Source organism: Exiguobacterium abrahamii (assembly GCF_015645365.1).
Taxonomy (GTDB): Bacteria; Bacillota; Bacilli; order Exiguobacteriales; family Exiguobacteriaceae; genus Exiguobacterium_A; species Exiguobacterium_A abrahamii.
In genome coordinates, this window is record NZ_JADOYC010000002.1 from 57,050 (window position 1) to 287,735 (window position 230,686).

220 protein-coding genes, 2 tRNA genes, 1 pseudogene, 1 riboswitch and 2 other annotated features (2 of these 226 cut by a window edge) are annotated in these 230,686 nt (G+C 46.9%); of the genes and pseudogenes, 180 read left to right on the forward strand and 43 right to left on the reverse strand.

What is annotated here, in order from left to right:
- The 9 genes from lplA to ITJ88_RS10080 all read left to right on the forward strand — a co-directional run.
- Positions 1–865 carry the 3' portion of a lipoate--protein ligase gene (gene lplA, locus ITJ88_RS10040; protein WP_023467375.1) on the forward strand. 125 nt of this gene lie to the left of the window's left edge, so the window shows 865 of its 990 coding nt (coding positions 126–990); its start codon lies off the left edge, out of view; its stop codon occupies positions 863–865.
- 50 nt (positions 866–915) lie between these two features.
- Positions 916–1,803, forward strand: coding sequence for an SDR family oxidoreductase (locus tag ITJ88_RS10045; protein ID WP_023467377.1), 888 nt, complete (start codon positions 916–918; stop codon positions 1,801–1,803).
- A gap of 124 nt (positions 1,804–1,927) precedes the next feature.
- On the forward strand, positions 1,928–3,475 hold the full coding sequence (locus tag ITJ88_RS10050) for a fatty acid--CoA ligase family protein (RefSeq protein WP_195865583.1): 1,548 nt from the start codon (positions 1,928–1,930) through the stop codon (positions 3,473–3,475).
- Between the two features lie 66 nt (positions 3,476–3,541).
- Positions 3,542–3,976 carry a methylglyoxal synthase gene (gene mgsA / locus ITJ88_RS10055; RefSeq protein WP_023467379.1) on the forward strand — a complete coding sequence of 145 codons (435 nt, stop codon included), beginning with the start codon at positions 3,542–3,544 and terminating at the stop codon, positions 3,974–3,976.
- Positions 3,977–4,072: 96 nt separating this feature from the next.
- Positions 4,073–4,228, forward strand: a complete 156-nt coding sequence (locus ITJ88_RS10060; protein WP_195865584.1) for a hypothetical protein — start codon at positions 4,073–4,075, stop codon at positions 4,226–4,228.
- A gap of 134 nt (positions 4,229–4,362) precedes the next feature.
- A complete protein-coding gene (locus tag ITJ88_RS10065) occupies positions 4,363–5,025 on the forward strand; it encodes a response regulator transcription factor (protein WP_023467381.1) in 663 nt (220 codons plus the stop codon).
- A complete protein-coding gene (locus tag ITJ88_RS10070) occupies positions 5,022–6,404 on the forward strand; it encodes a sensor histidine kinase (RefSeq protein WP_195865585.1) in 1,383 nt (460 codons plus the stop codon). Before ITJ88_RS10065 ends, ITJ88_RS10070 begins: the two co-directional genes overlap by 4 nt.
- 110 nt (positions 6,405–6,514) lie before the next feature.
- Complete coding sequence (locus ITJ88_RS10075; protein WP_029340962.1) at positions 6,515–6,988, forward strand: competence protein ComK; 474 nt, start codon at positions 6,515–6,517, stop codon at positions 6,986–6,988.
- A gap of 97 nt (positions 6,989–7,085) precedes the next feature.
- Positions 7,086–7,493 carry a hypothetical protein gene (locus ITJ88_RS10080; RefSeq protein ID WP_023467385.1) on the forward strand — a complete coding sequence of 136 codons (408 nt, stop codon included), beginning with the start codon at positions 7,086–7,088 and terminating at the stop codon, positions 7,491–7,493.
- Between the two features lie 43 nt (positions 7,494–7,536).
- On the opposite strand, the gene ITJ88_RS10085 is transcribed toward ITJ88_RS10080, so the two are convergent.
- Positions 7,537–7,878 carry a hypothetical protein gene (locus tag ITJ88_RS10085; protein ID WP_195865586.1) on the reverse strand — a complete coding sequence of 114 codons (342 nt, stop codon included), beginning with the start codon at positions 7,876–7,878 and terminating at the stop codon, positions 7,537–7,539.
- A gap of 60 nt (positions 7,879–7,938) precedes the next feature.
- A complete protein-coding gene (locus ITJ88_RS10090; RefSeq protein WP_195865587.1) occupies positions 7,939–8,316 on the reverse strand; it encodes a truncated hemoglobin in 378 nt (125 codons plus the stop codon).
- Positions 8,317–8,454: 138 nt separating this feature from the next.
- Here ITJ88_RS10090 and addB point away from each other — a divergent pair, with 138 nt between their 5' ends.
- The 9 genes from addB (at position 8,455) to ITJ88_RS10135 (ending at position 24,014) form a co-directional block, all read left to right on the forward strand.
- Positions 8,455–11,886: a helicase-exonuclease AddAB subunit AddB gene (addB, locus tag ITJ88_RS10095; RefSeq protein WP_195865588.1), complete on the forward strand. Its 3,432-nt coding sequence runs from the start codon at positions 8,455–8,457 to the stop codon at positions 11,884–11,886.
- Entirely contained in the window at positions 11,883–15,434 is a 3,552-nt protein-coding gene (addA, locus tag ITJ88_RS10100) for a helicase-exonuclease AddAB subunit AddA (protein WP_195865589.1), read from the forward strand. Before addB ends, addA begins: the two co-directional genes overlap by 4 nt.
- A 206-nt stretch (positions 15,435–15,640) precedes the next feature.
- Positions 15,641–16,018 carry a response regulator gene (locus ITJ88_RS10105; RefSeq protein WP_023467390.1) on the forward strand — a complete coding sequence of 126 codons (378 nt, stop codon included), beginning with the start codon at positions 15,641–15,643 and terminating at the stop codon, positions 16,016–16,018.
- Positions 15,999–18,542 carry a HAMP domain-containing sensor histidine kinase gene (locus tag ITJ88_RS10110; protein ID WP_195865590.1) on the forward strand — a complete coding sequence of 848 codons (2,544 nt, stop codon included), beginning with the start codon at positions 15,999–16,001 and terminating at the stop codon, positions 18,540–18,542. Before ITJ88_RS10105 ends, ITJ88_RS10110 begins: the two co-directional genes overlap by 20 nt.
- An 84-nt stretch (positions 18,543–18,626) precedes the next feature.
- Positions 18,627–19,007, forward strand: coding sequence for a DUF1516 family protein (locus ITJ88_RS10115; protein WP_195865591.1), 381 nt, complete (start codon positions 18,627–18,629; stop codon positions 19,005–19,007).
- 188 nt (positions 19,008–19,195) lie between these two features.
- The gene (locus ITJ88_RS10120) at positions 19,196–20,146 is read left to right on the forward strand and encodes a class I SAM-dependent methyltransferase (protein WP_230088802.1); all 951 of its coding nucleotides are present in this window, start codon (positions 19,196–19,198) and stop codon (positions 20,144–20,146) included.
- Positions 20,147–20,252: 106 nt separating this feature from the next.
- Complete coding sequence (locus ITJ88_RS10125; protein WP_195865593.1) at positions 20,253–21,743, forward strand: phytoene desaturase family protein; 1,491 nt, start codon at positions 20,253–20,255, stop codon at positions 21,741–21,743.
- Entirely contained in the window at positions 21,740–23,221 is a 1,482-nt protein-coding gene (locus ITJ88_RS10130) for a phytoene desaturase family protein (RefSeq protein ID WP_195865594.1), read from the forward strand. Before ITJ88_RS10125 ends, ITJ88_RS10130 begins: the two co-directional genes overlap by 4 nt.
- Positions 23,181–24,014, forward strand: a complete 834-nt coding sequence (locus ITJ88_RS10135) for a phytoene/squalene synthase family protein (RefSeq protein WP_195865595.1) — start codon at positions 23,181–23,183, stop codon at positions 24,012–24,014. The genes ITJ88_RS10130 and ITJ88_RS10135 overlap by 41 nt, the downstream gene beginning before the upstream one ends.
- Positions 24,015–24,435: 421 nt before the next feature.
- Here ITJ88_RS10135 and ITJ88_RS10140 read toward each other — a convergent pair whose 3' ends face one another.
- From ITJ88_RS10140 to ITJ88_RS10170, 7 genes are all read right to left on the reverse strand, one after another.
- A complete protein-coding gene (locus ITJ88_RS10140; RefSeq protein WP_058265051.1) occupies positions 24,436–25,908 on the reverse strand; it encodes a phytoene desaturase family protein in 1,473 nt (490 codons plus the stop codon).
- A gap of 15 nt (positions 25,909–25,923) precedes the next feature.
- A complete protein-coding gene (locus ITJ88_RS10145) occupies positions 25,924–27,000 on the reverse strand; it encodes a glycosyltransferase family 2 protein (RefSeq protein ID WP_195865596.1) in 1,077 nt (358 codons plus the stop codon).
- Entirely contained in the window at positions 26,997–27,698 is a 702-nt protein-coding gene (locus tag ITJ88_RS10150) for a lysophospholipid acyltransferase family protein (RefSeq protein ID WP_230088803.1), read from the reverse strand. The genes ITJ88_RS10145 and ITJ88_RS10150 overlap by 4 nt, the downstream gene beginning before the upstream one ends.
- Positions 27,667–28,422 carry a carotenoid biosynthesis protein gene (locus ITJ88_RS10155; RefSeq protein WP_023467400.1) on the reverse strand — a complete coding sequence of 252 codons (756 nt, stop codon included), beginning with the start codon at positions 28,420–28,422 and terminating at the stop codon, positions 27,667–27,669. Before ITJ88_RS10155 ends, ITJ88_RS10150 begins: the two co-directional genes overlap by 32 nt.
- 136 nt (positions 28,423–28,558) lie before the next feature.
- Entirely contained in the window at positions 28,559–29,305 is a 747-nt protein-coding gene (gene pssA / locus ITJ88_RS10160) for a CDP-diacylglycerol--serine O-phosphatidyltransferase (RefSeq protein WP_174316042.1), read from the reverse strand.
- A gap of 21 nt (positions 29,306–29,326) precedes the next feature.
- The gene (gene ybaK, locus ITJ88_RS10165; RefSeq protein ID WP_058265054.1) at positions 29,327–29,794 is read right to left on the reverse strand and encodes a Cys-tRNA(Pro) deacylase; all 468 of its coding nucleotides are present in this window, start codon (positions 29,792–29,794) and stop codon (positions 29,327–29,329) included.
- Positions 29,754–31,136, reverse strand: a complete 1,383-nt coding sequence (locus ITJ88_RS10170; protein WP_035398439.1) for an MATE family efflux transporter — start codon at positions 31,134–31,136, stop codon at positions 29,754–29,756. Before ITJ88_RS10170 ends, ybaK begins: the two co-directional genes overlap by 41 nt.
- A 193-nt stretch (positions 31,137–31,329) precedes the next feature.
- Here ITJ88_RS10170 and ITJ88_RS10175 point away from each other — a divergent pair, with 193 nt between their 5' ends.
- Positions 31,330–32,103 (forward strand): enoyl-CoA hydratase/isomerase family protein, encoded by a 774-nt coding sequence (locus tag ITJ88_RS10175; RefSeq protein WP_195865597.1) that lies wholly within the window; start codon positions 31,330–31,332, stop codon positions 32,101–32,103.
- A 57-nt stretch (positions 32,104–32,160) separates the two neighbouring features.
- Here ITJ88_RS10175 and ITJ88_RS10180 read toward each other — a convergent pair whose 3' ends face one another.
- Complete coding sequence (locus ITJ88_RS10180; RefSeq protein WP_195865598.1) at positions 32,161–33,312, reverse strand: cation:proton antiporter; 1,152 nt, start codon at positions 33,310–33,312, stop codon at positions 32,161–32,163.
- 141 nt (positions 33,313–33,453) lie between these two features.
- A complete protein-coding gene (locus ITJ88_RS10185; protein WP_195865599.1) occupies positions 33,454–35,241 on the reverse strand; it encodes a glycoside hydrolase family 13 protein in 1,788 nt (595 codons plus the stop codon).
- A gap of 455 nt (positions 35,242–35,696) precedes the next feature.
- Between ITJ88_RS10185 and ITJ88_RS10190 the strand changes: the two genes are divergently transcribed.
- The 7 genes from ITJ88_RS10190 to ITJ88_RS10220 all read left to right on the forward strand — a co-directional run bounded on the left by ITJ88_RS10190 (position 35,697) and on the right by ITJ88_RS10220 (position 45,448).
- The gene (locus ITJ88_RS10190; RefSeq protein WP_174316741.1) at positions 35,697–36,953 is read left to right on the forward strand and encodes an extracellular solute-binding protein; all 1,257 of its coding nucleotides are present in this window, start codon (positions 35,697–35,699) and stop codon (positions 36,951–36,953) included.
- 126 nt (positions 36,954–37,079) lie between these two features.
- Complete coding sequence (locus ITJ88_RS10195) at positions 37,080–38,435, forward strand: carbohydrate ABC transporter permease (RefSeq protein WP_195865600.1); 1,356 nt, start codon at positions 37,080–37,082, stop codon at positions 38,433–38,435.
- A gap of 1 nt (position 38,436) precedes the next feature.
- Complete coding sequence (locus ITJ88_RS10200) at positions 38,437–39,270, forward strand: sugar ABC transporter permease (RefSeq protein WP_023467409.1); 834 nt, start codon at positions 38,437–38,439, stop codon at positions 39,268–39,270.
- A gap of 22 nt (positions 39,271–39,292) precedes the next feature.
- Positions 39,293–40,816: an alpha-amylase family glycosyl hydrolase gene (locus tag ITJ88_RS10205; protein ID WP_195865601.1), complete on the forward strand. Its 1,524-nt coding sequence runs from the start codon at positions 39,293–39,295 to the stop codon at positions 40,814–40,816.
- Between the two features lie 34 nt (positions 40,817–40,850).
- The gene (locus ITJ88_RS10210; protein WP_035398727.1) at positions 40,851–41,882 is read left to right on the forward strand and encodes a LacI family DNA-binding transcriptional regulator; all 1,032 of its coding nucleotides are present in this window, start codon (positions 40,851–40,853) and stop codon (positions 41,880–41,882) included.
- A gap of 227 nt (positions 41,883–42,109) precedes the next feature.
- The gene (locus tag ITJ88_RS10215; protein WP_195865602.1) at positions 42,110–44,410 is read left to right on the forward strand and encodes a glycoside hydrolase family 65 protein; all 2,301 of its coding nucleotides are present in this window, start codon (positions 42,110–42,112) and stop codon (positions 44,408–44,410) included.
- Between the two features lie 186 nt (positions 44,411–44,596).
- Positions 44,597–45,448 carry a YitT family protein gene (locus ITJ88_RS10220; protein WP_195865603.1) on the forward strand — a complete coding sequence of 284 codons (852 nt, stop codon included), beginning with the start codon at positions 44,597–44,599 and terminating at the stop codon, positions 45,446–45,448.
- Between the two features lie 50 nt (positions 45,449–45,498).
- Here the strand turns inward: ITJ88_RS10220 and ITJ88_RS10225 are convergent, their stop codons facing one another.
- The gene (locus ITJ88_RS10225; protein ID WP_195865604.1) at positions 45,499–46,308 is read right to left on the reverse strand and encodes a Cof-type HAD-IIB family hydrolase; all 810 of its coding nucleotides are present in this window, start codon (positions 46,306–46,308) and stop codon (positions 45,499–45,501) included.
- 198 nt (positions 46,309–46,506) lie between these two features.
- Between ITJ88_RS10225 and ITJ88_RS10230 the strand changes: the two genes are divergently transcribed.
- The 15 genes from ITJ88_RS10230 (at position 46,507) to ITJ88_RS10300 (ending at position 58,832) form a co-directional block, all read left to right on the forward strand.
- Positions 46,507–46,701: a YjzD family protein gene (locus ITJ88_RS10230; RefSeq protein ID WP_023467415.1), complete on the forward strand. Its 195-nt coding sequence runs from the start codon at positions 46,507–46,509 to the stop codon at positions 46,699–46,701.
- Positions 46,702–46,764: 63 nt separating this feature from the next.
- Positions 46,765–47,898: a beta-aspartyl-peptidase gene (gene iadA / locus ITJ88_RS10235; RefSeq protein ID WP_195865605.1), complete on the forward strand. Its 1,134-nt coding sequence runs from the start codon at positions 46,765–46,767 to the stop codon at positions 47,896–47,898.
- Between the two features lie 13 nt (positions 47,899–47,911).
- Entirely contained in the window at positions 47,912–48,400 is a 489-nt protein-coding gene (locus ITJ88_RS10240; protein ID WP_023467417.1) for a thioredoxin family protein, read from the forward strand.
- Positions 48,393–49,172 carry a phosphatidylserine decarboxylase gene (locus ITJ88_RS10245; protein WP_195865606.1) on the forward strand — a complete coding sequence of 260 codons (780 nt, stop codon included), beginning with the start codon at positions 48,393–48,395 and terminating at the stop codon, positions 49,170–49,172. Before ITJ88_RS10240 ends, ITJ88_RS10245 begins: the two co-directional genes overlap by 8 nt.
- Before the next feature lie 50 nt (positions 49,173–49,222).
- On the forward strand, positions 49,223–50,572 hold the full coding sequence (locus ITJ88_RS10250) for an ArsB/NhaD family transporter (protein WP_195865607.1): 1,350 nt from the start codon (positions 49,223–49,225) through the stop codon (positions 50,570–50,572).
- Positions 50,573–50,708: 136 nt separating this feature from the next.
- Positions 50,709–51,293 (forward strand): YqeG family HAD IIIA-type phosphatase, encoded by a 585-nt coding sequence (locus ITJ88_RS10255; protein ID WP_195865608.1) that lies wholly within the window; start codon positions 50,709–50,711, stop codon positions 51,291–51,293.
- 143 nt (positions 51,294–51,436) lie between these two features.
- Positions 51,437–52,546, forward strand: a complete 1,110-nt coding sequence (yqeH, locus tag ITJ88_RS10260; protein WP_023467421.1) for a ribosome biogenesis GTPase YqeH — start codon at positions 51,437–51,439, stop codon at positions 52,544–52,546.
- Positions 52,546–53,334: a shikimate dehydrogenase gene (gene aroE, locus ITJ88_RS10265; protein ID WP_058265063.1), complete on the forward strand. Its 789-nt coding sequence runs from the start codon at positions 52,546–52,548 to the stop codon at positions 53,332–53,334. Before yqeH ends, aroE begins: the two co-directional genes overlap by 1 nt.
- Positions 53,335–53,336: 2 nt before the next feature.
- The gene (yhbY, locus tag ITJ88_RS10270) at positions 53,337–53,630 is read left to right on the forward strand and encodes a ribosome assembly RNA-binding protein YhbY (RefSeq protein ID WP_195865609.1); all 294 of its coding nucleotides are present in this window, start codon (positions 53,337–53,339) and stop codon (positions 53,628–53,630) included.
- Positions 53,627–54,196, forward strand: coding sequence for a nicotinate-nucleotide adenylyltransferase (gene nadD, locus ITJ88_RS10275; protein WP_035409307.1), 570 nt, complete (start codon positions 53,627–53,629; stop codon positions 54,194–54,196). The genes yhbY and nadD overlap by 4 nt, the downstream gene beginning before the upstream one ends.
- Positions 54,186–54,761, forward strand: coding sequence for a bis(5'-nucleosyl)-tetraphosphatase (symmetrical) YqeK (gene yqeK, locus ITJ88_RS10280; RefSeq protein WP_149426926.1), 576 nt, complete (start codon positions 54,186–54,188; stop codon positions 54,759–54,761). Before nadD ends, yqeK begins: the two co-directional genes overlap by 11 nt.
- Positions 54,758–55,105: a ribosome silencing factor gene (gene rsfS, locus ITJ88_RS10285; protein ID WP_023467427.1), complete on the forward strand. Its 348-nt coding sequence runs from the start codon at positions 54,758–54,760 to the stop codon at positions 55,103–55,105. The genes yqeK and rsfS overlap by 4 nt, the downstream gene beginning before the upstream one ends.
- Positions 55,105–55,833, forward strand: coding sequence for a class I SAM-dependent DNA methyltransferase (locus ITJ88_RS10290; protein WP_195865610.1), 729 nt, complete (start codon positions 55,105–55,107; stop codon positions 55,831–55,833). Before rsfS ends, ITJ88_RS10290 begins: the two co-directional genes overlap by 1 nt.
- Positions 55,834–56,061: 228 nt before the next feature.
- Positions 56,062–56,670 carry a helix-hairpin-helix domain-containing protein gene (locus ITJ88_RS10295; RefSeq protein ID WP_195865708.1) on the forward strand — a complete coding sequence of 203 codons (609 nt, stop codon included), beginning with the start codon at positions 56,062–56,064 and terminating at the stop codon, positions 56,668–56,670.
- Positions 56,670–58,832 (forward strand): DNA internalization-related competence protein ComEC/Rec2, encoded by a 2,163-nt coding sequence (locus ITJ88_RS10300; protein WP_195865611.1) that lies wholly within the window; start codon positions 56,670–56,672, stop codon positions 58,830–58,832. The genes ITJ88_RS10295 and ITJ88_RS10300 overlap by 1 nt, the downstream gene beginning before the upstream one ends.
- A 36-nt stretch (positions 58,833–58,868) precedes the next feature.
- On the opposite strand, the gene ITJ88_RS10305 is transcribed toward ITJ88_RS10300, so the two are convergent.
- Positions 58,869–59,030 carry a YqzM family protein gene (locus tag ITJ88_RS10305; protein ID WP_023467431.1) on the reverse strand — a complete coding sequence of 54 codons (162 nt, stop codon included), beginning with the start codon at positions 59,028–59,030 and terminating at the stop codon, positions 58,869–58,871.
- Positions 59,031–59,130: 100 nt separating this feature from the next.
- Between ITJ88_RS10305 and holA the strand changes: the two genes are divergently transcribed.
- Together holA and ITJ88_RS10315 are read left to right on the forward strand one after the other, a co-directional pair.
- Positions 59,131–60,132 (forward strand): DNA polymerase III subunit delta, encoded by a 1,002-nt coding sequence (holA, locus tag ITJ88_RS10310; RefSeq protein ID WP_023467432.1) that lies wholly within the window; start codon positions 59,131–59,133, stop codon positions 60,130–60,132.
- Positions 60,133–60,145: 13 nt separating this feature from the next.
- On the forward strand, positions 60,146–60,589 hold the full coding sequence (locus tag ITJ88_RS10315) for a GNAT family N-acetyltransferase (protein ID WP_230088804.1): 444 nt from the start codon (positions 60,146–60,148) through the stop codon (positions 60,587–60,589).
- 127 nt (positions 60,590–60,716) lie between these two features.
- On the opposite strand, the gene rpsT is transcribed toward ITJ88_RS10315, so the two are convergent.
- Positions 60,717–60,977, reverse strand: a complete 261-nt coding sequence (gene rpsT / locus ITJ88_RS10320; RefSeq protein WP_023467434.1) for a 30S ribosomal protein S20 — start codon at positions 60,975–60,977, stop codon at positions 60,717–60,719.
- A 232-nt stretch (positions 60,978–61,209) separates the two neighbouring features.
- On the opposite strand from rpsT, the gene lepA reads away from it, so the two are divergent.
- From lepA to ITJ88_RS10395, 15 genes are all read left to right on the forward strand, one after another.
- On the forward strand, positions 61,210–63,033 hold the full coding sequence (lepA, locus tag ITJ88_RS10325) for a translation elongation factor 4 (protein ID WP_087679802.1): 1,824 nt from the start codon (positions 61,210–61,212) through the stop codon (positions 63,031–63,033).
- Positions 63,034–63,091: 58 nt separating this feature from the next.
- Positions 63,092–64,237: a radical SAM family heme chaperone HemW gene (gene hemW / locus ITJ88_RS10330; protein WP_195865612.1), complete on the forward strand. Its 1,146-nt coding sequence runs from the start codon at positions 63,092–63,094 to the stop codon at positions 64,235–64,237.
- Positions 64,238–64,554: 317 nt separating this feature from the next.
- Entirely contained in the window at positions 64,555–65,589 is a 1,035-nt protein-coding gene (gene hrcA / locus ITJ88_RS10335) for a heat-inducible transcriptional repressor HrcA (RefSeq protein ID WP_195865613.1), read from the forward strand.
- 24 nt (positions 65,590–65,613) lie between these two features.
- The gene (grpE, locus tag ITJ88_RS10340) at positions 65,614–66,171 is read left to right on the forward strand and encodes a nucleotide exchange factor GrpE (protein WP_023467440.1); all 558 of its coding nucleotides are present in this window, start codon (positions 65,614–65,616) and stop codon (positions 66,169–66,171) included.
- A 48-nt stretch (positions 66,172–66,219) separates the two neighbouring features.
- Complete coding sequence (gene dnaK / locus ITJ88_RS10345; protein WP_035398411.1) at positions 66,220–68,046, forward strand: molecular chaperone DnaK; 1,827 nt, start codon at positions 66,220–66,222, stop codon at positions 68,044–68,046.
- Between the two features lie 132 nt (positions 68,047–68,178).
- Positions 68,179–69,285, forward strand: coding sequence for a molecular chaperone DnaJ (gene dnaJ, locus ITJ88_RS10350; protein ID WP_023467442.1), 1,107 nt, complete (start codon positions 68,179–68,181; stop codon positions 69,283–69,285).
- Between the two features lie 25 nt (positions 69,286–69,310).
- Positions 69,311–70,258, forward strand: a complete 948-nt coding sequence (prmA, locus tag ITJ88_RS10355; protein WP_029341002.1) for a 50S ribosomal protein L11 methyltransferase — start codon at positions 69,311–69,313, stop codon at positions 70,256–70,258.
- 4 nt (positions 70,259–70,262) lie between these two features.
- Positions 70,263–71,009, forward strand: coding sequence for a 16S rRNA (uracil(1498)-N(3))-methyltransferase (locus ITJ88_RS10360; RefSeq protein WP_195865614.1), 747 nt, complete (start codon positions 70,263–70,265; stop codon positions 71,007–71,009).
- A 5-nt stretch (positions 71,010–71,014) separates the two neighbouring features.
- The gene (mtaB, locus tag ITJ88_RS10365) at positions 71,015–72,349 is read left to right on the forward strand and encodes a tRNA (N(6)-L-threonylcarbamoyladenosine(37)-C(2))-methylthiotransferase MtaB (protein ID WP_023467445.1); all 1,335 of its coding nucleotides are present in this window, start codon (positions 71,015–71,017) and stop codon (positions 72,347–72,349) included.
- A gap of 525 nt (positions 72,350–72,874) precedes the next feature.
- On the forward strand, positions 72,875–73,570 hold the full coding sequence (gene rluF / locus ITJ88_RS10370) for a 23S rRNA pseudouridine(2604) synthase RluF (protein WP_195865615.1): 696 nt from the start codon (positions 72,875–72,877) through the stop codon (positions 73,568–73,570).
- 47 nt (positions 73,571–73,617) lie between these two features.
- A complete protein-coding gene (gene rarD / locus ITJ88_RS10375; protein ID WP_230088805.1) occupies positions 73,618–74,499 on the forward strand; it encodes an EamA family transporter RarD in 882 nt (293 codons plus the stop codon).
- A 16-nt stretch (positions 74,500–74,515) separates the two neighbouring features.
- Positions 74,516–75,400, forward strand: a complete 885-nt coding sequence (gene rarD / locus ITJ88_RS10380; RefSeq protein ID WP_195865617.1) for an EamA family transporter RarD — start codon at positions 74,516–74,518, stop codon at positions 75,398–75,400.
- A 76-nt stretch (positions 75,401–75,476) separates the two neighbouring features.
- A complete protein-coding gene (deoC, locus tag ITJ88_RS10385) occupies positions 75,477–76,142 on the forward strand; it encodes a deoxyribose-phosphate aldolase (RefSeq protein WP_023467449.1) in 666 nt (221 codons plus the stop codon).
- A 135-nt stretch (positions 76,143–76,277) separates the two neighbouring features.
- Entirely contained in the window at positions 76,278–77,252 is a 975-nt protein-coding gene (locus tag ITJ88_RS10390; RefSeq protein WP_195865618.1) for a BMP family lipoprotein, read from the forward strand.
- On the forward strand, positions 77,249–78,898 hold the full coding sequence (locus ITJ88_RS10395) for a methyl-accepting chemotaxis protein (protein ID WP_195865619.1): 1,650 nt from the start codon (positions 77,249–77,251) through the stop codon (positions 78,896–78,898). Before ITJ88_RS10390 ends, ITJ88_RS10395 begins: the two co-directional genes overlap by 4 nt.
- 274 nt (positions 78,899–79,172) lie before the next feature.
- Here ITJ88_RS10395 and ITJ88_RS10400 read toward each other — a convergent pair whose 3' ends face one another.
- Together ITJ88_RS10400 and ITJ88_RS10405 are read right to left on the reverse strand one after the other, a co-directional pair.
- Positions 79,173–80,381 carry a murein hydrolase activator EnvC family protein gene (locus ITJ88_RS10400; protein ID WP_230088806.1) on the reverse strand — a complete coding sequence of 403 codons (1,209 nt, stop codon included), beginning with the start codon at positions 80,379–80,381 and terminating at the stop codon, positions 79,173–79,175.
- A 373-nt stretch (positions 80,382–80,754) separates the two neighbouring features.
- On the reverse strand, positions 80,755–81,504 hold the full coding sequence (locus ITJ88_RS10405; protein ID WP_035409264.1) for an SDR family NAD(P)-dependent oxidoreductase: 750 nt from the start codon (positions 81,502–81,504) through the stop codon (positions 80,755–80,757).
- Positions 81,505–81,640: 136 nt separating this feature from the next.
- Here ITJ88_RS10405 and ITJ88_RS10410 point away from each other — a divergent pair, with 136 nt between their 5' ends.
- From ITJ88_RS10410 to ITJ88_RS10420, 3 genes are all read left to right on the forward strand, one after another.
- A complete protein-coding gene (locus tag ITJ88_RS10410) occupies positions 81,641–82,075 on the forward strand; it encodes a YkvA family protein (RefSeq protein ID WP_029341012.1) in 435 nt (144 codons plus the stop codon).
- Between the two features lie 131 nt (positions 82,076–82,206).
- Complete coding sequence (locus ITJ88_RS10415) at positions 82,207–82,770, forward strand: DedA family protein (protein WP_035398399.1); 564 nt, start codon at positions 82,207–82,209, stop codon at positions 82,768–82,770.
- Positions 82,771–82,783: 13 nt separating this feature from the next.
- On the forward strand, positions 82,784–83,413 hold the full coding sequence (locus ITJ88_RS10420; protein ID WP_195865621.1) for an HAD family hydrolase: 630 nt from the start codon (positions 82,784–82,786) through the stop codon (positions 83,411–83,413).
- Positions 83,414–83,497: 84 nt separating this feature from the next.
- Here ITJ88_RS10420 and ITJ88_RS10425 read toward each other — a convergent pair whose 3' ends face one another.
- A complete protein-coding gene (locus ITJ88_RS10425) occupies positions 83,498–84,556 on the reverse strand; it encodes a PTS sugar transporter subunit IIC (RefSeq protein ID WP_195865622.1) in 1,059 nt (352 codons plus the stop codon).
- Positions 84,557–84,744: 188 nt separating this feature from the next.
- On the opposite strand from ITJ88_RS10425, the gene ITJ88_RS10430 reads away from it, so the two are divergent.
- Complete coding sequence (locus ITJ88_RS10430; protein WP_050678356.1) at positions 84,745–85,740, forward strand: NADP-dependent oxidoreductase; 996 nt, start codon at positions 84,745–84,747, stop codon at positions 85,738–85,740.
- Between the two features lie 58 nt (positions 85,741–85,798).
- On the opposite strand, the gene ITJ88_RS10435 is transcribed toward ITJ88_RS10430, so the two are convergent.
- Entirely contained in the window at positions 85,799–85,963 is a 165-nt protein-coding gene (locus ITJ88_RS10435; RefSeq protein WP_023467459.1) for a hypothetical protein, read from the reverse strand.
- 287 nt (positions 85,964–86,250) lie between these two features.
- Between ITJ88_RS10435 and ITJ88_RS10440 the strand changes: the two genes are divergently transcribed.
- The 13 genes and pseudogenes from ITJ88_RS10440 (at position 86,251) to pulA (ending at position 103,785) form a co-directional block, all read left to right on the forward strand.
- Positions 86,251–88,875 carry a glycosyltransferase gene (locus tag ITJ88_RS10440; RefSeq protein WP_195865623.1) on the forward strand — a complete coding sequence of 875 codons (2,625 nt, stop codon included), beginning with the start codon at positions 86,251–86,253 and terminating at the stop codon, positions 88,873–88,875.
- Positions 88,872–89,876, forward strand: a complete 1,005-nt coding sequence (locus ITJ88_RS10445; protein ID WP_230088807.1) for a class I SAM-dependent methyltransferase — start codon at positions 88,872–88,874, stop codon at positions 89,874–89,876. The genes ITJ88_RS10440 and ITJ88_RS10445 overlap by 4 nt, the downstream gene beginning before the upstream one ends.
- A complete protein-coding gene (locus tag ITJ88_RS10450) occupies positions 89,771–91,087 on the forward strand; it encodes a glycosyltransferase family 4 protein (protein ID WP_230088808.1) in 1,317 nt (438 codons plus the stop codon). Before ITJ88_RS10445 ends, ITJ88_RS10450 begins: the two co-directional genes overlap by 106 nt.
- Positions 91,088–91,098: 11 nt before the next feature.
- Complete coding sequence (locus ITJ88_RS10455; protein ID WP_230088809.1) at positions 91,099–92,337, forward strand: glycosyltransferase; 1,239 nt, start codon at positions 91,099–91,101, stop codon at positions 92,335–92,337.
- A gap of 278 nt (positions 92,338–92,615) precedes the next feature.
- Positions 92,616–93,908, forward strand: a complete 1,293-nt coding sequence (locus ITJ88_RS10460) for a nucleotide sugar dehydrogenase (RefSeq protein ID WP_195865625.1) — start codon at positions 92,616–92,618, stop codon at positions 93,906–93,908.
- Positions 93,905–94,705, forward strand: a complete 801-nt coding sequence (locus ITJ88_RS10465; protein ID WP_023467468.1) for an ABC transporter permease — start codon at positions 93,905–93,907, stop codon at positions 94,703–94,705. Before ITJ88_RS10460 ends, ITJ88_RS10465 begins: the two co-directional genes overlap by 4 nt.
- An 11-nt stretch (positions 94,706–94,716) precedes the next feature.
- Positions 94,717–95,457 (forward strand): annotated as a pseudogene (tagH, locus tag ITJ88_RS10470) (teichoic acids export ABC transporter ATP-binding subunit TagH); the annotation flags it as partial.
- A 112-nt stretch (positions 95,458–95,569) separates the two neighbouring features.
- Positions 95,570–96,670 carry a non-hydrolyzing UDP-N-acetylglucosamine 2-epimerase gene (gene wecB / locus ITJ88_RS10475; RefSeq protein WP_195865626.1) on the forward strand — a complete coding sequence of 367 codons (1,101 nt, stop codon included), beginning with the start codon at positions 95,570–95,572 and terminating at the stop codon, positions 96,668–96,670.
- On the forward strand, positions 96,667–97,152 hold the full coding sequence (locus tag ITJ88_RS10480; RefSeq protein WP_195865627.1) for a hypothetical protein: 486 nt from the start codon (positions 96,667–96,669) through the stop codon (positions 97,150–97,152). The genes wecB and ITJ88_RS10480 overlap by 4 nt, the downstream gene beginning before the upstream one ends.
- Positions 97,142–98,530 carry an MBOAT family O-acyltransferase gene (locus tag ITJ88_RS10485; protein ID WP_195865628.1) on the forward strand — a complete coding sequence of 463 codons (1,389 nt, stop codon included), beginning with the start codon at positions 97,142–97,144 and terminating at the stop codon, positions 98,528–98,530. The genes ITJ88_RS10480 and ITJ88_RS10485 overlap by 11 nt, the downstream gene beginning before the upstream one ends.
- Positions 98,531–98,545: 15 nt before the next feature.
- On the forward strand, positions 98,546–99,721 hold the full coding sequence (locus ITJ88_RS10490) for a DHHW family protein (protein WP_195865629.1): 1,176 nt from the start codon (positions 98,546–98,548) through the stop codon (positions 99,719–99,721).
- 25 nt (positions 99,722–99,746) lie between these two features.
- Positions 99,747–100,661, forward strand: a complete 915-nt coding sequence (locus ITJ88_RS10495; protein WP_230088810.1) for an LCP family protein — start codon at positions 99,747–99,749, stop codon at positions 100,659–100,661.
- Between the two features lie 211 nt (positions 100,662–100,872).
- Positions 100,873–103,785: a type I pullulanase gene (gene pulA, locus ITJ88_RS10500; RefSeq protein ID WP_195865631.1), complete on the forward strand. Its 2,913-nt coding sequence runs from the start codon at positions 100,873–100,875 to the stop codon at positions 103,783–103,785.
- A gap of 68 nt (positions 103,786–103,853) precedes the next feature.
- Here the strand turns inward: pulA and ITJ88_RS10505 are convergent, their stop codons facing one another.
- Positions 103,854–105,113 (reverse strand): dicarboxylate/amino acid:cation symporter, encoded by a 1,260-nt coding sequence (locus ITJ88_RS10505; protein WP_195865632.1) that lies wholly within the window; start codon positions 105,111–105,113, stop codon positions 103,854–103,856.
- Positions 105,114–105,426: 313 nt separating this feature from the next.
- On the opposite strand from ITJ88_RS10505, the gene rpsU reads away from it, so the two are divergent.
- The 21 genes from rpsU (at position 105,427) to ITJ88_RS10610 (ending at position 124,585) form a co-directional block, all read left to right on the forward strand.
- Positions 105,427–105,600, forward strand: coding sequence for a 30S ribosomal protein S21 (gene rpsU, locus ITJ88_RS10510; protein WP_012369719.1), 174 nt, complete (start codon positions 105,427–105,429; stop codon positions 105,598–105,600).
- 21 nt (positions 105,601–105,621) lie between these two features.
- On the forward strand, positions 105,622–106,068 hold the full coding sequence (locus ITJ88_RS10515) for a GatB/YqeY domain-containing protein (protein WP_195865633.1): 447 nt from the start codon (positions 105,622–105,624) through the stop codon (positions 106,066–106,068).
- Between the two features lie 182 nt (positions 106,069–106,250).
- Positions 106,251–106,760 (forward strand): NfeD family protein, encoded by a 510-nt coding sequence (locus ITJ88_RS10520; protein WP_195865634.1) that lies wholly within the window; start codon positions 106,251–106,253, stop codon positions 106,758–106,760.
- The gene (floA, locus tag ITJ88_RS10525) at positions 106,757–107,740 is read left to right on the forward strand and encodes a flotillin-like protein FloA (RefSeq protein WP_023467489.1); all 984 of its coding nucleotides are present in this window, start codon (positions 106,757–106,759) and stop codon (positions 107,738–107,740) included. Before ITJ88_RS10520 ends, floA begins: the two co-directional genes overlap by 4 nt.
- 13 nt (positions 107,741–107,753) lie before the next feature.
- A complete protein-coding gene (locus ITJ88_RS10530; RefSeq protein WP_195865635.1) occupies positions 107,754–108,224 on the forward strand; it encodes a hypothetical protein in 471 nt (156 codons plus the stop codon).
- 171 nt (positions 108,225–108,395) lie between these two features.
- Positions 108,396–109,358 (forward strand): PhoH family protein, encoded by a 963-nt coding sequence (locus ITJ88_RS10535; protein ID WP_023467492.1) that lies wholly within the window; start codon positions 108,396–108,398, stop codon positions 109,356–109,358.
- Positions 109,359–109,394: 36 nt separating this feature from the next.
- Positions 109,395–111,452, forward strand: coding sequence for an HD family phosphohydrolase (locus tag ITJ88_RS10540; RefSeq protein ID WP_195865636.1), 2,058 nt, complete (start codon positions 109,395–109,397; stop codon positions 111,450–111,452).
- Positions 111,449–111,925: an rRNA maturation RNase YbeY gene (ybeY, locus tag ITJ88_RS10545; protein WP_029341033.1), complete on the forward strand. Its 477-nt coding sequence runs from the start codon at positions 111,449–111,451 to the stop codon at positions 111,923–111,925. The genes ITJ88_RS10540 and ybeY overlap by 4 nt, the downstream gene beginning before the upstream one ends.
- 29 nt (positions 111,926–111,954) lie before the next feature.
- Positions 111,955–112,272 (forward strand): diacylglycerol kinase, encoded by a 318-nt coding sequence (locus ITJ88_RS10550; protein ID WP_230088811.1) that lies wholly within the window; start codon positions 111,955–111,957, stop codon positions 112,270–112,272.
- Between the two features lie 48 nt (positions 112,273–112,320).
- The gene (locus tag ITJ88_RS10555; protein WP_023467498.1) at positions 112,321–112,719 is read left to right on the forward strand and encodes a cytidine deaminase; all 399 of its coding nucleotides are present in this window, start codon (positions 112,321–112,323) and stop codon (positions 112,717–112,719) included.
- Positions 112,712–113,620: a GTPase Era gene (gene era, locus ITJ88_RS10560; protein WP_023467500.1), complete on the forward strand. Its 909-nt coding sequence runs from the start codon at positions 112,712–112,714 to the stop codon at positions 113,618–113,620. The genes ITJ88_RS10555 and era overlap by 8 nt, the downstream gene beginning before the upstream one ends.
- Before the next feature lie 3 nt (positions 113,621–113,623).
- Positions 113,624–114,373: a DNA repair protein RecO gene (recO, locus tag ITJ88_RS10565; RefSeq protein ID WP_023467502.1), complete on the forward strand. Its 750-nt coding sequence runs from the start codon at positions 113,624–113,626 to the stop codon at positions 114,371–114,373.
- A 288-nt stretch (positions 114,374–114,661) separates the two neighbouring features.
- Positions 114,662–115,552: a glycine--tRNA ligase subunit alpha gene (glyQ, locus tag ITJ88_RS10570; RefSeq protein ID WP_029341034.1), complete on the forward strand. Its 891-nt coding sequence runs from the start codon at positions 114,662–114,664 to the stop codon at positions 115,550–115,552.
- Positions 115,545–117,605, forward strand: a complete 2,061-nt coding sequence (gene glyS / locus ITJ88_RS10575; protein ID WP_023467506.1) for a glycine--tRNA ligase subunit beta — start codon at positions 115,545–115,547, stop codon at positions 117,603–117,605. Before glyQ ends, glyS begins: the two co-directional genes overlap by 8 nt.
- 21 nt (positions 117,606–117,626) lie before the next feature.
- Positions 117,627–118,256: a transcriptional regulator CcpN gene (gene ccpN / locus ITJ88_RS10580; RefSeq protein ID WP_035398363.1), complete on the forward strand. Its 630-nt coding sequence runs from the start codon at positions 117,627–117,629 to the stop codon at positions 118,254–118,256.
- 12 nt (positions 118,257–118,268) lie between these two features.
- Positions 118,269–119,078, forward strand: coding sequence for a pyruvate, water dikinase regulatory protein (locus tag ITJ88_RS10585; RefSeq protein WP_047396410.1), 810 nt, complete (start codon positions 118,269–118,271; stop codon positions 119,076–119,078).
- Between the two features lie 146 nt (positions 119,079–119,224).
- Entirely contained in the window at positions 119,225–121,021 is a 1,797-nt protein-coding gene (gene dnaG, locus ITJ88_RS10590) for a DNA primase (RefSeq protein ID WP_195865638.1), read from the forward strand.
- Positions 121,022–121,055: 34 nt separating this feature from the next.
- A complete protein-coding gene (gene rpoD, locus ITJ88_RS10595) occupies positions 121,056–122,141 on the forward strand; it encodes an RNA polymerase sigma factor RpoD (RefSeq protein ID WP_023467512.1) in 1,086 nt (361 codons plus the stop codon).
- A gap of 153 nt (positions 122,142–122,294) precedes the next feature.
- A complete protein-coding gene (cccA, locus tag ITJ88_RS10600) occupies positions 122,295–122,636 on the forward strand; it encodes a cytochrome c550 (RefSeq protein WP_029341040.1) in 342 nt (113 codons plus the stop codon).
- 117 nt (positions 122,637–122,753) lie between these two features.
- Positions 122,754–123,473, forward strand: coding sequence for a tRNA (adenine(22)-N(1))-methyltransferase (locus tag ITJ88_RS10605; RefSeq protein ID WP_370567797.1), 720 nt, complete (start codon positions 122,754–122,756; stop codon positions 123,471–123,473).
- Positions 123,473–124,585, forward strand: a complete 1,113-nt coding sequence (locus ITJ88_RS10610) for a Nif3-like dinuclear metal center hexameric protein (protein WP_195865639.1) — start codon at positions 123,473–123,475, stop codon at positions 124,583–124,585. Before ITJ88_RS10605 ends, ITJ88_RS10610 begins: the two co-directional genes overlap by 1 nt.
- A 103-nt stretch (positions 124,586–124,688) precedes the next feature.
- Here the strand turns inward: ITJ88_RS10610 and ITJ88_RS10615 are convergent, their stop codons facing one another.
- Complete coding sequence (locus ITJ88_RS10615) at positions 124,689–125,636, reverse strand: 4-hydroxy-3-methylbut-2-enyl diphosphate reductase (protein ID WP_029341043.1); 948 nt, start codon at positions 125,634–125,636, stop codon at positions 124,689–124,691.
- Between the two features lie 145 nt (positions 125,637–125,781).
- On the opposite strand from ITJ88_RS10615, the gene ITJ88_RS10620 reads away from it, so the two are divergent.
- The 5 genes from ITJ88_RS10620 (at position 125,782) to ITJ88_RS10640 (ending at position 131,534) form a co-directional block, all read left to right on the forward strand.
- On the forward strand, positions 125,782–127,545 hold the full coding sequence (locus tag ITJ88_RS10620) for a two-component system sensor histidine kinase NtrB (RefSeq protein WP_195865640.1): 1,764 nt from the start codon (positions 125,782–125,784) through the stop codon (positions 127,543–127,545).
- Positions 127,542–128,495 (forward strand): sugar ABC transporter substrate-binding protein, encoded by a 954-nt coding sequence (locus tag ITJ88_RS10625; protein WP_195865641.1) that lies wholly within the window; start codon positions 127,542–127,544, stop codon positions 128,493–128,495. Before ITJ88_RS10620 ends, ITJ88_RS10625 begins: the two co-directional genes overlap by 4 nt.
- A 47-nt stretch (positions 128,496–128,542) precedes the next feature.
- The gene (locus tag ITJ88_RS10630) at positions 128,543–129,895 is read left to right on the forward strand and encodes a DEAD/DEAH box helicase (RefSeq protein WP_023467520.1); all 1,353 of its coding nucleotides are present in this window, start codon (positions 128,543–128,545) and stop codon (positions 129,893–129,895) included.
- A gap of 98 nt (positions 129,896–129,993) precedes the next feature.
- Complete coding sequence (locus tag ITJ88_RS10635) at positions 129,994–130,896, forward strand: deoxyribonuclease IV (RefSeq protein ID WP_058712880.1); 903 nt, start codon at positions 129,994–129,996, stop codon at positions 130,894–130,896.
- A gap of 20 nt (positions 130,897–130,916) precedes the next feature.
- Complete coding sequence (locus tag ITJ88_RS10640) at positions 130,917–131,534, forward strand: hypothetical protein (RefSeq protein WP_195865642.1); 618 nt, start codon at positions 130,917–130,919, stop codon at positions 131,532–131,534.
- A 121-nt stretch (positions 131,535–131,655) separates the two neighbouring features.
- On the opposite strand, the gene ITJ88_RS10645 is transcribed toward ITJ88_RS10640, so the two are convergent.
- The 3 genes from ITJ88_RS10645 to ITJ88_RS10655 all read right to left on the reverse strand — a co-directional run bounded on the left by ITJ88_RS10645 (position 131,656) and on the right by ITJ88_RS10655 (position 135,580).
- Positions 131,656–131,826, reverse strand: a complete 171-nt coding sequence (locus ITJ88_RS10645) for a XapX domain-containing protein (RefSeq protein WP_023467523.1) — start codon at positions 131,824–131,826, stop codon at positions 131,656–131,658.
- Positions 131,827–131,891: 65 nt separating this feature from the next.
- Positions 131,892–134,045: an RNA degradosome polyphosphate kinase gene (locus ITJ88_RS10650; protein WP_195865643.1), complete on the reverse strand. Its 2,154-nt coding sequence runs from the start codon at positions 134,043–134,045 to the stop codon at positions 131,892–131,894.
- Positions 134,042–135,580 (reverse strand): Ppx/GppA phosphatase family protein, encoded by a 1,539-nt coding sequence (locus ITJ88_RS10655; RefSeq protein WP_195865644.1) that lies wholly within the window; start codon positions 135,578–135,580, stop codon positions 134,042–134,044. Before ITJ88_RS10655 ends, ITJ88_RS10650 begins: the two co-directional genes overlap by 4 nt.
- A 215-nt stretch (positions 135,581–135,795) precedes the next feature.
- Here ITJ88_RS10655 and ITJ88_RS10660 point away from each other — a divergent pair, with 215 nt between their 5' ends.
- The 5 genes from ITJ88_RS10660 (at position 135,796) to ITJ88_RS10680 (ending at position 141,337) form a co-directional block, all read left to right on the forward strand.
- Complete coding sequence (locus tag ITJ88_RS10660) at positions 135,796–136,563, forward strand: metal ABC transporter ATP-binding protein (RefSeq protein WP_023467526.1); 768 nt, start codon at positions 135,796–135,798, stop codon at positions 136,561–136,563.
- The gene (locus ITJ88_RS10665) at positions 136,560–137,429 is read left to right on the forward strand and encodes a metal ABC transporter permease (protein ID WP_064300309.1); all 870 of its coding nucleotides are present in this window, start codon (positions 136,560–136,562) and stop codon (positions 137,427–137,429) included. The genes ITJ88_RS10660 and ITJ88_RS10665 overlap by 4 nt, the downstream gene beginning before the upstream one ends.
- Positions 137,401–137,832 carry a Fur family transcriptional regulator gene (locus tag ITJ88_RS10670; RefSeq protein ID WP_023467528.1) on the forward strand — a complete coding sequence of 144 codons (432 nt, stop codon included), beginning with the start codon at positions 137,401–137,403 and terminating at the stop codon, positions 137,830–137,832. The genes ITJ88_RS10665 and ITJ88_RS10670 overlap by 29 nt, the downstream gene beginning before the upstream one ends.
- Before the next feature lie 92 nt (positions 137,833–137,924).
- Positions 137,925–139,355, forward strand: a complete 1,431-nt coding sequence (locus ITJ88_RS10675; protein ID WP_195865645.1) for an NAD(P)H-hydrate dehydratase — start codon at positions 137,925–137,927, stop codon at positions 139,353–139,355.
- A 152-nt stretch (positions 139,356–139,507) separates the two neighbouring features.
- On the forward strand, positions 139,508–141,337 hold the full coding sequence (locus tag ITJ88_RS10680; protein WP_195865646.1) for a bifunctional diguanylate cyclase/phosphodiesterase: 1,830 nt from the start codon (positions 139,508–139,510) through the stop codon (positions 141,335–141,337).
- Between the two features lie 55 nt (positions 141,338–141,392).
- On the opposite strand, the gene ITJ88_RS10685 is transcribed toward ITJ88_RS10680, so the two are convergent.
- From ITJ88_RS10685 to ITJ88_RS10700, 4 genes are all read right to left on the reverse strand, one after another.
- A complete protein-coding gene (locus tag ITJ88_RS10685) occupies positions 141,393–142,475 on the reverse strand; it encodes a GGDEF domain-containing protein (protein ID WP_195865647.1) in 1,083 nt (360 codons plus the stop codon).
- 97 nt (positions 142,476–142,572) lie between these two features.
- Positions 142,573–143,142 (reverse strand): 5' nucleotidase, NT5C type, encoded by a 570-nt coding sequence (locus ITJ88_RS10690; protein WP_231884699.1) that lies wholly within the window; start codon positions 143,140–143,142, stop codon positions 142,573–142,575.
- 99 nt (positions 143,143–143,241) lie between these two features.
- Positions 143,242–144,351 carry a flavodoxin-dependent (E)-4-hydroxy-3-methylbut-2-enyl-diphosphate synthase gene (gene ispG / locus ITJ88_RS10695; RefSeq protein ID WP_023467533.1) on the reverse strand — a complete coding sequence of 370 codons (1,110 nt, stop codon included), beginning with the start codon at positions 144,349–144,351 and terminating at the stop codon, positions 143,242–143,244.
- A gap of 167 nt (positions 144,352–144,518) precedes the next feature.
- A complete protein-coding gene (locus tag ITJ88_RS10700) occupies positions 144,519–145,004 on the reverse strand; it encodes a hypothetical protein (protein ID WP_195865648.1) in 486 nt (161 codons plus the stop codon).
- 207 nt (positions 145,005–145,211) lie between these two features.
- Between ITJ88_RS10700 and ITJ88_RS10705 the strand changes: the two genes are divergently transcribed.
- The 22 genes from ITJ88_RS10705 (at position 145,212) to ITJ88_RS10810 (ending at position 167,428) form a co-directional block, all read left to right on the forward strand.
- On the forward strand, positions 145,212–146,855 hold the full coding sequence (locus ITJ88_RS10705) for a Na/Pi cotransporter family protein (protein WP_195865649.1): 1,644 nt from the start codon (positions 145,212–145,214) through the stop codon (positions 146,853–146,855).
- Between the two features lie 128 nt (positions 146,856–146,983).
- Positions 146,984–147,057: transfer RNA gene (locus tag ITJ88_RS10710), tRNA-Met, on the forward strand.
- Positions 147,058–147,068: 11 nt separating this feature from the next.
- A tRNA-Ile gene (locus tag ITJ88_RS10715) sits at positions 147,069–147,142 on the forward strand.
- 116 nt (positions 147,143–147,258) lie between these two features.
- Entirely contained in the window at positions 147,259–148,719 is a 1,461-nt protein-coding gene (locus ITJ88_RS10720; protein WP_023467536.1) for an alpha-amylase, read from the forward strand.
- Between the two features lie 93 nt (positions 148,720–148,812).
- Positions 148,813–149,421 carry a superoxide dismutase gene (locus tag ITJ88_RS10725; RefSeq protein ID WP_195865650.1) on the forward strand — a complete coding sequence of 203 codons (609 nt, stop codon included), beginning with the start codon at positions 148,813–148,815 and terminating at the stop codon, positions 149,419–149,421.
- A 135-nt stretch (positions 149,422–149,556) separates the two neighbouring features.
- Entirely contained in the window at positions 149,557–151,629 is a 2,073-nt protein-coding gene (locus ITJ88_RS10730) for a peptidoglycan D,D-transpeptidase FtsI family protein (RefSeq protein WP_133207968.1), read from the forward strand.
- A gap of 226 nt (positions 151,630–151,855) precedes the next feature.
- Positions 151,856–152,800 (forward strand): PstS family phosphate ABC transporter substrate-binding protein, encoded by a 945-nt coding sequence (locus ITJ88_RS10735; protein ID WP_064300299.1) that lies wholly within the window; start codon positions 151,856–151,858, stop codon positions 152,798–152,800.
- A 90-nt stretch (positions 152,801–152,890) separates the two neighbouring features.
- Entirely contained in the window at positions 152,891–153,832 is a 942-nt protein-coding gene (gene pstC, locus ITJ88_RS10740) for a phosphate ABC transporter permease subunit PstC (protein WP_023467539.1), read from the forward strand.
- A gap of 1 nt (position 153,833) precedes the next feature.
- Positions 153,834–154,742 carry a phosphate ABC transporter permease PstA gene (gene pstA / locus ITJ88_RS10745; protein WP_035398334.1) on the forward strand — a complete coding sequence of 303 codons (909 nt, stop codon included), beginning with the start codon at positions 153,834–153,836 and terminating at the stop codon, positions 154,740–154,742.
- A 99-nt stretch (positions 154,743–154,841) separates the two neighbouring features.
- Positions 154,842–155,618, forward strand: coding sequence for a phosphate ABC transporter ATP-binding protein PstB (gene pstB / locus ITJ88_RS10750; protein ID WP_053454494.1), 777 nt, complete (start codon positions 154,842–154,844; stop codon positions 155,616–155,618).
- Positions 155,619–155,636: 18 nt separating this feature from the next.
- Entirely contained in the window at positions 155,637–156,299 is a 663-nt protein-coding gene (gene phoU / locus ITJ88_RS10755; protein ID WP_195865651.1) for a phosphate signaling complex protein PhoU, read from the forward strand.
- 107 nt (positions 156,300–156,406) lie between these two features.
- The gene (locus tag ITJ88_RS10760; protein WP_064300297.1) at positions 156,407–157,132 is read left to right on the forward strand and encodes a DUF4912 domain-containing protein; all 726 of its coding nucleotides are present in this window, start codon (positions 156,407–156,409) and stop codon (positions 157,130–157,132) included.
- 32 nt (positions 157,133–157,164) lie between these two features.
- The gene (locus ITJ88_RS10765) at positions 157,165–159,348 is read left to right on the forward strand and encodes a 1,4-alpha-glucan branching protein domain-containing protein (protein ID WP_195865652.1); all 2,184 of its coding nucleotides are present in this window, start codon (positions 157,165–157,167) and stop codon (positions 159,346–159,348) included.
- A gap of 104 nt (positions 159,349–159,452) precedes the next feature.
- Positions 159,453–159,602 carry a 50S ribosomal protein L33 gene (gene rpmG / locus ITJ88_RS10770; protein ID WP_012369771.1) on the forward strand — a complete coding sequence of 50 codons (150 nt, stop codon included), beginning with the start codon at positions 159,453–159,455 and terminating at the stop codon, positions 159,600–159,602.
- A 57-nt stretch (positions 159,603–159,659) separates the two neighbouring features.
- Positions 159,660–160,205 (forward strand): 5-formyltetrahydrofolate cyclo-ligase, encoded by a 546-nt coding sequence (locus ITJ88_RS10775; RefSeq protein ID WP_195865653.1) that lies wholly within the window; start codon positions 159,660–159,662, stop codon positions 160,203–160,205.
- Complete coding sequence (locus ITJ88_RS10780; protein ID WP_149426962.1) at positions 160,199–160,978, forward strand: DUF92 domain-containing protein; 780 nt, start codon at positions 160,199–160,201, stop codon at positions 160,976–160,978. Before ITJ88_RS10775 ends, ITJ88_RS10780 begins: the two co-directional genes overlap by 7 nt.
- 165 nt (positions 160,979–161,143) lie before the next feature.
- Positions 161,144–162,100 carry an L-lactate dehydrogenase gene (locus ITJ88_RS10785; RefSeq protein WP_023467547.1) on the forward strand — a complete coding sequence of 319 codons (957 nt, stop codon included), beginning with the start codon at positions 161,144–161,146 and terminating at the stop codon, positions 162,098–162,100.
- 256 nt (positions 162,101–162,356) lie between these two features.
- Positions 162,357–162,866: a GNAT family N-acetyltransferase gene (locus ITJ88_RS10790; RefSeq protein WP_023467548.1), complete on the forward strand. Its 510-nt coding sequence runs from the start codon at positions 162,357–162,359 to the stop codon at positions 162,864–162,866.
- 161 nt (positions 162,867–163,027) lie between these two features.
- Positions 163,028–164,065 carry a M42 family metallopeptidase gene (locus ITJ88_RS10795; protein ID WP_195865654.1) on the forward strand — a complete coding sequence of 346 codons (1,038 nt, stop codon included), beginning with the start codon at positions 163,028–163,030 and terminating at the stop codon, positions 164,063–164,065.
- Entirely contained in the window at positions 164,049–164,252 is a 204-nt protein-coding gene (locus ITJ88_RS10800; protein WP_023467550.1) for a YqgQ family protein, read from the forward strand. Before ITJ88_RS10795 ends, ITJ88_RS10800 begins: the two co-directional genes overlap by 17 nt.
- 83 nt (positions 164,253–164,335) lie before the next feature.
- Positions 164,336–165,286 carry an ROK family glucokinase gene (locus ITJ88_RS10805; RefSeq protein WP_195865655.1) on the forward strand — a complete coding sequence of 317 codons (951 nt, stop codon included), beginning with the start codon at positions 164,336–164,338 and terminating at the stop codon, positions 165,284–165,286.
- A 216-nt stretch (positions 165,287–165,502) separates the two neighbouring features.
- Positions 165,503–167,428 (forward strand): LTA synthase family protein, encoded by a 1,926-nt coding sequence (locus ITJ88_RS10810; protein ID WP_058704329.1) that lies wholly within the window; start codon positions 165,503–165,505, stop codon positions 167,426–167,428.
- Between the two features lie 482 nt (positions 167,429–167,910).
- Here the strand turns inward: ITJ88_RS10810 and ITJ88_RS10815 are convergent, their stop codons facing one another.
- Complete coding sequence (locus tag ITJ88_RS10815) at positions 167,911–168,090, reverse strand: DUF2759 domain-containing protein (protein WP_023467553.1); 180 nt, start codon at positions 168,088–168,090, stop codon at positions 167,911–167,913.
- 168 nt (positions 168,091–168,258) lie between these two features.
- Here ITJ88_RS10815 and ITJ88_RS10820 point away from each other — a divergent pair, with 168 nt between their 5' ends.
- Entirely contained in the window at positions 168,259–168,876 is a 618-nt protein-coding gene (locus tag ITJ88_RS10820; protein ID WP_195865656.1) for an MBL fold metallo-hydrolase, read from the forward strand.
- Positions 168,877–168,918: 42 nt separating this feature from the next.
- Here ITJ88_RS10820 and ITJ88_RS10825 read toward each other — a convergent pair whose 3' ends face one another.
- Positions 168,919–169,182 (reverse strand): DUF2626 family protein, encoded by a 264-nt coding sequence (locus tag ITJ88_RS10825; protein WP_023467555.1) that lies wholly within the window; start codon positions 169,180–169,182, stop codon positions 168,919–168,921.
- 224 nt (positions 169,183–169,406) lie between these two features.
- On the opposite strand from ITJ88_RS10825, the gene ITJ88_RS10830 reads away from it, so the two are divergent.
- The 13 genes from ITJ88_RS10830 (at position 169,407) to gcvPB (ending at position 178,211) form a co-directional block, all read left to right on the forward strand.
- Positions 169,407–169,793, forward strand: a complete 387-nt coding sequence (locus ITJ88_RS10830; protein ID WP_023467556.1) for a Spx/MgsR family RNA polymerase-binding regulatory protein — start codon at positions 169,407–169,409, stop codon at positions 169,791–169,793.
- A 62-nt stretch (positions 169,794–169,855) separates the two neighbouring features.
- Positions 169,856–170,698, forward strand: a complete 843-nt coding sequence (locus ITJ88_RS10835; RefSeq protein WP_087679860.1) for an ATPase, T2SS/T4P/T4SS family — start codon at positions 169,856–169,858, stop codon at positions 170,696–170,698.
- 14 nt (positions 170,699–170,712) lie between these two features.
- Positions 170,713–171,654, forward strand: a complete 942-nt coding sequence (locus tag ITJ88_RS10840; RefSeq protein ID WP_058265105.1) for a type II secretion system F family protein — start codon at positions 170,713–170,715, stop codon at positions 171,652–171,654.
- A gap of 17 nt (positions 171,655–171,671) precedes the next feature.
- A complete protein-coding gene (locus ITJ88_RS10845; protein WP_195865657.1) occupies positions 171,672–171,983 on the forward strand; it encodes a competence type IV pilus major pilin ComGC in 312 nt (103 codons plus the stop codon).
- Positions 171,952–172,413, forward strand: coding sequence for a type II secretion system protein (locus ITJ88_RS10850; RefSeq protein WP_058704325.1), 462 nt, complete (start codon positions 171,952–171,954; stop codon positions 172,411–172,413). The genes ITJ88_RS10845 and ITJ88_RS10850 overlap by 32 nt, the downstream gene beginning before the upstream one ends.
- 5 nt (positions 172,414–172,418) lie before the next feature.
- The gene (locus ITJ88_RS10855) at positions 172,419–172,778 is read left to right on the forward strand and encodes a type II secretion system protein (protein ID WP_195865658.1); all 360 of its coding nucleotides are present in this window, start codon (positions 172,419–172,421) and stop codon (positions 172,776–172,778) included.
- Positions 172,669–173,064: a hypothetical protein gene (locus ITJ88_RS10860; RefSeq protein ID WP_230088813.1), complete on the forward strand. Its 396-nt coding sequence runs from the start codon at positions 172,669–172,671 to the stop codon at positions 173,062–173,064. Before ITJ88_RS10855 ends, ITJ88_RS10860 begins: the two co-directional genes overlap by 110 nt.
- Entirely contained in the window at positions 173,040–173,333 is a 294-nt protein-coding gene (locus ITJ88_RS10865; RefSeq protein ID WP_195865659.1) for a hypothetical protein, read from the forward strand. Before ITJ88_RS10860 ends, ITJ88_RS10865 begins: the two co-directional genes overlap by 25 nt.
- Complete coding sequence (locus ITJ88_RS10870) at positions 173,326–173,811, forward strand: shikimate kinase (RefSeq protein ID WP_195865660.1); 486 nt, start codon at positions 173,326–173,328, stop codon at positions 173,809–173,811. The genes ITJ88_RS10865 and ITJ88_RS10870 overlap by 8 nt, the downstream gene beginning before the upstream one ends.
- Positions 173,808–174,122 carry a hypothetical protein gene (locus tag ITJ88_RS10875; protein WP_195865661.1) on the forward strand — a complete coding sequence of 105 codons (315 nt, stop codon included), beginning with the start codon at positions 173,808–173,810 and terminating at the stop codon, positions 174,120–174,122. Before ITJ88_RS10870 ends, ITJ88_RS10875 begins: the two co-directional genes overlap by 4 nt.
- Positions 174,123–174,306: 184 nt before the next feature.
- The gene (gene gcvT / locus ITJ88_RS10880; RefSeq protein ID WP_195865662.1) at positions 174,307–175,389 is read left to right on the forward strand and encodes a glycine cleavage system aminomethyltransferase GcvT; all 1,083 of its coding nucleotides are present in this window, start codon (positions 174,307–174,309) and stop codon (positions 175,387–175,389) included.
- A 13-nt stretch (positions 175,390–175,402) separates the two neighbouring features.
- Positions 175,403–176,749 carry an aminomethyl-transferring glycine dehydrogenase subunit GcvPA gene (gcvPA, locus tag ITJ88_RS10885; RefSeq protein ID WP_056060214.1) on the forward strand — a complete coding sequence of 449 codons (1,347 nt, stop codon included), beginning with the start codon at positions 175,403–175,405 and terminating at the stop codon, positions 176,747–176,749.
- Positions 176,742–178,211, forward strand: a complete 1,470-nt coding sequence (gene gcvPB / locus ITJ88_RS10890) for an aminomethyl-transferring glycine dehydrogenase subunit GcvPB (RefSeq protein ID WP_195865663.1) — start codon at positions 176,742–176,744, stop codon at positions 178,209–178,211. Before gcvPA ends, gcvPB begins: the two co-directional genes overlap by 8 nt.
- 66 nt (positions 178,212–178,277) lie before the next feature.
- Here gcvPB and ITJ88_RS10895 read toward each other — a convergent pair whose 3' ends face one another.
- A complete protein-coding gene (locus tag ITJ88_RS10895; RefSeq protein WP_023467569.1) occupies positions 178,278–178,658 on the reverse strand; it encodes a rhodanese-like domain-containing protein in 381 nt (126 codons plus the stop codon).
- A gap of 138 nt (positions 178,659–178,796) precedes the next feature.
- Between ITJ88_RS10895 and ITJ88_RS10900 the strand changes: the two genes are divergently transcribed.
- The 3 genes from ITJ88_RS10900 to hpt all read left to right on the forward strand — a co-directional run bounded on the left by ITJ88_RS10900 (position 178,797) and on the right by hpt (position 180,753).
- Entirely contained in the window at positions 178,797–179,627 is an 831-nt protein-coding gene (locus ITJ88_RS10900; RefSeq protein WP_195865664.1) for a lipoate--protein ligase family protein, read from the forward strand.
- A gap of 24 nt (positions 179,628–179,651) precedes the next feature.
- The gene (gene mntR, locus ITJ88_RS10905; protein WP_035398709.1) at positions 179,652–180,074 is read left to right on the forward strand and encodes a transcriptional regulator MntR; all 423 of its coding nucleotides are present in this window, start codon (positions 179,652–179,654) and stop codon (positions 180,072–180,074) included.
- 151 nt (positions 180,075–180,225) lie between these two features.
- Entirely contained in the window at positions 180,226–180,753 is a 528-nt protein-coding gene (hpt, locus tag ITJ88_RS10910) for a hypoxanthine phosphoribosyltransferase (RefSeq protein ID WP_029341088.1), read from the forward strand.
- Between the two features lie 57 nt (positions 180,754–180,810).
- Here the strand turns inward: hpt and ITJ88_RS10915 are convergent, their stop codons facing one another.
- Complete coding sequence (locus tag ITJ88_RS10915) at positions 180,811–181,212, reverse strand: SA1362 family protein (RefSeq protein ID WP_023467573.1); 402 nt, start codon at positions 181,210–181,212, stop codon at positions 180,811–180,813.
- Between the two features lie 20 nt (positions 181,213–181,232).
- Positions 181,233–182,165, reverse strand: coding sequence for a DUF1385 domain-containing protein (locus ITJ88_RS10920; RefSeq protein WP_195865665.1), 933 nt, complete (start codon positions 182,163–182,165; stop codon positions 181,233–181,235).
- Between the two features lie 156 nt (positions 182,166–182,321).
- Between ITJ88_RS10920 and aroQ the strand changes: the two genes are divergently transcribed.
- The 15 genes from aroQ (at position 182,322) to spo0A (ending at position 196,117) form a co-directional block, all read left to right on the forward strand.
- The gene (gene aroQ, locus ITJ88_RS10925; RefSeq protein ID WP_195865666.1) at positions 182,322–182,768 is read left to right on the forward strand and encodes a type II 3-dehydroquinate dehydratase; all 447 of its coding nucleotides are present in this window, start codon (positions 182,322–182,324) and stop codon (positions 182,766–182,768) included.
- Entirely contained in the window at positions 182,765–183,829 is a 1,065-nt protein-coding gene (locus ITJ88_RS10930) for a M24 family metallopeptidase (RefSeq protein WP_023467576.1), read from the forward strand. Before aroQ ends, ITJ88_RS10930 begins: the two co-directional genes overlap by 4 nt.
- Before the next feature lie 35 nt (positions 183,830–183,864).
- Positions 183,865–184,431, forward strand: a complete 567-nt coding sequence (gene efp / locus ITJ88_RS10935; protein WP_023467577.1) for an elongation factor P — start codon at positions 183,865–183,867, stop codon at positions 184,429–184,431.
- 168 nt (positions 184,432–184,599) lie between these two features.
- A complete protein-coding gene (gene accB / locus ITJ88_RS10940) occupies positions 184,600–185,049 on the forward strand; it encodes an acetyl-CoA carboxylase biotin carboxyl carrier protein (RefSeq protein WP_029341092.1) in 450 nt (149 codons plus the stop codon).
- Positions 185,050–185,064: 15 nt separating this feature from the next.
- The gene (gene accC / locus ITJ88_RS10945) at positions 185,065–186,417 is read left to right on the forward strand and encodes an acetyl-CoA carboxylase biotin carboxylase subunit (RefSeq protein ID WP_035409099.1); all 1,353 of its coding nucleotides are present in this window, start codon (positions 185,065–185,067) and stop codon (positions 186,415–186,417) included.
- A 120-nt stretch (positions 186,418–186,537) separates the two neighbouring features.
- The gene (gene nusB, locus ITJ88_RS10950; protein WP_023467580.1) at positions 186,538–186,942 is read left to right on the forward strand and encodes a transcription antitermination factor NusB; all 405 of its coding nucleotides are present in this window, start codon (positions 186,538–186,540) and stop codon (positions 186,940–186,942) included.
- A gap of 69 nt (positions 186,943–187,011) precedes the next feature.
- Entirely contained in the window at positions 187,012–187,845 is an 834-nt protein-coding gene (folD, locus tag ITJ88_RS10955) for a bifunctional methylenetetrahydrofolate dehydrogenase/methenyltetrahydrofolate cyclohydrolase FolD (protein ID WP_082665880.1), read from the forward strand.
- Positions 187,842–189,164 (forward strand): exodeoxyribonuclease VII large subunit, encoded by a 1,323-nt coding sequence (xseA, locus tag ITJ88_RS10960; RefSeq protein WP_195865667.1) that lies wholly within the window; start codon positions 187,842–187,844, stop codon positions 189,162–189,164. Before folD ends, xseA begins: the two co-directional genes overlap by 4 nt.
- Before the next feature lie 2 nt (positions 189,165–189,166).
- Entirely contained in the window at positions 189,167–189,388 is a 222-nt protein-coding gene (gene xseB / locus ITJ88_RS10965; protein WP_023467583.1) for an exodeoxyribonuclease VII small subunit, read from the forward strand.
- Positions 189,385–190,254, forward strand: coding sequence for a polyprenyl synthetase family protein (locus ITJ88_RS10970; protein WP_195865668.1), 870 nt, complete (start codon positions 189,385–189,387; stop codon positions 190,252–190,254). Before xseB ends, ITJ88_RS10970 begins: the two co-directional genes overlap by 4 nt.
- Before the next feature lie 117 nt (positions 190,255–190,371).
- Positions 190,372–192,258: a 1-deoxy-D-xylulose-5-phosphate synthase gene (gene dxs / locus ITJ88_RS10975; RefSeq protein WP_195865669.1), complete on the forward strand. Its 1,887-nt coding sequence runs from the start codon at positions 190,372–190,374 to the stop codon at positions 192,256–192,258.
- A gap of 6 nt (positions 192,259–192,264) precedes the next feature.
- Positions 192,265–193,071 (forward strand): TlyA family RNA methyltransferase, encoded by an 807-nt coding sequence (locus tag ITJ88_RS10980; RefSeq protein WP_195865670.1) that lies wholly within the window; start codon positions 192,265–192,267, stop codon positions 193,069–193,071.
- A gap of 154 nt (positions 193,072–193,225) precedes the next feature.
- The gene (gene ahrC, locus ITJ88_RS10985) at positions 193,226–193,675 is read left to right on the forward strand and encodes a transcriptional regulator AhrC/ArgR (RefSeq protein WP_023467586.1); all 450 of its coding nucleotides are present in this window, start codon (positions 193,226–193,228) and stop codon (positions 193,673–193,675) included.
- A gap of 12 nt (positions 193,676–193,687) precedes the next feature.
- Complete coding sequence (recN, locus tag ITJ88_RS10990; protein WP_195865671.1) at positions 193,688–195,394, forward strand: DNA repair protein RecN; 1,707 nt, start codon at positions 193,688–193,690, stop codon at positions 195,392–195,394.
- Positions 195,395–195,397: 3 nt separating this feature from the next.
- Positions 195,398–196,117, forward strand: coding sequence for a sporulation transcription factor Spo0A (spo0A, locus tag ITJ88_RS10995; RefSeq protein ID WP_195865672.1), 720 nt, complete (start codon positions 195,398–195,400; stop codon positions 196,115–196,117).
- Between the two features lie 36 nt (positions 196,118–196,153).
- Here spo0A and ITJ88_RS11000 read toward each other — a convergent pair whose 3' ends face one another.
- Both ITJ88_RS11000 and ITJ88_RS11005 read right to left on the reverse strand, forming a co-directional pair.
- Positions 196,154–196,732 (reverse strand): dihydrofolate reductase family protein, encoded by a 579-nt coding sequence (locus ITJ88_RS11000; RefSeq protein ID WP_195865673.1) that lies wholly within the window; start codon positions 196,730–196,732, stop codon positions 196,154–196,156.
- Positions 196,733–197,407: 675 nt separating this feature from the next.
- The gene (locus ITJ88_RS11005) at positions 197,408–197,662 is read right to left on the reverse strand and encodes a DUF2627 family protein (RefSeq protein ID WP_058265115.1); all 255 of its coding nucleotides are present in this window, start codon (positions 197,660–197,662) and stop codon (positions 197,408–197,410) included.
- Positions 197,663–197,784: 122 nt separating this feature from the next.
- Between ITJ88_RS11005 and ITJ88_RS11010 the strand changes: the two genes are divergently transcribed.
- From ITJ88_RS11010 to trpA, 15 genes are all read left to right on the forward strand, one after another.
- Positions 197,785–199,440, forward strand: a complete 1,656-nt coding sequence (locus ITJ88_RS11010; protein WP_195865674.1) for a sigma 54-interacting transcriptional regulator — start codon at positions 197,785–197,787, stop codon at positions 199,438–199,440.
- Positions 199,441–199,584: 144 nt separating this feature from the next.
- Complete coding sequence (gene yqiS, locus ITJ88_RS11015; RefSeq protein ID WP_041255026.1) at positions 199,585–200,505, forward strand: phosphate butyryltransferase; 921 nt, start codon at positions 199,585–199,587, stop codon at positions 200,503–200,505.
- Between the two features lie 13 nt (positions 200,506–200,518).
- A complete protein-coding gene (locus tag ITJ88_RS11020) occupies positions 200,519–201,643 on the forward strand; it encodes a Leu/Phe/Val dehydrogenase (protein ID WP_023467593.1) in 1,125 nt (374 codons plus the stop codon).
- 16 nt (positions 201,644–201,659) lie between these two features.
- Positions 201,660–202,763: a butyrate kinase gene (gene buk, locus ITJ88_RS11025; RefSeq protein WP_195865675.1), complete on the forward strand. Its 1,104-nt coding sequence runs from the start codon at positions 201,660–201,662 to the stop codon at positions 202,761–202,763.
- Positions 202,733–204,154 (forward strand): dihydrolipoyl dehydrogenase, encoded by a 1,422-nt coding sequence (gene lpdA / locus ITJ88_RS11030; protein ID WP_195865676.1) that lies wholly within the window; start codon positions 202,733–202,735, stop codon positions 204,152–204,154. The genes buk and lpdA overlap by 31 nt, the downstream gene beginning before the upstream one ends.
- A gap of 13 nt (positions 204,155–204,167) precedes the next feature.
- Complete coding sequence (locus ITJ88_RS11035; protein WP_023467595.1) at positions 204,168–205,181, forward strand: thiamine pyrophosphate-dependent dehydrogenase E1 component subunit alpha; 1,014 nt, start codon at positions 204,168–204,170, stop codon at positions 205,179–205,181.
- Positions 205,178–206,161, forward strand: a complete 984-nt coding sequence (locus tag ITJ88_RS11040) for an alpha-ketoacid dehydrogenase subunit beta (RefSeq protein WP_023467596.1) — start codon at positions 205,178–205,180, stop codon at positions 206,159–206,161. The genes ITJ88_RS11035 and ITJ88_RS11040 overlap by 4 nt, the downstream gene beginning before the upstream one ends.
- A gap of 14 nt (positions 206,162–206,175) precedes the next feature.
- On the forward strand, positions 206,176–207,444 hold the full coding sequence (locus ITJ88_RS11045; protein ID WP_195865677.1) for a dihydrolipoamide acetyltransferase family protein: 1,269 nt from the start codon (positions 206,176–206,178) through the stop codon (positions 207,442–207,444).
- 56 nt (positions 207,445–207,500) lie between these two features.
- Positions 207,501–207,752: a binding site (T-box leader), on the forward strand.
- Between the two features lie 48 nt (positions 207,753–207,800).
- Positions 207,801–208,052: a binding site (T-box leader), on the forward strand.
- Positions 208,053–208,103: 51 nt separating this feature from the next.
- Complete coding sequence (gene trpE / locus ITJ88_RS11050; RefSeq protein ID WP_195865678.1) at positions 208,104–209,498, forward strand: anthranilate synthase component I; 1,395 nt, start codon at positions 208,104–208,106, stop codon at positions 209,496–209,498.
- Positions 209,495–210,061, forward strand: a complete 567-nt coding sequence (locus tag ITJ88_RS11055) for an anthranilate synthase component II (RefSeq protein ID WP_195865679.1) — start codon at positions 209,495–209,497, stop codon at positions 210,059–210,061. The genes trpE and ITJ88_RS11055 overlap by 4 nt, the downstream gene beginning before the upstream one ends.
- A gap of 6 nt (positions 210,062–210,067) precedes the next feature.
- Positions 210,068–211,084, forward strand: coding sequence for an anthranilate phosphoribosyltransferase (gene trpD, locus ITJ88_RS11060; RefSeq protein WP_195865680.1), 1,017 nt, complete (start codon positions 210,068–210,070; stop codon positions 211,082–211,084).
- The gene (trpC, locus tag ITJ88_RS11065; RefSeq protein WP_195865681.1) at positions 211,081–211,848 is read left to right on the forward strand and encodes an indole-3-glycerol phosphate synthase TrpC; all 768 of its coding nucleotides are present in this window, start codon (positions 211,081–211,083) and stop codon (positions 211,846–211,848) included. The genes trpD and trpC overlap by 4 nt, the downstream gene beginning before the upstream one ends.
- Positions 211,845–212,414, forward strand: a complete 570-nt coding sequence (locus ITJ88_RS11070; protein ID WP_195865682.1) for a phosphoribosylanthranilate isomerase — start codon at positions 211,845–211,847, stop codon at positions 212,412–212,414. Before trpC ends, ITJ88_RS11070 begins: the two co-directional genes overlap by 4 nt.
- Complete coding sequence (gene trpB, locus ITJ88_RS11075; protein WP_023467602.1) at positions 212,411–213,607, forward strand: tryptophan synthase subunit beta; 1,197 nt, start codon at positions 212,411–212,413, stop codon at positions 213,605–213,607. Before ITJ88_RS11070 ends, trpB begins: the two co-directional genes overlap by 4 nt.
- The gene (gene trpA, locus ITJ88_RS11080) at positions 213,607–214,389 is read left to right on the forward strand and encodes a tryptophan synthase subunit alpha (protein ID WP_195865683.1); all 783 of its coding nucleotides are present in this window, start codon (positions 213,607–213,609) and stop codon (positions 214,387–214,389) included. The genes trpB and trpA overlap by 1 nt, the downstream gene beginning before the upstream one ends.
- A gap of 256 nt (positions 214,390–214,645) precedes the next feature.
- Here the strand turns inward: trpA and ITJ88_RS11085 are convergent, their stop codons facing one another.
- The 7 genes from ITJ88_RS11085 to ITJ88_RS11115 all read right to left on the reverse strand — a co-directional run bounded on the left by ITJ88_RS11085 (position 214,646) and on the right by ITJ88_RS11115 (position 223,832).
- Positions 214,646–215,116, reverse strand: a complete 471-nt coding sequence (locus tag ITJ88_RS11085) for a GNAT family N-acetyltransferase (RefSeq protein ID WP_195865684.1) — start codon at positions 215,114–215,116, stop codon at positions 214,646–214,648.
- Between the two features lie 16 nt (positions 215,117–215,132).
- The gene (locus tag ITJ88_RS11090; protein WP_195865685.1) at positions 215,133–217,106 is read right to left on the reverse strand and encodes a penicillin-binding transpeptidase domain-containing protein; all 1,974 of its coding nucleotides are present in this window, start codon (positions 217,104–217,106) and stop codon (positions 215,133–215,135) included.
- 116 nt (positions 217,107–217,222) lie between these two features.
- A complete protein-coding gene (locus tag ITJ88_RS11095) occupies positions 217,223–217,939 on the reverse strand; it encodes a M23 family metallopeptidase (RefSeq protein WP_023467606.1) in 717 nt (238 codons plus the stop codon).
- 245 nt (positions 217,940–218,184) lie between these two features.
- The gene (locus ITJ88_RS11100) at positions 218,185–219,078 is read right to left on the reverse strand and encodes a diacylglycerol/lipid kinase family protein (RefSeq protein ID WP_195865686.1); all 894 of its coding nucleotides are present in this window, start codon (positions 219,076–219,078) and stop codon (positions 218,185–218,187) included.
- Between the two features lie 136 nt (positions 219,079–219,214).
- On the reverse strand, positions 219,215–220,678 hold the full coding sequence (locus tag ITJ88_RS11105) for an alanine/glycine:cation symporter family protein (RefSeq protein WP_195865687.1): 1,464 nt from the start codon (positions 220,676–220,678) through the stop codon (positions 219,215–219,217).
- A 196-nt stretch (positions 220,679–220,874) separates the two neighbouring features.
- Positions 220,875–222,671, reverse strand: coding sequence for a ribosomal protection-like ABC-F family protein (gene abc-f / locus ITJ88_RS11110; protein ID WP_230088815.1), 1,797 nt, complete (start codon positions 222,669–222,671; stop codon positions 220,875–220,877).
- A 279-nt stretch (positions 222,672–222,950) separates the two neighbouring features.
- Positions 222,951–223,832 carry a DUF1002 domain-containing protein gene (locus ITJ88_RS11115; RefSeq protein ID WP_195865689.1) on the reverse strand — a complete coding sequence of 294 codons (882 nt, stop codon included), beginning with the start codon at positions 223,830–223,832 and terminating at the stop codon, positions 222,951–222,953.
- A 194-nt stretch (positions 223,833–224,026) separates the two neighbouring features.
- Positions 224,027–224,133: riboswitch (TPP riboswitch) on the forward strand.
- 74 nt (positions 224,134–224,207) lie between these two features.
- On the opposite strand from ITJ88_RS11115, the gene tenA reads away from it, so the two are divergent.
- Positions 224,208–224,903 (forward strand): thiaminase II, encoded by a 696-nt coding sequence (gene tenA / locus ITJ88_RS11120; protein WP_195865690.1) that lies wholly within the window; start codon positions 224,208–224,210, stop codon positions 224,901–224,903.
- A 51-nt stretch (positions 224,904–224,954) separates the two neighbouring features.
- Positions 224,955–225,263: a hypothetical protein gene (locus ITJ88_RS11125; RefSeq protein WP_195865691.1), complete on the forward strand. Its 309-nt coding sequence runs from the start codon at positions 224,955–224,957 to the stop codon at positions 225,261–225,263.
- Positions 225,264–225,292: 29 nt separating this feature from the next.
- On the opposite strand, the gene ITJ88_RS11130 is transcribed toward ITJ88_RS11125, so the two are convergent.
- Positions 225,293–227,209 (reverse strand): glycoside hydrolase family 3 protein, encoded by a 1,917-nt coding sequence (locus ITJ88_RS11130; RefSeq protein ID WP_195865692.1) that lies wholly within the window; start codon positions 227,207–227,209, stop codon positions 225,293–225,295.
- A gap of 179 nt (positions 227,210–227,388) precedes the next feature.
- Positions 227,389–228,162, reverse strand: coding sequence for a sporulation protein (locus ITJ88_RS11135; RefSeq protein WP_058705388.1), 774 nt, complete (start codon positions 228,160–228,162; stop codon positions 227,389–227,391).
- 110 nt (positions 228,163–228,272) lie between these two features.
- Here ITJ88_RS11135 and ITJ88_RS11140 point away from each other — a divergent pair, with 110 nt between their 5' ends.
- The 3 genes from ITJ88_RS11140 to ITJ88_RS11150 form a co-directional block, all read left to right on the forward strand.
- Entirely contained in the window at positions 228,273–229,457 is a 1,185-nt protein-coding gene (locus ITJ88_RS11140) for a class I SAM-dependent methyltransferase (protein ID WP_195865693.1), read from the forward strand.
- Between the two features lie 30 nt (positions 229,458–229,487).
- Positions 229,488–229,913 carry a BrxA/BrxB family bacilliredoxin gene (locus ITJ88_RS11145; protein WP_064300267.1) on the forward strand — a complete coding sequence of 142 codons (426 nt, stop codon included), beginning with the start codon at positions 229,488–229,490 and terminating at the stop codon, positions 229,911–229,913.
- Between the two features lie 288 nt (positions 229,914–230,201).
- A protein-coding gene (locus ITJ88_RS11150) for a transporter substrate-binding domain-containing protein (RefSeq protein WP_195865694.1) crosses the window boundary here: on the forward strand, positions 230,202–230,686 show its 5' portion. It continues 289 nt past the right edge of the window; the window shows 485 of its 774 coding nt (coding positions 1–485); it begins with the start codon at positions 230,202–230,204; its stop codon lies off the right edge, out of view.

Sequence of the window (230,686 nt, forward strand, 5' to 3'; positions counted from 1 at the left end):
AATCATCGTCGGAAAAAACCAGAACACGAACGAAGAAGTCAATTTGAAGTATGTTGAGGAAAACGGGATCCACGTCGTCCGTCGTCTTTCAGGTGGTGGCGCTGTGTATCACGACGAAGGAAACTTGAACTTCAGTTTCTTGACAAAAGATGACGGTGATTCGTTCAACAACTATAAAAAGTTCACGGAGCCAGTCGTACAAGCGCTGCATAAACTCGGTGTCGAAGCGGAGCTATCCGGACGAAACGATATTCATGTCGGAAGTCGGAAAATCAGTGGGAATGCCCAGTTCACGACGAAAGGGCGGATGTTTAGTCACGGTACACTGATGCTCGATTCGAACATCGAAGAAGTCGTCAATGCGCTTGTCGTCAGTGAAGAGAAGATGCGCTCTAAAGGCATTAAATCAGTCCGGAGTCGTGTCGCGAATATCTCTGAATTCCTGTCAGAACCATTGACGATGGAACAATTCGTCGATCATCTCCTTGCTTCGATCTATGAAGGGAAAGAGATTGAACGGTATATCTTAACTGAAGAGGACTGGGATAAAGTACGTGCCATCTCAGCAGAACGTTATGGCAACTGGGAGTGGAATTTCGGAAAATCGCCGAAATTCGACGTCATCCATAAAAAACGTTTCCCAATCGGTACGATTGACTTCCGATTGAACGTCAAAAAAGGCATCATTGAAGAAGCGAAGATTTACGGTGACTTCTTTGGTGTCGAGGATGCAGAAGAAATCGCACGGGCGCTCGAAGGTTCACGCTATGATCGCGCGTCACTTCGCGAAGTGCTCGGTCGGTACGAATTGAAAAAATATTTCGGTGCCGTCGAACTAGATGAGGTGCTAGACGTTTTAGCGTAAGTCTTTATGGGAAAACTCCTTCTATCAACTGCATAGGGGGAGTTTTTTTCATGGGCTATAATAAAGATAATTTTTTAGAAGGTTCGTTGACGGACTTTATTGATTTTGAACGGATTTCAGAAGGATTACCAAAAACGGAGGATGAACAGCCGTTACCATATTATGAGCGTGATGATTATAAGGCAGCAGGAAAATTAGAAGGAAAAGTCGCGATTGTCACAGGCGGCAACTCTGGAATCGGGCGTGCTGTCTCAATTGCTTATGTCCGAGAAGGAGCGAAAGTCGTCATCGCCTTCTACGGTGATCAAGAAGGGGCAGAAGAAACGAAGGCTCGCCTTGAGGAATTAGGCGGCGAAGTCCTACTTTCTAAAGGGGATATCGGAGATGCAGATTACTGTGAAACACTCGTCCAAAAAACGATCGATCGTTTCGGTCGCTTAGATATCATCGTCAATAATGCGAGTATGCAAAAACCAGAAGATAGTCTGAAGGACATCACAGACGAGTCAATGGAAAAGACGTTCAAGACGAATATCTTCGGAATGATGCGTCTTGCCCGTGCTGCCTTACCGCACCTTTCACTCGGTTCTGCCATCATCAATACGACATCGTCGACGGCATACGAAGGGAACGCGCTTTTGATTGACTATTCTGCGACGAAGGGCGCAATCGTCAGCTTCACGCGGAGTCTTTCGATGAACTTAGCGAAAGAAGGCATTCGTGTCAATGCTGTCGCACCGGGTCCGATCTGGACGCCGCTTATCACGGAAACGTTCCCACATGAATCAGTCAAGACATTCGGGAAAAATACACCGATGGATCGCCCAGGGCAGCCGGCTGAGATGGCATCGGCATATGTTTTCCTCGCGTGTAACGATTCAAGTTATATGACAGGACAAGTCCTTCACTTAAACGGTGGCGTCATCGTCAACGGTTAAAAAGAAACTCGGTGAAAACGTTTCCAAAAAGTGTTACACTATCCATACGGTCGCTTTTGACTACGTATGGATTTTTTTTACGTAAAAAATGAATAGTCATTCATTCGAAAGGGGAATTTTGCTCATGCTTGGATTGATTCAATCCGTCGAAGAAACTGCTCGAACACATCCGGATTCAACGGCGTATGTGTTTGAGGACACGCAAGTCAGCTATCGTGAGTTTGTCGAGAAGTTTCACCGGGCAGCCGGTGCGCTCGAAGCGAACGGGATCCGAAAAGGCGATCATGTCGCGCTGATCTTAGGGAATAGCCCAGCGTTTCTAGTGGCGTATTACGCCATCATGAAACAAGGGGCAATCGCGATTCCGATCAACCCTACATATACACCGGACGAGATCGGGTATATCCTGATGAACGGTGATGTGAAGGGGATTTTAGGGATTGCACCACTCGTCGAAGCTGCAAAAGATCGTCTTGTGCATTTACCGAATCTCAAGATTGTCGTCTCTGTTCCTTACGCGGATCAAGAAGGACCAAACGAAACACATCAACAAGTGACGTTCATCACGCTCGATCGCTGGCTCGAAATCGAACATCCATTAACCGAAGTGACGAATGAACTGGACGACATCGCTGTCATTCTCTATACGAGTGGAACGACAGGAAAACCAAAAGGTGCGATGTTATCCCACCGTAATCTGACGTCGAATGCGCGCTCGATTGGGGATTATCTACATGTATCCAGTAGCGACCGGACACTTGCCGTATTACCGATGTTCCATGTCTTTTGTTTGACGGTCGTCGTCAATGCTTCACTCGCACATGGGGCGTCAATCATCATTGCTTCACGTTTTTCACCACAAGAGACGTTTGAATTAGCAAAAAAAGAACAGGTGACGATTTTTGCGGGTGTACCGACGATGTATAATTTCTTACTTCAAACCGTGAAGGCACATCCGGAATATGCGACCTATTTTGAATCAACACGTTTGTTCGTCTCAGGAGGAGCGAGTCTTCCAGTGCCGCTTCTGGAAGCATTTGATCGAACATTCCAATGTCATATCCTCGAAGGATATGGTTTATCGGAAGCATCACCCGTCACTTGTTTCAATCCGGTCAATGGTGTTCAAAAACCAGGCTCGATTGGAACATCGATCGTCGATGTCGAAAATAAGGTCGTCGATGAACTCGGACAAGAATTACCAGATGGTCAAGTCGGAGAATTGATTGTTCGGGGACCAAACGTCATGACCGGTTATTACAAGATGCCGGAAGAGTCGCAAGCGACGTTACGCGATGGCTGGTTATATACAGGTGATTTGGCTCGTCGAGATGAAGACGGGTATTTCTATATCGTCGATCGCAAAAAAGATATGATCATCGTCGGTGGTTACAACGTCTACCCGCGTGAAGTCGAAGAAGTCCTCTACCAACATCCGAACGTCATTGAAGCCGCCGTCATCGGCATACCGGATGAGGAGATGGGCGAAGCCGTCAAAGCATTCGTTGTTGCTCGTGAGACGATGACGGAAGCGGAAACGCAGGCGTTCTGTGCCACATCACTCGCGAAATATAAATGTCCGACACAGATTGAGTTCATCGATCAATTACCTCGTAATACGACCGGAAAGATTTTACGGACCGTGTTGAAGAAACAACCGACGAATTCATGACTGTCTCAAGAACTTCAGGTTTCTGAAGTTCTTTTTCTGTGCATAGACAAGAAGGAGGGGATACGAATGAATATCGCATTGATTGCACATGATGAGAAAAAGGATGAGATGATGGGTTTTACACGGGCTTACGCCGCATTCTTTAAGAAAAATACATTATACGCGACAGGAACGACCGGACAACGGATCATGGAAGCAACCGATCTGCACGTCCATCGCTGTAAGTCAGGTCCACTCGGCGGGGATCAGGAAATCGGAGCGCTTGTAGCACAAGGAAAAATCGATATCGTGATTTTTTTACGGGATCCACTGACGGCCCAACCGCATGAGCCGGACGTCTCGGCACTCATTCGATTATGTGACGTATACGATTTGCCGCTTGCGACGAATGTCGGAACTGCTGAAATTTTAATCAATGGTCTCGAACAAGGACAATTCGATTGGAAGGAAATCATTCGAAAACGCCATGAACTGGAACAACAAAAGTTTTTAGACGATTAATTTCATGAGAACGCTTCTCATTTTCGTTTGAGCATGCTATAGTCAGTTTGAGGATGATACTGATTATCAATTGCGATGGAAAAGGTGGCGAAGAAAATGGAGATTCTATTAATGTCGGGTGTAACGGTATTGCTAGGAGGCGGCGTTGGATTTTTGACGCACGTCGTAAAAATGGAACGTCGTCAACAGGCAACACCTGTGACTTCAAAGAACGAGCAAGTAGCGTATCCAGCGCTCCGTCTCGTCAAATAATAGAAAATTTATGACTTCGCCTTTCTTTTCTTTTGAAAAGAAAGGTTTTTTTGAATTATTATCCACTCTCCCATAATTTTGCGGAATTCCTTTGATACACTGAAACAAAGCACATTAGTCGAGGAGTGAGAGCCATGCATACAATCTATTTAGTTGATGATGAAGTGAACTTGAATCGTGTACTCGTGAAATATTTGGAGCAAGAGGGATGGCAGGTGAAATCGTTTACGTCTGGTGAGGCAGCGGCCTCTGCCATCGTTGAAAAGCCTGACTTATGGATTTTAGACATCATGCTACCGGATATGGATGGTTTTCAATTGATTAAACGGATCAAGGCACATGATGAGACGACACCTGTCATCTTCATCTCGGCTCGGGATGAGGACATCGATAAAATCATTGGTCTTGAGATGGGATCAGACGATTACATCGCAAAACCGTTCCTTCCGCGAGAACTCGTCATCCGCGTCAAAAAGATTTTGGCACGAACGTATGCGACACCAAAGAGTGGTGTCATCCAATACGGCGATTATATGATTTATCCAGAGAAACGAATCATCGAAGAGAATGGTCAAGAAATCGATTTGACGTCGAAAGAGTACGATTTGTTGATTTTATTCGCCACACAAATCGGGACGCCGATGTCACGCGAGCAGATTCTCGTCAGCGTCTGGGGTGACGATTACTTCGGTTCAGACCGAGTCGTCGATGATCTCGTTCGTCGCGTCCGTAAAAAATTATCGAAGCTTGAGCTCGAAACGATTTACGGCATCGGTTATCGCTTGGTGTCTGCATGAAAAACCGCAGTCTCGGATTCCAGATTTGGGCGATGTTTCTGCTCGTCATCGTCACGCTTTCTGCGGTCATTCTCCTGGTCATCCGGTCATCGATTGGAAATTTCATCGATGAACAGGTCTATGCGACACTTGAGAATAGCGAAGTCTTCTTCTCGAAGGACGCCTCCGTCATCGAGATGCTTCAGGATAATCCGATTGAATTCGACCGCCGAAAACAGGAGTCCCGTTCTGTTAACATCTTACTCCTTTCTAAAAACGGAAAGCTCTATTACGGTGGAGCGCCACAACAGCTGATCAATCAGATGTACCGTGATGCGATTGATCAAAAAACGGTTACGGCAAAGTATACGACGCGTCTTGATAAAGAAGATGTATACTACAGTATTCGAAAAATCGAGGTTAGTGGTGAAACGTACTATCGTGTCTCCTATGTTTGGGATGCATATCGGCAAGAACTGATTACACAGTTGTTCTCGAAAATCGGATTCGTCGTCATCATTGGGAGTATCTTTACGTTATTCATTGCCTTTTGGTTAGCGCGACGTCTGACACATCCACTCGTCGAAATCGAGGGAGCGGTCGGGAAAATTGCGGCTCAAAAGTGGGATACACCACTTCCGCTTGACCGTGGGGATGAGATTGGACGACTCGCACGATCCGTCGATGCGATGCGAATGGATCTTGAAAAACAAGATAAGGCACAAAAATCATTACTTCAAAACATCTCCCATGATTTGAAGACGCCGATCATGGTCATCCGAAGTTATGCCCAGTCTATCTCAGACGGGATTTATCCAGATGGTGATTTGACCGGATCCGTATCCGTCATTGATGAAGAAGCGGAACGGTTAGAGAAAAAAGTCGCGGCTTTACTCTACGTCACGAAGCTCGACTATTTCGAGCTCGATCGTTCGACGTGGGACAATGTTGACATCGACCGGATGGTGCATCTGTTGAAAAATCGTTTTTCTGGGACGAAGTCACTCGAGTGGCATGTCAGTGGAGAAGCGGGAATTGTTCTTGGTGAAGGAGAGCAGTTACGTGTTGCGCTCGAAAATGTCATGGATAACGCGATTCGTTATGCCGAAACACGAATCGATATCCGATTGTCTGGAACAGCGGATCAGGTTCATATTGAAATCGAAAATGATGGACCACCGCTTGACGCCTCCTCGCCACTGTTTCATCAATTTTCACGTGGTAAGGAAGGAAAGTTTGGGCTTGGTCTCTATATCGTCAAACGGATCGTTGAGCGTCATGACGGGACGGTCGCAATCGAGAATCGCTCTGCGGGAAATGGAGTCGGAAAAGTTTGTGTGATTTTTAATTTCCCACGTCATTTCATTGAGCAAGAGGAAAAAAAACCAAAAGAATTTTAAAAACGGGATCTTTGGATCTCGTTTTTTTCATTAGGAAATAATCGTTCCGTTCATGCAAGGTAAAAGGAAGTTTGGTATAACCAATATAATCCAGGAAGGGAGCGAAGGAGATGTCATACCCAATCACGGAAGAAACGTTAGCCTTGATCCCGCGATACGGTCAATACGGTGAACCGCAGACACTCGTCATCAAGGAACATTCTGAAAGTATTTTAGATGGTCATCCGATTAAGTTGATTGAAGAATCCTGTTTGTATTTTGGTTCGTCCATGCGTGGGAGAATCGAAGCAGCGCGGCATATCCTTGGTCCGAACCGAAAGACACCTGTTTTAGTGGATTGGCAAGCACAGACGATTTTCTTTCCGACGACCGCAAAAGAAAAGGCGGAATGTATTTGGATTAATTTTAAACAGATGAAGACTGTTCAGAAAAAATCCGGCAAAGTACAAGTCGAATTTCAGACCGGTCAGTGTATCGATACGGATGCCTCTGCATACAGCATCGAACGACAACGGATTAAAACACTGGAACTGGCGTACGAAATGCAACGTCGTTTTCAGTTGCCAGAGTTTAAGAATCGGTGAAAAGTGGAAACACATAACAGGAATCTTACTTACGTAAGGAGAAACAGTAGAGAGAGAAATCATAGGGAGGTGAAGCGGTAACTTTTACCGCGACACAATGAATGAATCATACGAATGGTTAAATCGCCGAAAATTACAGCCTGGATTTGGTGCGACTGGAGGCAGACGCTTTATCAGTTCCCGCATCGTACGTCCGGAAAATACACCGGGTAAACGAATCAAAGGAATTAAACGGGCACGACAATTGGTCGTTGATGATGCTGGAAATCGCCGTTGGGTCACGAAACGCATCGTCGTAACGGATGCTGCGAAACACGTCACGATGAACCGTCGGACATCCATCGCCTTGAAAGAGACGAATGAGTCCCGCCTTGAGCAAGTCAAACAAAAACTAGCATCCAACAAAAAGGTCTTATTACCGATCTTGGCGGCAACAGGGATCGCTGTCGCAGGTGGCGTTCTTGCTTACGTCCTTCGTCGGAAGAAAAAACAATCTGATCAATAAAAAAGAAGCCGTTCTCCAATCGGAGGACGGCTTCTTTCATGCATTATAAGAATCGTTTTCGTAAAGAAGTCGAGAGTGCTTTGTCTGCAATCTCTTCTAGTTCCGTCAAGTTTGTCGGATCAAAGCTGTCATTGTAGAAACGACCTACGAAGTCGACACGATCGTAATCGAGTTCCTTGAAAATCAAGTGTTTATGGTCGTCATAAAAAACGACACGATAGTAATCAGATCCGCGTTCAAGGGTTACGAGACCTTTGATGTGATCCAATTTTTTTTGTTCTTCGGCTTGCTCTTCCTCGAGCGTGTCATCCTCGTTCGTCGATGCTTCGGCTTGCTCGATCGCATTCTTTACGAGTTCAGGTCGTTGTTCTTGTTCTTCCGTCATGTTTTATCGCCTCCATTTATTATTTTACATGGAAATGGACAGATGAGAAAGAAAAATCCCTCAGTCCATCTGGTGTGCTTCACAAACGCGTAGTACATTCATCGTGCCAATTCGTAATCGCTCGAGTAGTTGAAGTCGTGCTTCTTCATTTGGAATTGTATCAAGAGCAGCTACTTCCATCAGTTCCAACCAACGGATGGCATGTTCTTTTTGAATCGGTAATAACCGGTGAATCATCGCTAAACTCGCCGGCGGTTGATCCGGGTCGCGCGGTCCCCCTGTCAATTGGGTCAAGAAGACGAGTTGTGCCTGTTCGACACGTTGCCGATCTTCAGGGAATAACGGTCGCAACAGTGAATCATGGTAGACTTGATGATAGAACGAGCGAACCAAGGATGTGAGTATATGCTCGCCTCCGATGGTTTCGTAAAGTGACAAGAAGCATCACCTGCCTTACATAGGATGTGTCCTGATTATAGCAAATTTATACGTAGAAGACATGCGCCAAAAACAGTACATTTGTTCTTGTTTGTGAGATACTAAGAGTAAAGAAAAAACGAGGAGGAGGTTTTCTTGATGAACCATATGCATATTGGTCGTGCCGGTAGTGGGAAAACGACACAATTGATCGAGCGCGTCATACAGGAACTCGAGCAACGACCGTTAGGGGAGAAGATGTATTTCATCGTTCCAGATCAGATGTCATTTGAAATGGAGCGGCGGATTGCGACAGATGAACGGATAGCAGGTCTTGTTCGTCTTGAGGTCATGAGTCTACGGCGCTTTGCGTTTCATATCTTACGCGATTACGGGAATCAAGCGATTCCATTTCTCGATGAGACGGGAACACAGCTATTACTGCGACAGGTCGTCGAGGAATCAGAAGACGAACTGAAGATTTTTAAACGAACTAAAAACATGCCAGGATTTTTCCAAGGACTGGATGAGCTCATCGCGTCGTTTAAACGCTCGTTGATTGAGCCAGACATGTTGCGTCAAGTGAGTGATCGCTCTCTCGAACGGTCACCGAAATTAAACGATCTTGCGTTGATTTATGAGCGCTTTACGGAACGAATCGTCGATAAAGCACTCCATGCAGACGATTACTATACGACGTTGCTCGAGTTACTTCCAAAAGCGCGACTGGATCAAGCGACGATCATCGTCGACGGATTTTATGAATTTTCGCTCCAGGAACAACAAGTTTTACTCGCCTTGATGCAACAAGTGGCTGAAATGCATATTAGTTTTACGATGGATGCAACGGATCCTTATGCGAAACAAACTTCTTTTGGTGTGTCTCAGCGGTGCTACATGCAATTGATCGGTCAGATGCAGGAACTGTCGATTCCATACGAAGAAATTTTGTATGATCAACCAATCAAGTTTCAATCAGAAGGGCTACGACATTTGGAGCAGGCCTTGTTGAAGCCGGGATATCCTTCTGTCGATCATGACATTGAGGGCTTTCAGATGACAGCTGCAGTTAACCGTCAAGTTGAAGCAGAATCAGCCGTGCGGAAAGCGATTCAACTCGTTCGACAAAAAGGGTATCGGTTTCATGAGATGGCATTCGTCGTGCGACATCTTGAGCCGTATGCGGATCACTTGGAACGAGCCTTCCACATGTATGATGTTCCATATTTCTTGGATCAACGTGAGTCGATGGTTCATCATCCACTCGTTGACTTGATTCAATCTGCTTTAGACATCGTGACGTCGGGTTATCGGGAAGAAACGGTCTTTCGTTTACTGAAGACAGAGCTCTTGCCGATTCCCGCAGAAGATGCGCGTCTAGCGCTCGATCGTTTTGAGACCTTCGTGCTCGAACGCGGCATCAAAGGGTCGATGTGGCAACAACCGTGGCAATTAAAGCGGCGCCTAGCAGAAGAAGTTCGCTTAACGGAAGAGGAGCTTGCGCAAGAAGAAGAACTGAACCATTTACGAAGCTTCGTCGTCGACTTGATTGAACCGTTGCACCGTCGGCTGAAACAGGCGAAGACGATGAGCGCGTATACGAAAGGTCTTTATCAATTCCTTGAAGAACAAAAAATTGCAGAACGTTTAATGGAATGGCGTAAGCAAGCACTAGAGCAGGATCAATTACTTGTTGCGCGCGAGCATGATCAAGTATATGAAGCGATACTTCATCTATTCGAGCAGCTAGAAGCTGCTGCACCTGAGCATACTTTATCAACGGATTTGTTCGTTCAGATGGTCGAGACAGGACTTGAGAGCCTTCGTTTTGCACTTGTTCCGCCATCGCTCGATCAAGTCATCGCGACGGACTATGTCCGTGGACGATTACAACGAGTAAAAGTCGTCTTTTTACTGGGAGCAAATGATGGTCTGATTCCGTTCGTTCAAGATCAATCAAAGTTACTGTCCGAAAATGATCATGACTTTTTACATGAACATGGTATTCCGGTTGGAAAAGCGTCTCTTGATGTGTTTGATGATGAGCTGTTTTATCTGTATCAAGGGATGATGGCTCCAAGTGAAGCCTTGTATGTCAGTTACGCACTTGTCGATGAAGAAGGAAAGGCGCTTCAGCCGGCAGCGATCACCAAACAATTAAAGCGACAATTGTTGCTCGATCGTCCGATTAAGACACACTTTGCGGAAGCTGGGGAACACGCACCGCAAGAACAACTTGATTTCGTAACGAGTCCAGATCGCGCGGCAGCAGCGACGGCGATTGAACTCCGGCGTCTTCAACGACGTTATCCGATTCAGCCGATTTGGTTCGAAGTGTACAATACGCTTCTCGAAAACGGACAGGGACGTGAACGGATGGGGTTATTCTCGAGTGCCTTGTTCTATCAAAATCAAGCGGAAGCCTTGCCGGAAGGGTTGGCGCATCGTTTATATGGTGATTCACTGCAAGCGAGCGTTTCGCGTTTTGAGACCTATAACGCCTGCTCGTATAAGCATTTTGCTCGATACGGACTTCGTTTACGCGAGCGAAAGCTGTATAAATTTGAAGCACCGGACATCGGGAATCTGTTCCACGGCGCATTAAATGATCTGTCGCTCAGTATTAAAGCTTCTGGACGACACTGGCGAGAGATCGACGGCGAGACGTGCGGGACACTTGCGAAGGAAGCTGTCGAAAAGGTGACACCGGAAATTCAGAATGCGATCTTGATGAGTTCGAGTCGCTTCGGGTATATCAAGAAAAAATTGACGGATGTCGTCGAACAAACAGCTAAAATGCTTGTGGAACAAGCAAAACGAACAGATTTTGAACCCGACTTATTTGAAATCAGTTTTGGTAACGCGACGTTCCCACCATTACGCTTTACGTTACCAGACGGAACAGAAATTGAATTCACGGGTCGCATCGACCGGATTGATCAGGCGACGATCGGTGATCAGCTATACGTTCGCATCATTGATTACAAATCAAGTGCTCGAGGACTTGATTTTGCGGAAATCTATTATGGGCTTGCCATTCAGATGTTGTTATATTTGAAGACGGTCGTAGAACAGTCGGAGCTGCTCTATCAACAGCAGGCAAAACCAGCTGGTGCGCTATATTTCCACGTCAAAAATCCGATGTTACGGGGCGATTTATCGGCTGACGAAGAAAAGCGTAATCAACTGTTACTCGAGTCCTATCAAATGCAAGGCGTCATTCTCGAGAATGACGAGGTACTACGAGCGATGGATCATATTGCGTACGATGAACGAAAAAAATCACCACTCGTTAAAGTGACATTCACGAAAAACGGACTGCATAAGACGCAGACGAAAGGTGTCGTACAAGAGGAAGACTTATCAGCACTGATGGATCATGCATGGGAGGCATTAAAAGACAGCAGTCAAGATATCTATGATGGGGATATCGCCATCAATCCATTCGATTATCAGGAACGGACACCGTGTAGTTTTTGTGAGTATCGTTCAGTCTGTCAGTTCGATGAATCGCTTGGGAATCAGTATCGCCCATTAAAACCGATGTCTGAAAAAGAAGTACTGGAACGGTTGAAGGAGGAAGAAGAATGAGCGTGCGTTGGACGGAAGAACAACAACAAGCCATTTCAGCTAGAGGTGGACATATCCTCGTCTCAGCGGCAGCGGGATCAGGGAAGACAGCGGTCCTCGTTGAACGGCTGACGCAACGATTGATTGATCCTGAAGATGAGTTGTCGGCTGATCGGATTCTCGTCGCTACCTTTACGAATGCGGCAGCACGTGAGATGAAGACGCGGGTCATTGAGGTCATGGACCAGCGCATCAAAGAGGCACCGGATGATTTGTATTTGAAAAAACAGCGTCAATTAATGAACCGGGCACAAATTACGACGATTCATTCGTTCTGTTTGTCGATTCTGCGTGAGAATTATTACCGGATTGGTCTAGATCCTGCGTTTCGAATTGCCGATGAATCTGAATTACTGTTATTGCAAGACGATGTCTTAGAAGCGGTCTTTGAGTCCTTTTATGCTTCTGAGGACCCGGGATTTTATGATTTGATTGATAGTTATACGTCAGATCGGGATGATCAAGCGATGTTGACACTGATTTCGAATCTCTATCGGTTTTCCCGTTCCTTACCGGATCCGGAAGCTTTTTATGCACATTTAATCAGTCAGTACGATCAGCCGATTGACCCGGATGATTCTCCACTCATGCAACGACTAGTCGAATTAGAGTGGGAAAGTCTCTCGAATTTATTGGGACGTTACCGAGAACTTGCTTTTGAGCTGGAGCAGGCTGGTTATACGGAAATGGGACAGATGATGCGTCAGGACATTGCTCCTTTTACCTCGCTCGAAACGTCAGCACGCCACTGGTCGATGGTTGCGCTTGCTTTTCAAGCAGTAGAGTTCGGTCGCTGGAAGAGTCCACGCGGGGATGAAGGAATCAAATCGTTTCAAGCAGAGCGGACGCGACTCGTAGCGGAGTTCAAGAAAATGAAAGAGCTGTTCGTCCAAAAGACTGGTGTCGATTACTTGGAGGACTTGCGGTCGCAGTTGCGACACGTCGAGACGATCGTGACACTCGTACGTCAATTTGCAAGCGATTATCTCGAAGCGAAACAACAACGGGGTATCGTCGATTTTTCGGATCTTGAACATTTTGCATTAGAGATCTTGACGGACGAAGGACAACCGTCAGACGTGGCAAAACTTCTGAAGGAACGCTTCGTTGAAGTACTCGTCGACGAATATCAAGATACGAACGAGGTTCAGGAACGTATCATCCAATTGGTCTCGAAAACGGATGAGGCGACAGGAAATCTCTTCATGGTCGGTGATGTCAAACAATCCATCTATAAATTTCGTCATGCAGAGCCAGGATTGTTCCTTGAGAAATTCAAACGATTCCAACAGACCGATGTCGGTACTCGGATCGATTTAACAAAAAACTTCCGGAGTCGTCTTGAAGTGCTGGATGGAACGAATCAAATTTTCCGCCAAGTAATGGATGAGACGGTCGGGGAGATTGATTACGATGAAGCCGCGCACCTTCGACTCGGGAATCTGAGTTATCTCGAATCGGAGCAAGTGGCACCTGAATTACTTTTGATTGATCCACTTGATAGTGAAAAGGAAGAGGTTGAAGCACGAGCGATTGCAACGCGAATTTTAGAACTCGTTGATTCGAAGCATCCACATCTAATCTATGATGCGAAAGCCAACCGATTCCGGACCTGTGAATACCGCGACATCGTCGTCTTAGCACGGTCGCGTGGTAAGCGTGTCCAAGCGCTTGTCGAAGTGCTCGAACAGTATGAGATTCCGGTCTATGCGGATACGACGGGCGGGTACTTCCAAGCGACGGAAATTCAAATCATGATGGCATTGCTCAAGACGATTGATAATCCCCTTCAAGACATTCCATTCGCGAGTGTGTTACGATCGCCGATTTTTGGGGTGGCGGATCGAGATTTAGGACGGATTCGAGCAAAACAAAAAGAAGGAAGCTTTTATGAGGCAGCGCTCGCGATGGCGGCAGAGGAATCACCACTCGGAATTCGAATGGACGAAATCATCCGTCAGATTCAATCATGGCGAACTGAAGCACGTGGGAGTGCCTTACCTGCCTTCATTCGATCGCTCTTTGATCAGACCGGCTATTTTGAGTACGTCGGCTGTCTCGCCGGAGGCAAAAGTCGTCAAGCCAACTTGAACGCTTTATATGAGCGAGCGAAGCAATATGAGACGTCCGGTTATCGTGGTCTCTATCGTTTCCTTCGTCTAATCAATCGATTAATTGAACGAGGAGAAGACTTCGCAGAAGCCCGTTCGCTTGGAGAAGACGAGGACGTCGTTCGCATCATGACGATCCACCAATCAAAGGGACTCGAGTTCCCCGTGACGATCGTCAGCCAATTGACGAAGCAATTCAACAAACAGGATCAAATGCAGGCGATTCAGTTGCATAAGACGTATGGTATTGCCCTAGATGCGATTGATCCGATTCGTCGTTTGCGATCTGGGACACTCTTAAAAGAAGTCATCCGCCGGGAAATGGATCGAGAGATGAAGGCAGAAGAGATGCGCGTCTTGTATGTTGCGATGACTCGAGCGAAGGAAAAGCTGATTCTCGTCGGGACAGTCAAGGATTTAGAGGATCAAATGGCGACCTGGCAGATGACGCCACCAGATGAAGTCTTACTACCTGAAAATGATCGGCGCCAAGCGAAGAGTTATGCGGAATGGGTCGTTCCGGCAGTCTTACGCAGTAGTTTACTACGTCCGGATGAGACGGATTGGTCGATTCGTGTGATGTCGTTAGAGGAGTTAGCACCGTATCAAGAAATCTCAACACTCGTGGAGCAACTCGAACACGTCCAGAAGCTTGAAAAAATCGATGTGCCGATTAATTCGCAAGTCAAAGAAATTGTCGAAGCGGCATTTTCGTATCAGTATCCGCATGCGCTTGCGACAGAGACGGCAGCAAAACAGACCGTCACGGAACTGAAGCGGGCGGAACAGCTCGAACGTGCAGCATTCGAAACGACATATCGCCAGACGACCTATTACCGTACGCCTCAATTCCTCGGACCTGTTTTAAGTGGGGCGGAACGAGGAACGGTCCTACACTTAGCGATGCAATTGTATGAACCGGACGAATCGATTTCGCAACAAATTGATCAGTGGGAAGCAACGGAACGCATTACGCCGATTGAAGCGACGACGATGCGAGAAGCGGCAGCTCAGTTACAAGGGTTCCTCGACTCTGAAATCGGACAACTGTTCAGCGAACGATTACGGACGAACCACGTCTATCGAGAGTTGCCGTTCACATATAAGATCGGGGCATCGCGTTTCCGGAAAGACTGGACAGGTCCAGTGGATGACGCAGTCATGCAAGGAATCGTCGACTGTTTGATTCAGGATGGAGAGTTCTATATCTTGCTCGATTATAAATCGGATCAAATCGTTACGACGGAAGTCGGACAGACAGCTGCTGATGTGTTACGGGATCGGTACGCAACTCAGTTGAATCTGTATCAAGAAGCGTTAGAAGCGATTCTTCATATTCAAATTTCACGTAAGGTCATCTATGCGTTTGCTTTAGAAGAAACGATTGATTTAGTTTAATTTAATGTTGATACGATCGAGACCTTCCTCGTCCTCCTACTTCAGGTAGAGATGAGGGAGGTTTTAGTATGGGTCGAAAGAGGGATGAGGAATAAGGAGACAAAATCAGTTTCTAAAGTAATTTCCGTTTCTTATTATGAAAGAACTGTGTAAAATAAAGAAGATATGTTACTTTGGTGATGGATAATTTTGGGAGGTTTTGATAGATGGCACGTATTTTATTAGCAGAAGACGAAGATGTCTTACGAATGTTAGTACTCGATACACTAGAAGATGAAGGATATACGATCGATGAAGCGACGGACGGTGACGAAGCGTATCAAAAAATCATGAACGCTGAGTATGATCTCGTTTTACTCGATTACATGATGCCTGGAATGACAGGGATTGAAGTCATCGAGAAAGTCCGACAACATCCAGATAAGCAACATTTAAAAATCATGATGTTGACGGCTAAAAGTCAACAATCAGACCGCGAACGAGCGGAAGAAATCGGAGCGAATTACTTCTTTTCGAAGCCCTTTAGTCCGTTAGAACTGATTGATGTCGTGGGAGGAATACTGAGTGATCACCAAGTGGATTAATCGAAAAATCGGGCGCCAACTCATGGCCTCCTTTTATGTCGTATTAGCTACATTGATGATTTCATCATTGATCGTCTACAACTATACCGATACGAAACTGCAAGCGACTCGGGCGAAATTAGAAGATATCCGTGACCGGAGTGCACGTGCGGGTGCTTTATGGGAAGAATGGCAGGATGTCCAGTTCAACATGCGCGGTTATGCCTTGATGGGGAATGATGATCTATACAATCAAGTCATGGCTCAACAAGATAAGATTGATCAGCAGACAGAATGGTTCGAAAAAAATGCGATTTATGATCAAGGAAAGGCATTCGCCCAGTCCTCGAGAGAATTGTATGGTTATTATTTCGATGCCATCTTGCCGCTTATTCAATCGTATGTCCAAGCGAAAGAGTCCGGGGATGTCACGGAATCCTTCTTAAAAGGAACAACACTTGCTGAACTGCCACTTGGTCAGCAATTATTAGCTGAAGGTAAGATTCAATTAGATGCTCAAGGAAACATTGATGTACTCTCGGAAATCAATAAGAGCGAGCTAGCACTCGGCGGTTATCGTGAATTTTTAGAGGATTGGGCACAACGGACGAGCGATCAGTTGGAACGGGAAATCCGGACGACACAGCTGATTTGGTTAGCGAATATCGTCGTCTTACTTGCCGTCTTGATTTTCTTTATTTATCCGTTTATCCGCCGCATCACGATGGAATTATTATCTCTCGTCAAGAACAGTCAACGGCTTGCGAACGGTGAAGATGTTTCGAGCGTCAAAGTACCGAATCGTAAAGATGAAATCGGAATTCTGGCGTTATCCTTCAATCAGATGGCAAGTTCGATTTCCGAGAACAAGCAGCATTTATTAGCGAAAAATGAAGAATTACAAGCGCAACAGGAAGAATTGCAAGCACAGCAGGAAGAATTGCAAGCACAGCAAGAAGAACTCGAAGAAGCATTAGAGCTGACGATGCGGAATGAGCAACATCTGCAGTATCGGAATGATTTGACAGAAACGCTCGCGGCGCGTGAGTCGTTGACTGCTTATCCGGAAATCATTGAGAAGCTCGTCACGATCACGGATTCTGAGATTGGTGCATTAGTATTTGTTGATGAAGAAGATAGTTACTCTGTCGTTACGTATGGAATGACGGATGAATTGGCAGAACAGCTGCTTCAAAACGATGCGTCTCTCTTAAAACGAGCCGAGTCACTGAAGTCACCTGTTCATTCTTCTAAACAAGTCGCAAGCAATCATCCATTGCCATATCCGTACTATATGTACGAAACAGCTGTGCCGATTCTCGACCCCACTGCAGACGATATCATTGCGTATATCTACCTTGTCCGTTACCGCGATCAGTTTACGAACGAACAGATGCGTGATGTCATGTCCTTCTCCCGCCAATTATCGCTATCGCTTTTACGGATGCGGCTGTTTGACGAGATGACGAAAGAGAAAACGAAGACGGAGCGGATTCTTGACTCGATTCGAGAGGCCGTCATCTATCTTGAACCGGGCAAAGAAGAGGTCTTCGTCAATCGACCATTATACGATTTATTCCCGGAGTTACGTTATGGTGTTCAGACTGAACAGGAGACATTGCAAACGTGCTTAGAAGTCATTCGATCCGTCGTCGACGAACCAGAGGTCTTTAGCCGTTATGTTGATGCAGTTCTGCGTGGAGAATTACCGACCGATAGTTTACAGTTCTCGATTCGAAACGAAACAGTATTCATTCAATTTTATGTCGAGGTGATCCATATCCATCACGTACATAAAGGAACGATGCTCGTCATGCGTGATGTAACGAAAGAGACTGAAATGGATCGTTTGAAATCAGAACTCGTTTCAACCGTCTCTCATGAACTTCGGACGCCACTCTCTTCGATTTACGGATTTACAGAACTCATGCTCAACCGAGACATCGAAGAGTCGCGCCAAGATCGATATTTGCGGACGATCCATTCCGAAACGGAACGTCTTGCAAATCTCGTCAATGATTTCTTAGATGTCCAGCGCATGGAGTCGGGCACACAATCGTATAAAAAAGCATCCGTGAACATCTATACGATTGCTGAAGAAACGACACAATTTTATGCGGCTTCGACACAGGCTCATCGGATTACGTTCCGTCACGAGGGAAATCAGTTGCCTGTCATTGAAGCAGACGAAGAAAAAATCAGACAGTTGCTCAATAATTTATTGAATAATGCGGTGAAATATTCACCATCTGGTGGTGCGATCGATGTCGTACTCACGACATCACTTGATCAAGTCATTCTTCAAGTTCGAGATGAGGGAATCGGGATTCCAGAACAATCGCTGAGTCGTCTATTCGAAAAGTTCTATCGCGTCGATAACTCGGATAGTCGAAAAATTGGTGGGACTGGTCTAGGACTAGCTATCTGTAAGGAAATCGTCACGGGTCATGGTGGAGAAATTCATGTCGAGTCAGTCGTGAAAGAAGGTAGTCTTTTCACCGTCAAATTTCCACTTGTCCAGTCTACACATGTGACAATCTCCTGAAAAAACCATATATCAACAAAATAACACTAGGTGTTCGTCCTGAAATCAGATACGATGAAATAGGAAAAGAAAGGAGGAAATGAAATGCCAATCACAGCATTCGTTCACACACACGTCTTACTTTGGGTACTTTTATTGGTTACGTTCTTCGTCGCTTTTTCGATGTACAAGAACAACAAAAAAGCTGCAAAAGGGATTCATATGGCGTTCCGTCTGTTGCTCTTATTGACGTTCGCGACAGGTCTTTATCTGTACATCAAAATTATGGGGATGTCTGAAAATCCAGACCCACTCTACCATGCGAAGATTACACTTGGCTTATTGTCGCTCATCTTCGGAGAGTTGACACTTGTTCGTGTCAAAAAGGGCAAAGCCTATTCCGGTTTCGTCATCGGATTCATCGTGCTTGTCCTTGTGACAATATTCCTAGGTTATTCACTTCCATACGGTATGAAATTCTTCTAAGTTCATGCGGGATCAAAGAGTCCTTTTCGACCTCATAGGTTGAAAAGGACTCTTTTTGTCATGTTCGTTAGTAATTTTTGTTTACAAGTGGTTGTTATTTGGGAAAAGGGATGTATTACACAGTAGAGAGGGGAACGCTTGTGGCACAGTTGAAGGAATGGACGAAAGTTTTCCGGGCACGAAAATGGATGAAACGCGCAGAACCGGTGTTACCACTTTGGCATGGATATATCGGTTATAAATATGGATTATTCGATGCTCTTCAAACAGGAGCAACACAAGCAGAGGCACAACTACGAATGCAGCGTCCGCTGACACAGGAAGCGTTATCCCGCTGGTTCGAAGTCGGCGTCGCAGTCGGTCACTTGAAGAAAAAAGATTTACGCTATACAGCGACTCGCCATGTTCTTCCGGAACTCTCTCAATCAGACGATCGGAGTATCGGATTCATGTTATCGGAAATGATGGAGCTGCACTTGCCAGCACTATTCTCTTATCCTCAATTTTTAGAAGAGGGTCAACAAAAGACCTTTAATGGAGAGGAACATGGTGACATCGTGGCTGAAACTTCAGCTCTCGTTGAGACGGTGGCTTTCCCGGCAGTACGCCATATCATTCGCAGTCGTAATCTGACCTCACTCCTTGATATTGGTTGCGCTTATGGTGGATATCTCCGTAAAATCCATGAGGCATTGCCTGACTTACGACTCGCCGGAATTGATATTGAAGAATCCGTCATCGCAGAAGCAAAACGGCGAGATACGAGCGGAGAGATTGATTTTGTCGTCGGAGACATCAAAACGTTTGATGTGAAACAGACATATGACGGTGTCATGATGAATAATATTTTGTATTACTTCCCGCAACCGGAACGCCTTGCACTATTAAAAGGAGTTCGTCGTTTCGTCAAGGATGATGGAACAGTCATTCTCGTCACACCATTACGTGACAGTTCACATGGTGCACCTTTCTCAGCAGCATTCAATGCCTTCATGACGTTGCATGAGAATCTGTATCCATTACCAAGTAAGGAAGAATTGAAAGAAGATCTAACGAAAGCTGGGTTTGAAAACATTTCGATCACACCATTCTTAAAAGAAGGTGCCTGGTATATCGTCACTGCAAACGCCACTTCCTAAGCGAAGTCTGGCGTTTTTACAGTTGGAAGACAGTTCAAATTTGTTGATTTCACTATGTGCTTAGTATAATAGTTGAAACGATGAGAGATAAAAAGGAGAGATTTGGGTGAAGCGACGCGTAGCAGTGATAGGAGCAGGACCTGGGGGACTTGCATGTGCCTTGTTATTAGCAGGAAAAGGAGTAGACGTCACCGTTTACGAAAAACAAACGCAAGTCGGTGGACGAACTTCTGCCGTCAAGCTAGGTGACTATACGTTCGATCGAGGACCAACATTCCTTAATATGCCGCATATTTTAGAAAATGTTTTTCACGAAGCCGGTTTACGATTAGAAGATTATTTAGATTTAAAGGCACTTGATCCGATGTATACACTCTATTTCAAAGGCGGAACAGAGCAGTTTACGATGACGACGGATCGGGACCGGATGAAAGAGGCAATCGAGCGACAATTTCCTGGAAACGGAGAAGGGTACGATCGATTCATGGCAGAGCAAGCACTTAAGCTTGGAAAACTCATGCCAATCTTACAGACACGTCACGATCGGCTGACGGATTACTTATCACCGCGTGTCTTAACGGCACTTCCACGCCTATCGCTCGGACGATCGCTTTATGATGTTTTATCCGACTACTTCACGAGCGAAGAATTGAAGTATTCTTTTACATTCCAAGCGAAATACTTAGGCATGTCAGCTTGGGAATGTCCAGGTGGTTTTTCGATCTTGTCGTACATGGAACATGCTTACGGTGTCCATCATCCGATTGGTGGAATGCATCAAGTACCGCTTGCAATGCAACGTGCGATCGAAGAGCTAGGTGGAACCGTACAGTTAGGTGCGGGCATCGAACAATTGATCTTAAACGGAAAAGCTGTCGAAGGAGTCATCCTCGAGTCAGGTCAACATGAGTTATTCGATGAAGTCATCATCGGTGCCGATTTCGCACATGCGATGAATCATCTGGTGCCGGAAGGGGTTCTGAAAAAATGGTCCCGACCAAAAATTGACCGTAAAAAATTCTCGTGTTCGACGTTCATGTTATATCTTGGTGTCAACCGGACGTTCGATGCACCACACCATACGATTTACTTTGCAGAGGATTATGAGAAAAACGTTCGCGAGATGACGCAGACTTTAGAATTATCGGATGACTTTTCGTTCTATGTCCAAAATCCATCCGTGATTGATCCAACGCTAGCACCTGAAGGCAAGTCTGCTATGTATGTCCTAGTGCCGGTGCCGAACAATTACTCTGAACTCGATTGGTCGATCGAAGGACCGAAACTACGTCGTCGTGTTCTGGACGCTCTTGAAACGCGTTCACCGTATCAAGGGATTGAGGCGGCAATCGAAGTCGAAGAGATGTTCACGCCAGACGACTGGGAAGCGATGGGGATCCATCAAGGCGCGACGTTCAATCTCGGTCATCAGTTGACACAGATGATGTATTTCCGACCGCATAATCAATTTGAAGAGCTCGATCATCTGTATCTCGTCGGAGGTGGCACACATCCGGGTAGCGGATTACCGACGATTTTCGAATCCGCTCGTATCACGGCAGAACTCGTGCTCAAAAAAGAAGGGGTGCGGACATGAAGATAGGATTCGTAGGAGCCGGTGTCGGTACATTGCATGCAGCGCTTTTGCTGACAGCAAGACATCCTGGAGTCGAGATTACGATTTTTGAAAAAGAAGCGCATGTCGGTGGTCGATTACGATCCGTCGATTTTAAATCGGGTGGCCGCATCGATGAAGGTCCGACGATCGTTCTGATGCCAGGCAAGTTAAAAGAGCAGTTGGCAGAAGCCGGCGTGACGGGAGTAGAACTTGAACGGGTCGATCCATTGTATGACCTTCACTTCGACGATGGTACCGTCGTCACGAAAGTAGCCGATGTCGTGGATCAAGCGATCGCGATCGAACGTCAATTCGGTGAAGGTCGTGGATTTTATGAATTCATGCATCAAAAAGAAAAGGATTATGAGACGAGTGTATCGAAATTTTTAGAACGTGGTTATCGTCGGAAGACGGAGTTGTTGCACCCAGACATGATGCGTCCATTATTACAGATGCATGCTCTAGAGACTGCACATGACCATTTGAAGCGATACTTCAAGAGTAAATATTTGCGCATGGCATACAGTTTCCCGACATTTTATATCGGCGGAAACCCTTATACGACACCATCGATTTACGGTTTGATTCCGTACCGGGAACAAGCAGAAGGTGTCTGGTATGTAAAAGGTGGCTATTTTTCGCTTGCTGAACGCATGTACGACACATTAGTCGAACGTGGTGTCCGATTCGTCTTCGAGGCACCCGTTGAACGAATCGTCGTCGACCAAGGACAGGCGAAGGAAATCGTCTTACAAGATGGCACCCAGGAAGCATTCGATCAAATCGTATTAAACGGAGAGTTTCCATTGATGGAACGTCTTGTAGAAGGTAAACAACCTAAGACCTATACGCCTTCAGGCGGTACGCTACTGCTGTATTTCAAGATGAAAGGGAAAGTCGATTTACCGGTGCATCGCTTTTTGATGCCAAACGACTTGGAACCGCTCATGACGAATATCTTTAAAAAAGGACGATTACCCGAACATCCGGCAGTCTATCTGTTCCATCCGAGTCGGATTGACCGTAGTTTAACAGGAACAGACGATAGTGTCGTCTACTCATTAATTCCTTCTCCGCGTGGTTATGGTGTAGAAGATTATGAAAATGTAGACTTCATTGAGACCGTACTTGAAAAAATCGAGCATCATCATCCGGGATTCCGGGAAAAGATACAAGAAATGAAGATTCGTACACCGAATGATGCACAGGCCTTTGGATTGTATCAGGGAGGTAGTTTTGGGATTGCGCCGACGATTCGCCAATCGGCTGCCTTAAAGACACAGGCAAAACCGTATCCGGATATCGATCGATTATATGCCGTCGGTGCATCGGTGCATCCGTGTGGAGGAGTACCAGTCGTCATGATGGGCGCAACGATACTCGTAAACCGAATGGAACAAGAGATGGGGTGGAAACATGAATTCAGTGACGATCCAGAACGCGTATATCAAATGTGAGGAAGTCATTCAGTCCGGATCTAAGACGTTCTATAAAGCCTTTTCACTCTTACCAAAAGCAGATCGACAAGCTGTTTATGCCATCTATACATTTTGCCGGTTCCTCGATGATACCGTCGATGAGTCGGATACGCCGAAAGAGAGTTTACTAGCTTTCTTGAATGAATTCAAACGATTCCGTGATGGCGAAGTATTAGATAAACCGTTATGGATTGCGTTGGCAGACGTATTTGAACGTTATGAAATGGATGAGACACCATTCCTTGAGCTCGCGGAAGGGATGCGTTGGGATATCGAGAAAAATCGTTATCAGACGCTTGAAGAGACAGAGCAATACAGCTACTACGTAGCGAGTACGGTCGGTTTGATGCTGTTGCCCATCCTTGCACCGCAACAGCCTGATCTCCGTAAGTCTGCTATTGATCTTGGAATCGCGATGCAATTAACGAATATTTTACGAGATGTTGGTGAAGATGCAAAACGCGGCCGCATCTACTTGCCCCATGCATGGATGGAGACATACGGTGTCACAGCGGAGTCGTTACTCGCTGGTCGTCCTTCAGGAGACTTCATCGGTCTCTGGGAAGAGGTTGCACTTCGAGCAGAGCATCTGTATGACGCAGCGATTCCATCGTTTGAACGGTATCCACGAGAGAGTCGGCGTGCTCTGAAGGCTGCTGCTTTCTTGTACCGTGGTATACTCGATGCAGCGCGGGATAATCATTACGACGTCTTTACAAAACGGGCGTACGTCAGCCGTTGGCAAAAAATGAAGTTACTTGCAACGATTTAATACATGACCATAGAAAAAAGACCTTGGCGGGGACCAAGGTCTTTTTTCTATGGTCTGAGACCGGGGAGTCTCAGAATACTTCTACACCAGAGCGAACATCTGGACTGCGAGATAGGTCTGTTTCGACCACGGGGATGGTCTTTTCTTTATCGAGCTATCTGTGGACCAAACGGATGAGACGATCTAAGGGGGAACGTCGTAAGTCATGCGAATGGACACACGATGAGTCACGTGATGAAATGGGTGGGTCCCATTTGATTTCGCTGGTTAGAAAAAGTAAGTTCTTCAACGCTCTTGACTCGGGGAAGTCACCTTGCGCTTGATTGAGGATGTGGGGTCAATCACTACCTCTTGAACTCGAAGTAATCGTATCAAATCTTAGTTGTCCGTACAAGTGATTGATATGCAATTCACATAACGTTCACAGGGTAGCGGCGACAGCAGAGACGATTCGTTCACTTGCTAGTTTTCCTGAAAGCGTCACCATTGGACTACCACCACCAGGATGCGTTGATCCACCGGCAAAAAACAAATTGTGAACATTCTTTGAACGGTTGCTCGGACGGAGGAAAGACGACCGGATACCATTGGATGACAAGCCATACAATGAACCGTGATAGGCAAAGAAGGTTTGTTCGATATCCTGTGGCGTGACGCGTTGTTCGAAGACGACATCGGACGAAATATCAATCCCAAAGGACTGCAATCGTTGATTGATCAGTTGATCATACGTATCAAAATCAATCGCATGTCCAGTATCCGTTGCAGGTGCATTGACGAGCACGAATAAGTTATCACCCGCTTGTCCCATTTCTGGTGCTGTGACGGAAGAATTCGAGATATAGATCGTCGGCTCCTCAGCGTACCGTTTTTCATCAAAGAGTGCCTTGAACTCCGCTTCGTAATCCGAAGAGAAGAAGACGTTATGATGAGCCAGCCCTTCGATCCGACGTGAGAGACCGATACATCGGACATAGGCAGAAATCGACGGTTCGACTTGAGCAGGTGTTGGGTTTTTAAAATCAGGTCGTGCCGTTTCTGAGATCAGACGTGGATATTGTGTCAACAAATCACCGTTCATGACGACGAAGTCAACCGGTAGATATTCCAAGTGATTCAATTCAATTTCCGTTGCTTGTCCATCGACGACTTCGATTTGTGTCACTTCATCGCCAAGACGGAAGACGACACCTAGTTCTTTTGCACGTCGGGCGAACCCTTCTGCGATTGCTGTATTACCGCCATTTGTGAAGTAGACACCGTCATTTAGTTCTAAATGAGCGATTAAACTGAAGGTAGCGGGTGTTTGATACGGACTACTCCCGATATACGTCGCATAACGATCGAGTGCCTGAATCAACCCTTTATCCTTAAAGTAGTGCTTATGCAACCCATGAAGGTTTTGGAAAGGATGCACTTTCAACATGTCTCGCCAGAGGGAGGGGCGGATGAATGAATCAATGTTCGTAAAGAATTGTTGTTTTGCGATCGTATGCAACTTCGCCACTTCTTCTTGGTAACCTGTAATATCGTTCTTCGCCAACTGACCGTTCGTGAAACGATCTACTTCTGTCCGCATCGCTTCGCGTCCAGACGAAAATGTTAATGTTCTTCCGTCGGAAAAATGATTGACCGTATGACGTTCAAGTTTCGTGAATGTAAAGTACTCATCGGGATCCGCACCGGATTCAAGAATGACAGACTGAAAAACTTCCGGCATCGTGATCGTGTTCGGACCAAAATCGAAGCGATGTCCTTCTGTGACGATTGGCATCATTTTGCCACCGATATGTGTATTACGCTCGATGACCGTGACGCGAAATCCTTTTGCTGCTAATGAGATGGCAGCGCTTAGTCCACCAAGACCGGCTCCGATGACAGCTATATGTTTCATGATACTGATTCCTCCTTATGAATAGGTCCTACCCTTCCATGTGATTTCCCGTTTCCTAAAGCTTCGAATCATTGCAGTTGCTAGCAATATGACATAAAGGAATACCGCCAGTGGATGGAGCCACCAAACATGTCGGATTCGTGCCGCACGATCGATCCGGAATCGTGCTAAATAAAGAAGAATCAGTGCGCCACCCATCTGCCAGGATGGGTGGAGGATGAGATAAGGTAAGACACTTGCTTGAACCAAGTAAAAGAGTAGAAAGTATGATCCGACGACATAAGAATCGTTCATCCCACGAAAGACATTCTTTAGAAAACCTTGCCAGACTTCGTCGTTCGTGGCGTACATATCACAAGAGACTGCCGGAGCCACTTCGACGAGCGTCGTCGTCAACCCGTGTCGTTTAAATGTACGACAAAGTTCTAAATCATCAACGAGAGCCGATTGGATGCTTTCATGTCCACCGACTTGGTCATACGCGTGTCGTTCGACGAGAACGACCATGCCGTTGGCTGCAGCAAACGCTGGATGTTTCACCTTGCGAAACGGAATCGGAAGATGCTGCGCGATAAGAACATGTTGCATCGGAATCAAACACTTCCCGAGAAACGTCGGTACAGGAAAGGACGGGAAACCGGAAAGGAAAACAGCTCGTTCTGTTCGTAACGTTCCGTATAAGCGACAAATCGCATCCGGTGTCAGTGTCACATCAGCATCGAGAAATAACAGATAGTCCTCTGTCGTTCGTTTCGCGAGTTGATGACACGCATGGACCTTTCCTGCCCAGCCAGCTGGTAAGGGAAGACCATCAATCACTGTAAAACGGTCGTCTTGACCGATTCGATCGAGCAATAACTCACGTGTCCGATCGGTCGAGCGGTCTTCATATAAGTAAACGTGCATCCCTGGTGTCAGAGCAGGTTCTAATGCGTCTAATAATTTTCGTACATTACGCTCCTCATTCCGTAACGGGATGCAGATTGCTAGACTATCTGGTTGAACGGGAGCCGTTAATCGTGGTAGAAAAGCTAAATTGATCCATGTATAGAGACAGACAGCTAGAGCGAAGAAGAGAAAGAACCAACTCATGACCGAAGGGCCCGTAACCAGCGCTCCGTTCGTGCAGGAAGTGGTTCCCTTCGGGTAGAGATACAGCGATACAAATCAACATGTTCAGCAATGGCATCTGCTCGAATGTCGTCGTATAAGGCAGTTAGTTCTGCTGTCAGTCGTTTTGCCTGAGCACTTGATCGTTCGTCAGGTAATGGATGAAAGCGACGCGTCCGGATATAGACGTCCGGTTGCTGTTCATGACCATATGAATAATAAAAGGCGACGAGAGACACGTGATCCGTATGACGCGTCAAATGTGTGGCACCACTTGCTAAGCGAAGCGGACGGTCCTCTTGATGACGTTCCTCGCCTTGAGGAAACATCCAAACGCTGCTGCCATTTTGAAGTCGTTCTTTTGCATAATGAAGGCTTGTCTTGATATCAGCGAATGATGTCCGGTCAACAGAGAAAGCTCCGAGACGGGAGAAGAACGGGAAACGAGCAAGCCCTGCTTGATCAATCATGACATAGGGGTCGTGATGGAAACAGGTCTGATCCAAATGAAAAAGAATCATACCGTCCCACCAAGAACTGTGTGTAGCAAGCATGAGACCAGGGACAGGTAGATCGTCTGCTCGATATAAGACACGGTGGAAATGACGTCGGATCAAAGCATGATCGACATACGTATGAAATACGGATTCAGCTAATTTGCTTTTGTTTGCTTCTTTCAACGATAACCCCTCGTTTCACAATGAAATAGACGATGAATGCACTTAAGCTGACCAAAGTGACACCATAGAGACCAGCAACTCCTGCTGTTACACCGAATAAAGTATGCAACATCAAAAAGAGATACTGATTGTTTTGTTCGAGTGCAGCATCCGTCGCCTTGACTTGATAGCGATTGATGAAAAAGGAAAAGACGAGCGCTGTTCCATACCACCCGAAGAAATTCTGTGTCGGAATATCGTAATACCAGCCACCGTCTTGCCAAAGCCAATACGACTTCACGTTAGCAGCAACTGGATCAATCGCTAAATCGAGCCAGACGGCAAACAATGGAACGAGAATCAATGTACTATAGCGAAACGAGAACAAACGGGAGAAAGCGAGACTTGCCCCCATGACCGATAGCCATGCAGCCCCGATCGTAATCGGCACACCTAATAATTGGACACCGAAATCCGACTCGTAACGATATGTTCCAAACGGCCAACCGGTATGGACCCCAATCGACTCAATGATGATCGAACCAAAGAAGATGAAGGGGATGACAAGACGCCCCTTCGGTAAGACATGCCAAAAATAGAGAGCTGCGTATAAGCCGGAAGCGAATAAAAAGACGGCATTGGCCCACTCGAGCCAAGGGGGAAGTAACGAAAAACCGACTAAGATCAAGCCGATGGTGAACCAAATCGAAAAGAAAATCCAAAGACGTTTATGAAACTGCTCCATGCGTGACATTCCTCCATTTCCAAAATAGCTTCTGTCATAAGTATACCCATATATCTTGAAAACGAGCGAGGGAGAAGCGGTCTTGTAAAAAAAGTGGTCCGGCTTCTCGTAAGAGAAACCGAACCACTTCCTATCATCATCCGTTTGAATGTTGTTTTTGCTTCTTCTTTTTGATAAACGAGAAAAGGAGAAACGCGATATACAACGGAACAGCAACGAACCAAAACGTCGACCACTCATTGCTACGGGCAATCATGACATACGTCACGTACAGCAACGTAAAGGTGATGACGAACGTATGGCGCGGAACGGGAATGTCTTTAAAACTTGGAATCTTGACACGACTGACCATCAAGAAGGCAAGACCTGTAAAGACGAGTGGGACCATCAAGTCGTTCATTCGTCCGCTAAATAACGTGACGACGGCCAAAATACCACCTGCCGCTGTAATCGGTACACCTGAAAAATAAGCAGATGCCACATTCGTTGCCGATAAATTAAACCGGGCAAGACGGAATGCGCCGAACAACGGGAACAGAGCAGAGATTAGTAAACCAACTTCTCCGAATTCATAGAAATACGTATAGTAGGCCATCATTGCAGGTGCGACACCGAATGTCACGATATCTGCTAATGAGTCCAGTTCTTTTCCGAAGTCGCCTGCTACACCAAGCATCCGAGCAAGACGTCCGTCCAGACTATCAAGCATCATCGCGATGACGATTAGTAAGGTGGCATTTTGAAAATCACCTTTTGCTGCCATGACGATGGCTAAAAAACCACAATACAGATTTCCGAACGTAAATAGGTTGGGTATTGAATTACGAACACGATCTTTCCACAAAATGATTCCTCCTGCCACTTCATCGATACTACTCATCATACCATAATTAGGAGATGGAATTCAGCCGTTCGTAAAGAGAATCCCCTGAGTGAAAGATAAAAAATCATGAGGATTCAATCGAACTTGATGTCCACGTTTTCCAGCGGATATGATGATGAATGGTTCATGGATAGCACGATCCGATAAAAGAACCGGAAAATTCTTCTTAGCACCGATGGCAGAGACACCACCTCGAATATAGCCAGTCAGGCCTTCTAACTCCTTCATCGGAACAAGCGCGACTTTTTTCGAATGCAATGCTTTAGCCGCTGCCTTTAGAGAGAGTTCTTCTTCCCCCGAAATGACGACGAAGACATATTTATTTTCGACCATTTTCAAAACAAGGGTTTTAAAAATGGTCGAAAGGGGGTAATTAATCTTTCTAGCGACGGCTTCAGCAGATAAATCATCAAGATCAACAGGATAAGTGAGGGATTCGAAGTCAATCTTAGACTGCTTCAGAAGCCTCTCGACGTTCGTTTTGCTCATGTGTTTCTCCTTTGACGAGTGAGTATTGGACCCATTTCCGTCCATGCCAACGTTTCATGGCGAAAATGCCACGGAACCATTCGTCAGCAGAGAAGGCAATCCAGATTCCAAGTAAACCGAGACCGAAACCAAGACCAAGTGTATAACTGAGGACGACCGCGATTCCCCACATTGATAGAATACCGATGGCGACAGGGAAACGAACATCTCCAGCCGATTTAAGAGTTCCCATAAGCACGATGTTCATCGCGCGACCTGGTTCAAGAATGACGCTTGCCCAGAGTAGTGGGATACCGATTGCAATGATTTCAGGGCTCGATGTGAACGCTGATAGAATCGATGAACCGAATGAAGCAAGTGCTACAGCTGAGATGAAGCTTGCGAAAACAGCGATCTTCAATGTTTTCACAGCCCGTCCATATGCTTGTTCAAATTGTTGAGCACCAACTTGGCGTGCGACGAGTAATTGCGTTCCTTGCGCGATTGCAAGTGTAAATAGGAAACAAAGCATTGTGATGTTTGATACATAAACACGAGCAGACAACGCTGCTTCACCAATTGTTGCGATAAATCCTGTGATGATGAGTTGTGAGAATTGATACGAGATCCCTTCACCAGCAGATGGGATTCCGATGTTCATGATTCGTTTCACATCCTCACGATTGAAATGAATCAAGTCTTTTACTGTAAAACGTAAAGAAAGTTTGCGGTAAACGACAAAGAACAAGACCAGGACAGCGATTGTCCGGGCGATGACGATCGACCAAGCGACACCAGCAACACCGAGAACGGGAATGCCGAAGAGTCCAAGAACAGCGATGACGTTACCAAAAGCACTAACGAAATTCATCAGTAGCGTGACATACATAGCATTTTTAGTGAATCCATGACTCCGGAGAATCGCACCCAGTGTCAATGAGATAGCTTCTAAGAAAAGGAATAGACCAACGATCTTAATGAACGTTTCGCCATAGACGAGCGTCTCTCCTTCTAACGAGAAAAATCCAAGGAGTTGTCTTCCGAACAACACGACGGTCAGAGAAACGATGAGACCGGTATACAAGTTAATCGCAAAAGCAGAACGAGCCGTTTGACGAGCGTTTTGCGTCTTTCTTGCACCGAGGTACTGACCAATGATGATCGTTGCACCGACCGAGGTGATGTTAAAGAGAATAATGAAGATATTCAAAATTTGATTGGATACACCGACTGCCGCAGCAGCGCTATCCGAGTAATAACTTAAAATCAACGTTGCAATGATCCCGAGGCTCATATGCAATGCAATCTCGATGAATAATGGCCACGTAATGTGGAATAAGCTTGGTTGCTTGACTGTTTTCATAAATAAATCCCCTTTGTTTCATAAAACGAATAGTGTTTCTTTATCTTTTTGAAACTATACGCCTTCGATTTTCATAATGAAAGAGGGTTTTTTGTCTTTCATCGAAAAAAAAGAGATTTAAAAGGATTTTCATAAAATATCACGAATACATCATAATGAACAATCATTCATTTTTAAAAGGTAGGGGAATCCGATGAAACGAGAAATGCATTATGTCGTCAAGGATCAAATCGCAACGCTAACGCTGGCTCGACCCAAACAACTGAATGCATTAACGTCGAATTTATTAGAAGAGTTGGCAGACGCTCTAGAAGAAGCGAATCAGGATGAGGAAGTACGTGTCATCGTCTTGACTGGTGAAGGACGTGGTTTTTGTGCAGGACAAGATTTGAAAACCGTCTCGCCTGAGCTCGATCATGGTGAATATCTACAGCAGTATTATCATCCTGTCGTTCGGGCACTCGCTAAATCGAAGAAACCGACGATCGCTGCCATCAATGGTGTAGCGGCAGGTGCCGGTTTATCATTGACGCTTGCCTGCGATTTCCGGCTCGTCCATGCTGAAGCGAAATTGTCGCTTGGATTCATCAATATCGGTCTTGTCCCGGATGCAGGAGCTCCGTATTTCTTACCTCGGCTAATTGGTGCAGCAAAAGCAACGGAGCTTGCGTTACTTGGTGATACGATATCAGCAGACGAAGCCGTTTCGCTCAATCTTGCGACACGAAGTATCAAATCAGAGCAATTTGTAGAAGAGGTCACAGCGTTTGCTCGTCAGCTGGCAGATCGTCCGACAAAAGTGATCGGGTACATCAAACAGCTGCAAGCAGCGAGTTATGAAAATAACTTGGAGGAAATGCTTGCTCAAGAAATCATCTATCAGTCACGTGCTGGAAAAACGGAAGACCATCGTCATGCTGTTGAATCCTTCATCGAAAAAAAACGTCCTGTTTTTGTCGGACGATGAATCGAAGAACATATATAGAAGAAAGACGTCGGAAACGCACGATGCGCCGACGTCTTTTTAATTCAATTTCTTTTTGATTTTTCGTGCGGTCGCATGTGTGCGATTCGTCAATCCTGTAGAGATACGGAATAGTAAAATTCCAAGAAAAGCAGAAACAAAAATGTATATCCCGGTCAACGTCACGAATGCGCCACTAGCGAGCGTGATGAAGAGAATCGAAAATTCACCACGTGGACCAAGACAGAATCCTGATTCGATCGCATGATAATTTGATAGACCGAACGATTTTCCGCCGAGGTAACCGACTAAGAATTTAGAGGCGACTCCCCAAATGACAAGAGCGAAGAAAAATAGATCAATCGGTAATCCGTCAGTCAACTCGAATGACATTCCGAACGTGATAAAGAACAATGGTAATAATAAGTCTTGGAACGGCGTGACTAGTCGTCTAAGATAACGCGTCTCATCCAGTTCGGTTAACAGAATACCGATGATAAAGGCGCCAAGTACTTCTGACAAGCCGAATAAGATACCGACACCGGAAAATAACAAGATTAACCCGATGATTCCGATGCCGGCATCAGGATGACGGTAGAGGGAATCGACGAGACGTTTCCGTCTTCGGATGAACAACGTCATGATGATTAAAGCAATGAAGAAGAAGCCAAATCCGAGAAAGATGATGCTGATTTTTGCTACCGAGAACGCCTCAGTCCCTAAAACGAACGGGGCCGTCGTCAGTAGGATCGGTGCCATCAAATCTTCGAAGACGAGTAAGGACAGCACGAAACGATTCACATCCTGATGTTTATCTGGTTCACGATCGAGCAGGCGAGCAGAAATCGAAGAACTCGTCGCATACAAGACACAGCCAATTAAAAACGATTCGGCGACGGAAAAACCGAACGATAAAGTCAACAGGATAGTGCCACCAAACGAAAGTAGAATATCGATGACTCCTGCTTTCCAAATGGAACGGAGCTGAATCAGCAAGTCCGCCACTGAAAATTTTAGACCGAGTAAAAAGAACAGGACGATAATGCCTGCTTCCCCTCCGAGTTTCAGCTCTTCGGGAGGATCGTAATAAAATCCAAGGACGATTCCGATCAAGATGAAGGCCAGAATACTCGGGACGTGGAATCGTTCACTCAAGTAACTGATCGTAAACAAGCCGATGAGGATGAGACCGGCGTAAAAGAAAATTTCCATGGAGGATGTCCTCCTTTCTGTACTCTATACCCTAATTCGATGGCATTTATTAACTTGTTTCTATCCTGGAGAACGGATACAGAAAAAAGCCTGTACACAAAACTTCTTTTTTAGAAGGGTAGTGTACAGGCTTTTAGATGGTTATAAGACTTGAACGATCGTTCCAGAATACGCAGGGAGAGAAACATCAAGTGTCTGCTGGTGCGTGTTCGTCAATAAATCAAGCCCTCGACCAGCTTGTGGAGCGGTCAATGAAACAGGAACATCTGAATTGTTGAAGTAGATATAATACAATCCTTCCGGGCTCATGCGACGCATGATGATCGTATTCGTCTCATCATTCGCGTGAACGAAAGAGATATGTCCTTTGTTCGCAAGTGTCTTATGTTGCTTTCGAAGCTGTAACAAGTGTCGCGTATAGGCGAATAACTCCCGATCCTGCTCTTCAGGATCCCATGGCATGCATTTTCGGCAGCCTGGATCTTGATCGCCATCGAGACCGATTTCATCACCATAATAGATGACGGGACTACCCGAGAACGTCAACATCGATAACAAGAGAAGACGAAGCTTCTGTTTGTTATTGCCAGCACGCGTCAACGCACGTGGTGTATCGTGAGAACCGATCAAATTAAAGGTCACTTCATTGACATTCATCGTGTTTGAGAACAATACATGCGACATATCGTTCGCATACGAAGTTGCTTTAGTCTTATCTAGGGCAAAGAAGTTCAAAGCGGCATTCGTAAATGGATAGTTCATGACGGCGTCAAACTGGTCACCGAGCAACCATTCCTGTGAGTCATGCCAAATTTCACCAAGGATATACGTGTCAGGGTTGACTTCCTTGACGACTTGACGGAAATCGCGCCAAAATGCGTGATCGACTTCGTTGGCGACGTCGAGACGCCAGCCATCGATTCCGAATTCTTCGACCCAGTAACGAGCGACATGGAGCAAGTAAGACTTGACTTCATCATTCTCGGTATTGAATTTTGGCATTTCAGGTACGAAAGCAAACGTATCGTAGTTCGGCAATGGTTCTGTCACGAGCGGGAAATCACGCAGATGGAACCATTCTTTATAGGTTGAATGACTACCATGTTCACGGATGTCAGCGAATGCTTTGTGGTGGAAGCCGGCATGATTGAAAACGGCATCTAACATGATGCGAATCCCGTGTGCGTGTAACAGATCGACCATTTCCTTGAATTTCTCTTTCGTACCGAATTGTGGATCAATTTCTAAGTAATCGATTGTGTCATATTTATGATTCGATTTCGCCAAGAAGATCGGGCAGAAGTAAATACCAGTGATACCAAGTTCAACGAGATAATCGATGTGGTCGATGACGCCTTGGAAATCTCCACCGAAAAGATTCGTCGTCGTCGGTGCTGTACTATTCCATGGAAGTGTACCAGCTGGATCATTCGTCGCATCGCCATTTGCAAAGCGATCTGGGAAGATTTGATACCAAACTGTATCCTGGACCCAATCTGGTGCAGTGAATACGTCGACTGCATTAAGGAAAGGAACACAGAAATAGTAGCCTGTATCATCGAGCGGTTTTTCATCGAACCATCCACGTTCCGTGAATACATGACTCGTTGAACCGTCATGGAGACGGAAACCATATCGTAGACGACGGAAAGGAGGTACGACATCGATGAACCAATAATCGTATAACTCATCTGATCCACTTCGCTTCATCGGTGTTTCAAATGTATTCCAGTAATTTGATTTTGAGGGATCGAAATTCCAATCGGCAGCATCCGGGTTTTCAGTATGCCAATCGTATGGGTCGCCCCATATCAAATCGACGCGATCAACGTCATTTTTTTTCGTTTGTAAACGGATGTGGATTGTTCGCTCATCGTATTTATAGACGAACGGAGACATCGCACGGTGAAACACAGCTTCTTTGAACATGGCAGTCACTCCTTAACGCAATCGCTTGCATCGTATTGATTATGTCTTCGACCTAAGAATAGTAAAGCGCTTTCTTAAAGTCAATTCCAATCCCGTGAAATCAAGGATTCCTGATAAAAGTCGAGAGTATGATGCAAACGATTGCATCATGTTGTGCAAACAATAAAAATGAAAACGTTTTCTTTTTATTCACTTATTGTTTTTAGCGTTTGATTCAAATAATGAAATCAAAAATAAAAAGTTTTTGAAATGTAAGAAAATAATTGAATAAAAGGACTTGTCAAAAGGATTTTAGATTGTATAATAAAAATGTAAAGGTGATGCAAACGTTTTCATAAAACGCTTACAACCACTCGGTTGTTATCATGAGAAAATGGTTGTGCCTTTATGCAAACGTTGTGCATTAAAACTTATCATTCATAAGTTAACTTGGGGAGGAAATTTCAATCATGGAAATGAAAAAATTCGTAGCAGGTCTCTCTGTATCTGTCATGGCAATCGGTGCACTTGCAGCATGTGGCGGTGGATCGGATTCTGAATCATCATCTTCAGATTCAGGCAGTAAAAAACCAAGCAAGATCGTCATCTGGGAAGACACTGAAAAAGCTGAAACGACTAAAGCTGCAGCTAAAGCGTTCGAAGAAAAAGAAGGCGTCAAAGTTGAAGTTAAAGAAGTCAAGATGACAGATCAACAGAAGAAAGTAGCACTTGACGGACCAGCAGGTAAAGGGCCGGATATCATGCTTCTTCCACACGACCAAATCGGTACAGTCGTTGACCAAGGCTTGATTGCAGAACTCAAAGATGGCGAAAAAGCACTTGAGCCATTCATCGATACAGCGAAATCGGCAGTAACGTTTGACGGTAAAGTCTACGGATATCCGAAAGCAGTTGAAACACCAATCCTCCTTTTCAATAAAGATGAATTAAAAGAAGCACCAGCTTCAATGGATGATCTGTACAAGATCTCAACAGAGCAAAAGAAAGACGGTAAATACGGATTCCTCGCGCTTTGGGATAACTTCTACTTCGCACACGGTCCAATCGGTGGCTACGGTGGGTATGTCTTCAAAGACAACGGTGGCAAATTGGATCCAGCAGATATTGGCTTGAACAACAAAGGTGCTGTCGAAGGTATGGATTACATCGGCAAGTGGTACAAAGAAGGTCTCTTCCCGAAAGGTCTTATCGGTGGTGGCGGTGGTCAAGCACTTGACCAACTCTTCGGCGATAAAAAAGCTGTTGCTGTCATGAACGGTCCATGGGCAGTTGCGAGCTATAAAGAAAAAGGCATCAACCTCGGAGCTTCAGCACTTCCGAAACTTCCAAACGGTGAGCCGATTAAAACATTCGTTGGTGTAAAAACATACGCGATTTCAGCATACTCGGAAAATGCAGAGTGGGCTGAGAAGTTCTTGGCATCACTCACTGGTGAAGAGAACGCGAAAGCAATGTTCGAAAAATACAATGAGATCCCACCAGTCACTGCGCTTCAAGAAGATGCAGCAATCAAGGATAACGAAGTCGCAGCAGCAGTCTTCGCACAATCACAAAACGGTGTGCCAATGCCGAACATCGCTGAGATGGGTCAAGTTTGGGAACCAATGGCAGCAGCACTCCAGCTTGTTGCAACAAACAAACAAGACGCACAAAAATCAGCTGATGATGCTGTCAAACAAATCAAGCAACAAATCGAAGCAAACAATCAATAAGCGTAAATGGAACGCGTGAATCCATGAAAAAGAGATAAAGAGAGGGGGATCTTGGATTCCCCCTCATCTTTATGGTTGGAAGAGAAGCCTGAGGTCAGACATGACCTTTGGAAAGGAGAACGGACGATGGCTGCGATTGCAACACCACACCCGACGAATCCAACGCCTGAAAAAAAGACGAACCACCGCACGATTGCGGCGCTGATGTCGATCATTCCAGGAGTAGGACAACTATACAATAAACAATTCCTTAAAGGCGCGACATTTTTTGTCGTCGTACTATCATATTTTCTCGTCAACTTTGAACTGTTCTTCAAAGGAGCCGGAAATGGTCCTGGCGATCGCGGAGCGATCTGGGGCTTGATTACACTCGGTGAGGTACCAGGCGTAAGGGGGGATCACTCGATCTTTCTAATGGTCGAGGGCATCATTGCCTTGATTTTACTTGTCTTTGGTATCGCCATTTACGTCTGGAACTTTATCGATGCGTATCGAATCGGTAAGTTGCGCGACATGAACCTCGAAGTACCTTCCTTGAAGATGCAACTACGGAATTTCCGTGATAATGGATTCCCATATGCGATGTTGATTCCTTCATTAGTACTTTTAGTGTTCACAGTCGTCTTACCGTTGATCTTTACTTTCTTGATTGCTTTTACGAACTATAAGTTCAACAACTCTCCTCCAGCGAAATTGGTCGACTGGATCGGGATTCAAAACTTCTTGAATATCTTCACGGTTGATATTTTCCGCGACACATTCGTCAGCGTTCTTGGTTGGACGCTTGTCTGGACCGTCGCTTCGACGACAGGTGTCATCGCGATCGGTATCGGACTGGCAGTCTTACTGAACCAAAAGGGACTCAAAGGAAAACGGTTCTTCCGTTCCATCTTGATCCTGTCATGGGCAGTACCAGCGTTCATCACGATTTTGATCTTCCGCTCGATGTTCAATGAGACATTCGGTGTCTTCAATACGACATTGTTACCAGCGATTGGTCTCGATAATGGTCTCGACTGGATGACGGATCCGACGTATACGAAGCTTGCATTGATCGGGATTCAGTGGTGGTTAGGTTTCCCATACATCATGACGCTGACGACGGGGATCTTGCAGTCGATTCCAGAGGATCTCTATGAAGCAGCAACAATTGATGGAGCGACAGCAGGAGAGAAATTCCGCTTAATCACATTGCCGATGATTCTTTTCGCAACAGCACCGATCTTGATCACGCAGTATACGTTCAACTTCAATAACTTCAATATCATCTATCTCTTCAACAACGGTGGACCGGCAGTACCGGGTCAATCGGCTGGTGGAACGGATATCTTGATTTCGTGGATTTACAAATTGTCGCTTGGCGCGAACCCGCAGTATGGATTCGCAGCAGCGATCACGCTTGTGTTGTCGTTCTTCATCATGACGATTGCCGTCATTCAGTTCAAGCGTTCAAAATCATTCAAAGATGAGGATATGATCTAATATGAGAAAACAAAACCGAATCAACATGGCGTTGTCATATCTCATTTTGACGGTCGCCTCCATCATTATCGTCTATCCACTCCTTTGGGTCGTTGGTACTTCACTTAACCCAGGGAAAAGTATTACATCGGATATCTTCCCAAGTAATCCGACTTTGATTCACTACTTCGATTTGTTTGATCCGTCAAAAACGGATTATGGCATGTGGTATTTAAACACAATCAAGATTGCCGTCATCACGATGGTCGTCTCCGTCGCGCTAATCACGTTAACAGGATACATTTTTTCACGCTATCGCTTCGTTGGTCGGAAAAATTCACTCATCTTGTTCCTCGTGTTGCAGATGGTACCGCAATTCGTTGCCATTATTGCGATTTATGTCTTGCTTAATATGTTAGAATTGTTTGATACGCATCTGGCGCTCATCCTACTCTACTCGGGTGGTGCGATTCCAATGAATACGTATCTTGCAAAAGGATATTTCGATACGATTCCAAAAGAACTCGATGAGGCGGCACGGATGGATGGTGCCGGTCACTTACGAATCTTCTGGCAAATCATCTTACCGCTCGCAAAACCGATGGTCGCCGTCATCGCGTTGTTCAACTTCATGGCACCATTCAACGACTTCATTTTAGCATCGCTCGTCCTGCGTTCTCCTGAGAAACAGACACTTGCGGTCGGGTTGTACAACATGGTGTCGGAGCAGTTCGACAATAACTTCACGTTATTTGCGGCAGGTGCCGTATTATCAGCAGTTCCAATCGTTCTTCTCTTCTTCGCATTCCAGCGCTTCTTCGTGTCTGGATTGACAGCAGGTGGAACAAAAGGATAATCATAAGGGGGAAATCAGCGGCATGAGACGAGGCATAATGCTTCTCCTCTTGCCGCTTCTCTTGTCTATCGGGCTTCAACCGATGACGGGTGAAGCAGCAGGTTGGGAAAAAGAACGAATGTATTTCATCATGGTGGACCGGTTCGAGAATGGCGATCCGAGTAATGACCGAGAGGCGGATCCTGAAAATCCAAAAGCGTTTCAAGGTGGCGATTTAGCAGGCGTGACGAAACGTCTCGATTACATCAAGGAAAAGGGATTCACGTCGATTTGGTTAACGCCGATCTTTAAGAACCGTCCGAATGGTTATCATGGATACTGGACGGATGATTATTACGAGATTGATCCGCACTTCGGAACAAAGGAAGAGTTTAAACGTCTCGTCAAGGAAGCACATGAACGGGATATCAAGGTCGTCCTTGATCTTGTCGTCAATCATTTAGGACCAAATCATCCAATGGTGAAAGAAAAACCGGAGTGGTTCCATAAAAATCAACCAATCATGAACTGGAATAACCCGTCGGAAGTCGAGAATAACTGGCTGTTCGATTTACCGGACTTCAATACGGAAAATCCGGAAGTCGTCGATTATTTAGTTGATGTCGCAAACTACTGGGTCGATGAAACGGGTATAGACGGATACCGGCTCGATACGGTTCGCCATGTGCCAGCCTCATTTTGGGAAACGTTTATCCCAGCAGTCAAAGAAAAGCATCCAGACTTATTCTTGTTGGCTGAAGTATTCGATGGAGATCCGCGAAAAATCGCGTCCTATTCAAAATTAGGTTTTGATTCCGTGACGAACTTCCCGTTTTATTATGGAGTCAAGGATCAGTTTGCCCGCAAAAATGGTTCAGCGGAAGAGCTCGATTCAGTTTATAATCGAGATACTACGTTTAATCCGAATGCCAAGGGACTTGCAACCTTCATTGATAATCATGATGTCAAGCGCTTCATCACGGAAGCAAAGATTGGTGGAGCAGATGAAGAGGAGCGGCAGCTTCGATTAGCGCTGTTCGCACTCTATGCTGCACCAGGGATGCCGATCGTCTACCAAGGAACAGAGGTGGCGATGCCAGGTGGTGAGGATCCTGGAAACCGGATGATGATGACATTTGATCAAAATAAGAAGATGCAACAGTACGTAAAAACGTTGAACGAGATGCGTCAGGACTACCCAGCGTTTGCAACAGGGAAGCAACGCTTGATCGCAAAAACCGATCATATGGCAGTCTACTCACGGGAGACGAAACAACAACAAGTCGTTTACGCGATCAATCTTGGAGAAAAAAAGACGAGCTTACGCGTGTCTGCGAAAGAAATCGGTGATGACCAGCGTTTAAGAGGACTTTTATTCTCAGACTTGGTGCGTCAAGATGGTGACGCCTATGAGATCACGCTTGATGCAAATAGTGCGAACAGCTATGTCATCGAAAAGTCACAAGTCAACTGGTGGTCGATCATCGCAATTGGTGCGATTGCTCCGATTTTAGCGCTCATACTTCTTCTCGTTCACCGTAAACGCATGCAACGTCAAACAAAATAAAATACTTAACTAGGGGAAATGTGAGGTGAAGGGGATGCAGGTAACAATCAAGGATGTAGCACGGGAAGCGAATGTCGCACCCTCGACGGTATCACGCGTCATTGCGAATAGTTCACGCATCAGTCAAAAGACGAAGGAACGGGTGCGGCAGGCGATGGATGAGCTCGGATATTATCCGAACGTTCATGCTCGCAGTCTAGCGAATCGAACGACACAAGCGATTGGTCTCGTCATGCCAAGTGCTGCAACAAAAACGCTACAAAACCCGTTCTTTTCGGAGGTCATTCGAGGAATCAGTACAAAAGCGCATCAAAATGGATATTCGTTATATATGACGACAGGTGTCTCGGAAGAAGAAGTATATGAAGGTGTCGTCTCGATGGTTCAGGGCCGTCGTGTCGATGGTGTCGTCGTACTGTATTCCCGTACGGATGACAAAGTCGTTCAATTTCTGCAAGATTCGAAGTTTCCGTTCGTCGTCGTCGGAAAACCATTCAGTGATTCATCACATGTCACGTATGTCGATACGGACAATTATCTAGCCGGTCGCGAAGTGACGAAGTACTTGCATCAACTTGGGCATGAGTGTATCGCATTCGTCGGAGGCGCACAGGACCTAGCTGTGACGCAAGAACGTGTCGGGGGTTACAAGACGGCTCTCATGGAAGAGGGGATTCCGATTCAAGAATCCTACATCGTCAGTGCACCATTCATGACGACAGGAGGCGCCGAGGCAGTCAAACGACTGATGTCGCTTGAACATCCGCCGACGGCCGTCGTCGTCAGTGACGATATGATGGCACTTGGTGTCATGAGTACCCTCAATGAAATGGGTATCGGTGTGCCGGATCAAATGGCCGTCGTCAGTTTCAATAACTTGTTCATCGCAGAATTCTCAAGCCCGCCGTTGACTTCTGTTGAAATCAATATTTTCGGACTTGGTTTTGAGGCGACGAATTGTTTGATTGAACAAATCAATGAAGATGCGACCCCTTATGGGAAGCGCGTCATCGTCCCGCATTATCTCGTCGTCCGTCAGTCTTGTGGCGGAAAATCTGAAGCATGAAACGACAGTCTATTTTTAAGCCGATTGGTTTAAAAATAGACTTTTTTTGATTCAAATGGATATCGATTTCTAGTAAAAGGAAGCGGTTGCAGAAAAAGAAATTTATTTTCGTGCAAACGATTGCATTGATGCTTTTTATGTGTACAATAAAGAATGTATAGTATAGATGAAACGCTTACATGATCAGGGTGACCGACATGCGTAGCATAAAAAGGAGCGACTTGACGATGAAACGACTTTTTGAGGTCAATGAGTGGAAAATTACAGAGCTTGGTTTTCATCCAGAAGATAATCGATTGGCAGAATCGATGACATCGATCGGAAACGGTCATATGGGAATGCGCGGGACGTTTGAAGAAGAATACACAGGGGACACGCATCAAGGCATGTATGTCGCAGGTGTTTACTATCCGGATAAGACACGTGTCGGCTGGTGGAAAAACGGTTATCCGGAGTACTTCGCGAAAGTACTCAATGCTGTCAATATCATGGGATTGAAAGTATCCGTCAACGGAAAAGCTGTTGACTTGAACACGTGGGAAGTCGTTGACTTCAAACGTGAACTTGATATGCAACATGGTGTATTGACGCGGGCGATGTTGTTGAAGCATGGAGAAGAAGAGATAAAAGTCGAATCCAAGCGCTTCTTCTCGATCGTCGATAAAGAAATCGCTGCCTTGCAATATACGGTGACACCTGTCAATTTCGAAGCAGAAATCGTCATTGAATCGTATCTCGATGCGGATGTTGAAAATGAAGACTCGAACTATGATGAGAAGTTCTGGCTTCCTGTCGAACACGGAATTGAAGAACGGTTCGGTTATGTGACATCAAAAACGAAAAAGCTCGATTGGCATGTGACGGCAGCGATGATCACGGATGTCGAAGGCGCACGGTGTGAAGTCGTCGATGGCAATACGCAGTACGTCGCGAATCGTTTTACGAAACAAGCCGCAGTAGGTGAAGGTGTCACAGTCGAAAAATTCGTCGCACTCGTAACGAATCGCGACCATGAAATCGATGCGTTACTGGAGCAAGCGATGAAACGGGTTCACGTCGCATTCGAATCAGGCTTTGAACCATTGCTTGCGACACATGAAGCCGCTTGGTTGCACCACTGGGAAGAAGCGGATGTGAAAATTGAAGGTGATGTCGAGGCACAGCAAGGGATTCGATTCAACATCTTCCATATGTTCCAAACGTACACAGGTGAAGATTCACGCCTGAATATCGGACCAAAAGGATTCACGGGCGAGAAGTATGGTGGTGCGACGTATTGGGATACGGAAGCGTACTGCTTGAACTTCTACCTTGCGACGTCGAAACCGGAAGTGGCTTGGAATTTACTCAAGTATCGCCACAACCAATTGCCGCAAGCGAAAGAAAATGCGGATAAGAATGTCGGCATGAAGGGTGCACTTTATCCGATGGTAACGATGAACGGAGAAGAGTGCCACAACGAGTGGGAAATCACGCATGAGGAAATTCACCGGAATGGTGCGATCGCACATGCGATTTATAATTACACGAACTACACGGGAGACACGTCTTACCTTGGACAATACGGGTTTGAAGTGTTAGTCGAGATTGCTCGCTACTGGGCAAGCCGTGTCAATTACGTCGCGCATAAGGACGTCTACATGATTCTTGGCGTGACGGGACCAAACGAATATGAGAACAACGTCAACAACAACTGGTATACGAATCTGATTGCGGCATGGTGTCTCGAATATACACAGACCGTTCACCGTCATTTAGCGCAAGAAGAGCCAGAACGTCTGCAAGAACTCATGCATCAATTAGCATTGACGGATGAGGAGTTGGCGAAGTGGGCAGATATCGACGCGAAGATGTATTATCCGAAAGATGAAGCAGCACCTGGGATCTTCATGCAACAAGATGGTTTCATGGATAAGGAGCAAATCTTGGTCGCTGAACTCGATCCGAAACATCTCCCGCTAAACCAGAATTGGTCATGGGACCGGATCTTGCGCTCTGTTTTCATCAAACAGGCAGATGTCTTACAAGGTCTCTACTTCTTGACGGATCGCTTCAGTGTAGAAGAGAAAAAAGCAAACTTCGATTTCTATGAACCACGTACGGTCCATGAATCGTCACTATCACCATGTATCTATTCAATCATTGCAGCAGAAGTCGGTTATGAGGAAAAAGCGGTCGAACTGTACCAACGCTCAGCACGACTTGACCTCGATAACTACAACAATGATACGGAAGACGGGTTACACATCACGTCGATGGTTGGATCATGGATGTCGATCGTTCATGGGTTTGCTGGATTACGGGTGGCGAACGATACGTTATCCTTCAAGCCGATGTTGCCAAAAGGATGGACGAGTTATACATTCCGGATGCAATGGCGCGGTCATCATATCCATGTCCATGTACAGCCGAATGCCGTCGAAATCGCCCAAACAGAAGGCGAAGCATTCAGCTTAAACGTTCATGGAACGACTGTGGAAGTTCCAGCAGGAGGACAGATTACAGTTCCTGCTTCGATGACAGTATAAGAGAAAAAAAGAACCGATTTTTGAGTCGGTTCTTTTTTTGTGTGTAACAAGAAGCAGGACACCTTTGTCACAAATGAAAACGCCATCATGAAAAAGAACATCAATCTTTGGAAATCTTGACTATCCGGCGACATTTGAATGTGCTAAAGTGTTTCAAGATAGTTATGAATGAGAGGAGAACGGCGTGTGACAGCAGTAGTAAAGGAAAGTATGTTAAAAGTGATCGTGGCTTCGATTGGGGGATTCGTCATTGCCGTTGCCATGAACTGGTTTTTGATTCCGAGTGGTGTCTATTCGACTGGATTTACAGGGCTTGCCCAAATCTTGACGCAAGTCCTTCAAAATACCGCGTTCGCGTTTGGGGAAAACGTTTGGTTCTTGGCGTTGAACATCCCTTTAATCGTGCTCGCATGGATCATGTTAGGTCGGAGTTTTACAATCGTCACCTTGATTTCAGTCTTGGCAACGACGATTTTCATTGGTCTTATTCCTCAATACGCTGTCATACCAGGTGATCAGACACTGAATGCAGTGTTTGGAGGGGTTTTGCTTGCGATTGGTACCGGTATCACGATTAAGTTCGGTGCTTCGACGGGTGGTTTCGATATCGTTGCCCTCATCTTTGCTCGTTTCTCCGATCGTAGTGTCGGCTTGTATCTGTTCGTCTTGAATTTCTTGATCGCATTATTAGCAGGAGCGTTGTTCGGTTGGTCGACTGCTTTATACACAATCGTCTTCATCTATGTGACGTCTAAGGTCGTCGATGAGATTCATACGAGCAATCAGCGTCTAACGATTTTCATCGTCACGAATCATGCGGATGACATCACGACGGCTTTGCATCAGCACATCATTCGAGGCATCACGCAAATTCCTTCGATTGGTACGTATTCTCGAGCTGAAAAAGCGACGTTGATGATGGTCATCGAGCGTCACGAATTACGGGACATTGAACGAATTTGCCGGGAAGCGGACGAGACAGTCTTCATCAACGTCGTCGCAACGGACTCGGTCGTCGGATACTTCCGAAAAGGATAATGAAAAAGGCACTTGCTCTGCAACATGCAGCAAGTGCCTTTTATCTGTTTTCATGCGAGCCCGAGGACGTGTCTCAAGTAATAGGCGATCCCGTCATCTTCATTTCGCTTCGTCGTGCCGTTTGCCAGATGCTTCAGCGCGGGGATGGCATTTCCCATCGCTACACCGTGTCCAGCATACTCGATCATCTCTAAATCGTTTTCCTCATCACCGAAAGCAATGATTTGTTTAGAGTCAATACCAAGGTGATGCGCGATATGGGCAAGACCGACCGCTTTGCTTGTACCTTTTCGCATCACTTCGACCATGAATTCAGGCTTCACCCATTGACGATTGAGTACCGTCTCGGCATGAATACCAGATAATTCGGAGCGGATCTCATCGACGTGTTCTCCTTTGGCATGAATCAAAAGAGATGTTGGTTCATGCATAAGCACCTTTCGTAAATCTCCGGTCGTGACGGATAAGGCATGGTCGGTATAGAATTCGTAAATGCCAACCGGATCATATTGAAAATAGACATGATCTGTGACTTCGCAGACGATGTTTTGTGTTTTCGTCTCAGCGACAGATTCTAAAATATGTTGAACAGTTTTTAATGGAATCGGATGATGCTGGACTTCAAAGTGGATGTCTTGTGGATGATGGACGAGACCACCGTTAAAATTAACGATCGGTGTCGTCAAACCGAGCTGTTCGTAATATTTCCTGGCGTGACGAAATGGTCGTCCGGTTGCGATGACGACTTCGTGACCGTTCGCACGCGCACGCTGGAGCGCAGCGATGTTCGCAGCGCTGATTGTCTTATCATCTTTTAAAAGGGTGCCGTCGAGATCGACAGCGATTAAGTGACGGGTCATGATGAAATCCTCCGCTTTCTTTTCGTTAATTCTACTGTAGCATATGAAACGATTGTCCTTCGTATGAAACGATTAAGTTTTTCAAGGAAAAGAAAGCGCTTGAAAAAATTAGAGAAAAGCTGTTGCTTGGATTAAAAAATGGTATACTACAAATCGTAGGATAACTCTATAGTACGTTATGGAAACGGAGGGGAAATCATGCGTTTTCTCGTTACATTCTTTTGGTCATTCTTACTCGTGAACACGGCTGTGTTCATCGTATCGGCAGTTGATGCAGTAACGTATAGCTTCGGATTCGCGACAGCTATGTCTGTCGTCACTTCACTTGTCGTCTTCGCACTCGATGCCGTCAATGAAGATTTAGGTCTTGGTCAAGGGACTAAGGCAGAATAAGGAAAAGCGAGATGTCGTCACTTGGGCGATAGGCTCGCTTTTTGTCTTAAGGAGGAATGAACGATGATCGTCATCGAACAGGTTCTGTGGCAAGAGATGCCGCAAAATGTCTACATCGCAGGAAATCAGATCATCGGAATCGGTTCCTACACCATAGATGAAGCACTGATCACGCAACGGATTGATGGTCGCAACAAACGGCTAGTCCCCGGATTCATCGACGGACACTTACATCCGATCGGTGGAGGTGGAGAAGGCGGATTTGCCACGCGAACGGCTCCGTTGACTGTTCGTGACATATTCGAAGGCGGTGTCACGACGGTCGTTGGATTACTCGGAACGGATGGTTGGACACGAACAGGAATTGACCTACTGGCACACATACGGGGATATGCTGCATCTGGTATCCGTCCCTTTCTATTAAGCGGAAGTTATATGGTTCCGCCGGTCTTCCTGACGCAATCGACAGGACATGATATCGTCCTCATCAATGAAGTGATCGGTATCGGAGAGATTGCCATCAACGATCACCGATCGACACAACCAACGGCTCATGAACTCGCGCGATTAGCGTCAGAAGCCCGAATTGCCGGCATGGTCAAAGGCGTGTCGGGAACGATGAACGTCCATATCGGAGACGGGAAACAAGGGCTCGATCTATTACATGAGGTGATCGACACGACCGATCTACCGATTCAACAATTCCTTCCGACACATATCAATCGGAGTGCACGGATTTTTGAGGCAGGACTCGCCTGGGCGAAACGGGGAGGTCGAATCGATTTTACGACGTGTACGACGGAAACTTTCATTGCGGAAGGCGAGATTCCAGCAGGACAGGCTGTCGCCCGTGCTTTAGCAGCGGGAATTCCACTCGAGCAGATCACGATGTCGAGCGACGCTGGCGCAAGTCTTCCGGCATTTGATGAGGCAGGTCGATTAGTGCGAATTGATACAGGAAAACCCTCTTCCTTGATGCAAGCCGTACGCGATGCAGTGGAGCATGGTGTTACTTTTGATCAGGCAATCGCGACGATCACGCGGCATGTCGCGGATGCATATGGTATACCGGGCGGGCGAATCGCGGTTGGAGAACGAGCGGATCTGTTACTGATTGATGACGCTTTGCAAATCGATACGATTCTTGCGAATGGTCATGCTATAATGGTTCAGAAAAAATGGCTAATACCAGAATGACGGAGGGATAGACGTGTCAAAGAAGTCGAAACGTAAAAACACGAAAAAACCGCAATCCAAAGCGAATTGGATTACAGCCGGAGTCATCGCCTTGATCGTATTGGTGGGGGGATTACTTCTTGTCTTCACGGATCGAGAAGATTCTGCATCGAAGAACGGCAATCTAACGGCTACACAAGTCGCAGATAAAGTAAAATCTGGCGATGAATTCTATACGTATTTCTATCAAACGGGTTGTGTTCACTGTGAAAAAGTAAAACCATATCTCGTCCCGCTTGGTGAAAAACAAGACATCCCATTCGAACAGATCGATCTTGCTGTCGAGCAGTCGGCTTGGGATACGTTTGGCATCGAGGGTACACCAACTGTCGTTCACTTTAAAGACGGTAAAGAAGTCGGACGCGTAGCAGGTGAACAAACAGAAGACAGCTATAAAGAGTTCTTCGCTGGAAAAGACGTAAAGGACTCAAAAGAAGAATCATCCGGTGATCTCAATGATTAAAAAATGGTTTTACTCTCGCGTGTTCGAATTAAATGGACACCCGCTTGTTGCCAAACAACTGAAACGTTTTGCGATGAGCCGTATCAGTCGTCCGTTCATCCGTCCGTTCGTTCAGGCATACAATCTAAATATGACAGAAGCGACTCGGAATTTAGAAGCGTATTCGAGTTTACATGACGTTTTCATTCGTCATGTCAAACCGGAAATGCGACCGATTGATCAATCAGAAGGCGCATTCGTCAGTCCGTGTGACGGTGTGCTATCCGTCGTTGACGACTTGACGGCTGATAGCCGCTTTACTGTCAAAGGACAATCGTATACGGTATCTGAGTTACTCGGTTCCCATCACGAGGCACAGCAATATGTTGGTGGACGTGTGATGATCTTTTACTTAAGTCCGCAAAACTACCATCGTGTTCATGTGCCGATGGATGGAACAGTCCGGACGAGCTATACGCTCGGTCGCGATTCAGCACCAGTGAATGAGATCGGTCTCACACATGCGCTTCGTCCATTGACGCGGAACTACCGTCGTGTGACGCGCATCGTCCAAGGAAAACATGCACTTGAACATGTCATGGTCGGCGCACTGAACGTTAACTCGATCGTTCGGACGAACGAGTCGAAGGACCTTCGTCGCGGGGATGAGTTCGGATACTTCTCATTCGGTTCGACGGTCGTCCTGATTTGTCCGAAAGGTGCATTGACGTTAGACAGTCAGGCGATTGGACCAGTTTTAATGGGGCAGCGCCTCGGACAATGGCATTCATGAAAGCGAGGCGCCCGTTTTGGGCGTCTCCTTACGTTTAGGAGGAATGAATCATGCCGGCACTGGCATTAGCAGAAATCGGAAGTACACAGGTCCAAACGTATATCGCACTCATCATTTTTTTAGTGACCTATGGCTTCATCATCAGTGAAAAAGTAAGTCGGGCGATCGTCGCCTTGCTTGGAGCGCTCGCGATGGTCATCATCGGTATCGTGGACCTTGAAACTGCATTGTTTGAATATATTGAATGGGGAACGATCGTCTTATTGATCGGCATGATGATTCTCGTCACGATTGCCAACCAATCTGGCTTGTTCGAATACATCGCGATCCGTGCTGCGAAGACGACGAAAGGTGATCCGATCAAGGTACTGATTCTACTATCCGCATTGACGGCACTTGGATCTGCATTCCTTGATAACGTCACGACGGTTCTATTGATCGTTCCGATCACGTTTTCGATTACGAAGATACTGAAAATCGCGCCGTTTCCATTCTTGCTCGCAGAAGTCCTATTTGCGAATATCGGTGGGACGGCGACCTTGATTGGAGATCCACCGAACATCATGATTGGTGCTGCGAATCCACACTTGACGTTCAATGCTTTTTTAGTGAATCTTGCACCAATCATCCTCGTCATCACGGTCGTGACGATCGGCATCCTGTATTTCATCTTCCGGAAGCAGTTGCATGTCGAAGCGGAAGATCGACAAAAACTGATGGAAATCGATGAGAAGAGTTATATCGTTAGTCGAAAATTGGTCACGCGAAGTAGTATCGTTCTCGTCAGTACGATTGCGTTGTTCGTGTTACATCCGGTGCTTGATCGAATCGGACTTCATCTCGAAGCACCGGCGATTGCGATTCTTGGAGCGACCGTCCTGATGTTGCTGACGATTGAAAACGATCATCAGCTCGAAGGGATTTTTGCTCGTATCGAGTGGACGACGATCTTCTTCTTCGCCGGATTGTTCGTGCTCGTCGGCGGGATTCAGGAAGCGGGCATCATCCGCTACCTCGCTGAAAAGACGATTGATTTGACAGGCGGTGATATTCAGACGACAGCGACTGCTGTTCTTTGGTTGTCTGGTATCGCCAGTGCGACGATCGATAACATCCCGTTCGTTGCGACGATGATTCCACTCATCAACGATGTGGCTGCTGGAATTGGATTATCACCAGCAGATGCGAAAGTGGACGTGTTATGGTGGTCCCTCGCACTCGGTGCATGTCTTGGTGGTAACGGGACATTGATCGGTGCATCGGCGAACGTCATCGTCGCGGGTCTCGCGACACGACAAGGTGAAAAATTCACCTATATGCGCTTTTTGATTTACGGAGCACCGATCACGATCGTGACGTTGATTCTATCTCAACTCTATTTGTGGATTCGGTATTACTAAGAAAACGGAAGGTCCGCCTTCCGTTTTCTTTTGTGCGTCGCTCTTGCTACCTGATTGTGCTATAATCGAACGATAAGAGCATAACTGTTTCTTAAACTTAACTATAGAGCTAGACCATTATCTGGAGGTTTTATTCTTGTTCAAACGACTTTATCCGAAACATTTCGTGGCTTCGATCTACGATATCGACCTTGAAATGCTCAAACGAAACGGTGTCAAAGCGATTTTGACCGATCTTGATAATACGCTCGTCGCATGGAATATCGCAGATGCTCCAGACGAATTGGTTGCTTGGCTGGATATGGTGAATAATCAATTTGGTTTCGACGTCATCATCGTATCGAACAATAACGGAGACCGCGTCAAGAAGTTCGCGGATCCACTCGGATTGCATTATATTGCGCCTGCTCGAAAACCGCTTCCTATCGGGTTTAAACGGGCACTGACGGAATTCGGTTATCACGCGAAGGAAGTTGTCTTCTTAGGAGACCAACTCTTTACGGATGTACTCGGTGCAAACTCCGTTGGAATCGAAGTCATCCACGTTCAACCTGTCGTTAAGACGGACGGTGTCGTCACGAAATTCAATCGCCTGATGGAACGTGTCATTTTCCGCCGGATGAAACGCAAAGGAATCTATAAATTGACACAACGCGTCAAGGAAGATCCTTCTGCACTGGAGCATCCGATCGAAACACTTCGTCAGGATAAGCAACAATAACCCTGTCAGATCGGTAGATGAAAGGGAAGGCAGCAGTCGCAACATGTACGGCGAGAGGTCGGAAGTTACGCTCTTGGAGTAGCGAGCAGGGCGCTACGGTGAAAAGAGAAGGGATATCGTTCCCGCATGCGGCTCAACATAATATGATCGAAGAAATCCACTGCGCTGGCTGTGGTGTCGCCATTCAAACGGAAGACACAAAAGCACCAGGGTACGCACCTAAATCTGCACTTGATCGTGAAATGGTCATTTGCCAACGTTGCTTTAAATTAAAGCACTACAATCAAATTCAAGATGTATCGTTATCGGACGATGATTTCGTTAAAATCTTAGACGGAATCGGTCAAAAAGATGCACTTGTCGTTAAAATCGTTGATATCTTCGATTTTAATGGAAGCTGGTTACCGGGATTACATCGGTTCGTCGGTAAAAACGACGTCTTACTCGTCGGGAACAAAGCCGATTTATTACCGAAGTCACTCAACCCGAACCGTCTCATGAACTGGATGCGTCAAGCATCGAAAGAACTTGGATTACGTCCAGTCGACGTTCATCTGATCAGTGCGAAAAAAGGGCACGGAGTCGATGAACTCGCTGAAAAAATCGATTATTATCGAAAAGGTCGCGACGTCTATGTCGTTGGTTGTACGAACGTCGGGAAATCGACGCTGATCAACCAAGTCATCAAACGCTTCGGTGAAGAAGATGAAGCCGTCATCACGGTCAGTCACTTCCCAGGAACGACACTAGACTTGATCGACATTCCACTCGACGATAACTGTAACTTGTATGATACACCAGGGATCATCAATCATCATCAGATGGCTCACTATGTTGATGCAAAGGACTTGAAGCTGATCACACCGAAAAAAGAGATCAAGCCACAAGTCTTCCAAATCCATCCGCAACAGACACTCTTCTTCGGAGGTCTTGCACGATTGGACTATATGGAAGGGAACAAGCGTTCATTCGTCATCTACATGTCGAACGAATTGAAAGTTCACCGGACGAAGCTTGAAAAGGCAGACGATTTATATGCGAACCACAACGGTGAGCTGTTGTCTCCGCCAAACGAAAAGACGCGTGAGATGCTACCGCCGCTTGTCCGTCATGAATTCAGCCTCCGCGACAACATGAAGACGGATATCGTCTTCAGTGGACTCGGGTGGGTTGCGGTTCACGGAAAAGGTGGACGTGTCGCTGCTTACGCCCCGAAAGGTGTCGCTGTATCCTTACGTGAGGCGCTCGTCTGATGCGCTTTGCCGTCATCGGTCATCCGATTGCCCATTCACTTTCACCTGAGCTGCATACAGCTTGGCTGGAAGCGGCTGGGCTTTTCGGCTGTTATGACCTCATCGATGTAACGGAGCAGCAATTGCCGCAAATCATTACGAAATTACGCACACATCAGCTAGACGGAATCAATGTGACGATTCCGCATAAAACAGCAATCATTCCGTATCTGGATCGGCTAGAGCCGGCAGCTCAAAAAGCAGGCGCCGTGAATACGGTATATCGGCAGGATGGGCAGTTGATTGGTGCGAATACAGATGGAATCGGATTCGTCCGCGCGTTGACAGAACGTCGTCCGTCATTTCAAAAGACGCTCGTTCTTGGTGCGGGCGGTGCGGCGCGAGGCATCATTGCTGCGTTGCCCGGAGATGTGACGATTACGAATCGTACAGAAGAACGCTCTAAGGCAGTTGCCGATGAATTCGGAGCAACCGTTCTACCATGGCAAGAAACATTTGATTTAACAAGCTATGACGTCATCATCAATACGACTTCTGTCGGGATGGCGCCACATATCGAGGCGCGTCCGATCGAATTGACGGAGACGCACGCCTTGATTTGTGATATTATTTATCGACCGACGCCGACCCGTCTATTGCGTGAAGCGACCGAAAAAGGTCTCGACACACTTGACGGCGTCCCGATGTTCGTCTTACAAGCGGCTGAAGCATTTGAACGCTTCACCGGACAAGCACCTGACCTTGCACTTGGCGAGCAGGTGATACGAAAGCAATTGGAGGAATTTTAATCATGTTAACAGGTAAACAAAAACGTTTTTTACGCGCGACAGCTCACGACTTAAACCCGATTTTCCAAGTCGGTAAAAATGGAGTCGGAGAAGCGATGTGCGCTGATTTGATGGATGCGCTCGAAAAACGGGAACTCTTGAAAGTACAAGTATTGCAAAATTGTACGGACGCACCGAAGGATGTCGCACAAGAACTCGTCGCAGGAACGAATGCTGAACTCGTTCAAGTCATCGGAAAAGTCATCGTTCTCTATAAAGAATCAAAAGAGAACAAGACGCTCGAATTGCCACGATGAAAATCGGACTGATGGGCGGAACGTTCGATCCTCCGCATATCGGTCATCTCCTGATTGCCGAACAAGCGCAGGAACAACTCGAACTCGATGCGGTCTGGTTTTTACCGGCGAATGTGCCACCGCATAAACAACGTACTGTCACAGATGCAACGAAGCGTCTACGTCTTGTAGAAGAAGCAATTGCATTGAATCCGGCTTTTTCCGTCTCGGCAATTGAGTTTGAGCGGAAAGAGCCTTCCTATACGTATGATACGATTCGTGCACTCAAGCATCGGTACCCAGAGCATGAGTTTCTGTTTCTGATCGGTGCGGATTCACTTGTGAGTCTCGATACGTGGTATCAAGCCGAACGGTTATACGAGGAAGTCGTCTTTGGTGCCGTCGCTCGACCGGGCAGTCGGTATCTGATTCCGCGTGGTGCCCGTGTGAAAGCGGTCGATATGCCATTGCTAGAAATTTCTTCGACGGATATCCGGCAACGGGTCGCGCGCGGACGGAGCATTCGCTACCTTGTACCGGAAGCCGTTCGACAACGGATTGAGGAGTGGAATCTATATGCGCCTTGAAGAAGCACGTCAAATCATTGAGCGTACGTTGCCTGAGCGACGCTATGTGCACACATTAGGTGTCGTCGAGACAGCGCGACACTTAGCTCTTAAATATGGTGTTGACGAAGAAGAAGCAACACTTGCTGCTATGCTTCATGATTATGCGAAATACCGCGATACGAATGAGATGCGTTCGATTGCCGTTGAATTGAATCAACGGGTTTTACTCGATTATGATGACGAACTGCTTCATGCGCCAGTAGGTGCGGAGCTTATCCGTCGAGAACTTGGTCTTGATTCAGACGTGATTTATCAGGCCATCGCAAATCACACGACGGGGGCACCCGGTATGCCGTTGCTCGATCAAATCATCTTCGTCGCGGATGCGATTGAACCAAATCGCAGTTATCCAGGTGTCGAAGCGCTTCGTGAAGTAGCGGAGCAGGATTTGACGGACGCTGTCATTGCAACACTCAGTCAGACGATTCATTTTTTATGTAAAAAACAAGCCATCATCTTTCCGCGTACGATTGAGACTTATAATGCCTTCGTCGCGGCCAAACGAAAGGGGACCGTCCTATGACAGTCGAACAAGAATTACAATTAATCGTAAATGCCATCGACGATAAACGCGCTGAAGATATCGTCGTCCTGAATATGTCGAGCATCTCACCAGTTGCCGACTACTTCGTCATCTGTGAAGGGAATTCAGAAAAACAAGTACAGGCAATTGCACGTGAACTCAAAGAAGTCGCGCACGAACATAACCTGCCGATCAAACGTCTCGAAGGATTCGATGCGGCACGTTGGGTGTTAGCGGATCTTGAAAACGTCGTCGTTCACGTCTTCCACCGTGACGATCGTGATTACTATAATCTCGAAAAACTCTGGGCAGATGCTCCAAAGGTTGAAGTCGAGGTCAACTAATGGCATACGAACAGTTCGCCTACATCTATGATGAATTGATGCAAGACGTCCCGTACGATCAATGGGTCGACTGGGTCAAAGCATACGTTCCGACTGGCAGTACGATTGCTGATATCGGATGTGGAACGGGTACGGCGACACTTGCATTAGCGGCACACTATGACATGCTCGGAATCGATTTATCGGAAGAGATGCTCGAAGTCGCGCAGGAAAAAGCGATGGAAGAGGGATTACGCATTCAATTCTGGGCGCAAGACATGCGCGAAATCGAATTGCCGACACCTGTCGATGCCGTGACGATCCTATGCGACTCCTTGAACTATCTCCGGACGGAAGAGGATGTCAAACAGACGTTTACACATGTAGCAGCAATCCTCAAAGAGGGTGGACGTCTCTTATTTGATACACACTCTCCATACAAGATGGAAACGTTGTTCAATGGAAAGACATATGCGACACATGCGGAGCAAAGTTCGTATATCTGGTTCGCTGATCCTGGTGAAGCACCGCTTTCTGTCGTCCATGAACTGACTTTTTTCATCGAGGAAGAGGACGGTCGCTATGAGCGTGTCGATGAAACGCATCATCAGCGGACGTATCCTCCAGCACAGTACGTGACGTGGTTACGCGACGCCGGATTCCGGGTCCTCGCGGTCACAGGCGATTTTGGACCGGATGCTCCTTCTGAGACGGCCGAGCGGATTTTCTTCGTTGCTGAAAAAATGTAAAAGTGATCTCATCCGTCTTCTTTAAGCGATACACGTTCGTGTTGCTTGAAGGAGACGGATTTTTTGTTCGTCAAACAGATGCTAATTCAAAGTAACGGTATGGATGATATGACCTTTATCCGACATAACACACCGTATCATGTTGTAAAAGAGTGGTTAGTGCGTATTCCTTCGTTTCCTGAAGTCCGTAGCGACCTGTTAGAGTCGTGGAAAAAGGAGGGATTCGTCTTGACCGTTCCACGTTTGCAACAAATCGCAGGTCTCGTCGTCGTCCTGCTACTCATCATTTTATTGTTCGTACCATTACCCTCTTGTTTGAATGAAGCGATGGTCGATCAACCGTCCTTAACGGATAAACAACAAGAGGCAAAAGCCGAGCCTGTAGAAAAAGATACCTCGATTCGAGACAAACTCATCATGGTCGATGTGAAAGGGGCGGTAGAAGCACCTGGACCCTATCAATTCCATCTCGGTGATCGAGTGAAGGATGCAATCGAAAAAGCAAAGACGACTGAGAAAGCTGATATTCGACAAATGAATCTCGCGGCACGCCTCATTGATGGACAGGAAGTCATCGTGCCGGTAAAAAAGACGAAAGATCAGCCGAAACCAACGAAACGCTCAAAAGCAGAGATACCGAAAGCATTGATTGACCTCAATGCGGCAACGGCGGAACAGTTGATGGAGGTTCCGGGAATCGGTCCTGCCAAAGCAGAAGCGATCTTGGCCTACCGTGAGGAGAAGGGAGGATTTGCGACGTATGAATCACTCGGAGATGTGAAGGGCTTTGGGGAAAAGACGTTAGAATCGCTTAAATCCTACCTGATCGTCTACTGATGCCACTTCATGCGCTGTTCGTTCTCTTACTCATTGTCGCCATTAAAGAATCGATCTGGTGGTTAGTGACGCTGATGCTATTTACTGTCATGAAGTCATGGTCTTTTTCAATCGGTCGTCTTTTCTTCTTGTTCATTCTGAGTTGTCTATTCATCGGAATGGGTCATCTGTCACCTGAACCGCACGACGTCTCGTCTGTTGACATCTTATCAGGTAAGCGTAATGGGGATCGAATTCGCTATGATGCGGAGAGCAACGGTCAATCGGTTCTATTGACGGCAACGATTGCAGAAGATGAGACAGGATACGAACGAATCGGTTACTCCTGTCACGTCGATACGGAACCGCTCGATGTCCGCCAACAATCGAATGCGGGAGGTTTTGACGAACTGCAATTCATGCATACGCATCGTTACGCTGGAAAGTGGGAAGTCCGTTCGTTTGATTCCTGTCATCCGACACTTGGATATGCGGCAGAAGGAAGACGGGTACGTGAAGCATGGTTGAAACGGATAGAAGAATTGTTACCACAAAAACAAGCATTCTACGTCGAAGCACTTGTATTTGGTGAGGATCGATTAATGGATCAAGTGACGCTCGAACGGTTTAAGAAATTCGGCTTATTACATGCGATTGTCATTTCAGGGTCACATATCGCTTTTTTAGTAGTTAGTCTGCTGTACGTCTTACGAAAAATCAGAATGACAAAAGAAAAACGACTTGATATCGTTCTGATCTTACTGCCGATTTACGGATGGTTGACGGAGTGGAGTCCTCCAGTCACGCGGGCTGTGCTCGTCGCGATCATTCTGTTGCTCGGTCGTCGTTTCCACAAACCGTTAGATCCGGTCGAGGTCATTGCCGGGGTCGCGGCTTTTCAATTGGCGATTCAACCAACTGTCATTTACGATATCGGATTTCAATTGACGGTCGGCCTGACGCTGTTTCTTGTGCTGTCGAGACGACTAATGGGTTCGGTTCGTCGTCCTTGGAACTGGCTGCTTATCAGTGCTTGGGCACAGTTTGGAACACTCCTCTTTTTACAGGGTATTGAACAGACGACGGTTTCAATTTGGTCGCCATTGTTGAACCTATTGATTGGTAGCTGGATTGAGTGGGTGATTCTGCCGGGATCTTTCCTCCTTGCGACACTCCCGTTCTTACCGCTCAGTTCGACGTTTCAGATCGCGCATCAGTACGCGATTCAATGGATGGACCAAGCATTACAGCTATCGGAACATCTGCCGTTAGCAATGGTTGCCGTTCCAACATTTTCTCCGATCGTCTTGACAATCGTCGTTGTCGGAACGGGAATTGCTTGGTTCATTGCTGAGCGGAGATGGTGGGGGCATGCGCTCCCGCTGATTCTTTTACTTACGGCATGGGGTTACACGGAGTGGCGCGCATCTGAACAAATCACGTTTTTAGATGTTGGGCAAGGGGATAGTATCGTACTTGAGAAAGCAGGAGAGACGTTCGTCGTAGACACAGGTGGTGTTTATCAGCAAACGACACATCCACTGCTCCGTCCGTTTGATCCGGGTAGTCATATCGTCGCGCCCTTTTTATTCACACGAGGAGAAGCAGAAATCGACGGTCTCATCGTGACGCATGCTGATCATGATCACGTCGGTGGACTGCTAGGATTACTGCGTCAAGTTCGCGTGAAAACCATTTATTTAGGTGCGTATGACAACACGGATGAGAAGCGAAACGATTTGATTCATTCGATCGAAGCAACTGGGACGCGTGTCGAGTTCGTTCAAAAGGGGCAAACGATTCGTCCTTGGTTACATGTACTTGCACCGACTGGACGAGAAGAAGAAGAGAACGATCGGTCTATCATATTACTTGCACAGATTGCCAAACAACGTGTTTTACTGACGGGTGACGCTGGCCTAGCAATCGAGGACGAATTAAGCGTTGGACCAATCGATATTCTAAAAGCAGGTCATCATGGTTCGAACACGTCGACCGGTGAAGAACTCTTGCAGAAGACAAATCCGAAGATTGTCATCTTATCAGTCGGACGAAAAAATCGATACGGGCATCCGCATCCGGACGTGCTTGAGCGGATCGGGACAGATCGGATCGTCTTTCGAACGGATGAGGACGGGAGTGTAACTTGTTCTTCAGCGGGCTGTGAACCTATGATAAAATAAAAAAACAGCAACCCCCCAAGGTTGCTGTTTTACTGATTATAGACTTAAGAACTTAATTGCGACACCGATGATGAACAAGACTGCGAAGAAGCCGAATGATGCACCAAAACCAACGGCAGAGTCGAGCGCATCGTTGCGTTTTGATTGAATATCGTTCTCGAACGCGTTTTCACTTGGTGGGCGTACTGAATGTGCCATGCTGCATTCCCCCTTAATAGATTCCGCTTCTAGTATAGCGGAATAAAAGAGGATTATCTATGATGAAGTTAAGAACAAACTGTGAAATGTGGTGGGAATGATGAAAACTCCTTGGCTCGTCAACGGAAAATTAGCGAATTTATACTTATTATATGGAACAGAACGACACTTGTTAGAAGAATGGGAACGTGAAATCGTAAAAGCGGCTCTTCCAGATGGAGAACGCTTTGATTATATGAAAATCGATTTGAACGACCAACCGCTTGATGCGGTACTCGATGAAGCGGAGACGGTACCCTTTTTAAGCGACTACCGCGTCGTCGTTGCAAAACCTGCAACGTTTCTGACAGGGGCAAAAGATAAAAAACAACATAACCTCGAACGGTTAGCGGATTATATCCTACAACCGGCAGACTACGCGGTCGTCGTCTTGATCGTCGAAGCAGAAAAGCTCGATGAACGAAAAACCGTCGTCAAACGATTGAAGGAGCGCGCGACGGTACTAGAAGCAAAAAAACCGACGACCGAAGAGTTGTTCCGCTTCGTCCTGGATGCTGTCAACGACAAAGGCTACCGGATGGAACGTCCGGCAATCGAGCGACTCATTTTTTTGACTGCTGAGATGTGGGGGACATTAGCCCATGAACTTGAGAAGTTGATGTTGTTTGCAGGAGATCGACCGACGATCGAAATCGAGGATGTTGATTTGCTTGTTCCGCGGACATTAGAGGACAATGTCTTTCAATTAACGGACTACTTGATGAAGCGTCAACTCGAACCAGCGATCCGCTTGATTCGCGATCTTGAAAAACAAGGTCAGGAAGTGTTGGCTCTTCTTGGACTGATGGCACGCCAATACCGGATGATGTTGCTGTCGAAACGATTAGCAGAACAAGGATACGGAGAACGACAAATCGCATCAAAAGTCGGAGCTCATCCGTATGCGATCAAATTGGCACTCCAGTCTGCCAAACGGTTTACGTTTGCGCAGCTCGAGCAAGCACTCATCGCCATCACGACGACAGATGAAGGTATGAAAACAGGACGCGGTGATAAGAAGATTCTATTCGATGCGTTGATCGTTCGCTTAGCGACGCTATAAGAGGAGGCAAATGATGATGGAAGTCCAGATCATTACAGCAGAAGAGGTCATCCCATTACGGCATGATGTGTTACGTCCGCATCAACCACGTGAAGCATGTATCTACCCAGACGATGCCTTGCCATCGACGTTTCATCTCGGCGGGATAAAAGCACAACAAATCGTTGCAATCGGTAGTTTCTCGGAACAATCGCATGCACAAGCGCCGGGAGCGACGTATCAGCTTCGTGGTATGGCGTCGAGTGAAGAGGTGCGTGGTGAAGGGTATGGTCGGGCGCTGATCGAAGAAGCCCGTCGTCTATTGAAAGAACGACAAGTGACAGCGTGGTGGTGTAACGCCCGCGTCACGGCACTTCCTTTTTATGAGCGTCTTGGACTAGAACGTGTTGGAGAACCGTTCCTCATTGAAGGGATCGGTCTTCACTATGTCATGATCGACCGTCTAGACAACAAGTAAGACAATAAATGGCGGACGAAGGAATCGTTTCACACGAGTCCTTCGTCCGCCATTTCAGATCAAATAAAAAAATCGCCACTGGAGAACCCTCCTAGTGGCGACCCATCACCGTATTCTTCGGAAAGAATTAAAGTGCGTTTACGAGTTTAGCGAGACGTGATTTGTCACGACCAGCTTTGTTGCTGTGGATGAGACCTTTAGCAGCAGCTTTGTCGATTTTTTTAGAAGCTGTAGCGAAAGCAAGGACCGCTTGGTCTTTGTTACCTTCAGCTGCGAAAGTTTCGACTGCTTTAATCGCTGAACGCATTGCCGATTTACGTTGTACGTTAGCGACGCGGCGTTTTTCAGCTGTTTTAACGCGTTTGATTGCTGATTTAATGTTAGCCATGGATGATTCACCTCCAATAAAACTCATTCGAGATTTATATTCGCATATCTGCAGTTATCGTTCAACAGAACAAACACAATTGTAGCAAACGTTTTTCTTAAAAGCAATACGACGTCTAGGGAATCTTCACATTTTGTTTTTAGGGTAAAACAAAACGAGATAGTACAGTGAAGCGCTTTTTGGTATAATGAACCGTATGTACGTTTGAAAATAAGGTAAGGTGACTCTAAACATGACGAATGAAGACCGTTTAAAGCGGCAGAAGAGTATTCGTAACTTCTCGATCATTGCCCATATCGATCACGGGAAGTCGACACTCGCTGACCGAATTTTAGAAAAAACTGGCGCGTTGACATCGCGCGAAATGAAAGATCAGACACTTGATGCCATGGAGCTCGAACGTGAGCGTGGCATCACGATTAAACTCAATGCTGTTCAATTGAAGTATACAGCAAAAGATGGAGAAGACTATATTCTTCACCTCATTGATACACCGGGACACGTCGACTTCACGTATGAAGTCTCGCGTTCACTTGCAGCTTGTGAAGGGGCTGTCCTCGTCGTCGATGCGGCGCAAGGAATCGAAGCGCAGACGCTTGCGAACGTTTACTTAGCACTCGACAACGATCTCGAAATCCTTCCGATCATCAACAAAATTGATTTACCTTCTGCAGACGTCGAACGCGTCCGTCAAGAAATCGAAGATGTCATCGGACTCGATGCGTCTGAAGCTGTTCCGACTTCTGCGAAGGCAGGGATCGGCATTGAAGAAATTCTCGAACAAATCGTCGAGAAAGTACCAGCGCCGACGGGTGATCCGTCTGCACCACTCGAAGCATTGATTTTTGACTCCTATTATGACGCTTACCGTGGTGTCGTAGCATCGATTCGAATCGTCAACGGAACAGTTAAAGTCGGCGACAAGATTCGGATGATGTCGACAGGTAAGGACTTTGAGGTTCTGGAGCTTGCCGTTGCGACACCAAAACCATTACGTCAGCAAGAATTGACGGTCGGTGATGTTGGAACGTTGTCTGCGTCGATCAAAACGGTCGGCGATGTACGTGTCGGGGATACGATCACGCTTGCGAAACAGCCAGCTGCTGAAGCACTGCCAGGATACCGGAAGATGAATCCGATGGTGTACTGTGGACTCTATCCAATCGATGCTGCGAAATACAACGATTTACGAGAAGCGCTTGAAAAACTACAACTCAGTGACGCGGCGCTTGAATTCGAACCAGAAACATCACAAGCACTCGGATTCGGATTCCGTTGTGGATTCCTCGGAATGCTCCACATGGAAATCATCCAGGAGCGGATCGAACGTGAGTTCAACATCGATATGATTACGACGGCACCGTCGGTTATCTATCACGTGACGACGACAGCGGGTGAAGTCTTGCACGTCGATAACCCATCGAAGATGCCGGATCAGCAAAAAGTCGAATTCATCGAAGAGCCGTTCGTTAAGGCTGCTGTCATGACACCAAATGACTACGTCGGTGCGATCATGGAGTTGTGCCAGAAGAAGCGTGGGACATTCGTTGACATGCAATACATCGATACGACACGTGTCAAAATCACGTATGAGTTACCGTTATCTGAGATCGTCTACGACTTCTTCGATCAGTTGAAATCGAGTACGAAAGGGTATGCGTCACTTGATTATGAATTGATCGGCTATCAACAGTCGCGTCTCGTCAAGATGGACATCCTGCTCAACAACGAGAACGTCGATGCGCTCAGCTTCATCGTTCACCGTGACTTCGCGTACGAACGCGGGAAAGTCATCGTTGATAAGTTGAAAGAACTGATTCCGCGGATGCAGTTTGAAGTGCCGATCCAGGCAGCAGTCGGAACGAAGATTGTCGCTCGTTCGACGATCAAAGCATTACGGAAGAACGTTCTCGCGAAATGTTACGGGGGAGATATCTCTCGGAAACGGAAGCTGCTCGAGAAGCAAAAAGAAGGTAAGAAACGCATGAAGATGGTAGGCTCAGTAGAGGTACCGCAAGAAGCCTTCATGTCCGTTCTATCCATGGACGAAGATTAAACAGGTGGGGGGCGCTTGCGTCCCCTTTTTGGTTTTTATAGAGAAAGGATGAGGCGAAATGGGAATACGCGCCGCATATGTCCACATCCCTTTTTGTGAACATATTTGTTATTACTGTGATTTCAATAAAGTCTTTTTAAAGAATCAGCCCGTTGATGAATACCTCGATGCGCTCGAACGCGAAATCGAACTGACGTTGAAACAATACCCGACGGATCATCTCGAGACGATCTTCATCGGTGGAGGAACACCAACCGCTTTAAATGAACCACAGATGCAACGGTTGATGGGAATCATCCAGAAACACTTGTTGCCCCTGACAGGCGATGATTTAGAGTTTACGGTCGAGTCGAACCCGGACGGTGTATCAGAAGAGAAGCTCGATATCATGAAGGCGGGCGGTGTCAACCGCGTCAGTTTTGGTGTCCAATCGTTTGATGACAGCTTGCTCGAACGAATCGGTCGGACGCACCGGGAAGCGAAAGTCGCGCAGACGCTCGACGCAGCAGCGAAACGGTTTGATAACATCTCCGTCGACTTGATGTTCGGCTTACCGAATCAGACGCTCGATCAGGTCCGCTACGATGTCACGCGGGCACTTCAATTGCCGATCACGCATATCTCTTCTTATTCATTGATTTTAGAACCGCATACGGTCTTTGCGATTCAGGAGCGAAAAGGAAAGTTACCTTTACCGACGCAAGATCTCGAGGCTGAGATGTACCAAGTGATGATCGATACGATTGAAGCAGGTGGATATGCGCAGTATGAGATCTCGAACTTCGCGCAAACAGGAAAAGAGAGTCGCCATAATCGCGTCTACTGGGAAAACGATGAGTATTACGGATTCGGTGCAGGATCACACAGCTATATTAATCAGACGCGTCGTGCGAACATCGCACCAATTCCGCACTATATCAAGGCGGAAGGGTTACCGGTTCGAAAAGAGACGCCGTTGACGAACGTCGAGCGGATGGAAGAAGAGATGTTCCTCGGACTTCGAATGAAGGATGGCGTATCACTCGAACGTTTCCGGACGAAATATGGAGTAGCGTTTGAAGATGTGTTTGGTGATGTCATGAAACGTTTATTGCCAAACGGTCTCGTCGAACAGACGGAGACACATATCCGTTTAACGCCAGCCGGTGTTCCGTTAGCGAACGAAGTCTTTGCAGAATTCATCGGTGAAGCGCAGGTTCAATGAATCTTGAATAAATGAAAAGAAGCGGTGTTCCCTTAAAAAAAGAGGAATACTGCTTCTTTTCATTTTTTGGATTTCCTTAAAAAATAGGCAGTCGTTCCGATGACCGCGATGAACAGCCAGACAAAGACTCCTGCCATTGCCAATAATTCAATCATCCGATTCATCCTTTCCGTTCTTTGTTTCACTGTATCGCAGAATGGGAAACTGTTCAAAGGGTCACGCAATTCGGTTGACATCGGACGGACAATTCCTTATAGTAAAAGATGTAATTAGCACTCGTTAAAAGTGAGTGCTAACAAAATAAGGTGGTGAAGAAGGTGCTGACGGATCGTCAATTGTTGATTTTACGTGCAATCGTCGATGATTACATCAAGACTGCTCAACCCGTCGGCTCACGGACGCTCTCCAAGCGAGACGACGTGACGTTCAGTTCCGCGACCATTCGTAACGAGATGGCGGACCTCGAAGAGATGGGTCTGATTGAAAAGCCACACACTTCCGCAGGACGGATTCCTTCCGAACTCGGATATCGTTTTTATGTCGACCATCTGATTCGTCCGGAAAGCATCACACCAAAAGAAGCGCAGGCATTGAAATCACTCTTTGCCCATTCCGTGAATGAGAATGATCGGTTGATTCGGCACACAGCAGACCTGTTGAGCGATTTAACCCATTACACGACGCTTGTACTTGGACCAAAAGAAGACGGACAACGCTTGCATCATCTGGAATTGATTCCTCTTGCCGAAGGTCGTGTCGTCATCGTTCTCGTCACCGAGACGGGACATGTCGAACACAAGACCTTGCAATTGAATCAAGCGTTGTCCCAGGAAGCAGCGGGCCGACTGATGGAACGTCTGAATCAGACGTTACGCGGTACGCCACTCTCAGCCTTGCGCAGTCGTCTGCTCGAGGAAATCCGTCGCTTCCGTTCAGAGCATTCTGAACAGACGGTGTTGCTCTCGAAGGCACTTGATCTCGTCTTGACGGATCAAGAGGAGCGACCGTTCATCTATCTGGGCGGGAAAGCCAACATGTTCGATCAGCCTGAATTTCAGGACGTCGCAAAACTACGACCTGTTCTCGAGTTGATCGAACAGCAAGAAGCCGTTCTCGATTTTCTCCGACCGAATCTCGATAATCAAATCCTGATTACGATCGGGAGTGAGAACAATGTGGATGCATTAAAAGATTGTAGCGTCATCCGGGCCCATTATTCGGTCGACGGTGTCTCGATCGGGACACTCGCTTTGATCGGACCGAAACGGATGGATTACAATCGGGGAATCAACTCGATCATCCATCTACTTCAAGCATTCCAAACCGAATTGCATAAGAACAATTTGGATTGAATATAGAAAGGGGCTCGATTCAGAGTGGAAGAAAAAGAACAGAATCAAAACCTCCAACAAGAAGAAAACGTGACAGAGCCGACTGAAACCGTCGAAGTCACAGAAGAAGAAGTCATCCAAGCGGATCTCGTCGAAGATGAGAAACCAGACTTCGAAGCACAACTCGCAGAAGCGAAAGCTTCAGAATTACGCCTCCGTGCGGATTTTGAGAACTTCAAACGCCGCAACCGTGTCGAAGCAGAGAATCGCGCGAAGTATTCTTCACAAGCCATCGTCGAAAAGCTATTGCCACTCGTCGATAACTTGGATCGTGCGCTCCAAATCGAGACGGAAAACGAAGAGACGAAATCCGTCTTGACGGGTGTCGAAATGGTGAAACGTCAACTCGTCGAAACGCTTCAAAATGAAGGCGTCGTCGAGATTCCAGCTGTCGGTGAAGCATTCGATCCGAACTTACACCAAGCGGTCGTTCAAGAAGCGAGCGAAGAACACGAATCAGGCGTCGTCATCGCTGAATTCCAAAAAGGGTACAAATTGCACGATCGTGTGATTCGTCCGAGTATGGTTAAAGTAGCTGAGTAATCAGCTTGCACTTTATTATTCCAATCATTGAAAGCGAGGAAATAGATCATGGCAAAAATCATCGGTATTGACTTAGGGACAACGAACTCATGTGTTGCAGTAATGGAAGGTGGCGAACCCGTCGTCATCGCTAACGCAGAAGGAAACCGTACGACACCATCTGTCGTCGCATTCAAAAACGGCGAGCGTCAAGTAGGGGAAGTCGCAAAACGTCAAGCGATCACGAACCCGAACACGATCATGTCGATCAAGCGTCATATGGGTACGGACTATAAAGTAGAAGTTGAAGGCAAAGACTACACACCACAAGAAGTCTCTGCGATCATCCTTCAAAAACTAAAAGCACAAGCAGAAGACTACCTCGGTGAAAAAGTCACAGAAGCTGTCATCACAGTACCTGCTTACTTCAACGATGCAGAACGCCAAGCGACAAAAGACGCTGGTACGATTGCTGGTCTTGATGTAAAACGGATCATCAACGAGCCTACAGCGGCAGCACTCGCATACGGTCTCGAAAAAGGCGAAGATCACACGATCCTCATCTATGACCTTGGTGGCGGTACGTTCGACGTGTCGATCCTTGAACTCGGTGATGGCGTCTTTGAAGTTGTTTCAACTGCTGGTGACAGCCGTCTTGGTGGAGATGATTTCGACCAAAAAATCATCGACCATCTCGTAGCAGAATTCAAAAAAGAAAACGGCATCGATCTTGCTCAAGATAAGATGGCGCTTCAACGTTTGAAAGATGCAGCTGAAAAAGCGAAAAAAGACCTTTCAGGTGTTTCTTCAACACAAATCAGCCTTCCGTTCATCACAGCTGGCGCATCAGGTCCACTTCACTTGGAAATGACGCTTTCACGCGCGAAATTCGACGATCTCACAGCAGATCTCGTTGAACGTACGATGGAACCAACACGCCGTGCTATGAACGATGCAGGTCTGACACCAGACAAAATCGACAAAATCATCCTCGTTGGTGGTTCGACTCGTATTCCTGCAGTTCAAAAAGCAATCCAGGACTTCACTGGTAAAGAATCGTTCAAAGGGGTTAACCCGGATGAAGTCGTTGCCCTCGGTGCAGCGGTTCAAGGTGGCGTATTGACAGGAGACGTCAAAGACGTCGTTCTTCTCGACGTAACTCCACTCTCACTCGGTATCGAGACAATGGGTGGCGTGATGACGAAATTGATCGATCGTAACACAACGATCCCAACTTCGAAATCACAAGTCTTCTCGACTGCAGCAGACAGCCAACCAGCTGTTGACATCCACGTCCTCCAAGGGGAACGTCCAATGGCAGCAGATAACAAAACACTTGGTCGCTTCCAATTGACGGACATTCCGCCAGCACCACGTGGTGTGCCACAAATCGAAGTTAAATTCGACATCGATGCGAACGGTATCGTTAACGTTTCTGCGAAAGATCTCGGAACGAACAAAGAACAGTCGATCACGATCCAATCATCAAGCGGTTTGACTGAAGCGGACATCGAGCAAATGGTCAAAGATGCAGAAGCAAACGCGGACGCAGACAACAAGCGTAAAGAAGAAGTCGAATTACGCAACGAAGCAGACCAACTCGTCTTCGCAACAGATAAAGCAATCAAAGACCTCGGTGAGCAAGTCGCTGACGCTGATAAAGAAAAAGCAGAAGCTGCAAAAGAAAAAGTAACAAAAGCTCTCGAAGGAACAGACATCGAAGCAATCCGTTCTGCAAAAGACGAATTGTCGACAGTCGTCCAAGAGTTGACACAAAAAGTCTACGAGAACATGGCACAGCAACAAGCTGGCGCTGAAGGCGCACAAGCTGGTGGTCAAGACGACAACGTCATGGACGCTGAGTTCGAAGAAGTCGACGAGAAAGACAACAAGTAATTCATCCGACCGATTTTTCGGGCGCTAGAGAGAGCCAAAGCGTATCCGCGCTTTGGCTCTTTCCATGTCGCACGAAGTTCGGTAAAATCAAACAGTATGAAATGAATCGGAATAGAGAGAGGAAGACTGCACGTGGAAAAACGCGATTATTATGAAGTACTAGGCGTCGCGCGCGATGCCTCATCAGCGGAAATCAAACGCGCGTACCGTAAGCTTGCCCGGACGTACCACCCGGACGTCAACAAGGAAGCAGATGCGGATGCGAAATTCAAGGAATTATCGGAAGCGTATGAAGTGTTATCCGATGACAATAAACGAGCACGTTACGACCAATTCGGTCACCAAGATCCATCACAAGGTGGCGGTGGATTCAGTGGAGCTGAAGGTTTTGGCGACATCTTCGACATGTTCTTCGGTGGCGGACGTCGTCAAGATCCAAACGCACCACGTAAAGGACAGGATTTGCAATACGTCGAGGAAATCGACTTCATGGAATCGGTCACAGGCGTCGAGAAGACGATTACGATCCCAGTCGAAGAAGATTGCGGTACATGTCATGGTTCGGGTGCTAAACCAGGAACACATCCGGAAACATGTAAACGATGCGGTGGTTCGGGTCACATCAACGTCGAACAAAACACGATGTTCGGTCGTGTCGTCAACCAAACGACATGTTCGACATGTCATGGCCGTGGACAAATCGTCAAGGAGCCATGTGAAACATGTCGTGGAGCCGGACGCGTTCGTAAAAACAAAGATGTCCGTGTCAAAATTCCAGCAGGGATCGACAATGGGCAACAAATCCGCTTAGCAGGTAAAGGGGAAGCCGGTGTCAACGGTGGACCAGCAGGTGACTTGTATGTCGTCGTTCGTGTCGCAGCACACGAACTGTTCGAACGTGTCGATGATCATATCGTCATGGATATGCCACTTACATTCGCGCAAGCAACACTTGGCGATGAGATCGAAGTGCCGACTGTTCACGGTAAGGTCAGTCTGAAGATTCCAGCCGGAACACAGACAGGATCACGATTCCGTCTCCGCGGAAAAGGGATGCCGAACGTTCGGTCCGGTCACCATGGCGACCAGTACGTCAATGTCGTCGTCATTACACCGAAGAATCTGACGGAACGTCAAAAAGAACTCTTACGGGAATTCAATGAAATCAGCGATGAAAAAGGTGTCGAAGAGCAACACGAAGGTGTCTTCAGCCGGATCAAGACATTCTTTACAGGGTGATCACTACAGAGGAGCGTGACAAGAAATGAAATGGTCAGAGATCTGTGTCCATACGACACAAGAAGCCATCGAAGCAGTTTCAAACATCTTACATGAAGCGGGAGCAAGCGGAGTCGTCATCGAGGACGTCGAAGATTTCGAGATGATGTCCCACCGCGAAGATAACTTCGGTGAAATTTGGGATGAGACGAAACGGGACGAGTACCCGACTCAAGGTGTACTCGTGAAGGCGTATCTTGCAGAAAGCAGCGATTTGACGGACACGATCAAAGGCATCGAACATGACATCCAACAATTGACGAACTTCGGTCTGTCGATTGGCACGGGTGCTGTCACGCTGACTCAAGTAGATGAAGAAGATTGGGCTCATTCATGGAAACAATTCTATAAGCCAGTCAAGATCAGTCGCCATCTGACGGTCGTCCCGATGTGGGAAGACTACACGCCACAGCCGGATGAAAAAATCATCGAGCTCGATCCAGGTATGGCATTCGGAACGGGAACACACCCGACGACGGTCCTCTGTATTCAAGCGATTGAGAACTACTTGCAAGAGCAAGACCGTGTCGTCGATGTCGGAACGGGATCCGGTGTCCTCGCGATTGCAGCTGCGAAGCTTGGGGCAAAGGATGTCTTTGCACTCGATTTAGACGAAGTCGCTGTCAAATCAGCGACGGAAAACGTCGCTTTGAACGAAGTCAGTGAGCAGATCACGGTTCGCCAAGGCGACTTGATGAAGGAATTGAGTGAGCCGGTCGAGTTGATCGTCGCAAACATCTTAGCGGAAGTCATCCTCCTCTTCGTCAAGGATGCCTATACATTGACGTTACCAGGTGGTCATTTCATCGCTTCCGGTATCATCAGTCAGAAGAAGGATATGGTCGTCCAAGCGATGCAAGAAGCAGGATTTACGATCGTCGAGACAACGAAGCTTGAGGACTGGGTCGCGATCATCGCGAAACGGGAGGCGTAAACACATGCAACGGTATTTCGTCGAGCCCTCGATGCGTCAGGGAGATGTGTTTCATCTCCCGAAAGACGACGCACACCATATGAAAAACGTCATGCGGATGGAAGTCGGCGGAGAGATTCTCGTACTCGACGGGACAGGTCTTTACCGGTGCCGCCTGGAATCACTCGATAAACAAGCGGCTTCTGCCCGGATCGAAGAGACTCTACCGATCGAGACAGAATTACCGATTCGTGTGACGATCGCCCATGGATTGCCAAAAGGTGATAAGATCGAACTCGTTGCCCAAAAAGCAACGGAACTCGGGATCCATCATCTACGGATTTTCGAAGCCGACCGTTCCGTCTCGAAATGGGATCAGAAGAAGGTTCCGAAAAAGATTGAACGACTTGAAAAAATCGTCAAGGAAGCAGCGGAACAATCGTACCGTGCCCACTTGCCGACAGTCGACTTCGTGGCGTATGATGAAGTCTTACAGGATGCATCGAACTATACGGCTTGTCTGGTTGCCTATGAAGAATCAGCGAAACAAGGGGAGGCCTCCGTCCTCGCTACGACGCTTGCTGGGCTGCAAGAGGGCGATTCGCTTCTTGTCGTCATCGGACCTGAAGGTGGGTTCGCTGAAGCAGAAATCGCACGTTTGACGGATGCCGGTTTTAAAAAAGCCGCTCTAGGGCGCCGCATCTTACGGACGGAAACGGCACCATTGTATGTCCTTTCCGCCGTCTCGTATCATTTTGAATTGAAAGGGTGAACGAAATGGCAACTGTTGCCTTTCAAACGCTTGGCTGTAAAGTCAACCATTACGAAACAGAAGCTGTCTGGCAACTGTTTAAGGACGCTGGCTACGCACGCGTTGATTTTGCGGATCATGCGGACGTGTATGTCGTCAATACATGTACGGTCACGAATACCGGAGATAAGAAAAGTCGCCAAGTCATCCGACGGGCGATTCGCCAAAATCCGGATAGTGTCATCTGCGTAACCGGCTGTTATGCCCAAACGTCTCCTGCTGAGATCATGGCGATTCCCGGCGTCGATGTCGTCGTCGGAACGCAAGATCGGCATAAAATGATTGGATACATCGAACAATTCCGTGAAGAACGCATGCCAATCAATGCGGTCGGAAACATCATGAAAGCCAAAGTCTATGAAGAACTGGATGTACCGGCCTTTACGGACCGGACACGGGCTTCGCTGAAAATTCAAGAAGGTTGTAACAACTTCTGTACGTTCTGTATCATCCCATGGGCACGTGGTCTCATGCGGTCTCGTCAACCGGAAGATGTCTTGAAGCAAGCACAACAGCTCGTTGATGCGGGTTACAAAGAAATCGTCTTGACGGGAATCCATACAGGTGGATACGGAGAAGACTTAAAAGACTACAACTTAGCGAAATTACTTAAAGCACTCGAATCCGTCAATGGACTTGAACGCTTACGCATTTCGTCGATTGAAGCGAGTCAAATCACGGACGAGGTACTTGATGTCCTGAAGGATTCGCCGATCGTCGTTCGTCACTTGCACGTTCCGATCCAGTCGGCATCGGATACGGTCCTTCGCCGGATGCGCCGCAAGTATACGATGGCAGAATTCGGAGAACGGATCACGCGTCTGAAGGAAGTCCTGCCTGACTGTGCGATCACGTCAGATGTCATCGTCGGTTTCCCAGGTGAGACGGAAGAAGAGTTTATGGAAACATTCAACTTCATCAATGATCATAAGTTCAGTGAGTTGCATGTTTTCCCGTACTCGAAACGGACAGGTACACCAGCTGCGATGATGGATGACCAAGTCGAGGAATCAATCAAAGAAGAACGCGTCGCGCGTTTGATCGCCTTATCGGATCAACTCGCGAAGGAATATGCTTCGAAATACGAAGGGGAACTGCTTGAGATCATTCCGGAAGAATTCTCGGAAGAAGCAGGCGGTCGTCTCGTCGGTTATACGGATAACTATCTGCGTGTCGCAATCGAAGGGGATGAGTCGATGATCGGACAACTCGTTCGTGTCAAAATCACGAAAGCCGGCTATCCGATGAATGACGGTCAATTCGTCCGCATCATGCAGACATTAAAAGACGCTGCGGTCTAATGATTCGTAAAAGCGATCTCGATATATGCATATAAGAAAACAGCCTCGAAATAGGGGCTGTTTTCTTACGTTACTATGTAGGGGGCTTTAGATTTTTAAAATAACTTTTAATCGATTCATTTTAGAAAATGATTTTATGTTATGGTTTTCATAAGTAGATTATTACCAGAAACAAGACCTCATGATAGGAGCATATCACTTCACACAAAAAGGGATTTTTCAAAATGAAAACAAACGGATTATCAGTTCTATCAGTCATCTTAACAGTATTGATGTTCATCGTTTTATTTAATCAAGAGGCATTTGCGTATAGTTCAATTATTTTAATCGTCCTAATAATAAGTATTACTTGTTTGACGTTTTTGAACACAGGTAAGAAAAAACAATGAATCGATCATTGAATTAAAGACTAAAGACGACATGCATTGCTTTTCTTACATAGAGGAGCATCGCATGTTATTTTGTTTTCATTTCAGGAATGCGCTACACTGAATACAGTTCAATTAAGGAAAGAGGATATCATTCATGCGAATCAACAAATTCATTAGCGAAACGGGCTTTTGCTCAAGACGTGCTGCCGATAAACTGATCGATGCAGGTCGTGTGACGATCAACGGTCTGACAGCAGAACTCGGCTCGCAAGCTGAAGAGACGGACGTCGTCGAAATCGACGGTCAGCCGCTCCAGACAAAACCAAAACCTGTCTACATCGTCTTAAATAAACCAGTCGGCATCACGTGTACGACGGAGCTTGACATCGAAGGAAACATCATCGATTTCGTCAACCATCCGAAGCGGATTTTCCCGATCGGTCGTCTCGATAAAGATTCAGACGGCTTGATTCTTTTGACGAATGACGGTGATGTCGTCAACCGGATCCTTCGAGCAGAAAACAATCACGATAAAGAATATATCGTAACCGTTGATGCACCAATCACGGATACGTTCATTCAAGGGATGGCAAGTGGTGTCGACATTCTCGGTACGACGACGAAGGAATGTATCGTTGAGCCGCTCGAGACACGGACGTTCCGGATCATTTTGACGCAAGGATTAAATCGTCAGATTCGCCGTATGTGTAAAGAGTTCGGCTATCGGGTCAAACGTCTGCAACGCGTTCGGATCATGAATATCGAGCTCGGCGATTTACCAATCGGTTCTTGGCGTGATGTGACAGAAGAGGAATTACGCGAATTGTTTACAACGCTTGACGGGCAATAAGGTTCAAAGAAAGTCGCCACTGGCGGCTTTCTTCATACATAAGGGGGATGACCGTGGATAAACGGGGTATGAGTGCGACATTCGTCGCCTACGTGATTGGTGGACTGTTGCCGATCTACAAAGTATTTGCTGCTGGTATTCCAGCATGGACGGTCGTTTCGATTCGGATTTTGAGTGCGTTCATTTTCGTGACACTGTTGTTACGCCTGACGAAGAAATTCCAATTCGTTCGTCAATTATGGCAAAACAAACGTCAGCGCTATACCGTGCTTGCGGCAGGACTCGTATTAGGCGGGAACTGGTCGCTCTATCTGTACGCCATCGGGGAAGGGTATATCGTTGAGTCGTCACTCGGGTATTACATCAATCCGCTCGTCAGCGTCTTGTTCGGTTTGATCTTTTTTAAGGAACGATTGACGCGTCCGCAAGCGATTGCGATTTTATCAGCAATCATCGGTGTGATGATTTTAACGCTCGGTTATGGTCAATTTCCGATCATCGCCTTTTCACTTGCCGTTTCGTTCGCATTTTACGGTGTGCTGAAGAAAAAGGCAGCAGCCGAACCATTATCCGGATTATTTTTAGAGACACTGGTCACGCTCCCGTTCGCTCTCTTGACATTAGGCGTAACGGATAGTCAACCGCTTGCGATGCCGACGAGTGCGCTGATTGCGATCATCATGCTCGGGATCGCAACAGCAGTCCAATTGATGTTATTCGGATACGGAATGCCGAAAATCCCGTTTGTCTACGTCGGGATTCTCCAATACATTGCCCCGACGCTGACGTTACTCCTTGGAATTTATCTATTTAATGACGTCTTTACGACGATTCACTTCATCGCTTTCCTGTTCATTTGGATTGCTGTTGCTCTCTTTACGATCAGCGGTTTATCGGCAGGGAAAATGCGAATGAAGAAGGTATCATAATGAAAGAAGGGATTACGTGAATCTACCTGGATTCTTCGCGACACTTGTCGCGTATGTCATTTGGGGACTCTTACCGCTCTACTGGAAGATGCTCGCCAATGTACCGAGTGAAGAGATACTGGCACACCGCATCATCTGGTCATTCTTATTTCTGCTCATCTTATTATCATTTCAAAAAGCACTTGGGAAGTGGAAGACGGCGCTGCGTGATCCGTTCACGCGCCGACTCTTTTTCTTAAACGGACTGATCATCAGTCTGAACTGGTTCATCTATATCTGGGCCGTCAATCATCAATTCATTGTTGAAGCGTCGCTTGGTTATTACATCAATCCGCTTGTCAGCATCGTCTTTGGTGTCTTCTTCTTTCGCGAAAAGCTTTCACGGATCGAATGGATCTCGATTGTTCTTGCAACGATCGGTGTCTTGATTTTGACGATTGGCTACGGCGAGTTTCCGTGGATTTCGATCGCACTTGCCTTAAGCTTCGGCTTTTATGGCGTCGTCAAAAAGCGACGACCGCTCGAATCAACGGTCAGTTTGACGCTCGAGACGATGGCGCCGCTTCCGCTGGCTTTGATTTTCCTCGGCTATTGGCAAGTACAAGGAACGTCTTCGATGACCGAATCTGTCGGTACGACGACCGGACTTATCTTGACCGGGATCGTGACCGCTGTTCCACTTTTGTTATTCGGATTCGGAGCACAACGGATTCCATTCACGTGGGTCGGGTTCCTCCAATTCGTCGCACCAACCTTGTCGCTTGGACTTGGTGTATTGCTGTATCATGAACCATTTACTAAAACACACATGGTGGCGTTTACATGTATTTGGACAGCAGCAATCGTCTTTACGCTCAATGGTGTCTGGATTCGGAAAAAACAGCTCCGAAAAGTCGCGTAAAAAGATAGAAGTCTGACCTCTTGCGTGATAGAATAAAAACAGAGTCTAAGGGATACCCTTAAGGAGGACAACAAACATGAATTTAGCAGGAATGATCGACCATACGGCACTGAAGCCAGAAACATCACGTGCTCAGATCGAAACACTCTGTAAAGAAGCATTAGAATACAAATTTGCAAGCGTCTGTGTTAACCCAACATACGTCGCGCTAGCAGCAGAACTCTTAAAATCAGATGACGACGTCAAAGTATGTACAGTCATCGGCTTCCCACTTGGAGCAAACACACCAGAAGTGAAAGCATTCGAAACAAAAGATGCGATCCAAAACGGTGCAACAGAAATCGATATGGTTCTCAACATCGGCGCATTAAAAGATGGCGACCTTGAGTTAGTAGAACGTGACATTCGTGCGGTTGTCGAAGCGGCAAACGGTACACTCGTTAAAGTCATCTTCGAAAACTGCCTTCTTACAAAAGAAGAAATCAAAACAGCTGCTGAACTTTCAGTTAAAGCAGGTGCTAACTTCGTGAAAACATCGACTGGTTTCTCAACAGGTGGTGCAACTGTCGAAGACATCCGTCTCATGCGTGAGACAGTTGGTCCTGACATCGGTGTTAAAGCATCTGGTGGCGTTCGTGACTTCGAAGGTGCAAAAGCAATGATCGATGCAGGTGCATCACGCATTGGTGCATCAGCAGGAATCGCAATCGTTACAGGTGGTACATCTGATAGCGATTACTAAGAATATCTGACATGTCCCTCTTTTTTAGAGGGGCATTTTTTTGTTATGGGACTATTCTGAATTTAAATTTTGTATTAAGAAGTCAGACATCGCTTCCGATAATCAGATGTAGAATGTCGGAAGGATGTGGAATGAATGAAACGGTGGAGCGGAATCATACTGGCATCGACACTTAGCCTCGCAGGGTGCGGCAGTGTCATCGATGATCCAGAACGGGCAGTCAAGGAGCGAAAAGAAATGGCAGTCGTCTTGTCGGATGTTGGTCTTGGTGATCAATCATTCAGCGATGCGGCGATGAGCGGTATGGCGTTGTTGCGGGAGAAGGAAGGTTGGTCAATCGATTACCGAGAGTTGAACGAAACGAAGACCTATAAAGCAGCATTCGAAGCGTTGGCGAAAAAGAAACCGACCGTCATCGTCGGACTCGGATTCATGGGGCAGACGGATCTTGAAACGGTTGCAAAAAAATATCCGAAACAACAATTCGCCTTGATTGATGCTGTATCGACGTTACCGAACGTACTCTCGGTTACGTTCAAAGAGGACGAAGGAAGCTATTTAGCGGGTGCGGCTGCAGGGATTCAAACGAAGACGAATACGATTGGTTTCGTCGGTGGGATGAAGTCGCCGCTGATCGAGAAGTTTGAAAAGGGATATATAGCTGGCGCTAAAGCCGTCAATCCAAAAACAAAAGTACTCGTCGAATATGCTGAAGACTTTGCAGCTCCCGAAAAGGGACGGACGCTTGCGAATGAGATGATACAGAAAAAGGCAGATGTATTGTTCGCTGCAGCCGGGTTGACGGGAAGTGGTGTTCTTGAAGCAGCGCAAACGAAGGGGAAAAAAGCGATCGGTGTCGATAGCGACCAAACCCCGATCGCACCTGACGCTGTCATGACGTCAATGCTAAAACAAGTTGATCTTGCGATTACGAAAATCGGACAAGATGTGGCTGCGAAGGGTTTACAGTCCGGACAAGTCGTCCTGGGTGTCAAAGAAGGGGCAATCCAGTTGGCGCCAATCCGAAACACGAACTTTACGGACGGGGAACGAAAAAAATTAGAGCAGCTACAACAAGACGTGCTCGAAGGTAAGGTGACGATCCAATGACGTTACGGAAACGATTTTTACTCTCCACGTTAGTGACGATTTTGAGTGTCGTCATCTTGATGGGATGGACGTTGTTCCAGCTCCGTCAAATTCAGTCCTATAACGAAGATTACGGGAAGCAGCTCGTTGAGATCTCAGAGCTTGAAACGAAGCTCTTATATGAACAGGCAGCCTGGAACCGACTGGCAAGCCAACCGTCTGAAAGTCAGGCGGAGCAAGTACAGGCACTTAGTAAAAAGAACGAACAAGCATTAAACGAATTACAGAAGACGTATTTGATTCCGGCGTTCCAAGAAGAGTTGAACCGGGCGGATATGAAATATAAGACGCTTGCTGCGAAACGGACAGAACTGACGGACGCGATGAATCCGATTGAGATTCGCTCGCACGCTGCACAGATTGAAGGGGTCCTCAGTGATCTCTACACGTTACATACGAAAAACGGAGAATTTTATGATGTCTTACAACGTGAAGCAAAAGACGAGACATTAAATTTGACGCGGACCGTCCTGATTGCGACATTCGCCTTATTGGTTGGTCTCGCACTATACAACTGGTACTTTGCACGTAGTATCACGCGACCAATCAGCCGTGTCGTTCGAACTGCTGAGCAGATTTCAGACGGAGACTTGTCGCAGGAATTAGTCGTATCCGGTCGAAAAGATGAGATTGGTCGACTCGAGACAGCGGTTGCGCAGATGCAGGGAACGTTACACGAAGTCATCGGAACGATCAGTCGTTCGTCGAATACGATTCGTCAGATGAGTACGGAAGCGACGACGGAGAACGCGAACATCGTTGAAGTTTCTGGTAACATGACCCATGCGATTAATGAAATGGCGAGTGGCACTCAAACGGTGTCGGACGATATCCAGACGACAGTCAGTACGATGTCCGATATGCAACAGCTCTTTGAAGAGAGTGAACAACGTGCACAAACCGCTTATGCAGAAGGACAGGCGGCCGATCACGTGATGGTTCAAAGTAGTTCCGTCATGGAACAGCAAGCACGGTCACTTCGCGCGTCAACAGAACAAAATCGCGAACTCGGTCAGAAACTGGAAGGTTTCTTAGAACAGACGCAACAAATCGAACAGATGGCACAACTCGTCGCCGGAGTTTCCGCGCAGACGAATTTATTGTCACTCAATGCGGCAATCGAAGCGGCACGGGCTGGGGAAGCCGGTCGTGGATTTGCCGTCGTGGCTAGTGAAGTCAAAAAGTTAGCGGATGAGACAAATGAGGCGACGCGCTCGATCTTCTCACTTGTCCGTTCGATTCGCCAAGACGGTGCTGTCTTACAAGAAGCACTCGTCCAAGCGGAGCGGGAGCAGACGAATCAGGTCGAGAACTTTACGCACGTCCAGCAAGCTTTCGGTGAAACACGTCAAAAGGTAGCAAACGTGACGGAAACACTCGATTACGTGACGAAACAACTTGTTCACTCGAAACAGCAAGCCCGCCATGTCGTTGGTCAAGTCAGTACAGTCAGCGGCGTCATGGAAGAACTTGCAGCCGGAAATGAAGAGATCGCTGCTTCGATGCGTGATCAACAGGCCTCGTTCGAACAGATTCATCAATTGATGCAAGAACTCGAATCGACGACGACGTCGCTTGACAGTCAGACACATCAATTCAAAATTTAATGAACACAGCAAAAAGAGGCTGACTCAAAAAAGAATGACGCGTCTTTTCACGCCCTTTCCTCAGGCGAGACACAAGCCAACTTTCCTGCTTCATTCAAGCAGGAAAGCGGGTCTTGTTTGTCTCTGACAGCGCAAAGATGCGCTTTTTCCTGTAGGAGTTGCGTGAAACGCGTCATTCTTTTTGTTGTGAGATAAGGGTGGCAGATTATCATTCTGCCACCCCTTACCTTTATGGAAACTGACTTTTAAGTCAGTCCCTTTTTCTTGAATCGACTTAGAAGAAGCTTTCTGGATCGAGCTCATTCGTCCGTCCATTCGCATCATACTGGTATCCACCATCGTGGATTTCAAAATGCAAGTGTGGACCAGTCGAGTTACCGGTGCTTCCGAGAACACCGATTTGCTGTCCTTGTTTGACTTGTTGTCCCTGTTTAACGTTTAAGGCATTCATATGGGCATACACGGTCGTATATGTTTTCCCATCGATATTATGAGAGATATAGACGTGGTTGCCGTAAGGACCACCTGAACTTGCTAAGATGACTGTCCCGCTTGCAGATGCAACGATTGGCGAGTTGAGTGGACCAGCGAAGTCGGTTCCATTGTGGTAAGCATAACCATTACTTCCGCTTGCTGCACCCATTCCTTGCGAAACAGAACCTTGAGCAGGTTTGATGAATTTACCTTTTGCTTTTGAGATGACTTTCGTACTGGCTTGACTGACAGATGCTGGTGCTGCCGATTGTTTCGCAGCTTTTGCAGCAGCTGCCTTTGCTGCTCGTGCTGCTGCTTTTTCAGCTGCTTCCTGTGCCTTCAGTTGGGCCGATGCCTCTTTCAGGCTGAGGATGTTGGATTCGATTTTTTTCTTTTGTGACGTCAAGCGTTTCAACAGTGCTGTACGCTTTTGTTTTTCTTGTTTTAGTTCACGTTGTTTCTTTTTTAAAACATTACGATCTTCAATCAAGTCTTGGCGTGTCTGCTTCAGTTCTTCTTTCGCAGCTGCCAGTTCTTTTTTGTTTGATTCGTAATCTTTTAATAAAGAAGCATCGCTTTCCGCAATCGTATTGAAGGCGTTGAAACGGCTAATCATATCACCGACATCTTTTGCACCGAAGACGGCTTCAAGCAGCGGGGCATTATCGGCTTTAGACTGACGGACCGCCAGACGATCACCGAGCATTTTTTCTTGTTTCTTGATTTTCTTTTGTAGCTTTTCGATCTTATCTTCTAATCGAGCAATCTGTTTCGTGTTTTCGTCGATTTTCTTTTGATTCTCGACGACTTGTAATGTCAGCCCGTTAATCTGTTGATCCAGCGCGTAGACTTGTTGCTGTGCTTTAGATAATTGATTCTTTTTTTGAGACAACGCCTCGCGTTGCTTCGATTGTTGTTGCTGGTTTTGTTGTTGCTTTTCTTTATATGAACTTGCCGCGTCGACGGGAGTTGTCGTCATGAGCGGACTTGCGAGTAAAGTGAGTGTCATGAGCGATAGCCCGAGTGACTTTCCGAAAGGTCGTTTCATAAACTAAGCGTCATTCCTTTCCCTTGTGAAGTGTTACCTTTCCCACTCTAACAAGAAAATCGGAAAATCCACTTTACAATTCTTTTAAAAAAATGCAAGAGAAGCTAGCGAAAAGAATGAAGAATTTATGAAAATAATAATGCGTGAACAGAAGGATAAATAGAAAATGTTGATATGAAGGGAAAAATCATTGTGTAATTGATTGATTTCCGAATGATGTCAGAAGATATATTTTTGTAACATCGTATAAATAGAAGGTTTATTAATGTTTGAAAAAGGTATAAATATAGTTTTTGTAAAATGAAAAAGTGCCCCGAAAGGCACTCCATCCGCATCATTCCTCATAAATCATCTTTCGTGTCATCCCACCGTCTAGGACCAATGTTTCGCCCGTCAAAAAGTCGTTATCTGGGTGTGTCAGATAGAGAGCTGCACGTGCGACATCACTTGGTTTTCCGACGCGACCAGCTGGATGCTGACTGTGGTCTTCAGGTGATAATTCTTGATAGTCACCGGTTTCGATCCAACCCGGAGCAATCGCGTTGACGAGAATTCCGTCTTCCCCGAGTGAGACAGCAAGTGCATGGGTCAGTGCAAAAATGCCACCTTTCGTCGATGCATAAGATTCTGTATGCGGTTCCGACATGAAGGCGCGTGTCGAAGCCAGGTTGACGATCCGACCACCACTTTTACTTTGTTTCAAATAAGGTGTAGCGGCCTTAGTCGTTAAAAAGATACTACGCAGGTTCGTATGATGAACCCGATCCCATTCCTCAAGTGACAATTCGAGTAAGGGTTTTCGAATCATGATACCGGCGTTGTTGATGACGATGTCGATGCGACCAGTATGTTCAATCGCTTTTTCAATCAATAGTTGAACGTCTTTTTCGTGTTGGATATCGAGGTGATAGAAGTAAGCCGTTCCACCATCTTCTTCAATTTGTTGGACCAGTTCGTCTCCTGTCATCTGATCGATGTCAGCAAGAACGACATTTGCGCCATGCGCAGCATAGGTGCGGGCGAGTTCTGCACCAATTCCATTCGCGGCTCCCGTAATGATGACGGTTTGATTAACATGATTCATAAAAATCATCCTTTCTGTAACGCTTCTCTCCCTTTTTTACCGTTCCATCATATCCTGAAACCTGACAGGATTATCATCCGTAGGAACAGGGAAATAGAAAAGCGTTGAAGTTACTTTAGAATGGGGGAAAATAGGAATGAAATTCTCGAATCAACAATTAGAAAAACAACAAAATCAATATGCCGAAGATGCAAAAGATTATATCGATCGCCCGAAAAAGACGAACTCGCTGTTACAACGAGCAACTGCAAAGGTAAACGGTAACTCTCGTTTGTCCGTCGTCTTCTCACCGTTGACGTTGTTCGTCGATATGATTCGCGCGTATCAGTCAGGTGAATATCGCAACATTCGTCGTACAACGATCTTAAAAGTAATCGGCGCGTTGATTTACCTCGTGTCACCGATTGACCTCGTACCTGATTTTGTACTCGGATTCGGTTTCGCAGACGATATCGCGGTCATCCTCTTCGTCACGAAAACAGTCTTCGAAGAATTGACACGTTTCAGCGACTGGCAGGATGAACAACAAAAGCGTCGTACACAACCAGTACAAAGTGAGGACGCGTATTAATTAAATTAGATGATCCGAGCGACTTCACACCAGAAGTCGCTCTTCTTTGTCCACAAAGAGCCGTTTCCTGTACGCCTTCTTGAAATTTCGATACACTAGAAATAGTTGGTAAAGAGAGAGGAGGGACGAAGATGGGACATCACTGGATGGAATCATACGGTTATATTGGAATCATGATGACGCTCATGTTTCCATTCATACCGAGCGAAGTACCGCTCGCGTATGCCGGATATCTCGTGCATACCGCACAGGCGAATCTTTTATTCATGTTGTTCCTCGCTGTAGTGAGCTTCGTCATTAGTCAGAACCTCTTCTTTACGATTGGTCAGTTCGGGAGTGAACGGTTATTGAATCGTTTGTTCAAATGGTTTCGGATTTCGGAAACAAAAATGCTTCAGTTTCAGACACAAATGGAGACGAAGGGACGCTATATCCTTCTTCTGTCTCCAATGTGGCGGATCGGATTTGCAATTGGTGCCGGTCTGACTGGTGTTTCACGCTGGACGTTTACCGTCGTGACGACGATTTCCTTTTTCCTTTGGTCAGCGATCTTCATTTGGGGCGGGAAAGCCGTCGGGCATGAATGGCGAAAATTGCACCATCTCAATCATCCAATCGTTTGGATTGGTTTAGGTGTGTTGATTACGGTTGGCTACTTGATTCAAAAAAAGAGAAAAGCAAAAAAAGAGATCTAAAAGGAGTGGGAACATGGCAATTATCTTATTCGATATTGACGGTACATTGATCGATTCAACGGAACAGATGACAGAAGCAATCCATCGGGCGATGGAGGACATGCCGCATCTTCCAAAACCTTCTCAAGCAAGTGTACAAGCAAGCTATGGTTTAGCAGGAAGTGCCTTTTGGCGTAAGGCGATTCCGGAAGCCTCAGAAGAGGATATTCGGTTAATCCGTAAAAAAAGACATGGTCATCTAGAAGCAACGATGGTTGAACAGAACGTCTTGTTCGACGGAATTCGATCTTTATTAGAAGCGCTAGTTTCAGCGGGACATACTATTTCAACAGCAAGTAATTGTGGCAACCACTATCTAAACCTTGTACTTGATAGCCAGGATATTCGTTCGTTCTTCACAAGTCCGAAATGCTTGGAATCCGTCAACGGGAAAGAAAAGGCGGATGTCTTGCGAGCGCACCGTGAGGAATTTGGAGAAGCGACTTACTGGATGATCGGGGATCGGTCTTCCGATGTCGAAGCGTCCCGTAAGGAAAACATGCCAGTCGTCTTATGCCAGTACGGTTTTGGGACACAATCCGAGTGGGATTCGGCGGATCATGTCATCGAAACACCGCTTGACTTACTATCAGTAATCAAATAAATGTACAAAAAGCCAAGCTCGATCCGTCGATTTTTTAGACGGTCGGCTTGGCTTTTTTGTGCTGAAAGAACGATAACGATGAACTCACTCGAAATCCAGTCGGTATGGTTCTGCACTCATCCATGGACGGAATCTCCGGAAGAGCAGATGGAAGACTAGACAAAGGATGACTGGTAAGACGATGAATAATCCAAGAACGAATGTCATGTTGAACAATGTCCAGCCTCCTGACATCAGATGTAACGCATTGATTGGTCCGATTAATCCAGACATCCCGAAGCCGGCACTAAACGGTGTCCCTTGGACGCCAAGCATTCCTGCTAGTGCACCAAGGATAGCAGCACTACACATGACAGGAAGAATCATCAAGGGATTACGAATGAAGTTCGCCATCTGGATTTTAGGAGAACCAAGAAAATGAGCAATCGACGTTCCACGTGAATTCGCTTGCCACCCGGCGATTGCAAGACCAAATCCAGCGGCACAGACGCCTAGATTTGCAGCTCCGGCGGCAACACCCGACAAACTGATGGCTGTAGCAATACCGACCGTTGAAAGCGGAGAGACGATCAGTACGGAAAAAGTAATCGCAATCAGAATACCCATTAAGACAGGTTGAAGTGCTGTAAAGTCTGAGATGACATGTCCGATCGCTGTCGTGATCCGTGTCACGAACGGATACGTCAATACACCAATCCCACCGGCACCGACAATCAAAATCGTTGGCATGACAAGCACCGTATACGTCTTGAAACGTTCACCGATCAATAAGACGATTGCCGTCGCAACAGCTGCCGTCAGTCCGGCATTGATGACGTCACCCGTACCGACGAAGACGAACGTCGCATCTGCACGAGTCGCAACACCTGAGCCAACGACCGTCGCGAGTCCAATCGAGGTGGTGGCAATCGGTGTCACTTTAAATTGCATGGCTACGGCAACACCAATCACCATCGGCAAAAGGCGCATCGCGAGTGTGGTGGCATCTAAAACATGTTGGGCTCCGGACGCATATGGCAACAATGCCTTAGCGAGTTCACCGAGTAGTGCTCCTGGAATAAGGGCAACGAGAATTCCGATACTGAGTCCGTTTAAAACATGAACGGCAAATTGACGTGGCTGACGCAAAATAGATGAATCCATACAAGTCCTCTCCTTATGTAACGCTTTTGTGCATAACAGTATAAAAGTTATGAATTGTGTTTTATCTTACGGTAAGAACAGAAGGACGTCAAGGAAAAGTTAGAAAATTCCAAACAAGCAAAGGATTCGTCTTTCAGAAACGGAATTGTTACAGTGAAGAAGTACATTGAATGAGGAGGTCATGAATCATGTCAGAACAACGTATCGTATTAGCAGCACGACCAAACGGAAAGCCAACAGGGGAAACATTCCGCTATGAATCATTTGAGTTAGCAGAGCTGAAGGAAGGACAAGTCGCATTAGAGTCACTCTATATCTCGGTCGATCCATATATGCGGGGTCGTATGAACGATGCGCGTTCTTATTCGCAACCATTTGAGATTGATGAACCGATTCACGGAGGTGTCGTAGCACGTGTCATCGAGTCTAAAAGTGAAGGGCTCAAGTCAGGTGATGTCGTTGTTGGGATGCTCGATTGGGCAACAAAAGCAGTCGTCGATGCAAAAACCGTTCGTAAAATCGATGAGCAGATCGCACCTATTTCAACAGCACTCGGTGTTCTCGGAATGACAGGGATGACAGCGTATTTCGGATTGCTTGATATCGGGAATCCACAACCAGGGGAAACGGTCGTCGTATCGGCAGCAGCAGGGGCTGTTGGATCGATCGTTGGTCAAATCGCTAAAATCAAAGGCGCACGTGTCGTCGGAATCGCAGGAAGTGACGAAAAGTTACAACACTTAAAAGCAGATCTTGGTTTTGATGAAGTCATCAATTATAAAACGGAAGACATCCGGGAAGCGTTAGACCGGACATGTCCAGACGGCATCGATGTCTATTTTGAAAACGTCGGTGGGGAAATCGGTGATGCAGTTCTTGATCGACTCAATCCATTCGCGCGGGTACCAGTCTGCGGTGCCATTTCTGGATATAATGCACAACAGGACATTGGTCCACGTGTTCAATCGAAATTAATCATCGCGCGTGCGCGCATGCAAGGTTTCTTAGTGGGTGATTATGGCAAACGATTCAAGGAAGCGGCTGAGCAACTTGGTCAATGGGTTAGTGAAGGGAAGTTACAATACGAAGAGACGATCTTTGAAGGATTCGATCGTGTACCAGATGCGTTCCTTGGCTTGTTCGATGGTTCGAACACAGGGAAACTACTAGTAAAAGTTAAGTGAACATGCCAAAAGAGGTTGCGGAATCATTTCCGCAACCTCTTTTTCTATGGCGTGAGATTCACGAATCTTTTCGATCGCGCTCGAGCTCTTCTGGATCAGGATCCGGATGCTGTGTTTCCGCAGGCTTGATTCCGGGATCTGATGTCTCAGCTGGATCAGGATCCGGGTGAAGACCAACGTCTGCCTTTTCATCTGGTAAATCATGATTTTTTTCATTTAACATGTACAGTCATCTCCTTTTATCAGTACGTAGTAATGTTTCCCCGTTTTTTAAATCCAAAACAATGAGAGTGCATAGGATTCGTTTTTGAAAACATGTGAATGACTTCCACGGACAAGAAAGCGAAACCGGTCGATTTCCTAGGAAATACAGGTTGACTGAACTGGAATGTAAGGAAAATCCAAAAAAGCTTCACTAAGTCTTTACAAAAACCTTGCAAGTCCTTCAAGTAGCCTTTGAACTGCTTCCGTAGACTAAGAAAGAGTTGAAAAGAGGAAGGGTGTTTACGTGTGAGTGATCAAAAATGGAAACGAAAAATCATGCAACAACTGAACTGGGTCCGCGAAGAGAAAAAACGGCTTACGAGCGCGACGACCGCAAGTAAAGATGCACTCGAAAAACTCCGTCAGTTAGACGTCTTGCGACTGCCGACGGTTCGAACTTCTAATAACACGACGACACGTTATCGACAAAATAGCCAAGCATCACTGCTGAATCAATTGGATGTCTCGGAGATTCCGGTCCGGACGACGACGCGCTACTATGAAAAGCGACCAATCGAGATGGCAATCGTCTGCTCGGAATTCATGTATGCCTATTATGAAGATGCCGTTCATCTCCACTACGTCAATGCGCATACATTCGAAGAAGTCTTCGAGCGTGAGATTGATCTCTTTTTAGTCGTTTCCTCATGGAAGGGGTTACGAGGAGACGATTGGAAGGGTGTCGCCACACCGAATTCAAAGAAACGCCAACGACTGCTTTCGATGATGCAGGAAGTCAAAGCCAAAGGAATTCCAGTCGTCTTTCAATCGACGGAAGATCCGAGCAATCATGAACGATTTCAAGACGTGGCGCAAGCAGCCGATTATGTCCTGACTTCAGATGAGGCGATGATTCCTGAATACCGCGTCTTATGTGGTCATGATCGGATCATGGCGATGCCGTTTGGTGTCAATCCATTGATTCACAATCCGATCGGAGCGACACGTAGCCGAAAGAAAGGCGTTTTATTTGCCGGTAGCTGGATGGCGAAATATCCGGAGCGTGTTAAAGATACGGAGATGTTGTTTGATGGGGTGATGCAATCCTCGCACGAACTCGATATCGTGGACCGGAATTATCATCTCGACTTACCAGCCTATCAGTTTCCGGAGCGCTATCAATCACGGGTCGCACCAGCGATTCCTTATGATGCTTTACAACAAGTCAGTAAATGTTACGACTGGGTCTTGAACCTGAATAGCATCAAATACAGTAAAACGATGTGTGCTCGTCGCGTTTATGAATCGCAAGCACTCGGGAATTTGATCCTGTCGAATTACAGTATCGCCGTCAACAACGAGTTTCCGAACATCTTCACCGTGCATGACGCACAGGAGGCGACGGCGATCGTAGAACGTACGTCGCAAGAAGAAATCGAACGGTTACGAGCAGAAGGACTTCGTGCCGTCATGACGGAACATACAGTCTTCGAACGGATGGATCAGATTCTAGCGTTCATTGGACGAGTACCTGAGACACGAAAACATCGTTTACTCATCGTTGTCGCTCAAGACGGGGAAGCCATTCGTGACGTGATTGATCGCCAAAGTCTCACACCAGACGAAATCGTCTCAGCGGATATGTTGACGGAGCAAACCTATAATCAAGCCGATCTCGTTGCTTGGATGGATGGACAGGAATCTTACGGTGAATATTATTTAGAGGACCTCGTGAATGGCTTTAAATATAGTGATACCAGCATCGTCCGAAAGGGAAGCAAGCATCCGTATCATGTACAAGAGATGAGCGGTAGCCGAAACGGTGCGATCGTTTGGCGATCAGCTATCGGATATGACATGTTCCAGGCAGATGAACTGAACGGAAAAACACTGTTGCTCGATCAATTTGAGTGGAACGAGCAGACGGTAGTTCCGACGAATCAGACCCCGCAACTGTCGGTCGTCGTTCCGATCTATAACAATGGAAAACACCTCACGTATAAATGTTTCGCCAGTCTAACGCGGATGGATCGATTCATGGAGTCGGAGATTTTACTCGTAGATGATGGATCGACGGATGTTGCGACACGTCAAGCCGTAGAGCGTCTCGCGCGACGCTATGGAAATGTCAGAACTTATTTCTTCGAGACAGGCGGAAGCGGTAGTGCTTCACGTCCGCGTAACAAAGGAGTCGAGATGGCACGAGCTAACTATGTGACGTTCCTTGATCCGGATAACGAGGTACTCAGTGATCGATATGCCTTTTTGCTTCAAGAACTAGAAAAAGATCCATCACTTGATTTTGTGGCAGGGCATATGAAAAAGCTTGCCGAGAAGACGAGCATCATCGCCTTGCCGACGATTCGTAAACAAGGACGAACGGTTTGTGAGGATCCGAAAGCTTTTCTACTGAAACATCGGTTTGCGGTACAAAGCATTCAAGCACTCGTCGTCCGTCGTACCTTCCTGCTCGAGCATCAATTGGAACAGGTCGTCGGTGCGGTCGGTCAGGACTCCTTGTTCTTTCAAGAATTGATGCTTCGCGCGAACCGTGTTTTACTCGTCAATCGGGTTATTCATTATTATTATGCGGCAGTTGCCGGGTCGACCGTGAATGCATTGACGGTAAAGTTCTTCGAACGAAGTGTCGTCCGAGAGCGGGCACGAGCTGAGAAATTCGCTCGTTATGGAGTACTGGAAGAATACAAGGAAACTCGATTCGAGCATTTCTTCGAGCATTGGTATCTCGTTAAATTGCGTTACTGCAGTGATAAGGATTTCGCACCAAGTGTCGCATTGTTACGTACGATCATCAGTTTCTATGAACCGATCACGTTGACGAATCCGTTGATCCGTCAATTCATGGAGCTTGCGGATCGTCAGGAGACAGATCGGCTTCAACATCTATTACTCGAGGAGGTGCAGAAATGACGGCATCGATGAAAACAGCACGACCAAAAGATCAAATCCGGGCTGCCTACTACGATCAGTTAGGGGGAGGGTTCGGTAAAAAAGTCCGCGCGCGTGTGCACTGGATCGTACGACAAGCAAAAGGGGAGCACATTTTAGATATCGGTTGTTCAGGCGGAGTCGTCCCGATTTTGCTTGGACGTGAAGGGAAACATGTCGTTGGGATCGATGTCCTACCAGAAGCGATCATCGAGGCCAAACAAGCGTTACTGGAAGAACCAGCATCCGTAAAAGAAAAAGTGGAATTACATGAAGCGAATGTCATGACGTACACACCTGACATTCAATTCGATACAGTCTTGATGACGGAAGTACTGGAACATATCGGGGAGCCGGAACGCTTCATCGCTCGTGCCGTCTCGTTCATCGCACCAAAAGGACGACTCGTCATCACAGTCCCATTCGGAGTGAACGATTATGCGGATCACAAACGGACGTATTATTTAAACCGACTGCTTGAGCAATTGACACCTTTCGGTAAAATCGAGACGGTCGAGCGGATCGATAAGTGGCTTGGAATCACGATCCAAGTCTATCCTGAACCACGAGAGGGTCGAGCAATTTTACCAACGGAAGTCGAATGGCTCGAAGACGCCTTTGAAGAGGTGGAACGATTGCATCTCGCGACGATCATTGATTTAAAACGCAAGCAACAGAATCTAGAACGAAAAGTACAGCGGTTAGGAGAACAAACGGACCAATTGGAACACGCTCAAGTCGAGGTGCTACGTCATGAACAGCAACTACAGGAACAGCGTGAACAATACAAGATGCTCGAAGAACAATATGCCGCACTGCTTGATCGGTTCGAAGGATCATTGGTGACAAATCTGGAATTGTTGGAGGCGAATGCATCATGGAAATCAAAATACCGCTCACTCGCGCGATCAAAGCTCGGAAAAATCGTCGTCCGCTACTGGAAGTTCCGACGTCAACTCAAGCAGCGCCGGAGTCGTCGATGAACGTCTTGATGATTTGTCAAAATTTCTATCCGGAAATCGGGAGTGCGGCAAACCGAATGAAGAATATCTTCAAGCGGATGGAACAAGCGGGAAGTGACGTCCATGTGTTGACGTCAGAACCGCTCTATCCGACGGCAGAACTTTATACGGACTCGATGTTCTGGGATGAACCGAGCCTCGATACGGCACATGTAACCCGTATCCAACCGCGTGATGTCCGGGCGACGAATAATTTATGGCGGCGTCTTCGCTTGTTCGTGGAACAATTCGTGCTCGCGGTAAAAGAAGTGCGACATGACCCGAAATCCTATGCCTACATCTATGCGACGACGCCATCCATCTTCATGGGGCTCGTCGGGGTCGTCGCAAAACATGTCAAAAAGGCTCCTTTGATTCTCGATGTACGTGATTTATGGCCGGAATCGTTGATTGGCGTCGGCATCACGAAATCGCGTCTCTTATTGACGCCGCTCTACTGGCTTGAAAAGTGGATGTATCGTCAGGCAGATCAATTGGTCATCAACAGTGAGGGGTTTCGATCATATATTGAAGGGCGGGGCATTGCACCGGAAAAAATTCATTACATCCCGAACTCGATCGAGGAAAATGAGTGGTTGATCAAACGCCGAAAAGTATCGGAACAAGTGCGCGTCGTGTATACAGGAAATATCGGTCTTGCTCAAGATGTGTTCTTGTTGCTTGACGTCGCACAGGAACTTCAACAAGAGGAAGATATCTGTTTTCAAGTCGTCGGTTACGGCTATCACAAGCAAACGTTCGAACGACTCGTCAAGGAACGTGGGTTGACCAACATCGAATTTCTTGACGCGATGCCACGCTGGGATGCGTTGAAACAACTTGCGAAGAGTGACATTGCCTTTGCAACACTCGTCGAAAGTACAGCGTTCGATACGGTGACACCTGGAAAGATCATCGACTACATGGCGATGGGGTGTGCCATCGTCGGAGCGGTATCCGGACACGCGGCGCATGTCATCGAAGAGGCAGGAGTGGGTTACGTGTCTGTCCAGCGAAAAAAAGAGGAGATCGTCGATCATATTCTCGAGTTATCACGAAATCCAGAAAAACGTGCAGCGATGGGACGCGCAGGTGTGGCATACGTCCAACACCATTTTGATTGGGAACAAAATGAACAGCGCTTGTTCGAAGCCATCGAACGAACACAGGCGCGAAAGGCGGTCGCAGAATGAAGCGCATTGGAATGTTTGTTTGGAATCCCTTTACGAATGACGCCCGAGTCTTACGTGAATGTACGGCACTCGTCGAAGCAGGGCACCGCGTGGACCTATACTGTCTCAATGACGGCACACTTCCAGAAGTCGAATACCCGATGTCAGGGTTTCGCGTCATTCGAATCGACCGGACGCCACCTTTTGCGAGGTGGCTCCCGTTCTTTCGCAAACGGAAAAAACGGACCCTTGTCATCGGCGTGATGGGTGCGCTTCTTGCGCCATGGCTGATTCCCGTGATGCTCGTGCTCTTTTTACTCACGCGAAGTCGGTTCATCCGTTACGCCCTGTACAACAGTTTCGGCATTCTGCGTATGACACGTGCTGCTAGGAAGCATGATTATGACGTCATGCATGCGAACGATGTCAATACGTTACCACAAGCGATTGGGGCGGCGCGTGGGACGAAAATCGTCTATGATTCGCATGAAGTCCAGACCGATCGGACAGGATACGGAAGCATGCAAGGGAAATTAGAGCGTTGGTTGCTTCATTTCGTCGATCAGACGATCGTTGAAAATGATACGCGTGCGGATTACCACCAAAAGTTATACGGAACACGACCGTCTGTCTTGCACAATTATCCGTTTTACGAACCGATTGTTCCGCAACCGCGACCGTTACGCGAAGAGTTAGCACTCGCTCAAGATGAGCCGATTTTGTTGTATCAAGGCGGAATCCAAGAAGGACGCGGACTAGAGCGACTCATTGAAGCGATGCCGTTCATCGATCGAGGAACATTGATTTTCGTCGGGGACGGAAAATTAAAAGGAAAACTGATGCAACTGGCTGCCCGATCATCGGAAAAGTCTCGCATTCGCTTCATTGAGAAGGTTCCGCTTGCTGAACTACCAAGTTACACGGCAGCGGCAACGGTCGGCTTTCAAGTCCTCCAGAACGTCTGTTTCAATCATTATTCTGCTTCTTCGAACAAACTATTCGAATACATGGCGGCGTTGATTCCTGTCATCGCAGCTGACTTACCAGAAATCCGTCGTGTCGTCGAAACAGAAAGAGTTGGATTAATCGTCGATGTCGAATCGCCGCAGAGTATTGCTACAGCAGTCAACCGTCTAGTGAAGGATGAGAGCTTGCGACGGTCGATGCAGGAGCGAGCAAGCGTAGCAAGGACACAATACAACTGGGAGCAAGAAAAAGGTCGACTTCTTGCTGTCTATGATTCGATTTTCATGGAATCTGACGCAAAATAAGAGAAATAGTCAACGACTCGAAGGGAAATCCACGTGCAATGAAGGCGGATTCCTGACGAGTCGTTTTGTTTCATTCAAATAGACACGAAGGATTCGCGAAAGCTTCATAAGATTTACAAAAACAATAGAAAACGCTGAAAATGTAAGGTCTGTGAAGAATGGTTTAAGAGATGGTTAGAAGCATTGGAAAGCAAAGGAAATGTCGTTATGGTCTAGTTACAGCCAAGCCACAGACCGTTCGTTGGCTAGTATGACTAACTCGATGGAGGAATGACAAAATGAAACTTTGCACAATCGGACTAGGATATATTGGATTACCTTCTTCTGCGATGTTCGCGGATCATGGCACGGAAGTCGTAGGTGTCGACATCGATCCACAAATCGTCAATCTTCTGAACACGGGAACGATTCATATTGAAGAACCAGGACTCGAGGATGTCATCAAACGGGTCGTCGCGAATGGAAAATTCCGAGCGACAATTACGCCAGAACGAGCCGATGTTTTCTTAATCGCCGTTCCAACGCCGAACTTAAACGATACGTATAAATCATGTGATTTGAAATATGTCATTTCAGCGGTTAACAACATGCTGCCATTCCTTGAAAAAGGAAATGTCGTCATCGTCGAATCGACGATTGCGCCACGTACGATGGATGACCATGTTCGTCCATTGATTGAAGAAGCCGGCTTTACGATCGGTGAAGACATTTATGTCGTTCATTGCCCAGAACGTGTCTTGCCAGGACAAATCTTACATGAACTTATTCATAATAACCGCATCGTCGGTGGATTGACGCCAGCGTGTGCAGAGGCGGGCGCAGCCGTCTATGAAACATTCGTTCAAGGTGAAATCGTTCGGACCGATGCAAAAACAGCCGAAATGTCGAAGTTGATGGAGAATACGTTCCGCGATGTCAACATTGCTCTCGCAAATGAATTGACGCAAGTATGTCATCAGCTAGAGATCAACGTCTTAGATGTGATTGAGATGGCGAACATGCACCCACGGGTGAATTTGCATCATCCAGGACCGGGAGTGGGTGGTCACTGTCTCGCAGTGGATCCGTACTTCATCGTCGCCAAAGCGCCATCGCTTGCACGCATCATTCATACGGCACGACAAACGAACGTTCAGATGCCACAATTCGTTGCTGAACAAGCAGCACGTCTTGTTGGTTCACGTGTCCGTCCAAAAATCGCTGTCTTTGGTGTCACGTATAAAGGAAACGTCGACGACATGCGCGAGAGTCCAGCTGTCGAAGTCATTGAACAATTACTCGACCGTGGACTTGACGTCGCTGTCTGTGATCCACACGTCGAACGCTCGATTTCGACACGTTTCGAACTTGTCGATGAGCTGGAAGCGATTCAAGGCGCTGATCTCGCACTCGTCCTAGTCGACCACGATGAATTCAAACAATTTGATTCACGTCGTCTCGCAAACTACATGCGGACACCGTTACTCTTTGATACGAAAGGAATCGTCAATGAGCTCGACGCTGTCAAAGTCCTGAACTTCGGTAATTTGCATACGCACCGCGTGACGGAAGTGGATGCGAAAGCGATATGAACGCGTTACGAACGATTGGGGGAGAGTTGAAGGATCATCTATATCTGATCTTTCGACTCTCGCTTTATGAAACAAAGAGTCAATATAGCATGCAATACCTTGGTTGGTTTTGGGAGATCATGACGCCACTTCTTCAAATCGGTGTCTACTGGGTCGTATTCGGCTTCGGGATTCGTGGTGGGCATCCAGTTGATGGAATTCCGTTCGTCTTTTGGCTCGTCAGCGGATTGATTGCTTGGTTCTTTATCGGCAGTACGATTCCAAGTGGTTCCAGGTCGATTTATGGTCGGGTCGCGCTCGTCTCAAAGATGCATTTTCCATTGAGTACGATTCCAGCGTACGTCATCTTGGCACAATTCTATCGCCACTTAGCGATGATTGCCTTAACGATCATTTTAGGGTGTGCCTTCGGTTACTTCCCGGGATGGCATACGTTTGAACTCTTGTATATCGTACCCGCTGGTGTCGTGTTCCTTTATGCGGTCTCCTTATTGTTGTCCGCGCTTGCAACGATGATTCGAGACGTGCAAAACATGGTGACATCTGCCATTCGGATGCTGATGTATTTAACGCCAATCATGTGGATTCCGCCAGATCACTCGTTATTTAAGATGTTGTTGATGCTAAACCCACTCGTTTATTTGATTGAGGGGTATCGGTCCGCACTCATCGGAACCGGCTATCTGCTCGATCATATGTGGTATGGCGTGTACTTCTGGTGTATGACGCTCGCAATCTTACTTGTTGGAGCATCGATTCACATTCGATTCCGACGCTATTTCATCGATTACGTATAGGAGGGAGAACGATGGGTCATGTCGTGTTTGAGAATGTATCGAAACGGTACATGCTCTATGCCCGACCGATCGACAAGCTAAAAGAAGTGTTGTTCGGTAAGGTGAATGGAAAATCGTTCTATGCTCTAAAGAACGTCTCCTTTTCTGTGGAAGAGGGAGAAATCGTCGGTGTCGTTGGCATCAACGGAAGTGGAAAATCGACACTATCGCATCTGCTTGCTAACGTGACACCACCGACGTACGGTCGGGTCACATTAGGTGGAAAGTCGGCATTGATTGCCATCTCTAGTGGATTGAATAGTCAACTGACCGGGCGAGATAATATTGAATTAAAAGGGTTGATGATGGGCTTGACGAAGCGACAAATCGAGACGATTACTCCAGAAATTTTAGAGTTCGCTGACATCGGTGAGTTCATCGATCAGCCAGTCAAGACTTATTCGAGCGGCATGCGCGCTCGGATTGGTTTTGCGATCTCGATTCATATTAATCCAGATATCTTGATCATCGACGAAGCACTCTCAGTCGGAGACCAAACGTTTACTGAAAAGTGCCTCGATAAGATGCGTGAATTCCGCGATCAAGGGAAAACGATTTTTTTCGTCAGTCATTCGCTCAGCCAGGTAAAGAGTTTCTGTACAAAAATCCTTTGGTTGGAATATGGGGAAGTACGTCTATTTGGTCCGACGAACGAAACGTTGGCTGAATACAATAAATATCTTTATTGGTACAAACAGTTATCAAAAAAGCAAGCCTCCCATTATGTAGCTAAGAAACGAACGGAACGGATTGGTTCCGTGGATCAGCAGATGATGGGCGAGACGATTGAACGATCGTCATGAAATGAGATAGGGGATGAAGTAAATGAAACGTGTCATGCTTGTATTCGGAACACGACCAGAGGCGATCAAAATGGCGCCGGTCGTCAAAGCACTTGAAAATCGTCAGGACGTCGAACCAATCGTCGTCGTTACAGCACAACACCGAGAGATGCTCGATCAGGTCCTTGAACTGTTCGAAATCACTCCGGACCATGACTTGGATTTGATGCGTCCGCGTCAGACGTTAGAGGAAATGACGGCGCGTATTTTAAACGCGATGCGTCGCGTCCTCGAAAAGGAACAGCCGGATCTCGTCCTTGTCCATGGGGATACGACGACGACGTTCGCTGCTTCTTTAGCGGCGTTCTATCAACAGATTCCAGTCGGTCATGTGGAAGCAGGACTACGGACATATGAAAAGTATGCGCCGTTCCCAGAAGAGATGAATCGTCAATTGACAGGTGTGTTGGCGGATTATCATTTTGCACCGACCGAACAGGCTGCCATGAACTTACGTGCTGAGAACAAGCAGACACCGATCATCGTAACCGGTAATACGGTCATCGATGCGTTGAAGACGACTGTATCACCGACATATACGCATCCTGTCCTATCACGTCTCGAAAAGTCGGGACGAAAACTTGTCTTGCTGACCGTTCATCGCCGTGAGAATCATTTACAACTGGCAACGATTTTTGATGCGATCGAACGGTTAGCAAATGATCATCCAGAAATTGAAATCGTCTATCCGGTTCATCCGAATCCGGTCGTACTAGAAGCGGCAGCTCGCTTGGAACATCATTCGCGGATTCAATTGATCGAACCGCTTGATGTCTTTGACTTCCATAATCTTGCGGCTCGGGCATCCTTCATTCTGACCGACTCAGGTGGAATTCAAGAGGAAGCACCTTCGCTCGGCGTGCCTGTCCTTGTCTTACGGGAAACGACAGAGCGTCCAGAGGGAGTCGAAGCCGGAACGTTGAAGCTCGTCGGGACGAATCCAGAGATGATTTATACGATGAGTCATCAATTGTTGACGGATCAGGTGTTCTACCAATCGATGGCACAAGCGGCGAATCCTTATGGCGATGGACAAGCGGCGGAGCGAATCGTCGATGTCATCATGAGTGAGGTACCTGTATGAGTCAACGTATTCCTCCAGCGATTTATCAATTCTTTCCATTCGGAACGCAGGAAAAAATCTTGCTTGAGGATGCTACAGATGGTGTCTATTTTGATTTTCAAGAAGCGACAGCAGACGACAAATTGTACATTCAGTTGTTTGATCAAGGATTTCAATATCCGCCTTCAAAGTTATACCGATCAGACGCTACGATTACAGGAGATCTCATCGAGGTGACCTGTCATTTCGAAGTCGATGCACCATGTGTCGTTCAGCTGTTCAAGATGCAATATGGACAGAAAAAACGGATGGGATCGGAAACGGAAACCGTCACATTGACGAATGAGACAGTCGTTCATGTACAGATGAAACGAGTACCAGGAGCGAAGTATTTCAAGGTGGCATGGAAGTTCTTGCAAGAGGGGAGCTTCCGGGTCCATCTCCGGGACATTCAGATTGTGCAACATGTCACGGCAGGGGAGGAAGCGACGTATGCTATTTAGTTCGACGATTTTCTTATTTCTGTTCTTACCGACTGTGTTGATCGTCTATTACTTACTCCCACGCAGCTTCCGAAATGGCTGGTTATTAGTGACGAGTCTATTCTTTTATGCATTCGGAGAACCGCGTTTTGCGTTGCTAATGCTACTGAGCGTCACGATCAACTACTTCTTCGCCTTGTTCGTCGATCTGTATCGACACAGAATCGGTGTCAAATGGATCATGTTCAGTATGATCGCAGTCAATCTGGGATTACTCGGCTGGTTCAAGTACAGCGGATTTTTTGTTCGTTCAGTCAACGAGACATTCGGATTAGGCTGGTTCGTACCAGAAGTCGTCTTGCCACTCGGAATCTCGTTCTATACGTTTCATGCGATGAGTTATGTCATCGACATCTACAAAGGGAAGGAAGCGGTGCAAAAGAATCCGCTTGACCTCGCCCTTTATATCGCGTTCTTTCCCCAACTCGTCGCGGGTCCGATCGTTCGCTATAACACGATTGCGAGTCAAATCGAGTCACGAGAAGAGACCGTTTCCGATTTTGCCCGAGGGGTTCGTCGGTTTACGATCGGCTTAGCTAAAAAACTGATTCTTGCCAATGGATGTGGTCAGATCGCGGATGCCATCTTCAACATGAAAGATCTCTCGATGGGGCTTGCTTGGATTGGCATCATCGCCTACGCCTTACAAATCTATTTCGATTTTTCAGGATACAGTGATATGGCGATTGGACTAGCTTTGATGTTTGGATTTCATTTTCTTGAGAATTTCAACTATCCCTACATTTCAAAGTCCGTTTCTGAATTTTGGCGTCGTTGGCACATTTCGCTTGGATCGTGGTTCCGGGATTATGTCTACATCCCGCTTGGTGGAAATCGTGTCTCACCGTGGTTACAGTATCGCAACTTAGCAATTGTCTGGATGCTGACAGGTCTTTGGCATGGTGCGAGTTGGACGTTCGTCGCGTGGGGAGCGTATTACGGAATCTGGATCATGCTCGAGAAAGCATTTCTCGGGAAATGGTTGGAGAAAATGCCAGTCTTCTCGACCGTTTGGACACTCGTACTCGTGTTGGTCGGTTGGGTATTCTTCCGTTCCGAGACGTTCCCAGAAGCCGTTACGTACATTCAAGCGATGTTCGTACCAGATGTGATCTGGGATGAACGCGCGAGCTATCAGCTTGTCCAAAATGGTGTTCTATTGCTTGTCGCGTGTATCGCAGCGACACCGATTCCGAAAATCATCGGAGAGCGATTAGTCGTGTCACTCGGAAGAATTGGTACGACGATGCAGTATGGATATGCGATGTTGCTACTATTTTTGGCGACATCAGCACTTGTTGCAAGTACGTTTAACCCATTCATCTATTTCCGCTTCTAAAAAGGAGGTCTACTGATGGCACAGCCACTTGAAACAGAAAATAAGCAGGGACAAAAACGGACGACTTCTTTTGAACGGATCATGATGTGGGTGACGACGATTAGTTTTTTACTCATCTTGTTAACGATTGGTATCGGAACAATCGTCCGAGAGGATCGTGTGCGTTCCCAGCTCGAAAACCGTACACTCGCTCAATCAGTTGAACCAACGATCGAAGGAATCGCGACTGGAAAAGACATGCTGAAGATGGAGACGTATTTCACGGATCAACTGCTATTGCGGGGGACGTTCGTTGAGATGCAAGCACTGCTATCAAAGGATGTCTTCCGGCAACCATTTCGAAATGGAATCTATACAGCTAAAAATGGCTATATGATCGAGCCGAGTGCCTCGACAAAAGTCCAGATTCCAAACGCGTTTCAAAAATTCGTTCAAGAAGTCGATCGACCCGTCTATATGGCGCTAGCTCCATCGAAGACGGTCATTGCTGAACGCGATCAGTTGATTCCATCGTATGTTGCTTCGAACGCACGGACACGATACGCAGGAATGATTCGTGACTTCAAGGCTGCCGGGATGACGAATTTGTCACTCGATCAATTAAAGCTAACGGATTACTTCAAGACGGACCATCACTGGAATATCGACGGGGCGGCGTCGGCGTATCAGACGATTACGAAAGGGATGGACTTACGACCAGTCATACCATCAAAAGCCAATCGTAAAGAGGATGAACATGCCTACTATGGTTCATTGGCACGAAAGACGACACTTGCGTACGCGACGTCTGGTGATCGATTAGCTTATTATGGACCAGCATTCTTTAAAGGGATCGATGTCTGTTACGACGGGGCATGCGACCGCCCAGTCATTGATGAATCCTTCGTTCAGCAGGAGGGAGATTACGTCGATCGGTATGAAGTATTCTTGCGCGGCAATCACGGCATCATGTCGATGAAGGAGCAGGCGAAGAAAGATCGACCAACGATTCTCGTCTTAAAGGATTCATTCGCGAATCCTGTCTTACCGTTTCTTGCTAAAAGTGCCAATCTGGAAGTCGTCGACGTTCGTTATGTGCCAAAATCATTCGACGTTTCGCAGTTTGCTAAACAAAAACAAGTCGACTCCGTGTTGTTCCTGCATAACTCGAACATTGCCGGATTGATGAAGACGTATGAAAACACACTATGAAGGAGTTCATGATATGAGATCCCGAATGGCGAAAAGAAAACCGCGTCTTGTTTGGCGCGTATTGAGTGCTCTCCTGCTTGTGGTCGTTCTGATTGCTAGTACATCAGCTGGTTTAGCTTTTTTAAAAGTGAAGCAAACGGCAGACGCGTTCTTAACACCGTTAGATGGAGAGCAGCCGAAGCCACTCGAATCGATGAAGCCGGTCAATGTCTTGTTACTTGGTGTGGATGAACGGAAAAATGATAAAGGACGTGCCGATGCCATCATGCTTCTTTCATTCAATCCAAAAACAAGACAAGCGACTTCCCTGTCCATTCCAAGAGATATGCAGGTAACCGTGCCGTCTGGCGAAAAGACTAAAATCAATCATACCTATGCCTATGGGGGTGTGAAAGAGACAGTCGAAACGGTGGAGCAGACGTTTGAGACCGATATTCCTTATTATGCGAAGATCAACATGGATGGATTGATTGAATTGGTCGATGCTGTTGGAGGTGTCACAGTCGACAATCCATCTGCCTTCAGTTGGAACGACCGTCGTCTTCAAAAGGAGTATGAGAAAGGGAAAATTCATCTGACGGGTCTTGAAGCGAGTGGTTACGCACGTATGCGAAAGCAAGATCCACTCGGCGATATGGGTCGACAAATTCGTCAGCGTCAAGTGCTAGAAGCCGTCGGAATGAAGCTTGCTGGACCACAGTTGTTGACGCAACTCGAAAAGATCACGGATGTCATGAAAAACAACTTTACGACGAATATCGGACTTGATGTCGCAGCGCAGCTAGCGCAGGAGAATCAGCGGGGGTTCGAGCAATTGAAGCCACTGAAAATCGAGGGAGAAGGATATATCGCAAGTGATGGTGTCTGGTATTTCTTTGCATCGGACGAATCAATGGAACAGACGAAGCAGACGATTGCTACACTTCTCGCACGATCGTAAGCCATCAAACAAACCAGGATGAGCGTCTCTAGCACATTATTGTGGAGGCGCTTTTTCCTGTTTGTCTCTGAAGCAACCATCGTTCTTTTTGAAAAAAAGTGCTTGGTTCAAAAGTCTTATTTTCGATCAAACCGATGAAATAGGCTTTGACAGGACTTGTAAACGGATGCAAAATGAAAACGATTACATACCAAAAGGAGATGGCTACCGTATGAAACGCATGAGATTCGTTTGTATCGTTGCGCTAACGTTTGCACTGATATTTAGTGGACTCTCTTTATCCGGTCAAGCACTGGAAAAAGGGAAGTCGACATTGGTCATCATTCACTACAAGGAAGACCCGAATGCCACAAAGGATTGGAATCTGTGGTTATGGGCAAATGGACCGGATTATTTTCCGAATAAAGCTCACGCTTTTAACGGCGAGGATGCTTACGGAAAAATCGCAGCTTATGAATTCCCAGTTGATCAGCCGGAAAAAATCGGCTTCATCGTTCGAGATGATAACTGGAACAAGGATGGGGGATCTGAGAATGATCGCTTCATTACGAAAGATATGATTAAAAATGGTGTTGCTGAAATCTGGATCGAGTCGGGAAGTAAGAACATCTCGACAGTCAATCCAAGCAATGGAGCAGATGTCGAAAAAATTGATACGAACATCCATTATTACCGGTATGACAATGATTATGACAAGTATGGTGTCTGGTCTTGGCCGGAAGAGCAAGATGGCAAGCGATTCGAGTTCGACAAACAAGATGAGTTCGGTGCCGTTGCCAAGGTAACACTCGATAATCCGACGAAAGCACGTCTTGCAGGCGTCATTCCTCATCTTGAAGGATGGTCGGAAAAAGACGGAGCTGATCGTTTCTTTTATGCAGGGGCGAAAGACATCTGGTTGATTGAAGGGGATCAGACGGTATACTACAGCAAACCGGAAATCGATCGTACACCGAAAATCACAAGCTTTTTAGCAGATGACTTCCGAACGATGACATTAAAAACGAATGCACCATTGACGGAAGAAGACTTAAAGGCATTTACGTTTGAAGGCGTGACGAATCCAGTCGTGTCAGCAATCGATTCTAAAACGATAAAAGTCGAAGTCACTTCAGATATCGATTTAGGAAAAGTCGTCCGAGCATCTCATCCTGTTTTTGGAGAAGCAGTCCTTGAAGCAGGTAAAGTGCTCCGTTCGAAAGCATTCGACCAAAAGTATGCCTACGATGGAAAACTCGGTGTCGACTATCAAAAATCAAAGACGACGTTTAAAGTTTGGGCACCGACAGCACAAGCGGTCGAACTCGAATTGTATCGCTTACCAAAAAAAGAAGCTGCTACGACAAAAGATATCACGCGTGAAATCAAGATGGAACGAACGGATCGTGGTGTGTATCAAGTGACAGTCAAGGGCGATCTTGACGGTGTCGGATACACATACGAAGTCAAACATGCCAAGGAATCGACGCGTGCTGTTGATCCGTATGCGACAGCAGTCGCGGTCAATGGCGACCAAGGTGTCGTTGTCGACTTACGCGAAACGGATCCAAAACGCTGGACGAATGGAAAAATGCCACTTCGACATGCGACAGACGCGATCATCTATGAATCACACGTCCGTGATTTATCGATGTTTGATGTGACGAACTCGGGTTACGATTCAGGTATCAAACAAAAAGGGAAGTATCTCGGCGTCATCGAGCCGGGTACACGTTTGACGAAGGATGGTAAAAAAACGAAGACGAAGACGGGACTTGATCATCTGAAGGAACTTGGCATCACGCACGTTCAGTTCATTCCAGTCTATGATTTCAACACAGCATCCGTCGATGAGACGAACCCGCTTAAATCGTACAACTGGGGTTATGATCCGAAGAACTATAACGCACCAGAAGGATCGTATGCGACAAATCCCTATGATCCAAAAGTCCGAATCACAGAAATGAAGCAGATGATTCAAGGACTACATGACAATGGACTTCGTGCTGTCATGGATGTCGTTTACAACCACATGTTTGACGCAAAGGCATCAAACCTTGATAAAATCGTTCCTGGTTATTACTACCGTTATACAGAAGGCGGCGATTTAGCAAACGGAACAGGTGTCGGAAACGATACAGCGTCTGAGCGTCAAATGATGCACAAATTGATTGTTGACTCTGTTTCCTACTGGGCGAAAGAATACCACTGGGATGGATTCCGCTTTGACTTAATGGGCATTCACGACGTCAAGACGATGAATGCTGTCAAACAGGCGACAAAACGAATTGATCCGTCGATTCTCGTATTCGGAGAAGGGTGGAGCCTTGGAACACCGCTTCCAGATTCAGAGAAGGCCAACCAAACGAATACAAAACAAATGCCTGGAATCGGACATTTCAATGACAATCTACGCGATGCGCTCAAAGGTAGCGTCTTCATCGATTCAGATGCGGGTTTCATTAACGGAGCAACCGGTCTTGAAACGCGCATCAAACGCGGAATCGTCGGAGAGATTGCTTATGACAAAGAGATTCAAGGATTTACGCAAGAACCAGATCAAGCCATCACTTACGTTGAAGCACATGATAATCATACGCTTTGGGATAAGTTGAACCTGACGAATCCACAAGACAATGACGCAACGAAGACGAAGATGCATCGTTTGGCTTCAAGTATCTTGTTGACGTCACAAGGAACAACGTTCATCCATGCAGGACAGGACTTCATGCGGACGAAGGGCGGAGACCATAACTCGTATAAATCACCGGATTCTGTCAATCAGCTCGATTGGAAACGGAAGATGGACCGTCAACAAGACGTTGATTATATGACAGGATTGATCGAGTTACGCAAAAAGAATCCAGTACTTCATTTAGCAACAGCAAAAGACATTCGTCGTTACCTGACGTTTGAAACAGCACCGGCACAAGTCATCGCTTATCGACTAGATGATGCTGCGCCACAACAAAAGGATGATCTCTACGTCATTCATAATGCGAATCGAACAGCAGTCGATATGAAGCTACCGACAGGGAAATGGAAGTTGCTTGTAGATGGTAAACAAGCAGGAACCAAAGCAATCCGTAAAGTATCAGGTACGGTTCGTGTCGAAGGACTTAGCTCATTCGTCTTATCAAAATAAGTGAACAGATAAAAAAGGACGTTCCGCAGTTGGCGGAACGTCCTTTTCGTCAGTCGAGAAACGTGCAATCAAGCGTAACGCTCATCCGTTTCTTCGTTCTCTTCTTCTTTCAGATTACCTTCTTCCGATTTCGCGACGATGACGGCACATGCTGCGTCGCCAGAGATGTTGACGGCTGTCCGCATCATATCAAGAAGACGATCGACACCGATGATCAATGCAATCCCTTCGACCGGTAGATTGACCGATTGAAGAACCATCGTCAACATGACGAGACCGACACCCGGTACACCGGCTGTACCGACTGAGGCAAGAACAGCTGTCAGGACGACAGTCGCAAGTTGACCTGGCGTTAAATCAACAGCGTAGACTTGCGCGATGAAGACAGTCGCGACACCTTGCATGATCGCTGTTCCATCCATGTTGATCGTCGCACCAAGAGGTTGGACGAAACTTGAGACGGAACGCGGAACCTTCAACTCTTTTTGAGCCGTTTGCATCGCGACAGGAAGTGTTGCGTTCGACGAAGACGTCGAGAAAGCAAACAACATGACAGGTGCGAACTTCTTAAAGAAGAAGAACGGGTTCATCTTCCCGAGTAACGAAACAGTCGAACCATATGTGAATAAAGAATGAACGACTAACGCTAGAACAACGACGAGCATATAGAAGAACATTGCTTTTAGCGATTCCCAACCTTGTGAACCGACTGCTGATGCGATCAAAGCAAATGCTCCAAGCGGAGCCATCTTCATGACGAGTGTGATGAGGTACGTCATCAATTCGTTTCCTTGTTCGACGAATGTCCGTAACGTCGAGACTTTTTTACCGAGGAATGTGATTCCAAAACCGACGAACACACTGAAGACGATGATTTGCAACATGTTGCCTTCTGCCATCGAGGTGATCGGGTTCGTCGGGAACATACCGACGATTGTGTTGATCAAACTCGTATCGGGAAGACTTCCACTATCGTATTCAAGGTTATTCGTAGAGAAGCTTCCGAGAGTACCCGGTTTAATCAGTAATGACAAACCGAGAGCAATGACAATCGCGACAGCCGTCGTCGTCATGAAGTAGCCGATTGCCTTTCCGCCGACACGACCAAGCTCTTTTGGATTCCCGAGCCCCATGACACCGAGAGTGATCGAGAAGAAGACGATCGGTACGACGAGCATCTTAATCAGGTTCAGGAAGATTGTCCCGATGGGCTGTAAAGCATATTTATTCAATCCCTCATAAATCGACTTATCCGGTAAGGTTGCAAGAATGATTCCGAGGATCACCCCGAGAATTAATCCCCAGATGATGCGCTTTGCTTCTTTCATAAGTGATGTCACACTCCTTTATTTGATAATTGTCTATATTTTGACACATCATCACCCATTTTGACAAAACATTTTAAAAAATACATGATAACGCTTACAAAAAAGTTTCTGGATTTTGATGCAGGAATGACTAGATTTTGTTGTCAAACGGATGCAACCATGAGAGGATAGAAAAGAACAAAAAGGAACAGCGTAGGGTATAGAAAAGTCGCTAGAATCAACTGTTGACCAAATTGTATATTCCTACTATAATGTTGTATGACGTGTCTGACACGTTTCCTTTAGTCGGTAATATCGGAGGGAGGGAAAACTAGTGGAAACTCGTGTACGTAAAAATGAATCACTTGAAGACGCACTTCGTCGCTTCAAACGTGGTGTTTCAAAAGATGGTACGCTTGCAGAAGTTCGTAAACGTAAACACTACGAAAAGCCAAGTGTAAAACGTAAGCTTAAATCGGAGGCTGCGCGTAAGCGTAAGAAGTTCTAACGTTAGAGAGGGTGTATCCTCATGAGTCTTCAGGAGCGTTTGACAGCGGATATGAAAGAAGCCATGCGTCTACGTGAAAAAGATCGTCTTACGACGATTCGGATGGTGAAATCATCGCTGCAAAATGAAACGATCAAACTCGGTAAGCAAGAATTGACGGACGAGGAAGAATTAACGATTCTTTCACGTGAAATGAAGCAGCGCAACGACTCCCTCCGAGAATTCGAAAGCGCTGGTCGTCACGATCTCGTCGAGAAAATTCAAGCAGAGATTGTCGTGCTCGAAGCTTATATGCCAAAACAGCTTTCCGAGGAAGAAGTACAGGAAATCGTCGACGCAGCTATTGCGCAGACGGGTGCCTCTGCTCCTTCAGATATGGGGAAAGTAATGGGTATCGTCATGCCACAGCTTAAAGGCAAAGCAGACGGTGCATTAATTAATCGACTCGTCAAACAACGGCTCGTTTAATACATGGAAAAGGTGTCCTTCGGGGCACCTTTTTTTGTCGTTCCTGTCACAATTAAAAGTTTCTTGATGAATTCAGAATAGTCATGAAACCTTTTTGTTTTGAAAGCGTATATAATTATAGTAACGAATCAAAGTGCAAAAGAAGCAGCTTCTGACACGAATGAAAAGGGGTGAACGTACGCATGACGTTTAGCTTAGGGATGATTTTGGCGGTCTTCATGATCGGGGTCCTCATGTTACTGGTCGAAATATTCGTCACAGGGTTCGGAATCTTTGGAGTCCTCGGAATTGGCGCTGTCCTTGCTAGTCTGATCATGGCAGGTGCTACAGTTGGTCAAGTAGGCATAGCGGTTGGACTTGCTGTATTTCTATCACTTGCGGCCGGATACTGGGCATATCGCAGAATTAAATCGAATCAATCCTTATTATGGAGAGGTTTGATTTTGACAGATTCCACATCGTCTGAAAAAGGCTATCTTTCTCATCAAGACAAAGTGCAACTGTTAGGACAAGAAGGAGTCAGTCTGACACCTCTTCGTCCGTCAGGAACAATTGAAATCGACGGAAATCGAATCGATGCTGTTACGGAAGGGACCTTCATTCAAGCGGGGGAAACGATCGTCGTAAAAGAAGTGACGCATGGACGCGTCGTTGTTAGAGTCCAACATACGAAGGAGGAGTCCCACACATGACACCTGAATTATTGACTGTATTACTCATATCCGGAGGAATTTTAATTTTCCTCGCCATTTTCTTCACGCTCGTTCCGATTCCACTTTGGATCAGCTCGCTCGCAGCGGGAGTGCGCGTATCGATCTTTACATTAGTCGGGATGCGTCTTCGTCGAGTAACACCGTCTAAGATCGTTAATCCGTTGATCAAGGCGGTAAAAGCGGGATTGAATTTGAATACGAATCAACTGGAAAGTCACTTCCTTGCCGGTGGTAACGTTGACCGTGTCGTCAATGCCTTGATTGCAGCACACCGTGCGAATATCGAGTTGAGTTTCGAACGCGCAGCGGCGATTGATCTTGCTGGTCGTAACGTTTTGGAAGCTGTTCAAATGTCGGTTAACCCGAAAGTCATCGAAACACCATTCATCGCCGGTGTGGCGATGAACGGGATCGAAGTGAAAGCGAAAGCCCGGATCACGGTACGTGCGAACATCGATCGTCTCGTCGGTGGTGCTGGAGAAGAAACAGTCATCGCACGTGTTGGTGAGGGTGTCATCTCAACCATTGGTTCATGTAATGACCAAAAAGAAGTACTTGAGAATCCAGAGATGATCTCACGGACGGTTCTTGCAAAAGGACTCGATTCGGGTACGGCGTTCGAGATTCTCTCGATTGATATTGCAGATATTGATATCGGTAAGAATATCGGTGCGGTTCTGCAGACGGATCAAGCAGAAGCAGATAAGAACATTGCGCAAGCGAAAGCGGAAGAACGTCGCGCAATGGCGATCGCAAGTGAACAAGAGATGAAATCACGTGTTGAAGAGATGCGTGCGAAGGTTGTCGCTGCTGAAGCGGAAGTGCCGCTTGCGATCGCTGAAGCGATGCGTGACGGTAACTTTGGCGTCATGGATTATGCGAACTACTTGAACGTAACGGCAGATACGAAAATGCGTCAAGCAATCGGTGGGCAATCATCACCAAATGACTCACAATAAAGGGTGAGACGGTATGGATATCATATGGGTCGGATTGATGATCGCATTCGGTGTCATCTCCGTCATCTCAAAAGCAGCGGATAAAAAACCGAAGCAGACGAACCGGACACCTTCAAAGGAGTTCGGTGACTACGTGAAACAAATAACCGAACAGGTGGATACGGCGCGACAAGAGATGGTACCTCCACCTGTCGTTCGTAAAAAAGCACCCGCGAAGAAACAACCGGGGGTAACCCAAACGAAAGCGCGACCCGTTCATGAACGAACGGAATTACAACAACGTTTGGAGCAGCGTCAGAAACAACATTCGAAAAAAGGGATGTCCTCTTCGACGATCGGTGAAATTAAAGATAGCGTCGCAGACAGTGCTATTGGAACGTCGAGTCGTTCGGCATCAGCGACGAGACTCTCACAAGATGAAATGCGTCGTGCCATCGTCTGGAGTGAGGTTCTGGGTGCACCCGTTTCAAAACGAAAACGATGATGATTAGACAGTGAGTTGATCCTACGAAACGCGTAGGATCGACTCTTTTTATTTCCTAAAAGGTGGGAACGGGTTTTTCTTTCCATCTTTTCGGCGGAAGTGCTAAAGTGGAAGAGATTAGATATGAAGCGATGACAACTTGTTATCCATGACTAGGAGGCCATTCACAACGTGATATTCAACGAAAGAATCCCATTTGCATTTTCGAATTCAGAACAGATTCAAGCATTCGTCGGTCCGAATGATGCAGTCTTACGTACGATGGAAGCAGAACTTGACGTTCAGCTGACCCATCGAGGAGATGAGCTGTTGGCACAATCCGAACAGGAGCAGTCTGTAATCTTAGCAGGGCAGGTCGTAGGCGTCTTGAAACAACTTGTGAATCGTGGAGCTGTTTTGACGGAACGTGACGCGACGAGCGCCATTCAACTGGCACGTCAAGATCGTGTGGATGAACTGCTAGAACTTTACGATACGGTCATTCATACGAATCATAAAGGAAAACCACTTCGTGCAAAGACACTCGGTCAAGCACGTTACGTTCGGGGAATCGACCGCTGTGATTTGACATTTGGTATTGGACCAGCGGGAACCGGAAAAACGTATCTTGCTGTCGTGATGGCGGCAAAAGCGTTAAAAGAAGGTCACGTCAAACGACTCGTCCTGACGCGTCCGGCAGTAGAAGCAGGAGAAAATCTAGGATTTCTTCCAGGGGATCTTAAAGAAAAAGTCGATCCCTATCTACGTCCTCTATATGATGCGCTACATGACGTGCTTGGTGTCGAGCATACGGCTCGTCTGCTTGAACGTGGTGTCATCGAAATCGCACCGCTTGCCTACATGCGCGGACGGACGCTTGAACATGCTTTTGTCATTCTCGATGAAGCGCAAAATACGACACGGGAACAAATGAAGATGTTCCTGACGCGTCTCGGATTTCATTCGAAGATGATTGTTACGGGCGATTTAACACAAGTCGATCTTCCGCGTGGAAAAACGTCTGGTCTACAAGAAGCGTTACATTTGCTCGGTAATGTCAAAGGAATTCATTTTGAGCACTTTGGCTCAGCTGATGTCGTACGTCACCCACTTGTCCGGAAAATCGTTGATGCTTATAGTCAGGATTTGACCTAAGCCGTTACGGAAATAGAGGGAAAAGGGGGAGATGATATGCGCAAGGTTGGGGTCTGGGTCGGTCTTTTGACAGTAGTATTCTATCTCATCGTATCGACGATGATGTATGTCAGCGTTCGACCAGAAGCCTTGTCCGCAGAACCATTCTCAATTGCAGAAGAAGATATCCGGTCACCCTTGACGATGGAGGACCGGGTCGCAACAAATCAAATCAAGGAAAATTCGGTTGCTGCAATCGAGAGTCAGTATACGATCAAACAAGAGTATGCAGCACAGCAAATTGATAAAGTCGAACAACTTTTTGCGAGTTTGTCTGGTATCAAAAAAACAAATGAGATCGGTAAAATCAAACAGCGTCTGCGTGGAACGGAGGCGGCAACTCTTTTGAAGGATGATGAGTTACGCTTGCTTGTGACGTCGACGACAGCACTGCGGAATACGACACGTGACGTCGTTATTACAGCGATTGAAGAAGCGATGCGTCAACGCATCTCGTCCGATGGTGGTGAAGTAGCGGAAGCACGTGAGAATGCGCGGACGGACATCGACCGTTCGCCGCTCTCCTTCTCATTAAAAGCAGTCGCTAAAGCGCTGACCGATCAACTGATCGTGACGAACTACGTCTATGATCCGGAAAAAACGGAACAGCTCCGTAAGCAGACGAGTGATAAAGTTGAACCGGTTATCATTTCAGAAGGTGAAGTGATCGTCAAACGAGGCGAAGTGATTTCACAAGATGCCTATCGTCAGCTACAACTCGTCGGATTGATTTCTGATCGACAGTCGTTGAAACCGTTACTCGGTGCGATGCTTGTCAGTGCGTTGATGACTGCCTTTTTATTTGGCTTCATTCACCGTTCGAAACTACGATACGCTCAAATGGGCCGGATTCGATTATTCGGGCTTGTCTATCTCGTCGTCAGTCTACAATTACTCGTCATGTATGGTATGGCGTTCTTAGCAGACGACATCAATCCAGCATTTTACTTACTCACGCCGACCGCTTTTGCTGCGCTCGTCCTGCGCAATTTATTGAACGAACGGATTGCCTTATCGAGCTCTCTGTTTACGGCGCTTGCCGGAACGTTCTTCTATAGTGCCAATCAAAACTTCAGCTTCAATATCGCGATCTATTTATTGGTTGGTGGGTTAGTCGCAACGTTTTTCCTACAATCTAGTTTGTCGCGTCGTCGTATTTTCATGAGCAGTATTTCGATTGCTGGAGCAAACATCGCGATTTTCTTAGCATTCGTCCTGTTACGAAGTGGTACGTTCGAACTGCGAGAAACGCTGATTTTAATCGGTTTTGCGATTGCGAGTGGTATTTTGAGTGCTGTCCTAGCAATTGGGCTATTGCCGTTTCTTGAAATGACATTCGGTATTTTAGCACCGACCCGTCTACTCGAACTGTTGAACCCAACGCATCCGTTACTCAAAAAACTATTAGTTGAAGCACCGGGAACGTACCATCATAGTATGATGGTCGCGAACTTAGCAGAAACAGCCTGTGAAGCAATCGGAGCAGATGGGTTGCTTGCACGAGTCGGAGCCTACTATCATGATTTAGGGAAAACACGACGGCCACTTTATTTCATTGAAAACCAGCATGGACGTAATCCCCATGATCGATTGACACCGGAAGAGTCGGCACGTGTCATCTTGGCACATACCGTGGATGGCGTTGAATTACTCGAAGACGCAAAACTGCCTGCGGCGATCATCGATATTTGTCGTCAGCATCATGGAACCTCTCTCCTTCGCTATTTTTATGTCAAGGCAGCAGAACAAGGTGAGGTCGACGAAGAGACGTTCCGTTACACGGGTCCGAAACCACAAACTCGTGAAGCGGCGGTCATCATGATCGTTGACTCGATTGAAGCGGCCGTTCGTTCGATGAAAGCTCCTTCAGAAGAAGGAATTCGGGACTTAGTCGCGAAAATCATTCGTGAAAAGATGATGGATGACCAATTTGCGGAATGTGACATTACGACACGTGAGATTTATCGCGTCGGTGAAAGTGCGTGTCATACCTTATCCGGTTTGTTCCATGAACGAATCGAGTATCCAGAATTAAAGAAAGAGGCAACGACATGAATATTTATATGACAGACGAAAATAATCGTCTAACGGAAGAACAACGACAGCTTGTCGAATCGATTTTGATTTACACGGCGGAACAAGAAGAAGTCGATTCAAATAGTGAGTTGTCCGTGACTTTCGTCTCAAACGATGAGATTCAAGAAATCAATCGTGAATGGCGTGGAAAGGATCAGGCGACAGACGTCATTTCCTTTGCGATGGAAGAACTCGGTGAAGATGAAATCGATTTTGGATTGCTCGAAGACGAACCAATCGTCCTTGGCGACTTGATCATTTCCGTGGAACGATGCCGTGAACAAGCGGCAGAGTATGGCAATCATTTTGAGCGAGAGCTCGGTTTCCTCGCTGTCCATGGATTCCTCCATTTACTCGGATACGATCACATTGAAAAAGCAGACGAGGAAGTCATGACGAAGCGACAGGAGGAAATCCTGCATCACTTCGAGTTATATCGGGGCACATTGTGAAAAGCTGGTGGCAACCCTTTCGGCATGCCATGAATGGATTGCGCCAATCGATTCGAGAGGAACGGCATATGAAAGTTCACGTGACAGTTGGTGCCATCGTGTTACTTGTCGCCTTTCTATTACCATTGACGTCTGTCGAGCGAGCAATCCTCTTCTTGACGGTCGGGGTCGTCATCAGTGCCGAGATGTTCAATACAGCGTTTGAGCGGATTGTTGATCTCGTGACGCAGGAATGGCATCCACTGGCAAAAGCAGTTAAGGATATTGCAAGTGGAGCTGTTCTTGTGTTGGCGCTTACATCTATTGCAATTGCACTATGCATCTTCATCCCATATTTGGTACAATAAGAATCCGGCCTTTTTGGCCAATACCGTTCCTAAGAAGGGGATATTCACATGAAAACAGAACAATTACTCGAACAAGCTAAACGTGCACGCGAAAAAGCGTATGTTCCATATTCGAAATTCCAAGTCGGTGCTGCTTTACTAACAAAAGACGGACAAGTCTTCCATGGCTGCAATATTGAAAACGCTGCATATGGTCTTTGTAACTGTGCAGAACGGACGGCAATCTTCTCTGCGTGGGCACAGGATGCGCGCGAGTATGCAGCGATGGCTGTCGTTGCGGACACGGAAGGACCGGTCGCACCATGTGGACAATGCCGCCAAGTGTTATCAGAGATGTGTGATGCGGATATGCCAATCTATTTGACGAACCTTAAAGGGGATGTCACAGAAACAACAGTGGGTGCCCTCTTACCAGGAGCATTCACGAAAGGGGATTTACATGTTTAAAGAAGGATTCAAATCGGGCTTTGTCTCGATCATCGGACGCCCGAACGTCGGAAAATCGACATTCCTCAACCGTGTCATCGGACAAAAGATTGCCATCATGTCTGATAAGCCACAAACGACGCGAAATAAGATCCAAGGTGTCTATACGACAGAAGACGTTCAGACGATTTTCATCGATACACCAGGGATTCACAAACCAAAACATAAACTCGGCGACTTCATGATGAAGGTCGCGACGAACGCCTTGCGTGAAGTTGATGCGATTTTGTTCATGGTCAACGTGACAGAACCAAAAGGAAAAGGTGACGATTTCATCATTGAAAAATTGAAGGAACTCGATACACCCATCATTCTCGTCATGAATAAGGTCGATTTGATTCACCCGAATGATATTCCGCCAATCATCGAGTCATATAAAAATGAACTCGAGTTTGCGGCAGTCGTTCCGATCTCTGCGTTACAAGGTAACAACGTCGGACCGTTACTTGAAGAAATCGCGAAGATTTTACCAGAAGGACCGATGTATTACCCGGCGGATCAAGTCACTGACCACCCGGAGCGTTTTATCATCTCAGAGATGATCCGTGAGAAAGTCCTGCAAAAGACACGCGATGAAGTACCACACTCGATCGCAGTCGCGATTGATCAAATCAAGACGCGTGAGAATGGCAACATGGTCGATGTCCATGCGACGATTTTGATCGAGCGCGATTCCCAAAAAGGAATCATCATCGGTAAACGCGGAGCACTTCTAAAAGAAATCGGCTCTGAAGCACGAACGGACATCGAGATGTTACTCGGAACGAAAGTTTACCTGAACTTGTGGGTTAAAGTCCAAAAAGATTGGCGCAACAAGGCCGGTCAATTGCGTGAACTTGGCTTCCGCGATGACGAGTACTAAGCGATGATCGATAAGGCGGAAGGGCTTGTACTACGAACGGTCGTATACGGTGAATCGAATAAAATCGTCACGCTACTGACACGTGAATACGGCAAGCTCGCCGTCATGGCGCGAGGAGCGAAGAAGCCGGGTAGTCGTTTTAACGCGGCAAGCCAGCCTTTCGTTCGAGCCGTCTATATCTATCCAAGGTCACGTGGTCTCGGTCAGTTGAAATCAGCAGATGTCATCACGAGTCATGCGCATATCCGGCAAGATGTTGTCTTGATGGCGTATGCGATGTATCTACTGGAGCTTGCAGATAAAGCGCTTGATGAACGTGTGCCGCAACCGGCACTCTATGATTTGTTCGTCGAAGGACTGGAGGCGATGGATGAAGGACTCGATCCCGACGTCGTCTCCTTCATCATCGAGTTGCGCCTGTTGCGTCATCTAGGGATTGCGCCACATTTGAACGGCTGTACGATTTGCGGGAGTGCTGAAGCACCGTTTGCTTTTTCGTTACACCACGGCGGTCTACTCTGTCGCCGGCATCGCCATGAGGATGAACATGCTGTCTTCATGTCAGAAGCAGTCGCGAAGATGCTCTACGTGTTTTCTGTCTACGATTTTTCGCGGATCGGGACCGTGACGGTGAAGCCGGAAACAAAGCGTCTACTACGTCAAATCATGGATGCTTATATGGAACGCTACAGTGGGTTACGCCTACGTTCAAAACGTGTCCTCGACCAGTTGATTGATTTCGGCAACGATTGACAGCAACAAGCGGGTTCGGTAGAATAAATGCGGTAGAAGCAACTAAATGAACACGATGACGAAAAGGAGTACCGTCTTTTTCTCAATCAAGCGATTCCAGGATGGTGTGAGCTGGGAGTGAGAGGGGCGCGAATGGCGTTTCGGAGTGTTCTTTGTCAAAAAGAGTGGCATGCGATGCATGCAAGTAGGGTGGAACCGCGGGCTCGTCTCGTCCCTATGTGCAACGATTGTTGTACATAGGGGCGTTTTTTGCGTTCCTTAATCATTTCGGAGGTGAAAGTCGTGAAGATGACAGTACAAGACATGATCTTGACATTACAAAAATTTTGGGCAGAACAAGGCTGCTTGACGATGCAAGCATACGACGTAGAAAAAGGAGCCGGTACGATGAATCCGATGACATTCTTACGGAGTCTCGGACCAGAACCATGGAACGTTTGTTATACAGAACCATCACGCCGTCCGGCTGACGGTCGTTACGGGGAAAATCCGAACCGTCTGTATCAACACCATCAATTCCAAGTCATCATGAAACCATCACCTGACAACATTCAGGAATTGTACTTACAAAGTCTCGAGTTGCTCGGTATCAACCCACTCGAACATGATATTCGTTTCGTAGAGGATAACTGGGAGAACCCGACATTCGGTGCTGCAGGTCTCGGCTGGGAAGTATGGCTGAACGGGATGGAAATTACGCAATTCACGTATTTCCAACAAGTCGGTGGAATCGAGTGTAATCCGATCGCAGTAGAGATCACTTACGGAATCGAGCGTCTCGCGTCGTACATTCAAGACGTTGAAAGTGTCTTTGATCTCGTTTGGACGGATGGCTTCAAATACGGTGATATCTTCTATCAACCGGAGTTCGAACATTCGAAGTATACGTTTGAAACATCAGATGTCGCCTTACTCTTCACGTTGTTCGATCAATATGAAAAAGAAGCGAATCGTGCCTTGGACGAGAACCTCGTTTTCCCAGCGTATGATTACATCTTAAAATGTTCACATACCTTTAACCTTCTCGACGCGAAGGGTGCGATTTCTGTCACGGAACGGACAGGATTCATCCATCGTGTCCGGAACATGTCGCGCCGTTGTGCGCAGAGTTTCATCGAAGAACGGGAACGTCTTGGCTTCCCATTGATCAAGTCGAAAGCAGGTGAGTCACATGCATGAATTATTACTTGAAATCGGTTTAGAAGAGATGCCGGCTCGATTCGTCCTTCAATCCGAAACACAACTCAAGGAACGCGTGACGCGTTTCCTTGAAGAAGCTCGGATTGAGTTCGCGAGCGTCGAATCCTTCTCGACACCACGTCGTCTTGCAGTGTATGTCAAAGGTCTCGCAGCACGTCAAAGTGACCTCGAAGAGACATTAAAAGGACCAGCAAAACGTATCGCGATGGACGAAGCAGGGAACTGGACGAAAGCAGCCGAAGGGTTCGCGCGTGGTAAAGGGTTAACGACGGACGATCTCTTCCTTGGAGAAGAAAAAGGAGTCGAGTATCTCTATGCGACACGTAAGGAAGTCGGACAAGCGACAGCAGATCTACTTCCTGGACTAAAGCAAGTCGTCGAAGCGATGACATTCCCGAAAAACATGCGTTGGAGCACACAATCGTTACGTTATATGCGTCCGATTCGTTGGTTGATTGCCCTGCTTGACGATCAAGTCATCCCGTTTGAAGTCGCATCCGTCGAAACAGGTCGGACATCACGTGGACATCGTTTCCTCGGGCAGGACATCACGATCCTACGTCCGAACGCTTATGTTGAAGCGCTCGCAGGAGAAAACGTCATCGTCAGTTACGAAGCACGTCGTCAATTGATCGAAGAACAAATCGCAGCGCTTGCGGCACGCGAACAATTCGAAGTGCCGATCGATGCGTCTTTACTTGAAGAAGTCACGAACCTCGTCGAGTATCCGACAGCCTTGTTCGGTGCATTCGATGAAGCGTATCTTGAGTTACCAGAAGAAGTCTTGATCACGACGATGAAAGAACACCAACGTTACTTCCCGGTCAAACGTGACGGTGCGTTGCTCCACTATTTCGTCACGGTACGAAACGGAAACGCAACACATCTTGAAAACGTCGCACGCGGAAACGAAAAAGTCATCCGTGCCCGTTTAGCCGATGCGCAGTTCTTCTATGAAGAAGATAAAAAAGCAGATATCGATGAACAGGCGAAACGTCTTGATAAAATCGTCTTCCATGAAAAATTAGGAACGACAGGCGAAAAAGTCCGTCGTGTCCGTCAGATGGCACTCGCACTTGCCGATCGTGTCGGTGCAGACAAAACACGTGTTGAACGTGCAGGACAAATCTATAAATTCGATCTCGTCAGTCAAATGGTCTATGAATTCACAGAATTGCAAGGTCTGATGGGTGAGCGGTATGCGAACATGAAGAATGAGGATCCAGAAGTCGCGGCTGCGATTCGTGAACATTACATGCCACGCTTCGCGGGGGATGCAAGTCCGGAGACACCGACAGGAACACTCTATGCGATTCTCGATAAGATGGACAGCGTCGCTGGATTCTTTGGTGTCGGTATGATTCCAAGTGGATCAGCGGATCCGTACGCATTGCGTCGTCAAGCACAAGGGATTGTTCAGATTTTATCAGATCGTAAGTTGAATCTGACATTGACTGAACTGATTGCTTTCGTCGTTTCAGAACAGGTGGCAGCAGGTCTTTACGCGAAGGATGCCGAAGAAGTTCAAGCTGCATTACAAGACTTCTTTGCACAACGCTTGAAATACCGTCTATCGGAAATGAACTTCCGTCATGATGTCGTCGAAGCCGCTCTTGATCATACGTTGACAGTCGAAGCGAATGAGCAGCGTGCTGCGATGCTTGAAAGTGCGACGAAAAAAGAATCGTTCAAGAAAACGGTCGAACAACTCAGTCGTGTCTTAAACATCTCGAAAAAAGCAGAAGACGTCACAACTGTTAATCCAGCGCTCTTTGAAAATGATGCGGAACGCGCGTTGCATGAGGCGATTGAGAAGACCTTACCAGAGGTCGATCAAGCGATCGCGTCACTTGATTATGAACGAGCGCTTGAGGCACTTGAGGCAACCGTTCCGTCGATCACAGCATACTTTGACGGTACGATGATCATGACGGACGACGAAACAGTCCGCACGAACCGTCTTAGCGAAATGAAACGATTTGCGCAAGCCATCGAATCAGTCGCCCGGTTCAATGCACTTACTTTAGCGTAAAGAAAAAGGACGGATGAGCCGATGAAGTTAAATGAACGGCAAAAAAAGATACTCCAAATCGTCAAAGAGAACGGTCCGATCACGGGAGAGCAGATTGCTTCTGCACTCTCCCTGACACGGGCGACGTTACGACCCGATTTGTCGATTTTAACGATGACCGGCATGCTCGAAGCGCGTCCACGTGTCGGCTATATGTACGTTGGAAAGAAAAATGCGTCCATGCTTCATGAGAAACTCGACACCTTGACCGTCGGCGAATTCATGTCGTCGGCAAAGGTCATTCATGAAGGGATGACCGTATACGATGCGATTGTTCACTTATTCCTTGAAGATGTAGGTTCGCTGTTCGTCGTCAGTAAGGACCATGCGTTGGTCGGTGTATTGTCACGTAAGGATTTTCTACGTGCGGCAATCGGTAATCAAGAATTAGACTCGTTACCGGTCAACATCATCATGACACGGATGCCGAATTTGACGGTCTGTGAAAAATCGGAGACGTTGATTGGTGCCGGTATGAAACTGATCGAAAAGCAGATTGATTCAATGCCAGTCGTCGAAGAGGAGAACGGCGTCTTGAAAGTCGTGGGTCGAATGACGAAGACGAACATGACGAAAGTGTTGGTCGCTTTAGCACGTGATGAAGAAATTTAAGGAGGGTTCCTGATGCGTCAACGGATTTATGTCGTGAGTGACTCTGTCGGAGAGACGTGTGAACTCGTCGTCCGCGCAGCTGCAATCCAATTCCCGGAACAAGCCATCGAAACGGTCCGCATTCCGTTCGTCGATGATGATCAAGTCATTTATGACTTGGTTCTTCATGCGAAAGAAGAACAAGCGACGATCGCTTTTACGATCGTTCATGCGACCCATCGTCGTCTGCTTGCAGACACAGCGCGTGCCCACGGTGTAAAAGCAATCGATCTACTTGGTCCATTGCTTGATACGATGGAAGATCGCTTGCAGATGCAACCGAAGGAAGAGCCAGGATTAATCTATCGCTTAGATGAAGAATATTTCCGAAAAATCGAAGCGGTTGAGTTTGCTGTCAAGTATGACGATGGACGTGATCCAAAAGGTATCAAACGTGCGGATATCGTCTTGATCGGGGTGTCGCGTACATCAAAGACACCACTTTCGCAGTATCTGGCTTTGAAGCGATATAAAGTAGCGAACGTACCACTCGTACCTGAATCGATCCCGCCAGCGGAGCTATTCGATATTCCAAAAGAAAAATGTTTTGGACTACTCATTTCACCGGAAAAGTTGATCGACATCCGAATGGAACGCCTGCGTTCATTAGGACTCAAACCAGAAGCAGCATATGCGCAGATGGACCGAATCAACCGGGAACTCGAATACGCACGGAATTTATACGAACGAATCGGTTGCCAAGTCATCGACGTGACGAATAAAGCAGTCGAGGAAACAGCGAATCTGATTTTGACTGGAATTTCCGGGAAAGCGCATGACTAGTCAAGCAGTCAGGAACATAGTATACTTGTTTAGCTGATAAATGAGATAATGCCCTTTTTCTAATGAAACGGAACGAGTCATCGTTCCGTTTCATTGCGGGTATGGTCATGTAAGGATAAGTTCTCAAGGAAAGGGGAGAGGACGGAATGAAGCGAATTCCTGATGAAATCGTCGATCAGGTCCGCCAAGCAACGGACATCGTCGAATTGATTTCAGAACGTGTAGAATTAAAAAAACAAGGGAATCGATATTCAGGGCTTTGCCCGTTTCATTCTGAGAAATCACCTTCCTTTTCTGTTTCGCCTGATAAAGGGATGTACTACTGTTTTGGATGTGGTGCAGGTGGAAACGCAATCACTTTCGTCATGGAAACAGAAGGAATGAGTTTCAAGGAAGCCGTCTCTAAATTAGCTGATCGCAGTGATGTCACACTTCCAGAACTGGAGCCGGACCGATTCGAACAATCGGAATCGACACCTGAACAGGAAAAGAAGTTCCGGATGCGCGAGGCACATCGGATCGTCACCGAGTTGTATCATGAGGTGTTGATTCAAACGGAAGCAGGCGACGCGGGACGAATCTATTTAGAGAATCGTGGTATCCGTGAAGGTGCGATGCGTGAGTTCCGACTCGGGTATGCACCGGATCAAGATCGTTTTACAGTGGATTCCTTGGCACGACGTGGGTTTGATTTAGATGAGATGGTCGAAGCGGGATTGATTTCAATCGGACGCGATGGCGATTATCGAGATCGATTCAACGGTCGAGTCGTATTCCCTATCTCCGATCGTGATGGCACGATCGTCGGATTTAGTGGACGTTCGATTGATGGTCGTGATCCGAAGTATGTCAATACAGCGGAAACACCTTTGTTCAATAAAAGCGAACTATTATTCGGATTTGCTCAAGCACGAGGGGCGATGCGCAAAATCAAACAAGTCGTCCTCGTTGAGGGGAATCTTGATGTTGTGCGTGTCGCTCAAGCGGGTATACCTTATACGGTAGCCTCTTTAGGAACAGCCTTAACACCAGTTCATGCCCAAAACCTAGCACGTATCGTCGATGAAGTCATTATTTGTTATGACGGAGACAAGGCAGGACGCGCTGCGACGTTAAAAGCCCTACAGTTGCTTGAAGCCGTTGCCGTCGACTGTTCCGTCATCCGTTTACCGGATGGCGAAGACCCGGATTCCTTCATTGGGAATCAGGGCGAAGAGACGTTTTTACACTGGATCGAACAAGAACGGGTTTCAAGTCTTGAATTCAAATCTTTTTATTTTCGACAAGGAAAAAACTTGCGATTAGAAGGAGAACGCGTTCGATATATTGAAACTATGCTTGAAGAGATTGGTCGAACATCCAATCCGTTGTTACGGGACATTTATTTAGGAAAACTTTCTGAGGAATTTAAACTCTCGAAAGACTCCTTGATCGCACAAGTGCGTCCAACCGTGCAACAACCGAAGAGAGAACAAATCGTTTCCGATCGCCCAGCTGCTCTACCGACATCACCTCCTGACCGAACGTTCGCGAACTGGAAGAAGGCAGAACGCTTCTTGCTTGCCTACATGATCCGTTCAGAAGAAGTATGTCTTGAAGTGCGAGAGCAACTAGGTGTCCAATTCAATGATCCGGCACACCAATTGATTGCCGGCAAGCTATATGAATTTTACGGAGCAGGTACGCAAGGAAGTCCTGATCGTTTTTTGACGATGTTGCACGACGCCTCTTTGCAACGAATCGTAGCGGATTTAGAGTTCATGCTGATGCCTGAGTATGATCCTGATTTGCTCAGTCACTACATTCGTGCCGTCCAAAATGAACAGCAACGTCGGTTGTTAGAAGAAGAAAAGTCACGATTGAATCAACAAACAGATATCCGTGCTCAAGCGGAGCTGATGCAGGCGATCATAGAACGGAAGCGTCGTTTAAAAGATCGATGACCTGCTGCATGATGTGGAAGGAGTGTATGGTTCGATGGCAGAAAAAGCAAGATCAGAAGCTGAATTACTCCGTCTCGCGAAAGAGGAACTCATCGCGCTCGGACATAAAAATGGTGAATTGTCACACCAAAAGATCGAAGACAAACTAAGTTCGTTCGAATCAATGGATGCTCAGCAGTTCGAGGAATTCCTTCAATTGCTTGAAACAGAAGGTATCAAGGTCAACAATGACGGCACAGGTGATGAGAAAGAAGAGGCGGATCTAAACGATTTGTCTGTTCCTCCTGGTGTCAAGATCAATGACCCTGTCCGGATGTATCTAAAAGAAATCGGTCGCGTTGATCTGTTGAATGCAGAAGACGAAGTCGAACTCGCGAAACGAATCGAACAAAACGATGAAGAAGCAAAAAAACGATTGGCGGAAGCAAACTTACGTCTCGTTGTTTCGATTGCGAAGCGTTATGTCGGACGCGGTATGTTGTTCCTTGATTTGATTCAAGAAGGCAACATGGGTCTGATCAAAGCGGTCGAGAAATTCGACTATACGAAGGGATATAAATTCTCGACGTATGCAACATGGTGGATTCGTCAGGCAATCACACGTGCGATTGCTGACCAAGCGCGGACAATCCGAATTCCGGTTCACATGGTTGAGACGATCAACAAATTGATTCGTGTCCAGCGTCAACTCTTGCAAGATCTCGGACGTGAACCATCACCGGAAGAGATTTCAAAAGAGATGGAAATCACGCCGGAAAAAGTCCGTGAAATCCTTAAAATTGCGCAAGAGCCGGTTTCTCTTGAAACTCCAATCGGGGAAGAGGACGATTCACATCTCGGAGATTTCATCGAGGACCAAGATGCGACGGCACCACAAGATGCTGCAGCATACGAACTCTTGAAAGAACAACTCGAAGATGTGTTAGATACACTGACGGATCGTGAAGAAAACGTCCTTCGTCTTCGTTTTGGTCTTGACGATGGTCGGACACGGACACTTGAAGAAGTCGGAAAAGTATTTGGCGTTACACGTGAGCGGATTCGTCAAATCGAAGCAAAAGCACTTCGGAAGTTACGTCACCCGAGTCGTTCGAAACGCTTGAAAGATTTCCTCGATTAATTCAAAGTGTGAAGAATATATGAAATTTTAGTGGGAAGGAAGAAAAAAGTTTCGTTTTTTTCTTCCTTCCCTGTTTTTTTTACAGTAGAATAGTAACGGGGAATACCATTCAGTCACCAACTTGGTTGGGTATAGAATATGGGGGGAATCCAAATGCGTAATCCATTAGTACCGTTCGCGGCGATCGCAGTCATCGCCATCATCGCTATGATTTCATTGTCTTACTTTGGGGTCGATCAGGTGAAGGAAGCTCGCAAAGGGCCGTCAACTGCAGAAATGAAGCCGGAAGACTTATTTGCATCTAAAGGATGTACAGGATGTCACGGTGGAAACTTAGAAGGCGGAACAGGTCCGAACTTAACAAAGATCGGCGCGAAGCTGAAAGAAGATGAAATTAAAGACATCGCAATGAACGGTAAAGGGCAAATGCCTGGCGGTCTTGCGAATGACGAAGAAGCAGCTGTTCTAGCCAAATGGTTAGCTGCTAAGAAATAAGAACAAGAGCATCTATCTCGTTACGAGATGGATGTTTTTTTGTGGTGTATGGTATCTTTTTTAGCGTAAATCCGCTATTTTTAAAAGAGAGTTTTTCGGAAAATAGGAAGGATGAAGATGATGCAAATGAACGTCGTATTGGATCAACGACTCCAAAAAGTCGTATCGTATATTCCACAAGGAGCGATCCTCGCAGATATTGGATCAGACCATGCATTCGTACCTTGTTTTTGTGTACAACAAAAGAAAATCGAGCGTGCGATTGCAGGAGAGGTGAATGAAGGACCGATGGAAGCGGCAAAAGGACAAGTGGCACTTGTTGGTCTTGAATCACAGATTGATGTCCGTTTAGGAAGTGGCTTATCGGTTTTGAAACCGGGCGAAGCAACGGCGATTACGATTGCGGGAATGGGCGGAACGCTGATTGCCTCTATCCTTGAAGAAGGAAAAGATCGGTTGTCAGGTGAGGAACGCTTGATTCTTCAACCGAATGTCGATGCAGTCGATGTTCGGAAGTGGTTGCTGACGAATTCATATGCGTTATTGTCTGAAGCCATTGTCGAGGAGAACGGAAAGATCTATGAAATTCTCGTTGCAGAACGTGGAGAGGAAACACTTTACTCAGAGGACGAAACAACACGTCAGTGGGAATTGTTCTTTGGACCACAGTTAATGCGGGAACGTGCACCAGAATTCATTGAAAAATGGCAGATTGAAAAACAAAAGCGAGAGTATATCCTAGCTCAGATGAAACAAGGGCAAGCAACGGAGGTTTTATCTGAAAAAATCGAAGCCATCGAACGATTGATTCAAAAGATGGAAGAGGTGACGAACTAATGGCGAATGGGAACCATATCATTGAGCAGTTTGAAGCATTTGCTCCGAAAAAATTCGCACTCGAAGGTGATCCGATTGGTCTACAAATCGGAACATTGAACAAGGACGTCAAACGTGTGCTCGTGACACTTGATGTCTTGGAGTCTGTCGTCGATGAGGCGATTGAAAAGAAGGTCGATCTCATCATTGCGCATCATCCACCGATTTTTAGTAAGTTAGCAAATGTGACGGATCGTTCTGCAACAGGACGGATTGTCACAAAATGTATCAAACACGATATTGCGGTGTATGCTGCGCATACGAACCTTGACGTGACACCAGGCGGGGTCAATGACTGGATGGCAGATACGCTTGGTCTTGAGTCTTGTGAAGTACTAGCACCGACGTTTGAAAACACGCAATATAAACTAAGTGTCTTCGTACCGACTGAGGCTGTAGAGCGCGTTTCAACAGCCCTTGCACAAGCGGGGGCAGGAAAAGAAGGGGACTACAGTGATTGTCAATTCCACGTCGATGGAACGGGTCAATTCCGACCGTTGACGGAAGCTACCCCGTATATCGGTGAAGCAGGTCGACTCGAACGCGTTTCAGAAGTCCGAATCGAGACGATCGTCACGGAACTGAATCAGAGACAAGTCATTCGAGCGATGAAACAGGCTCATCCATATGAGGAAGTCGCCTATGATCTCATTCGTCAAGAACGCCCGGCAACATCACTTGGTCTTGGACGGATTGGTCGGTTACCGGAAGCAATGACGTTGCGTGAATTTGCAGAGCATGTTCGCGATGCGTTTGGTGTACAAAACTTACGCTTCGTCGGAGACGAATCGCGCCATATCCAAAAAGTAGCGGTTCTTGGTGGTGACGGTAATAAGTACGTCTCGACTGCAGCATTTGCGGGAGCAGATGTCCTTGTGACAGGAGATCTCTATTTCCATGTAGCGCATGATGCGATGGCACTTGGACTAGCAGTCGTCGATCCGGGACATCATGTGGAGTCGGTCATGAAGGAAGGCGTCGTCAACGAATTGAAGCGTCGATTCGAACAGAAAAAAATCGACGTCGAGCTGCTGATTTCAACAGCGAATACGAATCCGTTTCAGTTTTTATGATGAATCGAATGAAATACGTCGATGATATCGTCATATTCCATAACAAAAAAACCGAGTCGCGAATGAGGATCGCGACTCGGTTTTGCTGTATCGATTGTAATGATTAAAGTACTTTGACTTTAGGCAAGATACGTCGTAATTCAAGGAACGGTGTCTTGTCATGCGTACTGATATCAGCAGGATCATATTGTTGGAGGAAATCAATGACCTTTTTCGTGATTGGTGTTGGCGTTGATGCACCTGATGTGACACCAACTTGCGTCACACCCTCAAGCCAAGTCAAATCAAGCTCCGTCAAGTCACCAATCCGATGCGCTGGAGTTCCTGCGATATCGAAGGATACCTGTGCTAGGCGGTTCGAGTTGTTCGAACGCGGATCACCGACGACGATGACGAGATCGCAATCTCCTGCTTGATCAGCCACCGCTTCTTGCCGGACTTGTGTTGCGTTACAGATTTCATTGTGTACTTCTACATGCGGATATTTTTTACGAACGTGTTCCATCAAAGCTTGGACATCCCATTGGCTCATCGTCGTCTGATTCGTGACGATGATTTTTTTGTGGGCAAGCTGAGGCGGGAGTTCATCGATATCTTCGACTTTTTCGATGAGGTGCACATGCTCTGGTGCTACACCGACTGCACCTTCAGGTTCCGGGTGTCCGTGTTTGCCGACGTAGATGACTTCATAATCATCCGCGACGACTTGACGAATCAAATCGTGCGTACGCGTCACGTCAGGGCATGTTGCATCGACGACGTGTAAGTTCTTCTCAGCAGCACGTGCGTAAACTGCAGGTGAGATGCCGTGTGCGGTAAAGATGACAGTACCCTCTTGAATCGTCTCTAACGCTTCGAGGCGATCGGGACCATCGACAGTGATGACACCCATATTTTCGAACTCACGTGTCACGTGAGCGTTGTGGACGATCATCCCTAAAATATGGATCGGACGTGGCAAGTCTTTATTCAATGCCGCTTGTTGTGCAAGTTTCATTGCATCGACGACACCGTAACAATAGCCGCGGGGGCTGATTTTTTTTACTAGCATAGTTATGGATTCTCCCTTTGTGAAAAAGAATGATTAGTTAGAGTGTACCATTGATTGAAGCTGAATGAAAATAGAGGAGTCTGTTTCATCCACAGAACATGCTATACTAATGAAGTTGTCAATTATTCAAAAGGGAGGCGAAGGGATGGAGTCTAAGAAAATGATGCGGTCGTATTTTTTTCAAATCACCGCCGTCTTATTCATCCTGATTTGTCTTGTCATTTCAGCGCTTGCCTTCACTGCGGACCGGGTGACGATTTCTCGGGTCGAGCAACAAACAGAGAAACAGAGCGAGAAGAGTGTCGAGGTCTCAGGAAATGCGATTCGCGACAATATTGGGAATCTGCATGAAGAGATCATGAGCTTGCAGTTGAATGTCAAAAACCCGGAAAAGCTGAAACAAAAAATTGAAGAATCAAATCTATTAGACATCGATACAGGGTTTAAGAGTTTCTTCTACTTTGATCGACAGACGAAGCAAGTCACTTGGTTCTCAAGTGAGGATCGACGTATAGAAAACAGTACGATCCTAAAAGACGATGAATTCTTGCAAACGTTGACGAGTACGGACTTTCATATGAGTAAGCTGTATACGATGGAATCAGATGCTGTCACCTATATGTTCGTTCCGGTTCGAGACGGCAATGAACGCGTCGGTGTCTTTGGTGGTGGGTTAAGTGTCATGAACTCGATCGTTTTTCGGAATTCGCTTGAATCATTTGACGATCAGACGATCGCCTACCTATTCAATAGTAAAAAAGAATTGTTAGCCACATCTAGTAATCTAGTACCGGATGAAGAACGCTTATTATCGAAAAGTGTCATTGAACGTGCGTTTCAGTCGGTAGAACCTTCTGAGATTTTTAGTACGAACCAAGACATGTATTACTTCGCGAAAGATTTGAAGGTGACGGATTGGAAGATTCTCGTTCGAACGCCACGAAGCGTCTTTTATGAACCGGTCTACACGACACGGCAACAGTATTTGATCATCGCTGCCTTGACGCTCGTCCTCAGTCTGATCGTCGGCTATTTGATGTCAAAACAATTGACGGCACCGATGCTTGAACTTGTGAAGAAGATCGAGAAAAGCACCTCACCCAAACCGATTGTTCTCGAGCGTGCCGGATCAAACGAAGTCAAGACACTCGTTGCTGCCTATAACGAGTACGCTCAACGGATGGAAAATGCGCGTCTTGAGCAGTTGAGTCAACAACAAACGATGTTACATCAAGAAAAATTAGCATCACTCGGTCAACTAGCAGCAGGAATTGCCCACGAAATTCGCAATCCACTAACACCAGTCAAGATGACGTTACAGTTGTTAGCAGCAGAAAAGGATCGTGATCCAGAAATGTTGATTCTCGCCTTATCGGAACTGGATCGAGCAAATGGCATGATTCAAACGATGCTTGATTTATCGAAAGGCGAAAACAACGCACTTCAAAAAACGACGATTGATATGAATGATTTAATGAAGAAGCTGACATATATATTAGAAGCGGAAGCTCATCATTACGAAGCGGACTGTAAGATTTATACACCGTCCTTCATGCCAAAGATTTATGCATCAGAAGAGGGGATTTTGCAGATTTTAGCAAACTGTGTTCGAAATGCCCTTCAAGCTGTCGCGTTTAAAGGACCGGATGGAATCTGTCATCTGCATGTCCACGTTTATCCAGAAGAAGTCGTCTTCATTGTTCAGGATAATGGGGTAGGGATGGATGGAAATCAGATTGATCATGTCGGTCAAGCGTTCAAGACATCAAAAGTCGATGGCAATGGACTTGGACTCTTCATGTCGAAACAAATCGTTCGTGATCATAAAGGCAAGATGATCTTTGATAGTAAGCCGGGTGTCGGTACGACGATTCAAGTCCACTTACCTCGAAAGGAGCAAACGGAATGAAATTCAATAAGGCCTGGTTATTCGTCCTGATTGTTTGGATTTCATCCGTTTTGTTCATTTCCAATTTATTCGTCAATCCGGATCCGAGTCCACGTCGTCATCTCGTCGGCTTCACGATCGTCAATGATAAACATGAATTTGCGCAACGGCTCGTCGATGCGTTCAAGACACAAGCCAAACTGAATAAATACGAAGCAGTCGTCGCGACGTCGCATAATTCACGCATCAATGAACGCGAGCAAATTCAAGAGTTCATTCGAATGAAGGTGGATGCAATCTTCGTGACGACGCTTGATGATGTCTATATCGCTAGTACGTTAGAAGAGGCAGCTCGTGCTGGAATTCCGGTCTTCGCGATCGATCGGTTGATCCGCTCCGATGCAGTCGTCAGTTCGATTACCTCGAATAACCAATTGATCGGGGAACAGCTTGCCTCGTTTATCAAACACGAACGCATCAAGCAGACGGGACAAGCTACAGCCGACATCATTGAAGTCGCAGGTACGGCAAACGTCAATACGACGAATGAACGACACCGGGGATTTTTGACTGGTCTTGAGCGGGAGTCGGATCTGAAAATCGTCGAATCCGTGAATGGGGATTACGATCCCGTCACTTCAGAAAAGGTCATGACACAGGTCATTGAGTCAGGAATTCCGTTTGATGCCGTCTATTGTCACAATGACGATATTGCGCTAGGTGTCCTCGAAGCATTGAAAAAAGCAGGGATCAAAGGAAAAATAATTGTCGGCATAGACGGGAATCGTGCTATATTAGAAGCTGTTGACATGAAATCGATGGATGCAACGGTCGTCCAGAGTGCTGATGAGATGATGAAAGTCGCCTTCAGTGCATTGAAGCTTCATACGAAAAACAAAAAGATTCCAACTCGTTTTTATACGTACTCCTATCTGTATGACGGTAGTAGACCCATAACCATGTTGAACTAATCGAGAGGCAGAAGCCTCAGCAAATAAGGAAAGGACGGTGTCAATTCATGAATGGATTCAGCCATTATCAATTACACCCGTTCGTCATCGAAGCACTCGATGACGCCCGCATCACAAAACCGACCGACATTCAGTCGCGGATCATCCCAGCTGCAGTAAAGGGACGCGATATCATCGGTCAATCACAAACAGGAACAGGAAAAACGTTATCGTTCCTTCTTCCAATCGTTCAAAACGTCGATCCAAAGCTTCAAGAATTACAAGCCATCATCGTTGCTCCAACGCGCGAACTTGCTTGGCAAATTCATGAAGAACTGAAATCGTTACTCGTGAAGGAACCAGACTTCATTAAGACGAGTCTTATTACAGGTGGAATGGATCGCGAACGTCAAATCGGTCGTGTGAAAGTCTCACCCCAAATCGTCATCGGAACACCGGGACGTATTTTAGACCTATTCAAAGAACAGGCTTTAAAACCGCATTTCGTGAAGCACTACGTCATCGATGAAGCGGATCAAATGCTCGACATGGGCTTCTTGCCAGAAGTTGACCGGATTGCGCAAGCTCTTCCAGAACAGCTTCAGATGATGGTCTTCTCAGCAACGATTCCTGAGAAATTGCAGCCGTTCTTGAAAAAATATATGAACAACCCGCGTTATGCGCATGTGGATCCAAAACAACAGACAGCGAAGAAAATCGTTCACCATACGATTCCGGTCAAGCATCGTGAGCGCTCACAATTGACGTTGAAAGTCGCGAAAGCACTGAATCCGTATATCTGTCTAATCTTTACGAATACAAAAGCAGAAGCAATCGAAGTCGAAGCTTTGTTCCTAGAAGCGGGATTGAACGTTGGTTCCCTTCACGGAGATCTTCCAGCACGCCGTCGTAAACAAGCCATCAAAGAAATCAACGATGCGAAGTATCAATATGTCATCGTGACGGATCTTGCAGCACGCGGAATTGATATTTCAGGTGTCTCACACGTCATCAACCACGGTATTCCAAAAGATTTAGACTTCTACGTCCACCGTGTCGGTCGGACAGGTCGTGTCGATCAAGATGGATTGGCATATACACTGTTTGAAGATCACGAGAACGGCATGATCAATCGCTTAGAGGACCGTGGCATTCAATTCACGAATGTTGATGTCAAAGGAACTCAAATCGTCGAAGTCAAAGAACGTCGCCGTGCGAAGCCGCACATGAAGACTGCCGTCTCGAAGACAGCGCATAGCCGTCTGTCGGGTGAAGCAGCAAAAGCGAAAAAACGTGTTAAACCAGGTTATAAGAAGAAGCATCAATATAAGCTGAAAGAAACAGCAAAACGTGAACGCATCAAAGAACAACGTGGTGTCGGTCGCGCGCAACGTAAAGAAAACGCACGCAAATCAAAATAATTCCATTGATGACACCCGTGAAATGAAAAAACATTTTTCGGGTGTCTTGTCGTTTTCAAGATTTGGTACACTGTAAAAAGAGAAAGGTGGAAAAGAACATGAAAATAGGTTCACACGTCTCCGTTTCGGGGAAAAAAATGCTGTTAGGTGCAAGTGAGGAAGCGGCATCTTACGGTGCAACGACGATGATGGTCTATACAGGAGCACCTCAAAATACACGCCGTAAGCCGATGGAAGAGTTACGGATTCAAGAAGCATTGCAACATATGAGTGCTAATGGAATAGAGGAAATCGTCGTGCATGCGCCGTATATCATCAACTTAGGGAATACGACGAAACCCGAGACATTCGAACTCGCTGTTTCGTTTTTAGCAGCAGAAATTAAACGAGCAGAAGCGCTTGAAAAGGCGCAACACATCGTATTACATCCTGGTGCGCATGTCGGTGCTGGGGAAGAAATCGGAATCAAACGGATCGTCGAAGGACTCAATGAAGTACTGACAGGTGACGAACAGGTCAAGATCGCGCTTGAGACGATGGCTGGAAAAGGATCGGAAATCGGAAAAACCTTCGAGGAACTTGCTCAAATCATCGAAGGCGTCACACATCATGATCGTCTGTCCGTCTGTCTCGATACATGTCACGTGCATGACGCAGGATACGATATCGTGCACGACTTAGATGGTGTCCTTGAACAATTCGACCGGATCGTCGGACTGGATCGTCTTGGCGTCATTCATGTGAATGACTCAAAGAATATCCGCGGTGCGCGAAAGGACCGTCATGAAAATATTGGTTTCGGTGAGATTGGATTTGATGCTTTACATCGTGTCGTGCATCATCCTGCCCTGGCACATTTACCGAAAATCTTAGAGACGCCATACATCGGACTCGATCCAAAGAAAAAAGTGGCACCGTATAAACAAGAAATCGATATGTTACGTTCAGGTGCGTTTGATGCAGACTGGCGTCTACCGATTCTAGGAGCACCGGTCGAATAACTCATAAAGGGGTGTCTGTGATGTGTCATATACTCGTCGTTGATGAGACTAGTTTTGCGATACGACAAGCTGTTGTCCACTACTATGAAACAAAGGAACCGTTTTATTTGCCGGCAGAACTGGCAGAGGGAGAAGAGGTGTTTCTTGCGACGACTGATGGCATTATTGCGTATGCTGAAGCCTTGTTCACCGAGTATACGACACGTCCAGAAGATCCATTTTGGTTGACGGCTGCTGACGATTCGGAAGGGGCTTACGTGTGTCTTGATCTCATCAGTGTGGATTTACGTCATCCGTTACTCGGACGGCCACTCGATCAACTTGGTCTGAAAAGCGGACCGGTCGAAGGCGTGTTTCGCACACGTCTGCTTGATTCATGGCAGTATGGGTATTTCGAAACGGATGTACTGACACTCGAACAGTCTAAACAACGTCGAATCGAGCGCTTCAAGGAGCGAAATCATCTGGAACAAGTCGCGCGTCAATGTATGCATTGTGAGGAGTCTAGGCAGTCGTTACTGGAATGGCATTTGACACCAGAAGGATATCAGACGGTTTGCCCGACCTGCCATCGATGGTTACATCAACAGATGCTTCATGCGGTGGATACGGCAGCGGCAACGGAAGAAAGTGAGTAAAATCTTTTCCTATTCAAGCAGAGCTCGCACGACTGACATTTAATCATTAAAACCTTAAAAAGAATCAAAAAAACAGTTCTCTTTTCTGCGCTGGCAGCAAAGAGAACTGTTTTTGTTTGGATTAGAAAAAGCGTTCTACTAAAAATAGATAGATTTTCATCCCAAGGAAGACACCGAAGATTCCGACGACGGCTGGAAAAACAGGTGGGGCAGGAATCGGCAGTTTCAGTGCGGTGAACACGACGCCGCAGATGACGCCGGCGAGAAGGGATAATAAGATTTGCTGAAGCATACATTTCGTCCTTTCTGCTGTAAATCAGCATTTGAAGTAGAGTACGTGGTAAAACATGACCAGAATCATGTAGCATTTTGGTCAAGAATGACTTTGTCCTCTTTCTTTTCGATCGTAATCCACTTATGTGTTAATGGAGCTGTAAAACTAGGTTTTTGTTTTAGTTTGCCGCTCGTATAGTCTTGAATCAGCAGCTGGGATTCACAGCTCTGTTTTCCATCCTTCACGTAATGATAGGATCCGTCGGCTGCCTGCTCACGCGACTTTACATTATCAGCAAGAGCGAGGGCAAGACAATCCTTTAAATACTCTTTATGTTCTTCATCCATGATCGGGAACAAGATTTCAATCCGTTTTCGCATGTTGCGTGTCATCCAGTCTGCGCTTGATCCATACATCAAATCCTGACCGTTGTGATGGAAGTAGAAGATGCGTGAATGCTCCAAGTAACGATCGACGATCGAGATGACGCGAATGTTCTCCGAAACATCTGGAATTCCAGGACGTAGACAACAGACGCCCCGAACGATGAGTTCGACTTGGACACCGGCGCGCGATGCCTTGTAAAGCCGTAAAATGATGTCTTTTTCCGTCAGACTATTCATCTTAGCGACGATTCGACCATTTCCGTGCTTTTTATGATGATGAATCTCTTCATCAATCAAGGACAGGAACTTCTCAAGCATCGCGTTCGGTGAAGTTTGAATGACGTTCCATTCCGGCTGTTCTCCGTATCCAGATAACCAATTGAAGAAGTTCGTCGCATCCTCGGCGATTTCTTCCCGAGCGGTCAGTAATCCGACGTCCGTGTATAGTTTCGCTGTCGAATCATTATAGTTGCCGGTACCAAGATGGACGAAACGCTGAATCTTGCCTTCGTGGAGTCGGACGACGAGCGTGATCTTTGAGTGTGTCTTTAAATCGCTATATCCGTAAATGACATGAGCGCCGGCCTTCTCCAGTTGCTTCGCCCACTCGATGTTTTTCGCCTCATCGAATCGAGCCTTCAGTTCAACGAGAACGGTGACCTGTTTCCCGTTCTCCGCTGCCGTTTTTAAGGCCTTGATAATGGGTGAGTCACCAGATACGCGATAAAGTGTTTGTTTGATGGCAAGGACGTTCGGGTCATTCGCCGCTTGGACGATGAACCGGACGATCGGATCAAACGTATGATACGGATGATGCAAGAGATAGTCGCGTTCGAGTAATTGATTAAACAGATTTTTTGAACTATCGAGTGCCGGTGGGTCGACCGGCATGATCGTCTGATAAATCAAATGATCATATTCAATACCGATTTGACTGTAGAAGGCAAAGGAGAACGTCAAATCAATCGGACCATCCACGGCAAAGATGTCGCGTTCCTGTAAATCCAGTACATCGCGTAACATGTTGAGCAGTTCGGTATTGATGGCAGCTTTTTGAACTTCGAGTCGAATGGCGACTCCCCAACGCCGTTTTTTTAATTCTTTCTCAATCAGCTTTAATAAATCATGGGTACCTTCCTCATGAAACGGAAGGTCGGCATTACGCGTAATTCGAAACGGCATGGCAGACAACACACGATAACCTTTGAATAGACTATCGATGAAGGCGATGATGACGTCTTCGAGTAAGATGACAGCCGTCGTCTCGTCATCTTCTACCGGTAAATCGACGAATCGTGGCAAGACAGCAGGTACTTGTACGAGCGCCAAATTTCGTTTTGTTCCGTCTTCTGCCTCAAGCACCGTCGCAATGTTGAGTGACTTTGACGAGAGCATCGGGAACGGACGATAGGCATCGACGGCAACGGGCGTGAGTACCGGAAAGACTTGTTCACGGAAAAAGGATTTTACATAGGTCGTTTGTTCCGAAGTCAGAGCGTCGTATTTCAAGAATGTAATGCCTTCATCGGATAACGTCTGATTGATTGCTTGAAATGCTTCGTATTGCCGATCGACTAACTCTTTTGTTTTCGCTGCGATCGCACGTAACTGTTGTTTGGGTGTCATCTGTTGTTTATTTTCTGGTTTATTGAACCCGGCGAGTACTTCATCCTTTAAACCACCGACTCGTACCATATAGAACTCGTCTAGATTGGAACTAAAGATACCGAGAAACTTAAAACGTTCCATTAGCGGATTGCGTGTGTCAAACGCTTCATCCAGCACACGTTTGTTGAACTGGAGCCAGCTGAGCTCACGATTATTGAAATGTTCAGGTATGTCGAGCTTCATGAAGGAAGATCTCCTTTCGTTTCGAAGGTAATCGTACAATCAATGATTCGTTCCAGGTGTTTCTTTTGTTTTTCCGCTTTTTCGACTTCGAATCCATAATCATGATCCCCTGTATCGAGGACGAATTGGAGTTGATCCTTTTCAAGGAACAGTTCCAAATGATCGACAGCTTTTCGCTCCGTCACGTCGAGCGCATGACTTAATTTGAGGAGAGATCCAAGTAGGTCGAAGCGATCCAGCGATTTTTCCGTAAACCAGTCCTTGAAAGGTTTCGCAAGCTGGTTCATCCGTTTGGCAGAAGAATAGGAACTGACGAGCGAGAGAGCAACGCGATCCTTGTGCGTCATGCCATTCAATTCGGTATTCGTCAACAGGTAGAACGTCTGGTCCGATCGTGTATCTGGATTAATGTATTGTCCACAATAAAATAAGCGACTTGCTGAATCGAGCAGTCGTAGATCAGACGCGTGTTCTGAAATCAAGTCGAGCGTGACGAGCTGCCGGTACATCGATTTGGCGAGTGTTCCAATATAGGACGCACGATCTCGATTGACCTTATAGTCGCTTTCGAGCTGATAGAGACTTTGCTCACGTACGTTTTCAATCCGACGGTATGCTTCGTCTTGCACATCGAACTCGTAAACAAGACCTTCGCGAAGACCGAGATTACTCATGACGAATTCTTCCGCTTCGATGTGATGGGCTAACTCTTGAATCGCAATCAATGCCGGCAGGAAGATATCAATTCGATCTTTTGAGAGTCCTTCGATTTTCGATAGTTGTTTCGCTGACTTTCCTTCGAGATCGTCGACCATCTTCGCGAGTTCTTTCGCTTTGATTTGATATTGGTGAACACTTCGAAGGGGATAGTCCTGATTCGACTGATGGATCCGAACGAAATTTCGGGCAGAACCACCGACACCGATTAAAGGAAGCTTTTTATCACTCAGCCATGGAATCGATTCGAATTGTTCCCGTAGGAATTTCACCAATTTCTTCTTATCGCTGGCACTTAGTGTCTCGTCCGAAACGAATTGCCGTGTCAAGGTGACGGCACCAAATGGAAAGCTGTGATACGCCACCATTTCGCGATTTTCAATCAAGGTGACTTCCATGGAACCACCACCGATATCGACAGAAAAGCCATCAGTCAGGAAGGTCGAATTGATGATGGCAAAATAGCCATAGTATGCTTCTTGTTCATCTGTCAGAACCTGAATGGAAAAAGGCGTGTTTTCTGTAACGGATTCAACGATGGCATCTCGGTTCGTTGCATTACGGATGGCTGCTGTCGCGACACAGATCGTTTCTTCGACCTCATGGGTGACACCAACTTCATAAAAACGATGTAAAGTTTCTTCGAGTAAGGCGATGCCTTCATCATCGAGTGCTCCATCCTCATTGATGTGAGCAGATAACCGGGCGACGACTTTAATATTAATCTTCTCGATATAGCGACCAGAAGCGATCGGATGGAAGATGACATAACGAATCGAGTTGGAACCGATATCGATGACTGCAAGTTCTTGTTTCAAATGACTCCGACTCCTCTCTACGATGCGTGCATTAAAAGAATTCCCTCTCTGAACAAGCCGGAAACAGCTAGCTTCTTTCTTTATTGTACCTTGAATGTTTTCTAAGGAGGATAGGAAGTTGCTAGAGTTGCACCAATAATTGGCGGGCGCTATAATAAGACAGTTGATTAAGGCGTAATTATTCCGTTTTACGAAAACGGAAGGAGTGAAAATAAATGGAAACACCAATCATCGAGATTGATCAAGTCAGCTATGATTACCCAGATCGTCGGGTGTTGAATCAAGTCTCGTTTCAGGTCGAGCAAGGACAATTTTTAGCCATTGTCGGGGAAAATGGATCCGGAAAATCGACGCTGATCAAATGTATATTAGGGTTATTGCAACCGAAAGGAACGATTCGTTTATTTGGACAATCCCAATCACAATTCAATGAATGGTGGCGGATTAGCTATGTTTCCCAAAAAGCGGCAGCGTTCAACTCCGGTTTTCCGGTGACTGTCGCAGAAGTCGTTGAGATGGGACTGTACGCCAAAAAAGGACTCTTTCGTCGCTTATCTCGCGACGATCGAGACAAAGTACGAACGGCCCTTGAAACGGTCGGCATGTGGGAGCGGCGCGATTCAAAAGTCGGCGACCTATCCGGTGGTCAACAACAACGTGTTTTCATCGCACGTGCGCTCGTCAACGATCCTGATTTAATGATCTTGGATGAACCAACTGTCGGTGTCGATCAGCGATACGTGAAAGAATTTTATGAGATCTTAGAAGAACTTCGTCGAGATAAGCGCCGGACATTCGTTCTTGTCACGCATGATATTCACTTCGTCAGTAAACTTGTCACGGATGTGATTCATCTGGTCGATGGACGTTTAGGGTGTAACTGTGGCATCAAGGAATACTGGGAACTAGATGAACAGACGATCCGCTCCCTCTATCCGGTTCCGGGACGTGTTCTCGTTCATGAAGGGAAGAGTGTCCAATGATTGAAGCGTTCATGACGTTAAAGTTTTTACAGTACGCTTTGGTGGCTGCCATTCTGATCGGATTCACGGCACCATTGATTGGTTCGTTCGTTGTTGTCCGGCGGATGAGTCTAATCGCAGATGCACTATCACACGTCACGCTGGCCGGAATTGCGCTCAGTCTCTTGATTTCTGGAATGGTCGCACAATTAGCGGACTTGAATCCACTGTATTTAGGAATCGTGACATCGGTCATCGCGGCACTGACGATTGATTGGTTGCGTGCGAAGTACAAGCACTTCCAAGAACTCGCAATCCCGATCATCATGGCGACGGGAATGGGGCTTGGGGCAACATTCATCAGTCTCGCGAACGGCTTTTCAATGGATCTCGTCTCTTTCTTGTTTGGAACGGTCTCGGCTGTCGCCTTGACGGATGTGTACACGATTCTTATCGTGACGGTCGTCGTCGTCATCTTCGTCTTTGCTTTTTATAAGGAATTGTTGTTCCTTTCCTTTGACGAGGAGCAGGCGCGCGTTTCCGGTATTCGCCTTCGCTTAGTGCATATTCTCTTTATGATCGTCGTTGCACTTGTCATTGCGATCAGTATGCGAATCGTTGGGATTTTGCTTGTTTCAAGCTTAATCACGTTACCGGTTGCGGCAGCACTTCGAATTGCGAAGAGTTTTAAGGCGACGATCTTTTTAGCTATCATATTTGGTGAGGTTGCGACAGTACTCGGACTCATCCTGGCCTATCAGTTCGATTTGGCACCAGGTGGAATGATCGTCTTGCTTGCGGTACTTGAGCTGATCATCGTGATGCTGTTGGAACGGTTTTGGATAGGAGGGAAAACACATGAAGACGAACATCGAACAAGCGCGTGAACGCATGAAGGCTTCCGGGTTTAAAATGACACCGAAGCGTCTCGATTTGCTATCGTATCTGTTTGAAGTCAATCGTTATGTCAGTGCGCGGGAAGTAGCAGAAGCTCTTCGAACGTCTCATCCTTCGTTAAGTTATGATACAATCTATCGAAACTTGAATGACTTTTCGGAAATCGACTTATTAGAAGTGACGGAATTAGATGGTGAGATGAAATACCGAGCAGCTTGTGCTTCAGGACACCATCATCATCATTTAATTTGCCGAATCTGCGGCAAGACGGAAACATTAAATGTCTGTCCGATGGAATGGGTTTCTCCAGTCCAAGAGACTGGTTTTGAAGTCGAGGATCATAAGTTCGAAATTTATGGACGCTGTGCGAATTGTCAACGCATGACATCTTAAATAAAAGAGGATGCCCAGCAGGGCATCCTTTTTTCGTTTTAGAAGACTAGTCCTGTTAAAAACGGGAATAGTCGAACAGAGGTGATGAGAAGATGATTTATGATACACAAGAAGCGCGACAAATCGATGAGTGGGCACGGACGTCCGGACTGCCACTTGAAGTGCTGATGGAACGAGCCGGAAGTCACATCGCAACACGTATCAAGGAGCGTCATAGGAAGACGGAGCGAATCTTGATTTTATGTGGGACAGGCAATAACGGTGGGGATGGGTATGTCATTGGACGCGAATTGATACGCGACGGATTTGATGTCACACTACATGCACCATTTGGAGAGAATCGTTCGGATACATCTATCGTTCATGTCCATTATGCAGAAGCGTTTGGACTCGTGACCGAACAACCGTGTGGTCAATATGATGTCATTCTAGATGCCTTATATGGAACGGGATTTGATCCAAAGCGGATTGATCCGGTGTTCGAAGCGCAATGTGAATTCGTATCGGAACAAAAGCGACAAGGGGCACGTATCTATGCAGTGGATGTGCCGAGCGGAGTACCGACGGATCACGCAACGGAATTTAAGGAGACAGCGGTTCGCGCAGACGTGACATTTCAACTGCATGCAATGAAACGATCTGCCTTTTTAATACGGACAGCACCGTTTTATGGCGAATCAGAAACGATTGATATCGGATTACCGACATTTGGTGAATGGCGCGTATCACCTAATGGTGTGACCGCCTTGTTCAAGCGGGAACCATACGGTCATAAAGGAACGTACGGGACGGCGCTATTGATTGGTGGAAGTGAGACGATGCCGGGTTCCATCCAACTCGCGACACGGGCAGCCTTACGAACAGGAGTCGGTAAACTACAAGTGGCAACGACGGCACTTGCGAAACAGGGAATCATCGTCCAAGCGCCGGAAGCGATGGTCATTGATCAGACATTACCAGCAATTCAGGAGATGCTCCCCTCCATCTCAGCAGTTGGAATCGGTCCCGGATTATCGCAAGAGGCAGTCGAAACATGGGTGGACTATCTGCTTGAGAGTGATTTGCCGGTTGTACTAGATGCTGCAGCTCTAGTAAAAGAAAGTTATCCCGAACGAACCGCGCCGATCATCGTCACACCGCATATCGGTGAATTCGCCCGGATGACGAATCAGAGTGTCGCAAGTATTCAAGATGATCTTTTCGGTCAAGCAACCGACTATGCCATCTTGCATCAAGTAACTGTCGTCTTGAAGTCTCATGTCATCTTAATCGCGAAACCGGATGGAGGCGGATTCGTCGTCTCGGGTGCATCAAGTGGTCTCGCCAAAGGAGGAAGTGGGGATACGCTGTTTGGTATATTAACCAGCCTTCTTGCACAACATCCAACAGGAGACATTGAAAGAACATTAGCGTTAGGAGCAGAGTGGTATGCACGTGCTTCTCGACAAGTCGAACGACACATGCATCCGAGCAGCTTGCTAGCAACGGATGTCATCGAGGAGTTAGGAAGAGTCAAGCTATAAAAACATCAATTTGAAAGAAAAGTCTTCCACGATACGTATGAGGGAAGACTTTTCTTTTTAGGAAAGAATTGACACATTCCATTTGACAGGAGTATCATCAAGCGATGTCGAAACCTTTATACGGAAAATCAGACGGAAAGGAGGGGGAAAGCATGGAGGATATCGTTCGGAAACAACAATGGTGGATTGGGAATTTTGCCTTATTCATGATGTTCGTTGGCGCTTTGATCATTTATACGACGACAGAAGAGACAATTAAGAATGCGTATTTGAGTCGTTCTGTCATCATTTCATTTTTAATCGTCATGGGTCTATTTATTTTTTATATGAGTCGACGCAAAATGGAAACCGTTTTGCAAACGCACTTATTGTCTTTGATGTTGCTCGTCGTTCCGATTACATCGATTAGCTTTTTACCTTATGCAGCTGTTACCGTTTGGGCAAGTAGCTTTTTGTTTTTGATGATCGCTTTAATCTCGTATCAACGAATCATGATGTGGTACGCCATCGCGATTACCATTGCAACTAGTTTGTATGTCATGTGGAATGCCGATACCGTGACGGTAGAAATTGATCCGACGGACCATTATGGACGGATTGGCATGATTGTGATTGGCGTATCGATTGCGCTTGTCATCAATCACTTGCATATTCGCAATTTAAATCGGTTAAATGACCTTGCGATACAATTACACGATACGGCGCGACGTGATGAAGAAACAGGTGTCTTGAATCGCCAAGGATTAAACGAAATTGATTTTCCAAGACCTGAACAACAGCTCATTTTTGTCGGGATTCATTTAGAAAACTACTATGAGCTGGCACGTTATTTTGGAGAAGATATTCAGTTACAAGTACTACGCGCCTGTATCGAGCGACTCAAGAGACAACTACCTCCTTATCAAGCTTTTGCTCGGATTGAAGCAGGGACGTTATTGATCGTCATGGAAAAGCCGGACGAGGTGGCATGTAAGGAAGCGATGGAAGAATTGAGCCGAAAAATCTCTGTACCATACGAAATCGAGGGGCATCATGTCTATGTCAACATATCCATCGTCATTGATAATGGCGAAGGGGCGACCAATAATCGAAAGCGTCGGGTGCAGCAATTATTGACTGCCTTACAAGAAGCAGCGCAACAAAACGAACGTGTGATGTGTATTGACAAAGAATGGCGTAAGGATCAAGAATTACGAGTCAAAGCAGCACAATCCCTAGCCCAAGCGAATATCGAAACGGATTTTCATCTGGTTTATCAATTACAATACGATGTTCAATCAGAGCAATTCATCGGTCTTGAGGCCTTAGTTCGCTGGAAGACCCCGTTACAAGGAGCTGATCGACCATCCGTATTCATTCCGATTGCTGAAAAAAGTGATTTAATCATTCGTCTAGGAGAATGGATTTTTGAGGAAAGCTGTAAGACGCGCAAAGCATTGGTCGATCTGGTTCCAGACGAGTTTACGTTATCTGTCAACGTATCACCACGCCAGTTGACGAGTGATTCGTTCATGCCGTTCATCGAACGAACGCTACTGAAGTATGCCTTAAAACCGCAACAGATAAAAATTGAAATCACAGAGAGTCAGTCACTTGATTTCGAGAGCCAATCGATTCATCGAGCGCTCAAACGAATCAAAACGCTCGATTTCCCGTTGTCACTCGATGATTTCGGAACCGGTCATGCGTCCTATCATGTTCTCGAGCGTTTGTTACCGTTACGTCAATTAAAGATTCCAAAGCAATTCATCGAACAAATCGGTGAATCGGAGAAACGACAATCCATCCTCGAGTCGATTTTTCAACTGAGCCAGTCGATGCATGTCGAATGTATCGTCGAAGGAGTTGAGACAGGAGAAGAAGTACGCATTGCCAAGGAAATCGGCATTCATCTATTCCAAGGTTATTTCTTTGCTAAGCCGGTATCACTTGAAGAAATCATCTGTCTACTTCAAAAAACTAATGAAGGAACGGTCCGTTGACCAACAAAAGCCACTTCAGTCCGAATCGCTCGGAGGAAAAGTGGCTTTTTAGTATTCATTCTGATCGATACAGGCGATACTGATTTCGTCCTTGTGCTTTTGCTTCGTACAAAGCGCTATCCGCTTGCTTAAATACTGTTTCAGCTGGTTGTTGATGAGCATAAGCAATTCCTGCGGATACCGTAATGGATACGGCATGATCTTGCATGACGAACGGTGTTTGCTGAACGGCTGTTACGATTGTTTCAGCTAGGACGACAGGAGGATGCCGTTCAATGTCTGGAACGATGACGATGAATTCTTCACCACCATATCGACCGACCGTAACGGGTGCCGGACAATACTCGTTCAATAAGATTGAAAAGTGGCGCAAGACAGCGTCTCCGATCGCGTGACCATGTGTATCATTTACATTCTTAAAGTGATCCAAATCAAACAAGATGACTCCCCAAGAATCTGTACTCTTTTCGAGCGTCGTGACTTTTTCTAAAATGACATGGCGATTCGCGAGCCGCGTCAATTGATCGGTCGAAGCAAGGTAGGATTGATAAGAATAAAGAACAAAATGTTGCTGAAGTAGTGAAGACAAACGATAAAACAAAAGAGCTCCACCAATCGTTAAAATGAAATATGGAATATAAATCGTTCCCCAGGCATCCGCTGGGGAGTTACTCATAATCAATCGCGAGAGTACGAGTAGGGAACCGACTGTGACGATGGCAGAAAAGAAGTACCCTTGCCGTTTGATGAATCGACGACAAATAAAAGAAAGTACTAGAAATCCAAGTAGTGTGATGACGGAACTAAACAGAGCGTCTAGTGAATCTCCGCTATCAATCACGAATCGGTAGATCAAGAGCATCAATCCTGTCACGGCAATACTGATATTACCACCGAACAAAGCGGACAAAGCGAGAGGTAATAACCGTAAATCAATCAATGCTCCATTTAAGTCGATTGCATTATGCATAAGTAGAATGCCAGTCAGACCATTGGAAAGTCCGAAATAGAGACGAGTAGATATTTTTGAGTCAGGTTGAATTGGCAAACGATCACGAAGTAGGTAAAAGGTGAACGTAGAAACGAGAAAAATAATACAGATATTAATAAAAAAGATATTCACTGTCGCAAGCATCATGAAGCCCTTTCTATATCAAAGTTTCAATCTATCGTCATTGTACGATATCAAGTCGTGCAATGACATAAAAATGGAAAAAACAGCCTAATCGGCTGTTTTAACGAATCGGTGCAAATTTTTGAATCTCTTGAACGGCCTCATTCCATGAAGCGACACGAATGACATTATTCGGTACGGCTTTACGGTTATAAGGTGCGTCGAACAAGATTACAGGAATCGATGTGTCTTCTGCGATCTGCACAGCATTCTCTAATCGATCTTCCATGAATAAATCGAGTGATAAATCACGAACGACTTGTACTTTGTCGTGTGATCCCGTCATGATCAAGGAATCAAGAGGAAGTTCGTGTTGTTTGATCCACTCTTCTGTTACAGGACGAACGAGCTCCGATCGTGCTGTTACGTAATGGAGGTCATATTGCTTCCGCAAATTCCATAAGTGGTGGCGAACATGTTCTTGAGGGATGGATTCACGATAAATGCCGGTCTCGTGACCGGAGTTCACCATGTAGTCCCAAAATTCGATTTGATTCATATCGGTGTACGTATGCAATTCATACTCGGACGCCTGATTGAAGTCAATCGACGTTCCGAGATATTTATTCATGTAAGTGAAGCAAGAGGATGGATGTGTGATCGTTCCATCAATGTCAATTCCAATTTTCATTTACAGTCACCCACGTTCTAAAAATTTTTCTTCACTTAGTATAACATAGTCGAAATCGAGATACGAAAAAAGACTCCTCGCGAGGGAGGAGTCTTCAACTTATGCATGGTTCGCTTTTTCGGCTTCTTTTTCAGCCTGTTTTTCGAGAACGATCGCATCGATCTCTTTCTTCAATTCTTCGACCATCGTTGCTTCCGGTACTTTACGGATGATTTCTCCGTGACGGAATAACAATCCTTCGTTTCGTGCACCAGCGATACCGATATCAGCTTCACGTGCTTCACCAGGACCGTTGACCGCACATCCGAGAACCGCAACTTTGATGTTCGCTTGGATGTTTTCGATATAGTCTTCGATTTCTGCAGCGATTGACATTAAATCGATTTCGATCCGACCACATGTTGGACATGAGATCAATGTCGCTGCGTTCGCTGCGAGACCAAATGATTTCAAGACTTCTTTTGCGACTTTTACTTCTTCGACAGGGTCCGCTGAAAGAGATACACGAACTGTATTTCCGATTCCGCGTGACAAGATCGCGCCAAGTCCCGCTGCTGATTTTAATGAACCAGAGCGAAGTGGACCAGATTCCGTAATCCCGACGTGAAGTGGATAGTCGAATGATTCAGAAGCGAGCTGATACGCTTCAAGCGCCAACTGTACGTCTGATGCCTTAAGCGAGACGATGATATCATGGAAGTCGAGATCTTCGAGAATCTTAATGTGGTGCAAAGCACTCTCGACCATACCACGAGCAGTTGGGTAGCCATATTTTTCAAGAATATGCTTTTCAAGTGAACCGGCGTTTACCCCGATCCGGATGGGGATGTTTTTCGCTTTTGCTGCTGTAACGACGGCTTCGACCTTTTCGCGGCGACCGATGTTACCCGGGTTGATCCGGATTTTATCGACGCCAGCTTCGATTGCCATAAGCGCAAGTTTATAGTTGAAGTGGATGTCTACGACAAGCGGAATGTTAATTCGGCTTTTGATTTCTGCAAGTGCGAGCGCATCACGTTCTTCTGGACAAGCGACGCGTACGATTTGGCAACCAGCTTCTTCAAGGCGTAGGATTTCAGCGACTGTCGCTTCGACGTCGTGTGTTTTAGTTGTCGTCATACTTTGGATGATGACTTCATTATTTCCACCAATGACAAGGTCCCCTACACGAACGGGACGAGTCTTAGAGCGATGGACCATTTTCGGCATATCGAAAATCTCCTTTTGTGGCATACCGCCATATTGTTTATGTTTACCTTTTCTATCATATCGAACTATTCCCTAAAAATCGAGAAACAAGAACGAAAATTGAACATTTACAATTGTTTAATGAAAGAAGAGCGTCCGTCAATCCGTCGGACGCCTGATTTTTATACTCATTGAGGTTTACGTGAAGAACGCGGCTTCGAGGAACGGGCAATCCATAATGGTACTAATGTGTAGACGAAGTGTCCGATTACGAGTAGCCCGATTCCGAAGCGAGGATACTCAAGTTGGTATAGAAGCATACCGATTGGGAAAGACCAGAGATTTGTTGCGACCGTGTAAGGGAACGTTTGGCGATACGCCCACGGACGGGGAAGTAACAATCGGACAAACCCCTTCGTTAGATACGCCATAAACAATACGTAAAGTAATACAGCGATTGCGATAAAGATGAAATGAAGGATGAACCAGACGACGATCGGGATGTTTTTTTGTAAAAAGAAGGAATCAATAACCGTCGTCCAAAATGAAATCCAAGCTAATCCACAAAAATAAAGGGAAACATCTGCCAAACGAAGGCGCAAAAACGGACGATTTGGAATTAAGGAAGTTTGTAAGTAATTAATTAGTTGACGTAAAAATGACAAGTGAACCACTCTTTCCATTGTTTTATAACAGATTTTAATTGTTTAATTTTGATTGGTGATAAAGGGTTTTTGTGTTATGGTACAGATTAATAAAACCTTAACAAACGGATGTCTCAAAAACTATTTACAAGTTCAACAGACCTTTACATAATGGGGGAGTTGAGAAAATAAACTTTACAAACACATCAATCCACATGAAATAAAGGAGCTGGCAAGATGAACTATGATTTGCAGGAAATGATTTTCACCTTCATCGGTGGACTCGGAATTTTCCTATTCGGTATTAAGTATATGGGAGATGGGCTCCAAAAAACAGCCGGAGACCGACTACGTTATATCCTCGATAAATATACGACAAATCCACTACTAGGTATCCTAGCGGGTATCGTCGTAACCGTCCTGATTCAGTCTTCGTCAGGAACGACCGTCATCGTCGTCGGACTCGTTAGTGCGGGTCTGATGAATTTACGACAAGCGATCGGAGTCGTCATGGGGGCAAACATCGGAACAACGATTACCGCCTTCATCATTGGCTTTAACGTCAAGGAAGCTGCGCTTCCGGCAATTGCGCTCGGAGCCTTCTTGATTTTCTTCTTTAAAAAAGAACGGATTCAATACATCGGACAGATTTTCTTCGGATTCGGTGCATTGTTCTATGGTTTGACATTGATGGGCGACGGAATGGCTCCACTCGAGTCAAGCGTCTGGTTCCGTGAGTTGACGGTATCGATGTCGGATAACCCATTGCTTGGTGTATTCGTCGGAACGATCTTTACAGTGCTTGTCCAGTCGTCGTCTGCAACGATCGGTATTTTACAAGAGTTGTACTCAGGCGGCATGATTGATATCAAAGCAGCACTACCGGTCTTATTTGGTGATAACATCGGAACGACGATCACAGCAGTACTTGCAGCACTTGGTGCGTCGATTGCAGCTAAACGGACAGCAGCAGCACACGTCATTTTCAATATCATCGGAACAGTATTGTTCCTGATTGCATTACCAATTTTCTCAAGCTTCATTATGTGGATCACAGGAACGCTTGATTTAGGTCCGAAAATGCAAATTGCCTTTGCACACGGAACATTCAACGTCGTCAATACGTTGATTCAATGTTGGTTCATCGCACAAATCGCATGGCTTGTACAAAAAATCGTACCGGGTACGGATACGACGATTGATTCGAAACCGCGTCATCTCGATCAGAACATCTTGAACCAATCTTCGGCACTTGCATTGAATCATGCAAAACTCGAAGTATTGCGAATGGGAGAATTCTCGAAAGACGCACTTGCAAAAGCGCACCGTTACACGCAATCGCATGATAAGAAAGATGTTTCAGAATCAGAGCAGATTGAATATGCAATCAACCACTTGAACACAGAAGTCACGAATTACCTTGTCAAAGTAGCGGCACATGATTTATCAGAACGAGAATCAAATGATCATTCGTTATTGATGCATGCCGTCAATGATTTTGAACGAATCGGTGACCACGTCGAAAACATCGTTGAATTGGTCGATTTCCAAATCGTCAACCGAATTCAGTTCACATCAGCTGCGAAGCAAGAGCTTGATGACATGTACGCATTAACGCAAGAAATCGTCGATTGTGCTGTTCGCGCTGTCGAAGAGGATGATGTCACACGAGCTCGTAAGGTTCTGGAACTCGAAGGCAAACTCGATGCACTCGAACGTTCATTCCGGAAGCATCATGTCCTTCGTGTTAACGCTGGTGAATGTACGGGACAAGCAGGGATGATCTTCGTCGATCTCTTGTCGAACCTCGAACGAATTGGCGATCACGCTGTCAACATCACGGATCTCGTCCTTGAACAGCGGACGGCTTTAACGAACTAAGTGAAATACGATTTTCTTATAACAGCTGATTTCAAAAATATGAAATCAGCTGTTTATTTTTTTGAAATAGCATATTGACAAGTTTCGCCACATCTCGTAATCTAGTAAGAGTAAGAAACATACATCATGGCGGTGTAGCTCAGCTGGCTAGAGCGTACGGTTCATACCCGTGAGGTCGTGGGTTCGACTCCCTCCGCCGCTACTATTACTTAAGGACCCTTAGCTCAGCTGGTTAGAGCTGACGGCTCATAACCGTCCGGTCGCAGGTTCGAGCCCTGCAGGGTCCATTCAGTAGAACGCTTCTCGTTGAAAAACGGGAAGCGTTTATTTTTGTTCCCCCGGGGAATAGTAAAGATATTGTAATAATATTCATACTATAGTAACTAAGGGAGAGCGAAGAGAGATGGAACGTAACCATACGATGATGCAGTTTTTTGAGTGGCATGTAGAGAATGATGGGAAGCACTGGCAACGCTTGAAAGAGCGGGCGCCTGAATTACGTGCTGCCGGCATCACGTCCGTGTGGATTCCACCGGCGTCAAAAGGTCAATCAGATGAGGATACAGGATATGGCATCTATGACGTCTATGATTTAGGCGAATTTGATCAAAAAGGAACAGTCCGTACGAAATACGGTACGAAAGATGAACTCGTCGAAGCAATCCAGGTTGCTCGTGAGAACGATATCGCTGTTTACGCTGATGTCGTCATGAACCATAAAGCAGCAGCTGATGAACTTGAAACGATCAATGTCGTCGAAGTCCATCCGGAAGATCGTTCGAAAGAAATTTCAGAAGAGTTTGAAATCGAAGCCTGGACGAAGTTTACATTCCCAGGACGTAACGGAAAATATTCAGATTTTATCTGGACACATGAATTTTTCAATGGAACGGATTTTGATGCCCGTGAAGAAAAGACGGGTGTCTTTAAAATTTCCGGTAAAAATAAAGATTGGAATGATCAAGTCGATGATGAATTCGGCAACTATGACTATTTGATGTTCGCGAACATCGATTATAATCATCCGGAAGTCCGCGAAGAAATGATCCGCTGGGGACATTGGTTCCAAGAAACAATTGATTGCCAAGGTTTCCGACTCGACGCCATCAAACATATCAATTATGAATTCGTTCATGAATTCGCAAAATCGATGATTGAAAAAAGTGAAGGTGACTTCTATATGGTCGGCGAGTTCTGGAAATCAGATCTCGATGATTGTCGTCATTTCCTCGATAGCGTCGACTATACGATCGATTTGTTCGATGTTCCGCTTCATTATAAGTTCCATGAAGCTTCGAAGCAGGGACAGGACTTTGATATGACGACGTTGTTTGCAGATACCCTTGTCGAATCACACCCGACGAATGCCGTCACGTTCGTCGACAATCACGATTCCCAACCGGGAGAATCACTTGAGTCGTGGGTGGATGACTGGTTCAAACAACATGCTTACGCGGCGATTTTACTTCGTAAAGACGGTTACCCATGTGTCTTCTACGGTGACTATTATGGAGTGCAAGGACCACATCCGGTAGAAGGGAAAAAAGAAATGATCGATGCATTACTCTATGCACGTTATCACAAAGCATATGGTGAGCAAGAAGACTATCTCGATGATCCACATTGTGTCGGTTGGGTTCGTCGTGGAGTTGAGGAAATCGAGAACTCTGGCTGTGCGGTCTTATTGTCGAATGCCGATATGTGTGAAAAACGGATGTTCGTCGGTGAAGAACGTGCAGGTCAAGAATGGTTCGACTATACGAACCATCAAGATCACCCTGTCGTGATCGACGATGAAGGATTTGGTGTCTTCCCGGTTCCAGGTGGTGGTGTCTCAGTTTTTGCTCCACGAGAAGTCGAGTAAATCCGAGGGTCTTGACTTGCGTCAACACAGGTTCTTTTGCTAGTCTTAAAGGGTATTGAAGTTTTCGAAAATAGCACAAAGGGGGACATGAACATGTCAAAATTTGAATTACCAGAACTCGGCTACGCTTATGATGCGCTTGAGCCACATATCGATGCTCGTACGATGGAGATTCACCACACGAAACACCACAACACGTATGTCACGAACGTGAATGCGGCGCTTGAGGGTACAGAACATGAAGGAAAGTCACTTGAAGAACTTCTTCAAAACTTGGATGCTCTCCCAGCAAACATTCAAACTGCAGTCCGTAACAACGGTGGCGGTCACTGGAACCACTCATTCTTCTGGAAACTGTTGAAGAAGAACGACGGTGCTGCTCCAACAGGCGAACTCGCGACAGCAATCGACGAAGCATTCGGATCATTCGATGCATTCAAAGATGCATTCGCAAAAGCAGCAACAACTCGTTTTGGTTCAGGTTGGGCTTGGTTAATCGTTGACGGTGGAAAATTGGTGGTCGTTTCGACACCAAACCAAGATACACCAGTCATGGAAGGCAAAACACCAATCCTCGGTCTTGATGTTTGGGAACATGCATACTATCTCAACTATCAAAACCGTCGTCCTGATTACATCAATGCGTTCTTCAATGTCGTTGATTGGGATCACGTAGCGAAGCTTTACGCTGACGCGAAGTAATGTGAAAACGAGCGTATCGTTCAATTGTGAACGATACGCTTTTTTTAATGCGGAAAATGATGGGATAGGTTGTTATGGAAAGTTTCCTTCTATATAATGAAACAAGATGACTTTTGAACGATAGGGGAGTACGCCATGGCTAAACGAATCACCGTACGAGGAAGACGGCGTAATCATCTGCCGCTTCGTCTGAATTTAATGTTCTTCGTCGTTTTTTTATTGTTTGCGATTTTGATTTTCCGTTTAGGAGTCGTGCAAATCGTCAATGGTGAGAAAATTTCGCGGGAAGTTCAAAAAACAGAAATGATCGCATCAAAATATGAAGTGCCACGCGGAAAGATTTATGACCGGGATGGTCGTCTTTTGGTTGATACGATTTCTAAATACTCCATCGTCTACCGTCGAGCACAAACGACGAAAGTCGATGAACGCATTGAGATTGCACAGCGCCTTGCGGCAATCATTGATTTGCCTAAAAAAGATTGGAAAGTCACAGAACGTGATATTAAGGATTTCTGGATCGCGACGAACACGAAAGAGTCTGATCGTCGTTATCAAGAAGCCGTCAAACAGAAATATCCTTCAGCAGAAGCACAAAGTAAACTATCAATCGCAGAACAGGATCAAATCCGATTAGATGCGATTACGAAAGACGATATCGATTATGACGATCAAACGATGGAAGTCATTGCGATCAAACACAACATGGAAGTCGGATATGCGCTTGATCCACAACTTGTCAAACTCGGTGCTTCCGCAAAAGAGATGGCGATCATCGATGAAAATCTAGAAGATTTAAAAGGTGTATCGGTGGAACCGTTCTATGAGCGTTCTTATCCATATGAAGGAACACTTCGAAACATCTTCGGGAAGTATTCGAAGATTCCAGCAGAACAACAAGCGGAGTTCAAAGCAAAAGGTTACAGCTTGAATGACCGTGTCGGAACATCATTCCTTGAACAACAGTATGAGGATCTTCTGCGCGGGAAACCCGCGTACGATGTGTATGAGACGTTCAATGGAGAGCCGGTCGGTGATCCAAAACGCGAAGAAGGCGAGTCCGGTAAAGATCTCGTTCTGACCGTGGATGCGGAATACAACAAACAAGTCGACCAAATCATGCAACAAGCCATTAAAATGGGACGTGGCATGGGTAGTCGTTATCTAAAAGAAGGTTACGCCGTCGTCATGAACCCACAGACTGGTGAGATTCTTGCGATGTCTGGTCAAAAGCTGGATCCAGCAACCGGTAAGTTTTCGGATGTCGCAATCAATAACGTGTTGACGTCCCTTCAAATCGGTTCGACGATCAAAGGTGCAACGGTTGCGATGGGACTCGAGGAGGGCGTCATCCGTCAAAACGAAGTCATCAATGATGCGCCGATCACAATCGGGGGTACGAAAAAAGCATCGTACGTCAATATGGGAGCAATCACGGACTTGACGGCACTTGAGCGTTCATCAAACGTTTATATGTTCAACATTGCGATGCGGATGGCGAAGTACCCAAGTAACGGTATTGCCGGAGCGAGTGTAGATGGAGCAGCTGCCATCATGCAGAATTACTATAGCCAATTCGGTCTTGGGGTGACGACAGGTGTTGATTTGCCATACGAAGCAAAAGGTGTTCAAGGGACACCTGACCGTGTCACGCTACTCATGGACCGAGTCATCGGACAGTATGATGCCTTTACGCCGCTACAAGTCGCACAGTATATTTCAACACTTGCCAACGGTGGCTATCGTGTTCAGCCGCACTTCTTAAAAGAAGTTCTCGCGTCGAATTCGATTGAAAAAGGAACGAAACAAGTTGATTATAGCTTTAAGACGAATTACCTGAATCGGATTGAAGTCAGTCAAGATAACATTGATCATGTCCGAGAAGGATTGCATCGTGTCGTCAAGGGAGAACGTGGTACAGCAAAAATCATCGCACAAACCGGTATTGATGCAGCTGCGAAAACAGGTACAGCGCAGGTCAGTGTCTATGGTGATGATGGGATCGCCTTACGTGACGGAAGTGGTCAACCGGTTCGTTCATTGAACTCGAACCTTGTTGGCTGGGCGCCGTACGATAATCCAGAGATGGCATGGGCCGTGTTCCTTCCTTATATGGAACAAGAAACCGTCAACTCGAAAATCGGTCACGATCTTGTCAAAGCGTACTTTAATGTCAAAGATATCCCGTGGCAAACTAAGCCAAATTAACTAGATGAAAAACGAGAGTGAGCAATCACTCTCGTTTTTTTTGTTTGCATTGACCTTTTTTTCTAATGGATTTCGAATTGTAAACACTATAAAACACGCCTTTACAATTCTTTTACGTTGGATTCATTTCGTTTTAATAGTTCATCCGTAGTATAAGTCTTGTAAGGAAAACGGATAAAAAGTCGTAGCATCGTCAGCGACATACTTTCGAGGAGGAAAATTAATCATGTCTTGGATGAAAAAAACAGCACTCATCACAACGGTAGCATCAATCGCAGTAGTGGGGGCAGCATGTGGTAACGATAAAGGCGGTTCTGCTAGTTCATCTGATTTAAAAGGAAAAATCGCAATCGACGGTTCTTCTACTGTCTTCCCGATCATGGAAGCTGTCGGTGAAGAATATTCGATGGAACAACCTGACGTAGATGTCACAGTCGGTGTCTCTGGTACAGGTGGCGGATTCAAACGCTTCGTCGTTGGTGAAACAGATCTTTCAAACGCGTCGCGTGAAATTAAAGAAGAAGAAGCAGCTGAAGCGAAAAAGAACAACATTGAATTCACAAAAATGGCACTCGCATATGACGGTTTGACTGTCGCAGTCAGCAAAGAAAATACATGGGTAAAAGAACTCTCAATGGAGCAACTCGAGAAAATCTGGCTCGATCCGAACATCAAGACTTGGAAAGATGTCGATTCTTCTTATCCGGCTGAACCATTGAAATTCTTCAGCCCAGGTAAAGACTCAGGAACATTCGACTTCTTCTCTGAGGAAGTACTTGAGAAAAAAGATATGCGTAAAGATGTTCAATTATCAGAAGACGATAACGTTCTCGTCAAAGGTGTTGAAGGAACGAAAGGCGCAATCGGATACTTCGGATATGCGTACTACGCAGAGAACAAAGATAAGTTGAAGGAAGTACCACTGGCTGCGGAAGGAAAAGATGCAGTCGATCCAACACCAGAAACGATCAAAGATCTTTCTTATCCACTGTCACGTGAAATCTACACGTACATCAATAACAAATCAATGAAAGACAAAAAACAAGTCGCTGATTTCGTTCAGTTCACGAACGAAAACGCTGGTGATCTTGCTGAAGAAGTCGGATACATCAAAATGCCGCAAGATCGTTACGATGAAAACGCAAAAGCAATTGAAGACGCAATGAAATAAATCATCGAGTCATGAGGATGGCCCAACCGGGGAAGTCTGTACCGGTTGGGTCCCGTTCTCATGTCAAGAAGGAGTAGGGAGTGAAGAAGGATGAGTTCAACACAAAATAAATCGGTTCGCGAGCTGATTCAACAGAACCGACAGCAAAAATATAGTATGAAAAACGTCATGGAACGCGTCATGCCGATCGTTTTATTCCTTTGTGCGTTCGTCTCGGTCGTTACGACCATCGGCATCATTCTCACGTTAGTCATTGAAACAGAACACTTCTTCGAAGTCGTTCCGTTCAAGGAATTCTTCGGCAGTACGAGCTGGTATCCACTCAACTCACAACCAGAGTATGGAATTTGGCCGCTTGTCGTCGGGACGCTTGAGATTACCGTGATTGCGATGCTAGTTGCCGTGCCGATCGGTCTCACATCAGCGATTTATTTAAGTGAGTACGCGTCAGACCGCGCACGCCGTATCTTAAAACCAATTCTTGAAGTGTTAGCAGGTGTTCCAACAATCGTCTTCGGATTCTTCGCGTTGACGTTCGTCACACCAGTACTCGTAAAATTGATTCCAGGTATTCAAATTTACAATGCGCTCAGTCCGGGGATCGTCGTCGGGATCATGATCATTCCAATGATTGCTTCGATTTCTGAGGATGCGATGAGCTCCGTTCCGAAAAAAATTCGCGATGGTGCGCTTGCACTCGGTTCGACACGTCTTGAAGTTGCATTGAAAGTCGTTGTTCCAGCTGCCTTATCAGGGATCATTGCATCGATCGTACTCGGTATGTCACGGGCAATCGGTGAGACGATGATCGTAACGATCGCTGGTGGTTCGAATCCGACAGCTGCGATCGATCCACTCGAGCCAGTCCAAACGATGACAGCGTATATCGTTCAGGTCGCCTTAGGTGATGCTGGATTTGGAACTGTCGAATATTACAGTATCTATGCGGTTGGTACACTCTTGTTCGTCTTCACATTAGTGATGAACTTACTTGCGAACTGGATCACACGCCGCTTCAGAGAGGAGTACTAAGATGGCCTTACCAGAAAAGCAACCTGTCTCAAAGAAATTCATTGATCCGGTCGCGGTGAAGAAATCCATTAGCCAGCGACTCGTCGTCAACAACGTCACAAAAGTCATTTTCCTTGCTGGACTGTTCTTCGGTCTTGTCGTCTTAGGTATTCTCTTGTTCGGCGTCATCCGTGACGGTGCGTCATGGTTATCACTTGAGTTTCTACAAAATGCACCATCACGCCGTGCGGAACGTGCCGGGATTTATCCGGCGTTAATGGGCTCCATCTTCTTGATGCTCCTCATCATCCCGATGATTTTCATCATTGGTGTCGGGGCAGCGATTTATCTAGAAGAGTACGCGAAGAAGAGTCGGATGACTTCATTCATCGAAGTCAACATCTCAAACCTTGCAGGTGTACCATCGATCGTCTTCGGTTTACTTGGTTTGACGTTCTTCGTACGTAACATGGGCTTCGGTTCAACATTGATTGCAGGAGCATTGACACTCGCGTTGATGAGTCTTCCGGTCGTCATCGTCTCGTCCCAAGAGGCAATCCGTGCCGTTCCACAAGCGATGCGTCATGCATCACTTGCACTCGGTGCGTCAAAATGGCAAACGACGTTCAAAGTCGTTCTTCCGGCGTCACTTCCGGGTGTCATTACTGGGATCATCTTGGCCGTATCTCGAGCGATTGGCGAGACAGCACCACTCATCATGGTCGGAGCTGCGATTTTCATTGCTCGTGCGCCAGAAAGTATTTTCTCAGAATTCACAGCATTACCGATTCAAATCTACAACTGGACAAGTCGTCCACAAGCGGACTTCCAAGGACTTGCAGCGGCAGGTATCATCGTCTTAATGGTCATCCTCTTGACGATGAACTCACTTGCAATCTGGATTCGGAACCGATTCTCAAAACGCTATTAATCGAACGATATAGATAGAAGGGATTTCTTTTAAGGAGGAAGACAGATGATGGATACGAAGCTGAATACGAAATCAGTCGTTACAGAAGGGACAGAGCGTATGAACCAACCAGTAGCAGCACGCGAGAGCGTCTATAACGTCAAAGACTTAAACTTATGGTACGGTGACGATCATGCGTTGAAAGATGTCAATCTCGACATTAAGAAAAATGAAGTCACGGCAATCATTGGACCGTCTGGCTGTGGGAAATCGACATTCATCAAAACATTGAATCGAATGGTTGAACTCGTTCCGATCGTACGGACGAATGGTGCTATCGAGTATCACGGACGTAATATCTTTGATAAAGAATACGGTGTCGAAGAATTACGGACATCGGTCGGAATGGTCTTCCAACAACCGAATCCATTCCCAAAATCAATTTATGACAACATCGCTTATGGTCCCCGTGTCCACGGTGTCAAAAACAAAAAAATCCTCGACGAGATCGTCGAACGCAGTTTACGCCGTGCGGCGATCTGGGATGAAGTCAAAGATCGTTTGAACGAAAATGCTTATGGTCTTTCTGGTGGGCAGCAACAACGTCTTTGTATCGCGCGTTGCCTTGCAATCGAGCCAGATGTCATCTTGATGGATGAGCCGACATCGGCACTTGACCCGATTTCTACATTAAAAGTAGAAGAACTCGTCCAAGAGTTAAAATCAGACTACTCGATCATCATCGTGACTCACAACATGCAACAGGCTGCACGTGTTTCGGACAAAACAGCGTTCTTCTTGAATGGTGAAGTCGTCGAGTTCGATCAAACAGACCGGATCTTTGGAAATCCGAGTGACAAACGGACGGAAGATTACATTTCAGGACGATTCGGATAAGAAGGGGAGACGAGACGAATGGCAGCGAACCGTACGATTTTTGGAGAAAATCTTGCAATACTCGATCAAAAGGTCTTTTTACTGGCTCGTAAGACGATGCAACAGATCGCAACAACGGCAGAAGCACTCGAAAAATATGATCAAGACATCGCGCGTGGTGTCATCGAAAACGATAATGAACTCGATGAACTTGAACTGGAAATCAACGATGATGCGATTTTATTAATCGCGAAGCAACAACCCGTTGCGACAGATTTACGACGAATCATCACCGCGATGAAAATTTCGTCGGATCTCGAACGGATTGCAGATTATGCGGGGAATATCTCAAAAGCGGTTCTTCGTGTCGAAACGTTCCCGTATGTCATTGATATCTCTTTATTGAAGGAAGCATTCGAGACATTACTGGATATGACGGAAACTGCGATCGTCGCCTATCGTGACGGAGATGTCGAGAAAGCAAAAGCCTTGTCTGATCTCGATAACGTCATTGATGAGACGACATATAAGGCACTTCGCCAGTACATGCGTCATATGTCACTGCAGCCGATCGTCGTCGATGAAGTCATGCAATTCACGAACATTTGCCGCTACATCGAGCGGATGGGTGATCACTTGACGAACGTCGGGGAGCATCTGATCTATCTCGAAAAAGGAAAACATTATGATTTAAACGGATGAATCAAGTAGGCAGGAGGAATTTCCTCTGCCTACTTTTTTTGTAAAGGGATTCGAAACACGTTTGTAGAATAGGAAAGAAGTGAATAATGACAGAGAGGTGATTGGGAATGCTTGAGCAAATCATTAAAATGAAGGAACAAGGGCTGACAACAAAACAAATCGCAGCTCAATTGGATACGACTGAAGGGAAAATCAAATATGCTTGGACTAAATATCGTAAATCGTTAACAGAACAACCTTCTGTAGCAGCGCCGAAAGTAAAATCAAAAACGGTCAAGCAGACGAAAAAGTCGACTGCACCGGTATTAGACGTCGTACCGTCTGTGCAAGTGGTACCTTCGCTAGAACGTGACGCGTTTGGAATGGCGACACATTACGAGGATGACATCCTCCACGCCATCGTTCAGTCACCGACAGCGTTGTACGTCTACTGGGAATTATCTGAACTGTCGAAACAGTTGCTAGAGACGCACTATCACACGACGTTTGATTCGTTCCGTAAAGAATTACGCATCATTGATGTCACACTTGTTGAATATGAACAAGGACAGGCAAATCGGACGTATCAATTCGAGCTACCAGAAATGACGAATGCTTGGTTCGTTCGACCAGTCGCCCCGAATACTACATACATCATCGAATGGGGCATTCAAACGATCGACGGGGACTTTGTTCCAGTACTGCGTTCAAAACCAGTCGAAACGCCACGTGACGAGCCAGTCACGGATGGACGGTTCGCGGAAGTCGTGCATCATTGGCAATACGGAGAGGTCGAACAACCGGAATGGGTCGAAGTATTACGTCCTTATTCCTATTTCGACCGCGTCCGGTAATGGAATTAGAGAGAGGGAAAGGAAGAGAAGCTATGCGAAAAGGATATTTTTCACTCGTCTTACATGCACATTTACCATATATCCGTCATGAAGAGGCGCATCGTCTAGAAGAACGGTGGATGTATGAAGCGATTTCAGAAACCTATATCCCATTATTGTGGGAGATCGATCGCTTGTCACGTCCGCTCGGCTGGACGGTCAGCATTTCACCACCCGTCATCGAGATGCTTGCCGACCCATTGATTCAAGAGCGGTATATCGAGCATATCGAGGATACGTTACGTTTGATTCGCCAGGAACTAGAGCGAGAGCTTGCTCAAAAGGAACGAGATGCGCTTCTATTCTATCAAGACCGCTATCAAGATTTATTGAATACGTTCCTTCACTGGGAAAAAGATTTGAACCGGGCATTCCGTCATTACAAAGAGCAAGGTTATCTCGATTTGATTACGTGTACGGCGACACACGGATTCAGTCCGCACATGTTGTCTGAACAAGCGGCACGTTCTGAAATTCAGACGGGATTGAACTGTTTCGAACGTCATTACGGATTCCGTCCATCTGGTCTTTGGATGCCGGAGTGTGCGTATACGCCAGGACTTGACCGTATTTTGTACGAAGAGGGCATTCGTTATACATTCGTTGACGAACATTCCATCTTAAACGCGGATCCGTCACCGAAACACGGAATCGGAGCACCTGTCTATTCGCCGCACGGTGTGGCACTGTTCCCGCGTGATCAAATCATTTCCGGGAAGATTTGGAGCTCTGTCATCGGATACCCGGGTCATCCGGATTACCGCGAGTTTTATCGTGACCTTGCGTACGATCGAGAGTGGGATCAAATCGCTGAGTTCATGCACCCAGAAGGCTTACGTTATGATACAGGGTTGAAATTGCATCGCGTAACAGGAGAAACGGATCAAAAAGACTATTACGTCCGTGATTGGGCATGGCAACGGACGAGTGAGCACGCAGTAGACTTCGCACAAGCACTCGGTGAACATTTGGATGCGCATCAAGGACAAGACTTCCCACCGTTCCTTGTCACTGCACCATTTGATGCCGAATTGTTCGGTCACTGGTGGTTTGAAGGTCCCGACTTCCTCGGTAAAGCGATGGAACGTTTAGAAGATCAAGGAATTGAGTCGATTTCACCGGCGATCTTCCTCGAGCGTCACTTCCAAGACATCGACACGGCACACGTCGCGATGGGAACATGGGGACGAAAAGGCTACGCGGAAGTCTGGATCAATGAACGGAATGACTGGATGATTCGTCATCTCCATCAGCTTGAGAAGAGACTAGCAGGTGTCGTAGCTCGAAATCGTCATCAAGATGCATTGACTGTCAAAGCGAAGCGTCAACTCATTCGAGAATATCTCCTCGCTGTCTCCAGCGACTGGCCGTTCATCCTCGATGGACAGACGACAGCGCAATATGCTGCGAATCGTTTCCGTGAGCACATCTTACGTTTTGAAGAAACCGAGCGTCGCCTGGATGCTGAGGAGCTGACGGTGGAATGGTTGGATGATCGATATCGCGAATATCCTTTCCTTCAAGATTCAGATATTGAACCGGATGTCTTCTTGACGGCACATGATTACTACGTGGCAGTGAAACGTGAGAAATCTTGGAATACAGACGCCATCTTATTGTTCGTCCGACAATATGATGCGTCAGACCGGCCAGCTTCAGAGCTCGCTCGACGGCTCGCTGCTGCTGGTGAGAACGTCTATGTCGTCACGGAACATCCGGAAGCGTATCGATTTGAAGAAGGTGTTCACGTTTACGGAGTGCAAGTGACGGGTCTACCGCTCGTTCAGACCTATAACCAATTGGCGGCACTAAACTTAGCTTTCTTACGTCAAGCGCAAGCCTTGAGTAAGATCGTTGATTTCGCAGTCATCCACAACTTCAACATGGAGACTGCATCAGCTGCCCAAGCCATCGCTAAGATCAAAGAATTGCCACTCGTCAGTAACGTCTACGATGTCGAAAGTGAGCGTTCACCTGATCGTTCAGGCGGTCTGGTCGTTGCCTTAAAACGACTTGAAGGAGATGCGTTGCGCCAATCAGCGGTCGTTTATCTAGAACGAGAAGAGTCACGTCATGGGGTGGAACAAGAGTATCACGTTGAAAAGAAGCCGCTGCGTTTTGAAGAGAACCTTGAAAAACCATATCAACACGTGACGAATCCGAAAAAGAACGGATGAACAGTTGCAATTCCTTTCCTTTCTTGGTACGATACTTGAGTATGCTTAACCTTATGTAAAGCAAAATCACTTGATACATCGAGAGCTAGATAGGAGGGAATCCCATGCGCGTTAAAATCACATTAGCTTGCACTGAAACTGGTGACCGTACTTATATCACTAAAAAGAACAAGCGTAACAACCCAGAGCGTCTTGAGTTGAAGAAATACAACCCACGTCTCCGTAAGCACACACTTCACCGTGAAGTGAAATAATTGAGATGGAAGCCGTCACTTCGTGTGATGGCTTTTTTTGTGGAAAGGAAGACAACTATGAACAAACAAGAAGTACGCCGTCTGATCAAAGAACGACTAGATGTGATGGAGAACCGTGCGGAAAAGGAACGATTGATTCACGAACATGTCTTGTTACTACCTGAATGGCAACAAGCGACCTGTGTCGCGATCACGTTAGCTTTTCGAAATGAATGTGATACAAGAATGCTGATTGGACAAGCGTGGCAAGAGGGCAAGACGGTCTTGATACCAAAAGTAGTCGGAGACGAGATGGTCTTTTATGAACATGGACCAGAAGATCAACTGCAAGCAAATCAGATGGGGATTGCTGAACCGATCGCTTCAGCACGTCGCGCCTCACTTGATCAAGCAGAGCTTTGCCTCGTTCCAGGTCGCGCCTATCGTCGGGACGGCTATCGTTTAGGATGGGGAGGAGGCTATTACGATCGTGCACTCGTGCCATATACAGGATGTAAAGTATCGATTGCCTTTTCTGAACAACTTCTTCCAGATTTCGAAGTGGAAGCCTTTGATATCCCCGTTGACCTGATCGTCACTGACTTAGAGGTCATCCGATGTTGAGCGCGACCATTTTGTTTTGTCTATTGCTTGCTTGGACCGGACGATCTTTTCGTTTATTGACGACAAGTGGTGCGATCATGACCCTGCTCGTCGGTAGTGGTGTCTCATTCGGATTCGGTTGGCAAGGATTAGTAGTACTCTTACTCTTCTTTGGTAGCTCGAGTCTGTTATCGAAGGTCGGACGGTCCAGAAAACAATCGGTCGACTCCATCGTTGAGAAAGACGGCGCGCGTGACGGATGGCAGGTCCTTGCGAATGGAGGGCTAGCGTTCGTTGCTGCCTTAGCGTATGCCATGACGATGGATTTTGCGTATCTCTTGTTATTTCTATTCGTCATCGCAGCATCGAATGCTGATACGTGGGCATCCGAAATCGGACCGCTCTCAAAACGTGATCCATGGTCGCTCAAAACGTTACGCCGGGTACCAGCAGGAACAAGTGGAGCGATGTCGCTGATTGGAACGGTAGGTACGATCGCAGGAGCTGCGTTCATCGCGATAGCAGCGCATTGGATATTTTCTCTTTCTTTAAGGGACGTCTTACTCGTAACAAGCATCGGTGTACTTGGGAGCCTATTGGATACACTATTTGGAGCAGTAGGGCAACGCGTTTACCGATGTACGGTTTGTGGGGAATACACAGAAAAGCGAGAGCACCATGGTCAACCGACCGCTTACGTTTCGGGCATTCGATTTTTAGGGAACGATGCTGTCAATGTCTTAACGAGCGGTTTGGCAAGTGGAATCGGGTTTATCATCGTTCGATTCTGGTAACTGGAAAGTATATGAGTATGTAATTCCTTATGTTAGGATATCAATGACACAAAATGGACAAATGTGATTAATTTCACATGATACAAAGAATGTGAAAGATGTTACAATTTACTTGTGAGATAGTTAACAAACTCTTAGGACGAATGAAAGGGTGGACATAACGATATGGAATTACATGCGAAAGTGACACGGGTAGCCCTCATTGGAGCTGGTGCAGTCGGTTCAAGCTTTGCCTATCAGATGTCAACAGCTGGACTTTGTGAAGAACTCGTCATCATTGATGTCAACAAAGCCAAAGCAGAGGGCGAGGCAATGGACTTAAACCACGGAACACCATTTAGCTCTTCACCGATGCGAATATGGGCTGGTGACTACGCAGACTGCCGCGAAGCGGAAGTCGTCGTCATCACGGCAGGCGCTCCACAAAAACCAGGTGAGACAAGACTCGATCTCGTCGCAAAGAATGCGTTGATCATGAAAGAAATGATTCGTCAAATCATGGATTCTGGTTTTGATGGGATCATCGTTGTGGCTTCCAATCCGGTTGATATCATGGCGCATCTTGCCTGGAAATATTCCGGTCTTCCGAAATCCCGCGTATTTGGATCAGGAACGGTGCTGGATACAGCACGTCTGCGTCAAATGCTTGGAGAATACTTTCACATTGATTCCCGAAATGCCCATGCCTATATTCTTGGCGAACATGGTGACACGGAATTTGCAGCCTGGAGTAACAGCCGCATTTATGGAAAAACGATTGATGAACTACTTGCTGAAGACGATCGTTATTCTCAAGCAGATCTTGATCAAATCTACATCAACGTCCGAGATGCTGCTTATCATATCATCGAGCGCAAAGGGGCAACCTACTATGCGATTGGGCTTGGACTCGTTCGGATCGTTCGTGCCATCCTCGGAAATGAGAACTGTCTATTGACGGTCGGCGCCCATGTCGATGGGCAGTACGGAATTTCCGGTATCCATATTGGAGTTCCCGCCATCATCAATCGTCAAGGTGTGCGTGAAATCATTGAAGTTTCATTGACGGAAGAAGAGTTGAAGAAATTCCATCATTCTGCTGATGTATTACGTCAGACGCTTGAACCCGTCTTGCAAGGATAAGCGTACGCATCATGATGAAGGTATTACGAAATAAAGTAGCAAAAAACTCAAGTGTCGGACTTGCTTCATATTGTCCACACTTGAGTTTTTTTGATGTAGAGAACGAATACATAAAAAATCACATCTATTCGTCCAGTAGTAAAAAGAAAAAAATCTAGGTTTTATTTTACTAGAAAAGGGTTAAGTAAGAGATAGAAGCATTTTTACGTCATTTTTTTGTACGTCATGATACCCAAAAAGGAGAGAACCGACAGTCATGTATACTTTTCGAAAACTAACTAAAGAGGATGCAGAACAATACTGGAATCTACGCCTTGAGGGATTAAAAAATCATCCAGATGCATTCGGTCATTCGTTTGATGATGAACAGCAAACCCCGCTCCGCGAAGTACAAGAAGGACTTGAGGGAGAACCCGACTCCGATGAGGTTTGGCTTGGTATGTTCGACGGTGATACATTGTTTGGGTTTGGTCAGGTCAAACCATATGAATTGTCACGTGAATCGCATAAAGCGATGATTTCTGGAGTATACGTATCACCTGAATATCGCGGTGGTACTGGTCGCGCTTTAATGGAAGCCTTAATCGAGGAAGCGAAGAAGTTACCGGACGTTGAGCAAGTCATTCTTGCCGTTTTATCAGGGAACGAGGCCGCGCAAAATCTTTATGAGTCGCTCGGTTTTGAAGTATATGCCGAAGATCCAGATTCCGTAAAATTAGAAGACGGCACATATCGTGATGATATTTGGATGAAGAAGTACGTCTAATTTCTTCAGATGATGTGGAAAGAAGCTGTAGCAAAAAAAAGTGCTACAGCTTTTTCGCATGGTATCCGTAAGATATCAGTATCGGCAAAGAATGAATATTTGTTATCATGAGAACAAAGCGGATGTCACGTCGTAGTCCGATTGAAAGGGAGCGAATGAACATGAAAGAAGTCATACGTACGATTGAAGAGCTTGTCTCGATTCCGAGTCCAACAGGTTCGACAAAAGAAGCGATTACATATGTAGAAAAGCGATTGATCGCAGAAGGGGTCACGTATCGAAAACTTGAAAAAGGAGCGATTTTAGCGACACTACCTGGTGCTTCAACGCGTACGCGGTTACTGACGGCACACGTCGACACACTAGGAGCGATGGTGAAAGAGATTCTACCAACAGGACGACTTCGTTTATCACAACTAGGGGGATATGCTTGGACAGCGATCGAAGGTGAGAACTGTCTCATTCACAAGATGGACGGTCAAACGGTTTCAGGTACGATCGTGTTCCATCATTCGAGTGTTCATACGTCGCGCGAGACGAACAAAACGGAACGATCCGCTGATAATATCGAAGTACGATTAGACATTCGTTCGACGACAGCAGAAGAGACGCGCGTTGCGGGGATTGAAGTAGGAGACATCGTAACGTTTGATCCGCGATTCCTCTATACGGAAACGGGATTTGTGAAGTCGCGCCATCTCGATGATAAAGCATCCGTTGCTTTGTTACTTGAATTGATCAAGGAATGGAAAACAATCGAGCTGCCACACACGATCCAGATTCTGATTTCAAATTACGAAGAAGTTGGATTCGGTGGGAATGCTGGATTCACGGACGAGGTCGCAGAATACATCGCGGTCGACATGGGAGCGCTAGGAGACGGTCAGCATTCGGATGAATTCACGGTCTCGATCTGTGCGAAAGATGGTTCAGGTCCGTATGACTTGGCTTTACGCCACCAGTTAACGCGCTTAGCACAACGTAATAGTATTCCATATAAGGTTGATATTTATCCGTTCTATAGCTCGGATGCCTCAGCAGCAGTAAGTGCGGGCCACGACGTCCGGCACGGATTGTTCGGTCCGGGAATCGAATCGAGTCATTCGTACGAACGTACACATGAGACGTCGTTACAAGCGACATATGATTTGCTACATGCCTATGTAAAGGAGCCGATGGTCGATGAAGACACTGTATGATGTACAGCAATTACTCAAGACATACGGGACATTCATCTATCTTGGGGACCGAGCGTCCGATATCGCGATGATGATGCTTGAACTCGATGAATTACAAGAAGCAGGCGTTTTGGAACAACGACAGTACGATTCAGCAAAACTAATCTTGCGACATGAATTAAAGCGTTCACAATCCGATAACATTTAAGATTGTGCAACCCTTTGCGCAAACGAGTTATGTCCGGTAAAATGAGGAAGCAGACATTATATGAGTATAGGGGAGACGAAGCAATGAAATGGTTACTCGGCATTGATATCGGCGGAACGACAGTCAAGATGGCAATTTTGGATTTGCAAGGAATCATCGTAGAAAAGTGGGAAATCGAGACGGTCGTTTTGAATGATGGCGTACAAATTCCTGGAGATATCGCAAAATCCTTCTTTGAGAAGTGTCAAGAGAGCAATAAACGACCAGAAGATTTCGTCGGAGCGGGCATCGGTGCGCCGGGATTCATTGATTTCAATACAGGTGTCGTTGAGAAAGCGGTCAATATCGGTTGGAACAACTTTGAACTCATCGGTGAATTCGAGCGTTTGACGGGTTTACCGGCTGTTCTTGAAAATGATGCGAACGCAGCGGCAATCGGTGAGATGTGGAAAGGTGCCGGTAGTGGGGCAACCGAACTCCTTGCGGTCACACTCGGTACGGGCGTCGGTGGTGGTCTGATCACGAACGGACAAATCGTGCATGGTACAGTCGGAATGGCTGGAGAAATCGGTCATATCACGATGTTGCCTGAAGGTGGCGTTCTATGTGGATGTGGTCGCAAAGGATGTCTTGAGACGATCGCGTCAGCAACAGGGATTGCCCGTCTTGGTCTCGAGAAGCGTAAAGGGAAGGAAACGTTACTCAACGACATCAAGGCAGTGACGGCGAAAGACGTATTCGAAGCGTATGAGAAAGGAGACCGGATCGCAACGGAAGTCGTAGAAGAAGTGACGTTCCACCTCGGTCTTGCCATCTCCAACTTAGCGAACAGTATCAACCCGGAAATCATCGTCATCGGTGGTGGTGTCTCAAAAGCTGGCGAGACATTGCTTGCACCACTCCGTCAACAGTTCGAACGCTTTGCTTTACCACGGGTTTTCGGATCGACGACGTTCAAGATTGCCGAGCTTGGAAACGATGCCGGAGTCATCGGCTGTGCATGGCTTGCGAAGCAGATGTTTCTCAAAAAATGATAATATTCAATTTCAGTAAAAGGTTCGCTTCAGCGAATCTTTTTTTTGTTTACAAACGTACAGTAATTGTGTGATTGTTAAGTATCTTCCGGATTCCAGTTGCATTTTTGTAAAACTAAGCGTAAAATTTTCACGTGATATGGGTATATGTAAATTATGATGTAAGTTGTGTGAACTGAAAGCAGAAAGCACATGTAAATTAGGAGGCAGGTTTTTATGCAGCAAGACGCAAACATCTGGTCGCGAATGCGCCTAAAGATGGGTCAAGGCGTTCGCAGCACCTATAAAGAGCATAAGCTCTTTTGGATTGCGACCTTATTGATTTGGTTAAAAACGTATTTAGCGTATACACTCTTCTTCAACGTTCCCGTAACAAACTCTGCGCAAGCATTCATTCTACTAATTAACCCAATTAGTTCAGCGCTCTTCATGTTCGGGTTCAGCTTCTTCTTCCGGGGAAATGTTCAAAAATGGTTCATCTACGGTACATTGTTCGTCGCGACACTCATTTTATATGCGGACATCATTTTCTTCCGCTTCTTTAATGACTATCTGACGTTGCCGGTATTGTTCCAAACATCGAATGCAGAGACCGTTTCTGCATCGCTCGGGTCACTCTTGAATTGGTCCGATTTATTGATCGTCGGTGACTTGATCATCTTACCGTTCTTCTTACGGAAAATGGACATGTCAAAAAACGTTGCGTCACGTGGACGCGCGATTCTCGCATTCGTTGCAGCAGTTGTCGTTTTCCTTGGAAACTTGACGCTTGCTGAGACAGAACGTCCAGAATTGCTCACACGTGCCTTTGACCGAGAACTGCTCGTTAAAAACATCGGAACATTTAACTTCCATATGTATGACGCACTCATTCAGTCGAAGACATCTGCGCAAAAAGCACTCGCAGACAGTTCTGAACTGTCGGAAGTTCAAAGCTTCATTGATTCAAAACATGCCGAACCGAACCCAGCTATGTTCGGAAAGTACAAAGGAAAGAACGTCATCGTCGTTTCCTTTGAGTCGGCACAATCCTTTGCAGTTGGATTAAAAGCACCAAACGGACAAGAGATTACACCGAACCTGAATAAGTTGATCAAGGAATCGCATTCATGGGATAACTTCTATCACAACACAGGACAAGGGAAAACGGCAGATGCTGAGTTCATTCTCGAAAACTCAATCTATCCACTTGGACGCGGTGCAGCATTCTTTACGAACGGAGAAAACGAATTCCGGGCAACTCCTGAAATGTTGAAAGAAGACGGCTATTATTCAGCTGTTTTCCATGCAAACAACAAATCGTTCTGGAACCGAGACATCGTCTACAATAGCTTTGGCGTCGATCGTTTCTTCTCAGAGACGGATTATGACCTAGGTGATCCAGCAGATTTGACGGAGTGGGGCTTGCTCGATGATAAATTCTTTGAACAGTCATTGCCGATGTTGAAAGATTTACCACGTCCGTTCTATTCGAAGTTCATCACATTGACGAACCACTATCCATTTGAGATGCCAAAACCAGAAGATGAACTCGTACCACCGCTTGAGACAAGTTCTACGACGTTGAACCATTATGTTCAGGCACTAGCGTATCAAGATATGGCACTCGGTAAATTCATCGAGGGTCTGAAAAAAGATGGTACGTGGGATGACACGATCTTCATGGTCTATGGCGACCACTATGGTATCTCGACGAACCACAATGCTGCGATGGCAGAACTCATGAACAAAGATGAGTTGACGCCGTATGATGTCGCACAATTGCAACGTGTACCATTCGTGATCCATTTACCGGGTCAAACGAAAGGTGTTAAACATGAAGACGTCGCGAGCCAAATCGATATTAAACCGACATTGCTTCATCTGTTAGGACAAGACTTCAAGAATGAAGTATTGTTCGGTACCGATCTCTTCTCGAAACAGCACAAGGATTATGCGCTGTTCCGCGATGGTTCCGTCATAACAGACAAAACGGTCTATACGCAGGAAACATGTTATGACCGCAAGACAGGTGAAGAAGTAAAAGATGGAGAGTTAGCGGAGATGTGTAAACAATCTACGAAACAATCCGAGAAGGAGTTAGGACTTTCGGATAAAGTCATCTATGGTGACTTGCTCCGTTTCCTTCAAACTTCAAAATAAGATGAGGAAAACGAATCTACTTTCGAGTGGATTCGTTTTTTGTAGAAAGGCAAATCTAAAGAGAGATGCGCGAGGCATCTCTTTTTAGATTTTAGACAAAAGGGCTGACACCAATAAATGACGCATCTTTTCATGCCCTTTCCTCAGGCGAGACACAAAGACCCGCTTTCCCGCTCCATTCGAGCAGGAAAGCGGGCCTTGTTTGTCTCTGACAGCGCGAAATTGCGCTTTTTCCTGTAGGAGTGGCGGGTAACGCGTCATTCTTTTTATACTCGGAAGAAGGGTCAGAGAAGCGTTTTGTTCACTCGACATCGATTCCTAAGAGCGACCCTGCAGCGAAGTGAAGCGGCGCGATGCTTGTTCCAGGAAAACGATTCGAAACGAACAAAAAAAGTACAATCTTTCTCGTTAGAGAAAAATTGCACTTTGTCTTTAGTCTCAAGAGAGATACGTGAGGCATCTCTCTTTTTAGCGTATCTTGATTACGATGGAATACCGCCGTAAATCAATGTCGCAATCCCGAACCAGCCGAATAAGACGACAGTCAGACCTGCGAATACGAGTGGAAACATTTGGCGTTTCTTAAGTGAACGAACGACGGCCCAAACGCCGACGAGTGCGACGAAGAAGAAAAGCCAACCGATTGGTTGATCCAAATGCATGACGTACTCCCCCTTAAACAATCACGTTATGAATTTCACGAAGATTTCACTTAAATCTCACTTTTTAGTTTATCCGACTCGCGGGATAAAGTCGAGAGGGCGTTGCAGGAACTTTCGACAATTTCGTGTATAGTAGGAGAAGAGTCTATTGTAAAGGGGTTTTATAGAATGGAAATCGTAATGATCACTTCCGGTATGGCATCTGAGAATGGTTATTTGTTATTTAAAGACAAGGAATGTCTCGTCATTGATCCGGGTACAGAAGATATGCGGTTTTTCGATGAGATTGAAAGTCGGGGAGCAACATTAAAAGCGATTTTATTGACGCATGCGCATTTTGACCACATCGGAGGTGTGGATATGTTACGACGCTTCACGGAAGCTCCTGTCTACGTGCATACGGAAGAAGCAGGATGGCTTGGTAATCCAGAATGGAATGGTTCAGCGAAATTCGGAATGCCACCGATGCGGATGAAACCAGCAGACCATCTGTTGCAACCAGGACGATTGACGATCGGTAGCTTTTCGATGCATGTACTTGAGACGCCAGGACACTCACCGGGAAGTGTGACGTTCTACTTTAAAGGAGAGCGGATCGCGTTTGGTGGAGACCTCCTGTTCCAGCAAGGCGTCGGACGAACGGATCTATACGGTGGGGATCAAGACGTATTGATGCGTTCACTGGATCGACTCATCGCGGAACTACCGGCAGATACGACGGTTTATCCAGGGCACGGTCCGAGTACGACGATTCGTCAAGAGATGAAATCGAATCCATTCCTATGACTAAAAAAACTCGCCATCCAAAAGGATGACGAGTTTTTTTCATTACATCTGGAAGTTCGACCAGTACGTAAAGACGATGAAAAATACAGTTAAGTAAGCTCCAAAGATATAGACATACGTTTTTTCAGTTAAGCGCAAGTAACCGAGCGCTGCAAAAAATACAGTTTGTGCTAAGAAGACGAAGCCCATGACTAAAAATGAATCCGTATGCTCACTTGAGCTTGCATCGCCACCCAATGCGCCGATAAATGCCATGACTGCGATGATACCAGTCCAGAAACCGAGTACGCGGTACATTCTCCCCATTCCTATAACCCCCTAAATCCGACAGATAGTCAATATACGTACTTATTTTACCAAGCAAACAATCATCCGTCCATCCTGTTCTAGTGATTGTTAAGGAATAACTGTGAACAAAAGATGAAGTTTCAAAAAAAGTTGTACAATAGTTGTACAAAAGGTGTACAAAGTCAAATTGACGTGCTATAGTAACTGTAATGAAGCCCCACACTTTGAGAGGAGGAGCAAAAATGACGAATGAGTTAGTCTTTTTCACATACCCAAGCTGTACATCATGTCGTAAAACGAAATCATGGTTAAAAGAGGAACATGTTGATGTAGAGGAACGTCATCTGTTCAGAAATGCTCCAACAGTTGATGAACTCATGGAACTGTTGAAATTATCGACGGATGGGATTGAAAGTTTGCTCGCAACACGCAGTCAAGCCTTCAAGGATCTCGGCATTGATATTGAAGACATGAAACTCAGTGAGTTATTACGCCTCATGAGTGACAATCCGAAATTATTACGCCGCCCAATCATCACTGATGGAAAACAACTTGTTATCGGATACGATAAACCAGGTCTTGAGACATTGGCGAAGCGTAAACATCGGACAATCGCACACGTATCGTAAAGAAGCCGGTTTGGTCGGCTTCTTTTTTTTGTGTATTGTTTGCGGTAGGGAGGTGAAGAGAAATGAAGGAATGGACGACACAACTCATGGAACGATTCGAATCACTTGGTGCAACAGATGTTCATTTCGTACCGAATGAAGCTTGCGTCCGAATCGTTTGTCGAACGGGTGATGGTTTGTGTGAACAAGAAGAGGTGGAACTGACGCGTTACCGGACACTTGTCAGTCATGTCCGCTATGAGGCGAACTTAAAGGAACAAAATGAGCGGATTCCGCAAAGTGGTTTGTATCCGCACGGGAAAAAGGGCATGCGTGTCTCATTGTTGCCGAGTCGACAAGGGGATGCGATGTCGTGGCGCTTCTATCGTTCAACGGTCTCTCGAGAGACGGCTTTACGAACATTACACAATCAATTGGACTTCGCTTGGTTAGCTGAACAACGACACGGGTGTATCGTCATTTCTGGATCGACAGGTGCAGGAAAGACGACGATGTTATATTCCTTGATGAGTGCAATGGAAGAAAAGCGAATCATCTCGATTGAAGATCCGGTGGAATGTACGGTACCAAACGTCTTACAACTGGAACTAAATGAAAAGGCAGGCTTCACTGCTACGCGATGTTTTGAGGAAATATTGCGAGCGGATCCGGATTGGATTGCTTTTGGTGAGGTGCGGACGAGAGAGGCAGCACGTTTGACGATGAATGCCGCACTTAGTGGTCACGTCGTGTTATTTACGTTACACGCTGGAAGTATTGATGAGGCGCGATTGCGATTGCGCAGTTTAGGGATCGAAGAGTCAGAACTGGCTGTCTGTCAACGCATCATTCATCTCGAGCGAAAAGGAGAGGATGTCCGCTGTACCGTCAGAAACTTACAAGCCGCAATCAAAGTCGGTTCTTAAAACGATATCACCGTTTGTTATCAAAAGGTATTTCCGCGAAAGAGACGTTACTCATTTTAAAACGATTCGAGCGTCAGCCGTTCGCGGAAGTAGTCGGAGAAATGGAACAACGTCTTGAAAAAGGAGACTCCTTTGCAGCATCCCTTGAACCGCTTGCGTTAACGAATACCTTAAAACGACTTCTTTTTGTTGGAGAAAGGACAGAGCGACCGTTGCTCGTTCTTCGCCAAATCGTGAAACTGCTCGACCTCGAAACAGAAATGCGATCGAAGTTTTGGAAGATGATTCGGTATCCGCTTGTTCTAGCGACCAGTCTATTCCTTCTGTTCTTCTTTTATGCCCTCTACGTATTTCCGTCTCTCCTCGAGATGTCGGACCCGAAGACTCTCCCCTCATTTCTTCATCTCCTTCTTCACCCCTCTGCGAAGTATCTACTCGCAAGTATTCCCGTTATTTTGTTGACCTCCGGTTACCTATTTTTTCGCTTCTTTCCGTTAAACCGTATTTTACGACTGAAACCGCTACAGCGATTGATTCGTCTCTACTACAGCTATTTATTCACGATCGAAGTAGGATCGTTCATCGATGCTGGCTTCTCGCTCGAAGAGACCTTTCGTCATCTGGAGCAAGGACAAGCGAATAAAAAAGGACATCTCTATGCTCGTCTACATGCTAAACAACAGGCAGGGGAACCACTTGCAGAAGCGCTTGGCGAAGATGAGATCATCGAAGCCGAGACGATTGGAATCGTCCATTTGGCGCGGGAAAGTGGCGATCTTGGGCCGTTGTTGCTTGAACAAGCAACACTCTTACATGAGTCGATGGAAGAGGAACTAGAGAAAAAGTTGTTATGGATCGAGCCGATTTTGTACGGCGGATTGACGATCATGACGGGAACGTTGTTTCTCATCTTGTATTATCCAATTCAGCTAGCGATACAGCAGCTTCCATTCTAAACAGAGGAGACGATACGATGAAACAATTCTTAAAGCGACAGGATGGATTCACCTTACTTGAGATGGCAGCCGTCTTATTGATCATTTCGTTATTACTGCTCGTTTTGATTCCAACGATGACAAGTGGAAAGGACCAGGCGAAAGGTGTGAGTTGTGAGGCGAACATTCGAGTCATTCGGTCAGAGGTTAATTTGTATTACGCGAAAGAGAAAAAGTACCCGGAATCGCTCCAGACAATCAATCGCGGAACAGCTGAAAAACCGAATGCTCTCGTCTGTGATCAGGAGACGTATACGTATGATTCGAAGACTGGCGAACTTACGAAGTGAACGAGGGTTTACCTTATTTGAGATGACGGCGGTGCTGACAATCATTGCTTGTTTACTTGTTTTTTTATTACCGGCACTGTTTGAAAAACGACCGGACTGGATTCCGCTTGAACAAGAGGTTCGCCTGATGGAACAAGATATTCAGACACTTCGACTCATGCAGTACTCAAAGCAAGATCAAGCATTGATGCAGTTTCGATTTCGAGGAGACGGTACAGGATACCTTGTCCTTGCGGATGACCGGTTGTTATGGCAACGGACATTCCAAAATGGTCATACGTGTACCGTTCCACCCTCGAATCGCATCATCTATTTTAAAAGCTATCACTCGATTTATGCAGCGACTTGGTCTTGCCGTTCGGCAACAGCCGAATATGAAATCAAATTCTTACTTGGGAACTATCAAATGGCAATCCGTAAAGTGAGGTGAGAAGTATGCAGAACGAACGCCAAGCGGGCTTCTCTTTGCTTGAAGTGATGCTCTCGATCGTTGCAATCGGTATCTTCATGATGTTAGCGATTGATCCTTATCTCGATTTACGGACGAAACAAATGAAATGGGAACAAGAGACGGAACAGCTTGAGCAGATGGCTACGGATCAAGTTGAAAACCGAACAGCGTCCTATGTTCTGAAACAAGGAGCGTGGTGCAATGAAACGATGTGTCTTGCGAGCGGAATCCGGAATGACCCTTCTCGAACTATCATTCGTCCTATGGCTGAGCCCACTTCTTCTGCTGGCAATCTTGACATTGACCCCACTCGTTCGTCCGCCGGAAGTCAACCGAATGAATGAAGAATTGTTCTTTCATACCGTGGAACGACTGATGTGGCGCAGTACGATGTGCGAGCGCGTCGGAGACGAGATTCGTGGAATGGACGTCAATCCGGGAGAGACGGCTGAAAAGTGGCGTCTCGTCCGTGTGCAAGATCAACTACGTCTCAAGAAAGAACAGGGAGGTGAACTGACATACGCCCGCGACGTCAAACACTATACCGTGACAGGGGATGCCGAGATTCTCTCAATTCAGTTGAACGACAGCAGACGTTCCTTCCGATGCGTCAGGAAGGATTCGTCTTGATTCAAACGTTACTGTTACTTCTAGGAATGGGAGTCGTGCTCTTGATTTCTTGTCAGCAGATTGACGAAGAGATGCGGCATCATCAGTTAGAGCAAGAAGCGCTCCAACTTGAATCTCTCATCCGAGCGGCGAAAGCAGATTGTACGAAGGACGAGACCCTTCGCTACCCAATCGGACAAGTCAGCTGTACAGCGACCGATAAAGGCTTTAAAATGGAAGCGAGATTAGAGAATGGTCAAAGAATTGAGGCGGTCGTCACACATGAGTAAGGTTTATTTGATTGGGTTTATGGGAACTGGTAAAACAGCCGTCGGACATCGATTGGGTACCCAATACGAGGTCGACGAACTGGATGAACGGTTCGAACAGGAACATGGACAAACGATTACTGCTTTTTTCGCTGAGCATGGCGAAGCAGGGTTTCGTACACATGAAAGCGAATTGTTGAAGAGTAGCAATGCGGAAGTGGTCGTCACAGGTGGCGGGATCGTCGAACGGGAAGAGAACCGACTGTACATGCAGGAGTCCGGAACAGTCGTCTGGATCGATACACCCTTTGATTTGATTTGGGAACGGATCGCCGCTGATCCGAATCGTCCACTCGTGACAGAACGGGAACAAGTGAGACGATTGTTTGAACGTCGCTATTCCTTATATGCTGGAGTAGCTACTGTCCGACTCGAAGGAACGGCATCAATCGAAGAATTAACGCGTGCGATTGAAACTGTATTGGAGGAGAAGTCATGACTTGGATTACGTTAGGTATTATTTTATTGGCTATCATAGGACTCGTTTTGTTCGGATTCAGTCTTTACAAAAAGAAGTTGTCTCAGGATATTCGGCAGTTAAAACAACTGATGGAACGCTTTACGATTCGTCAGCAAACCTTGCAGACGAACATTGATCATACGACGCAGCGAATCGATCAAATCAAAGGGAATATCAATCGAATCACTGAAGAAGGAAATCGTGTGAAGCAAGGAGCGAGCCAATTGGTGACGGAAGGTCGTCGACTCCAGGAGGAAATCAAACGAACTGCCGGAATCAAACAATTTTGAAATGGCTTTCATGGGAAGAATATGAAACAATAGGAGAGAAGGGACAGGGTCCTTTCTCTCTTTTTCGTATGTTCCTTTTTCCGAATAATACTAGATAATTATGATTTTAATTGGTAAGATGGATTTGAAAATGGAACATTAAAGAGAAGAGAGAGTGAAAACGTTCGTAAATAGGGGGATTTGTATGAGTCAAACGACATTGAAAAGAACACCGTTATTCGAAACGGTTTCGCAAACCGGTAAGATGGTGGATTTTGCGGGATTTGAAATGCCAGTTTTGTTTTCCTCGATTAAAGAAGAACACGTTGCAGTAAGGGAGAATGTCGGCATGTTCGATGTTTCGCACATGGGAGAACTGTTCGTCAGCGGACCGGATGCTCTGACGTTTTTACAAGCTACATTATCGAACGATATTTCGAAGATTGCGGTGGGGCAAGCGCAATATAACGTCTTATGCCAAGAAGACGGTGGGACAGTGGATGATTTACTCGTCTATCGTTTGGCAGAAACGGACTATCTTCTCGTCGTCAATGCTTCGAACATTGAAAAAGACGAACAACATTTACGTCACTATCTAACAGGGGACGTCACGCTTGAGAATCAATCGGAACAATATGGTCAAATTGCGGTCCAAGGACCACGTGCGGAAGCCATCCTTTCCGGCATGACACCACTTGCTTTATCAGAGATTGGATTTTTCAAGTTCCAACGGGGGACGGTTGCAGGAGTGGAAATGATTGTCTCACGCAGTGGGTACACAGGGGAAGATGGATTCGAACTCTACATGGCAGCTGGTGACGCACCTGCTGTCTGGCAATCATTGCTTGAGCAAGGTGTCGTACCATGCGGTCTCGGGGCACGTGACACATTACGTTTTGAGGCATGTCTGCCACTTTATGGACATGAATTATCAGCAACGATTTCACCCATCGAAGCGGGAATGGGCTTTGCGGTCAAACCACAAGTCAAACCGTTCGTCGGTTCAGAAGTCTTGTTGCAACAGAAAGAACAAGGAGCACCGCGTCGCTTAATTGGTCTTGAATTACTCGATAAAGGGATTGCGCGTCAAGATGCACCGGTTTGGCATGACGGGGAAGTCGTTGGTGTGGTGACGACAGGTACGTTGCCGCCGACAGTCGGAAAAGCGATTGCTTGGGCACTCGTTCCTGCAGAAGTAGCGGAACAAGAGCAATTTGAAGTGGAAGTACGCGGAAAACGTTTAGCAGCGAAACGAACAGCGACACCGTTTTATCGTCGCACGAAATAAGGGGGATATTTCTATGGATTTTCGTTATTTACCAATGACAGCAGAAGATGAGCAGGCGATGTTACAGACGATCGGTGCAGCATCGATCGAAGATTTACTCGCTGATATCCCGGCATCCGTCCGTGATAACGGTACATTGGAAGAAGTCGGTGTGCCACTTCCGGAAACAGACTTGATTCGGACGCTATCGAAGCTTGCCGACCAAAACATGAATACGAAACAATATCCATCGTTCCTTGGCGCCGGTATCTATGATCACTATGCACCTGCTGTCGTCAATCATATGTTACTGCGCTCAGAGTTTTACACTGCCTATACACCATATCAGCCAGAGATTTCGCAAGGTGAGCTACAAGCGATTTTTGAATTCCAATCGATGATTTGTGAATTGACAGGGATGGATGTCGCGAACTCGTCGATGTATGACGGGATCACGGCGTTAGCGGAAGCGGCCATGCTTGCGTGTGCCCATACGAAGAAAAAGACGATCGTTCTTTCAGACGGCGTTCACCCGGAAGCGCACGATGTCGTTCGGACGTATGCGAACGGTCCAGGACTAAACGTCGAGACGTTGGCGCTTGAGCAAGGTGTCACACGGATCGATCAACTCGATGCCATCGAAGACGTCGCCTGTGTCATCGTGCAGTATCCGAACTTCTACGGTCGTGTCGAAGAACTACAAGCATTGGCCGATGCGACACATGCACGTGGTGCGCTCTTCATCGTCTCTGCGAATCCACTGGCACTCGGTATCTTAGAAGCGCCAGGTAAACTTGGCGCTGACATTACGATCGGAGATTGCCAACCGTTCGGAATTCCACAAAGCTTTGGTGGACCGACATGTGGTTATTTCACGACGACAAAAGCGTTGATGCGTAAGATTCCGGGACGTCTCGTTGGACAGACCGTCGATGAGAATGGAAAACGCGGTTTCGTTCTGACGTTACAAGCACGTGAACAACACATTCGCCGTGACAAGGCGACATCTAACATCTGTTCGAACCAAGCGTTGAATGCACTCGCTGCTTCGATCGCGATGAGTGCACTCGGAAAACGGGGTATCCGGGAACTCGCGACACGTAACTTGCAAACGGCACATGCCTTAAAACAAAAGCTGAAACAGGCTGGCTTTACGATCGTTGACGATGGACCGAGCTTCAATGAATTCGTCGTTACGCTACCAATCGACGCGACACGTGCGAGTCAACAATTGCTCGATCACGGGATCATCGGCGGTTTGCCGTTAGGATCGTATGACGCGGCACGTCAAAATGAAATGCTTGTTTGTGCAACGGAATTACGGACGAATGAAGAGTTGGATCAATTCGTGACAGCGTTAGGGGGACTCACACATGAATGAGCAAACATTGATCTTTGAAATTTCTAAACCGGGTCGTATCGCCTATAGCTTACCGTTACCGACTGTCGATGAGGTGGCAGTAGAAGAATTGTTACCGACCTCGATGTTACGGAAGGAAGACGTGGCGCTACCGGAAGTATCTGAACTGGATCTCGTCCGTCACTACACGGCACTTTCGAACCGTAACCATGGTGTGGATTCTGGATTCTATCCACTCGGGTCATGTACGATGAAATACAACCCGAAAATCAATGAAGATATGGCACGCCTCCCTGGGTTTGCACACATTCACCCGCTTCAACCAGTCGAAAGTGTCCAAGGGGCACTCGGTTTAATGTATGATCTGCAAGAAAAACTCGCAGTCATCACAGGAATGGATGAAGTGACGCTCCAGCCGGCGGCGGGAGCACACGGTGAATGGACAGGCTTGATGCTGATTAAGGCCTACCATCATGCACGTGGTGACTTTAAACGGACGAAAGTCCTCGTACCGGACTCGGCACACGGAACGAACCCGGCATCGGCATCAGTCGCTGGATTTGATACCGTGACGGTCTTATCGGATGAACGTGGTCTGGTTGATTTAGCAGACTTAAAGAAAAAAGTCGGTGACGATACAGCGGCACTCATGTTGACGAATCCAAACACGCTCGGTTTATTCGAGTCGGATATCGTCGAAATCGCAAAAGCGGTTCATGAGGCGGGCGGAAAACTGTACTACGATGGTGCGAACTCGAATGCGATCATGGGCATCGCTCGTCCAGGAGACATGGGCTTTGATGTCGTCCACTTGAACTTGCATAAGACGTTCACAGGACCGCACGGTGGCGGCGGACCAGGGTCGGGTCCAGTAGGGGTCAAACAAGATTTGATTCCGTATTTACCGAAACCGATCGTCCGCAAAGAGGAAGAGCGTTATGTCCTCGACTACGATCGCCCGGAAGCAATCGGTCGTGTTAAACCATTCTACGGTAACTTCGGCATCAACGTGCGTGCCTATAGCTATATTCGGACGATGGGTGGAGCAGGTCTCGCTCGCGTCTCGAAAGAAGCGGTCTTGAATGCGAACTATATGTTGGCTCGTCTCAAAAGTGCGTATGACGCGCCATACGACGTCTATTGCAAGCACGAATTCGTCTTGTCGGGGAAACGTCAAAAAGCACTAGGTGTCCGGACGCTTGACATCGCTAAACGTCTGCTTGACTTTGGATACCATCCACCAACGATCTACTTCCCATTGAACGTCGAGGAGTGTATCATGATCGAACCGACGGAAACAGAATCGAAAGAAACACTCGATGCCTTCTGTGATGCGATGCTCCAGATTGCAAAAGAGGTCGAGGAGACACCGGATGTCGTCTTGAACGCACCACACACGACGATCGTCAAACGGATGGACGAGACGCTTGCTGCTCGAAAACCGGTCTTACGCTACGAACCAAAACAAGAAGTACACGTATAAGCTGTTTCATAAAAAAGAGGATCTCTCCGATGAAGGAGAGATCCTCTTTTTGCGATGAACGAAGCATTAGCTCCGTTTGATTTTTCCTGACCACTGCTTGAATCCGCCTTTTAACTGATACAGATTCGTATAGCCTGCTTTTTTCAAGACTTTTGCAGCCTGTGAAGAACGCATGCTACCTTGGCAATACAAGTAAATCGGCATGTCTTTTCGTAATTCCTTCGAGCGCATCTTCATTTGGCTGACCGGGATGTTACGGGCACCGACGATGTGTCCGCCTTTGAATTCCTGTGTTTCGCGAACATCGACGATTTGTGCTTTACGGTAGTTCGCACGGAATTCTTCTTGCGACAATTTCGTGATGCCTTTGACCGGCATGAAACGCCAAGCGATGTAGGCGATCAGCGCGACCCATAATACGATCGTAATGATAGTTCCAGTTTCCATATTCGACTTCCAACCCCTTCGTTCGTTTAACCTCTGTTTCATTATAGTCAACGAAATCGATTTCGGCAATCGACTCGTGATTGCGCGACCGAGAATGGGTTTGATACACTAAGACGGAAACGTTTTGGGGGTGCTCAAGTGAATAGAGAGTGGCAAGTGTTGACGACGCCGGCGATGGAGCCGGCAATGAACATGGCAATCGATGAAGCATTGATTCAGTTCGTCGGGCGGGGGGAGATCGCACCGACGCTTCGTTTTTACTCATGGGAACCACGTGGATTAAGTGTTGGTCATTTTCAACGGGCAACCCGTGATATCGATCGAAAGCGGATCGCGGAGCTCGGGATTCCGATCGTGCGTCGGATGACAGGAGGGCGCGCTGTCTTGCATGCAGACGAGTTGACATACAGTGTCGTCATCCCAGAAGATACAGAAGGTTTACCACGCACGGTCATCGAAAGTTATCGGATGTTGACGGAAGGGATTCGCAAAGGATACCATCACCTCGGCATTCCGGTCGAATTTTCCGTTCCGTTGACGGAAGAGGAAAAAGAAGAATTACGGAAGCCGAAATCAGCCGTTTGTTTTGATGCAGCATCGTATTATGAACTCGCTGTCGGAAAACGGAAAGTCGCCGGAAGTGCACAAGTCCGCCATCAAGGCGTTGTTCTACAGCACGGTTCGGTCCCACTCTCTGTAGATGAAGGTGAATTATTTGATTGTTTCTTGTATGATGATAAGTCGACGCGCGAGCGGATGAAAGCGCGTTTCTCAGGAAAAGCTGTCGCTTTGAATGAGCTAGCAGGTCGCGCTGTCGCATTTGACGAGGTACGAGAAGCGTTCACGAAAGGCTTTGAAGAGGCGCTTGAGTTGTCGTTCGTTCCGTTGGCGTTCACGAGTGAGCAGTGGCAGGAGATTGAGCGTCTTGCCGAGAAATACCGTAGTGATGAGTGGAACTGGAAACGCTAATGAATGAAATGGGAAGGTGATGTCGTGCCAACTCCGAGTATGGAAGATTATTTGGAACAAATTTATAAACTGATTGAAGATAAGGGATATGCCCGCGTATCGGATATAGCGGAGTCGTTAGGAGTTCATCCGTCCTCAGTAACGAAAATGGTTCAAAAGCTCGACCGGGAGACGTACCTCGTGTATGAAAAGTATCGGGGGCTCATGCTGACGCCTAAAGGACGCAAAATCGGGAAGCGTCTCGTGGAACGACATGCCTTACTTGAAGATTTTCTTCGTCTCGTTGGTGTGGATGAAGAACTGATCTATAAGGATGTCGAAGGAATCGAGCACCATATTAGTATCGAAGCATTGGATAAGATTAACGGAATGATTCAGTTTTTCGCGGAACGTCCTGGTTTAAAAGAGGAACTGCATCGCTATCAACAAGCCCATCCAGAGGATTGAGGCTTGTTTTTTTATATTTCCTTACTAATAAAAAAGTCCATAAACACGAACAATTCATTACATTTTTATGATAAAGTGCGCATTTTAAGGAGGATATGCTATACTGAGCCTGAAAATGGACGAAGGGGGTGACGGGTGTTCGCACCTTGTCATGGAAATCACGATTAAAGAAAAGTTAGTGTCAGAGTCACAACTGAAAGAAAAGGTTCGTGAATTAGCACAACAGATCGAAGCAGATGCGGCTGGGCGTCAAATCGTTCTCGTCGTCGTATTGAAAGGATCGATGGTCTTTGCTGCGGATTTGATGCGCGAAATCAAAGGAAGCGTTCAAATTGATACAGTCGCGTGCTCTTCTTACGGAACAAAGACCGTCTCTTCCGGGCGTGTTCAGTTAAAGAAAGATCTCGATCTCGATGTGCAAGGGAAATATGTCGTCGTCATCGAAGATATCATCGACACAGGGCGGACGCTCCATTTCTTATGTGATCATATGAAATTGCATCAACCTGGAGTTCTCAAAGTATGTACATTGCTTGATAAACCGGCACGTCGTGAAGTAGAACTCGACGCAGACTATGTCGGTTTCGAGATTCCGGATTACTTCGTTGTGGGGTACGGAATCGATTGTGCGGAGGAATATCGCAATCTACCGTATATCGGTTGGGTCGAAACGGATTGAGCACGAAAAAAGGAGGTTCGTCGCATGACGAACCTCCTTTTTAATGTACTTCTGAAATTAGAAAGCACGTTTTTTCTTTTTGCCTTTTTTTCCTTCGATGACTGTCAGATGAGGCGCTTTTGAACGATCGCGCAACGGTCTGACTTTATTCGATGCCGGCGCTTTTGAAGACTTGACCGGTTTTTTCTTAAAGTCTGTCCGGCGAACAGAATTCGAAGAGCCATGCATTTTTTTTGATTGAGCGACGGATTTTCGGTACTGAGCGTTTGCTCCCGTTCCGACGCTTCGATTACGAGTCAGGAACTTAAAGAGCAAGAAGATGATCCCGGCGGTAATCCCGAAGAACAGCAATTGTGAAAACAGACTACTTGGATTATTGACGAGTTTATATCCGAAGCCGACAAAAGCGAACAGTAACACGACGAGTGCAAATGTAGAACCAATGCGTTGTCTGATCATAATATCACCCCTGTTATCGATTAACCCAGTGCATTCTCATGTAGGTTATGTTCCTGTTTTTCCAATGCTTCAAACGCATAAATCGCAACCTCGATCTGTGCATCGTCTGGTTCTTTCGTCGTCAAGTACTGTAACCATAGGCCAGGCAAGGCGATGACGCGAAGTCCTTTGATGTGCTGTGCTTTATTCGTCAGCTGTAACACTTCAAATGAAAGGCCGATGACGACCGGTAATAAAGCAATCCGGCAGACGAGACGCAACCAAAGCGGATCCGTTGGCACGATCAGATAGACGAAAAATCCGACGATGACGGTGAAGATCAAGAAACTCGAGCCGCAACGGTAATGAAGACGACTGCTGACGCGAACGTTCTCGACCGTGAGCGGGCGTCCTGATTCGACGCAGTTGATGACCTTATGCTCTGCACCGTGATATTGAAAGAGCCGTTTGACGAGCGGCGTCAATGAAATCACGTAGAGGTAACTGAACAAGAGCGTTAATTTGATTGTTGCTTCGATGACATTTTGAATGACATGTCCCGATAAAGCAGGGAACACATCGAATAGTGACGCAAGGAAAGCAGGTAGCAACGTAAAGAGTAATTTACCGAAAAAGAATGATAGGACCCCGACGACAGCTACGCCGAGCCATTTCGTCAAAGGGCTGGCAGTCGTCTCTTCCGGCTCTTCTTCACCAGGTTTGACACCGTATCGGTCACTTGCGAAGTTCATATGACTGGCACCATTCGCTGAGGACTCCATCAAAGCAAACAAGCCACGCAGAAGTGGGATTTTTTTGCCTTTAGCGATTCGTGGTCGAACCGGCTTTTGTTGGGCGAACGTCTCGATCGAATCATCATTTCGACGAATTGCCGAGACCGCATGGGTCGCATTTTGGAACATGACGCCTTCGACGATGGCTTGACCACCGACCGGCGGATTAGTCGTTTTCATAATAGAACGCATCCCGTCTTCATTAAAATTAGGTGTATCGTCAGTGTACTTGATTTACGACAAAAAAACTATGTTCGACTCGTCAAAACGAGGTAATCTTTAGGAGTCGGAAATCGGGTTATGATACAATGAAAAGGAATTCGAGGAGGTGTTTTTTTGCGTGTCTTGATATTAAACGGACCAAACTTGAATTTACTCGGAACACGCGAACCGGATACATATGGAACGGCGACATTAGCCGACTTAGAACACGATCTTCGCGCTTATTTTCCGAACATTCAGTTTCGGTTTGAACAATCGAACCATGAAGGACGACTGATTGATGTTCTTCACGAGGAACGGGGGGCGGACGGTATCGTCTTCAATGCGGCTGCCTACACGCATACGAGTATCGCGTTACGTGACGCGATTGCCGCGATCGAAGCACCCGTCATCGAGGTACATCTATCGAATGTCCATGCACGTGAATCCTTCCGTCATCATTCGATGATTGCACCTGTCTGTCAAGGAGTCATTGCTGGACTTGGCATGACGGGATATCGTCTGGCAACGGAAGCACTCCAAGCTTTACAACAATCGGAACAAGGGGGAAATCAATCATGAAACAACGGATCGAGGCGTTACAAGCAGCTTTAAAGGAACGGGACCTTCCAGGATTACTTGTCACGAAAGCAGAGAATATTCGATACATTTCCGGCTTCACGGGCTCAAGCGGTGCATGTCTCGTAACAGAAGAACAAGCGTACTTCGTGACGGATTTCCGTTACACGGAGCAAGCGGCAGACCAAGTTAAAGGAATGGAGATCGTTCAAATCGAACGGTCGATTCCAGAGACGATGGGCGAATTGATGGCAGGAGCACGTGTTCGCGCGGTTGGTGTCGAAAAGGATGCGATGACACTCGGTGCTTTTGAAGCATACGATCAAGCTTCGGCAATCGAGCTTGTTCCGACGACAGGAATCATTGAAAACCTACGCTTGATTAAGGATTCGTCAGAGATTAAGATGATTAAGGAAGCGGTGGAGCTCGCAGACGCGACCTTCCAACACATCTTGACGTACATTCAACCAGGACGAACGGAACTTGAAGTATCAAATGAACTAGAATTCTTCATGCGTAAGCATGGAGCGACGTCTTCTTCTTTCGATACGATCGTGGCATCGGGCTATCGTTCTGCCTTGCCGCACGGTGTTGCCAGCTCGAAGGTCATTGCGACGGGTGAACTCGTCACGCTTGATTTCGGAGCGCTCTTGAACGGTTATGTTTCAGATATCACACGGACTGTCGCAGTCGGTCCGATCAATGCCGAGTTGCAGAAGATCTACGATACAGTCTTGCAAGCGCAACTAGCGGGTGTCGACGGCTTAAAACCAGGCATCACTGGGATCGAAGCGGACGCATTGACGCGTGATATCATCAAAGAAGCAGGTTACGGTGAGTACTTCGGTCACTCGACGGGACACGGCATTGGTCTAGAAGTACATGAAGGACCTGGCTTGTCGTTCCGCTCTGAGACAAAACTTGAACCGGGCATGATCGTTACGGTCGAACCAGGTATCTACGTGCCGCAAGTTGGCGGATGCCGGATTGAAGATGACGTCTTGATCACGGAAACAGGTCGAGAAATTCTTTCGTCTTCACCAAAAGAACTGATCACTCTCTAATTCAGAGTGACGGGACATTTTAGGAGGAACCATTCATGGTATCAGTAAACGATTTAAAAACAGGATTAACGATTAAGACTTCAGACGGTATGATTTGGCAAGTACTTGAATTCCAACATGTTAAACCAGGTAAAGGGGCAGCGTTCGTTCGGACGAAAATGCGTAACATCCGTAACGGAAACATCCAAGAGATGACATTCCGTGGTGGTGAGCGTGTCGAACGTGCACACATCGAGCGTAACAAGATGCAATACCTTTACCCAATGGGTGAGACTTACGTCTTCATGGACACAGAATCGTATGAGCAATTGGAATTGACGACAGCACAAGTCGAAGCAGCTCTTCCATACTTGCTTGAAAACATGGAAGTTCAAATCGCGGTTTACAACGGCGAAATCCTCGGTCTTGAATTACCGAACACAGTCGTCATGACGATCGTTGAAGCAGAGCCTGGCGTTAAGGGTGATACAGCTTCGAACGTCAAGAAAAATGCAACAGTGGAGACAGGTCATATCATTCAAGTCCCACTCTTCATCGAAGCAGGCGAAAAAGTAACGGTTGATACACGTACAGGTGATTTCACAGGTCGTTACAACGGATAATATTGAAACGACAAGACGTCTCTCACCTTTTATCAGGTCGAGAGACGTCTTTTTTCATCCAGCTTGACTTGCATCCAATGGTATGACCAGTTAATATAAGTATTTGAGTAGGCATTAGCACCTGGTATAATAATTGTGAATACAGCATAGATGGGGGAAGAATGACAGATGAAAATCGATCAGTTGAAACAAGTACTCGAAATGCTCGATCAGTCGAGTGTAAATGAACTCTCACTCGAGACGGATACGTATAAATTGAAGTTGAAGAAACAAGGAGAAACAGTGACGGTCTCGCATCAAGCACCTGCTGCGCCGGTAGCAGCGCCTGCTCCTGTGAAGCAAGCGGCAGCACCAGTCGAGGAAGAGGCGACTGCGGATGATACAGTCACGATCAATGCCTTGATGGTCGGAACGTTCTATTCGCGTCCGAATCCGGATAAACCGGCATACGTCAAAGTCGGTGATCAGATTGAAGTTGGTCAGATCGTTTGTGTCCTTGAAGCAATGAAACTCTTCAATAACTTAAACTCGGAAGTATCTGGAACAGTCGTCGAGATTCTTGTCGCCGATGGAGATCTCGTTGAATTCGGTCAACCACTCTTCCGGATCCGTCCGTAAACGGGGGTGAACAGCATGGAAAAATTATTGATTGCCAACCGTGGAGAAATCGCCGTCCGCATCATTCGAGCGGCAAAGGAACTTGGAATACAAACCGTTGCTGTCTACTCGACGGCGGATAAGGAAGCCTTACACGTTCGTTTAGCCGATGAGGCGTACTGCATCGGTGAGGCGAGTTCTGCTTCATCCTACTTAAACGTTACGAATATCCTTGCGATCGCAACGAACCGTCAAGTGACGATGATCCATCCAGGGTACGGTTTCTTAGCCGAGAACGTCGATTTTGCTGAGATGTGTGAAGCGTGCGGGATCAAGTTCGTTGGTCCGACGTCGGATGCGATCCGTCAGATGGGGATCAAGGACGTTGCGAAGAAAACGATGATCGAGTGTGGCGTGCCCGTCGTGCCTGGTTCAGATGGAACGGTCACGGACGAAGAAGCGGTCGCACTGGCGCAAGAAATTGGTTATCCGGTCATCATCAAAGCAACAGCAGGTGGTGGAGGTAAAGGGATTCGGGTCGCTCGTTCGGAAGAAGAGCTGATCAACGGGCTGAGTGAGACACGCCGTGAAGCAAAACAAGCTTTCGGAAACGGGGATGTCTATTTAGAACGCTTCATCGAAGAATTCCGCCATGTCGAGGTACAGGTCCTCGCTGACCGTCACGGCAATGTCATTCACCTTGGTGAACGGGATTGTACCGTCCAGCGCCGGATGCAGAAACTGATCGAGGAAGCGCCATCACCTGCGGTCAGTGAAGCGACACGATTGAAGATGGGCGAGGCTGCCGTAAAAGCCGCAAAAGCGATTCAGTACACGGGAGCTGGAACGATCGAATTCATCTTCGTCGAAGAGACGGAAGAATTCTTCTTCATGGAGATGAACACGCGCATTCAAGTCGAACACCCGGTAACGGAGATGATCACTGGATTCGACCTCGTTCAAGCACAATTGCAAGTCGCGCTCGATCATCCGCTTGCCGTTAAACAAAAGGATATCAAGTTCCACGGTCATTCGATCGAGTGCCGGATCAATGCCGAGGATCCAGATCATGATTTCCGTCCGTCTGCTGGACGCGTCACACAATACGTGACACCAGGCGGAATGGGTGTGCGCATCGATAGCGCGGTCTATCCAGGGTACATGATTCCACCATACTATGATTCGATGGTTGCGAAATTGATCGTCCATGCGGAAACACGGGAAGAAGCATGTGCGAAGATGGAACGTGCACTAGCTGAATTTTGGATCGAAGGTGTCAAGACGACGATCCCGTTCCACGAACGTGTTCTCAGTCACCCGGTATTCCGGCGTGGAACGTTCACGACGAAATTCGCAGAGCGTGAGCTAAAAGGTACGATCGTTAACTGAATCAGGACGGGAGTTTGTGCGACGAACTCCCGTCTTTTTTTGGCGTTCTCTATGTTTTTTAAAAGAGGAATGTGCTAAACTAACTGATTGAGAACGACAAAAAAAGGAGCACGCAAAATCATGATGAAACGACACATGGCACGCGAACTCGCAGTCCAATCTTTGTTCCAAATGGAGCTTTCGGATCTGACTGCACAAGAGGCCATTGAATTCGCGGTAGAAGGTAAGGAATATGACACATTCGTCGAGCAATTGGTGAACGGTGTCGAAACGAACAAAGCAACGATTGACCAACACATCCGAGAAGCACTGGTCAACTGGTCATTCGAACGACTCGGAAACATCGAGCGGACGATTCTTCGCTTAGCCGTCTACGAATTATTATTCGAAACGAACATTCCAGTTCGAGTGACGATCAACGAAGCGATTGAATTGACGAAGGCGTTCGCTGACGAAGAAGCGACAAAAATCGTGAACGGTGTTCTCGGTAAGGTCGCACAAGGCGTCGTCAAAGAAAATTCATAAACGTGTAAAACCGAATAGAGACAAACAGACAGAAGAGTGAATCGAACTTTTTGGGGGAGTGGACAAATCATGGCAGTAGTAATCGATGGAAAACAGGTAGCCCATTCATATCGTATGAAGCTGAAAGAAGAAGTCGCACGTCTGAAAGAACAGCGGATTCAACCGCAATTGACTGTCATCCTGATTGGCGAAGATCCTGCTAGTCAGTCCTATGTACGTGGTAAAGAAAAGGCGGCGAAGGAAATCGGCATGGATTCGGAGTTGATCCGACTTCCGGCAGAAACAACGGAATCAGAGCTTCTTCACTTGATCGAACGTCTGAACGTTGATGCGAGTGTCCATGGGATTCTCGTCCAATTGCCGTTGCCTGACCATATTGATGAGAGTAAAGTCATTTTTGCGATTTCTCCTGAAAAGGACGTCGATGGTTTTCATCCTGTCTCTGTCGGGAAAATGATGATTGGTGAACCGACATTTTTACCGTGTACACCAAACGGCATTCTTCATCTCGTCAAAGAGATGAACGTACCGATTGCCGGTCAACACGTCGTTGTCGTCGGTCGTAGCCAAATCGTCGGTAAACCCGTCGGCATGTTGTTCTTGAATGAATCGGCTACCGTTTCCTATTGTCATTCCAAGACAAAAGATCTCGGTGCAATGACGCGTCAAGCGGATATTTTAATCGTCGCAGTCGGTGTACCGAAGCTGATTACGGCGGATATGGTGAAACCGGATGCTGTCGTCATTGACGTTGGTGTCAACCGTGTCGATGGCAAACTCGTCGGTGATGTCGAGTTTGATACGGTACAAGACGTTGCATCGATGATCACACCTGTTCCAGGTGGCGTTGGTCCGATGACGATCACGATGCTACTGCATAACACGATCGAGGCTGCGCGATGAGCGAACCTCTTCACGTTTCCGATTTAGTCCACTATGTCAAACGTGAACTAGAAGGCGACGCCCTTCTGCAACAAGTCCAGGTGGTGGGAGAAGTGTCGAACTTTAAACGACACTCTTCCGGTCACCTTTATTTTACGTTGAAGGACGAGCAGTCACGGATGAAAGCCGTCATGTTTGCCCGAGATGCGAGTCGCGTCAAAGCAGACGTTCGCGATGGAATGCGTGTCGTCGTCACCGCGCGCTTATCCGTCTACGTCTCTTCTGGAGAGATGCAACTCTATGTCGAACGGATGACGGAAGACGGCGTAGGAGCGCTATATGAGGCGTTCTCACGCTTGAAGGTGGATCTTGAAGAGCGTGGTTGGTTTGATCCAGCCATCAAACAATCGTTGCCAGCGTTTCCCGAGCGAATCGGGATCATCACGTCGCCAAAAGGAGCAGCGCTTCATGATATCGCAACGACACTCCGGCGCCGTTATCCGCAAGCGGCCATCGTCTTCGCCCCGGTCCTTGTACAGGGAGCGGACGCGGCACCACAAATCAGTCGTGCCATTCAGCTGATGAATGAGCATGCTGCCTGTGATGTGTTGATCATTGGTCGTGGTGGTGGTTCGATCGAGGAGCTGTGGGCATTCAATGAGATGTCTGTCGTGACAGCCGTGTTTGAATCACGCATTCCAATCGTCTCTGCCGTCGGTCACGAAACGGATTTTACGATCAGTGATTTCGTCGCCGACGTTCGTGCGGCTACACCAACGGCAGCGGCAGAACTCGTCACTCCGGAAGCAGAGGCACTTACTCGACGGGTACAGGATGTGAAGCGACGTTTAGAACGAACGTATGCACAACTCCTCAAAAGTAAACAAGAGCAAGTGACACGGCTAGCTGCGAGCTATGGCCTGAAATCACCACGCGTCCTACTCGGACTGAAGCAGGAGCAACTAGACCGAGCAGAGATGTCACTCCAAAAGGAGATCAAGCAAGTAGTAGCGCAACACCAGCAACAGGTGGAGCGTCTTGACACACGCTTAATGCGTGTGCCGATGCGGGATCGCTTCGTGCAACAACGGGCGACGATTGAACAATCACGACGTCGACTCGAAATCGTGCGTCGACTTTTGCAATCGAAGCAACAACAGGTGCGTCATGTGCTCGCGCGACTCGACTCCGTCAGTCCGACGCATGTTCTGATGCGCGGCTATACGTATGTCGAACAGGATGGACAAATCGTCCGTTCCGCGAAGGCATTGACAGCGTCTTCGTTCGATATCCGATTCCATGATGGAACGATTCGTGCTAAACGAGAGGATGGGGAGTAAGAATGGAGACGGAACAATCTTTTGAAGAAGCACTGGAGCGATTAGAAGAAATCGTCACGTTACTCGAAGAGGGCGAAGCTCCTCTTGAACAAGCGATGGCTCTATATGAAGAAGGCGTCAAACTGACGGCTCTTTGCCAAGGGAAGTTATCCGTTGCTGAGAAAAAACTCGATCAAATCCTGGAGCAAGATGGTACGCTTCGGGAAAAAGGAGGAGCGCAATGATTGCTTTGAATGAGTGGAAGACACAAGTCGAAAACAAAATGGAAGAGTTCATGGAGCGACTCGACGCACCGGATCGTTTACGCGATTCGATGCGGTATTCACTCGATGCGGGTGGGAAACGAATTCGCCCAGCCTTGATTTATGCGGTACTCGATGCTTTTTCCATCGATCGTTCAAAAGGTGACGCGACTGCTGCGGCACTTGAGATGATTCATACATACTCACTGATTCACGATGACCTTCCTGCAATGGACGATGATGATCTTCGTCGCGGGCGTCCGACGAATCATATCGCTTTTGATGAAGCGACAGCGATTTTAGCAGGAGATGCCTTGCTCACGAACGCCTTCAGCTGTCTTCTTGAGACACCAGCTTCGTCGGAAGTAAAGCTTGCTCTTGTCGAACGGTTAGCAGCAGCGGCTGGTGCTACGGGTATGGTCGGTGGTCAGCTCGACGATATGCTCGGTGAGCGTGGCGGCATCAATGACGTAGCGGAGCTTGAGTCGATTCACCGTCGGAAAACAGGAGCACTCCTCGTCTTTGCAGTCGAAGCAGGTGGTTTGCTTGCCTCGGTCAGCTCGATGGATCTTGAGCACTTGAAGCAATACGGTCGCCATCTCGGAATCGCATTCCAAATCCAAGATGACATCTTGGACGTGACGGGAGATGCTGAAAAAATCGGCAAACCGGTTGGTAGCGACGAAGGAAACGAAAAAGCAACGTATCCAAAATTACTGGGTCTTGAAGGCGCGAAACGCGCACTAACAGCTCAGGTGGAAGCAGCGGAACAAGCGATTGATGCATTATCAGTCGAAGCGACGACACTTAAGGAACTGCTCGACTTCGTGGTCAAGCGCGACCATTAAGCAGGACGACGCATCTGCGTCGTCTTTTTCTATGCTGACAATGGCGCTCGATAGATTGTTCTAGTACAATGTAGGGTACAAACCCTATAAGATTGTAAGGAAAAGAGGCGGTAAGGTATGAAATTGACAGAAATACAGGATCCGTCATTTTTAAAGCGTATGTCGGTCTCCGAACTCGAAGTACTCGCAGGCGATATTCGACGCTTTTTGATTGAAGAATTAGCGACGACAGGTGGACACTTGGCACCGAACCTCGGTGTCGTCGAGTTGACGCTTGCGTTGCATCGTGAATTCGACAGTCCGAATGACAAGTTCGTCTGGGATGTCGGGCACCAAGCATACGTGCATAAGATTTTGACAGGACGTGCGGGCCAGTTTGATACGCTCCGTCAGCACAAAGGACTCTGTGGGTTCCCGAAACGCAATGAGAGTGTGCATGACGTCTGGGAGACAGGACACAGCTCGACGTCCTTGTCAGCAGCAATGGGGATTGCTGTCTCGAATGAACTGAGCGGTAAGAGTGATCGTGCAGTCGCAATCATCGGTGATGGTGCGTTGACAGGTGGGATGGCACTCGAAGCATTGAATCATATTGGAGCAGAACAACAAAACGTCATCGTCATCTTGAACGATAACGAGATGTCGATTGCACCAAACGTTGGGGCGATGCATCAAATGCTTGGACGAATTCGTTCATCACGTAAAGTACGTTTTGCCCAAGACGAGCTTGAAACGTTGATCAAAAAGATTCCGGTCATTGGCGGACGCCTTGAAAAAGGAAGCGAGAAGTTGAAGGAAGCCGTTAAAGGCGCACTTGTTCCTGGCATGTTCTTCGAAGAGCTCGGCTTCAACTATTACGGTCCGGTCGATGGGCACGATCTTGATGATTTGATCGAACAGCTCAATTACGTGAAAAAAGAAGAAGGCCCTGTCCTGCTTCATGTCATCACGAAAAAAGGGAAAGGCTATCGTCCAGCAGAGTTCGATGGCGTCGGCACATGGCATGGTCTTGGACCATACAAGATGGAGTCTGGCGAAGTCATCAAAGGGAAATCAAAAGCACCTAGTTATTCCTTTACGGTAGCGGATACTTTGACGAAGATGGCACGTGATGATGAAAAGTTGACGTTGATCACGCCAGCGATGAGCGTCGGTTCAAAACTCGATTGTTTTGAAAAAGAATTCCCAGAGCGGATGTTTGACGTCGGGATTGCAGAACAACATGCCGTCACGTTCGCAGCTGGTCAAGCGACGCAAGGCATGAAACCTGTCGTATCGATCTATTCGACCTTCTTCCAACGTGCATACGATCAGCTCGTTCACGACGTGGCGCGTCAAAATCTAGATGTGACGTTTACGATTGACCGATCAGGTCTCGTTGGCGCAGATGGTGAAACACACCAAGGTGTCTTCGATATCGCCTTCATGCGTCACGTACCGAACATCCGGATCGTTATGGCGAAGGATGAGAACGAACTGCAACACTTGCTCTATTCGGCCGTCAAATATGAAGGACCAATCGCCGTTCGTTTTCCACGTGGAGAAGGTATCGGTGTACCAATGGACGAGACACTGCATGAAATTTCGCTTGATACATGGGAAGTCGAACGTGAAGGAACGGACGTCGCGATCCTTGCGTTTGGACCACAAGTACAAGATGCGCTCAAAATCGCGGATCTCCTAGCAGACGAACTGTCGGTTCGTGTCATCAATGCTCGGACGATCAAACCGCTTGATGAGAAGATGTTGAATGCCCTTTATGCAGAAGGCATTCCACTCGTGACGCTCGAAGAAGCCGTCTTAAAAGGTGGATTCGGATCAGCTGTCCTTGAGCATGCGAATGAGCAGGAAGCATTCCCGCGCGTCAAACGCTTTGGTATTCCGGATTGGTATATCGAGCATGGCGGTGTGAACGAATTACTGGAAGAAATCGGATTATTACCTGGACAAATCGCAGAGGAAGTACGCGCTTTCGTCAATCAAGGAAAGAAACAGAGTGTGTGACGATTCATGGAAAATGTAAAGAAAATCCGCCTCGACGTTCTTCTCGTCGAGCGCGGTTTGTTTGAAACGCGTGAAAAAGCAAAACGATCGATCATGGCTGGACTGGTCTTTAGCGGAACGGAACGATTGGAGAAGGCCGGTGAGAAGGTCAAGTCGGACATCGACCTGCACGTCAAAGGTCAATTGATGCCCTACGTCGGTCGTGGAGGCTTCAAGATGGAAAAGGCACTTCAAGTATTCGATTTCGATGTCATGGGTAAAACAGGTCTCGATATCGGATCGTCAACGGGTGGCTTTACCGACTGCTCCTTACAAAATGGAGCAGCACATATGTATGCGCTCGATGTCGGTTCCAATCAGCTGGACTGGAAGCTTCGCTCGGATGACCGTGTGACGGTGATGGAGAAAACGAACTTCCGGCATGCGACACCAGACATGTTCCCTGTTGCGCCGCAGTTTGCGACGATCGATGTGTCATTCATCTCGTTACGGTTGATGCTTCCGCCGCTGAAGACGATCCTCGTCGAAGGAGGAGATGTCATGGCGCTCGTCAAGCCGCAATTCGAAGCGGGACGTGATGATATCGGCAAAAAAGGCATCGTGCGTGATGAACGGATTCATGTCCGTGTCCTCGATGAGATGGTCGAATTCTTCATTCAACAAGGATTCTATGTGAAACAGCTCGACTATTCGCCGATTACTGGTGGAGAGGGGAACATCGAGTTCTTATTACATGCGCGCCTTGGTCAACCAGGACTTGATTCATCCGTCGATGCGACGGAGACAGTCAAGCAAGCACATGCTAGTCTTTAAACGAACAGATGAAAACGAGGACGGACCCGGTTCATGGGTCCGTCCTCCTTGTTGTTTGAAGCGACGAAAACCATATAATAAAATGGCAAACGTGGACTTTTAATGATTTATTGGATTACAATAGTAACATCGAAGAATACTGTGAGGTGCAGGGATGACAAAGGGGCAACGGTTGATTAAGATTCGGGAGATCATCACCCAGTCGGAAGTAGAAACCCAAGATGAATTGGTAGAAGAATTACGGAATGCAGGATATAAGGTGACACAGGCAACGGTATCACGAGATATTAAGGAACTTCATCTCGTTAAGGTCCCGTTGAATGATGGACGTTACAAATACAGCTTACCCGCCGACCAACGCTTCAACCCACTCGGGAAATTGCGGCGTCTGCTCGGGGACAGCTTCATCTCGATTGATTCTGCTCAAAATCTGATTGTCATGCATGTCCTGCCGGGAAATGCGAATGCAGTCGCTGTCTTACTGGACCATTTGAGCTGGAACGAACTGCTTGGCACGGTGTGTGGGGACGATACGATCCTATTGATCGCACGAAGTGAGGAACAAGCGAAAGAAGTGACGGAACGAATTTTAGAAATGCTGTAAGGAGTTGACAGGATGCTAGCTGAATTATCGATCAAACAATTTGCGATCATTGACGAGCTACAGATCGACTTTAAAAAAGGAATGACCGTCTTGACTGGGGAAACAGGTGCCGGTAAATCGATCGTTCTCGACGCGATCGGATTATTGATTGGTGGACGTGGATCCGCGGAATTCGTTCGATACGGGGAAGATCGGGCGGAGCTAGAAGGGTTGTTTCTGATTGAAGACGACCATCTCGTCTATGATCTCGCAGAAGAGTATGGTATCGATATCGAAGATGGATTGATCATCTTACGACGTGATCTGTTCGCGACCGGGAAAAGTGTCTGTCGCGTCAACAATAAGCTGGTCACACTGACGATCTTACGAGAGTTCGGGCGTGTCCTCGTCGACATGCACGGGCAACATGAACATCAGCATTTAATGGACAGTACGTATCATCAAGCGATTCTCGATGACTTCGCGCAAGAGACGATTGCACCGCTCCTTCAAGCCTATCAATCCGGTTATCAAACGTATGAAGAAAAACGGACGGCGCTGCAATCGCTCGCGCAAAGCGAGCAAGAACTCGCTCAACGGATTGATTTACTATCGTTTCAGACGGAAGAGATCGAAGGCGCAAAACTTCGAGCACATGAGGAAGATGAGTTGCTCGTCGAGCGAAATCGTCTCGCGAATTTCGAGAAGCTATATGCGTCACTGAAGACAGCGTACGATGCTTTGCATGATGAGATGCGCGGCATCGACTCTGTTGGAGACGCGATGCGTGAACTACAACAAGCATCAAGCATCGACGAACAGTTTTCGCAGCAGAGTGACGCGATCGCAAGCGCTTTTTATGGACTCGAAGAAGTCGGGTATGCGATTCGAGATCAACTTGAAACACTTGAGTTTGATTCCAATCGACTCGATGAGATTGAACAACGTTTATCCGTCTTTCAACAACTGAAACGAAAATACGGGGCGACGATCGAGGAAGTCATTGCGTACGGGGAAAAAATTCGAGTTGAACTTGATACGATGACGAATCGAGATGAACGGATTGAGCGCTTAAAAGCCGAAGTCGAACAGCTTGAAGGCGAATTGTTTGAGATAGGTGGGCGTCTGTCGCAACAGCGACGAAAAGCGGCCGTTCAATTAAGCGAAGCGATTCATCTGGAGTTACGTGAGCTCTACATGGAAAAAGCGCGGTTTGAAATTCGTTTTCTTCAAGACGGGAAGACACCGATGCTACGCAAGAACGGGATCGACCAAGTGGAGTTCTTCATCATGACGAATGCGGGAGAGCCATTCAAGTCGCTCGGAAAAGTTGCATCGGGCGGGGAGTTATCTCGTATCATGCTCGGACTGAAGTCAATCTTCTCGCGCTCGGTCGGAGTTGCTTCGATCATTTTCGATGAAGTCGATACCGGAGTATCGGGTCGTGTCGCACAAGCGATGGCTGAAAAAATCTATCGTTTATCGGTAGACGGACAAGTGCTATGTATTACGCACTTACCGCAAGTCGCTTCGATGGCCGATCAACATCTCTATATTCGGAAGATTGAGGAGACCGATCGTACGACGACACAGGTCAATGTCTTGTCTCAGTCAGATCGAGGAAACGAACTAGGACGGATGATTTCCGGTGCGCATATGACGGATTTGACGTTACGTCATGCCGAGGAATTGATGGATCAGGCGAAGACGATGAAAGAATCGCTTAAAAATGGGGTGTAAGGATTGATTAAAGTCGGGATAGCAGATGATAATCGCGAAATGGTCGAATTGATTCGCCAGCATATCTCTGCGCAAGAAGACATGGAAGTCGTTTGCGTCGCCTACAATGGCGAGAGTTGTCTCGAACGTATGAAAGAACATGAAGTGGATGTATTGCTTCTCGACATCATCATGCCTCATCTAGATGGGCTTGGTGTTCTCGAGGAATTGATGAAGAAAAAGAAGAATCCTGCTGTCATCATGTTAAGTGCTTTCGGTAAGGATGAGGTCTCACAACAGGCGGTTACTCTCGGGGCATCGTACTTCTTACTTAAACCGTTCAGCATGGATCAGCTCGTTCAAAAAATTCGTCTCGTGACGCAAGGACAAGCACCGATTGTCGAAACGATTGACTTAAGAGTCGGTACGACACTTCGAGAAGTGGGGATTGCTCCGCATATCAAAGGCTTCACGTATTTAAAGGACGCTGTCTTAATGGTGCTTGAACGGGAAGATTTACTTGGATTGATCACAAAGGAACTCTATCCGACGATTGCGAAAAAACATCAAACGACGGCATCTCGCGTCGAACGAGCGATGCGTCATGCCATCAAGTCCGCTTGGAACGAAGGGATGCAACAGCACGAGCTCTTCAATGGTCGGATCGAACAAGAGAAAAGTCCGAAGAACTCGGAATTCATCTCGTATGTTTCGAGTCATATGAATCAAGAACAATCTGGTTAAAGGAAACACACCGTCTGATGGTTAGACGGTGTGTTTTTAGTTCCGATCCCGTTCATAGTAAGCGATCAACACACCGTTATCAAATGTGTGTTGTTTCGTGACGTTCCAAGTGAGAGGCGCCATTCCGTTGTCGGGAAATAGACGTTTACCAGAACCAACGATGACCGGATAGTGGATCAATCGGAGTTCATCAATCAGATCAGCTTGATAAAGCGTATGAACGAGTTGACTACTACCCCAGACGTGAAGCGGTGGTCCGTCTTGTTGTTTCAAGCGTATTAGTTCTGAAGTCGGTTGATTCAAATATGTCGTCGGCTGCCAACGAATAGGTGGTGTATGACGCGTAGCAACATACTTCATGGCACGATCGGCAACTGGCCAGATATCGGCATGGAGTGGCCAGTAACTCGACCATTGCTCGTATGTCGCGCGACCGAGTAACAGGGCGCAATCCTCTTGCATCCATCCACGGATGACCTGACCGATCTCAGGATGCTGAAATGGAGCAGTCCATCCCCCCTGTTCGAAGTCATTACTCACATCCTCATTCTTTCCGCTCGGTGCTTGAACGACACCGTCTAACGATAGATGTTCGAAAACGATGATTTTTCGCATGAAAGATCTCCTTTCGATTACGTTTTGCTTATAGCATACCGTAAAGCTAAAAATATATAAAAGCGCTTGCAAATAAATATTGCATAAACTGAAATGTTTGTTATAATAAAGGTACCAAATGATTTGGCAAGACGTCAGATGAACGTCGAGTCGACAAGGACTCCGGAAATCCTGTTGATGAACATCATCTCAGAACGCCAACTGTAAATGGCTCAAGAATGCCGGACGACATTCTCTTGGTAGAAGTCGTACCAAGGTATCTTGTTCATTCTAGATGGGAAATCTCGAATGAATGGGAGCTTCCATGATTTCGAAGCTAGGGAAAAGTGGAAGGTAACGGATCGTCTAAAATGAAAAGTACAGTTCGTGAAAAGGAGTGTTGTCTAGCAGTGATTGTTAGCAACCGAATGTTTGACTGCTTCAAGCGGATGACATTACGCTCCACCTAGGTCCCGAGTACAGTCAGATGATGGAACTGAAACACCATTCTATCGTTAGCCCGATAGCCAGATCTGATTTCTTTCTACCTCTTCATTAAGAGGAACACCTAAGGTTTTGGAGTACACGAATAGTTCTAACTATGAGAGGAGTTCATCCGTAAGTGAAACCAATTTTATACGAGTAAAAGGTCCCGCGCTTGAAATGAGTTCAAGAGATGGGGACCTTTTTCTGTGTTCATTTTTTTTGATAGCGGTCGGAGACTTTTCCACGTTTTCGATCGCGATAAAAGACATACCCTGCGACAAATCCAATGCCACCCATCGCAAGAACCAAACCAACGAGACCTTGCAATACATATACGTAAGCCGCATCGCCTAAGTATTTAAACGGCACTTGCGCAATTAGAAAAACACTATCACGCATGAGCTTAATACCAATCGCGCCGATGATGCCGGGGATTAATAATGAGAGCAAACCAATGATACGCATAGGACGCCACTCCTTTCCAAGCGTATTGTATCAAAAAATCGATCGTTCTGCGAATCGGGTTTGCTTCCCTATTTTATTCCGAGTACGATAGAAATGTAAGCAGTTTCAAAGGGGGAATTCATATGCATCATCTACTCGTCGTCGGGGCTGGTCAAGGGGGAACAGAAGTCCTGCATGCGTTTCAACGTTCACCATTATTAACGGTCATCGGTCTTGTCGATCCAAACATGGAGGCGCCTGGAGTGGCGCTTGCACGGCGTGCGAACATTCGGATTGAAACGAATTGGTCAGCTTTTGAAGGAGCTGATGTCGATTTCATCATTGACGCTACAGGAGAAACTGGCGTACTTGAGCAATTGATTCATGATTTTCCGGGAGCGGCGGTCTTACCGGGTGAATTCGTCAGAGTGTTGCTTGAGCGATTGACTGAAAAAGAGAAAATGCTCGAAGCAATCATTCATTGTACGAGCGAGGCGATTTCTGTCGCCGATCAAGACGGACAGACGATGCTGATCAATCCGGCATATACGCGTATGACTGGATTCACGGAGCGAGACGTCGTCGGAAAACCGGCAAGTGCCGATATCGGAATGCAGGAATCCGTTCATTTGAAAGTCTTGAATACGGGCGAGAACGTTCGAGATGTTCGCATGAAGATTGGACAAGATCAACGCGATATCATCGTCAACGCGGCACCCGTCATCGTCGATGGACAAGTTCGCGGTTCCGTTGGGGTCATTCGGGATATTTCGGAAATGAAGGCACTCGCCAAAGAATTGAAGGCAGCGCGTCAAAAAATCCGGACGCTCGAAGCTAAATATACATTCGATGATATCATCGCTGAGAGTGAAGCAATGCGCTTCGTCGTCGATCAAGCAAAGCTTGCGGCAACGATGCCCGTCAACGTCTTGATTCGCGGTGAATCCGGAACCGGCAAGGAACTGTTCGCGCATGCGATCCATGCAGCGAGCGAACGTAAATATGAACAATTCGTCCGCGTCAATTGTGCGGCAATCGCACCGACGTTACTCGAAAGTGAACTATTCGGGTACGAGGAAGGGGCGTTCTCAGGAGCGCGGCGTGGCGGAAAGCGCGGGTACTTCGAAGAAGCACATGGAGGTTCGCTATTCTTAGACGAGATCGGCGAACTGCCACTCGACGTCCAAGCCAAACTGTTACGGGTGTTACAAGAAAATGAAGTCGTTCGCGTCGGTGGAACGAAGGCGATTCCGGTTGATGTTCGGATCATCGCGGCGACGAATGCGAATCTCGAACAAAAGATCATCATGAATGAGTTCCGAGAAGATCTCTACTACCGGATTAATCGTTTACCGATTCACATACCGGCAATACGTGAGCGATCGGATGATATCGCACCGTTGACCTTACACTTACTCCGTAAATTGAATCAAAGTTATGGACGATCGGTCGGACGGATCTCAGATGATGTACTCGAAGCAATGAAGAAGCAACCGTGGAAAGGAAATGTCCGCGAGCTTGAAAATGTCATCGGTCGCGCGTTAATTTTTACGGATAAAACAGAAACCGTCTTGCGAAAAGGTCATCTGCAGCTTGTCGTGCCACAAACCACGAAAGTCGCGGCGAGACAGAAAAAGGAAATCAAACATTTATCGGACGAGATGTCACACGTTGAAGAACGATTAATTCGGGAAGCGCTTACTGCCTTTAATGGCAACAAAACAGAAGCAGCGAAACAACTCGGAATTTCTCTTCGGGCACTTTATTACAAAGTGGAACGATTTAACATCTACTCATGAAGCGCAAATTTTTGCGTGCAATATATTGCAAAAAATGCAAAAGCGTGCAAAATTAAAGACGTTCTTGCTTAACCTACCGTCTCTTTTGAATTGGCACGAAAATTGCTATTACTATTTATGTATGACAGGTGAGGGGGGAATATGGTGAGATTCAGTGAAATGGTCGAGCAGGCAGCTCGACTCGAAGATTCCGTCGTTGCGATTGCAGCTGCGGATGACGAAGAAGTGATGGATGCTGTCGCATTAGCAATTGAGAACGATTTAGCGCGTTTTCATTTGTTCGGGGATGCGACACGGATTCAGCAGATGATTCAAAAACGAGCATTACGAGAGTCACAGTTCGTGATCACGCATACTTCTACATCGCAAGAAGCGGCAGAACGTGCTGCTCATGCCGTTCGCAAAGGGGATGCGAGCGTCTTGATGAAAGGTCTTGTTCCGACAGCTACGTTCATGAAAGCTGTCTTGAACAAAGAAACGGGTTTGCGTTCAGGGAATGTCTTGTCGCATGTCGCCTTGTTCGAAGTACCGGGGCGTGAATCAGCGATCGGATTAACCGATGCAGCGATTCACATCCAACCGACACTCGAAGACAAAGTGAAGATCATCGAAAACGGTGTCTCCGCCTTACGTGCCCTCGGATACGGCTTACCGAAAGTCGCAGTCTTAGCAGCTGTCGAAGTCGTCAATCCAACGATGCAGGCGACGATTGATGCCGCCCTGCTGACGCAAATGAACCGACGCGGTCAAATCAAGGATTGCCTTGTAGACGGACCACTCGCACTCGACAATGCCGTAAATCTCGTCGCTGCCCAGCAAAAAGGATTGACGGGAGATGTAGCAGGTCAGGCGGATTTACTCGTCGTTCCGCAAATCGAAGTCGGAAACGTCATCTACAAATCACTCATGTATTTCGCACATGCCTCGGTTGCGGCGATTCTTGTCGGAGCGCGGGCTCCGGTCGTCTTAACAAGCCGTGCCGATACAGCAGAAGCAAAAATGTACTCACTAGCCTTTGCGCTATTAAATGCTCAACAGACGAAAAAAGTAAAACAAACAATCTGAGGAGGAACTTAAAATGGTCGAAACAAACGTAGAATCACGCTTCAGCATCTTTGAAACAATGGAGATGGAAGATTATGAACAAGTCGTTTTTTGCCACGATAAAGTATCAGGATTAAAAGCAATCATCGCGATTCATGACACGACACTCGGACCGGCACTCGGTGGACTTCGTATGTGGAACTATGCATCAGACGAAGAGGCGTTGATTGATGCGCTTCGTTTATCAAAAGGGATGACATATAAGAACGCAGCCGCTGGATTAAACCTTGGTGGTGGTAAAGCGGTCATCATCGGCGATGCGAAGACACAAAAGTCAGAAGCACTCTTCCGGGCATTCGGACGTTACGTCCAGTCACTGAACGGTCGTTACATCACAGCAGAAGATGTCAATACGACAGTTGCAGACATGGATTACATCCACATGGAGACAGATTTCGTTACTGGTGTCAGCCCAGCATTCGGATCAAGTGGGAACCCATCACCGGTTACGGCATACGGTGTCTACCGTGGGATGAAAGCAGCGGCAAAAGAAGTGTACGGAACAGATTCACTTGGTGGAAAAACGATTGCGATCCAAGGTGTCGGTAACGTTGCCTTTAATCTATGCCGTCATTTACATGAAGAAGGGGCGAAACTGATCGTCACGGACATCAACCAAGAAGCACTTCAACGTGCAGAAGAAGCATTTGGTGCCTTGATCGTCGCACCAGAAGACATCTACAGTGTCGAAGCGGATATCTTTGCGCCATGTGCCCTCGGTGCGACATTAAACGACGAGACGATTCCACAATTGAAAGTTAAGATCATCGCCGGTGCGGCAAATAACCAACTCAAAGAAGACCGTCACGGTGACATGCTTGAAGAACGCGATATTTTATACGTACCAGACTTCGTCATCAATGCCGGTGGTGTCATCAACGTTGCCGATGAACTCGACGGATACAACCGTGATCGTGCCATGAAAAAAGTTGAACTCGTCTATGATGCAGTCACGAAAGTGTTCGAAATCGCAAAACGCGATCATTTACCGACATACCGTGCGGCTGAGAAAATGGCAGAAGAGCGCATCGCGACGATGCGTAGTGCCCGCAGTCAGTTCCTGCGTCGTGATAAAAACATTCTAGGATCACGCGGCTGATCAGAGGAGGATATCCATGAGCGAACGTATTTTAACGATCAATCCCGGTTCGACGTCGACGAAGATCGGTATCTTCGAAGGAGCGAACCAGGTGTTCACGAAGACGTTACGCCATCCAGCGGAGGCGGTCGGAGGACCGCTTCCAGCACAGCTGGAGATGCGTCGTCATGTGTTACTCGAAGTGTTAGCTGAAGAACAGATTAATTTGAAAGCGCTTACTGCTGTCGTAGGACGCGGAGGACTACTCCGACCACTCGTCAGCGGTACGTACGCCGTTAACCGGGAAATGCGAGAAGACTTACTCAGCGGTATTTTTGGCGTCCATGCCTCGAATCTCGGTGGACTCCTTGCGGATGAGATTGCTCGGACACTCGACATCCCATCGTTCATCGTTGATCCAGTCGTCGTTGACGAACTCGAGCCGATTGCGCGGATTACAGGCTTACCTGAACTTGAACGAAAGAGTATTTTCCATGCCTTGAATCAAAAAGCTGTCGCGAAACGATATGCGAAGGAAATCGGACGTCCCTATGAGGAACTGCGCCTGATCATCGCACACATGGGCGGCGGGATTACGGTCGGTGCGCACCAAGAGGGGCGTGTCATCGATGTCAATAACGGACTCGATGGAGAAGGACCGTTTTCGCCAGAACGAAGCGGATCGCTACCTGTTGGTCAACTAGTAGAACTATGTTATAGTACCAAGTATAAACTTGAAGAGATGAAGCGTCTGGTCGTTGGGTCAGGCGGACTTGTCGCGCACTTGGGAACGTTTGATGCGATTGAGATCGAGCGCCGGATTGAAGAGGGCGACGAAAAAGCGGCATTGTTATATGACGCGATGGCGTACCGGATCGCAAAAGAGATCGCTGGTCAAAGTGCTGTCTTGTTCGGTCAGATCGACGCGATCATTCTAACAGGCGGACTTGCCTATAGTGATCGGTTGACGCGTGCGATCGAAGAACGTATCGCCCACCTCGGTCAAGTCGTACGTAGCCCTGGTGAAGATGAGTTGCAGGCGCTCGCAGAAGGAGTGTTGCGTGTCTTACGTGGGGAAGAAGAAGTTAAGGAATATGGAGGCGAACCAACATGGCTAGAGAATTCGACGTCGTTGTCCTAGGTGGTGGACCCGGTGGATATGTCGCCGCGATCCGTGCGGCACAAGCCGGGAAGTCGGTAGCAATCGTGGAACAAGGAAAATTAGGCGGGACATGCTTACATCGTGGCTGTATCCCATCTAAATCCTTTTTGAAATCAGCAGCAGTCTATCAGACGGTCAAACACGCTGCTACATATGGCGTGGACGTACCGGAATCGTTTTTACGATTCGAACAGGTCAAACAACGTAAACAAGAGATCGTAGATGGATTAGAGGCAGGTATTCAGCATCTGATGAAAAAAGGAAAGATTGAAGTCTTTCATGGTCGGGGTTCGATTCTTGGACCAAGTATCTTTTCACCGATGCCGGGAACGATCAGCGTTGAGCCGGAAGAAGGCGAAGGCGAGTTGATCCTTCCGCGTCAATTGATCGTCGCGACAGGATCACGTCCACGTCCATTGAACGGACTCGCTTTTGATTCAGAGTATGTCCTCAGCTCGGATGATGCACTCGATATGGCAGATTTGCCAAAGTCGATCGTCATCATCGGTGGCGGCGTCATCGGTGTCGAATGGGCATCGATGTTGACGGATTTTGACGTCGCAGTAACGGTCGTCGAATTCAGCGACCGGATTTTACCGACGGAAGATGCGGCAGTCAGTCGTGAAGTCGCTCGTCAATTGAAAAAGCGGGGCGTCAAGATTCATACCGGCGCAGCTGCACAAAGTGACACGTTCCGGATGTCAGAAGACGGTGTCTCGATCGCGATCGACCGTAACGGAGAACAAACGACGCTTGAAGCGGATAAATTGCTTGTCGCAATCGGTCGAATGGCGAACGTCGAAGGCATTGGGATTGAAAACACGAATATCGTCGTCGAAAATGGCTTCATCCAAGTAGATGACCATTTCCGGACGAAGGATCAACATATCTATGCGATCGGGGATGTCATCGGTCGCTTACAACTGGCGCACGTTGCGTCAGCAGAAGGTGTCAAAGCGGTCGAGGCGATTGTAAACGGAACGACGACACCACTTGAGTATGCGTTCGTACCACGTTGTATCTACAGCGTACCGGAAGCGGCATCGGTCGGTTTGACGGAAGACGAAGCGAAACGTGCCGGAATGGACGTCAAGGTCGGAAGCTTCTCGTTCAACGGATTAGGGAAAGCGCGGATCGAAGGAGAGGCGGCAGGCTTCATCAAGCTCGTCTCCGATGCGAAGACAGATGATCTTGTCGGCGTTCACATCGTCGGACCAAAAGCAACGGAACTGATCAGTGAAGGTGGATTAGCGCTCGTACTCAATGCAACGGCATGGGAAGTCGGACAGCTCGTGCATCCGCACCCGGCCTTGTCAGAAGCATTCGGAGAAGCAGCACTTGCCGTCGACGGACTTGCGGTTCACGCCTAAGGAGGAATTACGGATGGAAAAAATAGAATTCAAAGAATTAGTAGAACTCGGATTAACGGAACAGGACGCGATTCAGATGTTCGAAACGATGGTCCGTGCGCGGAAGATCGACGAACGGATGTGGAAGTTGAACCGAGCGGGTAAAATTCCCTTCCTCGTCTCATGTCAAGGACAAGAAGCGGCTCAAGTCGGTGCGGCGTTCGCCCTTGAAAAAGGAACGGACTACATTTTGCCGTATTACCGTGATTTAGGCGTCGTCTTGCACTTCGGTCAAACGTCACGCGATATCATGCTGTCGGCATTCGCAAAGGCAGAAGATCCGAACTCAGGTGGTCGTCAAATGCCAGGACACTACGGTTCACGTGCCTTGAATATCGTCACGGGTTCAAGTCCGGTTACGACACAAGTCCCACATGCTGTCGGGATCGCACTTGCTGCGAAGATGCGTAAGGAACCACTCGTTGCTTACGTCTCGTTCGGAGAGGGCTCTTCAAACCAAGGAGACTTCCATGAAGGGGCGAACTTCGCCGGAATTCATAAGCTCCCGGTCATCTTGTTCTGTGAAAACAATAAATACGCGATCTCGACACCTCTCTCGAAACAGCTGTCGGCGAAACACGTCGCTGATCGTGCGATCGGCTACGGAATGCCTGGTTATACGGTGGACGGCATCGATCCACTCGCTGTCTATAAGGTCGTCAAGGAAGCACGTGAGCGCGGATTACGGGGAGAAGGTCCGACCTTGATTGAAGTTGAAGTCGAACGCCTCGTGCCACACTCATCGGATGATGACGATAAATCATACCGTTCTGCTGAAGAACTCGATGCCTTAAAAGCACGTGACGGGATCAAACTCTTCCGGGCGCGTCTGATCGAAATGGGCGTCCTGACAGAAGAGTCAGCGACTGAAATCGAACAAGCGATGGAAAAAGAAGTCGATGAAGCAACAGCTTATGCGGAAGCAGCAGCTTACGATGCGCCAGAAAATGCATTACGTTACGTGTACGACGAGGAGGAAACGAAATGACGACGTTAAGTTTAATCGAAGCGATCAATAGTGCAATCAAAGAAGAGATGGAACGCGACGAGTCGGTCTTCATCCTCGGTGAAGACGTTGGTGTCCGTGGTGGTGTTTTCCGAGCGACACAAGGATTGCTCGAACAATTCGGAGAAGAGCGCGTCATCGATGCACCACTTGCTGAGAGTGCGATTGCCGGAGTCGGAATCGGGGCTGCGATGTACGGAATGCGTCCGATTGCTGAAATGCAATTCGCTGATTTCATCATGCCAGCGGTCAACCAAATCGTCAGTGAAGCAGCAAAGATTCGGTACCGTTCGAACAATGACTGGACGTGTCCGATCGTCATCCGCGCGCCGTTCGGCGGTGGTATTCACGGGGCACTTTATCATTCTCAGTCGGTCGAAGCGATGTTCAACTCGACGCCAGGACTGAAAATCGTCATCCCATCGAATCCATACGACGCAAAAGGATTGCTAAAGGCAGCGATTCGTTCGAATGATCCGGTCTTGTTCTTTGAGCACAAACGAGGCTATCGTCTGTTAAAAGGAGATGTTCCTGAAGGCGACTATACGGTCGAAATCGGTAAAGCAGACGTCAAGCGTGAGGGCGAAGACGTGACGATCATCACTTACGGGCTATGTGTCCATATGGCACTTGAGGCGGCAACACGCCTTGAAAAAGACGGAATCGATGTCCACATCCTTGACTTGCGGACGGTGTATCCAATCGACCGCGAAGCAGTCGTCGAAGCAGCGAAAAAGACGGGGAAAGTCTTGCTCGTCACGGAAGACAATAAAGAAGGTAGCGTCATGAGTGAAGTGTCGGCGATCATTGCAGAAGAAGCATTGTTCGATCTCGATGCACCAATCGAACGACTCTGTGGTCCAGACGTCCCAGCGATGCCATACGCTCCGACGATGGAGAAGTTCTTCAACATCTCAAGCGAGAAAATTGAAGATAAAATCCGGACGTTACACGCATACTAAGGGGGAACTGACCGATGAAGACTGAAACACTTACGATGCCACAACTCGGGGAAAGTGTTACTGAAGGAACGATTTCGATGTGGCTCGTCAAACCGGGCGATACTGTCAAAAAATATGATCCGATTGCAGAAGTCATTACCGATAAGGTAACGGCAGAAGTCCCATCTTCATTTGATGGTGTGATTGAAAAATTGCTTGCAGAAGAAGGCGATACGTTGCAAGTCGGTGACGCGATCGTCACGATGCAAGTCAGCGGCGGATCGACGGAAGTCGCGGCGACCGAACAAGAAGTGCCGGCTGTCGAAGAAACGACGTCGGCTGATACATCGATGAAAAAACGCTATTCACCAGCGGTCTTGAAACTCTCGAGTGAGCATGGCATAGATCTCGAACAAGTGACGGGTACAGGAGCGGGCGGCCGGATTACCCGGAAAGATCTCTTGAAACTGATCGACTCTGGATCGATCCCGACACCACAAGCAACGGAACCAAAACCGGAAGCGCAAGCGGCTCCGGTAGCGCCTCCGGCAGAAGCACCACCCGCACCAAAACGTCCGGTCAGTGCACCACAACCGACGGAAACGGGCGACATCGAGATTCCGACTGCCGGTGTGCGTCAAGCGATCGCTTCGAACATGGTTCGCGCGAAACACGAAGCGCCACATGCTTGGTTGATGATCGAAGTTGATGTCACGAACTTGGTCGAAGCACGTAATCGTCATAAAGATGCGTTCTTCAAACAAGAAGGGGTCAAATTGACGTTCTTACCATTCTTCATGAAGGCGACAGTCGAAGGATTGAAGAAACATCCAATCATGAACTCGACATGGGCGGGAGATAAGATCATTCAAAAGAAAGCGATCAACCTATCACTTGCTGTCGCGACGCAGGACGCTCTGTTCGTACCGGTCGTCAAGAATGCGGATGAACTAAGCATCAAGGGGATCGCACGCGCGATTGATGACTTCGGGAAACGCGCACAAGCCGGCACGTTGTCATCTGCAGAGATGCAAGGTGGGACGTTTACGGTTAACAATACGGGATCATTCGGTTCGATCCAATCAGCACCGATTCTTAACTTCCCACAAGCGGCGATTCTATCCGTTGAATCAATCGTCAAACGTCCAGTTTGGGTGAACGGCATGTTTGCAGCACGCGACATGGTCAACCTCTGTATGTCGATCGACCACCGGGTGCTCGACGGACTCGTAGCCGGACAGTTCCTACAAACTGTCAAACAAGCGCTCGAATCGATTGATCCGAACCAACTTTCCTTATACTGAGTTTTTCCAGTTGACAGGGAAGAAGAAGCATCGTAATATAAGAATCAATTCAACACACGATAGCAAAGACGAAGAGAAGTAACTTGTGAAACGATTCAAGAGAGCTGATGGGTGGTGCGAATCAGTATCGGGCAACAAGCGAATGGCCTTCTGAGCTTCAGACCGAATCCCTTCAATGGGTAGTAGGCTCTGACGGGTTCCTCCCGTTATCGGGGTCGACGAATCAGGACAACGGTCCGGTTCGTTTCAAAGGGGACGGTGTCAGCATCGTCAACGAAGGTGGTACCGCGGGTCTTCCCGTCCTTCATGTTCTACATGAATGGGCGAGAAGACCCTTTTCGTATACAATCGAATCAAACAAATCGTAGAGTGAGTTAAGTAGCGAGACAACATCGGCGTTTCAGAGAGCGGAAGAATGGTGCGACTTCCGTACGGCGAGGTTTCGTGAATGGTCTCATGAGAGCGTGGCTGAACGAAGAAGTAGGTCGCGACGGATGCCCCCGTTATCGTAGGCTATGATGTCTCTTATTTTTAGACGCATCAGACAGAGTGGGAGCGGTCGAACCGTTCCAATCGAGAGGTGGCACCGCGAGATCATCGTCCTCCATACAGCATACGCTGTGTGGAGGATTTTTTTATATTCCAGGAGGCGAACAGGGATGGTTCAGACAGACACACTTATCATCGAACAACTTGAACTAAACGGCGACGAGATGACGCCGATCATGATTTTTCAACAACTGAGCGGAACACAGAAATGTTTGCTTGAAAGTTCCGCGCATACGGATCAAGGACGGTATTCGATCATCGGTGTCGATCCGGTGGAGATGATTCGAGCAGAGGGACGAACCGTGACACGGGAACAATTGACGACAGGTCAATTGACGCAGGAAACGGGTGATCCGGTACGGCTGATGCAACAGATGATCCTCCGAGGTGGCGTCGAAGAGGAACTTCCGTTTTTAGCGGGTGGGATCGGATATGTCGGTTACGACATGATGCGCGCCTATGAAACACTCGGAGCAGTTCCAGAGCGAACGCGCCAACTACCAGACGCGCTACTCGCCGTATACGACCAAATCATCCTGTTCGATCATCTCGAACATCGTGTCCATTTGATTCAGACGTCGCTCGGTGGCATCACTGATCGTGATGAATTACGTCAACGTCTAGCAGAACGAAAAGCACAACTTGAGCAACCACGGGAGCGAACGGATATCGAGCGTCCTCTCCGGGATGTTGTCTATGAACCGTTGATGGATCAAGAGACGTTTGAAGGACTTGTCGAACAAGCAAAGAGACATATCCGCCAAGGCGACGTCTTCCAACTCGTTCTCTCACAACGCCTCGATGCGACATTCTCAGGTGACCCGTTCCAGTTTTACCGGAAGCTCCGCAAGGACAATCCAAGCCCTTATCTCTTCTATATCGACTTAGGTGAAGCGATCGTACTCGGGGCATCCCCGGAAAGTTTGGTCCAAGTCAAAGGGAATCGAGTGACGACGAATCCGATTGCCGGCACACGCCGCCGGGGGAAGACGAAAGAGGAGGACGAACGACTGGCAGAGGAGTTGCTTCACGATGAGAAGGAACGAGCCGAGCACCGGATGCTTGTCGATCTCGGACGCAACGACCTCGGTCGGATTTGTCAAATCGGTACCGTCGAGGTGACGCGATTCATGCAAATCGAGCGCTTCAAGAACGTCATGCACCTCGTTTCTGTCGTTGAAGGAACGTTAGCAGACGGAAAGACCGGCGCAGACGCACTCGTCTCTTGTCTACCGGCTGGGACGGTCACGGGAGCTCCGAAAATCCGAGCGATGCAGTTGATTGACCAGTACGAACAGGTGAAACGAGAAGTATATGCCGGGGCGGTCGGCTATTTCGATGTTCGGGGGAATATGGATTTCGCCCTCGCTATCCGGACGATGGTGATCAAGGATGGTGTCGCTTCTGTTCAAGCAGGGGCTGGTGTCGTCTACGATTCGATTCCACGCCTCGAGTACCAGGAGACGTTACACAAAGCGAAATCACTACTGGAGGTTTGGAAATGATCGTCCTAATTGATAATTATGATTCTTTTACCTATAACCTATACCAATACGCATCCGTTTATACGGACGTTCACGTCATTCGAAACGATGCGGTCAGCATCGATGAACTACGCGAGATGAAGCCGGACGGTATCATCCTCTCGCCCGGTCCCGGTCGCCCGGCTGACGCAGGCATCTGTATCGATCTCATTCGACAATTATCGGGTCAAGTACCGATTCTCGGTGTCTGTCTCGGACATCAGGCAATCGGCGAAGCATTCGGAGGACATGTCGTCGAAGCACCAGTCATCATGCACGGGAAGACATCGATGATTCGACAATCGGGACAACTCTTCGACGAAATGACAGGGACGTTAGAGGTCATGCGCTATCATTCGCTGATCGTCGCTCGAAACGACTTACCGACGGAGCTCGTCATCACAGCAGAAACGGATGACCGGACGATCATGGCACTCGAGCACCGGACGCATCCGACGTTCGGAATCCAGTTCCATCCTGAATCCGTCGGAACACCACAAGGACAGCAGATGATTAAACGATTCATCGAATTGACAAAGGAGTGACGAACGATGAAAGAGACGTTATTGAAATTAGCAGAAGCAAAACATTTACGATATGAAGAGATGCAACAGGCAGCACGCGAACTGTTTGCAGAAGACGTGACCGATAGCGAAATTGCCGCTTTTCTCGTTGCATTGAAAGCAAAAGGGGAGACTGCAGAAGAACTAGCCGGTCTCGCTTCAATCATGCGCGAGGTCGCCCTCGACATTCCGGTCACCGGCGATTTCATGGATAACTGCGGCACGGGAGGCGACGGCTCACAATCGTTCAACATCAGTACGACAGCCGCCTTCGTCCTAGCCGGTGCCGGCATGAAAGTCGCGAAGCACGGAAATCGAAGTGTCTCGAGTAAAACAGGCAGCGCTGATGTGCTCGAAGCACTCGGGGTTTCACTTGATGCGACACCAGAACGTTTAGCAGAACAGCTCGAGTCGAACGGAATCGCCTTCTTGTTTGCGCAACGGATGCACCCACGCGTCAAGCAAATCATGAAGGTCCGACGCGATCTGCGGATTCCAACGATCTTTAACTTGATCGGCCCGTTGACGAATCCGGTCCCACTCAAGACACAACTATTAGGAATTTACCGGGAGGATATGCTCGAGACGATGGCGTTGACATTGCACCGACTCGGGCGGAAGCGGGCAATCGTCTTGCATGGTGCGAATGGAATGGATGAAGCATCCCTTGCCGGAACGAACCAACTCGTCTTACTCGACGAAGGGGAGCTGATCCGCTTCAGTCTTCATCCGGAGGAAGTCGGACTGAAGACCGCACCGCTTGAAGCGATCCGTGGAGGTAGTGCACAAGAAAATGCGGCGATTTTACTGCAAGTCCTTGGTGGTGAGCATGGTGCTTATCGCGACACGGTCCTACTCAATGCCGGAATTGCCCTCTTTGCAGCAAATCGAGCGAAGACGATTGAGGAAGGGATTGCTTTAGCAGCAGATAGCATCGACTCAGGACGGGCGATGGAACGATTGAACCAATTACGACAAATGACACGGGAGGAAGCAATCGGATGAATATCTTAGATCGCATCATCGAAACGAAACGGACAGAAGTCCTGCAATTAAAATTAAACGGGGTCGAACGAATTGATCGAGAGGCATTGAAGCCGTCGATTAAGCAACGACTAGCGGGAGCGGAGTTATCCGTCATCGCGGAAATCAAACGAGCGTCGCCATCAAAAGGTGCCATCGCACTCGACGTCGACGTCGTCGCTCAGGCAAAACAATATGAAGCGAGTGGGGCGACCGTCATCTCTGTCTTGACGGACGAGACGTACTTCAAAGGATCGATGGACGATTTAGCGGCAGTCGCTGCAGCGGTCGACATCCCCGTCCTCTGTAAGGATTTCATGATCGACCGGGTTCAGATTGACCGGGCAAAAGCACATGGAGCACGGTTGATTCTCTTAATCGTCGCCGCTCTCGAGCAGGAGACGCTTGCTGACTTGTATGCGTATGCTTACGCGGAAGGGCTTGAGGTCTTAGTCGAAGTCCATGACGAAGAGGAATTACGCCGGGCAGAGGCGATCGGTGCGCAGATCATCGGCATCAACAATCGGAACTTGAAGAAATTCGAAGTTGATTTACAGACATCGGTCGGATTACTCGAACAGAAACAACCAGACGTCCGGTACATCAGTGAGAGTGGCATCAAGACGGTCGAGGAAGCACAGTTGTTACATGCTGCCGGTGCAGACGGGATTCTCGTCGGTGAGACATTGATGCGGGCAGACGATCCACAAGTCTTCATCCGAGAAGTGAGTGGCGTTCGCGTATGACACGGATTAAGTTCTGTGGTCTCCGGGAAAGAGAACATGTCGAAGCGGCAGTTCGCTTAGCGGACTACATCGGCTTCGTCTTTGCTAAAAGTAAACGACAGGTCACGCTAGAAGAGGCAGCGCTTCTTAGGCGCGACATTCCAAGTACGGTCCAGGTCGTCGGAGTCTTCGTCTCCCCGACCTATCAACAGGTGATTGATGCGGTCGAACAGGTAGAACTGGATCTCGTCCAAATTCATGGGACGATCCCGGACGGCAAGCTACCGGTTCCGATCATTCAAGCGATTCCGGTGACGGACATCGCAGAAGTAGAACAACAGACGGACTACCTGCTCGTCGACGCACCGGTTGCTGGAAGTGGCGAGACATTCGACTGGTCACAAGAGATTCAAGCCGATCGTCCACTGTTCATTGCCGGTGGCTTGACAGCAGGAAACGTCGGAGAAGCAATCAAACGATATCACCCGTTCGCCGTTGATGTCTCAAGTGGCATCGAAACGGACGGACGGAAAGATTCCATCAAAATGCAGGCATTCGCAGATGCCATAAAGGAGAGAGAAGCATGAGCTACGCACAACCGGACACACTCGGACAATACGGTAAATACGGAGGACGCTACATCCCGGAAACATTGATGCACGCGGTAATCGAACTCGAAGAAGCATACGCAACGGTAAAAGAAGATCCAGCGTTTCAAGCGCGGATGGATGAATTGTTGAAAGAATACGTCGGACGTGAAACACCACTATATTTTGCCGAACATTTGACGCAAACGATCGGTGGCGCAAAAATCTATTTGAAACGAGAAGACTTGAACCATACTGGTGCCCATAAAATCAACAATACGATCGGTCAAGCATTACTGGCTGAACGGATGGGGAAACGGAAAATCGTTGCTGAGACAGGGGCAGGACAACACGGTGTCGCGACAGCGACGGTTTGTGCCTTGCTCGACCTCGAGTGTGTCATCTTCATGGGAGAAGAGGACGTGCGTCGTCAAGAATTGAACGTCTTCCGGATGGAGTTACTTGGAGCAACCGTCATCCCGGTCACACAAGGCAGTCGGACACTCAAAGATGCCGTCAATGAAGCACTCCGTTACTGGGTCAAACATGTCGAAGACACGCATTACTTGATGGGTTCTGTTCTCGGACCACACCCATTCCCGCAACTCGTCCGTGATTTCCAAGCGGTCATCGGAAAAGAGACACGACGCCAAATCATCGAAAAAGAGGGGCGTCTGCCAGAGGCGATCGTCGCTTGTGTTGGCGGTGGCAGTAACGCGATCGGGATGTTCCACCCGTTCATCGATGATACAGATGTAAAATTGTATGGCATTGAAGCGGCGGGCAGCGGAATCGACACAGAGAAACACGCAGCGACGATGACAAAAGGAGAGGTCGGTGTCTTGCACGGCTCGATGATGTATCTCTTACAGGATGCGCATGGTCAAGTACAAGAAGCGCACTCGATCTCAGCTGGACTCGATTACCCGGGTGTCGGACCGGAGCATAGCTTGCTAAAAGATATCGGTCGCGTCCAATATGAAGCGGTGACCGATGAACAAGCACTCGAAGCACTTCAGCTGTTGAGTCGCAAGGAGGGAATCATCCCGGCACTTGAGTCGGCACACGCGATTGCCTACGCGACTCAACTCGCTGCAGAGATGGACAAAGAAGAGATTCTCGTCATCTGTTTATCAGGACGGGGCGACAAAGACGTTGTCACTGTCAGAAACGCACTAAAGGGGGAAGCGTGATGCGATTAGAAACAGCCATTCGTACCGTTACGAGCAAAGGGGAGAAAGCCTTCATTCCGTACGTCATGGGGGGAGATGGAGGAATCGATCAACTCCCGGAAATCCTGTCGTTTCTCGCTGAATCCGGAGCGACAGCGATTGAAGTTGGTGTTCCGTTTTCGGATCCTGTCGCTGATGGTCCGGTCATTCAAGAAGCGGGACTCCGGGCACTAGAAGCGAACGTTGGACTGAAGGATGTCCTCGAGGCAGTTCGCGTTGCTCGTCAGACCGTCGATGTTCCGGTCGTCTTGATGACGTACTTGAATCCGATTTTCCGCTACGGATTAACGGCGTTTCTAGCGACATGTCGTGAAGTCGGGGTCGACGGACTGATCATTCCTGATTTGCCACTTGAGCAGAGCGAACAGTTCTTTGAACAAGAAGACAAATCAAACATCGCGCTCGTCCAGCTCGTCTCCTTGACGAGTCCGATGGAGCGGATTCAAAAGATTGCCGATAAAAGTGAAGGATTCCTCTATGCGGTCACGGTCAATGGCACGACAGGTGGACAGACGACGTTTGATACGGCGCTCGAAGACCACTTAGCGAACGTCGCAGCAAACAGTCCAGTACCGGTCCTTGCTGGGTTCGGGATCAGTACACCGGAACACGTCAAACAATTGAGCCGACCAGTCTCGGGTGTCATCGTCGGCAGTAAAATCGTCGACTTACTCCATCAAAAAGATCGAGAAACGATTCAACAGTTGATGGCAGCACGTCTTGCGGCGACGCCGTCGCATTAATGAAAAGGATTTGACTCAAAAAAGAATGGCGCGTCTTTTCACGCCCTTTCCTCAGGCGAGACACAAGCCCGTTTTCCTGCCTTATTCAGGCTGGAAAGCGGGTCTTGTTTGTCTCTGCAGCGCATAAATGCGCTTTTTCCTGTAGGAGTGGCGTGAAACGCGTCATTTTTTACGAGAAAAGGGTGGCAGATCATCATTCTGCCACTCTTATTTTATGGAGATTGACTTTTGAGTCAGTCCCTTATTCGTATAGCTGTCACTGTTGAACGAGCGACTTCTGCAAGTTGGTATACAGCGGTTCGAATCCAAGTTCCTCATAAAACGTTGCGGCACGGTCGTTGACCGCCCAGACGTTCAATCGAACTGCAGCCACACCTCGCTCGAGCGCGAGTTCTTCTGCCGCCTGCATCAACTGACGACCAATTCCGGATGAACGATGGGAAGCATTGACACCAACGTCGGTGACGTTCAGGATCCGAACGGGCTTGAACCGATCAGGTGCTGGTGCCGTCCACTTACCAAACAAGTAACCGGTGATGTCGTCTCCGTCGAGCGACGTCAGACAGAGGTGTTGTTCTGAATCGAGCATTTGTCCTAAGGACTCCAGTGTGTAAGGCGTCAAAACATCCGGATGAAAATGTGGTGATAACCGCTTATGATGCTCGAACGTCTCTGCCGTCAAGGAAAGCAGGGCAGAGAGGTCTGAAGTACGGCTCGTGCGGATCATCAAACAATCACTCCAATCATCGATTTTGTTTGAGTACTTCGGCGACGAGTCCCGATACATACGGACTGCCGCGATCTTCTTTTTCGACCGATTCGATCATGATGGCAACAAGAAGATCTTTTTTGTCGTTGTCGTAACCGACAAAGAAGCCATTCTCTTTTCCATCGGTTTCACCTGCTTTTTTCAATTCAGCCGTTCCGGTCTTACCGGCAACATCGACTTCCTTGATGTCAGCAGGGAGCGTATAGCCGTTATGAACGACGTCATAAAGATCATCGCGAATCATCTTCGCGTCTTTCGCATCCAGCAGATCCTTTTTGAAGACCTGCTTCGTTTTTTCCTCTTGTAAAAGAGTCGGACGATAAATCGTTCCATCAGTCAAGAAAATTTCATACATCGACGCTAGATGGAGAATGTTCGTCAGCATCTGTCCTTGTCCATAAGACGTATCCATTAGCTGTCCATCAGAAGCAATCGTTCCGTCGTTTGAGATTTGAGAAGCGCGTAACGGATACGTAAACGGTAGCTCCTCTCCGTAGCCAAGTGCTTCAAGACCAGACGTGAACGCCTTCGTTCCGACCTGTTCGAGTGTGGAGCGGGCAAAATAGATGTTATCTGAATACACGAGCGCATTGTGCAGATTAACGGGTGCTGGCGTCTCATGAATCCGCGTGACGTTAAAACCATCGATCTTATTTTTCAGTCCATTGATCGTATAGGCTTTTTCCGGGTCAAGTGTTCCACTCTTTAAGCCAACCGCGGCCGTCAGGGGTTTTTGGGTCGAACCGGGTGCGAAGGCACTCGTGAATCGATTCAACAATGGTTGATCCGGATCCTGCGTCAGTTCATCGAGTCGTGCTTGCGAGATGCCCGACATGAATTCAGAAGGATCAAATCCTGGGGAGCTGAGTAAGACACGCGTCTCACCAGTCCGCGGATCGATTGCTGATGCCGTTCCTGGATCTTCTTTCATCGTGTCATACGTCTTTTTCTGAAGCGTAGCATCAATCGTCAACGGAATGTCTTCACCGTCTGTCGGTTTCGTTTCAGCGACAGTGACGCTTGATCCGTCTTTCTTTTGTAGAATGATCGAAGCTCCGGCTTTTCCGCGTAAGCGATCATCGAGGACTTGTTCGAGACCTCGTTTCCCGATCTGTTCGCCAGCCTGGATTTTATTTTTTGATTCTTTAATCTCGTCTGCTGTCGCCGAACCGATATAACCGATCAAGTGTGAAGCGGCCTTCCCGAGTGGATATGTTCGGACTTCCGTCTCTTTGACGCTGATACCTGCAATGTCACGCAATTTCGCAACCGTTGCTTCGTCGGTCAGTGTTTTGAGCGGAACGAATTGTCCGTCCTTGACCCAACTTGCTTTTAAGGAATCTTCGATCGATGAGGTAGGGTGGTCGAGCAACTCGGCAACTTGTGCGACATCTTTAAGTTGTCCTGCAGTTGCGCCGACAGCATATCCTTTACCGGAGGTCGCGAGCGGTTTATCGTTCGCGTCGAGTAAATCGCCACGTTTGCCTTCTACGGTTTGTAACTGAACCTTGTCTTCTTTCTTAAAGTCTTTTAGAACAAACGAAGAGTCCCAGTCAATGAACCAGTTTTCTGTTTCTCCTTGTTTTTCGAATGTTAACGGGACTTGTTTATCATAAGCAACGGCTCCTGCAACCGTATCAAAGGAGATTTGTACGGGAAGGGACGCTTTTTTGTCATCTGTTGCTTCCTCTGCTTTTTTTCGCTCGACGGATAACTTTTTGATATCAAGTGTTTTCGACAACTGTTTTGTCCGCTCGATGAATTCTTTTTTTCCGTATTCCTTTTTAGTAGCCGTACTCGCGTACGTATACATTTTATCGTAATCTTGTTTTTCCCAAAGTTTGATGTAGGCATCAAGACGTTCTTCAGGTGTCGGCTGATCTTGACATCCGGCAAGTAACGTTGCACCAAACGTCGCTGATAAAAGAAAGGGGATCGTTCGTTTCATGTGTTTCGCCTCCGTTGTGGATTAGACTCATAATCATACCGTACCACTCCCGTCAGGAGATTTCATCTGAAACACAAAACCGGACTTCTCATGGGGAGAAGTCCGGTGAATCAAGCTTAGTTGAAGTAATTGAGCGGATTGACACTGTTTGCAGCAGACGTTCCGCTGTAGACGTAAGGACCGCGATGCATTTCGAAGTGGAGGTGCGCACCGAATGCGTTACCTGTTGCACCAATCGTACCGATTTTCGATCCTTTAGCAATCGTTTGTCCGACTGAGACAGAGCGACTGTTTAAGTGTGCATATACCGTCGTATATTGGATGCCGTTGACGGTATGTGTCATCATGACATGATTTCCGTATGCGCCGTAATAACGGGATGTGATGACTTTACCGGCAGCCGATGCATAGACAGGTGTGCCTGTTGGAGCACCGATATCGATGCCGTTATGGAACGTATAACCGTAAACGCCACTTGCAGCACCATATCCTTGCGTGATTGGACCACTTGCTGGACGTGAGAAACCAGTCGTTGCTTTTGACGAAGTCGTCGTACTGTACTTTTTAACATATGTAGAAGAAACATAGCGTGATGCGCCACCGTAAGAAATTTTCGTCCATGAACCGGAAACACCGAGATAATTGAATGTCTGTCCTGTATTGACGCTACCGACGATTTTATAAGCTGTTGATGGACCTGTACGGACACGAAGCCCGTCTGCTGTGACCTTTACCTTATATGTCGTTGCAGCTTCAACTTTCGAAGCACTCGTTGTTGCAAAACCTGAAACTACCAAAGCTGTCATTGTCATTGTTGTAAGTAAACGTTTCATTGAGTGTATTTCCTCCTTAAAAATCTGAAGCGACAGAACGGATCATTACAAAATTGTAAGATTTTATGTATAATTATTTATTTTAAAGAATGATTTTTCGCCTGAGATGATTATATCATCGTCAATAACACGAAAATATTTCAAATATGTTTCAAAATTACGCTTTGTTAACATATATTGTAATGGATTAATAAGTAAAAAAGAACTGACGAAGAGTCAGTTCTTTTTTCGATGAACCTATACTATTATTCATTAGAAGATGGTGAAAACACAGTTAAATGTTGCGGGAGCACCTCGACGGTAACGGGAACATGACCTGCTGTATCCCCATCGGCATTAATCGGCAATTCTTCTTTCGAGCGAATTTCGACACGTGTCGTCGTGAAGTGTTCGATTTGATCGGCTTTTGATAATCCACCCGTGATGAGTTTAGGTAATGCTTGGAGCGCATCAAAGAATCCAAGCTTCGTAATGATAAACCCATGCAGCAGTCCATCATCGACTTTTGCGTCTTCTGCAAAGGATTCGAACCCACCAACGGAATTCGTCAAGGCGATGATCAACAAGTGCGCTTCTCCATCAAATTGTTTCTCAGCAGAATCAATTTCAATCGGATAGGGGCTATGATCCTTGAAGGCTTTTAGACCTTCAATGAAATAAGCGACCGATCCAAGTGACGTTTTTTGTTCGACACTGACCTCCTCGACGGCTTCTGCAATCAGACCAACAGCGATGACGTTCATGAAGTAATGGTCATCATATTTACCGATATCGAGCGGTCGGGCAGGGGCGTCAGCTAGAATCTGAATCGCCTCTTCGGGATCTGTCGGGATGTGTAATGCGCGCGATAAGTCATTGACCGTTCCGAGTGGGACGATTCCGAGTGTTGGGCGATGCGTTTGCTCAGCGATCCCAGTGATGACTTCGTTGACCGTTCCGTCACCTCCCATGGCGATGACAGCGTCATAATTAGACTGGGCAGCATGACGTGCAAATTCTGTCGCATCGTGTTCTTTTTCCGTGAACCGAACGTCGATGGTTTCAAAGCGAATAGCAAGCGTCTCTTCAGCGAGCGTCGCGTGTTTTTTTCCGAGTTCTTTACCAGAAGACGGATTGATGATCAACATGGCTTGAGACAAGATGAATTCCTCCTTCAGGACAATCTGTTGACTTTTTCCCTGTCCGATGAAAACATAATCCAAATTTTTTTGACAAATAAAAGCACCGAGTAAGCGCATGGCTTCCTCGGTGCTGAAGTTTGAATTCAGAGTTAAATTATTGTGATGGCGGCACTTCACCAGCAGCAGGACGTGCTTCTTCTTCAACGTCCCAACACTCTGTATTTTCGATCCCGAGTGCTTTTGCTGAGAAGACAGGATCGAGTCCCTGCTTCCGTTGTTCCTGATAATCTTTAATGACTTTGAGGGCGATGCCGCTTAAGAGGAGGATCGCCGTCATATTAATCAATGTCATGCCTGCCATGAAGAGATCGGCAAAGCTCCATACCATACCTAGGCTGAGAACAGATCCGATGAAGACGAAGCCCATTGTCGCAATCCGGAAACCGAAGACGGCTGCAGGACTTTGTTTGATGAACTCGATGTTTGTCTCACCATAGTAGTAACTACCAACGATTGAACTAAAAGCAAACAAGAAGACGCTGAGTGCGATGAATGGTGGAGCAATTGCACCAAATTCTTCGGAGAGCGCGTTTTGCAACATGCCGATTCCTTCGCCATTTCCAGCAGCATAACTATCACTGAGGAGAATGATCGTTGCTGTCGCTGTACAGACGATCAACGTATCAAGGAATACACCGAGTGTTTGTAAGAAACCTTGTTTTGCTGGGTGTGAAACTTCAGCAGCAGCAGCAGCGTTCGGAGCAGAACCCATCCCGGCTTCGTTTGAGAACAATCCGCGTTTGACACCGAGTGAGATTGCAGCACCGACCGAGCCACCGACTGCTTGCTCGATTCCGAAGGCGCTTTTAAAGATCATTGCGAATACACCAGGAAGTTCCGTCAGATTCGTGACGACGACATAAAGAGCAGCGATCAAGTAGAGACCTGCCATGATAGGAACGACGATTGCAGAGAATTTCGCAACGCGATGTACACCACCAAAGATGACGAGTCCCGTCAAGACGACGAGTGCAGCACCGACGATAGCTGTGTTAATACCGAACGCATTGTCAAAGGCAGCGGCAATCGTGTTCGATTGAACGGAGTTGAAAATGAGACCGAATGTAACAGCAATCAAGATTGCAAAAACGATTCCGAGAGCCCGGTTCTTTAAGCCCTTTTCGATGTAGTAGGCAGGACCACCACGGTACGCGTTCGATTTCGTATCGCGCACTTTATAAACTTGAGCCAGTGTACTTTCGATGAGCGCTGTCGCACCACCGAGAAGAGCGACCATCCACATCCAAAATACGGCACCCGGTCCGCCGAGTGTGACAGCAATCGTGACACCGGCAAGGTTACCTGTACCGATCCGTGTCGCAGCACCGATGAAGAATGACTGGAGAGAAGTGATGCTTTCTCCTTTATCGTCTGTTGTTTGTTCACTTTTATCGAGCGTGACGCGGAACATCTCTTTTAAGTAAGTGAATTGGATGAAGCCAGTTCGGATCGTGAAGTAGATCCCGCCGCCGATCAATACGGCGATTAATACATACGACCATAAAATATTGTTGGCGTAATCGACACTTCCTTGAATGACTTGCTGAATGGCGTTCATGATGGTGTATTCCTCCCAAAGAATAATAAAAGCTATACGCTAAATTATACGAATTTTCAGACAATAAGCAACAACAAAATAAAATAAAATTTTAAAACTTAATAAAGTTAGCTAAATGTTAGGAGTTAAAAGCCTTGTAGGTGAACGAAAAAACTGTCACTCTCGGTATCGAGAGTGACAGTCAAGGAAAGCTGAATCATCCATATTGTAGCAGCTGTTCGTATAGGTCATCGAGTTGCTGTTGGATACTTTTAGAAACGGTATCAGTCGATTTTTCACGTTTTGCTAATTTCTGTTCAAGCCGCTCGATCTGCACTTCCAACTCGTGTTGTGACAAGCGTTTTGGTTTTTTGGGGGTTACGTGAAGTGAAGAAGATATAGCGAACTCAGTACGCTTCTGTTGTGCATACGTATACGTACCATGATAACGCGTCAAACCATTTTCGAGCCACAAGATCTGCGGAAAAAGACGATTCAAGAAATAGCGGTCGTGTGAGACGGCAATCAATGTACCAGAAAAGTTCTCGAGTGCTTCTTCGAGTGTCTCTCTTGATTCAATATCGAGATGATTCGTCGGCTCGTCGAAAATTAATACATTGATCGACGAATGAACGAGGACGGCGAGTTGCAATCGCACACGTTCGCCTCCGCTCAGTGACAAAATGGACCGAAAGACAGTTGGTCCAAAGAACAGGAACCGGGCTAGGATATGGCGGGCCTCTGCTTCTGGAACGGCAATTCGGTCTCTAAACCAGTCGATTAACCGCGCGTCCTCTTCGAAATGGGCATGCTGGGACAGGTAACCGATCCGATTCGATGGTCCACGCGTGAGTGTGCCTGCCTCTGGTGATAATTCGTCAAGCAGCAGTGAGAGCAACGTCGATTTCCCGCTTCCATTCGTTCCGACGATCGCGATCCGATCCTGTGCCATGATCTCGAACGAGACGTCATCAAAAATGTGGCGGGTTCCGTAAGCAAACGAGAGTTCTTCAGCGCGAAAGACGACTTGGCTCGTGTGATCAGTGGAAGAGAAGGAGACATCAGCGGTTTTGGCTTCGAGTTGTGGTCGTTTAATCCGTTCGATCCGCTCCAGTGCTCGTTCCATTGATTTTGCTTTACGGAATAATTTCTCACTCGGTGGAGACGCTTCGTTTGCCCATTGCCGGAGTCGACGAATCGCTTCCTTCATTTTCTTTATTTTTTTCTGTTGCTCTTGGTAGGCGTGGAACTGTTCCATCAAGCGACGTTCTCGTTCGACGACGAACGCGCTGTAATTCCCTATATAGGTCGTCAGTTCACCGTCCTCGAGTTCAACGATCGAGGTGACGACGGCGTCCAAGAAGACCCGGTCGTGAGAGACGAGCAGGATGGTTCCTGTGTAGTCCCGTAAGAACTGCTCCAGCCATTCCACGGCAGCTAAATCAAGATGGTTCGTCGGTTCGTCAAGAATGAGCAAATTTGGCTCCATGAGTAACATGCGACCGAGACAAATCTTCGTCTGTTCACCACCGCTCAACTGGTGGAAAGGACGAGTGAGTAACGGACGAAGGTGTAACCCGTTCACCATGCGCTCGATTTTCGAGTCGAGTAGATAGCCATCCTTTTGTTCGAACGCATTCGTCGCTTCCGCATATCGTGCGAGTAACGCATCAAGATTCTCTGGTGCTGTCGCCATCATTTGCTCCAACTGTTGCATCCGAGAACGGATCGCGAGGATGTCTTCAAACGCTGTCCAAAGGACGTCGAGTCCGGTCATCGTCTCACTATATACAGGAAGTTGTTCCAAATAGCCGATCGTCAAACCGCTCTTTTGATAGATGACACCACCGTCCGGTTGCTCAAGACGAGCAAGCAAGCGGAGTAATGTCGTCTTACCGCTCCCGTTTCGTCCAATTAGACCGACACGGTCGTGTTCGTTTAAGAAGAGGGAAACATCCGTTAAGATCGTCTCGCCTCCGAATTGTTTGGTTAGGTGTTGAATGTCGCAAATCATCATAATCAATTGATCCTTTCGCGCGCATCAAAAAAAGGAGAGCGCAAATAGCACTCTCCATCACGTGTGAAAGATGCGCTTTGCTGTATTTTTCAATCATGAAGTTCTAAAAAAGGGCAGACGGGTGCCTTAGAACGCCATTCCATGAAAAATCGCGCGCAACAGATACAATTGTTCCATCAACCAGTGTTTGCACGCGGCAAAGTCCATCTTTTCACACCACCTTTCGTTTCAGATATCTCTAGTTTACTATTTTTTTGTCAGTTACGGAAGTCTGAATTATTTGAACACACCAGCGATTGAACTGAAGAAGTCACTGAGTCCATCGAATAATTTAGCGAAAAACCCTTTCGTTTCTTCTGATGTTGCGAAGGCATGGATGTCTTGCCCCGCATTTTTCAAACCACTCTCGATTTGTCCCCAGTTGATGTTCGCTTGCTCCATTTGATTGAATAGATTCGTCAACCGGTCCATTTGTGCGTCAGACAACTGGATATTGTTGTTTTGAATGACTTGGACGATCAGGTTTTCGATCTCGACTTTGGTTTCCGGTTTTTGATTGGCGATCTCAGCCTTGATCTCATTCATTAAGTCAGCGACTTTATCCGTGCCGACCGTTTTTCCGACGTCTGATGTGACCGATAATTCTTGCTGTGCTAAATCCTTGCGTTCGTCACTTAACTTAATTCCCGTCTCAGCGGAAGTTTGATCGTACGCTTTCATGATTCCTGTCAGTGCCGATGTCCCGGTCACCTTGTAGGGAGAAGTGATCGTGATATCGGCATCTTTGACACCCGCTGTGACGAGAGCGTTGAGATACATATCCTTTGTCACCCATGTGATGTTCTCCGTCGAGACGGAAAGTCCATCACCTTTTTCCGTCAGTTCAATCTTAGCCGACGAATACATATTGCCACCTTTTTGCGACTGTGGAATGTTTTTCCCGAGATATTTTTCTTCGTCAGCAGAAGTGGCGATGATCGGAGTGATGCCTTCCGGTGCATTGAGACGGGAAAGCACCCAAGCTTTATCCTTTGCGCCGAGCGACTCCCCGAGTGTGACGATCGTCTTATCGACGACTTGTTCGGCAGATGCGGCTGTCGGGAGTAATAGAGCAGAAGCGATAACGGCTGACGCTATGATTTTTGTTGGTGTATGCATAATGAAATCCTCCAATTTGTAAGTAACAGAATGAATTATAGTATCAGGTACTAAAGTTAGTGTACGAGAACGAAAGAAGTTCGGAATCGGTCTGTAGATGGAGACGGCATCCGTCTTCTGACACTCCATAGTATAGCGAAAAGAGGACAACTTGACTTCCATTTTCAGCATGCTATAGTGAATTTGAATCGAATAATGACCACTAGGGGAGTCGGTAGACCGACTGAGACGAACGAAGACGTTCGGACCCTTTGAACCTGATTAAGTTCGTACTTACGGAGGGAAGTGGCGTCAAGTCTTGTTCTTCTTGCGCCATGCCCGTGTGTTTCGGGGTGGTGTTTTTTCGTTTCATAACTAAACGAGGAGGATGAGATCATGACATTCACACAAGAAATCAAACAAGCGGCACAAGCGTATTGGGACAGTAGTTTTACGCACCCATTCGTTCAAGGAATCGGAGAGGGGACGTTACCACTCTCGAAATTTCGGCATTACGTCATGCAGGATGCCTATTACTTAAAACACTTTGCGAAGATTCAAGCAAAGGCAGCGTCAAAAGCAGACGACTTTGCGACGATCGCGACACTTGCCGAACATGCGACTTCGACTTACGAGGCAGAGCTGAGCTTACATCAATCATTTTTTGAGCCGCTCGGTATTACGGCAGCAGACCTTGAAGCATTTGAACCGGCACCGACAGCATATGCGTACGTCTCGCACATGCATCATGCGAGTGAAGGAACGCTTGGAGAGACGATTGCTGCCATCTTGCCATGTTACTGGTTGTATTATGAAGTCGGGCAACAATTACTGACGTGTACACCGGAAGAAAAAATCTATCAGCAATGGATCGACACGTACAGCTCGGAATGGTTTGAAAAGGTCGTCTTTGAACAGATTGCACGGCTTGATGCGCTGGCGGAGCAAGCAAGCCCGACGGAACGCGAGCGGATGAAACGTCATTTCGTGACGAGCTGTTATTATGAGTTGCTGTTTTGGCATATGGGATGGACGGAAGAGACGTTTACGTCGGTTTACGAAACGATTCCGGCACGAGCGGTATCTTCTTGAATCACTAAGTGGTAGAATTAGGAATACCATCTAGTGAAAGTAGGGATTGGAATGGAAATCGTCGTCATCGCACTCGTGATCCTCGCGGCATATGTCGTGCAGCAGGTGCTTGGAAAAGTAAAAGTGAGATTTGTTGGGTACATCATTCCCATCCTGATGGCGGTGTACGGAACATATGCTACGATTCAGAATTTTCAGGGGTTGCTTCAGTTCGGTTTTACAACGGGGAGTTCCATCGCGACTGTCCTGGTCGTCGTCCTCTACGCTTCGTTGACTTATTCACTTCATCGTGTCTACGAGCGTGCGAAAGCAGAAGCCGAATCTGCATATCCATCATTAAAAGACCGAGGCATCCTTTAAGGAGCTTCGGTCTTTTGTGTATCATGTCCTCATTTTTTCCAGTTTTTAAAGCCGTCACCGAATTCGAGATGCAGTTTGTCGGTAAAGACACCGTTCTGAAAGACCGGCACATCAACCGGTGAAGTGCCTTGCGGTTTGAACGTTCCGAAGATCGCGCGGATACCTGCAGGCAGGTTCGGTCCCGCTGATTTTAGATTGCCTGCTTCGGAGTCTGGACCGTTCGGATCACCTTTGAAGCCATAGACGAGGACATGTGCCGGTGCGTCCGGTTGAACAGCAACATCGTATGGGTTACGGAGACTGAGCAGGACGGATGGTGTCTCCGTTTGTTTCGCATAGCGGAAGATCGAAGCCGGAATCGCTTGTTCTGGTGCGTTAGGTAGTAGTTTAGCACTCGTGTTGACGTTGGAACCGACGATGATGTAATCTGCTGCATCGAGTTGCGCCCGTAATATCGGGTTTTGGTCGAGCGGTAGCGTAGTAGCCGAGTAATTCGCTGTCGTCACGTGCCAGTTCCGATTCTTAGGTAGGGAAGCGATCGTCTTTTTCATGCTGTCCGTCTGATCCGCCGCAGGAGCGATCACAAGGACGTTGGCATTCTTTTTCGGCTTGAATGGTAACGTCCGCTGATTATTTTTCACGAGTGTGACTGCGGCTTCCGTCATCGCGCGTTCTTTTGCTTTATGCTCGGGACTGCCGACGATTTGGTTCGCTTGCGCGATTTTTTCAGCTAGTGATGTCGAATCAGTCGTACCGTTCCATATTCCGCGTTCTGCCTTCAGGGTCAGGATTCGCTCGACCGATTGATCAATTCGTTTCTCTGAAAGACGACCGTCTTTAACCGCTGCGATCACGTCTTTAAAAATCTGGTCGAGCTTTTCGACATCTTGCTTGGAACGAAGAATCGTCGGCATAAGCGCGATGTCGACTCCAGCGTCAAACGTCTTTAAGACTGCTTCTGATTCTGTGAAGTTGTCGACGATCGCCTGCATGTTCAATGCGTCCGTGATGACGATGCCATCGTAGCCGAGCTTTTCGCGCAGTACGCCCGTGATGACGTCATCCGATAACGTCGCAGGTAACGGGAAAGTACCGTTTTTCGACGTGACGACTTCGGGTTCGATTTGCGGCATTCCGATATGTCCCGTCATGACCATATCGATGTCTTCAGCAATAGCTCGCTTGAACGGGAGGAGCTCGACTTGTTCTAGTTCCTGCAGGGACCGGTCGACGACCGGCAAGCCATAGTGGGAATCGGTCGCCGTATCGCCGTGACCCGGGAAGTGTTTGGCAGTCGCTGCGACGCCTTCATCCTGAATCCCCTTCATCAAAGCGGAACCGAGCGTGCCGACGAGCGCCGGATCACTCGAGAACGAGCGGACACCGATGACGGGATTTCCAGGGTTGCTGTTGACATCAAGATCCGGACCGAAGTTGACATTGATGCCGAGTGCATGCAACTCGGAACCGATGATATGACCGGCATCATTCGCATATGCACTACTACGGGTTGCACCTAACGCCATATTGCCAGGTAAGTTCGTTCCTGTCCCGAGCCGAGTGACGATTCCGCCTTCTTGGTCGATCGTGACGAAAAGCGGAATATCGTTGCTGTCGTCTTGTTTGACGACTTCTTGCATATCATGAACGAGTTTCGTCGTCTGTTCGGTTTCGCTGACGTTCTCAGCAAACAAGATGACGCCACCTAAATCATAGCGGTCGATGATGTTCGCGACTTCTGGGGCAAGCGACGTATGATTGCTGCCATTCCACTGCCGGAAGTCGGGCATGATCATTTGCCCGATTTTTTGTTCGAGTGTCATCGTGTCGATTTTTTGACTGATCCGATCGGCTGAAGACCCTGCCTCTGCCATGACAGGCAAACTACTTGAGACAAGTACTGCTGCGAGTCCGGCTGTTAACGTGAACTGTCCGATTTTTTTCATGATGTATGTCCTCCTTTAGTCAAACCGTGACTGGAATTCTTTTCAATACGGACAGTATAGCAAGGAGGTTGTTTTAAAACAATGTTTTATTTGTAAACGATTTCAAATTGAAATAAAATTCAATAAAAAAGTGACTCCCCCTGAAGAGGAATCACTTTCAAGTAAATTCAATCGATTAATCAGCTATAGCGTTCCACGATGCTTGTCAGCTGGCGTTCGACGAACGACTGATCTTGCAGTTCACTATTAGACAGACGCAATTTGATCATCGACTCATCCGCACCAGCCATTTCACTGAATAATGATCCGAGACTGTGCGCGCGACGGTCGACTTGGACGATTAAATCAATCCCAGACCCGTCTTGAAGCATGATGATTTCGATCTCATCCAGTTTATGAGCGTAGTGTGTATTGCGTGCTGAGTATTCAAGTTCCTGAGCAATCGGTAAATCTTTCCGGAATCGTCCAGGTAATTTTTCCGTATCGGCTTTTTTCAATCGGAAGCCAAGTGATTCCATGGCGTCTAAGACCGTCGCTTGATAACGGTTCGCTTCAACGATGACAGCATCACGGTCCGATGGATCAACAGCTTGAGCGATGTCGAGACCCGTTTCGATCCACGATTTCGATTGGCTGACCGAGAGTGGCGTATTCAGTGGCACGCGTAGTGTAAAGGGAATTTCCCGCTCGACACCCGCTTCGATCGTGAACTTCGCTTCATTTAAAGCAAACCGGTCGAGAGTGAAGGTCGTAAACGTCGTGCTATCATTGACTTCTTGTTTGTACTGCGTGTTGAATTCAAGATAAATCCGGTCAATTTCTTGATCGACGTTTCCGCCTTTGATATGGACGACACCGTGGATCTGACCGCCTGGTTCACAGCGATCATCCGTCAACCGTGTGTCGACCGTAGCGGCACCGATTCCGATTTGTGAGAGAATTTTTTTAAACATGATGAATTCCTCCTTTTGATTATGTGCGAATGATGAAGCGTGTAAACTTGTCGAACAGGTACGAATTTGCTACAGTTTCGAAAGAACATCAGAAAAGGACGGGACGACTAGTGGAACTACATGAATTAAAAGCGAGTCTTGCCTCGCAAATCACGCAAGGAATACTGATCCATGCAACGATAAGTAATCCGCGTCAAAAATCAAATGATCTCCGACGAATCAAGGTAAAACCGATTCTATTAAGAGATACGGTGATGATGCAGATAGAGTTTCAATTTGAACGCGTTATGAAGCATGAAAATATTTTAGTTGACGATTTCGTCGGGCGACTCGATGACTGGTTCACGGAATTCCGCCAATTCTTATTCCGATTTGAAGAAGAGGAATGGCAGTTCCAGCTCTCGAAAAAGATGAAAATCGCGCTCAAGACATCCAAAAAGGAACCGATGAAAGCTCTCTTGTCGCATGACCGCAAAAAAACATATCTATTAGAAGACGGTGTACCGGTTCCGTTTCTGATTCGCCTCGGCGTCATGACGGAAGCGGGTCAGGTCAAAAAACAGAAGTACGATAAGTTTAAACAAATCAATCGATTCCTTGAATTCGTCGAGGATAGCATAGCTGCCTTGCCAAAAGGAAAAAAACTCCGGATCTTGGACTTTGGCTGCGGGAAGTCGTATTTGACGTTTGCTCTCTATCATTATCTAAAAGTCGTCAAAGGATTCGACCTCGAAGTGACAGGTCTTGATTTAAAGAAAGAAGTCATCGAAGAATGTACACAAATTGCGCGTGATTTGGATTATACCGATCTGACATTCCGTGTCGGAGACGTTCATGATTACACAGGGGAGACGGAAGTCGACCTGATGGTGACACTTCACGCTTGTGATGTCGCAACCGACGTCGCACTCGCGCGAGCTGTTGACTGGAATGCATCGGTCATCCTGAGCGTACCGTGCTGTCAAAAGGAATTGAACCGTCAACTGGACTGTTCGCCACTCGATGTCATGCTCCAGCACGGACTGATTAAAGAAAAATTCGCGTCACTGGCGACAGACTCGATTCGTGCCGAGTTACTGACGCTCGTCGGATACGAAGCACAGTTGCTCGAATTCATCGATCTCGAGCACACACCGAAGAACATCTTGATTCGCGCCTATAAACAAAACAAGCGACCAACGGAAGAGAAAATCGATCGTTACATCGCGTTCCGTGATTTGTTGCATGCCCGACCATTTTTAGAAACTGAATTAAGCGGCAGACTTGGACAGATTTCACCGAAACTCGTACAATAAGAAGGAGAACGAATCAAAGGAGGCAATACGATGGATTTCCAAATGTATTTTGAAGATGTCGTCCAAACAGCCCGCAAAGAAGCGCAAGCTGCTGGATTTGAAGAATTAACGACGCCAGAGAGCGTGGATGAAGCAATGAAACGCGAAGGGCTAACACTTGTGCTTGTCAATTCAGTATGTGGATGTGCTGGCGGGATCGCCCGTCCTGCTGCAGCATACGTTAATCGGAAAGAGGGCATCAAGCCCGATCATTTCGTCACGGTATTCGCTGGACAAGATCGTGAAGCGACAGACCGTGCGCGTGAATACTTCGAAGGTTATCCACCTTCATCTCCATCATTTGCATTAATGCAAGATGGAAACATCCTCTCGATGGTCGAGCGGTTCGACATCGAATCGTTCACGGCAGAAGAGGTCGTCGACAAACTTGAATCATTGATTGAAATCTACGCATAAGCAAAGAAGGCTCCTGATAAAGGAGTCTTTTTTTTGCGCATTCATGAGATTAAAATAATAAATTTCAAAATTGAAAGCGTTTGCAAAATTGTATAAAAAGTCATTTATGCATGATTTATGAATAGAAAGTCAAAAAAATTTATATATTTATGCTTTACAGTGAATAAATATTCGTATATCCTAAAAGCAATAGAACAGGTCAGGCTTTTCGGTATTGAATTGGACATACACATAAGTCATACTATTGTTAAAGTTCTGACAATTGAGCGTTGGAAGGGGAAAACTCGAATGAAAAAATTATTAGCAACGGCAATGGCAGGCATTCTGGCAGTCACGATGGCAGCATGTGGCGCGTCGGAAGAATCAACAGGTGGATCAAGCAAAAGCGATAAAGTATTGACGATGGGAACGTCAGCGGATTACTTCCCATTTGAATACATCGATACGAAAAAAGGAGAGGACATCGTCGGGTTCGACGTTGCGATCGCCAAAGAAGTCACGAAAAATCTCGGGTATGACTTAAAAATCGAAGACATGGAATTCGGGAGCTTACTTGGTGCGCTCAGCTCAGGTCGTGTCGATTTTGTCATGGCGGGTATGACACCGACGGAAGAGCGGAAGAAAAACGCTGACTTCACGGACATTTACTTCGAATCGAAAAACTTGGTCATGACGAAGGATAAAGCGATCAGTTCAGAAGATGAACTAAAAGGTAAAAAAATCGGTGTCCAGCTTGGTTCGATCCAAGAGGGACTCGCGAAAGATCGCTACAA

Bases quoted from the DNA above. Each gene is read 5' to 3' on its own strand.
- ITJ88_RS10045 (WP_023467377.1), top strand. From the start codon at position 916: ATGGGCTATAATAAAGATAATTTTTTAGAAGGTTCGTTGACGGACTTT.
- ITJ88_RS10050 (WP_195865583.1), top strand. From the start codon at position 1,928: ATGCTTGGATTGATTCAATCCGTCGAAGAAACTGCTCGAACACATCCG.
- mgsA (WP_023467379.1), top strand. From the start codon at position 3,542: ATGAATATCGCATTGATTGCACATGATGAGAAAAAGGATGAGATGATG.
- ITJ88_RS10060 (WP_195865584.1), top strand. From the start codon at position 4,073: ATGGAGATTCTATTAATGTCGGGTGTAACGGTATTGCTAGGAGGCGGC.
- ITJ88_RS10065 (WP_023467381.1), top strand. From the start codon at position 4,363: ATGCATACAATCTATTTAGTTGATGATGAAGTGAACTTGAATCGTGTA.
- ITJ88_RS10070 (WP_195865585.1), top strand. From the start codon at position 5,022: ATGAAAAACCGCAGTCTCGGATTCCAGATTTGGGCGATGTTTCTGCTC.
- ITJ88_RS10075 (WP_029340962.1), top strand. From the start codon at position 6,515: ATGTCATACCCAATCACGGAAGAAACGTTAGCCTTGATCCCGCGATAC.
- ITJ88_RS10080 (WP_023467385.1), top strand. From the start codon at position 7,086: ATGAATGAATCATACGAATGGTTAAATCGCCGAAAATTACAGCCTGGA.
- ITJ88_RS10085 (WP_195865586.1), bottom strand. From the start codon at position 7,878: ATGACGGAAGAACAAGAACAACGACCTGAACTCGTAAAGAATGCGATC.
- addB (WP_195865588.1), top strand. From the start codon at position 8,455: ATGAACCATATGCATATTGGTCGTGCCGGTAGTGGGAAAACGACACAA.
- addA (WP_195865589.1), top strand. From the start codon at position 11,883: ATGAGCGTGCGTTGGACGGAAGAACAACAACAAGCCATTTCAGCTAGA.
- ITJ88_RS10105 (WP_023467390.1), top strand. From the start codon at position 15,641: ATGGCACGTATTTTATTAGCAGAAGACGAAGATGTCTTACGAATGTTA.
- ITJ88_RS10115 (WP_195865591.1), top strand. From the start codon at position 18,627: ATGCCAATCACAGCATTCGTTCACACACACGTCTTACTTTGGGTACTT.
- ITJ88_RS10120 (WP_230088802.1), top strand. From the start codon at position 19,196: ATGAAACGCGCAGAACCGGTGTTACCACTTTGGCATGGATATATCGGT.
- ITJ88_RS10130 (WP_195865594.1), top strand. From the start codon at position 21,740: ATGAAGATAGGATTCGTAGGAGCCGGTGTCGGTACATTGCATGCAGCG.
- ITJ88_RS10135 (WP_195865595.1), top strand. From the start codon at position 23,181: ATGAATTCAGTGACGATCCAGAACGCGTATATCAAATGTGAGGAAGTC.
- ITJ88_RS10140 (WP_058265051.1), bottom strand. From the start codon at position 25,908: ATGAAACATATAGCTGTCATCGGAGCCGGTCTTGGTGGACTAAGCGCT.
- ITJ88_RS10145 (WP_195865596.1), bottom strand. From the start codon at position 27,000: ATGAGTTGGTTCTTTCTCTTCTTCGCTCTAGCTGTCTGTCTCTATACA.
- ITJ88_RS10155 (WP_023467400.1), bottom strand. From the start codon at position 28,422: ATGGAGCAGTTTCATAAACGTCTTTGGATTTTCTTTTCGATTTGGTTC.
- pssA (WP_174316042.1), bottom strand. From the start codon at position 29,305: ATGATGAGTAGTATCGATGAAGTGGCAGGAGGAATCATTTTGTGGAAA.
- ybaK (WP_058265054.1), bottom strand. From the start codon at position 29,794: ATGAGCAAAACGAACGTCGAGAGGCTTCTGAAGCAGTCTAAGATTGAC.
- ITJ88_RS10170 (WP_035398439.1), bottom strand. From the start codon at position 31,136: ATGAAAACAGTCAAGCAACCAAGCTTATTCCACATTACGTGGCCATTA.
- ITJ88_RS10175 (WP_195865597.1), top strand. From the start codon at position 31,330: ATGAAACGAGAAATGCATTATGTCGTCAAGGATCAAATCGCAACGCTA.
- ITJ88_RS10180 (WP_195865598.1), bottom strand. From the start codon at position 33,312: ATGGAAATTTTCTTTTACGCCGGTCTCATCCTCATCGGCTTGTTTACG.
- ITJ88_RS10185 (WP_195865599.1), bottom strand. From the start codon at position 35,241: ATGTTCAAAGAAGCTGTGTTTCACCGTGCGATGTCTCCGTTCGTCTAT.
- ITJ88_RS10190 (WP_174316741.1), top strand. From the start codon at position 35,697: ATGAAAAAATTCGTAGCAGGTCTCTCTGTATCTGTCATGGCAATCGGT.
- ITJ88_RS10195 (WP_195865600.1), top strand. From the start codon at position 37,080: ATGGCTGCGATTGCAACACCACACCCGACGAATCCAACGCCTGAAAAA.
- ITJ88_RS10200 (WP_023467409.1), top strand. From the start codon at position 38,437: ATGAGAAAACAAAACCGAATCAACATGGCGTTGTCATATCTCATTTTG.
- ITJ88_RS10205 (WP_195865601.1), top strand. From the start codon at position 39,293: ATGAGACGAGGCATAATGCTTCTCCTCTTGCCGCTTCTCTTGTCTATC.
- ITJ88_RS10210 (WP_035398727.1), top strand. From the start codon at position 40,851: ATGCAGGTAACAATCAAGGATGTAGCACGGGAAGCGAATGTCGCACCC.
- ITJ88_RS10215 (WP_195865602.1), top strand. From the start codon at position 42,110: ATGAAACGACTTTTTGAGGTCAATGAGTGGAAAATTACAGAGCTTGGT.
- ITJ88_RS10225 (WP_195865604.1), bottom strand. From the start codon at position 46,308: ATGACCCGTCACTTAATCGCTGTCGATCTCGACGGCACCCTTTTAAAA.
- ITJ88_RS10230 (WP_023467415.1), top strand. From the start codon at position 46,507: ATGCGTTTTCTCGTTACATTCTTTTGGTCATTCTTACTCGTGAACACG.
- iadA (WP_195865605.1), top strand. From the start codon at position 46,765: ATGATCGTCATCGAACAGGTTCTGTGGCAAGAGATGCCGCAAAATGTC.
- ITJ88_RS10245 (WP_195865606.1), top strand. From the start codon at position 48,393: ATGATTAAAAAATGGTTTTACTCTCGCGTGTTCGAATTAAATGGACAC.
- ITJ88_RS10250 (WP_195865607.1), top strand. From the start codon at position 49,223: ATGCCGGCACTGGCATTAGCAGAAATCGGAAGTACACAGGTCCAAACG.
- yqeH (WP_023467421.1), top strand. From the start codon at position 51,437: ATGATCGAAGAAATCCACTGCGCTGGCTGTGGTGTCGCCATTCAAACG.
- aroE (WP_058265063.1), top strand. From the start codon at position 52,546: ATGCGCTTTGCCGTCATCGGTCATCCGATTGCCCATTCACTTTCACCT.
- yhbY (WP_195865609.1), top strand. From the start codon at position 53,337: ATGTTAACAGGTAAACAAAAACGTTTTTTACGCGCGACAGCTCACGAC.
- nadD (WP_035409307.1), top strand. From the start codon at position 53,627: ATGAAAATCGGACTGATGGGCGGAACGTTCGATCCTCCGCATATCGGT.
- yqeK (WP_149426926.1), top strand. From the start codon at position 54,186: ATGCGCCTTGAAGAAGCACGTCAAATCATTGAGCGTACGTTGCCTGAG.
- rsfS (WP_023467427.1), top strand. From the start codon at position 54,758: ATGACAGTCGAACAAGAATTACAATTAATCGTAAATGCCATCGACGAT.
- ITJ88_RS10290 (WP_195865610.1), top strand. From the start codon at position 55,105: ATGGCATACGAACAGTTCGCCTACATCTATGATGAATTGATGCAAGAC.
- ITJ88_RS10300 (WP_195865611.1), top strand. From the start codon at position 56,670: ATGCCACTTCATGCGCTGTTCGTTCTCTTACTCATTGTCGCCATTAAA.
- ITJ88_RS10305 (WP_023467431.1), bottom strand. From the start codon at position 59,030: ATGGCACATTCAGTACGCCCACCAAGTGAAAACGCGTTCGAGAACGAT.
- holA (WP_023467432.1), top strand. From the start codon at position 59,131: ATGAAAACTCCTTGGCTCGTCAACGGAAAATTAGCGAATTTATACTTA.
- ITJ88_RS10315 (WP_230088804.1), top strand. From the start codon at position 60,146: ATGATGGAAGTCCAGATCATTACAGCAGAAGAGGTCATCCCATTACGG.
- rpsT (WP_023467434.1), bottom strand. From the start codon at position 60,977: ATGGCTAACATTAAATCAGCAATCAAACGCGTTAAAACAGCTGAAAAA.
- lepA (WP_087679802.1), top strand. From the start codon at position 61,210: ATGACGAATGAAGACCGTTTAAAGCGGCAGAAGAGTATTCGTAACTTC.
- hemW (WP_195865612.1), top strand. From the start codon at position 63,092: ATGGGAATACGCGCCGCATATGTCCACATCCCTTTTTGTGAACATATT.
- dnaK (WP_035398411.1), top strand. From the start codon at position 66,220: ATGGCAAAAATCATCGGTATTGACTTAGGGACAACGAACTCATGTGTT.
- prmA (WP_029341002.1), top strand. From the start codon at position 69,311: ATGAAATGGTCAGAGATCTGTGTCCATACGACACAAGAAGCCATCGAA.
- ITJ88_RS10360 (WP_195865614.1), top strand. From the start codon at position 70,263: ATGCAACGGTATTTCGTCGAGCCCTCGATGCGTCAGGGAGATGTGTTT.
- mtaB (WP_023467445.1), top strand. From the start codon at position 71,015: ATGGCAACTGTTGCCTTTCAAACGCTTGGCTGTAAAGTCAACCATTAC.
- rluF (WP_195865615.1), top strand. From the start codon at position 72,875: ATGCGAATCAACAAATTCATTAGCGAAACGGGCTTTTGCTCAAGACGT.
- rarD (WP_230088805.1), top strand. From the start codon at position 73,618: ATGACCGTGGATAAACGGGGTATGAGTGCGACATTCGTCGCCTACGTG.
- deoC (WP_023467449.1), top strand. From the start codon at position 75,477: ATGAATTTAGCAGGAATGATCGACCATACGGCACTGAAGCCAGAAACA.
- ITJ88_RS10390 (WP_195865618.1), top strand. From the start codon at position 76,278: ATGAAACGGTGGAGCGGAATCATACTGGCATCGACACTTAGCCTCGCA.
- ITJ88_RS10395 (WP_195865619.1), top strand. From the start codon at position 77,249: ATGACGTTACGGAAACGATTTTTACTCTCCACGTTAGTGACGATTTTG.
- ITJ88_RS10400 (WP_230088806.1), bottom strand. From the start codon at position 80,381: ATGACACTCACTTTACTCGCAAGTCCGCTCATGACGACAACTCCCGTC.
- ITJ88_RS10405 (WP_035409264.1), bottom strand. From the start codon at position 81,504: ATGAATCATGTTAATCAAACCGTCATCATTACGGGAGCCGCGAATGGA.
- ITJ88_RS10410 (WP_029341012.1), top strand. From the start codon at position 81,641: ATGAAATTCTCGAATCAACAATTAGAAAAACAACAAAATCAATATGCC.
- ITJ88_RS10415 (WP_035398399.1), top strand. From the start codon at position 82,207: ATGGGACATCACTGGATGGAATCATACGGTTATATTGGAATCATGATG.
- ITJ88_RS10420 (WP_195865621.1), top strand. From the start codon at position 82,784: ATGGCAATTATCTTATTCGATATTGACGGTACATTGATCGATTCAACG.
- ITJ88_RS10425 (WP_195865622.1), bottom strand. From the start codon at position 84,556: ATGGATTCATCTATTTTGCGTCAGCCACGTCAATTTGCCGTTCATGTT.
- ITJ88_RS10430 (WP_050678356.1), top strand. From the start codon at position 84,745: ATGTCAGAACAACGTATCGTATTAGCAGCACGACCAAACGGAAAGCCA.
- ITJ88_RS10435 (WP_023467459.1), bottom strand. From the start codon at position 85,963: ATGTTAAATGAAAAAAATCATGATTTACCAGATGAAAAGGCAGACGTT.
- ITJ88_RS10445 (WP_230088807.1), top strand. From the start codon at position 88,872: ATGACGGCATCGATGAAAACAGCACGACCAAAAGATCAAATCCGGGCT.
- ITJ88_RS10450 (WP_230088808.1), top strand. From the start codon at position 89,771: ATGGAAATCAAAATACCGCTCACTCGCGCGATCAAAGCTCGGAAAAAT.
- ITJ88_RS10455 (WP_230088809.1), top strand. From the start codon at position 91,099: ATGTTTGTTTGGAATCCCTTTACGAATGACGCCCGAGTCTTACGTGAA.
- ITJ88_RS10460 (WP_195865625.1), top strand. From the start codon at position 92,616: ATGAAACTTTGCACAATCGGACTAGGATATATTGGATTACCTTCTTCT.
- ITJ88_RS10465 (WP_023467468.1), top strand. From the start codon at position 93,905: ATGAACGCGTTACGAACGATTGGGGGAGAGTTGAAGGATCATCTATAT.
- wecB (WP_195865626.1), top strand. From the start codon at position 95,570: ATGAAACGTGTCATGCTTGTATTCGGAACACGACCAGAGGCGATCAAA.
- ITJ88_RS10480 (WP_195865627.1), top strand. From the start codon at position 96,667: ATGAGTCAACGTATTCCTCCAGCGATTTATCAATTCTTTCCATTCGGA.
- ITJ88_RS10485 (WP_195865628.1), top strand. From the start codon at position 97,142: ATGCTATTTAGTTCGACGATTTTCTTATTTCTGTTCTTACCGACTGTG.
- ITJ88_RS10490 (WP_195865629.1), top strand. From the start codon at position 98,546: ATGGCACAGCCACTTGAAACAGAAAATAAGCAGGGACAAAAACGGACG.
- ITJ88_RS10495 (WP_230088810.1), top strand. From the start codon at position 99,747: ATGGCGAAAAGAAAACCGCGTCTTGTTTGGCGCGTATTGAGTGCTCTC.
- pulA (WP_195865631.1), top strand. From the start codon at position 100,873: ATGAAACGCATGAGATTCGTTTGTATCGTTGCGCTAACGTTTGCACTG.
- ITJ88_RS10505 (WP_195865632.1), bottom strand. From the start codon at position 105,113: ATGAAAGAAGCAAAGCGCATCATCTGGGGATTAATTCTCGGGGTGATC.
- ITJ88_RS10515 (WP_195865633.1), top strand. From the start codon at position 105,622: ATGAGTCTTCAGGAGCGTTTGACAGCGGATATGAAAGAAGCCATGCGT.
- ITJ88_RS10520 (WP_195865634.1), top strand. From the start codon at position 106,251: ATGACGTTTAGCTTAGGGATGATTTTGGCGGTCTTCATGATCGGGGTC.
- floA (WP_023467489.1), top strand. From the start codon at position 106,757: ATGACACCTGAATTATTGACTGTATTACTCATATCCGGAGGAATTTTA.
- ITJ88_RS10530 (WP_195865635.1), top strand. From the start codon at position 107,754: ATGGATATCATATGGGTCGGATTGATGATCGCATTCGGTGTCATCTCC.
- ITJ88_RS10540 (WP_195865636.1), top strand. From the start codon at position 109,395: ATGCGCAAGGTTGGGGTCTGGGTCGGTCTTTTGACAGTAGTATTCTAT.
- ybeY (WP_029341033.1), top strand. From the start codon at position 111,449: ATGAATATTTATATGACAGACGAAAATAATCGTCTAACGGAAGAACAA.
- ITJ88_RS10550 (WP_230088811.1), top strand. From the start codon at position 111,955: ATGAATGGATTGCGCCAATCGATTCGAGAGGAACGGCATATGAAAGTT.
- ITJ88_RS10555 (WP_023467498.1), top strand. From the start codon at position 112,321: ATGAAAACAGAACAATTACTCGAACAAGCTAAACGTGCACGCGAAAAA.
- era (WP_023467500.1), top strand. From the start codon at position 112,712: ATGTTTAAAGAAGGATTCAAATCGGGCTTTGTCTCGATCATCGGACGC.
- recO (WP_023467502.1), top strand. From the start codon at position 113,624: ATGATCGATAAGGCGGAAGGGCTTGTACTACGAACGGTCGTATACGGT.
- glyQ (WP_029341034.1), top strand. From the start codon at position 114,662: ATGACAGTACAAGACATGATCTTGACATTACAAAAATTTTGGGCAGAA.
- glyS (WP_023467506.1), top strand. From the start codon at position 115,545: ATGCATGAATTATTACTTGAAATCGGTTTAGAAGAGATGCCGGCTCGA.
- ccpN (WP_035398363.1), top strand. From the start codon at position 117,627: ATGAAGTTAAATGAACGGCAAAAAAAGATACTCCAAATCGTCAAAGAG.
- ITJ88_RS10585 (WP_047396410.1), top strand. From the start codon at position 118,269: ATGCGTCAACGGATTTATGTCGTGAGTGACTCTGTCGGAGAGACGTGT.
- dnaG (WP_195865638.1), top strand. From the start codon at position 119,225: ATGAAGCGAATTCCTGATGAAATCGTCGATCAGGTCCGCCAAGCAACG.
- rpoD (WP_023467512.1), top strand. From the start codon at position 121,056: ATGGCAGAAAAAGCAAGATCAGAAGCTGAATTACTCCGTCTCGCGAAA.
- cccA (WP_029341040.1), top strand. From the start codon at position 122,295: ATGCGTAATCCATTAGTACCGTTCGCGGCGATCGCAGTCATCGCCATC.
- ITJ88_RS10605 (WP_370567797.1), top strand. From the start codon at position 122,754: ATGATGCAAATGAACGTCGTATTGGATCAACGACTCCAAAAAGTCGTA.
- ITJ88_RS10610 (WP_195865639.1), top strand. From the start codon at position 123,473: ATGGCGAATGGGAACCATATCATTGAGCAGTTTGAAGCATTTGCTCCG.
- ITJ88_RS10615 (WP_029341043.1), bottom strand. From the start codon at position 125,636: ATGCTAGTAAAAAAAATCAGCCCCCGCGGCTATTGTTACGGTGTCGTC.
- ITJ88_RS10620 (WP_195865640.1), top strand. From the start codon at position 125,782: ATGGAGTCTAAGAAAATGATGCGGTCGTATTTTTTTCAAATCACCGCC.
- ITJ88_RS10625 (WP_195865641.1), top strand. From the start codon at position 127,542: ATGAAATTCAATAAGGCCTGGTTATTCGTCCTGATTGTTTGGATTTCA.
- ITJ88_RS10630 (WP_023467520.1), top strand. From the start codon at position 128,543: ATGAATGGATTCAGCCATTATCAATTACACCCGTTCGTCATCGAAGCA.
- ITJ88_RS10635 (WP_058712880.1), top strand. From the start codon at position 129,994: ATGAAAATAGGTTCACACGTCTCCGTTTCGGGGAAAAAAATGCTGTTA.
- ITJ88_RS10640 (WP_195865642.1), top strand. From the start codon at position 130,917: ATGTGTCATATACTCGTCGTTGATGAGACTAGTTTTGCGATACGACAA.
- ITJ88_RS10645 (WP_023467523.1), bottom strand. From the start codon at position 131,826: ATGCTTCAGCAAATCTTATTATCCCTTCTCGCCGGCGTCATCTGCGGC.
- ITJ88_RS10650 (WP_195865643.1), bottom strand. From the start codon at position 134,045: ATGAAGCTCGACATACCTGAACATTTCAATAATCGTGAGCTCAGCTGG.
- ITJ88_RS10660 (WP_023467526.1), top strand. From the start codon at position 135,796: ATGGAAACACCAATCATCGAGATTGATCAAGTCAGCTATGATTACCCA.
- ITJ88_RS10665 (WP_064300309.1), top strand. From the start codon at position 136,560: ATGATTGAAGCGTTCATGACGTTAAAGTTTTTACAGTACGCTTTGGTG.
- ITJ88_RS10670 (WP_023467528.1), top strand. From the start codon at position 137,401: ATGAAGACGAACATCGAACAAGCGCGTGAACGCATGAAGGCTTCCGGG.
- ITJ88_RS10675 (WP_195865645.1), top strand. From the start codon at position 137,925: ATGATTTATGATACACAAGAAGCGCGACAAATCGATGAGTGGGCACGG.
- ITJ88_RS10680 (WP_195865646.1), top strand. From the start codon at position 139,508: ATGGAGGATATCGTTCGGAAACAACAATGGTGGATTGGGAATTTTGCC.
- ITJ88_RS10685 (WP_195865647.1), bottom strand. From the start codon at position 142,475: ATGATGCTTGCGACAGTGAATATCTTTTTTATTAATATCTGTATTATT.
- ITJ88_RS10690 (WP_231884699.1), bottom strand. From the start codon at position 143,142: ATGAAAATTGGAATTGACATTGATGGAACGATCACACATCCATCCTCT.
- ispG (WP_023467533.1), bottom strand. From the start codon at position 144,351: ATGCCGAAAATGGTCCATCGCTCTAAGACTCGTCCCGTTCGTGTAGGG.
- ITJ88_RS10705 (WP_195865649.1), top strand. From the start codon at position 145,212: ATGAACTATGATTTGCAGGAAATGATTTTCACCTTCATCGGTGGACTC.
- ITJ88_RS10720 (WP_023467536.1), top strand. From the start codon at position 147,259: ATGGAACGTAACCATACGATGATGCAGTTTTTTGAGTGGCATGTAGAG.
- ITJ88_RS10725 (WP_195865650.1), top strand. From the start codon at position 148,813: ATGTCAAAATTTGAATTACCAGAACTCGGCTACGCTTATGATGCGCTT.
- ITJ88_RS10730 (WP_133207968.1), top strand. From the start codon at position 149,557: ATGGCTAAACGAATCACCGTACGAGGAAGACGGCGTAATCATCTGCCG.
- ITJ88_RS10735 (WP_064300299.1), top strand. From the start codon at position 151,856: ATGTCTTGGATGAAAAAAACAGCACTCATCACAACGGTAGCATCAATC.
- pstC (WP_023467539.1), top strand. From the start codon at position 152,891: ATGAGTTCAACACAAAATAAATCGGTTCGCGAGCTGATTCAACAGAAC.
- pstA (WP_035398334.1), top strand. From the start codon at position 153,834: ATGGCCTTACCAGAAAAGCAACCTGTCTCAAAGAAATTCATTGATCCG.
- pstB (WP_053454494.1), top strand. From the start codon at position 154,842: ATGAACCAACCAGTAGCAGCACGCGAGAGCGTCTATAACGTCAAAGAC.
- phoU (WP_195865651.1), top strand. From the start codon at position 155,637: ATGGCAGCGAACCGTACGATTTTTGGAGAAAATCTTGCAATACTCGAT.
- ITJ88_RS10760 (WP_064300297.1), top strand. From the start codon at position 156,407: ATGCTTGAGCAAATCATTAAAATGAAGGAACAAGGGCTGACAACAAAA.
- ITJ88_RS10765 (WP_195865652.1), top strand. From the start codon at position 157,165: ATGCGAAAAGGATATTTTTCACTCGTCTTACATGCACATTTACCATAT.
- rpmG (WP_012369771.1), top strand. From the start codon at position 159,453: ATGCGCGTTAAAATCACATTAGCTTGCACTGAAACTGGTGACCGTACT.
- ITJ88_RS10775 (WP_195865653.1), top strand. From the start codon at position 159,660: ATGAACAAACAAGAAGTACGCCGTCTGATCAAAGAACGACTAGATGTG.
- ITJ88_RS10780 (WP_149426962.1), top strand. From the start codon at position 160,199: ATGTTGAGCGCGACCATTTTGTTTTGTCTATTGCTTGCTTGGACCGGA.
- ITJ88_RS10785 (WP_023467547.1), top strand. From the start codon at position 161,144: ATGGAATTACATGCGAAAGTGACACGGGTAGCCCTCATTGGAGCTGGT.
- ITJ88_RS10790 (WP_023467548.1), top strand. From the start codon at position 162,357: ATGTATACTTTTCGAAAACTAACTAAAGAGGATGCAGAACAATACTGG.
- ITJ88_RS10795 (WP_195865654.1), top strand. From the start codon at position 163,028: ATGAAAGAAGTCATACGTACGATTGAAGAGCTTGTCTCGATTCCGAGT.
- ITJ88_RS10800 (WP_023467550.1), top strand. From the start codon at position 164,049: ATGAAGACACTGTATGATGTACAGCAATTACTCAAGACATACGGGACA.
- ITJ88_RS10805 (WP_195865655.1), top strand. From the start codon at position 164,336: ATGAAATGGTTACTCGGCATTGATATCGGCGGAACGACAGTCAAGATG.
- ITJ88_RS10810 (WP_058704329.1), top strand. From the start codon at position 165,503: ATGCAGCAAGACGCAAACATCTGGTCGCGAATGCGCCTAAAGATGGGT.
- ITJ88_RS10815 (WP_023467553.1), bottom strand. From the start codon at position 168,090: ATGCATTTGGATCAACCAATCGGTTGGCTTTTCTTCTTCGTCGCACTC.
- ITJ88_RS10820 (WP_195865656.1), top strand. From the start codon at position 168,259: ATGGAAATCGTAATGATCACTTCCGGTATGGCATCTGAGAATGGTTAT.
- ITJ88_RS10825 (WP_023467555.1), bottom strand. From the start codon at position 169,182: ATGGGGAGAATGTACCGCGTACTCGGTTTCTGGACTGGTATCATCGCA.
- ITJ88_RS10830 (WP_023467556.1), top strand. From the start codon at position 169,407: ATGACGAATGAGTTAGTCTTTTTCACATACCCAAGCTGTACATCATGT.
- ITJ88_RS10835 (WP_087679860.1), top strand. From the start codon at position 169,856: ATGAAGGAATGGACGACACAACTCATGGAACGATTCGAATCACTTGGT.
- ITJ88_RS10845 (WP_195865657.1), top strand. From the start codon at position 171,672: ATGAAACAATTCTTAAAGCGACAGGATGGATTCACCTTACTTGAGATG.
- ITJ88_RS10850 (WP_058704325.1), top strand. From the start codon at position 171,952: ATGATTCGAAGACTGGCGAACTTACGAAGTGAACGAGGGTTTACCTTA.
- ITJ88_RS10855 (WP_195865658.1), top strand. From the start codon at position 172,419: ATGCAGAACGAACGCCAAGCGGGCTTCTCTTTGCTTGAAGTGATGCTC.
- ITJ88_RS10860 (WP_230088813.1), top strand. From the start codon at position 172,669: ATGACCCTTCTCGAACTATCATTCGTCCTATGGCTGAGCCCACTTCTT.
- ITJ88_RS10865 (WP_195865659.1), top strand. From the start codon at position 173,040: ATGCGTCAGGAAGGATTCGTCTTGATTCAAACGTTACTGTTACTTCTA.
- ITJ88_RS10870 (WP_195865660.1), top strand. From the start codon at position 173,326: ATGAGTAAGGTTTATTTGATTGGGTTTATGGGAACTGGTAAAACAGCC.
- ITJ88_RS10875 (WP_195865661.1), top strand. From the start codon at position 173,808: ATGACTTGGATTACGTTAGGTATTATTTTATTGGCTATCATAGGACTC.
- gcvT (WP_195865662.1), top strand. From the start codon at position 174,307: ATGAGTCAAACGACATTGAAAAGAACACCGTTATTCGAAACGGTTTCG.
- gcvPA (WP_056060214.1), top strand. From the start codon at position 175,403: ATGGATTTTCGTTATTTACCAATGACAGCAGAAGATGAGCAGGCGATG.
- gcvPB (WP_195865663.1), top strand. From the start codon at position 176,742: ATGAATGAGCAAACATTGATCTTTGAAATTTCTAAACCGGGTCGTATC.
- ITJ88_RS10895 (WP_023467569.1), bottom strand. From the start codon at position 178,658: ATGGAAACTGGAACTATCATTACGATCGTATTATGGGTCGCGCTGATC.
- hpt (WP_029341088.1), top strand. From the start codon at position 180,226: ATGGAAATCACGATTAAAGAAAAGTTAGTGTCAGAGTCACAACTGAAA.
- ITJ88_RS10915 (WP_023467573.1), bottom strand. From the start codon at position 181,212: ATGATCAGACAACGCATTGGTTCTACATTTGCACTCGTCGTGTTACTG.
- ITJ88_RS10920 (WP_195865665.1), bottom strand. From the start codon at position 182,165: ATGAAAACGACTAATCCGCCGGTCGGTGGTCAAGCCATCGTCGAAGGC.
- ITJ88_RS10930 (WP_023467576.1), top strand. From the start codon at position 182,765: ATGAAACAACGGATCGAGGCGTTACAAGCAGCTTTAAAGGAACGGGAC.
- efp (WP_023467577.1), top strand. From the start codon at position 183,865: ATGGTATCAGTAAACGATTTAAAAACAGGATTAACGATTAAGACTTCA.
- accB (WP_029341092.1), top strand. From the start codon at position 184,600: ATGAAAATCGATCAGTTGAAACAAGTACTCGAAATGCTCGATCAGTCG.
- accC (WP_035409099.1), top strand. From the start codon at position 185,065: ATGGAAAAATTATTGATTGCCAACCGTGGAGAAATCGCCGTCCGCATC.
- nusB (WP_023467580.1), top strand. From the start codon at position 186,538: ATGATGAAACGACACATGGCACGCGAACTCGCAGTCCAATCTTTGTTC.
- folD (WP_082665880.1), top strand. From the start codon at position 187,012: ATGGCAGTAGTAATCGATGGAAAACAGGTAGCCCATTCATATCGTATG.
- xseA (WP_195865667.1), top strand. From the start codon at position 187,842: ATGAGCGAACCTCTTCACGTTTCCGATTTAGTCCACTATGTCAAACGT.
- xseB (WP_023467583.1), top strand. From the start codon at position 189,167: ATGGAGACGGAACAATCTTTTGAAGAAGCACTGGAGCGATTAGAAGAA.
- ITJ88_RS10970 (WP_195865668.1), top strand. From the start codon at position 189,385: ATGATTGCTTTGAATGAGTGGAAGACACAAGTCGAAAACAAAATGGAA.
- dxs (WP_195865669.1), top strand. From the start codon at position 190,372: ATGAAATTGACAGAAATACAGGATCCGTCATTTTTAAAGCGTATGTCG.
- ITJ88_RS10980 (WP_195865670.1), top strand. From the start codon at position 192,265: ATGGAAAATGTAAAGAAAATCCGCCTCGACGTTCTTCTCGTCGAGCGC.
- ahrC (WP_023467586.1), top strand. From the start codon at position 193,226: ATGACAAAGGGGCAACGGTTGATTAAGATTCGGGAGATCATCACCCAG.
- recN (WP_195865671.1), top strand. From the start codon at position 193,688: ATGCTAGCTGAATTATCGATCAAACAATTTGCGATCATTGACGAGCTA.
- ITJ88_RS11000 (WP_195865673.1), bottom strand. From the start codon at position 196,732: ATGCGAAAAATCATCGTTTTCGAACATCTATCGTTAGACGGTGTCGTT.
- ITJ88_RS11005 (WP_058265115.1), bottom strand. From the start codon at position 197,662: ATGCGTATCATTGGTTTGCTCTCATTATTAATCCCCGGCATCATCGGC.
- ITJ88_RS11010 (WP_195865674.1), top strand. From the start codon at position 197,785: ATGCATCATCTACTCGTCGTCGGGGCTGGTCAAGGGGGAACAGAAGTC.
- ITJ88_RS11020 (WP_023467593.1), top strand. From the start codon at position 200,519: ATGGTCGAAACAAACGTAGAATCACGCTTCAGCATCTTTGAAACAATG.
- buk (WP_195865675.1), top strand. From the start codon at position 201,660: ATGAGCGAACGTATTTTAACGATCAATCCCGGTTCGACGTCGACGAAG.
- lpdA (WP_195865676.1), top strand. From the start codon at position 202,733: ATGGCTAGAGAATTCGACGTCGTTGTCCTAGGTGGTGGACCCGGTGGA.
- ITJ88_RS11035 (WP_023467595.1), top strand. From the start codon at position 204,168: ATGGAAAAAATAGAATTCAAAGAATTAGTAGAACTCGGATTAACGGAA.
- ITJ88_RS11040 (WP_023467596.1), top strand. From the start codon at position 205,178: ATGACGACGTTAAGTTTAATCGAAGCGATCAATAGTGCAATCAAAGAA.
- ITJ88_RS11045 (WP_195865677.1), top strand. From the start codon at position 206,176: ATGAAGACTGAAACACTTACGATGCCACAACTCGGGGAAAGTGTTACT.
- trpE (WP_195865678.1), top strand. From the start codon at position 208,104: ATGGTTCAGACAGACACACTTATCATCGAACAACTTGAACTAAACGGC.
- ITJ88_RS11055 (WP_195865679.1), top strand. From the start codon at position 209,495: ATGATCGTCCTAATTGATAATTATGATTCTTTTACCTATAACCTATAC.
- trpD (WP_195865680.1), top strand. From the start codon at position 210,068: ATGAAAGAGACGTTATTGAAATTAGCAGAAGCAAAACATTTACGATAT.
- trpC (WP_195865681.1), top strand. From the start codon at position 211,081: ATGAATATCTTAGATCGCATCATCGAAACGAAACGGACAGAAGTCCTG.
- ITJ88_RS11070 (WP_195865682.1), top strand. From the start codon at position 211,845: ATGACACGGATTAAGTTCTGTGGTCTCCGGGAAAGAGAACATGTCGAA.
- trpB (WP_023467602.1), top strand. From the start codon at position 212,411: ATGAGCTACGCACAACCGGACACACTCGGACAATACGGTAAATACGGA.
- trpA (WP_195865683.1), top strand. From the start codon at position 213,607: ATGCGATTAGAAACAGCCATTCGTACCGTTACGAGCAAAGGGGAGAAA.
- ITJ88_RS11085 (WP_195865684.1), bottom strand. From the start codon at position 215,116: ATGATCCGCACGAGCCGTACTTCAGACCTCTCTGCCCTGCTTTCCTTG.
- ITJ88_RS11090 (WP_195865685.1), bottom strand. From the start codon at position 217,106: ATGAAACGAACGATCCCCTTTCTTTTATCAGCGACGTTTGGTGCAACG.
- ITJ88_RS11095 (WP_023467606.1), bottom strand. From the start codon at position 217,939: ATGAAACGTTTACTTACAACAATGACAATGACAGCTTTGGTAGTTTCA.
- ITJ88_RS11105 (WP_195865687.1), bottom strand. From the start codon at position 220,678: ATGAACGCCATTCAGCAAGTCATTCAAGGAAGTGTCGATTACGCCAAC.
- abc-f (WP_230088815.1), bottom strand. From the start codon at position 222,671: ATGATTTGCGACATTCAACACCTAACCAAACAATTCGGAGGCGAGACG.
- ITJ88_RS11115 (WP_195865689.1), bottom strand. From the start codon at position 223,832: ATGCATACACCAACAAAAATCATAGCGTCAGCCGTTATCGCTTCTGCT.
- tenA (WP_195865690.1), top strand. From the start codon at position 224,208: ATGACATTCACACAAGAAATCAAACAAGCGGCACAAGCGTATTGGGAC.
- ITJ88_RS11125 (WP_195865691.1), top strand. From the start codon at position 224,955: ATGGAAATCGTCGTCATCGCACTCGTGATCCTCGCGGCATATGTCGTG.
- ITJ88_RS11130 (WP_195865692.1), bottom strand. From the start codon at position 227,209: ATGAAAAAAATCGGACAGTTCACGTTAACAGCCGGACTCGCAGCAGTA.
- ITJ88_RS11135 (WP_058705388.1), bottom strand. From the start codon at position 228,162: ATGTTTAAAAAAATTCTCTCACAAATCGGAATCGGTGCCGCTACGGTC.
- ITJ88_RS11145 (WP_064300267.1), top strand. From the start codon at position 229,488: ATGGATTTCCAAATGTATTTTGAAGATGTCGTCCAAACAGCCCGCAAA.